The following is a 227,176-nucleotide window of genomic DNA, read 5'->3' as shown; positions in this document are numbered from 1 at the left end:
CATTCCGTCCGACGTCCGGCTCAAGCAGGACATCACGGCTCTCGGCCGGACGGCCGGCGGTCTCAACCTCTATCGCTACAGATACAAGGGCGATGCGACGTTCTATGTCGGCGTGATGGCGCAGGAGGTCGCACGGCTGGCTCCCGCAGCGGTGTCATCGGGAGTGGACGGGTTCCTGCGCGTTGACTATGGTCTGCTCGGCCTCGATTTCCTGACCTATCGCGACTGGATCGGGCGGCAACCCCATTCCGACATCGACTGAGGGACGCGACTTGATCGTGCGCTGGCTGGCCCTGTTCATCGCCATCGGGCTCCTCTTCGACGCCGAAGCAGATGCCTCCAGCAGCCGCATCGCCCTGGTCGTTGGAAACGCGAGCTACGCGCATGCGCCGCGGCTCGGCACTCCCGTCAACGACGCCGAGGACATTGCCGCAGCTCTCGTCGGCCTCGGCTTCGACGTCGATCTGCGCAAGGACGCGACCATCGGCGATCTGCGCGCGGGACTTGGCGCCTTCACCGAAAAGTCCGCCGGCGCGGACATCGCGATCTTCTATTTTGCCGGATACAGCGCAGCTGCGGGTGTCGGCGGTTACCTGATCCCTGTCGATGCGCATCTGGCGACGCCTCAGTCCGCGATCGCGGAGACCGTTCCCTTGGCTGCGGTGACGGCCGCCGCGGCGCGGGCCCGCCGGCTGGGCCTGGTGATCCTGGATGCCCTGCGGGAGAACCCGTTTCCTGCCACGCCGGATGGCCGCCGCAACGGCGTTTCCGTTGCCTCGGCCGCACGAGCACCGATCCGCAACACGCTGATGTTCTTTCCGGCGGAGCCGGGTCGGACGGCGGAAGAAGGCGAAGGCCGCAACAGCCCTTTTGCTGCTGCGCTGCTCAAATACCTGCCGCAAGCCGACCTCGAGATCAACTTCATGTTTCGCAACGTTCGCGACGACGTCCGGCTGGCAACGCGGCGCAAGCAGACGCCGTACATGTATGGCCAGCTCTCCAAGGAGAGGATCTATCTCAATCCCGTGAAGCAGGTCGCGCACGGTGACCCCGCCGTCCTGCAGCGCTGCGACAATTCCGTTGCTGGCCTCGCGGAAGCGAGGGCGATCGGCGCCGACCAGGACGAGGCGCGAGAGAACCCGATCGCGGTCGCAGCGGTTGCGGCGTGCTCGGATGCGGTCAAGCTGTCTCCGGGAGCGGACCGGCTGCACTATCAGCTCGGGCGCTCACTGCACGCCGCGCGCGACTATGCCGGGGCGATGGCGAGCTACAAGGCGGCATCCGAACTCGGCAACGCGCGGGCGCTCTACGAGCTCGGACTGATGTACGAGAGCGGCAACGGCGTCGAGAAAGATCCCGCCCGCGCTCGCTTCTACTACGAGATGGCCGCCGAGAAGAAGATTGCGCCGGCGCTCGTCAGCCTCGGCCTGCAACAGGAGCGCGGAATCGGCACGGCGAGCGACCCTGCACGAGCCTATGCCTTGTACCAGCGGGCCGCCGAGCTCGACGATGCGACCGCCCTCAACAGGATGGGCGAGCTTGCCGAGAAAGGACTGGGGACCAGGCAGAACCTGAAATCGGCTCGGGCCTTCTACCAGAAGAGCGCCGCGATGGGCGACCTCGAAGCCATGGTCAATCTCGCCCGATGCTACGCCAATGGGATCGGCGGCCCGCGCGACCTAAGCCAGGCCAGACGGCTTCTGGCCAAGGCGGCGCAGGCCGGCAGCGCGGACGCCCGGCGCATCCTGGCTCATGTCGAGCCCAAAGCGCGATAGGCGAAATCCGGCGGGATGGCGGCCAGAGCGGCGAAACAGCCCCAGACGCGGCTGGAGCTCTGAAAGAAACAACTGCTTGATTTGTTTGCCAAAAATGGCGCGAGAGACGGGGCTCGAACCCGCGACCTCCGGCGTGACAGGCCGGCGCTCTAACCAACTGAGCTACTCCCGCGTGACGCGTATGTGTCCGCGCGGAACGAGGGGGGAATTAAAGGCGGGCCCGGGTGAAGTCAAGGACGTTGGCACCCAAAGCCGGAATACTCCCGTCTCGTCACGATCGCGTCGCGCGGCTGCCCCCTCCACGCGCGCGACGTAGTCAATTCGGGCCCGAATCGTCTACGGCTTCCGTGACTTGTGCGGTTCCCGGGCTCGCGCCTCATGGTCGCCAGGAATCGAGGAGGCCAGACATGTCCAAGAAGGATTTGGCTAAGAAGGATGCGGCGAAGAAGGATGCGGCCAAGAAGGCCGCCGGCGCCGCCACGATCACGCTCAAGCACCTCGCCGCCGATATCGCCGAGAGCCAGGACCTCTCGAAAAAGCACGCCGAGGCGGTCCTGACCGACATGGTCGACCTGATCGCCAAGCACCTGCGGAAGGGCGACCGTGTCCGCATCGTCGGGCTCGGCATCCTCCAGGTCCGCAAGCGCGCCGCCCGCACCGGCCGTAACCCCTCAACCGGCGAGGCGATCCACATCAAGGCCAGCAAGAAGGTCACCTTCCGTCCGGTCAAGGAACTGAAAGAGGCGATCTGAGGCAAGGTTTCGTTAGGCCTGATCTCATCTCGATCCAGCCGCGACGCGGCCCGCTTTCTGGTATACCGCCTGTCATCCCCTGACCCCGGTGGTTTGACCAGAAATGTCCTCCCTCACCTTTTCGCACACCGTGACCGAACGCTTCCTGCGCTACGTCACCATCGACACCCAGTCCGATCCAGCATCCCCCCGCTCGCCCTCGACCGAGAAGCAGAAGGATCTCGGCCGCGTTCTCGCTGCCGAGCTGAAGGCCATGGGCGTCGCGGACGCGCATCTCGACGATTACGGCTATGTCTACGGCACCATCCCGGCCAACACCGACAAGAAGGTGCCGGTGATCTGCTTCTGCTCGCATATGGACACCTCGCCCGACGTGACCGGCAAGGACGTCAAGCCGCAGATCTGGAAGAACTATCGCGGCGGCGACATCACCCTGCCCGGCGACCCCAGCCAGGTGATCCGCTTCAATGAGCATCCGGCGCTGAAGAACCAGATCGGCAACGACATCATCACCACCGACGGCACGACGCTATTGGGCGCCGACAACAAGGCCGGCGTCGCCGAGATCATGGATGCCGCGCATTTCTTCATCAACAATCCCGAGGTGAAGCACGGCACCATCAAGATCCTGTTCACGCCGGACGAAGAGATCGGCCGCGGGGTCGACAATGTCGACCTGAAGAAGCTCGGCGCCGATTTCGGCTACACCATGGACGGCGAAAGCGCGGGCTGCGTAGAGGACGAGACCTTCTCGGCCGACGGCGCCACCATCACCATCAACGGCGTCAGCGCTCATCCCGGCTACGCCAAGGGCAAGATGGAGCACGCCATCAAGATCGCGGCCGCCATCGTCGAGCGGCTGCCTCGCGAAGGCTGCTCGCCGGAGACGACCTCGGGCAAGCAGGGCTTTCTGCATCCGATCGGCATCGAGGGCGCGCTGGAGCAGGCGACGCTGTCCTTCATCGTCCGCGACTTCACCGAGGAAGGGCTGAAGGAGAAGGAGGACCTGCTCGAGACCATCGTCAAGGACGTGATGAAGGACTATCCGCGCTCGACCTACAAGTTCGAGGTGAAGGAGCAGTACCGCAACATGAAGCAGGTGATCGACCGTCACCCGCACGTGCTCGAATACGCGATCGAGGCGATCCGCCGCGCCGGACTTCGTCCGATGCGCACCGCGATCCGCGGCGGCACCGACGGCTCGCGCCTGTCCTTCATGGGCCTGCCCTGCCCCAACATCTTTGCCGGCGAGCACGCCTTTCACTCCCGGCTCGAATGGGTCAGCCGGCAGGATATGGAAAAGGCGGTGCAGACCATCGTCCATCTCGCGATGATCTGGGAGGAGAAGGCCTGAGGCTTCTCGACGGCGTCCGTCATGGCCGGGCTGCCGCCCGGCCATTGGTTTTCGAGCTTACGGCACCGGCATCGCGCGTGGATTGCGATGGAAGCGATTTGAGCTCGCCATCCAGTTCGGCAACGGCTCTCCATCGCGGTGCCGTCCGCCGGCGACCGCTGCAGCCCAGGCCACCGCAGCGCCGATCAGGGTCGCGGCTGCGACCGAGAATGCGACGATGATCGAGTTGCGCCGCGCACGGTTGATCGCCGTCCTCGAGTCCGCGATCAGCGCATCGACGCGCCGCTCGGCGTCGGGGGCCTGCAGCCCCGTCAGACCAGCAACCTGTTGTATCAAGTAGGTCCGGTCATCGGTGCTGACGCCGCTATGGCTGGACGACGTCATCAGAATGCGGCCAGCTTCAGCACGCGCCTCCCTCAGATCGATGTTCGGCGCGCGGCGGGGGGCGCGGAACAGCTTGTCTAGCTCATAGCTGAGCAGAGGCTCGGCTGCGGACACATTGCTGGCAGAGCTTCGCATCGGCGAACGGTCGAGCGCAGCAGCGCCGAGAAGCGCCAGCAGAGCCGCGCCGGCCAGCACGGCCAGGGCCCAGGCGGTGAGCCCGTGCAGGCCGTCCCGCCGCTCGCCATCATCCTCGATCGTTGCCAGCGCAGGCGCCGGCCGGGTCGTCCGGCCCGCGATGTAGCCGCCGAAGCCGAAGCTGACGATTGCCTGGATGATCAAATAGAGCCCGGAGAGCAGCGCCAGCGCGGCCGATGCGTCGCGCCAGGTCGGCGAGGCCGAACTGACCCCCAAGCCGACCGCGACACCAAATCCGACCAGGATGAACGACATTGCGCCGGCGGCGAGAGCGCCCGCGAACACCGAGCTCCACTGGATGGTTCGGGGAGCTTCGCCCTCCAGGCCGCCTTCGATGATTTCTTCCCGCATGAGCGTTTCGACCGTCATCGCGGCGCTCTCAGCGCAGGCCGAAGAACGACAGGATCGCCATGATGACGACGATCAAGCCGATCAGATAAATCAGTCCGTCCATTGTCCGTCCTCCTCAGTTTCTTCTGACCGCTAATCGCGGCGTATGAGGAACGTTCCAAATTAGACAGATCGGCGGAACGAATGGGCGAGATGCGGGTTGAGGGATGGAGTCCCGAGGATGAAGATTGTGAGCACAAGGCCTCAGTCGGCGAGTCCGGCTGGGGCCTTTCCGTGTCTGCGACCGCCGCCTCCTGTCCTATGTTAACGACGCCGGCCTTGGGATCATCAAAGATGCGATCGGGGCGGAGCCTGTAGATCGGGAGAGGCGCGTGGACCGCAGAACGGCGTGCCTGCATCAGGCGGACGCATTCCGGGAGAAGGCCCTTGCCGATCCCGAGCACCACGACCAATGGATTGACAAGGCCATCAAGTGGCTGGAACGGGCAATGGAGGCCAGTTGTCGCGCCACGATTACCGTGGAGGCCGACAAGGGCAGCCACGCTCCGGAGGCGAACCGCACACCCCTCATCGAAACCCTGGCCTCGCATCGCCGCATCATCGCCCGCAGTAACAGGCGATCACGACGGACGCGCCGCTGCGGCAATTGTTCCAGGGACGTAACAATGTTGCGGGTCGACACTGTTCCGGCCGCCATGCTAGGCCGGGCGCTGACCGTAACGAGAGTGACGTCGTGCTCGCCAACCGCCAGCCCTCAGGAACCTGCCGCCCGCGCCATTGGCGCGGAGTGCTGTCCGTGCTGATCGCGGTGATCTATCTGCTCGCGGGCGCGCTGCACGGCTCGCACGATATCGACGTCACCACGCCCGGCGGCGGCTCGGAGATCGCCGCGGTCCTGGACGGCCCCTCGGACCATGGCGACGACAGGGCCATCGCCGGACATCATTGTCATGGCTGCTTCTCGCTGACGGTCACCCAGCCGGTGCCATCGGCGGCATTGGTCGCGCCTGCGCCGGCAACGCGCCCGCAACACGCCTCCCGGCTCGCCGGCATTATCCCCGATACCGATTCTCCGCCTCCCAAACACATTGCCTGAACGGATTGGTCGGGCGTTCCGCGCCTATTGAGTTCATCCTTCACAGGTCGGTTTCATGTTTCGCAGGGGAACGGCTGCGCGCCTGGCGTGCGCAGCAGCGTGCCTGATTGCCGGAGGGGCGCTTGCGCCACCGGCGCAGGCCCAGACTTTGACGATGCGCAGTGCACTGTCGCGCGCGCTGGCCGCGAGCCCGCGGCTGACGGCGGCGGAGCGCGACGTCGGCATCGCCACCGGCCAGCGCATCCAGGCCGGCGCGCTGCTCAATCCGGAGCTGTCCTACGAGCAGGACGATTCACTCGGCTCCGGCAAATATCGCGGGACGCGTTCGGCCGAGACCACGCTGCAGATCAGCCAGGCCTTCGAGCTGTTCGGCAAGCGCGACGCGCGGATCGCGGCCGGAGCGGCCGGTGTCGAAGTCGCGGCGATCCAGCGCAAGGCCGTCAGGCTCGAGGTGCTGTCGGAAACCGCGATCGCCTTCCTCAGCGTACTCGGCGCGCAGCGCCGCATCCAGATCCTGGACGAGCAGATTGCCGCCATCGACCGGCTGACCCCGCTCCTGCGCCGCCGCGTCGAGGCCGGGGCCTCTTCACCGGCCGAGACCGGCCGCGCCGAGGTCGCCTCCGCCCTGGTGAAGGCCGACCGCGAACGCTTCAAGGCGACGCTGGCCAGCGCCCGGCGCGAGCTTGCGGTGCTGATGGGCGATCCCGCCACGCAATTCGGCGAGGTCTCCGGCCGGCTCGACACCATGGGCAAGCCGCCGACGTTCCAATCCGTCGTCGCCGCCATCGACGCCAATCCGCAGCTGGTGCGCTGGACCGCGGTCTTTGCCCAGCGCAACGCCGAGCTCCTGCTGGCGCGGCTCAAGCCCTATCCGGACGTGCGGATCGCGGCCGGCTGGCGTCATTTCAACGAAACCAATGACGATGCCGTGCGCTTCACACTTTCGGTGCCCATTCCCGTGTTCGACCGCAACCAGGGCAACATCCTCTCGGCGCAGGAGAGCCTTGCCAAGACCAAGGCCGAGCGCGAGGCCAACCGCAACACGCTGATCGTGATTGCCGGACGCGCCTACGACTCGCTGCAGGGCTCGCTGCGCGAGCTCGCGGTGCTGCGCGAGATCGCCATTCCCAAGGCGGTTGAGGCGTCCGAGGCGATCTCGCAAGGCTACGGCCAGGGCCGCTTCACCCTGCTCGAGGTGCTCGACGCCCAGGCCAGCGTCACCCAGGCGCGGCTGCGCGAGCAGGAGGCGCTGCAGAATTTCCATGCAGGGGTGGCGACCATCGAAGGCCTCGTCGGCAATCCCTTTACGCTGGCGCGGGAGAGCGCACGATGAAGATGTCCTCCACCGTTCTCGTCGCACTCGTTGCCGCCGCGCTCGGCGCTTACAGTTACTCCCTGCTCGCGCCGGCCAAGGTCGCGCACACTGAGCATGCCGAGCATTCCGAACACAAGAAGCCGAACGACCATGTCGAGCAGGACGAGCACGGCGCCGACCGCATCCGCATCTCCGACGTCAAGCTGGCGGCGGCCGGCGTCGCGCTGGCGGAAGCCGCGAGCGCGACGCTGACCGACACGCTCGCCTTCAACGGCATCCTGCGCGCGAACCAGGAAGCCGTGGTGCAGGTGACGCCGCGCTTTCCGGGCCTCGCCAAATCGATCCTGAAGCGCATCGGCGACAAGGTCGCCAAGGACGACCTGCTGGCCGCGATCGAGAGCAACCAGAGCCTCACCGTCTACGAGCTGAAGGCGCCGATGGCCGGAACCGTCATCGAGCGGCAGATCTCGCTCGGCGAATACGCCTCCGAGCAGAAGCCCGCTTTCGTCGTCGCCGACCTCTCCACCATCTGGGTCGACCTGTCGATCTACCGGCAGGACCTCCGGCGCGTCCGCCTCAACGACGAGGTGCTGATCGATCCCGACGACGGCCGCGGCGAGATCAAGGGCACGATCTCCTACATGGCGCCGATCGGCTCGAGCGAGACCCAGACCGCATTGGCACGCGTGGTGCTGCAAAACCCGGACGGACGCCTGCGTCCCGGCCTGTTCGTCACGGCGCGGCTGATCCTCGCCGCGCGCAACGTCGCGGTCGCCGTGCGCCGGAGCGCGATCCAGACGCTGGAAGGCCGGACCATCGTGTTCGTGCGCGAGGATGGCGACAAGATCGAGGCCCGCCCGGTCGAAACAGGGGATTCCGATCCGAGATTCGTCGAGATCAAGGCCGGGCTCGCGGCCGGCGAGCACTACGTCGCAGAGAACAGCTTCGTCGTGAAAGCGGAGATGGGCAAGGGCGAGGCCGAGCATGATTGAGCGCCTCATCGCAGCCTCGCTTGCCCAGCGCTGGCTGGTCCTCCTGCTCGCGCTCGGCGCCGTCGCTTTCGGGGCCTGGAACTTCCAGCGCCTGCCGATCGACGCCGTCCCCGACGTCACCAACGTTCAGGTCCAGATCAACACCCGCGCGCCCGGCTATTCGCCGCTCGAGACCGAGCAACGCATCACCTTCCCGGTCGAGACCGCGATGGGAGGGCTGCCGAAACTCGACTACACCCGCTCGCTGTCGCGCTACGGCCTCAGCCAGGTGACGGTCGTCTTCAAGGACGGCACCGACATCTTCTTCGCCCGCCAGCTCGTCGGCGAACGAATCCAGCAGGTGAAGGACCAGCTGCCTGTTGGCGTCGAGGTCGCGATGGGCCCGGTCTCGACCGGGCTCGGCGAAATCTTCATGTACACAGTCGAAGCCAAAAGGGACGACAAGACCGGCGCGAAGACGCAAGGCGGCCACGATTATTCGCTCACCGATTTGCGCACCGTGCAGGACTGGATCATCAAGCCGCAGCTCCGCAACGTGCCCGGCGTGATCGAGATCAACACCATCGGCGGCTTCGAACGGCAATTCCACGTGCTGCCTGATCCCGGCAAGCTGATGGCCTACCGGCTCGGCTTCCGCGACGTGATGACGGCGCTGGCCGCCAACAACGCCAATGTCGGCGCCGGCTATATCGAGCGCAACGGCGAGCAATATCTGGTGCGCTCGCCGGGCCAGGTCGGCAACATCGCCGAGATCCAGGACGTCGTGATCGGCTCGCGCGGCGGCAATCCCGTCAGGATCAGGGACGTCGCGACCGTCACCGAGGGCCGCGATCTGCGCACCGGCGCTGCGACACGCGACGGCGAGGAAACCGTGCTCGGCACCGCCATGCTGCTGATCGGCGAGAACAGCCGCACGGTGGCGCGCCGCGTCGCAGCCCGGCTCGAGGACATCGCCAAGTCGCTGCCCGAAGGCGTCGTGACGCGCACCGTCTACGATCGCACCGACCTCGTCGAAGCCACCATCCGCACCGTCAGGAACAACCTGCTGGAGGGCGCGGCGCTGGTGGTGGCGGTGCTGTTCCTGATCCTCGGCAACATCCGCGCGGCGCTCGTCGTGGCCTGCGTCATCCCGCTGTCGATGGCGATGACGATCACCGGCATGGTCGAGACCAAGGTCAGCGCCAATCTGATGAGCCTGGGCGCGATCGATTTCGGCATCATCGTCGACGGCGCCGTGATCATCGTCGAGAATTGCCTGCGCATGCTGGCTGCGGCCCAACGCGAGAAAGGCGGCCTGCTCACGACCACTGAGCGGCTGCGCGCGATCCTGCGCGGGTCGAGCGAAGTCATCAAGCCGAGCCTGTTCGGAACGCTGATCATCGCGGTGGTCTATCTGCCCGTGCTGACGCTGACCGGCGTCGAGGGCAAGATGTTCACGCCGATGGCGCTGACCGTGCTGATGGCGCTCAGCGCCGCCGTGCTGTTCTCCGTCACTTTCGTGCCGGCGGCGGTGGCGATCTTCGTCACCGGCAAGGTGTCCGAGCACGAAAACCTGTTCATGCGGATGGCCAAGCGCGGCTATCTCCCCCTGCTCCGCTGGGCCATCGACAACCGCGCGGCCGTCGCCATCATGGCCGGGCTCATCGTCATCGCCAGCGGGATCGCCGCTTCGCGGATGGGCGGCGAGTTCATTCCGAGCCTGGACGAAGGCGACGTGGCGCTTGCCTCGATCCGAATTCCCGGCACCAGCCTGACGCAATCGCTGGATCTGCAGAAGGCGCTGGAAAAGCGCGTCACGCAGATTCCGGAGGTGAAGGAGTTCTTCACCCGCATCGGCACCGCCGAGATCGCGACCGATCCGATGTCGCCGGCGCAGACCGACGGCTACATCATGCTCAAGCCGCGCAGCGAATGGCCCGACCCGGACAAGCCGAAATCAGAGGTGGTCGAGGCCATCGATCATGCCGCGGACGACATTCCCGGCAGCGCCTATGAACTTTCCCAGCCGATCCAGTTCCGGGTCAACGAGCTGACCTCCGGCGTGCGCAGCGATGTCGGCGTCAAGATTTTCGGCGACGACCTCGACATCCTGCAAGGTGCCGCAAAGCAGGTCGAGGCCGCGATCCGCGGCATCCGAGGCGCCAGCGACGTCAAGATCGAACAGGTCGCGGGCCTGCCGATCCTCACCGTCCGCCTCGACCGCCAGGCGCTCGCCCGCTACGGCCTCAGCGTCGCCGAGGTGCAGGGCATTGTCGAGATCGCCGTCGGCGGCAAGTCCGCGGGCAAGCTGTTCGAGGGCGACCGCCGTTTCGACATCGTGGTCCGCCTGCCCGAGCATTTGCGCGGCAATCTCGAGGCGATCCGGGCGATCCCGATTCCGCTGCCGCCCGGCGAGGACGCCGGCTCCGGCCCGGCCATTCGAACGACATTGGCCGCCTCTCCCCTCGCCCAGATGCGCTACGTGCCGCTGTCGTCGGTCGCCACCGTCGATGCGACGCCCGGGCCCAACCAGATCAGCCGCGAGAACGGCAAGAGACGGATCGTCGTCACCGCCAATGTCCGCGCGCGCGACCTCGGTTCCTTCGTGGCCGAGGCCGAGGCGGCGGTGGCCGAGAAGGTCAAGCTGCCGCCGGGTTACTTCATCGGCTGGGGCGGCCAGTTCGAGCAGCTGGTCTCGGCGACCAAGCGGCTGACCATCGTGGTGCCGGTGGCGCTGCTGATGGTGTTCCTGCTGCTGTTCATGAGCATGGGATCGGCGGCCGACGCCGCGCTGGTGTTCTCCGGCGTGCCGCTGGCGCTGACCGGCGGCGTTGCGGCGCTGTTGCTGCGCGACATCCCCTTGTCCATCAGCGCCGGCGTCGGCTTCATCGCGCTGTCGGGCGTTGCCGTGCTCAACGGCCTCGTCATCATCGCCTTCATCGAGCGGCTGCGCAGCGAGGGACGATCCGTTATCGAGGCTGTTCGCGAAGGCGCGCTGACGCGGCTGCGGCCGGTGCTGATGACGGCCCTCGTCGCCTCGCTCGGCTTCGTGCCGATGGCGCTCGCCACCGGCGCCGGCGCCGAGGTGCAGCGGCCGCTCGCGACCGTGGTGATCGGCGGCATCATCTCCTCGACCATCCTGACGCTGCTGGTGCTGCCGGCGCTCTACGTGCTGTTCCGCCGTGACGGGACGCGCGAAACGCCTACAATGACGCCCGATTTGGCGGCGTCCGGGGAGCGCTAGAATTGGACCACGACCACCACGGTCACCACCACCATGATCATGCCGGCCATTCGCATGATCATGGCCATGGGCATGATCACGGGCACGGCCATGTCCATGCCCCCGCCAATTTCGGCAAGGCGTTCGCGCTCGGCATTTCGCTCAACATCGCGCTGGTCGTGGCCGAGGCGATCTACGGCTACATCGGCAACTCCACCGCCCTGCTCGCCGACGCCGGCCATAACCTGTCCGACGTGCTCGGCCTCGTCATCGCCTGGGGCGCCTCGATCGCGGCGCGCCGCGCGCCGAGCGGCCGCTTCACCTACGGTTTTCGTGCCTCCACAATCCTGGCCGCACTGGCCAATGCAGTGTTTTTGCTGGTCGCGACCGGCGCGATCGGCTGGGAGGCGATCCTGCGCCTGCGTGAGCCGGAGCCGGTCGCGGGCGTCACCGTGATGGTGGTCGCCGGCATCGGCATCGTCATCAACGGCTTCACCGCGCTGCTGTTCGCGCGCGGACGCGAGGACGACATCAACATCGAGGGCGCGTACCTACACATGGCTGCGGACGCCGCGGTGTCACTCGGCGTCGTGATCTCGGCGGCGCTGATCATCTGGACCGGCTGGCTCTGGCTCGATCCCGTCACCAGCCTCGTCATCTGCGCGACGATCCTGTGGAGCACCACCAGCCTCTTGCGCGGCTCCATCGACATGTCGATGGCCGCGGCGCCCAAGGGCACCGACCTCGCCGCGATCAGGGCGTTCCTGCTGGCACGCCCGGGCGTCTCGGCGATCCACGATCTCCATGTCTGGCCGATCTCGACCACCGAGACGGCGCTGACCTGTCACCTCGTCATGCCCGCCGGCACCGGCGATGCGTTCCTGATGGAGACGGCCCAGCTCTTGAAGACATCGTACCGCATCGGCCACACCACGCTTCAGGTCGAGACCCTTCCCGACAACGGCTGCGCGCTGGCGCCGGATGACGTGGTGTGAGCCATTGCGCTGCCCGCGCCAATTATCCCGCGTGCGAAGGGGCGACACCGATGGCGCGGCAAGGACGTCGGCTATGTCACCGCATCGGGGCGCTGTCCGCCGGCGACGACACCGCTGGTCCTCGAGCGCTGCGCGAGCCAGCGCGCCGCCCAGCGATTGATCGGGCGCTCGAAGCACATCCAGGACGCCGACGCGATGGCGAGGAGAAGCGCGAGCAGAATCCAGCGCCACATCTCACCGGTGCCCGGGTCGAGCTGCTTTCGCAGCGCCAGCCAGGGCAGGATCAAGAACAATGGCCAGTGCCAGATGTAGAGGCCATAAGAGATGTCGCCAAGCTTGACGCCGAGGCGCGGCGCAGCCGGCAAGAGCGCAAGCCCGGCAACGGCGAGCCAGCATGCGACCGGTGTCATCCATGACGACAAGGGCAGCCCGAATGCGTAAACCCAGATCGCGAGCGTCAGCAATGCCAGACTGGAGCGCCAGCTAGGCTGAAGTCGCGAAACCGTCATGTAGGCGAACACCCCTGCGGCAAAGTCAGCGTAGTGATCGTCACCGAAACGCGAGATCTGCGGAGGCTGTGGCGCTATTTCGGTTCCGATGGCAGCAGCGGCAATGCACCAGATCAACAACAGCCTGACGCCGCCGATAGGGATGAGGATGGCGGAGACGATGTAGAAAATGACTTCGTATTCGAGCGTCCAGCCCACCGCATTCATCGGTGTCTGTTGCGGGATGATCAGGAGCGACTTCAACACCCGGCCGAACTCGATCTCATGCGGCGGGCCACCAATGCTGCGGCTGAACAGCACGATCATGACGAGCGTGGCCAGGGCATTGAGGGGATAGATCCGGAAGAATCGTTTGGCGAGGAAGCTGGTGGGCGTATAGCCCGGCGCCTTCGAGACGTAGCAAACGATGAAACCGGAAATCGCAAAGAAGAGATCGACGCCGGCCGCACCGCGATCGGCCAAGAACCGCCAAGTATGGAGCCCGGCTGGATCAAAGTATTTCAGCGCGAGATGCGTATGGAAGTAAAAGACCGCCAGGGCGGCGAATGCGCGCCCGAGCTGGATGCCTGGCAGCCGCCCATGAAGCTGATGATCGGACATTTGAGGCTGCGCTTAGCAGAATGCACGTTCTGGCACAACCACAACGCTTTCGCCTCTGATCGCGCAATTCAGCTCATTCTCCTCGCCCGTCTGTCACGGTCATAGATCGGCACCGCCGCGGCAGTCTCACCCCACCTTCGCCGTCACGATCCAGATCGCGCCCTGCAGCTCAACGCGCTGCCCCTTCAGGAACGGCGCGAGCATTTCCCGTATCGACGCCTTGGCGGCCTCATATGTCTCGGGCGGATGGCCCTGCAGGGCGCGGCTGGCCGGGCCGATCTGCAGCGCGCCGTCGACCGCGGCATCGAGGCCGCCGCCGATCGCGACATCCATCGGCAGATTGTGCGGCTCCATCGCCGCGTCGACGAAGCCGGCCGCTTTGAGGATTCGCATTACGCGCTCTTGCGAGGCGAAGGCGAACGGGCCGGGCTCCTCCGGCCCGACCGGCGGCATCTTTGGCACGTGCTTGTAGACCGCCATCAGCGGCGCCATCATCCAGGGATTCTCCTTCGGCTCGCGCCAGCAGGCGAAGGCGAGCCGGCCGGACGGCTTCAGCGCGCGCCGCAGATTGGTGAAAGACGCAACGGGATCGGCGAAGAACATCACGCCGAAGCGCGAAGCGAGCAGATCGAAGCTGGCCGGCTCGAACGGATGGACCGTCGCATCCGCCAGCACGAAATCGAGCGGCAGGCCTTTTGGTGCCAGCGCACGGGCCTGCGACAGCATCGGCTCGGACACGTCGAGGCCGAGCGCGAAGCCGTTCGGCGCCACGGCTTTGGCGAACGCGAACGTCGTCGCGCCGGAGCCGCAGCCGACGTCGAGGACGCGCTCACCCGGCTTGGGCCGGGCGCGGTCGATCAGCACGTCGGCAATGGGTCCGAGCAGGTTTTCCTGGGCTGCGTGGCGATCGGCCCAGCGCTGCCCGCTCGGGCCGTTCCAATAGGCGATCTGGTCGGCGTTTTGCTCGTGGCCAGGCTGTTGCATCGCATTCTCCCTCGGACCGCCGGTCGTCCGCCAAACCAGAAGACGCTTATCCGCATGCAGTTCCCGGACGCAAGACCAATTCCGGCGAGACTATCCGAGTGCCGCCGCCGTCGCGCGCAGTCAGGCACGGGACCGGCGTGAGCACGGGGTCCAGAGTTGACACAATGGGAAGCCACTGTTCTAACTTTGGAAACCTGAGGAAACCCTTTTGAAATCCGAACGATCGGTCGGCATCGATTGCCTGCGCGCCATCTCCATCATCTGGGTGCTGCTCTACCATTTTGTCCCGCTGCAGGCTTTCAACCGGGGCACGTTCGGCGTGCTGCTGTTCTTCATCATCAGCGGCTATTGCATTGCGTTCAGTGCCGAGACGTCGCAAACGGCCTGGCACTTCTATGCCAAGCGGCTCGGCCGCCTGCTTCCCGCGCTGATCGTCTGCGGCTTCCTGACGACGCTGTTCAAGTTTCTGGCGCCCGAGCTGGTCGAGCCCGGCCGTGGGCTGAAATGGATCCACTACATCTATACGCTGATCGCGCTTCCGACGCTCAACGTCCTGCAGGTGAACTATAACCTGCCCGACGGTGCCTATTGGTCGTTGCAGATCGAGTTTCAATTCTACTTCTTCTGCTTCCTGATGATGGTGCTGGGGCTCAAGCAACGGCTGCTGGCACTGCTGTGCGCGGTGACCATCTTCCGGACGGTGACCACCAGCACGGACTATTACACCTCCAACGATTTCTTTCCGTTCTTCATCGCCGGCATGAGCGTGGCTGCCCTCGTCAGGGGACGCACCAGGGAGGCGATCGCGGGGATCGTCGTGGCGTTCTCGGTGGAGCTCTATCATCTGAAGATGGGCGTCAAGCAGCCGTCCGCCCAGATCGAGCTGTACCGGTCGCTGCTGCTGTGGTTTGGCACGGCCGCCGTCTATCTTGCCGCGCGGTATGACCACCTTCTGCCACGGTGGTCGAGCGCCCTCGCCTTCATCGGCGTCATCAGCTATCCGCTCTATCTGATTCATCAGGACGTCGGAATGATGATCCTGCACTGGGCGCATGTGGGCCGTGACTCCGCGGGCGACATGCTGATCCGCGCGTTCGTGCTTCCCGCATTCCTCGCTGCCGTCGCCTGGCTGGTCTACGCGCTGGTCGAAAAACCCACCATCAAGCCGCTGACCCGTTTCCTGACCGATCCGATCGGCTGGCTTCGGCAATGGCAGCCGGCAATGGCGCGAGGCGGGTACAAGGCCACAGAGCGCAGCGGCGACGTCGCGCGCCAGGATTTGCCGATCGGGTGACCCGACGCAACGGGATGAATGCTGGTGGGCGGTCACGGATTCGAACCGCGGACCCTCTCGGTGTAAACGAGATGCTCTAACCAGCTGAGCTAACCGCCCTCGCCGCCTCTTTAGCCTCCCAGGCCCCGGACGGGCAAGCGCGGAACGTCATTCCAGGCTCAATCCTGCGGCCGCCCCGGCAGCAGCGGCACCGCGTCGATCCACACCGCGGCCGACTGGCACCAGATCTGCCGGACCGGGCGCAGCTGGTCGCGCTGGCGGATTGAGCCCCAGCGGATGCCCCAATCGTCGGCCTGGTCGCCCTCGCCGCTGGTGAACAGCGGGGAACCGCAATCGGCGCAGAAGTGCTGGAAGCGCATGCGGCCGTTGTCGCCGCGCTTGCCATAGATTTTGGGCGTGCCGGCGGTCAAGCCAATGTCGCCCCCCGAGCAGATCGCGGTCACGCGGAACGGCGAGCCGGTCAGGGTCTGGCAATCGGTGCAGTGGCAAACCGAAACGGAATCGGGGTCGATCTCGGCTTGATAGGCGATCTTGCCGCAATGGCATTGGCCGTCGATCTGCATCGCCCCTCTCCGCTTGCCCCAAATAAAAACGGCGCCCGAAGGCGCCGTTTTATCATCTTTTCGAGCCGCACACTCAGTGAGCGGTCAGGCCGCCGGCGGCCTCGTCGCCATCGGGTTTCACCGTCACCTTGGTGTCCTCTTCCCAGACGATCGGCGTCGGCTTCTTCACCAAGGCCTTGGCGATGACGTCGTCGAGGCGGGAGACCGGGATGATCTCCATGCCGCCCTTGATCGCATCGGAAATCTCCGTGAGATCCTTGGCGTTGTCCTCGGGGATCAGCACCGTCTTGATGCCGCCGCGGGCCGCAGCCAGCAGCTTCTCCTTCAGGCCGCCGATCGGCAGCACGCGGCCGCGCAGCGTGATCTCGCCGGTCATCGCGACATCGTGGCGGACCGGGATGCCGGTCATGACCGAGATGATCGCGGTGGCCATCGCCACGCCCGCCGACGGACCGTCCTTCGGCGTCGCGCCTTCCGGCACGTGCACGTGGATGTCGCGGCGGTCGAACATCGGCGGCTCGATGCCGTAGTTGATCGCGCGCGAGCGGACATAGGACGCCGCCGCCGAGATCGACTCCTTCATCACGTCGCGCAGATTGCCGGTGACCGTCATCTTGCCCTTGCCGGGCATCATGACGCCTTCGATCGTCAACAGCTCGCCGCCGACGTCGGTCCAGGCAAGGCCGGTGACGATGCCGACCTGCGGCTCGCTCTCGATCTCGCCGAAGCGATACTTCGGCACGCCGAGCAGCTCTTCCAGAGTCTTCTCGGTGACCTTGACCGACTTCTTCTTGGAGATCATCAGCTCCTTCACCGCCTTGCGGGCGAGTGTGGAGAGCTCACGCTCCAGGTTACGCACGCCCGCTTCGCGGGTGTAGCGGCGGATCAGCAGCAGCAGCGCGTCGTCGTCGATCGAGAACTCCTTGGAGTCCAGGCCATGCTTGGACACCGCGTTCGGGATCAGATGCTTGCGTGCGATCTCGACCTTCTCGTTCTCGGTGTAGCCTGCGATCCGGATGATCTCCATGCGGTCCATCAGCGGTCCCGGAATATTGAGCGTATTCGCGGTCGTGATGAACATCACGTTGGACAGATCGTAGTCGACCTCGAGATAGTGGTCGTTGAAGGTCCCGTTCTGCTCGGGGTCGAGCACCTCGAGCAAGGCGGAGGACGGATCGCCGCGGAAATCGGCGCCCATCTTGTCGATCTCGTCCAGCAGGAACAGCGGGTTGGACGACTTCGCCTTCCGCATCGACTGGATGATCTTGCCGGGCATCGAGCCGATATAGGTGCGGCGGTGACCGCGGATCTCGGCCTCGTCGCGCACGCCGCCGAGCGAGACGCGCACGAATTCGCGCCCCGTCGCCTTCGCGATCGACTTGCCGAGCGAGGTCTTGCCGACGCCGGGGGGCCCGACGAGGCACAGGATCGGGCCCGTCAGCTTGTTGGCGCGCGACTGCACCGCAAGATACTCGACGATGCGTTCCTTGACCTTCTCGAGCCCGTAATGATCGGAATCCAGGATGGCTTGCGCCTGCTCCAGGTCCTTCTTCACCTTGGACTTCTTGTTCCACGGGATCGACAGCAGCCAATCCAGATAGTTGCGCACGACGGTCGCTTCCGCGGACATCGGCGACATCTGGCGCAGCTTCTTCAATTCATGCTGCGCCTTCTCGCGCGCTTCCTTGGAGAGCTTGGTCTTGGAGATCTTCTCTTCGAGATCGGCGAGCTCGTCGCGACCGTCGTCGTCGCCGAGTTCCTTCTGGATCGCCTTCATCTGCTCGTTGAGATAATACTCGCGCTGGGTCTTCTCCATTTGTCGTTTGACACGAGAACGGATCCGCTTTTCGACCTGCAGCACCGAGATCTCGCTCTCCATCAGGCCCAGCACCTTCTCCAGGCGCGTGGTGACCGACAGCGTCTCCAGGATGCCCTGGCGATCCGCGATCTTGACCGCGAGATGCGAGGCAACGGTGTCGGCGAGCTTGGCGAAATCGGTGATCGCCTGCACGACGCCGACGACCTCGGCCGAGATCTTCTTGTTGAGCTTCACATAGCTCTCGAAGTCGGACACGACCGAGCGGGCCAGCGCCTCCGCCTCGACCGACTTCGCATCGGTGTCGGCGAGCGCGACGGCCGTCGCCTCGTAATAATCGGCGCGATCGGTGTATTTCGACACGCGCGCACGCTCGAGCCCTTCGACCAGCACCTTCACGGTGCCGTCGGGAAGCTTCAAGAGCTGCAGCACGCTGGCGAGCGTACCGGTCTCGTAAATGGCGTCGGGCGCCGGATCATCGTCGGACGCGTTCTTCTGCGTCGCGAGCATGATCAGCGCGTCGTTCTTCATCACCTCTTCGAGCGCGCGGATCGACTTCTCGCGGCCGACGAAGAGCGGAACGATCATGTGCGGGAAGACGACAATGTCGCGCAGCGGCAGCACAGGATAGGCGTGCGTTTCGCCATGGACGATGGTTGGCCGGGGTTTTGGATTAGTCATGGCCTTTTCCTTTTGCTTTGCCCCCTTGCACGCAGCCCGCCATGCCTATGCGCAGCCGCCACAAGGTGCCGAGGTGATCCGCAAGGCCGGTCGGTCCTGTTACGAGTTGGACCGGCTCGCCGGATCGGAACTGAGGCGAATCTGGAAGAGAATTTTCGCTCGCCGCCGACATTAGGTGGCTATCGACCCGGGGGGTGTCAAGTCATTGAAAAACGCGCGCCATCAGGCGCTTACGCAACGCGGTAAGCGACGCAACACCGGCTGCGGAGATATTTCTCCGCAGCCCGACTTGAGCAGGCGATTGGAGCGTTCAACGCCTAGATCAGGCGCTGGCGTTCTCGACGGCGCGATCGGACCGATCGGCGTAGATGTAGAGCGGACGCGCCGTGCCTTCCACGACCTCGCGGGAGATCACGACCTCTTCCACACCTTCCAGGCCCGGCAGGTCGAACATGGTCTCGAGCAGGATGGCTTCGAGGATCGAACGCAGGCCGCGCGCGCCGGTCTTGCGCTCGATCGCCTTGCGGGCGACCGCGCCAAGCGCCTCGTCGGCGAAGGTCAGCTCGATGTTCTCCATCTCGAACAGCCGCTGGTACTGTTTCACCAGCGCGTTCTTCGGCTCGGTGAGGATTTTCTTCAGCGAGGTCTCATCGAGGTCCTCGAGAGTCGCCACGACCGGCAGACGGCCGACGAACTCGGGGATGAGGCCGTACTTCAGCAGGTCCTCAGGCTCGACGTGACGGAAGATCTCGCCGGTCCGGCGGTCTTCCGGCGCCATCACCTGGGCAGCGAAACCGATCGAGGTCGACCGACCGCGCGCGGAGATGATCTTCTCCAGGCCCGCGAACGCGCCGCCGCAGATGAACAGGATATTGGTGGTATCCACCTGCAGGAACTCCTGCTGCGGATGCTTGCGGCCGCCCTGCGGCGGAACCGAGGCCACCGTGCCTTCCATGATCTTCAGCAGCGCCTGCTGCACGCCCTCACCCGACACGTCGCGCGTGATCGAGGGATTGTCGGACTTGCGGCTGATCTTGTCGATTTCGTCGATGTAGACGATGCCGCGCTGGGCCCGCTCGACATTGTAGTCGGCGGCCTGGAGCAGCTTCAGGATGATGTTCTCGACGTCCTCACCGACATAGCCGGCCTCGGTCAGCGTCGTCGCATCCGCCATGGTGAACGGCACGTCCAGGATGCGGGCGAGCGTCTGCGCGAGCAGCGTCTTGCCCGAACCGGTCGGACCGATCAGCAGGATGTTCGACTTCGCGAGCTCGACGTCGTTGTGCTTGGTCTGGTGGTTGAGGCGCTTGTAGTGATTGTGCACCGCGACCGACAGGACTTTCTTCGCGTGGCTCTGGCCGATCACGTAATCGTCCAGGACCTTGCAGATTTCCTTCGGCGTCGGAATGCCGTCGCGCGACTTGACCAGCGAGGATTTGTTCTCCTCGCGGATGATGTCCATGCAGAGCTCGACGCACTCGTCGCAGATGAAGACCGTGGGACCCGCGATCAGTTTGCGGACTTCGTGCTGGCTCTTGCCGCAGAACGAGCAATATAGCGTGTTCTTGGAGTCGCTCGTGCCGACCTTACTCATTCATGTCTCCGTCCGCGGTTCGATCCCGTTCCGCTCGATCGCTCCATTCCGACACGATGGTCGGCATGAAGCTTAAGTAGAGCAAATTCCGTACCAAAAAAGACCCTACGCATTACATCCCGTGCGAATCACGGTCGTTCGATTCCCCGCGATCATAGCCGATCAATCGTAGCCAACCATGCTGTCACCCGACTATCAAGAATTCGCTAATCGGGGGTCGCCGGCTACCCGTGACAATACCGTGATTTCCGGTCTTGGCATGGTCGAAGTGACCGAAATCACCACGGCGTTGCTGGATTGCCACGAAAAACAGGCACGAAAGCGGAACCTTCTGCCTGTCGCAGGGCGGAAAAACGCATTTTGCAGCGCGCACATGCGTCCATAGCGTGAACGCCACCTGAAGGCGACAGGCGATCTCCAAGGGCTTGCCGCGGGATCGCCGTCACCCCAGTAGTGTTACTGGGTCTTCGCCGGCGCGGCTTCCTCGGCGCGCTTGTCGATGACCTTGTCGACCAGACCGAACTCCTTGGCGTCGTTCGCAGTCAGGAACTTGTCGCGCTCCAGCGCGTCCTCGATCGCTTTGTAGGTCTGGCCGGTGTGCTTGACGTAGATCTCGTTGAGCCGCTTCTTCAGGTTCAGGATTTCCTGGGCGTGCAGCATGATGTCGGTGGCCTGGCCCTGGAAGCCGCCGGAGGGCTGGTGCACCATGATGCGCGCGTTCGGCAGCGAGAAGCGCATGTCTTTCTCGCCGGCGGCGAGCAGCAGCGAGCCCATCGAGGCGGCCTGCCCCGTGCACAGCGTCGAGACCGGCGGACGAATGAACTGCATGGTGTCGTAGATCGCAAGCCCCGACGTCACCACGCCACCCGGCGAGTTGATGTACATCGAGATTTCCTTCTTCGGATTTTCCGCCTCGAGGAACAAGAGCTGGGCGACGACCAGCGTCGACATACCATCCTCGACCGGCCCGGTCAGGAAGATGATGCGTTCCTTCAGGAGGCGCGAGAAGATGTCGTAGGCGCGCTCGCCACGGTTGGTCTGCTCGACCACCATGGGCACGAGGTTCATGTAGGTTTCAACCGGATCGCGCATGAGTCACCTAGGGTTTTCGGAGACGGCCATCGCCGGGCAAGGCTTGCCAGCTTGGCTGGAACTGCCGGAAGGGCGAAGGGACGTCCTGTGATGCAGGAACTTGGTAGGGTAGAAGGCGTACCGACAGATATAGCCCAATTCGCTTCTGACAAGTGCGGCGCGCATTAAGGCTTAATCCGTCGGGCAGTTGAAGCTGATTCGCACAAAGAGGCCCAGCCGGCCATCTGGCTAGCTGGACCCCTTCGCTGATCATCCTTAACAGTTGGCTGTCTCAGAGCCCCATCCCGATGACGTCGGAACGGGACTCTGGGTTTGGTTTTGACGCGTTTTCTCGACGCGAACCGGTGTCCACTTCGCTTGAAAACGCTTTGGCGCCCTCAGGCCGCGGTCTTTTCCGCCTCGTCGTCCTTGTAGAGCTCCTCGCGCGAGACCTTCTTCTCGGTCACGTTGGCGAGCTCGAGGATGAAGTCGACGACCTTGTCCTCATAGATCGGTGCACGGAGCTGGGCCAACGCCTGGGCGTTGCTGCGGTAATAGTCCCAGACCTCCTTCTCGCGGCCCGGCATCGAGCGCGCGCGCTCGATCACGGCGCGGCCGACCTCGTCATCCGTCACGGTGATCTTGTTCTTCTCGCCGATCTCGGAGAGCACGAGGCCAAGCCGCACGCGGCGGTCGGCGATCTTGCGGTACTCTTCCTGGGCCTTGTCTTCAGTGGTGTCCTCGTCGGCGAAGGTTTTGCCGGCGGAGGCCATCTCGGCCTTGACCGAGTTCCACATCAGATTGAACTCTTCGTCCACCAGCGAGGGCGGCGCCTCGAAGCGATGCGCTTCGTCGAGGCGGTCGAGCAAGGCGCGCTTGACGCGCTGGCGCGTCGCGGTCGCGAACTCGGCAACCAGACGCTCGCGCGCGGCTTCCTTCAGCTTGTCCAGCGATTCCAGGCCAAGCGTCTTGGCGAACTCATCGTCGATCGCAACGTCCTGCGGCGCCTCGATCAAGGTCGCGGTGGTCTCGAACTCGGCCGGCTGGCCGGCGAGCTTGTCGCTCATGTAGTTCTGCGGGAACGACACCTTCAGCGTGCGGGTCTCGCCGGCGCCGATGCCGATCAGCTGCTCCTCGAAGCCCGGAATGAAGGTGTTGGAGCCGATCGCGACCTGGATGCCCTCGCCGGTGCCGCCCTCGAAGACTTCGCCGTTGATGGTGCCCTTGAAGTTGATGGTGACGCGGTCGCCGGACTCGGCCTTGGCGCCCTCGGCCTTCGCGGCATAGGTGCGGTTGCTGTCGGCGATGCGCTTGATCGCCTCGTTGACGTCGGCGTCGGTGACTTCGGCGACGGGCTTCTCGACCTCGAAGGTCTTGAAATCGGCGAGCGCGATCGCCGGCACCACCTCGATCGCGACCGTGTAGGTCAGGTCGGTCTTGCCGCTCAGCAGCTCCTCGACCTCGGCCTGCTCGCTCGGCATGGTGATCTTCGGCTCGGTCGCAAGGCGGAAGCCGCGCTCGGAGAACAGCTGCGTGTTGGTGTCGCGGATGGTCTGGTCGATGGTCTCGGCCATCACCGAGCGGCCGTAGACCTTCTTCAGGTGCGAGACCGGCACCTTGCCGGGACGGAAGCCGTTGATGCGGACCTTGTCCTTGAGGTCGACGAGCTTGGCGCCGGCCTTGGCGTCGAGATCAGACGCGGGAACGCTGATCTTGAACTCGTGCTTCAAACCTTCCGAGAGGGTCTCTGTGACCTGCATGGCGTCCAATCTTCTTCTCGTTCGGTCCCGGCGCGCATGCGTCGGGACGCTGTCATTAATCGATCCGGCGCGAGGCAAATCCTCGACGCCGGTGCTGCATCGGACCGGCTTCAGCGGACAGACATCCGCGCGAAAGCAGGCCCTCGTAATCCGTGCAAACGCGATAAGCGCTTGGTGCGGGCGGAGGGACTCGAACCCCCACAACTTTCGTCACTGGAACCTAAATCCAGCGCGTCTACCAGTTCCGCCACGCCCGCGTGAAGTTGCATCAAGACCGGCCGCGATGCCGCGGGCGGCCGGGCTTATAGCATGTGCCTGACTGTTCGCAGCAAAAAAATGGTCTGATGGAGGCAGGCTTCAAGTAGGCACGATGGCTGGACTTATCCAGCGCGGCGTGGTCCGGATTGCCGCATGAAACCGCGGATCTTCGACCCCAATCGGCGCGAGGTTCTGGCCGGGCTTGGCGCCTCCGCGGCCGCTTTGATCGCGGGCGGAGCAACCCCGCCAGTGACTGCCCAGCTTGCCCTCCAGGCAAGGGCGTCAACGCTGGCTCTCAGACCGGGCCAGCCGGCCACACCGGTCTGGGAGCTCGCCGCCGTCAGCCATCTCCGGAACGTCCGGCTCAAGCGCGGCGACCGCTGCGAGGTGGTGTTTCGAAACGACCTTGCTGTGCCGCTTGCGCCAGTCTGGTACGGGCTCAATGGTCCCGTTCCGGCCGATCCGCTGCGAGGACGCGCGCCCGCGCCCCCCAACGCGGTCGAAACATCAATTATTTCAATACCTCATGCCGGGACCTTGCTGGCCGACTTCCGCCTGTTCGAGGACGGCTTGAAGCAGCCGGCACGCCCGCTTCCGATCGTCGCGGCCGAGACCAGCCCGGCCGTCGTCGACCGTGACGAGGTGCTCTTGATCGAGGAATGGCGCCTGCGCCCCGATGGCACCGCCGTCCCGCCGGGCCAGGACCCGAAGGACGCGACGCCGGCCTATACGATCAATGGTCAGACTTCATTCGAACTCTCAGCCCAGGTCCACCAACGGCTGCGGCTACGCTTTATCAACGGCTCGCAACGCACTGTTCTGGCTATCAAACTGGAAAACCACGACGTCCGCGTGCTGGCCTTGGACGGACAGCCCGCCGAGCCGTTTTCGGCGCGCAACGGCGCCCTGGTTCTGGCGCCCGGCGCACGCGCCGACGCCGTCGTGGATATGGCCGCACCCGCCCAGTTCCTGCTGCACGACGGCAAGACGGCGCACCGGGTCGGCAGCCTCAAGATCGCCGACCAGCTGGCGCGGCGCGTTCCGCTGGCGCCGCCGCAGCCGCTCGCTCCGAACGACCTGCCCGAGAAGCTCGATCTGAAAGGCGCCCTGCGGTTCGATGTCGCGCCCGGCGCCCCCAATGCCGGCTGGGCCCGGCCGGCAAATCTCTCCACGGCCTCCGCACCCGCCTTCCGGGCCAGGACCGGCCGCACCGTCGTGCTGGCCCTGAGCAACCCCGGCTCAGTCACCACCGTGTTCCACCTGCACGGCCACCCCTTCCGCCTGCTCGACAGGCTCGACGACGGCTGGAAGCCCTACTGGCTCGACACGCTCGCGATCGAGCCCGGCAAGACCGAGCGCGTCGCCTTCGCGGCAACCGCGCCCGGCCGATGGTTGCTCGAATCCGTCGCCACCGACTGGGCCGCGCCGCGGCTGGTGCGCTGGTACGCGGTGGAGTAACCGCTCAGTACTCCACCCCCAGCGCGGAATAGATTCGCCGGTGCACCGCCGGCAGCGTCTCGGTGAGATCCTCCGCGATCAGTCCCGGCCCGGCTTCGCTTGCCGCCTCGCCATGCATCCAGACGCCGATGCTGGCGGCCTCGAACGCCGGCACGCCCTGGGCCAGCAGCCCTGCGATGATGCCGGACAGCACGTCACCGGCGCCGGCGGTGGCGAGCCAGGGCGGCGCGTTGGCGGCGATGGTGGCGCGGCCGTCGGGAGCGGCGATCGTGGTGTCGGGCCCCTTCAGCAGCACGACGGCGCCGGACCGCTCGGCGGCGGCGCGCACCCGCTCCAGCTTGGAACGGCCCGGGAACTTGTTGCTGAGGTCCGAGAACAGGCGTGGAAACTCGCCTTCGTGCGGCGTCAGCACCACCGCGTTGTCCTGTGAGGATTTGATCGATTCGAACAGGCGCTCGGGGGTCGCGGCAAAGCTGGTCAGCGCATCGGCATCGAGCACCAGATGACGCTGCGCGCTCAGCGCGGTGTGGACGAGATCGCAGGTGCGCTCGCCGATGCCCGCCCCGGGACCGATGATGCAGGTGCCGTAGCGCTTGTCGGCGAGCAGCTCGCCGAATTCGACGACGGTGTCGACGGGGCGAACCATCACTGCAGTCAGCGCCGCCGCGTTGATCGCGAGCGCATCGCGCGGGCTCGCCAGCGTCACCAGGCCCGCCCCTGCCCGCAGCGCGCCGCGCGCGGCGAGCCGCGCGGCCCCGGTCGCGGCCGCATCGCCGGAGACTGCCAGCACGTGCCCGCGCGCGTATTTGTGGCCGTCGATGCGCGGCAGCGGAAAGGCGGCGCCCCAGACCTCCGGATCGTTCTCGAAGGTCTGCGGCGCGATCTCGTCCAGCACCTGCGCGTCGATGCCGATGTCGGCGACGCGCACGCGGCCGCAATGCATCCGGCCCGGCAGCAGCAAATGCGCCGGCTTCTTGCGGAAGAAGGTGACGGTCTCGGTGGCGTTCACCGCAGCGCCCATTACGGCCGCGCTGGTGCCGTTGATGCCGCTCGGCAGGTCGACCGCAAGCACCGGGGCACCGTTGGCGTTGATCGCCTCGATCATCGCGCGCGCCTCGCCATCGACGGGACGGCTGAGGCCCGCACCGAACAGCGCATCGATGATCAGCGCAGGCCTTCCGATCGCCTGCGGATTGAACGGGAGCACCGGGTGCTTCCAGCCGCGCGCGGCGGAGGCCGCATCGCCCTGGAGCTGGTCGCGCTCGCACATCGGGATCACCGAGACCTCGCGCCCCTGGGCGGCGAGCTCGGCGGCTGCGACAAAGCCGTCACCGCCATTGTTGCCGGGCCCGGCCACGATCAGGATCGGCCCCTCCTCCACCAGCGCCTGGGCGGCCTCGGCGACCGCCTGGCCCGCGCTCAGCATCAGCTTGAAACCGGGCGTGCCGGCCGCGATGGTGAGCTGGTCCGCCCGCTGCATTTCGGCGTTGGTCAGAACTTCCATGCCACTTCCCTAGTACAATCGCCTTTTCAGCAGGCATCTTCGGCGCGGATGCGACGTGGGGAACAACGATCTGCACACATATTGAACCGTTTGCCTATTTCGTAGTCTTCGGTATTTTGTGCAAGTCGGCGCCACCATTCAGAGATGCTCGTTAAAAGGCTGATAACGCTCCAATAATCAGGGCATTTGCAACTTGGCATAGACCCTGCTTTCGAGGAAGCCGCTTCGGTTCGTCGTGCTCACTGGCATTTTCAGGGTGTCGCCGGCCGTTGGTGCCGGACAGGTCAGGACTTCCGGCATAGCGAAGACAAGATCGTGCGTTAGAGAAGCGCATCCTGACGAAGACGTTGCGATTTGATCGAAAGGCCGGAGGCGCGCAGTGAAGAAAATCGAAGCCATCATCAAGCCATTCAAGCTCGACGAGGTGAAGGAAGCGCTGCAGGAAGTCGGCCTTCAGGGCATCACCGTGACCGAGGCCAAGGGCTTTGGCCGGCAGAAGGGGCACGCCGAGCTGTACCGCGGCGCAGAATACATCGTCGACTTCCTGCCCAAGGTGAAGATCGAGATCGTGATCGGCGACGATCTGGTCGAGCGCGCCATCGACGCGATCCGCCGCGCCGCGCAAACCGGGCGCATTGGCGACGGTAAGATCTTCGTCTCCAATATCGAAGAGGCGATCCGCATCCGAACCGGCGAATCCGGGCTGGACGCTATCTGAGCCGGGTGCTATCCCGAATTTTGCGACACTCCGACTAGAATGAAGGCTGCTTCGGCGGCCTGATTTCGTTTGTGCGGTCGCGCAAAACTCGCCCGAGCGAGAACAATTTTGCTCATCTGGAAACCGACCCGCAGAGCCAAAAGGGGTATGCATGAAGACCGCCAAAGACGTCCTGAAATCGATCAAGGACAACGACGTCAAGTACGTCGACCTGCGCTTCACCGATCCGCGCGGCAAGTGGCAGCACGTGACGTTCGACGTCAGCATGATCGACGAAGACATCTTCGCTGAAGGGACGATGTTCGACGGCTCCTCGATCGCCGGCTGGAAGGCGATCAACGAGTCCGACATGTGCCTGATGCCCGACCCGGTCACCGCGACGATCGACCCGTTCTTCGCCGAGACCACCATGGTCATCACCTGCGACGTGCTCGAGCCGACCACCGGCGAGCCCTACAACCGCGACCCCCGCGGCATCGCCAAGAAGGCGGAAGCCATGGTGAAGTCGATGGGCGTGGGCGACAGCGTGTTCGTCGGCCCCGAAGCCGAGTTCTTCGTGTTCGACGACGTGCGCTATTCGGCCGACCCCTACAAGACCGGTTTCCGGCTCGACTCCTCGGAGCTGCCGACCAATTCCGACACCGAATATGAAGGCGGCAATCTCGGCCACCGCATCCGCACCAAGGGCGGCTACTTCCCCGTCCCGCCGCAGGATTCGGTGCAGGACATGCGCTCCGAAATGCTCGGCGCCATGGCCAAGATGGGCGTCAAGGTCGAGAAGCATCACCACGAGGTCGCTTCCGCCCAGCACGAGCTCGGCATGAAGTTCGACACGCTGACGCTGATGGCCGACCACATGCAGATCTACAAGTACTGCATCCACCAGGTCGCGCACATCTACGGCAAGACCGCCACCTTCATGCCGAAGCCGATCTTCGGCGACAACGGCTCGGGCATGCACGTGCACCAGTCGATCTGGAAGGACGGCAAGCCGGTGTTCGCCGGCAACAAGTACGCCGACCTGTCGGAGACCTGCCTGCACTACATCGGCGGCATCATCAAGCATGCCAAGGCGATCAACGCCTTCACCAATCCCTCGACCAACTCCTACAAGCGTCTGGTCCCGGGCTATGAGGCCCCCGTGCTGCTCGCCTATTCCGCGCGCAACCGCTCGGCCTCCTGCCGCATCCCCTACACCGCTTCGCCGAAGGCCAAGCGCGTCGAGGTGCGCTTCCCCGATCCGATGGCCAATCCCTATCTCGGCTTCGCCGCGATGCTGATGGCCGGCCTCGACGGCATCAAGAACAAGATCGATCCGGGTCCGGCGATGGACAAGGACCTCTACGACCTGCCGAAGGAAGAGCTGAAGCAGATCCCGACGGTGTGCGGCTCGCTCCGTGAGGCGCTCGAGAACCTCGACAAGGACCGCGGCTTCCTCAAGGCCGGCGGCGTTTTCGACGACGACTTCATCGACGCCTATATCGAGCTGAAGATGACCGAGGTCGCCCGCTTCGAAATGACCCCGCACCCGGTCGAGTTCGAGATGTACTATTCGGGCTAAGCGGCCCGAACTGTCCGCAACAAGCAAAAGGCGCTTCCGAAAGGGAGCGCCTTTTCGTTTCAGCGACATTGAACTCAGGCACAAGCTGAAGCCGGACGCTCGGCTGGCGCGCCTGCGCTTCGTCTGCGTCGCGGCCGTGCAGCTTGCGTCTGGGACGCGTCAGCTTTCGTTCTGCATCTGACTCCACTTCGTTCTCAAAGAACAAATCAGAGCCGCAAAAATCAGGGCGGACCAATTCCTACCGATTAGTTTATCTCGTGCGAGATTTGGCATGAAGATCGGGCGATACGCTTCGAGAGCGAGGCGTCGGGCAAAACACCCCGGTCAAGCCCCTCAGCCAAAAATATTCCACTTTCCCGAATTTCGGATTTGTGGCATAGATCGCCCATCCCGACCCTGCCAGAGGGGCGCTTCGCGATCGTCACGAGATGCGGGTTGGGGTGCGGTGGACGCGGTAGCGCCGGCGCGACAGGCGGTGACAGGGACGGGCGACCGTTGAGTCATGCGCGGCACGCTACGACACGGCGCGGTCACAGCGCTTCTGTTGATGGTCGGGGGCGCGCACATCGGGCCCCAGATGCTGAGGCAGGATCGTCCGCGGACGGAGAAGTCGTGTGGTCCCGACGCCCGGGGTTCTGGCGTCAAGTCTCGCGGTGATGCGGCGGCCAACCGGCGCGCGCATCGATCAGCCGCAAGGCGACGGGGGCAATAGTGCAACGCTCCCCGAGGAGGAGAGCACGAAGGACACCGTTAAAGCCATCCGCGCAGGGAAGGCCGGGCGACCGGCACACCTGTGGTCCACCCCGTGTGCGTTCTTACGCCAACGGACCTGCGGGTGCCGCCGGCGCCCGGCCTTCCCTGCGCCCCTTGGCCTTCAAAGAGCGCGAACGACCTGCAAGGCTCGGGCGAAACGCGCCGCGAGACTGAAGAGGCATGTCTACAGTCGAGCTGAAAGTTCGAGGACGCGGACCGTTCATGCTCCGTCATTGCGAGGAGCCCTTGCGACGAAGCAATCCAGAATCCTTCCGCGGAAAGATTCTGGATTGCTTCGCTTGGCTCGCAATGACGAATTTGATGCAGCTATGCGCCAAAAACCTCTCTCGTGCCCCGGACGCAGCGCAGCGTCTCTTCGACGGTGCGCTGCAGAGCCGGGCCCATGCCACGACGGAATCCGGAGCGCTGGGTCGCGGCTCTGCGCCGCAACGCAAAAAGCGCGTTCACGCGCGTCTTCGACACGCTATGCGCGTTGCAGCTTGTCCGGCACACGCGCCGCCGCCCTACGCCGCCGCCTTCTGCCGCGCGACCAGCGCCTCGCCGAACGCCTCGAACAGCTTGCGGTTGATCGGATTGTGCTGGGGATCGTATTCGGCGTGCCATTGCACGCCGAGCGCGAAGCTCGGGGCGTCCGCGATCCGGATCGCCTCGATGGTGCCGTCCTCGGCGACGCCCTCGATCAGCACGCGCTTGCCGGGATCGAGGATGCCCTGGCCGTGCAGCGAATTGACCCTGATCTTCTCGCAACCGAGAATCCTCGCGAACGCCCCGCCCGGCGTCAGGTCGACATCGTGGCGGTCGGCGAACACCACGGTCGGATCGGGATGGATCTCGCCGTTCTCGAGCCGGGGCATGCGATGGTTCATGCGGCCGGGAATTTCGCGGATCTCGGGATGCAGCGAGCCGCCGAAGGCGACGTTCATCTCCTGCAGGCCGCGGCAGATGCCGAACAGCGGGATGCCGCGGGATACGCAGGCGACGGAAAGAGCCAGCGCCACCTCGTCGCGGTGGATGTCGTAGGGCTCGTGCTTCTCGCAGGGGTCGACGTTGAAGCGGGTCGGGTGCACGTTGGCCCGGGCGCCGGTGAGGATGATGCCGTCCACCGTGTCGAGCAGTGCCGCGATATCGGTGATGTCGGGCGAGCCCGCGAACATCACCGGCAAGCCGCCGGAGACCTCGGCCACGGCGCGCAAGTTTCGCTCGCCCACCATCTGGACCTGAAATCGATTTTCGACGCGATGGGCGTTCCCGATCACGCCGACGACCGGCTTTCTCATCTGTCGTTCCGCGCCTCTCAGTCAGAAGATTCCCGTAACATGCCCCCCGGATGGAACAAATTCAACCGAAGGGATCGCGGGACGGCAATGCTATTTTCGCGCAAATGCCGCCGCCCCGGCCGCCCGGCCGCCTCGCAGATGCTTCCACGCTCCAGCGACGAAAAGCCGGATCCGGTCAAACAGAACCGCCCCCAGAATGGCGCTCGCGCCGCCCAGAAACGGGACGGCATAGTAGGCGTAGCGGTTGAAGCCGTAGACCAGAAACGCCGGAAACGCGAGGCTGACGAGTGCGAGCAGGATCATCAGGCTGCCGCCGGCGACCAGACCAGGGGGGAGCGGGCTCAAGAATCCGAGGCGGGCGCCGATGGCCCCTGCAAACAGGACGAAAGCGAGGATCAGGGTTGCCGCGGACACCCAGCGGATCGGTCCCGGAAGCTCATCGTACTCGCTCGATATGGTCAGCCCGTACCAGAGATCGGCCAGATCCGGCCGCGGCTGGTAGCCGAACGTCAGGAGACGGTCCAGTTTCACCTGCACATGGTCCGGCGACGGCAAGAGCCACCGCTCGAGCCGCCAGTGGGGCTTGTAATAGTCGTAGATCAGCCGCCGATATTTGAGCCCGGTCGGGCTTCCAAACATGGGATAGGCGTCCCGGCGCACGAAGAATTCGTAGCCCTGCGGATTGACGGCGCGCCGCGCCGCGCCATTGCCGTCAAACAGCAGGAAGTACATTTCGCGCAGAAAATGTCTGCTGATGTGCCGGTACAGCGTCGACGGTGTCGTCAGCGTCTCGATGAAAATGTCGCGAACCACCTTCTCGAATTCTTCCGGGCTGTCGTCCGGCTTCTTCAGCTCCTCCAGGGCGCCGAAGGGCCATTGATAGACCACTATGTCGGACCAGCCGGTGGGCGTATCCAGCGCCCGCATCCGCTCGACGTAGGCCCGCGCCTTGGCTTTCCGGTCGAGATGGACCCCGTGATCGAAGTCGCCGGAATAGCCGACCACGAATGCCATCACCGCCACGCTTTCGCTGCCGGCCGGACGTTTTCCAATCGCGTAATTGACCGCCGTGGGGATCAGGTACACGGCCGTGGCGAGGCCGCCTGCCAGCGCGACCACGCTCAGTCGGCGGAGCCATCCGGCATCCAGCACCACGATCAACCAGAGCAGGATGATCGCAGCTTGTCCGACCGCGGCCGACCGGCACGTCATGACGGCTCCCAGGCTTGCCCCGAGCGCCGCTGCGGCGACAAATGGCGACCACTTCCTGAAGGCGATGCCTGCGGCGAGGAAGGCCGCAAGGCTGACCAGAAAGTTCGAGATGCTCTCGGCGCCGATCGTGTTGTCGTAGTGAACCGTGCGCCCATAGAGCGCGGCGATCAGAAAGGCCAGGACCGACAGGATCCGGGGCGCACCGGCAAAGCGCACCGTCGCGGCGACGAGAAGAGCCGTGCCGATGCTCATCAGATGCTGGACGATGACGAAGACCACGATATGCGGCCCGAACAGCTTGGACAGCAGCACCAGGAACACCGCCAGGCCGTACGGCCGTTTCCCGGTATTATCGATGTAATGGCCGTTCAGAATGGCCTGCGCTTCGTCCAGATAGGCGTCGCTGTCCTCGTGGACGAATGATCCGGCCAGGCCACCAGAAACGCCAGATGAACCATCAGGGCAAGACCGATCGCCCAGATCCAGATCCCGAGCCACGTGATACGGCTCGCCCGAGCGAGGAGCGCCTGCCACCTCCGACTTGGCCCCCACTCACCTCCGATGTCGCTAGCAGGCAAATCGATTCTCCAAATGCACTGGCGGCGCGAAGGCGGCAGCGGCCCCGCGCCGGGAAGATCAGATCACGCCGGGCGGGTGCCGGACACCGTCCAGCTATAGCCGTGGCGGTGGTAGAGCCTGACGTCACCAAATCCGCCATCCGACAACAGCGCTTCTGCCTCGGCGCGGGTATAATATTTTGCGTAAGCAGGATTGAGCTGGTCGTAGATGGTCAAGCGGCGGACGCTGCGGGGAAACTTCGCAAGCACCGAGCGCATGTAGGACCGCATCGGCAGCGGCACGATCCGGCACAGCCCGATATAGGCCGTGAGTGCCCATTCGAGACCGTGGGACAGCACCACGAGCACCCGGTGCGGCAGCAGGACCGTGAGCTTGCGCAGCGGGATCGCGAGCGACAGGTAGGTCTCGTTGCCTTCGTAGCCATAGAGCCAGACGATGCAGCGTCCTCCCGGACGCAGGGCCGCGAATGCGGCGCGAACCACGGGGGCCGGTTCGGGGATGTGATGCAGGACCCCCATCGAAACCACGTAGTCGAGCCCGAGATCGGGCGGCAGCCGGTCGCCTGGTGCCCGCAAATACTCGATGCGGTCGGCTCGCGCCGCCGTATTGTCCTTCAGGACCAGCATGGCTTCGGACGGCTCGACCGCAACGACGCGGGCCGCCCCCGCATCGAGCAGCATGTTGACGATGCGTCCGGTACCGCTTCCGATGTCGGCGATCCGCTTGCCCGCGACATCTTCGAGGGCGAGCAGCGGACCGAACAGATCGGCAAGGAGATCGGCCGAGCCGTAATAGCCGGGATTGTCGCGGAAGGCGGTCCACTGCTCGCCAAAATCGCTGATCGTCTGATCCTTCAGGTCCGGCATGCGTCCACCTAGCCGCTCATGCCTGGCGCGGCGCCGGCGCTGCCAGCCCCGTCAACCAGATGCCCAGCGTCAGGATCGGCCAGAGCGCAAATGCGTTGTCGCTGCTGGCTTCGCGATGCGCGTTCCACAGCTGCCGGATTGCGTCCGGCTTCATCAAGGGCGCGAAGACGTCAGCTTCGCGGTCGAGCACCCGTTCGCAGATCGGCCGCAATCCGCCGCGCCGCATCAATTGCGCGATCGGCACGTTGAAGCCGCGCTTGCGCGACCATGCGGCCTCGGCCGGCATGCCCAGGCGCTCGGCCAGCTTGCGCAACACGTATTTCGGCGCGCCCTTGGGCCAGGGATTGAGCAGCGAGACATCGAGCCTGCCGGCGAGGTCCATGACCCGCCGGTCGAGGATCGGAACGCGCACCTCGAGACCATGCGCCATGCTCATGGCATCGACCTTGGTGAGAACGCTCTGGAGGTGGAAGCGCTGGTCAGCGATCAGCGCCCGATCCAGCACCTTCTCGTGCGGCTCCGCATAATACTCGGCGTATTCCGCAAACGGGTCGGTCGATGCAAGATCGGCCATCCCGCGGTCATAGATTCTCTCGGCGAGAAACCGGGGAACGAGCCGCCGCCATTGCAGATGCGGGCTGCTGCCGCCGTCGCCGAGACCGAGCGCGAAGCGGGCAAGTTGCGCAGCTGCCGGAAGCCGCTTCTCGTTGCCGCGCACGGACGCATAGGCAAGGCGCCCGGTCAGGCCTGCGACGCGGCGCGGCACCAGGTGACGCGCGCCCTCAGCCATCATGGTCGCGGCGTAGGTTTCGTATCCCGCAAAGAACTCGTCGCCGCCGTCGCCCGAGAGCACCACGGTGGAATGCCGCCGGACCGCACCGGCGAGGTGATAGAAGCCGAGCGCGCCGGTATCGGCGCATTGGCCGTCGAAATGATAGACCACGGCCCGCAGCGCAGCCTCGGCCCCCTCGCCCGCTTCGCCATCGATGACGTTGAGCGGCAGGCCGGCGGCGGCGGCGATCTGCCGCGCGACCGACGTTTCGTCATGGCTCTTCTCGCTGAAGCCTGCCGTGAACAACGGCGGCTTCAAGCCGAGCCGTCCGAGCGTGAGGCTGATCAGCGAGCTGTCGATGCCTCCGCTCTGGAGCACGGCGAGCGGCACGTCGCTCACCATCTGGCTCTTCACCACCGTCTCGATGGTCGATTGCAGTCGGACGACCGCTTCGTCGAGGTCATCGATCTCCGGCGCGCGCACCGGCCGCCAGAAGCGCCGCTCGGTTCGCTCCCGCTCGGTGAAAACGATCGCCGTGCCGGACGGGACCTGCTTGATGTCCTGAAACAGGCTCTGCCGCGTTCCGGTGTGGCCCGCGGCGAGATAGGTGTGGAGCGCGACGGGATCGATCCGCGCCGCGACCTCGCCACTGGCGGTGATTCCCTTGATCTCGCTGGCAAACAGCACGCTGCCGTCGCTCTCGAAATAATGCAGCGGCTTGATCCCGATGCCGTCGCGCGCAAGGATCAGGCGACGTTCCCGGCGATCCCACAGGCCGATGGCGAAAAAGCCTTCGAGCCGCTCGAACATCGCTTCGCCCCAGGCGAGGTAGGCGTAGGGAAGGATTTCGGTGTCGCAGCTGCTGCGAAAGCGGAAGCCGAAGGATCGCTCGAGCTCGCTGCGCAGCTCGCGGTCGTTGTAGATCTCGCCGTTATAGGTGACGACGATGCGGCCGGAGGCATCGAGCATCGGCTGATGGCCGCCATCGGAGAGATCGCGGATGGCGAGCCGGCGGTGGGCCAGGCCGACGGGTCCTTCCAGCCAGGAGCCCTCGCCGTCCGGACCGCGATGGACCAGCGCAGCCGACATCGCCGCAACCGCGCGCGGATCTGCTGCGCGGCCGTCACGATGAAAGATGCCGGCTACGCCGCACATTGCGTTCCCCTGCCGAGGGAGGTCATGGCCGCTGATTCATGATCTGCTTCAGAAGCACCGCGAGCAGCCCCATGGCGACGACGAGGATGCTGAGCAGGATCGCGCCGACGCCCAGGACGAAGGCACTGACGAGCTGCAGCGCGATGCCGCCGATCAGGGAGACCACCGCGAGCGCCGTGCACATCATCGCCAGCAGCACGAATATCTTCAGCGGATTGTAATAGGTGCAGGCCTCCAGGACGTATTGCAAGGTCCGGATGGAGTCGCGGAACAGGTTCACCTTGGAACGACCGATCCGTTCCTTGTAATCGATCTCGACATAGTCGACGAACTTCGCGTTCATCATGTAGGCAAGGGTCAGCGACGTCGTGAAGCTGAAGAGGTCGCTGACATGCTCGAAATAGGAGATGGCAACCTTTCTGTCGAACACGCGAAGGCCGGAATTGATGTCGGGAATGTCGCGGTTGGCGGTGAATTCGACGATCGCCTTCAGGATTGCGCGCAACGGCGACTTCAACATCGACTCACGGTAATTGGGCCCGGTCCGGGCGCCGACGACCATGTCGAAACCCTGCTTGTAACGGGCGACAAGTCCGGGGATCGCCTCCATCGGGTAGGAGCCGTCCGCGTCGCTGATGACGATCGTGTCGTAGGACGCGGCGCGAATTCCGTCCTTCAGCGAGCGGCCATAGCCGATGTTGTGGGGATGCCTGATCACCTTGGCGCCCGCCTGTTCGGCGAGCGCACCGGTGCCATCGACCGACCCGTCGTCGACGATGACGATTTCGTAGGGGGTGAGTTGAGCGCCCTCGAGAGCCGCCCTGCCCCGTTCGATGGTTTCAACGATGCCGTTGCGCTCGTTGAGCGCGGGAATAATGACTGAAATCATAAGCGACGTGCAATACAGGTAACGGATTGCCCGAAGAAACTTCGCGAAAGCGGATCGAGCGCCCGCGATAGCGGCACAATGTATTTGTCGAACAATGCAATCTGCCCGTTCACGGCGTCGTCGTTGAGCGAGTGATGCCGCTTCAGGCGATTGGCAAGCCAGCCCAATCCGCCGATGGGATTGAAATAGCTCAGCCGGACGAGCTCGACCGGCTGATCCTTCAGCAGATCGGCCAGACGCGTCGTGGTGTAGCGACGGCAGTGTCCCGCCAGGCGATCGAGATCATTGTAGAGCAGCATCAGGGCCGGCACGCTGATCAGGAGATGACCTCCCGGCTTCAGCACATCGACCAGGTTGGCAATCGCGGTCGCGTCGTCCTCGATGTGCTCGAGCACGTTGATGGTGAAGACCGCATCGACGCCTTCAGGAAACAGCGACCGCAACTGATCCCGGACCAGGATATCGCACACGGCAAACTTGCGGCCGGGCATCTGCCGCGTGGCCTGCTCGACGCTGTCACGGTCGTGGTCCACGCCGCAATAATCCCCGAGCTCACCCAGCGCCTTGCTGTAGTGCCCGTGACCAAATCCGACTTCGACAATTTGTCCCCGCAGATAAGGGCGGAACTGGTCGATGACCCAGTTCATGTAGTTCTGCGCGTCCGCAATCGCGCTCGAATAGGTATCGGCCCCAGTCTTGAGCGCGTCGATCGGGACAGGCCGAAGCGGACGAGAGATCTGGACCATGAAACCTGCCCTTTCCTACAGGCGAATTAGCAGGACGAGGCCTGTTTCTCAAGGGCGTTCGGCCTCCACATCGCGCCCAGGTTGATCGTTCGAAATGATCCGCGCCGAACACTTCGTGCCGGTGGCCCAGCGGGCGCCTTGACTTTGGTTCCACAAAAACGCTTGGCTCCCGGGCGCTCTTCCGGCAAATCCCTGCCCCGGTCGATCATCCCAGGCATGGCGCAAGGCCAGAAACCAGAAGGAAGACGTGACGTGACGAGACCCGCAGACGGACGCTCCCTTTCCCGCGGCGATCTCGCCTGGGCGGTCTCGGTCGGGGGCATCGGCGTCGTGCTGTTCACCGCGCTGCTCGCCTTCACCTGGTATTTCGCCGCCACCTTGCTGCTGATCTTCACAGGCATGCTGCTCGGTCTCGGCCTCAACGCGCTGACGATCGCGCTCGGCCGCCGCGTGCCTCTGCCGCATGCTGTGCGGCTCGCCATCGTCTGCACCGCGCTGGCCCTGATGCTCGCCGGCGTCGCCTATCTCGGCGGCGCCACCATTGCCGAGCAGGCTTCGCTGCTGAGCAAGACCCTCAAGTCGCAGCTCGCCAATGTCAGGTCGTTCCTGGACAGCCACGGCTTCGACACCAGCTTCTTCGATCTCGGCAACGGCGGAGCCGAGTCCGCGGTCAGTCCGCCGGTGGAGACGAGCCCCTCGCCGGCGACGCCCCCGCGCAGTGCCTTGCCCGGCGCGGGGGCGCTGGCCTCCAGCGGCGGCGCGATCGTGAGCCAGACCTTCAAGCTGCTGCTCGGCACCATCCACGGTGTCGGCAACATCTTCATCGTGCTGTTCCTGGGCTTCGCCTTCGCCGCTCAGCCTGCGGCCTATCACGACGGTCTCTTGTTCCTGGCGCCGGCCAGGCACCGCACCCGCGTCACCCTCGTCATCGACCGCATCGCCGAGACCCTCGAGCGCTGGCTGATCGCGCAGATCATCGTCATGCTCGCGGTCGGCGTGGTGACCTGGGTCGGATTGGCCCTCATCGGCATCCCCGGCTCGTTCATCCTGGGGATTCAGGCCGGCCTGCTCGCCTTCATCCCGACCGTCGGGGCCATCATCGCCGGCGTCATCGTGGTGCTGGCAAGCCTCGCCTCGGGCTGGATTCCGGCACTGTCGGCCTTTCTGCTCTTCATGGGCGTGCACGCCATGGAGAGCTATGTGCTGACGCCGATCCTGCAGCGGCAGGCGCTAGACATCCCGCCGGCCACGCTGTTCGCGTTCCAGATCCTGCTCGGCGTCGTGTTCGGAATCTGGGGCCTGGCCCTGGCGCTGCCGCTGGTCGCCATCGCCAAGGTCATGATCGACCATTTCAAGACCTATGAGGCGCCGCCGCTGATGGAGGCGGCGTGAGGCCGCCTCACTCAGCTTAGCTCGTCGCTTAGCTCGTCAGCACGGTCTCGGTGTGCTCGACCTCCGGGGGCGAGGCAAAATACTGGCCGACGAGGCCGCGCCATTCGGCGAAATTCTCCGAGCCGCGGAAATCGACGGTGTGGTTTTCCAAGGTCGCCCACTTGACCATCAGCCGGTAGCGCTGCGGCTTCTCGATCGATTTGTGCAATTCGAAGCCGTGAAAGCCCTTGGAGCGGCCGAAAGCGGCCTTGGCCTTGGCGACGGCGGCCTCGAAGTCCTTCTCGCTGCCCGGCTTGACGTCGATTTGCGCGATCTCGGTGATCATCGGTTTCCACCCTTTTTTGCTCGATGGGCGTGTCTACCGCAGCCGACGAAAAAGAAAAAGGCGCCGAAGCGGCGCCCTGGTCGGTCCAAAAATGCAGATCTCTCAGACGAGCAGCAGGACCGTGCCCGCCACGATGAGGGCGCAACCGACGAACAGCGCGAGCGGCCAAGTGCTGCGGCGGCTCTGCGTGTAGCGCCCCTGCGCGCGGCGCTCGCTGATCAGCGCGCTTTCGTATTCGTCCGCGGTCGAGAACAGGCAGGCGAAACCGCTGCGCGCCGAGGCCGCGGCGGCTTCGAGCGACATCAGGGCGGCTTGCGGGTTCTGTCGGCGGATCGATTCCATGACCGCAATGGTAGGGATCGAATGGTAAACAGAGCATTACCCGCAGCGCCGCCCTCGTCTCAGGCGGTGACCGGCCGCGCCTGCGATGCGCCGATCCGCGCGGCGCTCTGGCGGCGCCAGTTCTCCAGCGACAACGGCAGCTCCTCCGCCGCCTCGACACGGTTACGGCCGCCGCGCTTGGCCTGGTAGAGCGCGGTGTCGGCGGACGCCAGCAGCACCTCGAGCTCGGTGCCGGCGGGCCCGCCGGCAACGCCGATGCTGACGGTGGTATCGACCGGCCCCTCATCGACCACGACGCCGGAGGTCTCGAACGCCTCGCGCACGCGCTCGGCGACCAGCACGCCCTCTTCCAGCGAGCACGGCAAGAGCGCTGCGAATTCCTCGCCGCCGATGCGGCCCGACAGGTCGGTGATGCGGAGATTGCTGACGACGACGGTCGAGAACAGCTTCAGCATCTCGTCGCCGGCGGGATGGCCGAAGCGGTCGTTGATCGACTTGAAGTGATCGATGTCGAAGATCATCACGGTCACGGGGCGCCCGGCCTTGGCCTCGCGCTCGATGACGCGGCCGCAGGCCTCGGAGAAGCCGCGGCGGTTCAGCATGCCGGTCAGCGGATCGGTGGAAGCCGCGGTCCGGTGCGCGGTCACCGTGCGCTCGGACACCAGCATGAAGATCACGAAGACGGTGCCGACGGCATAGAGGATGAGCTCGACCGCGAATACGGTGACCCAGATGCTGCCGGAGAAGCCCGCATCGTTCGGGCGCAGGAAGCTGCCGATCAGGATCGGCAGCATCAACACGCAGCCGTGCATCACCGGCATCACGAGGGCCGGCCAGCGTCGTTGCAGGCTCTTGCGCCGTTCGGTCCAGAGCTCGCTGGCGGTCAGCGCCGCATAGACCGAGACGATGCCGGCACCGACGATCATGCGCAGCATGGATGCCGCGGGATCCAGCAATGTCACGGCGGCGACCCAGGCGAGCGCGCCGAGCACGAGGCCCGGCCAGTTCGGCTTGCGGCCGTGGAAGACGCGCGCTGCGTTCCACACCATGCCGCAGGCGACGAAGCCGGCGGCATTCAGCGCAAGGTAAAGATGCGGGCCGAGCCTGTCGCCGGCGGCGGTCCATAGCGCGACGGATGCGGCACCGAGCAGATAGGCGGTGCCCCACCATTTCAGTGCAGGGCTGTTTTCCTGCCTGCCGAAAAACACCATCATCGCGCCGAGCAATGCGGCGACCATGGTGGCGACCAAATAGAGCGTGATGCTATCGAGCGACATCATGTCGGCCCCCTTTAGATCATAGCAGTTGCGCGATCGGCACATCCGATTTGCGCGCCCTTCCGAAGGCGACGCTAGGTCTGGCGAGTTCCATTCAGGTTTTCGCGGGAGGCCAAGTTTTCCGGAAACACGCCATCAATTTGCATACAAACGAACAGCAAAAAGGGCGCTGGAATCAGCGCCCTTTTGCATCTCATTGAAGCCGCTTTCGCGGCGAATGCGGCAGAAGCGATTAACGCTTCGAGAACTGGAAGGAGCGGCGGGCCTTGGCCTTGCCGTACTTCTTGCGCTCGACCACGCGGGAGTCGCGGGTCAGGAAGCCGCCCTTCTTGAGCACGCCGCGCAGCTCCGGCTCGAAATAGGTGAGCGCCTTGGAGATGCCGTGACGGACCGCGCCGGCCTGGCCGGACAGGCCGCCGCCGGCGACGGTGCAGATCACGTCGTACTGGCCCGAACGCTGGGCCACGGAGAACGGCTGCTCGATCATCATCCGCAGCACGGGACGGGCGAAATAGACCTCGACCTCGCGCGAATTGACGGTGACCTTGCCGGCGCCCGGCTTGATCCACACGCGGGCGACCGCGTCCTTGCGCTTGCCGGTGGCATAGGCGCGATTGAACTTGTCGACCTTCTTCTCGTGCTTGGGCGCGTCGGGCGCGGCCGCCGTCTTGAGCTGCGAGAGCTGGTCGAGCGACTGGATGGATTCGGCCATGTTATGCGGCCCTCGTGTTCTTGCGGTTCAACTTGGCGATGTCGATCTTCTCGGGCTGCTGCGCCTCGTGCGGATGATCGGCCCCGCCGTAGACACGCAGGTTGCCCATCTGCACGCGACCGAGCGGGCCACGCGGAATCATGCGCTCGACGGCCTTCTCGAGCACGCGCTCGGGATGCTTGCCCTCGAGGATCTGGCGCGCGGTGCGCTCCTTGACGTGGCCGACATAGCCGGTGTGCTTGTAGTAGGTCTTCTGCTCGCGCTTGCGACCGGTGAGGACCGCATGCTGCGCGTTGATGATGATGACGTTGTCGCCGCAATCGACGTGCGGGGTGTAGGTCGGGAGGTGCTTGCCGCGCAGGCGCATGGCGACGATGGTGGCGAGACGGCCGACGACCAGACCCTTGGCGTCGATCAGCACCCACTTCTTCGTCACCTCAGCCGGCTTTGCCGAAAAGGTTTTCATGTCAGAGTTTCCGTGGACGGGGAGCATCGGCGCGAACACCGCACCGGACTGCGCGGGTTCTAGAGAAGAGACGCGCCACGGTCAATGCCAAGCGACGTAAATTACTCGTGTAATATCAATCTGTTATAAATATGGTGCCATATTACCTGCAAAAAGCTCAAACATTTGGAATGGAATAGGTCGAGGTGACATGGGCGATCGGATCGGGCGAGGTGCCGGACAACAGCTTGACCTCCCCGACCGCCAGCCGCTTGCCGAGCTTCAGCAGCCGCGCCTCGGCCAGCACGTCCTGGCCGGGCTGGCCCTTGCGCAGGAAGTTGATGTTGAGATTGGTGGTCACGGCGAGCCCGACCGGCCCGATCGCGGACAGCAGCACCACGTACATGGCGAAATCGGCCAGCGCCATCAGCGTCGGACCGGACACGGTGCCGCCGGGCCGCAGCATCCTTTCGCTGTAACGCTGCCGCAAGAGGCAGGTCTGGCCGTCCGCGCTTTCGATGGTGATGTCGTCGCCACTGAAGGCCTGGGGAAACTCGAGACGGAGGAACTGCTCGACCTCTGCCACGCTCAATTTCGCTAACGCCATGCTGTTCCCCACCCTCGCTTCACTTGTCCTGTTACATTAAGTTATCTGCGTCATTCAAATGCAATAATCCAACGGAAACGCTTCGATGTCCGTCCAGGCCGCCCGCGCCCCCTCCCCGCAACCGCCGATCCTGCTACGCGAGAGCGCAGGTCCCATCGCGGTCCTGACGCTGAACCGCCCGGCCGCGCGCAACAGCCTGTCGGCCGCGATGATCGCCAGCCTACATGCGCAGCTCGACGATATCCGCAACGACAGGGCCGTCCGCGGCGTCGTGATCGCCGCCACCGGTTCCGCCTTCTCGGCCGGCCACGACATGAAGGAGCTCACCGCGCGCCGCACCGATCCCGATCGCGGCCGCGCCTTCTTCGCCGAGATGATGAATGCCTGCAGCGCCATGATGCAGGCCATCGTGCATCTGCCTAAGCCCGTGGTCGCGGCCGTCCAGGGCATCGCGACCGCGGCCGGCTGCCAGCTGGTTGCCAGCTGCGATCTTGCGATCGCATCGGAGGACGCGAAGTTCGCCACGCCCGGCGTCGATATCGGCCTGTTCTGCTCGACGCCGATGGTGGCGCTGTCGCGCAATGTCCCGCGCAAGCAGGCCATGGAGATGCTGCTGACAGGCGAGCCCGTCACGGCCGAGCGGGCCCGCGAGATCGGCCTCGTCAACCGCGTGGTGCCCGCCGGTACCGAACTCGGTGCCGCGATCGAGCTCGCGCAACAGGTCGCGCTGAAATCCGCCTACACCGTCAAGCTCGGCAAGGAGGCGTTCTACCGCCAGGCCGAGATGAGCCTTGCGGACGCCTATCGCTATGCGGCAGAGGTGATGACCGAGAACATGATGGCCCGCGACGCCGAGGAAGGCATCGGCGCCTTCATCGAGAAGCGCACGCCGACATGGCGGGATGAATAGAATACGTCATTGCGAGCGCAGCAAAGCAATCCAGAATTCCTCCGCAGTGACACTGGATTGCTTGGTCGCTTCGCTCCTCGCAATGACAGCAACAAAGAAGATCCGATGAACCACGACTCCTATCCCGACAATTACATCCGCGGCATCCTCAACGGCGTGAAGTCAATCGCGATGGTCGGCGCCTCGCCGGTCAACGTGCGGCCGAGCTATTTCGCGTTCAAATATCTGGCGCAGCGCGGCTACGACATGATCCCGGTCAATCCGGGCCATGTCGGCAAGGAGCTGCTCGGAAAACCCTTTGTCGCCTCGCTCTCGGACATCGGGCGTCCCATCGACATGATCGACATCTTTCGCAACTCCAGCCACATCATGCCCGTGGTCGAGGAGGCGCTCACGCTCGATCCGCTGCCGAAGGTGATCTGGATGCAGCTCGGCGCGCGGGACGATGCCGCGGCGGCGAAGGCGGAATCGGTCGGTATCAAGGTGGTGATGAATCGCTGCCCCAAGATCGAATATGGCCGCTTGTCGTCCGAGATATCCTGGATGGGCGTGAATTCGCGCACGCTGAGCTCCAAGCGCGCGCCGGCACCGACGCAAGGCATGCGGCTCTCCCTCAATCGGATCAGCGTCGGCGGCGGCGACACCGCGGCATCCGATCGGGCCGCCAAGAACAAGAGCGAGCAGAGCTGACGCAATCGCGACGGATTCGTTTCGCGAACGCGGCAATGCGTAGCAAGATCATTCCGAACTGACGTGGCGCCTTGACGGCGAGCGCGGCGCCCATCAGCATGCCGCGCGATTTCAGGCCACAAGAACAGGACGCCCTCAATGAGCGATCGCCTTCCGGGATTTTCAACTCTCGCCGTGCATGCCGGTGCACAGCCCGACCCCACCACCGGCGCGCGCGCGACCCCGATTTATCAAACCACCTCGTTCGTCTTCAACGACGCCGACCACGCCGCCTCGCTGTTCGGCCTGCAGGCCTTCGGCAACATCTATACCCGCATCGGCAATCCCACCAATGCCGTGCTGGAAGAGCGTGTCGCCGCGCTCGAAGGCGGCACGGCCGCGCTGGCGGTGGCCTCGGGCCATGCCGCGCAGGTCGTGGTGCTGCAACAATTGCTGCAGCCCGGCGACGAGTTCATCGCCGCGCGAAAGCTCTATGGCGGCTCGATCAACCAGTTCACGCACGCCTTCAAGAGCTTCGGCTGGAACGTGGTGTGGGCCGATCCCGACGACATCGAAAGCTTCGAGCGCGCGGTGACGCCGCGCACCAAAGCGATCTTCATCGAATCCATCGCCAATCCCGCCGGCAGCATCACCGACATCGAGGCGATCTCGACGGTGGCGCGCAAGGCGGGCGTGCCGCTGATCGTCGACAACACGCTGGCCTCGCCCTATCTGATCCGCCCGATCGACCACGGCGCCGACATCGTCGTGCACTCGCTGACGAAATTCCTGGGCGGCCACGGCAATTCGCTCGGCGGCATCATCGTCGACGCCGGCACCTTCGACTGGTCCACCGGCGGCAAATATCCGATGCTGTCGGAGCCGCGGCCCGAATATCACGGCATCCGCCTGCAGGAGACCTTCGGCAATTTCGCCTTCGCGATCGCCTGCCGCGTGCTCGGCCTGCGCGATCTCGGCCCCGCGCTCTCGCCCTTCAATGCCTTCATGATCCTGACCGGCATCGAGACCTTGCCGCTGCGCATGCAGAAGCACTGCGACAATGCCAAAGCGGTCGCCGAATTCCTCGCGGGACATCCGGCTGTGGCCTCGGTCAATTATGCGGGCCTGCCGAGCGACAAGTACCACCGGCTCGCCCGCAAATACGCGCCGAAGGGCGCGGGCGCCGTGTTCACCTTCAGCTGAAGGGCGGCTATGACGCCGGCGTCAATCTGGTGTCAAAGCTGCAGCTGTTCTCGCACCTCGCCAATGTCGGCGACACCCGCTCGCTGGTGATCCACCCCGCCTCGACCACGCACAGCCAGCTCGACGACGCCGCCAAGACCAAGTCCGGCGCCGGCCCCGATGTGGTGCGGCTCTCGGTCGGCATCGAGGACAAGGAAGATCTGATCGCGGATCTGGAGCAGGCGCTGGGGGCGTAGTCGCTGTCGTTCCGCGGCGCGCGAAGCGCGAACCTCAGGTGCGCAATTGCGCACCGGGGAACCTCGACATCGAAGCCCAATCTCGAGATTCCGGGTTCGGTGCTTCGCACCGCCCCGGAATGACGTTGGCTTTGGTCACCGTCAGTTAACAGTCATTAACCATATCTGCCCCATACATCGCCTTTGCCCCTTTGATTCGGAGCCGACGATGCTGCGCTGGATGGTACCTGCTCTTGCGGCGATGCTGACGGTTTCAGGCGCGCTTGCCGCCGACTTGCCGGCCAATCCGAAGCGGCGGGCCGCCGCGCCGCCGCCGCAGGTCTATGTCGAGACCGACCCGGACGCACTGATCTCGCCGGCCTATGGCATCGGCAGCTACATCCGCAACCTGCCGGGCACCCCGCTCCTGCCCGGCTCCCACACGCTGCCCGGCTATTACGGCCGTCCCTGGAGCTACGACTATCAGGGCGCGTATTATGGCGGGAAGCAGGTCGACTATTTCTGGCGCCTGCCCTATGCGTGCGGCGTGTACGGCTATTGCTGATCAGCCGGCCGATGTGATCAGCCGGCCTGACCGAGCGGAACCGCGCGCGGCTGCGCGTGGCTCTGCTGGCGCCAGGCGAGCCGTTCCACCTGCATCACCGCAAGAGCGAGCACTGCGATCGCGACCGCCTGGTGCGACAGCGCAAGGTCGATCGGCACCTGGTTGAGCAGCGTGAGGATGCCGAGCACCGCCTGCACGCTCACCGCGGCGAGCAGCCACAGTGCACCGCCCGCGGCCGCGCCTGCGCGCGAGCGCACGGCGTCGATTGCGTGCAGCAACGCCAGCACGAACAGCGCATAGGCGGTCATGCGGTGCTCGAACTGCACCGTCAGGACATTGTCGAACATGTTGCGCCACCACGGCGTCTCGAACCACAGCCGCTCGGCCGAAGGAATGAACGCGCCGTCGATCTGCGGCCAGGTGTTGTAGGCGCGCCCGGCGCGCAAGCCTGCGACCAGCGCCCCGAAATAGATCTGCACCAACGTGACGACCAGCAGCAGCACGCTCGTGAACCGCAGCCGCGCCGGTGCTGCGATCTGCGGCCGCTGCTCGAGCCGCCGCACCGTCCAGACGATGCCGGCGAAGATCGCGAGCGCGAGCAGCAGATGCGTCGCCAGCCGATATTGCGACACCTCGGTGCGGCCCGTCAGGCCCGAGGCGACCATCCACCAGCCCACCGCGCCCTGGAGCCCGCCGAGCGCGAACAGCAGCCACAGCCGGCGCTTCAACTCACCGGACAGACCGCCGCGCCACAGGAAGAACAGGAACGGCAACAGATAGGCGACGCCGATGAAGCGGCCGAGCAAGCGGTGGCTCCACTCCCACCAGAAGATCTCCTTGAACTCGGACAGGCTCATGCCGGCATTGAGCTCGCGATATTGCGGGATCTTCTTGTAGGCCTCGAACGCCTCGGCCCACTGCGCCTCCGACAGCGGCGGCACGCTGCCGGTGACCGGCTTCCACTCGACGATCGAAAGGCCGGATTCCGTCAGCCGCGTCGCACCGCCCACCAGCACCATCAACGCGATCAGCGCGGCGACGGAGATCAGCCACCAGCGCACGGCGCGATGCGGATTGTCTGGAACGGGATTCGTCGTCATGTCAGGGGTTGAAACCAGGGCTTGAACCGGACTGCGTGCCCCTTATAGTCCCCCGCTCCCGCAGCGCAAGTTACGCGACAACGGCAAGCTCACGTCATGACGATCCGCACTCGCAAGTTCCTCGGCGCCATCCTGCTCCTGGTGCTGGCCACGGTCTGGGCCCTGCTCGGCATGGCCGCGGCGCAGATGCCGTGGATCGCCGAATCCGGCTGGCGGCAGGCGATCTACTACGTGGTCGTCGGGATCGGCTGGGTGCTGCCGGCGATGCCGATCGTGAGCTGGATGCAGCGTCCCGACCGCGTCAAGTCTGGCCGGTAGCGCTGGCGGTCGGTTTCACCGGCGCAAAGGCAGCACCCGACACCAGGACGCGCAACATGCGTAGCGAGCGCACACGGCCGTCCCAGGCGATCCGCGGCAGCGCGCGCAAATTGGTCCGGCCCTCCGCATCCACGATGCCCGGGATGGTCGACACTGCGCTGACGAAGCCGGCCTCCTCCGCCATGATGACATGACTGCGCCGGAACGAGGCGCGATCGCCGAACGGAAAGGCGAAATGCCCGATCTCGCGGCCGAAGGCCGCTTCCGCAACGGCCTTGCCCATCGTCATCTCCCGCAGCGCCGCACCGTCCTTCATGTTGGCGAGAACGGGATAGTTCACGGTCGCGCTGCCGATCGTGACGAGCGGATCGGCAGCGAGCTTCGCCAGATCCTCCCAATCCATCGACGCCTCGCGCGAGAGTGCGGCAAGATCGATCCGGTAGCGCGTGCAGAGATCGGCGATCGCCGCCGCCAGATCCGCCGGCGGCAGCGAGCGCAACCAGCTCTCGATATGCGAGAACAGCGCCTGCTTCTCGGCGGGATCGGTGACGACGAAGCGCTGCTCCTTCTCGCCCATCATGAGGCTGATGCGGCTCTCGCGCGCGATCACCTGTTCGAGCCCGAGCCACCACGCCTGTCCGACGCCGTCGGGAAACGCCGTGGGTACGTAGATCGTGAAGGGCACCGCGTGATGTGCCAGCACCGGATAGGCGAATTCGATGAGATCCTTGGGCGCGCCGTCGAAGGTGAGCGCCACGAAGCGCCGCGGCTCCGGCAACGTCACGGCGCGCCGGCAGACCTCGTCCATGCCGAGAAAATCGTAACCCCAGCGCTTCAGCGCGCCAATGGCGCGATCGAGAAATTGCGGCGTGACCTCGTGCGCGCGCAGCGGCTGAAACCCGCCGCGCCGCCGCGGCCGCACCCGTTCAAAGCGCAGGATGGCGCCGGCACCGCGGCTGCCCAGCGCGGCCCGGCCCGTGAACCAGGCCAGCTCGAGGCGCAGCCGTTCCAGCCATCTGCCGTCGGAGGCCAATATCCCCATCCTTGGCATCCCTACCCCTTGGCGCCCTCGAGGCGCCCGTTCCCGCTCCCCTTTGTCCTTACCCTTTGTTGACCTTTCTTTGCAAAGGTCGGCCACAGGCCGATTGACGTCTATTTCTGATTTCTCGACAGGTTTCGCGAATGACCATGGCTGCGGCGATGCAAAGCCGGACGGCAGAAGCGCCAGCGCGGTCGAAAGCGAGCCGTATCGCGCAGGTCGACATCGTCACCGATCTCGACGCCGCCGAGGCGGTCTGGCGCAGCTTCGAGGAGCCCGGCCACCTCTTCACGCCCTATCAGCGCTTCGATCTGCTGAGCCCCTGGCAGCGGCTGGTCGGCACGCATGAAGGCGCACGCCCGTTCGTGGTGATCGCCCATGACGCCGATCACAATCCGCTGCTGCTGCTGCCGCTCTCGCTGCGCCAAAGCCACGGCGTGCGCACGGCCAGCTTCATGGGCGGCAAGCATACGACCTTCAACATGGGCCTGTGGGACGCCGCCTGCGCCGCGCAGACCAATGCCGCCGATCTCGAGGCGCTGATAATGCCGCTGCGCCAGCACATCGACGTGCTCGCGCTGACGCAGCAACCGCTGCGCTGGCACGACCAGCCGAACCCGTTCGCGCTGCTGCCGCGACAGAGCGCCATCAACGGCTGTCCGCGGCTGGTGATGGAGCCGGGCGGGCCGCCGGCATCGCGGATCAGCAATTCGCTTCGCCGCCGTCTCAAGAGCAAGGAAAAGAAGCTCCAGGCGCTCGCCGGCTATCGCTACCACCTGGCCACCACCGACGCCGACATCATCCGCCTGCTCGACTGGTTCTTTCGCGTCAAGCCGGTACGGATGGCGGAGCAGAAGCTCCCGAACGTCTTTGCCGAGCCCGGCGTCGAACAGTTCGTCCGCAGTGCCTGCCTTGCGCCGCGCGGCGAAGGCCGGGCCATCGACATCCATGCGCTCGAATGCGACGACGAGGTGATCGCGATCTTCGCCGGCGTCGCCGATGGCGAGCGCTTCTCGATGATGTTCAACACCTACACGATGTCCGAGCACGCCCGCTACAGTCCCGGCCTGATCCTGATGCGCTACATCATCGACCGCTACGGCGAGCGCGGCTACCGCTCGCTCGACCTCGGCATCGGCTCGGACGAGTACAAGCGGATGTTCTGCAAGGACGACGAAGACATCTTCGACAGTTTCGTCCCGCTGACCTCGCGCGGAACACTCGCCGCGATGGCGATGTCGTCGCTGAGCCGCGGCAAGCGGCTGGTGAAGCAGAACCAGATGCTGTTCGACCTGGCCCGCCGGCTGCGGCAGGCGTTCGGGTAACGGGCTAACAAATTGCGAAGCTATCTCTTACCTTCCCCTGGAGGGGGAGGGTCGGCTCGCATTGAGCGCAGCGAAATGTGAGACGGGGTGGGGTGACGGTCTCTCCGCATCCAACACTGCCTGAGTGGAGAGATCACCCCACCCCGCTCGCGCTTCGCGCGATCGACCCTCCCCCTCCAGGGGAGGGTAAGCCACACCTACGCCGCAACCACGCGCGGCGCTTCCGCTGCGTTCGATGGCTGCACCGGCTTGGTCAGCATCGTCACCTCGCTGAAGCCGACCGCTTTCAGCTGCTCGCACATCAACGTGCGCGCATCGCTCGCCATCGACGCATCGGGCACCACGACGGCGCGGGCATGCGCCGTCAGCAGCTCGGCCGGAAGATCAGAAGCGCTGCCGGCATCGATCAGCACGTGATCATAGGCGCGCAGCAGCGCGTCGATGGCGAGCGTCACCCGCGGCGATTGCAGCAGGCTGCGGTCGAAGCCGGGACGGCCGGCCATGACCAGATGCAGCCGCGACAGCTTGTCCCGGGTGATCACTTGCGCGAACGAGGCCTCGCCCTGCATCAGCTCGGCAAGGCCAGGCGCCGACGCATCGACGGACACCGCGGCGATCGTCGGCGAGGACGCGGCGAGATCGACCACCACGACACGCGCCTCGCGCGCCAGATGCCGTGCCAGCGTCAGCGTCGACAGCGTGATGGCTTCGCCCGGGGCGGTGCCGAGCACGGTGACCTTCTTCGCGGCCGCGCCGGCGGCGCGCAGGTCCTCGGCCAGACGTTCGATCTCGGTGAATTCGGTGACGACGGTATCGGCCGCCATCTCCGGCTGGAGCGGTGCGGGCTCCGCCACAGCGGGCTCGATGCCGGGATCGAGGGCCGGCTCGACCGCCGGTCGGACCGCCGGCGCTTGCCGCACCGGGGCCTGTGCCGGGAAAACCGCCGCCACCGCGCGCGGCGCGGTCTGGCGCAACAGCTCGCCGGTGACGACGACGCCGGACGACAGCAGCAGCGTCGCGATCGTCGCGATCAGCACGATCGGCAGCTTCTTCGGATAGGCCGGCGTGTTCGAGACGATGGCACGCGAGATGATGCGGCCGTCGGTCGGTGCGGTGTCGATGGTCTCGCGGGTGTTGGCCTCTCGGTACTTGGCGAGATAGGTCTCGAGCAGATCGCGCTGCGCCTTGGCCTCGCGCTCGAGCGCGCGGAGCTGGACGTCCTGGCCGTTGGTCGAGGCCGCCTGCTTCTTGAGCTGCTCCAGGCTCACGATCAGGCCGTCGACCCGGCCGCCGGCGATCCGCGCGTCGTTCTCCAGCGAGCGCGAGATCTTGCTGGCTTCGTCGCGGATCTGGGTGTCGAGATCGCCCAACTGGGCTTTCAATTCCTTGATGCGCGGATGGTTGCCGAGCAAGGTCGAGGATTGCTCGGCAAGCTGGGCACGCAGCGTCACGCGTTGCTCCGACAGCCGCCGCACCAGCTCGGAGTTCAGCACCTCCGAGGCCTCGATCGGCTTGCCGCTCTGCAGCATCTCCTTGATCAGCCGCGCCTTGGATTCCGCATCCGCCTTCATCGAGCGCGCATTGTTGAGCTGGGTGTTGACCTCGCCCATCTGCTGGTTCGACAACGTGGTGTTGTTGGTGCCGATGAACAGGCTCGACTTGGAACGGAAGTCCTCGACCCTTGCCTCGGCCTCGGACACCTTCTTGCGCAGATTCTCGATCTCCCCGGCGAGCCACTGGCTGGCGTTCTTGGCCTGGTCCTGGCGGACCGCCTGCTGCAGCACGAGATAGCCGTCGGCGATCGAGTTGGCGACGCGCGCCGCAAGCTCGGGATCGGCGGATTGGAATTCGACCACGATCACGCGCGACTTGTCGACGGCGTAGGCCTGCAGGCGTTCGTAATAGGCATCGAGCACGCGCTCTTCCGGCGTCATCGCGAACGGATCGCGGACGATACCAATCAGCGCGGCCAGCGACTTCAGCGGCGAGATGCCTTGCAGCACCGGATCGAACTCGGGACGCTCGGCAAGCTTGTTCTTCTTGATGATCTCGCGCGCGAGATCGCGCGACAGCACGAGCTGGACCTGGCTGGTGACGGCCTCGGCATCGAGCGCCTGGCGTTCCTCGGTGCGGTCGCTGTTCGGGCGCAGGAATACGTTCTCGCGGCCGTCGATCAGGATGCGCGATTCGGACTTGTAACGCGGCGTGACGAGACTGACGGCGGCAATCGAGGCGACGAGCGCCAGCACCGTCGGCACGACGATCCAGCCACGCTTGCGCGCCAACGCCGCGCCGAGCGCGTGCAGGTCGATGTCGCCGGATTCGACTTGCGCCTGCTTCGTGACGATGGGCGCAGGCGCTGCTTCAATCCTTGGCTCGGCCTTGACTTCAGCCTTCTCGGTCTTGTCGGCCTTGGGCGCGACGTCGGCCTTGGGCTTCGACACGGCCCGCGCGACCACCGCCTTGTCCTTGCCGGCACGCCAGAACGCTAAACGCATCGAACACTCCCGCAGGGGCAACGCCACCAAGCTACCTCAACCGGGGCGATTACACTCCATTAAGGTTGCCGCTGGGTTAATCGCGGCGTCGGCGACGGCCGCACGCGCGCTCGTCACCGTTTGTTAACCACGAGGGCTCTTAATCCGTCTCGATATTTCCAAGGAATTGTTCGGCATTCGCCGTCGAGCGCTGGTTTTGATACATGCCCCCCTCTCCTGACCGGCCGCTTCGTATTCTCCACGCCGTGCGCGCTCCGGTCGGCGGCATCTTCCGCCACATCCTCGACGTCGCCAACGGCCAGGTCGACCGCGGCCATCATGTCGGCATTCTCGCCGACAGCCTCACCGGCGGCGAGCGTGCCGACAAGGCCCTTGCCGAGCTCGCGCCGCGGCTGAAGCTCGGCGTGCACCGGCTCGCGATCCGCCGTGAACCCTCGCCGGACGACGTGCTGGTGTGGCTTCGCATGCGGCGCCTGATCGCCACGCTGAAGCCCGACGTCATGCACGGCCACGGCGCCAAGGCCGGCGCCTTCATCCGGATGCGGCGCCGCTCCGACGACACCATCCGCATCTACACGCCACATGGCGGCTCGCTGCATTACCCCCTCAACACCCTCAAGGGCGAATTCTACGCGCGGCTGGAGCGCGCGCTGATGGATTCGACCGACCTGTTCCTGTTCGAGAGCGCGTTCGCCCGCGACACCTATCAACGCATCGTCGGCACCCCAAAGGGCGTGGTGCGTTGCGTCTTCAACGGCGTCACCCCCGAGGAGTTCGAGCCTGTCGTGACCGCCGAGGATGCCACCGACCTCTGCTATGTCGGCGAGTTCAGGCACATCAAGGGTGCGGATCTGCTGGTCGATGCCGTGGCGCGCCTGCACGAGACCGGCAAGAAGGTCACCTTGACGCTCGGCGGCGACGGCGAGGAAACGGCGGCGCTGAAGGCGCAGGTGGAGACGCTCGGCCTCACCCACGCGATCCGTTTCATCGGCCACGTCAAGGCGCGCTACGGCTTCTCCAAGGGGCGGCTCCTCGTCGTCCCCTCGCGCGGCGATTCCATGCCCTATGTCGTGATTGAAGCGGGCGCTGCCGGCATCCCGATGATCGCGTCCAGAATCGGCGGCATCCCCGAGATCTTCGGCACCGACAGCCCCGCTCTGTTCGCGCCCAGCAATCCCGAGGCCATGGCGGAAGCGATCGCGGCGGCGCTGAACGATCCGCAGACCACCGCGCAGCGCGCCGTCACCTTGCGCGAGCGCATCTCCGCGCATTTCTCGCAAACCGCGATGGTCGACGGCGTGCTCGCCGGCTATCGCGACGCATTTACCGACCATTAACCATTCTTAAGCGCCGCTTTAGAGAATCTTCCGATTTGTTCGATAATCGAAGGTCCAGGGGATGCTCGCCCGGGCGCTCGACGCCGTGCCGCGGGCTTTGGAATGGACGTGGACGCCCGTGGAACCGCTCAACGCACGCTCGATGCTCGACGCCGCGGCCAGCGCTGCGGCGAAGCCCGCTGACCCATCTTTCGTCGAGCGCCGGCGCCGGCTCTCGCCCGCAGCGCTCGAAGTCGTCAACCAGAAGGTCGCCCGCGCCTATTCGCCGATTGTGATCGCCGGCTTCGTCCGCCTCGCCGACTTCACGCTGCTGTGCCTCGTCGGCATCGCGCTCTATGTCGGTTATGTGATGCCGCTCTCCGGCTTCAGCTGGCTCTATCCGGCCGAGGTCGTCGCCGTCGCGGTCGCCGCCGTGGTCTGCTTCCAGGCCGCCGACATCTATCAGGTCCAGCTGTTCCGGGGGCAGCTCCGGCAGATGACGCGGATGATCTCGTCCTGGTCGTTCGTCTTCCTGCTCTTCATCGGCATCTCCTTCTTCGCCAAGTACGGCAGCGAAATCTCGCGATTGTGGCTGGCCGCCTTCTACGTCCTCGGGCTCGCCGCGCTGATCGCCGAGCGCCTGCTGCTGCGCTCGCTGGTGCGCGGCTGGGCGCGCCAGGGCCGGCTCGATCGCCGCACCATCATTGTCGGCTCCGACAGCAACGGCGAGCAGCTGGTCGAAGCGCTGAAGGCGCAGGAGGATTCCGACATCCACGTCCTCGGCGTGTTCGACGACCGCAACGACAGCCGCGCGCTCGACACCTGCGCCGGGGCGCGCAAGCTGGGCAAGGTCGACGACATCGTCGAGTTCGCCCGCCGCACCCGCGTCGATCTCGTGCTGTTCGCGCTGCCGATCTCGGCGGAGACGCGCATCCTGGAGATGCTGAAGAAGCTCTGGGTGCTGCCGGTCGACATCCGCCTCTCCGCGCACACCAACAAGCTGCGCTTCCGGCCGCGCTCCTATTCCTATCTCGGCGAGGTGCCGACGCTCGACGTGTTCGAGGCGCCGATCACCGATTGGGACCTGGTGGTGAAATGGCTGTTCGACCGCGTCGTCGGCAGCCTCGCGCTGCTCGCGGCGCTGCCGGTGATGGGCCTCGTCGCGCTCGCGGTGAAGCTCGACAGCCCGGGACCGGTGCTGTTCCGCCAGAAGCGCTTCGGCTTCAACAACGAGCGCATCGACGTCTACAAGTTCCGCTCGATGTACCACCACCAGGCCGATCCGACCGCCTCCAAGGTCGTGACCAAGAACGATCCGCGCGTCACCCGCGTCGGCCGCTTCATCCGCAAGACCAGCCTCGACGAGCTGCCGCAGCTCTTCAACGTGGTGTTCGCAGGCAATCTCTCCCTGGTCGGCCCGCGCCCCCACGCGGTGCAGGGCAAGCTGCAGAGCCGGCTGTTCGACGAGGCCGTCGACGGCTATTTCGCCCGCCACCGCGTCAAGCCGGGCATCACCGGCTGGGCCCAGATCAACGGCTGGCGCGGCGAGATCGACAACGAAGAGAAGATTCAGAAGCGCGTCGAGTTCGACCTCTATTACATCGAGAACTGGTCGGTGCTGTTCGACCTCTACATTCTCCTGAAGACGCCGATCTCGCTGCTGACCAAGAACGAGAACGCGTATTGAGTTTGCTACCCCCGAGCCACTCTGTCATCGCCCGGCTTGACCGGGCGATCCAGTAATCACCGGCAGTGGGAACTGCTACGAACGGCTCGGGATGCCCCGCCTTCGCGGAGCATGACAGCGGAAGTTGTGGCGTACGAGTTGCGTAAGCGTATGAGCATGTGATGGCGTATGCGGCGACAGCCGATGGAGTGAAACTGTCCGCACCGGCCGCGCCCGGCGTGCTGGCGCTGCAGCGCGCGCTGGTGTGGCTGGTCGGCGCCTCCGGCGCGGTCGTCTTCATCGAGCCGAGCCCCTACGAGATCGTGACGCTGCTCGCCGCCGTCACGTTCTTCGCCACCGGCCTTCGCTTGCGGCTCGCGCTGATGCCGCTGATCGCGCTGCTGGTCCTGCTCAATGTCGGCTACACGATCAGCGCGATCCCGCTGTTCGACAAATCCGAGGTGGTGACCTGGATCGCGACGTCCTGGTATATGGCGGTGACCGTCGCGTTCTTCGCCATGGTGATGTCCGAAGACACCGCAGCCCGGCTCGACATGCTCCGCCGCGGGCTCGTGGTCGGCGCGATGGTGGCTTCGCTCCTCGCGGTCGCCGGCTATTTCCACCTCGTGCCTGGCGGCAACGACCTCCTCACGCTCTACGGGCGCGCGCGCGGCACGTTCAAGGACCCGAACGTGCTCGGCGCGTTCCTGATCCTGCCGGCGCTGTTTGCGCTGCAGAGCGTGGTTTCGGACAAGCTGGCCAAGGCGTTCCGCAACGTCATCGCCTTCGGCATCATGTCGCTGGCGATCCTGCTCGCCTTCTCGCGCGCCGCCTGGGGCGGCCTGGTGCTGACCTCGGCCTTCATGCTGGCGCTGATGGTGCTGACCGGCCGCACCAACGCGCAACGATCGCGCATCATCATCATGGCGATCGTGGCCGCGGTGCTAGGGCTGGCGCTGATCGCGGTGCTGCTGTCATTCGACGCCACCGCCGAGATGTTCAAGCAGCGCGCTAGCTTCGGCCAGAGCTATGACGAAGGCCGCTTCGGCCGGTTCGGCCGTCACATCCTCGGTGCGGAGATGGCGCTCGGCCTGCCGTTCGGCATCGGTCCCTTGCAATTCCACCGCTTTTTTCCCGAGGACACCCACAACTCCTATCTCAACGCCTTCATGTCCGGCGGCTGGCTGTCCGGCGTGTGCTATCCCGCGCTGGTCTTCACTACCGTGATCATGGGGTTCCGCCACGTCATCGTGCGGGTACCCTGGCAGCGCGCCTATCTCGCGGTGTTCTCCGCCTTCCTCGGCACCGTCGGCGAAAGCTTCGTGATCGACACCGATCACTGGCGGCACTTCTGGATGATGCTGGGCGCGATGTGGGGCATGATCGCGGCCGCACAGATCTACAAGATCAGGGCTGGCGAGGATGCTTCTTCAGCTTGAGCGCGGGCCGCTTTTCCGGCGGCGTGTCGAGCAGACCCTTCAGCGCCTCCGTCGCCGCGAGCACGCCCTTGTAGCCCTCATTGGCGAAACGCAGCAGCAGGCGCAATTCCTCGTCTGAGTAAGCCGCCAATACCTTTTCCATCGCCTGCTGCATCGGCACGTAGAACTGGCCGATCTTCATCGCCGCCTCCGGCACGACGGCGATGAAGACCTTGCGGCGATCTTTGTCGTCGCGCTCGCGGCGCACCAGACCGGCCTTCTCGAGCCGATCGACCACACCGGTGATGGCGCCGGTCGTCAGGCCCGTGACGTCGGCGAGCCTGCCTGCGGTGACGCGGCCCTCGAGATAGAGGATGTCCATGCATTCGAGATCGGAATTGGCAATTCCGGCAACGTTGGCAACGGTTTGCCCGTAGAGCACGCCCTGCGCGGACGACCGGCGCATCGCCTCCTCGAGCTCCTGCAACAGCGCCGCGCGCGCCTTCGTCCTTGACAAGGTCGGCCTCATATCTTAGGCGGTATATATCTTAGTCACTAAGAGATTTAGTGGCCGTAATTTCTCCTAGCACCATGGAAACGTCGGGAGCAAGCCATGTCCTATCGTCCCCGCAAGGCGCTGATCATCGGCGCCGGTATTGCCGGGCCCGTGGCCGCGATCCTGCTGCGGCGCGCCGGCATCGAATCCGCGATCTACGAGGCTTGGCCCTATTCGAAGGGCATCGGCGGAGGCCTTCAGATCGCGCCGAACGGCATGCAGGTGATGGACGAGATCGGGTTGGCGAACGAGCTGACCAGCCGCGGCTCGGTTGCCGAGGCCTTCGACTTCTATTCTCAAGGCGGCCAGAAGCTTGGCTCGATCAACCGCGACATGGCGCGGCGCTTCGGCCAGCCGGCCGTCAACATTTCCCGTGCGACGCTGAACGAGATCCTGATCGACAAGGCCTGGTGCGCTTGCGTCTCGCTCTATTTCGAGAAGCGCCTGATCAAGATCGAGGATCGCGGCGACCAGCCGATCATCGCCTACTTTGCCGACGGCACCACCGCCGAAGGTGACTTCCTGATCGGCGCCGACGGCGTCCATTCCGTCACGCGCCGCCAGGTCGTGCCGGATGGGCCGCAGCCGTTCGACACCGGCCTGATCGGCTTTGGCGGCTTCGTCCCGCACGCTGTCCTCGACGGCCGGTCGATCGGCCGCCACGTCGAGACCACCTTCGGCCAGAGCGGCTTCTTCGGCTACGGCTATTGCAGTCCGGATCCGAACGACGGCGTGATGTGGTGGAGCACCCAGCCCGCGCGCGGCATGGACGCGGCAATGTTTCGCGCGCTCGACCACGCGACGTTGAAACAGCACCTGCGCGGCTTCCATCGCGGCTGGCACGATCCGATCCCCGCGATCATCGAGGCCGCCGAGAACATCGTGGTCACCGACACGCTCGACGTCGCGACCTTGCCGGCCTGGTCACGCAAGCGCTCGCTGCTGATCGGGGACGCCGCGCACGCGACCAGCCCGCATGCCGGCCAGGGCGCCTCGCTGGCGCTGGAAGATGCGATGCGGCTCGCCCGCCTGATGAAGGAGGGCCAGGAGCTCGGCGCCACCTTCCAGGCCTTCGAAGTCGAGCGCCGCCCGCGCACGGAAAAGATCGTCGCCATCGCTCGTCGAAACGGCAACAACAAGCGCGAGTTCAGCGCCACCGGCGCGTGGGTCAGGAATCAGATGCTGAAATGGCTGCTGCCGCTCGGAGCCAAAGGTATGGATTTCATGTACGCCTATGATGCGCGGGCGGTGTAGCAGCACGATTGGTGCCGCAGGGTGGGCAAAGGCGCAGCGCGCCGTGCCCACGACCTCTCTATGATTGCGAAAGAACGTGGGCACGCTGCGCTTTGCCCACCCTACGAGAGCTACGAGAGTCGACCTAGCCTTCCACCTCGAACCTCAGCCCGGCGTGATCGACCAGCCGCTTGATCAGCTTGTGCTGCATCGCCGCGCCAGGCGTCCAGAAGCCGGCCGGAACATCGGTCGCATCGCGCAGCAGGCAGATCGCGCATTCGGAGATCATCTTGGAGGTCGAGCCGTAGCCGGGATCGCGGTCGCCGGTGACGCCGGCACGGACCATGCGGCCGTCGGGGGCGATCGCGACATAGAGCAGGTTGAACAGGCCGTTCTCGCGCTCCTCCTTCGAGGGCCCCTCGCCCGGCTTCGGCGCGTTCGGGCCGGTCTTCTCGGCGTTGACGGCCATGACGCGCTTGGCGTTAGCCTCGCCCTTCTCGCCGGGACCGGCCAAAACCATCTCGTCGTAGACGAAGTCCTGGCCGTAGGGAAAGCCCATCAGCATGTTGGAGCGATGGACGTTGCGGGTGTTGATCAGGGCCATCATGAACGGCGCGGCCCAGGATTGCAGATCCTCCTCGAAGACTGCCCTGTTGCCCTTGGGCTGCTTGGGGCCGGTGAACCCCGGCGTCAGAGCGAAATGGTCGTTGAGGATGGCGACGAGGCTGAGGTCCTTGGCGACGGCGTCGAAGGTCGCCTTCGCGCTCGCCGCGGTGCCACCCGACAGCGTGCCGCGCATGTCGCGCACGCGGCCCTTCACGCGCGAGGCCGGCGCGCCGAACACGCGCTTGGCCTCCTCCTGCACGAAGAAGGTGCCGAGCTCGAACGGCACGGAATCATAGCCGCAGGAGAACACGATGCGCGCGCCGCTCGCCTTTGCCGCCACCTCGTACTTGTCGATCATCTGCCGCATCCAGACCGGCTCGCCGCAGAGATCGAAGTAGTCCACGCCCGCAGCGACACAGGCAGCTAACAGATCCTCGCCGTAGAATTGGTAGGGGCCGACCGTCGTGATCACCGACTTGGTCTGCGCCACCATCGCCTTCAGCGACGCCGCGTCCGACGCATCCGCCACGATCAGCGGCGTATCGGCGGGCGCGCCGATGGCCTCGCGCACCGATTTCAGCTTGTCCAGGCTGCGGCCGGCCATCGCCCATGCCAGGGACTTGTCGTCCTTGTAATGCGCCGCCAGATATTCGGCGACCAGCTGGCCGGTGAAACCGGTCGCACCGTAGACGACGATGTCGAATTTCGCAGAGCTCATGCTCGTCCCTTACTTTTTCGCGTAACTCACGCCCATGCCGGCGCGGACGTCACTTTGAATGCCATAGGGCGGGATCGGATAGCGCAGGCCGTTCTTCGCCAGCGCCTTCATGCCCTCGATCGCCTTGGCGAGATGCGCGGGCTTCAAGGCCATCAGCATCTCCTCGTCCGGCACGCCGCCATAGCGCCGTTCGGCATAGCATGGCAAGGACAGGCTGGGCTCCCCGGTCTTGAGCGCCCGCCCCCAGGAATCGGCGCACGCGGTCTCGCCGACCACGCCCCATTCGAACTTCTTGTAGCCGGTATATTGCAGCCCGTTGATCAGGATGATCATCTGCCCCGGCGTTGCATAGACGAGGCAGATGTCGGGCGGATCGAGCCGGCCGCTCGCGAGCGGGCTGACGGCGAGCGCCTGGTATTGGCCGAACGGAACCACGTCCAGCGCCTCCTGGCGCTTGCGCGCGTCCTCCGCCGTGCCGTGCCAGACCCCGACGTAGTTTTCGCCGGCGAGCCATTTGTCATCCTGCGGGCTAAGCCCGATCACCGCGCGGCACTGGGCACCGACGAGATCGTCGGCGGTGATGCCGACGGTCCAGCCCAGCCGCGCCGCCATGCTGACGATCTGGTCGGTGGTGTGGACCGCGTTCGGCCGCCGGATTTTCGGGATCGCCTCCATCTCCGCCGTTTGCGCGAACAGCTTCATGCCGATCACAGTCGTCTTCAGCCGCAGCAGGCTGTTGAGATCGGCAACGAGGCCGGCAAGATCGATGCTGTCTGCACTGTGCTGTTGCATGGCTTCCTCCGGCCGCAGCGATCGTGCGCCGCGTGTTCTTGTTGTGCGGTCTCGTTCTAGTCCTTCGCGGGTCCCGGAAGCAACTCGCCGGTCCTGCCCATCAGACGGTAGGCGACGAGGCCGATCCACTCGCGGACGGCCACTTCGGTCCGTCGCAGTCCGTCCGCTGCCATGTTGGTGAAGGAGAACAGATCGTCACGTCCGCCCATCCGCCAGTCGACCGGATAGGCCTCGACGTTAAAGCCGGCCTTGCGGAAGATTCCGATCGAGCGCGGCATGTGGAAGGCCGACGTCACCAGAAGCCAGCGCTCGCCCGGCTTCGGCGTCACCAGCTGCTTCGTGAAGACCGCGTTCTCCCAGGTGTTCCGCGAATTGCGCTCGAGGATCAGACGCTCTTTCGCGATGCCCAGGTTCTCCAGGATCGGCGCGGAATAGTCGGCTTCCCTGGCATCCTTGGAGACGAGGTTCGCGCTCCCTCCGGTAAACACGATGCGCGCCTTCGGATAGCGTCGCGCGAGTTCGGCCGGCGCGAACAGACGATCGGCGGCGTGCGCGACGACGGGCGTGCGGTGCGCCGCCGACAGATCGGTGTCGACCGAGCCGCCGAGCACGATGATGCCGTCGGGCGCCCCGCGCGAGGCGTCCCACGCCGGAAAGCGCGATTCCAGCGGATAGATCAGGAGATTGCCGAGCGGCGAGAACGCCGCCAGCGCCAGCAGCACCAGCGTGGTCACGGCCAGCCTGCGGCCGAGCGCGGCATAGCGCGTCGCCATCAGCACCAGCGAGACGATGCCGAGCTCGACCAGAAGGTTGATCGGCAGCAGCGCGGTACCGATTGTCTTGGACAGAACGAAAAACAGGGGAGCCTCGCGGGAATGAGCTGGCCGGTCTGCGCGGGGCTTGACCTGCCCGGCGATCTTCAGACAGCTTCTTGAAAGAGGATCGATCGCCCGGTCAAGCCCGGCCTGATCACAGCGAGCGGACGCGGCAAATGACCCATCACCACCTGCATTCCAGCCCCAAGACCTGCCATTGGGGTTTCTTCGAAGCCGCGCTGAAGCCCGTCCTCACCATCGCGAGCGGCGACGAGGTGACGGTCGACACCATCAGCGGCGGTCCGGACATGCTGCCCGACCGGGACAAGTTTCACATTCCGCCCGAAATGTTCGAGGTTCATGCCAGCAACGAGCGCATGCTGCCCGGCCACATTCTCACCGGCCCGATCGCGGTCGAGGGCGCCGAGCCAGGCGACGTGCTCGCGGTCGAGATCCTCGACGTCCAGCTCCGGCAGGATTGGGGTTGGAACATGATCAAGCCGCTGGCCGGCACCCTGCCCGACGATTTCCACGAGACGCGTATCCTGAACATCCCGCTCGACCGTACCAGGATGACCGGCCGCATGCCGTGGGGCCTCGACCTGCCGCTCAAGCCGTTCTTCGGCGTGATGGGCGTATCGCCGCCGCCAGCCTGGGGACGGATCTCCTCGCTGATCCCGCGCGCCATGGGCGGCAACCTCGACAACAAGGAGCTAGGTGCGGGCGCAACGCTCTATCTGCCGGTGTTCGTGCCCGGCGCGATGTTCTCCTGCGGCGACGGCCACGGCGTGCAGGGCGACGGCGAGGTCTGCGTCACCGCGATCGAGACCGCGCTGCAGGGCCGCTTCCGCCTGACGCTGCGCAAGGATCTCAGGTTGGACTATCCGCGCGCCGAGACGGCGACCCACTACATGACCATGGCGATGGACCCCGACCTCGACCAATGCGTGGTGCGCGCGCTGCGGGACATGATCGCGCTGCTCGGCGAGAGACGAAACCTGTCGCGCGAGGATGCCTACACGCTGTGCAGCCTCGCCGCCGACCTCAGGGTGACCCAGACCGTCAACGGCGCCAAGGGCATCCATTGCATGATCGAAAAGGCCATCGTGCACGGCTGAGCCAAGCAGCCCTTCCTCGACCTGTTGAAGCCCCGACGCCGCCCGACCTGTCGCGCGGCGCACTGCGTCGTGAGTAATTTCCGGAGCGATTCCAATATGCTGGGCGTCAAGCAAAGCCTGCATTTGACTTCCACCCCTGAACCTAAATAGAGTCTTAATCGTTACTTTTATGTACCCGAGTAAGAGGCTAGCGTTCGGGCCATGGCCACCGAAAAAGCCGAGACTGACCGCATTCCCGTAACCCTGGCGCTCTCGACCATCACCTACCTGGAGAAGCTGGTGAGACAGGGCACCCACGGCACCAGCGTTCCCGGCGTCGCTCGTACCTTGATCGAGGAAGGCATCCGTCTCGCCATCAAGGACGGACTTCTGTCGATCCGCGACAATGGCAGGACCTGAGCGCGCTCGGAGCGTGAGGCGGACGGATCTCGAGGCGGCTGGCCGGCACCTGCAACCTGGGACCGTTTACAAATGCCTGTTCTCTCACCCACTTGGACCGACGAACGCATCGAGCTTCTGAAGCGACACTTCGAGGCCGGCCTCTCCTGCCGCGAGATCGCCGCCGATATCGGCGTCAGCCGCAATGCCGTGATCGGCAAGCTGTCCCGCCTCAACCTGACGCGCGGCCGCACCGGTGATGAGCGCAAGGTTCAGGACAGAGGCGCGGCGCGCGCGAAGGCCGTGCCGCGGCTGCAATATCAGATGCTCGCCACGATCTATGGCGACACCGACGCTCCCGTCGCCACCGGGCCGATCGACGAAGCCAATCGCTGCTCGCTGCTGGAGCTGACCGAGAACCGCTGTCGCTGGCCGATCTCGACGCCGGGCGCCGAGGATTTCTGCTTCTGCGGCAATTCCGCGCCGGACGGCCAGCCCTATTGCGCCGGCCACAGCCGCCTCGCCTACAGGCCGCCTGTGCGCGCCCGCGCGATACGCAGCTGACATTGCGCCCATCGCGACAACAAAAAACCTCCGGCGGGGCATCGCCGGAGGTTTCTGGAGGCTTAGCATCAAGCTAAGAGCCGCAACTTTCGTATTTGGCTGAGAGGAATATAGCTTAGTAACTCAAGTAAGTAAATAAGTTTGATGCCATTGAATCGCATGGCTCGCCTTCGCGTTCCGCAGCGGCCATTCGATTTTCCGAAACCATTGCCCATGAAGAAACCCCGGCGGTTTCCCGCCGGGGTTCTCCGATCGATTGGCGCGATCGATGATCAGAAGTTCCGCTGAGCGCGCAGCAGCATGCTCACCGAGTTCTGGTCCTTCAGCTCGTACACGGCCGCCGGCTTCGCAGCCGAGGCAATGCCCGGGCTGTTGATTGCGCCCGAGTACTTCTGGTCCAGACGGGACCAGCTCAAGTCGGCAGTGAACGCCAGGCCCTTGACCGGGGTCCACACGGTGTTGACACCGACCACCGCGAAGTTGAAATCCGGATTACAGGTCGAACCGGCCACGGCGATCGCAGCGAAGTTGGTGCAGATCAGGCCCTTGCCCGTCGTACCGTACCTCAGCTGGGCATAACCACCGTACACTCCGCTCGCCCAGTTCGGGCTCCAGTTGTGGGTGTAGCCACCGCGGAAGCCCCAGGTCTTGACGGTGTCGATGCCGGTAGCCGTTCCAAACACGCCGTCAGCCAAGCCGGCGAACCCGGTGCTCTGATAGGCGCCGCTGCTGCTGCCGCTGAACATGAAGAAGCTCTGCGGGAACAGGCTCTGGAAGTTGTAGCGAGTCGCACCGTCGGTGTAGACGGCCTGCAGGTTGATAACGTCACCTGCACCGGTCGGGATGTTCTTGATCGACAAGGCACCCGCCACGGCCCAGCCCCACTTGTCGGAGGGATGACCGGTGGTTTCATTCGCGCCATAATAGGCCGTATGGAGCTCATGCGCGGCGACCGACAGCTGAGCCAGACCCCAGGCCTGGTCGACGCGAACCTGACCGATGATGTCGGGCGAACGCGTGCCGCCCCAGGCGTTGGCACCATAGACGCCGGTTACGAACTGCGCCGCCGTACCCGACGACACGTTCCAGAGGTTCGACTGACCATTGTTCGCCGAAGTCTCGTCCTGCAGCGCGAACGAAGCAGTAATGCCCTGGCCGAAGTCAGCCGTGTAGGCAACCTGGTTCACGCCGTTGACGTGGTTGAGCCGCCCGGAATGGTATCGGGGCCGCCCGCCATATAGCTCTGCCAGGGAGCGTCGAAGATCGAGACGGTGCGACCGAAGGTGAAACCGGCGAACTGGATGAACGCGTGGTAGAGAGCGAGCGAAGCCGCACTGGTCGAGACCGATGACGGGCTGCTGCCGGTGACGTTCGTGGAGTCGTAGCTGACGACCAGGTCGGCGTAGGTGCGAACAACGCCGTATTCGGTCGCAGTGCGGGTATCGACGTTGAAGTCCAGACGAGCGCGGCTGTAGTAGTAGTTGGTCAGACGGTTGTTCGACCCGCCGTTCACGCTGCCCGAGCTGTTCGCGAAGCCATAGTCGCCGCCGCCGCCGAGGATCATGTCGGCGCGGATGTAACCACCCAGCTTGATGCAGGTGTCGGTGCCCGGCATGTAGTAGAATCCGGCGCCGTAGAGCGAGCAGATGCGCACGTATTCGACCGCCTTGGCCTTCACGGGCAGATCAGCCGCCTGAGCTCCACCGGCGGCGATCAGTCCCGCCGCAGTGCCGAGCAAAAGGCTCTTCACCATTCTCATTTAAAACCTCCAAGTTGCTCATTTTACGGAGACTGGACCGTGAGGCCCCCCAGATCCCCGTCTCTCCAAATCCGCCCGGCCACTTTGCGCTTTCGGACACACTCGCTTTCGGCGCGAGGGACGTGAGCGAACCACCTGCAACGGGACGATCGAGTACCCCCCACCGCCACGAGCAACATATCTGCGCCAAACAACTACTCAAAATACTTTATCTAGTAAGCTTTGTGGTTTCACTAACTGTGTGCCCGGCGCGCAACACTCGAGGGCCCGGCCGATCTGCTGAGCTGGTCATATTTGTAATTTTCGTGACGAAATTACCCTGCTCTGCACTTGCGTCAGGGCAGGCTTGCGTGGACTATGGCCTTCCACGAACACCGGCCTGAATGATCGGTTCACGGGAGTGACGCTGTGTCCGCGACGAGGAAAGAAGGAGCGCGCCTGCGCTCGACCGGCAATCTGGATATCATCAGGCGCTTCACCTGGGAGATCTCGTCGATCAACATGTATCTGGAGGAGTTGCGTCAGTTCTGGGCGAAGACGCTCGGCATCAGCGGCCCGCAATGGCTGATTCTGATGGCCATCTCCGACCTCGACAAGGACGACGGCATCCCGGTCAACGTCGTCTCCAAGCTCCTCCACGTCGATCCGTCCTTCGTCACCACTCAGTCCAAGCTGCTCGAGAAGAAGGGCCTGTTGCGCCGTCGTCCCTCGCCGACCGATGCCCGCGTGGTGCGGTTGTCGCTGGCCGAGAAGACGCAGAAGCACATCGCAAGCCTCAACGAGCAATACAAGACGATCCGCGAATTCGTCTTCCAGGAGTTCGACGAGGACGAGCTGACGGAATTCACCGGCAAGCTCGCGACACTGAAGAATCGCCTCGAGAAGGCCTGCGTCCGGATCTCCCTCGACTTCTAGCCTTGAGGCGCTCAGATCCGCCGGGCGGCGGCGCCGAGCCGCGATTCGAGCCAATCGAAGATGTATTCGTTGGCGAGGCTCGGATTGTCCGCATGGGACTGCGCCGCGCCGGTCTCGGCCGCAGTGAACACCTTCAACGCCACGTTCGAGCTGCCGAGCCGGGAGCTCTGGACGATTTGACGCGCCCGGTCGGCCTTGAGCCAGCCGTCCTCGCCGAGCGTGATCAGCACCGGGCAGTCGGCGCTGGAGGCCATCAGCGGCGCATGCGGCACCGGCACGATGCTGACGTCACTCAGCGCGAATCGGCTGGCAAAGAAGGCCCGCTCGTGCAGGTCCCACAGGCCGCCGTCGCAGACCGCGGCGGCAAACCGCGGCTCCTGCAGCACCGCGCGCGCCACGAAGGAAGAGCCCCAGCCATCGGCGATGATGCCGACGCGCGCGAAATCGATGTCGCTGCGCGCCTCCAGATAGTCCATGACGCAGGGGATCGCGCTCTCGAGATCGCGGCGCCGCAACAGCGCCTCGATGTAATCGTCGCGCTGCTCGCCGAACAGATCCAGCGCAAGCAGCGAGAATCCGCGCTCGCGCGCGTGCGGCACGAGCTTGAACAGGAATTCTTCCTTGCGGTGGCCGGGCTCGCCGATGCAGATCACAGTCGGCGCCCGCAGGCTGCCCGAGGGCGCGGGGACGAAATAGCCCTGCAGCGCATGTCCCTCGAGCCAGGGAATGGTCACGACCTCGCCCGCCGGGCTGCGCGCCGAAAGGTAGCGGCGCGCGCATTCCTGCATCGCGAGCACGGCGACCCAGCGGCGCTCGTCGTCCGGCTCCAGCGGCATCGCCGCCGCGCCATAATAGTTCATGGCCCGCAGCCAGTTGCGCTGTGCGCTCGCCATGTGGCCTTCCGCGAAGGCGGCCTCGGCGCGGTGCCGGTTGGCTTGGGCGAGCTTCTTCCACTCCCGATGCCAGGAGCCGTCGTCGCCCCGCTTCAGCTGCCGCGCGATCATCAGGCATTCGGCGATGGTGGCGCCGCCTTCCTGGGCCGCGGTCAGCAGCCGCGTGAACTCAGCGGAGATGTCCTCTCGCTCCGGGCAAAGGGTCCAGTCGTCGGAGAGGCATGCGGGCATCATCGGGAGCTACGCTCTATCATCGCGCTATCCCTGACTTACTAAACCATTTCAGTCCGCCGACCAAGCAGTCGGTGCACCGAATGAGCGCCGCTGGAGATCACCATCGCTTGAACGAATGGTCACGCCGCATGCGTGTCATTCCAATCCGGCATGAAGGCCGGACATTGGCAAGAGGTGGCACGCATCATCGCACGCGCACCTCTTGTCACGACGATTATCCTACCTACATTCGCGCGTCCGCCGGCGCTCTCAACCGAGCCGCCAGCCGACCTCCTGCGTGAAGCTTTCGTAGAAGGCGCGGTCATAGGCCTGCTCGGGCGTTGCGCGCACACGCTCGTCGAGGCGCTTGGCATCCTCGCCGACGAGGATGCGCCAGCGCTCGGCCTTGACGCCGTCGAGAATGATCTTGGCGGCCTGTGCCGCCGTCGTCGGCGCATCCTCCAGGAAGCTGCGGGCGCGCTCGGCGAACACCGCCTGGACGTCCTCGTCCGACATCTTGTCGGCATCCGGCACGCCGGCCGCGACCATGCGCTTGCGCGTCAGCGCGACCTCGTCGTCGCTGAGCCGCTCCGAGCCGTCGGCGCTCTGCACCTTGCGCGAGTTGGAGACGATCGAGGTGCCGATGTGGCCGGGCATCACCACCGAGCATTTGACGTGCGGGGCGTGCAGGCGCAGGTCGTTGATCAGCGCTTCGGTGAATCCCTTCACCGCGAACTTCGCCGAGCTGTAGGCGGTGTGCGCCTGGTTCATGCCGATCGAGGCCCAGAAGCCGTTGACGCTCGCGGTGTTGACGATGTGGGCCTCGTCCGCCGCCACCAGCATCGGCAGGAAGGTGCGCACGCCGAGATAGACGCCGCCCCAGCAGATGTTGAAGGTGCGCTCCCACTGCTCGCGCGTGTTGGTGAACAGGCTGCCGCCGCCGCCGATGCCGGCATTGTTGAACAGCAGATGGATCCTGTCGGTCTTCTGCTGCTCGGCGAGCTCGTCGCGGAAACGCTTCAGGTGATCCTCGATCGCGACGTCGGCGACATGGGTCGTGACGCGCAGGCCTTGGGGCAGCTTCTCGCTCTCGCATAGCCGCTTGGTCTCGGCCATCGCGGCCTCGGAGACGTCGCACATCGCGACGTTGCAGCCCTCGGCGACGAGTTGCCGCGCGAGCTCGCGGCCCATGCCCGTGCCGCCGCCGGTGATGACCGCGATCCTTCCAGCAAAATCCTTCATGGGACTTTCGGCCCCTCCCTTGTCGGTATGTTTCTTCGGGATGTTTCTTCGTCACCGCGCCGCCCGCCGGCGCGCGCAAAATGTAGCAGCGCGGCATGCGCAAATGAAAGCGGATCGGCGATCATCAATTATTTCGGCGCGCGGACTATCGGCCGCCCGGGTGCTCGCGGCGCATCCTTCGAGACGCCCGCCGTTGGCGGGCCCTCAGGGCGGAGTGCGCGGCCGCAATTTTCAACGAGCACCGCTGGTCCCTCAGCCTCATCCTGAGGGACCGCTGAAAGCGGTCGTCTCGAAGGACGAGGCGCTTGCTCCGTTGTCGCCGCAAGCGCCCGTTGCGAGGGAGCGCCCGCGGCGCGAGCGCCACAGTCGGGCACAAGTGCCCGGTTCCCGTATTTGTCCGGCTTCGGTTTATGGGCAGATTTTTTACAATCCGAATCGTCAAATGGACACTCGGACGCTGGGTCGAGTCGGCCAGGCCAGCGTGTTGTTTGCGTGTCACAGGCTCTGGCACTCCGCTTGCATCCTTGTCGTGGTCAGAAACAACCGATGAGGTGACAGGAATGTTCGTGACCGTCGTAGCCGTGCTCTGCCGGCTGAGCGCAGCCAGCTCAGGCAGTTGTGTCGAGGAAATCGTGACCGACAGCAACATGACGCCCGAGATTTCGATGATGCAGTGCGCTGTCGGCGCACAGGCCCCCCTGGCGAAATGGATGGGCGAGCATCCGATCTATCACGCCAATTGGCGCCTCGAGCGCTACAAATGCGTGCCGGGCCACTACGAGATCAAGGGCCACGCCTAGGCCCCGCAAAACTACTGATCCGAACACGACGGATCGAGGAAACGCCCACCGGGCCCGATGACACAGCGCGCGTGTTTTGCGCGGGACTAAGCTACCAAGCATAATGCCGGGGCTCCCGGCAGGCCGCTTGACTCAGGTCAATATCCCGCTGGCCTCAGCGCGCCAACATTGCTGTACTGGCCGTATCAAACTAAACTCGCGGAAGGCAGCCAAGAATTTTGCTGACGAGTGCAGGTTGCCTTGGGCGAAGACACGTTTGATCCTTTTGAAGCGGGGCTCTCAGCCTGCCCTCTAGCGTGAGCGTCTCGGCGGCTTCGCAGTGCCGGATCGTGGACATCGATCGTGAATCGTTACACGATGGAAAGCAGAATGAAGCCCGCGCTTGCGCTGCCACCACCGCAACGTGATTTGCGTCTCGACCTGTTTCGCGGCCTCGCCAACTGGGCGATGTTTCTCGGCCATGTCCCCGGCACGGTGCTGGCGTGGTGTTCGTTCCGAAATTATGGGTTCAGCGACGGGGCCGACCTGTTCGTGTTCATCTCCGGCTACACCTCAGCGCTCGTTTATACGCGAAAGATGGAGCGAGGCTTCGTGTTCGGAGCCAGCAGGCTGTTCAGGCGCATCTGGCAAATCTACACGGCGCATATCCTGCTATTCGTAATCTACCTGGCTTTCGTCCATTTCCTGTCGGAGAGGTTCAACGCGCCTGATTTGATCGATCTGTTCAACGCCGGACCGGTCACCGGCGCGCCGAGCGAGATGATGACGCAGGGGCTCCTGCTGAGATACAAGCCTCTGAATTTGGACGTGCTGCCGCTCTACGTCGTCTTGATGGGCCTGTTTCCTCCGATCCTCTGGTTGATGTTGAGATTTCCGGACGCCGTCATGATCGGGTCGGTGCTGTTGTATCTGGCTGCGCGGCAATTCCATTTGAACCTGCCTTCCTATCCGTCGGGAAGCTGGTACTTCAATCCGCTGGCGTGGCAGCTTCTGTTTGTCACGGGCGCATGGCTCGCGTTGACGGGTGCGGGGCGTCTGCATTTCCTGCTGCGGTCCAGGATCGTGCTGGTTGTTGCGATCGCCTATTTGGTTTTTGCGGCGCTCATGACGCTGGCTGCTCACCAGCCTCAGCTCCGGGCCTTGTTTGCGCCTGCCTTGTTCGAGCTTTTCAATCCCAACGACAAGACCAATCTGGCGCCCTACCGTTATCTTCATTTGATGGTGCTGATCATCCTTGGCGCCCGGTTCATACCGATCGATGCGCCCGGGCTACGAGCCGCCATCTGGCACCCCCTGGTGAAGTGCGGCCAGCACTCCCTCGAAGTGTTTTGTGTGGGCATCCTCCTGGCCTTCATCGGGTACTTCATCCTGCAATTGGCAGGGAACGGCATCCCGGCTCAACTGCTCGTCGGAGCCGCAGGAATCGCGATCATGACGGCGGTTGCCTACTACAGATCCTGGTCGAAGCGCGTGGAGAAATCTTCACATGAGAGTCCGGTAGATGGAAAGAAGGCGCCGGAAGTCACCGGTCCCCTCGAGCATCCTGTGCTGCGCGTCGCCGGAAGTGCGGCGCAGGTCGCTCGCGGGACGGATACGCAGCGGCCGCCGCTGACCGGAGCTTGACAACCGCGCCGGCCGTCACGGTCGCGATCGGAGCCCATCACATCGACCCGAATCTGCACCGCCTGCTCGCCGAGCTGATCTCCCCGCTCCGGCCACCTCGCCGAGGCAGAAGCCTACAACCACGAGGTCCACGCGCTCGTGCGCACCTGTCTCGAAAGCCGCCGCAGGGAGATGCGCAGGATCGACCTCGACGTCGCGACCTTCATCTGCGTCAGCGCGATCGAAGCGGTGGCGCACAACACGGTGCTGAGCAGGGCCGAGGTGATCTTGAGAGGCATTAGCCCCAGATCTTTGTCTAACATTCTAGATCTGAACAACGACAATCAAAAGTTGAAATTCTATCGGCACCTGTTACGCTTACCGTATTCATCGATCATTTTTGAGGGACGGCGCTCGCATGGCCAGCCCCAAGATCATTATCCTGTCTGACGGCACCGGTAATGCTGCCTCAAGCGTTTGGCGTACCAACGTCTGGCGGATGTTCCAGGCGCTCGACCTGCAAGGCAACAGCCAGGCCGCAAAATACGACGATGGCGTTGGCACCTCGTCCTTCGTGCCGCTCGCCGTGTTGGGCGGCGCCTTCGGATATGGCCTCAAGCGCAACATCCTCGACGCCTACAAGTTCATCTGCCGCAACTACGATCACCAGAACCACTCGAACATCTACCTCTTCGGCTTCAGCCGTGGCGCGTTCACCGTGCGCGTCCTCGGCGCGCTCATCCTCCAGCAGGGCCTGGTTGTGGCGGATACCGAAGCTGAGCTGCACAACGGCGCGGTGAAGGCATACAGGGCCTACCGGGCCAAGGGCTACCACTCGATCTTGCGCATCGAGGTGCTCTTCCGCGCCTTGCGCGACTACGTCCTGGTGCCGGTGCTCGACCTCCTGCGGGGCAACAAACCGTACGCCAAGATCGTCCGCAAGGACGTCCCATCCATAGAGTTCATCGGCGTGTGGGACACGGTCGCGGCCTACGGCCTGCCGATGGACGAGATGACGCGCGGCGTGAGCAACTGGATCTGGCCCCTTGAGCTTCCGAACCGGATCCTGAGCCAACGCGTCAAATGCGCAAGGCACGCGCTTGCGCTCGACGATGAGCGGACGACCTTTCATCCCGTGCTCTGGACCGAGGAAGGCGAATCCAAGCCAAGTGTCCTCACCACCATTGACGACGAGCGCCTGGTCCAGGTCTGGTTCGTCGGCATGCACGCCAACGTGGGCGGAGGTTATCCCGACGATGCCGTATCGTTCGTGCCGCTGTCCTGGCTTGTCGACGAGTCCATCAAGCGTGGTCTCGTGTTCAAGGAGGCCCCGTTCGCAGACCCCGACTCCATCAAACTGATCAATTCCGCGCAGGATAAGGACGGCCGGCTCTATGACTCGCGTTCCGGCCTCGGCTCTTACTACCGCTATGGCCCGCGGAAGGTGTCCGACCTGTGCAACGACCCGGATGTCGGCGTCAGCGTCAAGTTGCCGAAGATCCACGAAAGTGTCTTCGACCGCATCGACAGCGGCTGCAATGCCTATGCTCCGATCGGCTTGCCGCCGGAATACCTCGTGGTTTCCCGCAACGGCAAGCTCACGCCGCTCGGGCCGACGACATTCGAGACGCCAGCGGGTGCGCCCGCCCGGTTTGCGGCACAGGAAAAGCTCTGGAATTTCGTCTGGATGCGTCGGCTGGCGTATTTCGCTACCTTGGCCGCCACGCTGCATCTTGCGGCGTTCTGGCTGTTCCACGACCGCATCAAGGAGCATGAGTTCGAGTCGCCGATCCGGATGGTCTCCGAACTCGTGCGGTTCATCGAGTCCTTCCTGCCGAAATCACTCCACTGGTGGACGGACTGGTACGCCGCGAACCCTGAATGGTTCGCCGGGGGCATCGCCGCCGTGATCCTGCTTATGGTTCTTGGCGGTAGCCTTAGCGCCAAAATCAAGGACCGGATGCGCCTGCTGTGGCGGGACCGGGTGGCGCCGGTGCCGCTCTCCGGTCTGATGCACGACGCCATTCACGCGTTCAGGACCCACCCGGCCTATCAGTTTGTCATCCGCACCGCGAAGCGGCACGTCCTGCCCCTGTTTTTGGTGGTGGTGATGGCCTGGTTCGGCGCGACGGTCGCGAGCCATTTCCTGTTCAATGTTGCGGATTCGATGGGGGCATTCTGCAAGGGCACGGCGGAGGCAACGCTTATCCCGGTCAATAAGGGCATCGACCAGGACGGCGCGGACTTTGCGACGTCGGCGATCTGTGCGCCAACAGGCCTGAAGGTCTTTTCCGGTCGATCGTATGAGATCAGAATCGCGGTCACCGAGCCCTGGGCCGACGCCGAGCGGCCGACTACACCTGCTGGTTTCCGGACCTCCACGGTCGAGCTTGCCAACCGGTGGAAGTTTCGCAGCGCCATTTTCCTTCGCCGCATCCTGTTCAGACCCTGGTACCGCATCATTGCGCGGGTTGGCGAGACCGGCGTAGACGAGTATTTCCTCGATCCGATCCCGCTTCCGAACACGACACCGCAGACGTACAAAGCAACGTTCAAGGCTGCACGCAGCGGTGAGCTTTTTCTCTACGTCAACGACGCCGTGATCGGCCTGCCGTGGCTCAGCGACACGTTTTACCCGAACAACGGAGGCAAGGCTAAGGTCACCGTTAAACTGCTGTGAGGCAATTCAGAAGCCATCGAAGGAGCCAACTGTCGATAACCCGCTTGGGATCTCGCGATGGCAAACAGATGCAAAGAATGTAGTGCGACGATGATCCCCATTTATCCATAAATAATCCTCAGCTACCGCCAGGCGCTGCAAAACCGTCTTCGGAATTTTTTGTTTACCGACCACCCAAGCAGCCACCGCCGCCGATCGTCGCACATGGGTCACCGCCGGAGCGAGCCCTACGTCCCGGTCCAATCACCCAACCGATGCTTCGAGAAAAATGGTCGGAGCGAGAGGATTTGAACCTCCGACCCCTAGTCTCCCAGGCACGGGCGCTGGCCTTAGCATTCGTCAAACCTTCCAATGAGTTAGCTCGCCTTCACGGCAGGCGTTCGGGATCTTTTTCGGGACTTTTCTCGGCTTTCTTGCATGGCCTCGATCGCGCCGGCGATCTCGTCATCCAGGACGTGCGCGTATTTCAGCGTGGTCCTGATGTTGCGATGGTTGAGCGCCTTCTGGACCAGCTTCAGATTGCGGCTGTCGCGAAGAAGTTTCGTCGCGAAGTCGTGGCGCTTGTCGTGGAACCGGAAATCCTCCACCCCCGACCGTGCCCGGTGACGCTTCCATTCGGTCTTGAGGCCGTTGTACGTGATCGGATAGCGAGCGCCCTTAGAGAGGCGACGACGCTTCTGGGTGCGCTTGGCCACGTAAGTGAAAACAAACTCCTCGTGGTGCCCGCGAAGCGGCCAGAGGATGCTCCTGATTAACGGCGTGATCCGAACGACGATCTTCCGTCCGCCCTTTCCCGTTTTGACGATCTGGCGCGCTCCCCAATCGACCTCAGGCCACCTCAGCAGGCACTCCCGCAACCGCACACCAGAGGCGTCCGCGAAGTCCATGATTGGCTGGTAATCGTCGCGAACAGTTGCGTCCAGCCGGTCCAGCTCGTCAGACTTTAACTCGCGGACGCGCTCCTCCGGCTCCTCCAGCAGATGGCTGGTCCAGTCCGGCTCGCTGTTAAAACTGAGGTTCCAGGCCTTTGCTCGGGTGAAAAGCTTTTTCAGCACCTCGGTAGTGCTACGATTGACGGTAGCCGGCGATCAGCGGCGCTGGTGGCGCGCCCTTGGGCAGCGGCTTCTTGCGGTGCACGGTCCTGCGATGCCCGCGCCGCCAGGCGACGAGCTGCGCAACGTCGGTATCCCTGATGTCAGTCAGCAGACGGTCCGGCCCAAAGTACTCGACGAGCCGCGCCAGGTCACGTTCAGTCGTGCCGGCGCCGGCGTGATGTTGACCGACCTCGAGCCAGTACCGATCGGCAACGTCGTCTAGCCGCAAAGAGGTCGAGGCCTTTCGCTCGGCCTCGATCTGCTTCAGCGCCGCTGCCCGCTCTAGCCGCTCGATCCCTTCGGCTTCGCGCTTGCCTTTTGCGCCAGTCGAGCCATGAAACCGATGACCTTTGAGCTGGAAGTCGAAGTGGTAGAACGGGCTGCCCTTGTGTTTGTAGACTGACATTGCGGCATGTCTCTTTGCGTCCGACCTCGAATAAAATCCTCCAGATCGGCCTCTGTGAACTTGATGCGACGCTTCACCGCGCCGCGCCCCACGTTGATGTAGCGAATTGAGCCGTCGTCGACGAATGCAATCAAGGTCTTTATGGAGACCTGAAGCCGATCGGCAGCCTCGCGCGGCGATAGGAGGACCATGACTGAAGCGTCTCGCGCAGGACCGTCAAAGCTTCACTTCATGCATGCGGGCCAGGGCCGGGCCATCCGGGTGCCGGTTCGGGAAGTAACCGACGATCGAAATACCCTGCAGCGGATACTCGTTCACGTGACCCGAAATCGCTTCGCCCCAAACGGACCTCAAATGCCACCACGGACTGCGGACGATCAGATCGGTACGCTTGTGTTGGCTCACCAAGACCTGCACGGCCTGAAGCTCGGCCTCGGCCGGACCAATCTTGCCGAGCAACATTCGGGCCGCTTCCAAATGCCCATGAAGCTCAATGTACTGCTCGCGCAGATCACGCTGGATCTTGCGAGCGCCGGCAGCCCGCTTTTCGATTCCAGCCATCTGTTCCGCCGCAACCGCCTCCCTTTGCCGCCGTTCCGCGCCGACGATCGCTATGCGAAGCTCCTCTTGTTCGGTCTGATTGGCCGCAATCCTTTTTCGGACCTCGTTCGCCTTTTCCGGCGTCGCAAACAAGGCATCCTCAAGCTCGGACTTCAAATCGTCGGCCTCAGCCTCGACGATACTGAGTCGATCCTGCAGTTCGGGAATAATCGTTGAAAAATCCTGCGAATTACGCAGTGCCGGCAGCCGGTCCAAAATCGCCTTCATAAGGGCCATGGGGAATCTCCTGTGTTACCCGGCCCGAAATCTGATGCAGCCGCTGCCGTTTTAAAAACGCAAATCTCCGGAAATCGTTTTCCGGAATGAAGACGCTAAAGCGGCGGCCGCTTCATCGTAGTGCCCGGTTGACGCGACTTCCGACCAGCAGCATCGTAGATGGCAGTCAGCAGATCCGCATAAGCCTGCAAATAAGGTCCAGGATCGGACTTTGCAGCCTTCAGCCACTTGCCCGTAACGAAGTCCACTGCACTGGTTCTGCTTCCTTCCCGGTCAATCTGCCCGAGGGACTCGAGCTGCCTGACATTTTCCTCGATGATCTCTTCGATCAATTTGCCCTTGCCTGGCGGGAGCCCGAAGGAGATTAGCCGAACGAGAACTTCCTGCACTGGCGACGACCAGTCGACACGAAGCCGACCAGGCGCGCCTCTCTTGTCCTCCACAAAGTTAGTTGGCGCAGCCGATGGTCCACCCTCCCCCGTCCACAAGAAACAGGCGTCGTACACGACCGACCTTCCCGGCCCCTTCAAGATCCCATGGTCGACGTTGATAGGCTCATATTGCGTGGCCAACCTTCCCGACATCGGGTCCCACTTTGGCGAATGTGGCTCCAGCCGAGCGGCCCATATCAATCGACCATCCTTTAGATCCAGGCAGACGCGTTGCCAGTAGTCATGCACGCTGAGCGCCCATACGCCCTGCTTCTCTCCTTCGGCCGGCGCCGCGTAGATTCCATCTAACTTGCGCACAAGCCCGTCTTTTCCGCAGAATTCATCAATGATCTGCTCCAATCGGATAGATCCATTGGGCGGAACCAGGACAGGAAACTCCTGTCCCCTTCGGACCGGGTTGCTCATACAATTCCTCCGTCATTGATGATCTTAGAAAGCCGTTCATCGACTCGGCTGAGCGCCATAGTCGCGTTGACAAACATTCCCGACGGCCGCGCCATCGCACCATGGCTGAGGAGATCGCCGAACTCACTTCTGCGGTATGCCGCGCCGTCCTTTACGTATCGGCATGGCGCAAAGTCTTCTTCAACATCGCCGCAGAGAAGGAACCAATCTCCACTCTGATGGCCAAAATCTCGAACAAGCACAGGAGCGCGGTAGTAAAACAATTCATGCGCCACCCTGACGTCTTCCCGTGCACGCCTCTTGATTGCAGCTCTGCGGTGGGGAGCCAACAACCGATCGCCATCGGAAAAGACCAACCGATGCACCGTATCGGCTGCACCGGCGGCATCATCTGTGAGCCGAAGGACCGCACGCAAAAGCGCAATCATATAGACGTCCAGCGCAAGAAAACGCCGGGGGCTACCGCGGCCGGGTGCTTCAGAACAGAGATCGAGCCCGTTTTTGAGCTGATAGTTCATGATGACCATCGGCCGGACCGAAAGAGCGTCCGCAACCTGGTCGATTGAAAACGTCGCCGTTAACGGCTCAGCGACCAAAGGCCTGCGAATCATATCTCTCTGCCTCCAAGTACATTCTAATGGAATTTACTTGGCCTAGACAGACGCAACCTGTGGAGCGCCGCCGCGAAGACGGAGGCGGCGCTCCATCCGCAACCTCAAGCTGCCTGGATCTCTTGCCTTTCAAACGGAACGACAGCCACGCCGGGCAACGGCTGGCCGCCAACGAGGCCCATGATGTTGTCGACCAGCCTGCGGTAGGCCGATGCGCCGGCGTTGGCGGCCTCATCCGAATCGGTCCATTCGAGAGCATTGTTCAGAGCGCAGGCCCGCGCCTGCAGTGCGAGATCGACCAGGGAAGTGACCGGCGCGGATGCGATCAGCTCGACAACGTCGGCGATCTCGTCATTGAGAGCCGCCCAACGATCAGCATTATCGGAGAGCGCAAAAGCACCGCCCTCCCGTTCCGCCTGATCGCAGGCGGCAAGCTCGAGCCGGTCCTTTTCCCGCTGGGCGAGCCAGCGCGCATAGATATCGTCGAAGCGCGCAGCAAGATCCGGACGGCTATAGCCAACCAAATCCGAGTGATCGGCGATCGAGGCTGTGGTAACGAGGGGCAGAACGGCTGTTGAACTCAACGCAGACATAACGCTTCTCCGGGATACAGGTACACATGAGCCGGCCGACTGGCCGGCGGCGCGAACATCGCCCCTCGGTGTTTCGATTTCGTGATTCATGGATTGGGCTCGCGGATTGACCGGCTTCTCGGGACCGGGCGCCAGCGGCGGGCTGGCACCGGGAGACTGAGAACACGTCCGCGAGAACGTGCGCCACGACCTTTCCCGAAGGTCTTGTATAGCCGTGGCACTCCCGGCATAGTGAGCCGGTCGCGACCCACGGCAAATGGGCGCGGTAACGTCTTTTCAGCGGGACAAGAGGCCCGGCAAGGCCGATGGCCCGCCTATCGCGGATGAAGCGCTATCCCCGGCAAGGGACCGCTTCGGGAGTTCTCAGGCTCCGCGGGCCAGAATCACTGATTTGCGATGCGACGGCAAGCCCCTTCAGGGCGGCTTTCGCGCGCCTGCACCGAAGAAGCGAGGGCAGTCGAGTCTTCCACAGCCACGACCGGCAGTGGCCTCCGGCATTTCCGACCCCCTAGGAATGGGCAATTTGCCAACGACAGACGAGTGCCTTCTTCATGAGAAGATGGGCACAAAGTCGCGTGAGGTCATCTGGGGCGGACGGATCATGGGCGCAGAGATACGCGCTCAGGGAGCCCGCCAGCGCGCTCAGGAAGCATCTCGCGAGGCGGACCAGGCCGAGGCCGAAGCATGGTCCGTGCGGATGGAAGGCTACGGCGGTCCTGCACAACCATCTCCGACAATCGATCAGTGCCTCAACGGAGGACTCGGCTGGCTCGAGGTCGAGTGCAGCCGATGTAAGACGCGCGCTAGTCTTCCTCTCGACGCGATCCGGCGGCCGAGGGAAACACCAATTTGGAAATTGGAAGCCTCTCTCAAGTGCCGTTCATGTCGGAATGGCCGCTGGGCTCCTCCTGTGCGCATGATCAAGCTGACGCAGACGCAGCGCATCACCCCGTACAAGTGGGTTCACCCGACCGAAGAGCGCTAAGCCACGGCATCTCCGCCCGTTTGCAGCGATAGATCGGTCGGATGGACCACACGCCGATACCTCCCCTGCCCCAACGGTCAAAATCTCACGCGCGTCAGCGGGCTTGATCACGCGCCCTAGTTGCGCTTGGATGCACGCTTTATGGTCTGGGGGGACCGCAATGCGTGTTTTAGGAATTTTGGCGCTTTGTGCGCTGCTTGGGGGTTGTGTCACCGGTGGAGACACCGTCGCGTTCCGCGCTTCGAGTCCCCAGCAACAGACGCTGATGCGCGACGGACAGCCTGCCTTGGTATCACGGCTAAAGAGCTCGCTGGTTCTAGTCCGGCCCGCAGCTCGTCAGCTCCAGGTCAACGGCAGGCCGGTGTTCGTCGTCGGCATCAACAATCTCGGCCGGCAGCCAGTTGACTTTCGCGTCGGCCAGGTGGAGGCCGCGCAGCACGTGGCGGGCTCCGACTTCGAGATGAAGGTCGTCACCTATGAGATGCTGGTCCGGGAGGAAAAGAACCGCCAGGTAGCCGCCGCCCTGCTTACCGGCGTCGCCGCCGGCGCAAACTCCTACAGCGCCTCGCGGGCCGGCTACGGCCATTACACAACGCCGAGCGGCCGTACCGGGACCTTCTATAGCCCGACCGCGGCCGTGATCGCGCAGGGCAACGCAGCCGCCCAGAACGACGCGATGATTGCCAACACCGTCGAGGTAGGCCAGCGCAACATGGCGGCTCTCGAACAGTCGGTCATCAAGGACAACACACTAATGCCTGGCGAGTGGTACGGGGGGCAGCTCCACCTGGCACCGCCAACTGACACTGGAAGCGGCGGCCAGAAGACTTACACGATCATAATCACCGTCGGCCCCGATCGCCACGTCGTCGAGGTCGCTCAAGGGCCGGCCGGCGCATGATCACCGACTTCATCGCGCTGGACGTCGAGACAGCTAACGCGGATCTCGCCAGCATCTGCTCAATTGGCCTTGTGCATTTCAAGGGTGGAGAGCACTTCAAGAGCCTCACCATTCTCGTTGACCCTGAGGATGAATTTGATCCGGTCAACATCAGCATTCACGGCATCCGTCCCGAACACGTAGTCGGCAAGCCAACCATGGCAAAAGTGTTTCCTGTTGTCGGCGCGGCGCTGCAGGACACGGCAATCGTGCATCACAGCCCGTTCGATCGAACGGCACTATGGCGTGCAGCAGAGAAGTACGGCACCAACGGCTTGCCGTGCGTGTGGCTTGACAATCTTCAGGTGGCGCGGAGAACATGGGATCGCTTCAAACTCGACGGCGGCTATGGCCTTGCAAATCTGGCCCAAGCCTTCCGTTACGAATTCCGCCACCACGACGCAGCGGAGGACGCCCGCATAGCCGGCCTTCTGCTTCTTAAGGCGATTGCGGATGGCGGCGTCACGCTTCAGCAGTGGATCGACAATCTCGGCTACGCCTCTCAATCGCCCGGAGTGCCACCGAAGAGAATGAAACCGGTCGCCTATCCGAAGATTGCGCGCAAGGGCGATGGCGACGGTCCACTTCTCGGTGAGACCATAACGTTCACTGGCCGGCTCAGCATGTCACGCGATATGGCGGCGACTCAAGCCGCCATTGCCGGCGCCGACGTCGCAGACAGCGTTAGCAAGCGAACGACGGTCTTGGTGGTCGGAGACCAGGATCTGCGATTTACAAACGGCGAAGAGAAAAGCACGAAGCATCGCAGGGCCGAAGAGCTGATCGCAAAAGGTTTCAGCATCAAGATCGTAGGCGAGAGCGATTTCCTAGCCATGACTGCGAGCTAACCTCCTTTCGGCGACATGCCATTGAGCGACAAGCCTTTGAGTTCGTCCGCTCTCTTCAGGCGCAGATTCGCTCCCGTCAAGTCAGTCGGCATTGAAGCTGCCCAGGCAGGGTTGGAACAACCGGAGACCGGTCGCGGGCTCAACGTTGGGCCCCAAATAGAAGCAAAATTCCGAGCTGTGATTGCTGCCCGCACTCTTGTAGGCCGCGCAGCCGTGAACGAAGAACGTGCGTCCGCCATTTAAGACCGCCTCGTCGGCGATCATCCCGCCTTCCTGCGCGAGGTCGGCACGTACCGATTTGCCCGGGTAAAGTGAGGGGTAACCGTTCCTCGGCGCTTTGTCAGTGCATGCGTTGACTGCCGAACCACGGAACGGGCCGGTTCGTTGTTGCTGGGCAGCTTCGGCTGGGGAGAAAGGCATGGTGATGCCACCGCCGGCAGAGGTGAGCACATCGAAGGCGGGTTCTGTGCCGGTATTCTCCAAGGTGATCAGGACGCGTGGAGTCTTGCCCACCTGTAGCGGCTCGGCCAGTTCAGCTCTAATTGGAGCAATCCACCCACGAGTACCTGGTTTATAATTTAGCCACAGGCCGAAAATCGAAATCAGCGTTGGGACGGCAAATATGGCGAGTGCGAGCCACCTTGGCCAAGCGGCGACTTCGCTCCACCACGACTGTTTCGCTTTTGTCGCCAGCGACGGCGAAGATGGCGGGCTGCTTTCAACAACAGCCGCCTTATTTCTCCTTGGTTGTTTGCTGCGTCCCATGCGCGCCAACGTACCGTCGCGTGGCTAAGGCCGTCCACTCCCTTCAGGTCAGCGAACAACGCCGGCAGCGTCGTCCTTGCTGGGGACCAGCCAATCGACCGCGAGCAGCCAAGCTTCGACGACGAGAAAAGCAACTGGACCGCCGATCGAACCGAAGAAGACGATGGAAAAGGTTAGGAGCAAGACCGCGCAAAAGACGTCGGCGAGCACTTTAGCGATGCGCTCGCCGCGGTCCTGGTCAGATGTGAAGTAAGGCATTCTGGGACCTCCTCGAAGCGCTCGACCCTAGCTTTCCGCTTGAGAGCCGTCCACTCCCTTCAAGGGACTGGTGTCACTCATGGGGAATTTTTGGGGTGCGCCAGTAGCCGACGAGGGCGCGCCACTCGAAGATCACAACGACCACTGCAATCATGCTAGTGCCGAGAAGGGACATGAGCAAAATCATTCCCAACATCGAATCATCCTCGATCGAGCGGAAGCCCTTAAGTATCAAAGTGGACAAATGTTTCTAGCGCTATTCTGGAGGCTGAAGGCCGGGAGATGTGATCCAGTCGGAAAGATGCGCTCCCGTTTCGGCAATTCGAGCCTTCCTAAGGATAGCCTCGCGCTCCGCTATCCTGTGAGCGTCCCGCCAGAAGACGTCACGGTCCCAACCATGCCACGCTACACACGGATAGGCGACGACGACGATGCCCGAACCGCCGGTATCGTCGTTCGTAGCGGCGCCGCTGGAGCCTGCCCGTACCGCTGCCTGTATTCGCCGAGCCGTTGCCGCCAAGCGTCGGGCCATCCGCAGCGACACCAAGAATGGCTTCAATACAGCGTCCAGGTGACCACATTGATTGACCCACTGAGCGCGCCTTTGTTGTTGATGGTGTTGGTCGAGCCGTTCGACATCAGCGTCGACACGTGGGTTAGGTTCGACGCGGCGCCGGCTTCGATCTTGATGAGATCGGTTACTCCTGTCCCGCCAAAGCTATTACTGACTGTGATGATGCCGGCATTGATCGAAGGGGTAAAAATGTCTATCCCGGTCGGCACGCCCTCGACGTGGAAGTCCGTGATGTGCATCAGGCCACCGTCGATTCTCATGGCGACAGACCCCGCGCTAGAAGCGCCCTGCATGACAAGGCGCCGGACGGGTGACAAGAGCGCGCCGTAATTGAAGTAAGCTCCAGGGCTGTTCGACGCGCAGCCGCCGCAATTCCCGGAGAAGACGATCTCCATGTCCTCGTACACAAACAGCGAGGCGCCACCCATGCCCACTTCGAAGATGGTCCCCGAGCGATTGCCTGCAACAATTTTTAACCCGCGAACGCCCCCGGTGTGCTGGACGCTGTTGGTGTAGACCATGGCGTTGCCGGTGACGCCACTGGTGCCAGCGTAACTGCTATTAATGAAAGTCGAGAATTTCGTCGCGTTGGTGTTCGAGCTGAAGAGCTGGAGCTCTTCGAGGCGGGCAGCAAACGTGGCGACCTGGCCATAGCCTACGGTGACATTGTTGTAGCTGGCGCTCGTCGCCACCTGCGAGATGGAGAGCCATCCCTTTGTCGATGTCACGCAATTGCCGCCCGCCGGGCCTAGCAGTGCCTCCGTGTCTGAAAGACCGGTCGCTGCGTTGATGCCAGTCAAGGTGAACGTGGTCGTGTTGTTGTTGTCGCCGGAGCAAATCTGAGGGCCGCGCGAGCCAAGTGTATAAGCAACGCCGCTCCGCACGCGCGACCCGTTGAGCGTGAGATTGCCGGCACCGCCACCGGATTGGACCAGGGCAATGTCGTTCTGCTGGAACTGCTCGCCCAGGATGAACATGTGCTGGGCCGCAGGGAAGCCCGTTGTCATTTGGAAGGTCGACGCGAGAGCCCCGCCGCCGCGGACAGTCACGCCCTCAGGGACAATGACGGTCGTCGAGATCATCGATATGCCGGGCGGCACGCGAACGATTCGGCCGAACGCACCCGTAACCGTCACAGCGCCGGCCGGAGGGCTCAGACCCGCGCAATAGAGCGCGCTTTGAACCGCAGTAGTATCATCAGTCGAAGCGTCGACCTTCGCTCCGAACTGTTTGATGTTCCAATCGGCAGGTTCCGCGATATCCCACCAATTGGAGCCCGCATCCTGAAATGCAGCGGTATTAGTGAAGTTGGCGCAGAATGGCTGTGATCCAACCTTGGCAAGAGTTGCCTCGCCCCCATCGCCGGCGCTGGTATAACCCAGCACTCGAATGACGCTGAACGCCGACAGATCCTGCGTGGCCGCGAAGGCGCGCGATGACAGCACGTTGCTGGATAGCGTCGACCCAGTGACATCCAAACTGCCGATCTGCGTTGAGATTGCGCCCGTTGCGCCATCAAGCGAGCTGATGCCGGACACGGACGACGCGCCAATCGCCTGCGCGGTCCATTTGGACGAACCGTCCGACACCAGCATGACGGCGCCGTTGGCCGTGCTGATGGTGACGCTGGCGCCGCCATTGATCGTATCGCCGCCCGCGCGCGCGATGACGAGCGTGTTGCTGCCGGTGACTGTGCCGGCGAAATCGGCGACGATCAGCGCATGCCCGGCATTGACGGCATTGGCCGCCGGCAACGTCCAGGTCCGCGAGGCCGTAAAGCTGGCGTTGGTGCCGACGACGCGATCCGACGTCACGATCGCATAGGCGGAATCGCCATGGCCGGTAAACTTGTCGACCTGGAGATTGCTGCGGGCGCCGGCGGCCGTCTCAGCGCCGGTGCCGCCCTTGGCGACGGACAGCGGCGAACTGCCTGGACTGACCTGAGCGAACAAAGGCGAGGCAATGGCGCTGGCGAGGATTGACAGCAGGACGAGGAGGAAGGTGGTAGCTGTAGAAGGCTTGCGCGCGAAGCGTGACATCTTTGAGCGTCTCGTCGAGAGAGGCCCCGATCAGGGAGGCCGCTGAGAGACGTTCACGCCGATGTCCAAAGGCGGGGCTTGTTACGGAAAGCCCGATCCGCAACGCTCTTGAGGCGAGCGCAGCCTTGTCATTCACAAGGTAGAGATTCCGCTTGTAGCAGGTTCTTGAACTTTTCTTCGTCCATTCCGGCAATCTTCCGTAGGGTCTGCGCGACCGCATACCAGCGGCCGTTCTGAGTCTTCAACTCGCGCACCTCTTGGCGCGTGGATTTCAGTTCACGCTTCAGGCCGACAATGGCTCTCTCGTGGTCGCTCACTATTGGATCATCCAAGCAGCGCCGACGCGTCGAAAGGCATACGTCCCGTAGTTTCCATCGATGGTGACCTCGCCCGCGTCGATCGCGCCCGAGATCGTCAGGACGTGCTTCTGCGCGGTTCCGCTGCAATCCTTGACGATGACGACCGACGAATGCGCCGATGTTGCGCGGCCGAAAATGACCCGCGTCGTTTCCGGCTTCCGTTTGTTGATCAAGATGACCTGATCGCCAGGTTGAACGTGAACGTCGCCAGGCCCAACGACGTTTCGATACTCGCGCGTCGACTGAAAATCTGTTGAGGCACATCGCCGTCCCTCATTGGCGCGAGATGTCCCACAGGTCAGCAGAACGATCAGAAAACATGTTATGAGCTTCATGTTCTTTGTCCTCGATCTTAGCCGCGGTCCAGCATCGACACCGGCTTCATTCCAAGCCCACCGCCCGTAACAGTCCGGCCGCCAGCGCATTTGACTGCGCCCGAACCGATTGCCTGCCGATGGGCGATATAGGCTTCGACGTCGTCGAACTCCGACTGCAACGCTGGGGACGCACGCCACTCCGCACGCGAGTTTTAAGTTAACTCAGTCTCGCCCTTCTCTCGCCATCGCCCACAACACGCGGACGAGGAGAAGACTCGTTCGCGCTGGAGAACACTATTCAGTGGAGCAACACAGGCAAAACGCAAATCTCCGGAAATCAATTTCCGGAATCAGCAGCGGCCAAAGCGCCAATTGGCACTTTGAAATCAATTCCGCGGAGTCAGCCCGCCAGAACGGCCACGAAGGGACTTTAGGGCAGTTTCGACATTCCGGACTTTGGCGCGAGCATTTGTGAGCAACATCTTATCGGTGGTACCCAGCTTCTCCAATCGAGCCAGCTCCGTCTTTGCCGCGGCGAGCTCGGCTTCTTTGTGCTTGACGAGTGCAACCGGCGAAGCGGCAGCGCTTTGTCGGTATACTTTCAGGCGATTCTCCAGGTCTCGAATGGTATCGCGGGTGTCACTCAGCAGCCGCTTTTGATCCGGCGGCGTAGTGGCCAGAATTTGGTTCAATCTGGCGAGCTCCGCTTTCGCTTCGGCTTCATTCCTTAGTGCAACCTTCATCTTCGCTCATCCTTTGCAGATGGTAGGGTTGATAGCGAGGCGGGGCTCGTCAACTCCCCGCCTCGCTTTCCTTCGAGCATCACCACGAAGGGCGGACACCATGAATGGACTCAATCCGCTCTATGCAAGCTAAGGAAGAGTGGCGCGCATCGAAAACGCAAATCTCCGGAATTCAATTTCCGGAATCTTTAGGTCCTCCGGAGTCCGCCAGTGATTCCGGGATGCAACACACGTATGCCTCTGCGCTTGGCTGGCTTGAGAGACACCGCCGGCTTGGTCATCGGGGCAGCCGGCGCACTGAACAGGTCCGGCTCAATCGGAACCTCGGTACGCCAGACCGCAGCTGCGCGTGCCGACCAATGCGCAGGCGACCAGCCATCCATTTTCTCGAGCCACGCGAGAGCACGACATCCGACGACGATATCAAGCGCCTCGTTCGCGCGGCCCGGCATCTTTCGCCACTCTCGCAAGTCGCCAGGCTTCTCCATCAAGGCTCGGCGGGCTTTGCCCTTCGCCTGGGCCTTGGGATCGAACAGGATCTCGGCGGTGAGCTGCTTTGTGTAGTCCTCGCCGACCCAGTCCGGCAGATGCAACGTTCCGCCGCCATACCGACCGTCATTGTCAGGACCGCCAATCAGATTCCGCAGACCGTGATACACAGTCGACTTCAGGCCGAACGTTCCAATGAAATGCAGGCGCACCACGCGTCCCTGGACTTTTCGGCCGAGCGCCGTCTTCAATGGGACCTTCCGAACAACACATGGCAGCGCGTCTTTGGCTCGCAGGCCAGAGGCGCCCTTGCAGGCCTTTAGATTGTGACGGCCCAGCGCTCGCTGGTAGATCAGCGGAGAGACATATCCGGTGTCGATGCCCCATGACGAGACTTCGATCCGCGCACCATTGGTCGCGGGGTAGGTTGCGCCGAGCAACATGTCGACCTCGCGCCAGGCTTCATCCGTTTCGGCCGGATGCGGGATCACGCCGCAGTCAACCAACCAGCCCTGTCTTTCTGGACCCCACCCCCATACGCCCCACTCCAGTCGGTCACCCTGAACATCGATGAAGCCGGTGAGGAGACATGCCGGCCAGACAACCGTCCCGCGGGGCCACTCTTTTCGCGCCGCCAACAGCTTGTCCCAATCGGGCGCGTCGGTCGTGGGATCATAGGGCTCGCCAAGATCCTGCTGACAGAAGGTTTTCCATTTCAGCGGATTGCCCCTCGCAGACTCACCGCGCTCCCAAATATCGTCCCAGCGCTCGAAATTCGAATACGCCGACCACCAGGAATAGCTCGGCTGCCATTCCCGGCAGCGCCCTTCGCATGGTGGGCAGTACCACTTGTCGATTTCGCCGGCCTTGATGACGGTCGGCACGGGCTCGGATTCCTCATGCACACGCGTGGCGATCCAACGTGCCTTGTCCAGCATTTCAGAACGATGGGCCTGGTCGATCAGCGAGCCGCACGATGCACAGGCAAAAGTGACACGATGCTTAGTGCTCTCGCTCGGCGGCTGCATCCGATCGAACTCGAGCTGTTGGTAGTCTCCGCAATGCGGACACGGCAGAAAGGGCTTACGCCGATCGCCGGCGTCATACATCTCGGAAATGCGACAATCGCCCACCATGCCGGGCGTGGACGATCGGTAGGTCTTGGCGAGATCGCTCCACGATTTTTGCCGCGCCTCAGCCTGAGTGATCGGCGAGCCGCGGCCATCGGTATCGATCGGATATTCGCTGATCTCGTCCATCGCAAGAAACCGGATCGATATGCCCTGCAGCCCCTTCGACGACGACGCCGTAACGATCTGAGCAAAACCTCCGTTGAACCGCTTAAACGATGTTGTCGAAGCGGCTTCGTCACGGCTGTTATCCGGCCTGACGCGATGCTGGATCCGCGGCGAGGCGTCGATCGTCGGTTGCAGCTTCACGCGGTTGAATTTCACCGCTTCGTCAAGCGAAGGCAGCACGATCAGCATAGGGCCAGGCGCCCGGTCGACGATGAAGCCGAACCAATTGACGATGATCTCGGTCTTGACAATCTGCGCCGAGCCCATGTTCGTGACGGTGCGCGCGGGATGGTCCGGATGCAGGCAGTCCATGATTTCGCGAGCCAGCGGCACGCGAGACGTGAGCCACTTACCAGGGAAACGCGACCCGGATTCGGCACTAACGACGCGGTGCCTGTCGGCCCATTCCGACACCGTCAATTCGTCCTCGGGCGTCGCCGCCTCGGCGAGCAACGAGGCGAGCAGCTGCCGCCCGTCGACCATAGAGGCGAAGGTTTCGCGGAGCTGCGCGGCCGTGAGGGACATTAGGAATGCTCCGCAGGCTTGGAACTAGCTGACTCTGACGCGCCGGCCGTCACACCGAGCGAGTATGAGCGCATGCGCTCGCAGAACGCCTCAAAGCCCTTCGCGACCATTTTGCGAAGCGCCGGCCTGATCAGCCGCGGTTCGCTGGCGACAGCATGTCCAATTTGCTCGGCAGCGTCGTTCACAGCGGCATCGAGCGCGGCGCGCAGCTCTGCAATCGCGACCTGCGCCGCCTCGGCGACCTCGCTGCGAAGCGTGATCTTTCCTTCGCGTTCGGCCAGGTCCAGCTCCCGGAGCCGGGCATCAGCGTCCAGCTTTCGGGCCTGTGAGTCCGACTTCGTGACGGCCTTAGCGAGTGGCTTGGCGTCGAGCCTGATGTTCTCTGCGCGATGAAGCTTGAGCTTTTCATAGTCGACGACCGTCTCGCGGCCGAGCTTCGCCGGACTGAGCGCAACGGCCCAGCGGCTCACATAGCGAGACAAGGTCGAACGATCGATGGGATCGCCGTCGGCGGTCAACAGCGTTGCCGCCTCGGTGATGCTGACTAGACCCGTGCTATCGTGCGCCGAAACGTTCATGTGCGTGTACCGCTTTCAAAACCGTCCAACTAGAGAAATATCGGGGTGCGAACTACTCGCGAGGCGCTCAAACGCCAGAGGGACCCGCGACTCCATCCACCCGCTCCAGCATTTGTGAAACGATGTTTGCGGCCACCTGACAGGCGGCCGTCGCGCCTCTGGCATCGCCGCTCAGAAGACGTTCCTTGCAATCAGCGATGGCACTTAACAGGCGATCTCCGTGCAGTGCCCATGCGACCTCTGCGGCGCCCTGGGATCGGCTGTCGGTAGAGGCCATGATCTGCTTCAACGCATTCCCGATTGCAGCGAAGATGGCCCGGCGTTTCTCACGCTCGACCTTGGCAACCTCGAGATCGATGGTCTCTAGCTCATCGAGCGCACCGTCGAAGACCATCGGAACGACCTGCAGGAACTCCGAGGGCTGCCTCCGCGAGGCAATGAGCGCTGCGGCACCCCGGACTGACAAATCGGCAACGTTGCCGATTTGACCGTCCAGAAGGTCGCGGTTCTTTGCCAGGCTCATGTAGAGCCGAGCCGTGCGGTCCGAGATTGCGCAATGATCGCGAAGCCAGGGCAACCATTCACCGTGCCGCAGAAGGACTTTCGCCTCGTTAAGCAGCTGGCCGGCAGCGATGGCGTGATTTAGACCACGCCTAACCGCCTCAGCAGCCGCTTCATGCTCGTGTCGGATTGTGGCCGCCAATTCTCTCAGTCGGGCTGGCGCGACACTCAGATCACCACCGACTTCGCCGACTACGTTCATCGTGTTGGGCCCCCGTGTGTGTTTGAAAATGCTGCGATGGATCGAAAATGCCGCAACTTGCGAGATTTTGCGCATCACGGGGGCTGGGACGATCGCGCCTGAAGAGCAGCTTCCATCAAGGTGCCATCGTCGAGCTGATGGCGACGTTCGAGCGCCGTTAGACGATCTCGCTGCGCGTCGCTGAGTTCACCAAGGATCAACCAACCCTCTGGCCCTAACCTCCGCGCAATGCGGTTTTGGGTGACTTCTGTCGCCTCATGGCTAGCCCGAAAAGCCTGCAGTCTCGCCCCAGCATCGCTCGTCGTTTGCGCGCTTGAAGGTTCTCTTGAAGGTTCTAATGAAGGTTTAGGCCGCACAGCTATGCGGCCTGGTTTTCGTTCTGGTTGCGGCCCGGCCAGGCCGCATTCTGCTCCCCGCACGCCGACGGCAGCCGAGCCTTCAACGCCGGCATCTCCGGACGAGCGGACGTCAAATGACCGGACTTTCTCAAGGGGCCGATCGGCAGCCGTGATGACGCAGCCGCCGCCCGATTTCTGGCGGTCGCTGAACGCCTTGGCTGGACCTTGAGAGAATTGAGGCGAACGCGATGGCGCCCCAGCGCCGCGTTCAGGGTTTCGCTGCGCATGATCGGCCACATGTTTCGACCGGGCCGCAGGTTGCGGCCTGGTCGTTTGAACAGTGATCGCGAGCTGATAGACGAAGGTTTGCCACTGCCCTCGCCGCTTAGGAGGCCGCGTCACGGTCAACAAACCCGCCTCTCTAAGTTTTTTTGTGTGCCGTTGGATCGTGTCCAGAGACATCTCCACGTCTTCGGCCAAGCGCTCTTGAGAGGGCCAGCAGATACCGTGTTCGTCGGCGTAGTTCGCCAACGCGAGGAGAACGAGCTTGCGCGCGGGCTGACCGACCCTCTGTTGCAAGGCCCACGCAGTTGCCTGCCAGCTCATTGGGCGCGGGCCTCCGCGCTGCGCAGGACCGCCTCATAGGCCGCCCGGCGACCACGGAATTCGCCTAAGGGACTGTCGTCAGCAGCGAACGCAGCGTAGGCCGTCGCCGAGATCCTCGAATAGCGCCCGAGCCGGCCCCGGCCGTCATAAACCGAATGCTCCAATGGATCGAACGCGGCCCCGCAAGAGGCGCCAATGCCCCCCACACTCCGGCCGCTCATGACGACCACCCGCAGAACACGCGGAGAACGCCGTTCGGGACTATTTCGGGACCTTCCGTTCCGAAATGCGCGGTTCGACGCCCTTCCGTTCTCAAATCGCGATCAGCGATCGGAACAGGCCGGAACGCAAGTGATTGATTTCCTAGAGAGTATTTGGTCGGAGCGAGAGGATTTGAACCTCCGACCCCTAGTCTCCCAGACTAGTGCGCTAACCGGGCTGCGCCACGCTCCGAACGTCGTTCCATTAGCTAGGATCGGCGTGATGCGCAAGGCGAGGCCGCAGCATTTTGCCGGTCCGGCCCCACAGGACCGGAACTGGCCGCAAGCGGTCGGTCCGAAGACCGCCCTATCCGTCCTTCAGCGCCTGATCCAGCATCTCCCGACAGGCGACGAGGTCGGCGAGCGCGCGGCCGAGGCGCTCCCGGTCCAGCGCGCTGGGGCCGGTGGGCGCGGCGGGGGTGCCGCCCTTGCGGAAGGTGGTGAGGATCTCCTCGTCGTCGACCTCGGTGAAGCGGAAGTCGATGCCTTCCTCTTCGTCGCCCTGGTAGTCGTCGTCGTCGGTGTCGGTGACGCCCTTGATCGGCGCCTCCTCGTCCTCGGGCTCCATCAGGCTGGCGCCGATGGCGTCCTCGATGGCGCCGAACGAGACCGCGGCGGCGCTGTCGGCGAGGCCCTGCACCGACTTGACGCCGTGCTCCTTCAGGATCCGCTGCACGCCGCGGATGGTGTAGCCCTCGCCGTAGAGCAGGCGGCGGATGCCCTTGAGCAGGTCGACGTCGTCAGGGCGGTAATAGCGGCGCCCGCCGCTGCGCTTCATCGGCTTGATCTGCGAGAAGCGGGTCTCCCAGAACCGCAGCACGTGCTGCGGGATGTCGAGCTCCTGGGCTACTTCGCTGATGGTTCGGAACGCATCCGGCGCCTTGTCCAAATGCCAGTCCTTTCCGGGAAGGCGGTTACGCCTCTTGCTGAGCCTTACTGGTGGTGGTGGCGTCGCCGTTGGTGCGGTGCTGGGCGTTGATCCGCTGCTTCAGGATCGCCGACGGCTTGAACACCATGACCCGGCGCGGCGAGATCGGCACCTCGGTGCCGGTCTTCGGATTGCGGCCGATGCGCTGACCCTTCTTGCGCACCATGAACGACCCGAACGAGGACAATTTCACCGTCTCGCCCTTCTCCAGGCAGTCGGTGATCTCCTTCAGCACCAGTTCCACGAAAGCGGACGATTCCGTGCGCGACAGGCCCACCTTCTGGTAGACGGCTTCGCACAGGTCGACTCGCGTTACGGTTTTACTTTGATCGGTCATCGCCCTGCCCCACCTCACGGCGAACAATTGTTGTCTGAAATTATGAGCTTACGATACGGCGGTCAACAGCGCTCATCAATGCAGGCGCATCGATAATCGCGGCTGATTCCGGCAAAATCTTATTGAGTGTGGCTCTACCAGCGCACCAGCGCGGAGCCCCAGGTGAAGCCGCCGCCCATCGCTTCCAGCAGCACCATGTCGCCTTTCTTGATGCGGCCGTCCTTGCGCGCCACCGACAGCGCCAGCGGGATCGAGGCGGCCGAGGTGTTGCCGTGACGGTCCACCGTCAGCACCACCTTCTCCGGCGCGATATGGAGCTTGTGGGCGGAGGCGTCGATGATTCGCTTGTTGGCCTGATGCGGCACGAACCAGTCGATGCTGTCGGCATTGAGCCCGGTCGCCTGGAAGGCATCGACGATGACGTCGGTTATCATGCCGACCGCGTGCTTGAAGACCTCGCGGCCCTCCATGCGCAGATGGCCGACGGTCTGGGTCGAGGACGGCCCGCCGTCGACGAAAAGCTTGGCCTTGTGGCGGCCGTCGGAGCGCAGATGCGTGGTGACGACGCCGCGGTCGGTGGCGGCATTGCCCGGCTGCTCCTGCGCCTCCAGCACGACCGCGCCGGCACCGTCGCCGAACAGCACGCAGGTGCCGCGGTCGTTCCAGTCGAGGATGCGCGAGAAGGTCTCGGCGCCGATCACCAGCGCGCGCTTGAAGGCGCCGGTGCGCAGGAAGTTGTCGGCGGTGGCGAGCGCGAACACGAAGCCCGAGCAGACCGCCTGGAGGTCGAAGGCCGCGCCGTGGTTGATGCCGAGCGCGTTCTGCACGGCGACGGCGGTGGCGGGAAAGGTGTTGTCCGGCGTCGAGGTCGCCAGCACGATGAGGTCGATCGACTGCGCATTCATGCCGGCGTCGCTGAGCGCGGCCTGCGCCGCCTTGATCGCCAGGTGCGAGGTGAACTCGCCCTCCGCCGCGATGTGCCGCTCGCGAATGCCGGTGCGCTGCACGATCCACTCGTCGGAGGTGTCGATGCGCGCCGCCAATTGGGCGTTGGTCACCACCTGCTCCGGCAGATAGGAGCCGCAGCCGAGCACGACCGAACGAATTTGAGTCACGAAACAGCCTCCTGCGCGGCCTGCACCGAATTGAGTGCACCACCCTCGCGGTTGAGCATCTGATTGATCTTGTTCAGGAGATCGTAGTGAGCCATCTCATAGCCAACATCGATCGCATAGGCAAAGCCTTCGGCGCTGGTTCCGCCATGGCTTTTGACAACCAGTCCGTTCAGACCCAGGAACACGCCGCCATTGGACTTGTTCGGGTCCATCTTGTCACGCAGGGCCTGGAAGGCGCTGCGGGCAAAGAGATAGCCGAGCTTGGACATCCAGCTCCGCTTCATCTCGTCGCGGAGTAATTCAGCCATCTGCCTGGCGGTTCCCTCGGCGGCCTTGAGCGCGATGTTGCCGCTGAAACCTTCGGTGACGATGACGTCGGCCAGCCCCTTGCCGATGCCGTCGCCCTCGACGAAGCCGATATAGTCGAGCTCCGGCAGGTTCCTGGCCCGCAGGATCTCCCCGGCCTCGCGGATTTCCTCGTGCCCCTTGATCTCCTCGGTCCCGATATTGAGCAGCCCCACCGTGGGCCGCTTCTTGTCGAACAGCACGCTCGCCATCGCGGCGCCCATCAGTGCCAGCGCGACCAGATGGTGCGCGTCGCCGCCGATGGTGGCGCCGAGGTCGAGCACGGCGGACTCGCCGCGCCTGGTCGGCCAGATCCCCGTAATCGCCGGGCGATCGATCCCCTTCAGCGTGCGCAGGTGGAAGCGCGACATCGCCATCAGCGCGCCGGTATTGCCGGCGGAGACCGCGACATCGGCCTCGCCCTTCTTCACCGCGTCGATGGCAAGCCACATCGAGGACGTCTTGCGGCCGCGGCGCAGCGCCTGGCTCGGCTTGTCCGAACCGCTGACGGCCACGTCGGTGTGGATGATCCTGGAGGCGGCCTTGAGCTCGGGGTGCCGGTCGAGTTCGGGCTCGATCCTGGCGCGGTCCCCGACCAGCAGGAACTCGGTGCCGCGATGCCTGCCAAGCGAGATGGCCGCGCCCGGAATGACCACGGCGGCGCCGCCGTCGCCCCCCATGGCGTCAAGCGCAATGCGAACCTTGCTTGGCATAAAAGTCCTGGAAAACCTGGTCTGGTGCGGTCCTGAACGAGCGGGGCCGCGGAATGGGTTCGCCACGGACGTGGCGACCGGTCAGGCGCTACGCAGCGCCCCGACCGGGGCGCGACAATAGCGTTTTGTTATCCCGAAACAACCTCTTGCCCCCAGCCTTTTGCTTTCAGGGCGATCCGGCTGGGAAAGCCCGCAACTTGCAAGAAATCCATTGAAATCAGCCGGATAAAGGATTCTTTGAAACCATCCGGGCAAAGGCCTCGCGTGCCTTCGCAGGGTGATCCGACGCGGAAGGACCCGGCTATCGGCCTTTCTTCTTGTCCTGGAGCGCCTTCAACGCTGCGAACGGATGGTCCTCCGGATCGAGGGCGGTGACATCAGCCTCGAATACGGCCCCCTCCTTGCGCGGATAGGGATCGATGGCGAGGAACAGGACGTCGGTGGCGACCCGGCCGAGATCGATGATGCCACCCACGATCGCCTCCGGCGGATCGGCGACCTCAGGCGCCGCGTCGTCCTGGCCCTCCTCGATCAGGTCGGCGAGGCGCCGCGCCTCGGCCTCGGGGGCGAACATCAGGTCCACCTCCTCCTCGATCTCGCTCTCGATCGGGTCCAGCGTGACCACGCAGGTCTGCCCGACCCTGGCCCGGACGGTGCCGGTCACCTGAACCCGGCCGCCGCTCCTGGGCACCACGTCAAGGTCGGCGCTGGCGGACAGGACCTCCCGCACCCCGCCGACCTCGGCGATGGCCTGCCGCTCGCCGGCCGAGGCCTCGAGCTTGCGGTGCAGGCCGGTGTCGGGGATCTGGGCAACGATGACGGGGGCCCGCCAAGGATCGGGCTGGGATCCGGTCGCTGGTCGGCTCATGGCGTGACATCCTCGGGAAGCGCTGGAGGAAACCGGAAGGAGGCCTGCAGCAGCGCAGCCTCGTCGGCCCGGCCGAGAGCGGCCTCACTGGCCCGGGCATAGGCCGCGAGCCGCTCCGCCTGGTCCAAGCCGGTCCCGTTCAAGATATTCTTGCAGATCGCCTCCGCCAGGGCCTTGCCGCCGGCCTCGATGGCCTGGTCATAGGCCTGGACGCGGCCGTAAAAGGCCTCGCCGAAGGCCCGCATCCGCTTCGGCACGGTCTGGTCGCCCACCCCCATCTCGCGCAGATTGTCGTCCATATCCTCGCAGAAGCGGTCGAACAGCGCCTGCGACAACGCGCTGGCGCCTTGAGCCGTGCGCAGGCGCCGCAGCAAAAGCCACAGATGCAGCAGCAACAGGTCGAAACGCCCGTTAACCGTATCGGGCACGGCCAAGTCGCGGTAAAATATGGGTTCTCGCGCCTGCGTCACGATCATGCCATAGATGGCTTCAATGGTGTCCGGCGGGGTTCGCCGGGGTTTCCTGAAGTGATTGAACGGCCAAAGCATTGTGGTTTCCGCAAGCGGGCGCGCGCGAGTTGCATTCAGACGCCCAGCCCGGTACTTCAGCGCCTCGCGCGACGCAAGGGGACGGAATCAGTTCCGCTATGACGACAACGAACCAGACCAGCCTGCGCGCGAACACGCGGCGCGGCCTCCATGCACGCTGGCGCGCCTTGCGCATGCTCGCCGCCGCGACCCTGGTCGGCGCCGCGCTCGCCGGCTGCACCGGCGAGCAGTTCCAGAAGGGTTACATCCTGCCGCCCGGCGCGCTGGAGCAGATTCCGATCGGCGCGAGCCAGGACCAGGTGCTGATCGTGATGGGCACGCCCTCCACCGTCGCCACGCTCGACGGCGAAGTCTTCTACTACATCTCGCAGCGCTCGGAGCGCATGGTCGCCTTTATGAACCAGAAGGTGGTCGACCAGCGCGTGATCGCGGTCTATTTCGACAAGAACCGGCGCGTGCGGCGGCTGGCGAATTACGGCCTGCAGGACGGCAAGATCTTCGACTTCATCAGCCGCACCACGCCGACGTCGGGTCAGGAGATGAGCTACCTCACGCCGCTGTTCAAGCTGCTCAGCTTCAACTGAGTCGCGAAAGCGTTTTCGAGCGACGTCGGGGACCGGCTCGCCTCACGACAACGCAGCAGAGCTGCAAGACAAGTGTCTGGAGCGCCTTCCAATTCCGCCGCAAGGTAAATGGCGCTCGCCTGCGGCGTCGTGCCGCCCTCCGTGCGCCACTTGCGCTCGCGCGCGGCTTGCCGTCGCATCTGCGGTTCCCTAGGCTCCCTGCAAAGAAAGAAGCAGGGAGTAGATTCGTGCCTAAGACTTTTTCCCGACGTCGCGTGCTTACCGCTGCTGCCGGCCTTTCGGCCGCAGCGATCCTGCCGCGATCGAGCCTTGCGGACTGGAAGCCGACCGAGACCGTCCGTCTGGTCGTGCCGGCCGCAGCCGGCGGCTCGACCGACGTGATGGGCCGGCTTCTGGCCGCACATCTGCAAAACGCGTGGGGCCAGTCGGCCGTCGTGGAAAACCGCTCCGGCGGCGGCGGCACCATCGGCACGGCCGAGGTGGTCCGCGCCAAGCCTGACGGCCACACCATCCTGGTCGGCAATCCGGGCCCGAACGCGATCGCCTACAGCATCTTCAAGAATCTCTCCTACAAGCCGGACCAGCTTCAGCCGGTCTCCAACATGATCCGGATTCCGAACATCGTGTCGGCGCATCCGAAGACCGGCATCAAGTCGATCCCCGAGCTGATCGCCTATCTCAAGGCCAATCCGGACAAGCTCAGCTACGCCTCCTCCGGCGTCGGCCAGAGCCCTCACCTCACCGGCGCCTGGTTTCTCCAGCTCACCGGCCTGAAGATGACGCACATCCCGTTCCGCGGCGCCGGCCCGGCGCTCCAGGCCGCGCTTGCCGGCGACATCCAGATCCTGTTTGACAATCTCTATCCGAGCCTGCCGCAGGTGCAGAACGGCACGCTCAACGGCCTCTGCGTCACCACGACCGAGCGCAGCGAGCTCGCGCCGAACCTGCCGACCATGCGCGAGAGCGCGCCGGAGCTGGCGAACTTCGACGTGTCCTCCTGGTTCTGCGTCTTCCTGCCGAAGGGCGTCTCGCCGGAGGTGCTGAACGCGCTCAATCTCCAGATCAAGGCGATGCTCGAGCGCGACGACGTCAAGAAGCAGATCGCCGCCATGGGCGCCCGCGCCGACTACGGCACGCCGCAGCAATTTGCCGCCTTCGTGGACGCCGAGACCAAGAAGTTCGCCGGCATCATCCAGAAGGAAGGGCTGCAGATGGACGTGCAGTAGCTCTCGCGTCCCGGACGCGGTGCAGCGTGCAACGCTGCGCCGGGACCAGAGCCTCGAGTGTGGACCCCGGATCTGCAGCGCATCACTTCGTGCTGCGCAGCGACCGGGGAGCGCGGTTAGAGCGAAGTTTCATAATCAAAAACCCCGCGGCTCGCGCCGCGGGGTTTTGTCTTGGAGAGCTGTCGCTGCTCAGTGCGCCAGGATCGCCAGCAGCAGCAGGGCCACGATGTTCGTGATCTTGATCATCGGATTGACCGCAGGACCCGCCGTGTCCTTGTAGGGATCGCCGACAGTATCGCCGGTCACCGCCGACTTGTGGGCATCAGAACCCTTGCCGCCGAAATGGCCGTCCTCGATGTACTTCTTGGCGTTGTCCCAGGCGCCGCCGCCCGAGGTCATGGAGATCGCGACGAACAGGCCCGTCACGATCACGCCGAGCAGCATGGCGCCGACCGCGGAGAATGCCGCCGACTTGCCGACCGCGCCGCCGCCCGCGATGAAGTAGATCACGAAATAGACGACGATCGGCGACAGCACCGGCAGCAGCGAGGGGATGATCATCTCCTTGATCGCCGCCTTCGTCAGCAGGTCGACCGCCTTGCCGTAATCAGGCTTGTCGGTGCCCTGCATGATGCCCGGCTTCTCGCGGAACTGACGCCGCACCTCCTCGACGATGGCGCTGGCGGCACGTCCTACCGCCGTCATGCCCATCGCGCCGAACAGATACGGCAACAGGCCGCCGAACAGCAGACCCACCACGACATAGGGGTTGTTGAGCGAGAAGTCCGGATTGACGCCGGCGAAGTAGGGATGCTGCGCGGAGCGGGCAACGAAGAACTTGAGATCCTCGTTGTAGGCCGCGAACAGCACGAGAGCACCGAGACCGGCCGAACCGATCGCGTAACCCTTGGTCACCGCCTTGGTGGTGTTGCCGACCGCGTCGAGCGCGTCGGTCGACTTGCGCACCTCCTTGGGCAGTCCCGCCATCTCGGCAATGCCGCCGGCGTTGTCGGTGACGGGGCCGAAGGCGTCGAGGGCGACGATCATGCCGGCCAGGGCCAGCATGGTGGCGGTCGCGATCGCGATGCCGAACAGCCCGGCGAGGCTGTAGGTGACCAGGATGCCGGCGATGATGACGATCGCGGGCAACGCGGTCGCCTCCATGGAGATGGCAAGGCCCTGGATCACGTTGGTGCCGTGGCCGGTCACCGAGGCCTGGGCGATCGACTTCACCGGACGGTAGTCGGTGCCGGTGTAGTACTCGGTGATCCAGATGATCAGCGCGGTGACGACGAGGCCGACCACGCCGCACTCGAACAGCGCCATGCCGGTATAGTTGACGCCCTCGAGCTTGCCGAAGCCGATCAGGTAGTGGATCACCAGCGCGATGCCGATCAGCGACAGCACGCCGGTTGCGATCAGGCCCTTGTAGAGCGCGCCCATGATCGACTGGCTCGGCCCGAGCTTGACGAAGAAGGTGCCGATGATCGAGGTGATGATGCAGATGCCGCCGATCGCGAGCGGCAGCGTCATCATGTCGGCGAGGATCGGCGTCTTGGCGAAGAAGATCGCCGCCAGCACCATGGTGGCGACCGCGGTCACCGCATAGGTCTCGAACAGGTCGGCGGCCATGCCGGCGCAGTCGCCGACATTGTCGCCGACGTTGTCGGCGATGGTCGCCGGATTGCGCGGATCGTCCTCGGGAATGCCGGCCTCGACCTTGCCGACGAGATCGCCGCCGACGTCCGCACCCTTGGTGAAGATGCCGCCGCCGAGACGGGCGAAGATCGAGATCAGCGAGGCGCCGAAGCCGAGCGCCACCAAGGCATCGACCACGACACGGCTGTCAGGCGCGAGCTTCAGCGAATGCACGAGGAAGGCAAAATAAATCGTCACCCCCAGCAGTGCGAGACCCGCGACCAGAAGGCCGGTGATCGCGCCCGCCTTGAAGGCGAGCTCGAGGCCGCCGGCGAGCGATGTCGTCGCGGCCTGGGCGGTGCGCACATTGGCGCGGACCGAGACGTTCATGCCGATGAAGCCGGCCGCTCCCGACAGGATGGCGCCGATGGCAAAACCAATCGCGACATAGAGACCGAGGAAATAGGCAAGCAGCACGAAGATGACGATGCCGACGATACCGATCGTGGTGTACTGGCGCCGCAGATAGGCCTGTGCGCCCTCACGCACCGCCCCTGCGATCTCCTGCATGCGCGGCGACCCCGCATCCGCGCTTAACACCGAAGACGTCGCCCAAATCGCGTAGACGACGGAAAGCACTCCGCAGAGCACTATCAACCATAATGCTGTCATGTGATGTTTGCCTCAGATCCTTGATGTATCCCCGGCGCCTCTTGTTGTCCGTTGTGCGGTGCGGCGCCTTGATTTCGAACAAAGCCGCCCCTTGCCCAAAAGGGGCGGCCTTAGTCGGCCGCGAGCTTGCCAAAATCAAATTGAGGGTGCAACGCCGGATAAGGCCGAAAACGCCGATCTCGGCAGGTATTTAGAACCAAGTGCTGAGAACTAAGATGCCGGTTTGGAGCGATTCCTAGAAGTGGCTGTAGGACAGCCTCGACAAAGCCAGCTCCTGGCCCTGCCCGTCCAGGAAGCGCGGCCTCTCCTTCCCCGCAACGACGGTGCCGATCGCCGTCACGGCAAGGCCGGCCGCCCGCCCCGCGGCCATCAGCGCGTCGGCTTGCGCCGGCGGCACGGTGCACAGCACCTCGTAATCGTCGCCTCCCGCGAGTAGCGTCTCGATGCCAACGATATTGCGGGCAACCAGGCTAGCTGCCGCGGCCGAGAGCGGCACGCTTGCCACGTCGACCGAGCCCGAGACCCCGGACGCCGCGCAGAGCTTGGCCAGATCGCCGGCGAGCCCGTCGGAGACGTCCATCGCCGCGGTCGCATGATCGCGCACGGCCCGCGCCAGCACATTGCGCGGCTGCGGCACGCGATAACGCGAGACCAAGGCGTCCTTTGCAGCGGGACTGCTCGCGAGCGCCGTTGCGGCAGCGCCGCCCGTGAGCACGTCGAGGCCGAGCGCCGCATCGCCGATCGTGCCCGTCACCAGGATGCGATCGCCCGGCCGCGCGCCGGTGCGGCCGACCATCCGCCCCTGCGGGACACGGCCGAAGGCCGTGATCGAGATCATCTGCGGGCCCGGCGTCGAGACCGTGTCGCCTCCGAGCAGCGGGCACGCGAACTCTCTTGCGTCTTCGCCCAGCGCGTCCGCAAACGGCCGCAGCCAGGCATCCTCCTTGCTGCGCAGCGCCAGCGTCAGCACGAAGCCGGCCGGCAGCGCGCCCTTGGCAGCGAGATCGGACAGGTTCACCCGCAACGCCTTGCGCGCGATGGTGTCGGGCGGATCGCTGGCAAGATAGTGCACGCCCTCGACGACAGCGTCGGTGGTGACGACGATGTCGTCGCCGGACGCCGACAGCACCGCAGCGTCATCGACCAGCCCGAACGCACCGGGATCGGTCGCCAGCGGCTTGAAATAGCGCGCGATGAGGGCGTCTTCGGCGGAGGAATTGTGTGGGTTTGCCATCGGCGTCAGCCCCATCGACCGCTGTCATCGCCCGGCTTGCCGCCTCCGCTAAAGCTTCGGCGGGCCGAGCACCCCTGTGGGCCTCGGCGTAGCCTTGGCGGAGCCGGGACCGGGCGATCCAGTATTCCAGAGACGATCGTGTCAAATCGATAGGCCGCGGCGTACTGGATCACCCGCCTTCGCGGGTGATGACAGTGGAGAATGGGGCTGGCGTATTGCTTCAATGCGACGCCCCTCAGCACGACTACCGTCCGAACTCGTCGCCGCGAAACTGGCGGCCGATCTGGTCGAGCACGGCGTTCACCATGCCGGTCTCCTCGCGGTCGACGAACGCGTTGGCGACGTCGACATATTCGGAGACGACGACGCGGCCCGGCACGTCCTTGCGATGCTCCAATTCGTAGGCCCCCGCCCGCAGCACCGCGCGCAGGATCGCCTCGATCCGCTTCAAGGGCCAGCCCTTCGAGAGCGCCTCGTCGATCAGCGGATCCAGCTTCTTCTGGTCGCGCACGACGCCCGAGACGACGTCGCGGAAGAAGGCAGCCTCCGCCGGCAGATACGTGTCGCCCTCGACCTCGTTGCCGAGCCAATGGCTCTCGAACTCGGCGAAGATGTCGTTGATGCCGGCGCCCGCGATATCCATCTGGTACAGCGCCTGCACGGCCGCGAGCCGCGCCGCACCGCGCCGGTTGGCTTTCTTCTCGGCAGGGCCTGCCGGCTTCCTGGTGTTGTCGGCCATGGCTCAGGCCTGCGCCAGGCGGCGTTTGATGCGCAGCATCGCCAGCGCCGCGCGCGCGGCATCGCCGCCTTTGTTGAGCTCGCTGGCGCGCGCCCGCGCCCAGGCCTGCGCCTCGGTGTTGACGGTGAGGATGCCGTTGCCGAGCGGCAGCTTGCGGGCAACCGCGAGGTCCATCAGCGCGCGCGAGGATTCCTGCGAGACGATCTCGAAATGAATGGTGTCGCCACGGATCACGCAGCCAAGCGCGATCACGGCGTCATAGGGCTTGCCGCTCGCCGCCGCGGCATCCACCGCAATGGCCACCGCGGCCGGAATCTCCAGCGCACCAGGAACCGTGATGACGTCGTGGGTCAGGCCGGCCGCCTTCAGCTCGGCCACCGCGCCGTCCAGAAGCGCATCCTGGAGATCGTCATAGAACCGCGCCTCGACAATCAGCGCGCGGGCGCCGGAAATGTCGGTCTGGTCCTTCAGGGGTGCGCGGCGCGCGTCTGCCATCGTTAAGTCCCGTTCTAGAGGTTGGCGCGTTATGTAGTCGCCACAGGCTGGTAAGCCAAGTTCAAAGACACTGTCATTCCGGGGCGCGAAGCGAACCCGGAATCTCGAGATTCTCAGGTGCGCAATTGCGCACCGTAGTTCGGCTCTTCGAGCCGCCCCGGAATGACGGCTTCGCCGTCACTTCATCTCCGTCAGCCGCGCCGCGTAGCGGGCCATCAGATCGACCTCGATATTGACCTCGTCCCCCGCCTTCCAGCCGCCGATCGTGGTGACCGTCAGCGTGTGTGGAATGATCAGCACCGAAAAGGTCGCATCCTTTACCGTATTGACCGTCAGCGAGACGCCGTCGAGCGTGATCGAGCCCTTGGTGGCGATGAACCGTGCCAGCTCCCGCGTGGTCGCAAGCTCGAACCGCGCCATGTCGGGCAGTTCCTCGCGGCTGACGATGGTCGCGATGCCGTCTGCATGGCCGGCGACGATGTGGCCGCCGAGCTCGTCGCCGATCTTGAGCGCACGCTCGAGGTTGAGCCTGGTGCCCAGCTTCCAGTGCTTCGCCGTCGTCAGCGCCAGTGTCTCGGCCCCAGTATCGACCTCATACCAGGTCTTGCCATCTGCGACGCCGGAGGCGACCACAGTCAGGCAGACGCCGTTGCTGGCGATCGAGGCGCCGTCGGCGATCGTGGCTTGATCATAGTGGCAGGCGATGCGGAGCCGGTGCAGCTGGCCCTGCGCCACAGGCGTGAAGCTGACGATCTCGCCGATATCGGTGACAATGCCGGTGAACATTACGCGCGCTCGTAGATGGTGAGAGTATCCTTGCCGAATGTTTCGCTAGCATGAACCCTGTAGGCCTGCGACTGCGTGATTTTCGACAGGGGCAATGCATCGAGCGCATCGACGCCGCCATTGCCCACCGCTTCCGCGCCGCGAAACAGCCAGATCTCGTCGACGAGGTCGGCCGCGACAAACGAGGACGCCACCCGGCTACCGCCCTCGACCATCAGGCGGGTGATGCCCTTCCCGGCCAGCGCTTGCAGCACGGCCGGCAAATCGAGCCCGGAGGCGCCGGCCGCCGGGACGCGGATCACTTGCGCGCCGGCCGCACCAAGCCGCGTCGCGGCTGCGGCTTCCGCAAGCTCAGAACCCATCACCCAGAGCGGCGTCTCGCGCGCGGAGCCTGTCAGCCTGCTCGCGCCGGGAATCCGCAGGCTCTGATCGAGCACGATGCGCACCGGCGAGCGCGCCGCCATGCCCGGCAGGCGGCAGGTGAGAAGCGGATCGTCTGCCAGCACCGTTCCGATGCCGACCAGGATCGCATCGCATTGCGCACGGAGCAGATGCACCCGATTGCGCGCCGCCTCCCCCGTGATCGCGACCGGCTTGCCGCCGGCCGCACCGATCTTGCCGTCGGGCGAGACCGCGAGCTTCAGGATCACATGCGGGCGCTGATCGCGGATACGGCGGAAATGGCCGGCATGGTCGAACGCGGCCTCCGCCCCGCACAGGCCGACGTCCACGTGGACGCCGGCGGCGCGCAGGCGCGCATGACCCTGGCCCGCGACCTCTGGATTGGGATCTTCGACCGCCGCCACCACGCGCTTGATGCCGGCCGCAATCACCGCATCGGCGCAAGGCGGCGACTTGCCGAAATGCGAGCACGGCTCCAGCGTGACGTAGAGCGTGGCACCGCGCGCGGCTTCGCCGGCCCGCAGCAAGGCTTCAGGCTCGGCATGCGGACGCCCGCCTGGCTGGGTCCAGCCGCGGCCGACGATCACGCCATCCCTGACCACGACGGCACCGACGGCCGGGTTGGGCCAGGTGCGTCCCTGCCCGCGCCTGCCCAGCGCCAGCGCCAGCTGCATGAAACGAAGATCGGCGTCCTTGGCCTCGCGGGCCTTCTGCGCGAACTGGTCTTCCAGGATGCGGAAGATCATTTGCGGATCGCGGCGAGCCGCGCTTCCTCCTCGCCGGAGAGCTCGCCGAGCACATCGGCGAAATCCTTGGCCTCGCGGAAATTGCGATAGACCGAGGCGAAGCGCACATAGGCGACGTCGTCGAGCGTGCGCAGATGCTCCATCACGGTCTCGCCGATCACCTCCGAGGAGATCTCGGCCTCGCCCCCGGTCTCGAGCTCGCGCACGATGGTGGAGACCATCTTCTCCACGCGCTCCGGCTCGACCTGCCGCTTGCGCAACGAGATCTGCACCGAGCGCATCAGCTTGTCGCGGTCGAACGGCACGCGGCGGCCGTTGCGCTTGATCACCGTGAGCTCGCGCAGCTGCACGCGCTCGAAGGTGGTGAAGCGGAAATTGCAGGCGACGCATACGCGCCGCCTGCGGATCACGGACGAGTCCTCGGTCGGACGCGAGTCCTTCACCTGCGTATCGAGACTGTTGCAGTTGGGGCAGCGCATCCGTGGGACCCAGCCTTACTGATAGATCGGAAACCGGTCGGTCAGCGCCTTGACCCGTTCCTTGATCGCGGCTTCCACCAGCGGCGCCTTGCCATCGGAAGACTGCGCGACAGCGTTGAGGACCTCGGCGATCATGCCGCCGACCTGCTGGAATTCCGCGACGCCGAAGCCGCGCGTGGTCGCGGCCGGCGTCCCCAGACGGATACCCGAGGTGACGAACGGCGACTCGGGGTCGAAGGGAATGCCGTTCTTGTTGCAGGTGATGGCGGCGCGGACCAGCGCCTTCTCCGAGACGTTGCCCTTGAGGCCCTTCGGCCTGAGATCGACCAGCATCAGATGATTGTCGGTACCGCCGGAGACGATGTCGAGACCATGGCCCTTCAGCGTCTCGGCCAGCGCCTTGGCGTTCTCGACGACGTTCTTGGCGTAGACCTTGAAGTCCGGACGCAGCGCCTCGCCGAAGGCGACCGCCTTCGCCGCGATGACGTGCATCAGGGGACCGCCCTGCAGGCCCGGGAAGATCGCCGAGTTGAGCTTCTTGGTCAGCGTCTCGTCATTCCACAGCATCAGGCCGCCGCGCGGACCGCGCAGCGACTTGTGCGTCGTCGTCGTGGTGACGTGCGCATACGGCACCGGCGAAGCATGCACGCCGCCGGCGACGAGCCCGGCGAAGTGCGCCATGTCCACCAGCAGGTAGGCACCGACGCTGTCCGCGATCTCGCGGAAGCGCTTGAAGTCCCAGGCGCGCGAATAGGCCGAGCCGCCGGCGATGATCAGCTTCGGCTTGACCTGCTCGGCCTGCTTGGCCACCGCATCCATGTCGATGATCTGGTCCTCGCGGCGCACGGTGTAGTGCGCGGCCTTGAACCATTTGCCGCTCATGTTGACGGGCGAGCCGTGGGTGAGATGGCCGCCGGCGGCGAGATCGAGGCCCATGAAGGTGTCGCCGGGCTGCAGCAGCGCCAGAAACACCGCCTGGTTCATCTGGCTGCCGGAATTCGGCTGCACGTTGGCGAAGCCTGCGCCGAACAGCTTCTTGGCGCGATCGATCGCGAGGTTCTCGGCGACGTCGACCCATTCACAACCGCCGTAATAGCGCGCGCCCGGATAACCCTCTGCGTACTTGTTGGTCATCACCGAACCCTGCGCTTCCAGCACGGCCCGGCTGACGATGTTCTCGGAGGCGATCAGCTCGACCTCATGGCGCTGCCGGCCGAGCTCACCCTTGATGGCGGCGGCGATTTCGGGGTCGGCCTGCTCGAGCGAGGCGGTGAAAAACGAATCGGGCGCGGAGGCGGTCTTGGGTGCGGTCATCTTGGGAATATCTCCACCGCCGCAGCCTTTTGGCGGGCTGCGGGCGGGTCTGGTGTGGCGGTCGGAAGCAGGCGCGATCTACCACATCGCCCGCAACAGGCCAAGGGTTTGCGGGTCGGGCCTGATATTTATGCCAGATATGGTGGAGAGTGGAGATTTTCGGCGATCGGGCCGATCGCAGGAGCCCCGTCCGCCTCATCCGGAATGGGGCCGCTTCGGGCCTTAGCTGCTCCTGCCTGGAGCCGCGGGCTGCTGCAGGGATCGCGTCACAGCCCAGTATACCCCGCCTTGACCGGGTCCACGCTGCCGTCGAGCTGGCGCAAGTAAGTGAGGCCGCACACCGTCAACCGGTGGGGGTCCTTCTCGCCGGCTTCCATCAGGGTGGTCAGGTAGTTGGTCACCTTCATGCGTGCCTCCTCGCTGGCCGCGGCGGTGCGGTTGGCGAGCAGGTCATAGGTCTGCATGATGCGGTCGATCGCGGCTTCCATGGCACCCTCTGGTTGATCGATGTTCTGAGATGGTTGATCAGGCAACCGCGCTGGCCCCGGACTGCGCCTGAAATTGGGCGATGGCCTTGTTTGCGAGCCTGATCTTGTTGAATTCGCCGCGCTGAAGCAGCTTGACGATGATCCCAAGCAGGCGTTCGTCGGTGACGAGCGTATCCGGCATCGTGCCGGAGCGCCGAAGGTAGTTCGCGGCGATGGCGTAGGCCTCGCTCACGAGTTCCACGTTCATCGCCTGAAGCCCGCGCTCGACCAGCATCGCCCTGTCTCCGATCCCGAGGGAGATAAGCGCCAGGTGCGGAACTTGTTCCGCACAGCCGCGGATTTTTTCGCAGGTGCAAAAATGGAAACGCACCGGCCCGGGGGCAACTCCGGACCAGTGCGCTTGGGGAAGTCAGGCACGTCCAGGGCAGGCTTGCCGGTCTTGTTGCGGGCCGGCTTGGCCTTGATCCCTTTCGAAAGCTCAGAGACGATAGAGGATCTGGTCGGTCCAGAACCGCTCGAGGCGGTGCAGCGACTTGTTGAGGGTCGAGAATTCCTCGCCCGAGATGCCGCCGACCTGCTCCACCGTCTTGACGTGCTTCTGGTAGAGCGCATCGACGATGCGGCGGACTTCCTGGCCCTGCGGGGTCAGGCGAATGCGCACCGAGCGGCGATCGACGCGCGAGCGCTGATGATCGAGGAAGCCGAGTTCGACGAGCTTCTTCAGATTGTAGGAGACGTTGGAGCCGAGATAGTAACCGCGCGTGCGCAGCTCGCCCGCGGTCAGCTCCTTGTCGCCGATGTTATAGAGCAGGAGCGCCTGCACCGAGTTGATGTCCGCACGGCCGCGGCGATCGAATTCGTCCTTGATCACGTCGAGGAGCCGGCGATGCAGCCGCTCCACCAGAGTCAAAGCTTCCAGATAGAGCGACTGCACCGAACCCTGCTGGCCGGAGACGCGCTCTGCGGTATCTGCCGCAGTTGCGACGGCTTTCATCATGACACTTCCCCTGTTGTCGTTTTTGTCGACACTTATTCGACGAAACTTGTGTCCCGCCTGATAGGTGCAACTTAAGGGGCGCGTTTGAAGATCGGCTTAAATAAGAGAATAAAGAGATCATGAATTTAAGACAGTGAATTGCGGATTAAGCCTGTGCCACAAGCACTTTTCGAAAGCCTCTGTTGACCTTCGCAAGGTCCTGTTCACCCTCCGTCCGCCCCTGTTGTCGCATTCCAGAACAGGCCTGCCCGGTTTCGAAACGGGCGCGTAACGGCTGTGGCGGCGCCGGCTGGTCAACGAAAACTTACCGCAAATTTTAGGCAACCAGCGGTCAACCAAACGCAGCATTCTCGTGTCCCGGACCAGCGCCGCAAAGCGGCGCGCAGAACCGGGATCCAGATGTTTCAAAGCGAGATTGCGGAAAGATGGGCCCCGGCTCTGCGACGCATCACGCCGATCTGGACGATGCTGCGCATCGCCAGGGGCGCGCTGCATTGCGTCCGGGGCACGAAGGAGTGCGCGTTGAAATGACGGCGCTACGGCGGCCGTTCGCGCGCGGCCATCCAGGCCAGCGCGAGATAGGCGGCGAGCATGGCGGCTTCGACGCCGACGACGATCAGGCTGCCGCCGTAGATGCCCGGGAACATCAGCTCGATCACCGCCATCGACACCACGGTGGTCAGCCACACCACCGCGCCCCACGGCGTTGCCAGCCACAGGCCGACCGCGGCGACGAGTTCGATCACGGCGAAGTAGACGGTGGCGGCCTGCCAGGCCATCGACTGGTTCTCGAACGCCTCGTCCTCGCCGCCGACAAAGCCCGTCACCTGCGCCCAGTGATAGAGACCTTTCAGGATCGAGAGCAGCGCCATCACCCGCAGGAACAGCACCAGGCGGCGCGTCCAGACATTGTCGTCGGACTCAGCCCGCTCCGACGAGATCGCCGCGACGGAGATCGCGTGGTCTCTGGTCGCGTCCCTGGCGCTGTCACGGGCCGCATCGCGGGTGGAGATCTCGGACATAGCCCCCCTTCTGGCTGCTTCGCCCCGCAAAATCAATCGGCTGCCCCTCCCTTGCGGCAGGTCAAGCCGCGGTGACGGGAACCGTGCGAGCTGGTATAAGAATAATTCCAGCCGGAGGAAGAGAGTGATGGCGATCAAATACGGACGTCCGATCGAATTGCGCGAGGTCTCGCGCCGCGAGGGCACTGCGGTGCCCCATGCCCTCGATCTGACCGTCCGGCCGCGCCGCAACCGCAAGGCCGAATGGGCCCGGCGCATGGTGCGGGAGAACGTGCTCACCACCGACGATCTGATCTGGCCGCTGTTCCTGATCGACGGCACCAACAAGCGCGAGCAGGTCGCCTCGATGCCGGGCGTCGAGCGCCTCAGCGTCGACCAGGCGGTGCGCGCGGCCGAGCGCGCCATGAAGCTCACCATCCCCTGCCTCGCGCTGTTTCCCTACACCGAGCCGTCCTTGCGCGACGAGGAAGGCTCCGAAGCGACCAACCCGAACAACCTGGTCTGCCAGGCCGTGCGCGCGATCAAGAAGGAGTTTCCGGAGATCGGCATTCTCTGCGACGTCGCGCTCGATCCGTTCACCAGCCACGGCCATGACGGCCTGATTTCCGACGGCAAGATCCTGAACGACGAGACGGTCGCCGTGCTGGTGCGTCAGGCCCTGGTGCAGGCCGAGGCCGGCTGCGACATCATCGCGCCCTCGGATATGATGGACGGCCGCGTCGCCGCGATCCGCGAGGGGTTGGACCGCGCCGGACTGCTCGACGTGCAGATCATGGCCTATGCGGCCAAATACGCCTCGGCCTTCTACGGCCCGTTCCGCGACGCCATCGGCTCGGCCAAGACGCTCACCGGCGACAAGCGCACCTATCAGATGGACAGCGCCAACAGCGACGAGGCGCTGCGCGAGGTCGAGCTCGACATCACCGAGGGCGCCGACATGGTGATGGTGAAGCCCGGCATGCCCTATCTCGACGTGGTCCGCCGCGTGAAGGACACGTTCGCGATGCCGACCTTCGCCTACCAGGTCTCGGGCGAATACGCGATGATCGCGGCCGCCGCGAACAACGGCTGGCTCGACGGCGAGCGCGCGATGATGGAGAGCCTGCTCGCCTTCAAGCGCGCCGGCGCCGACGGCGTGCTGAGCTACTTCGCGCCGAAGGCGGCGGAGAAGCTGCGAAGCCAAGTCTAACTCCGCCGTCGTCCCGGCGAACGCCGGGACCCATACCGCGTGATTCATCGATGATGCGCGGTGTTGGTATCGACGCGGAATTATCTTCGCCCAAACCGCTCCCTGTGGTTATGGATCCCCGCTTTCGCGGGATGACACCACGGGGTGGCGACATTATCGGCGCTCAACCGACAGCCTCCCCGCCCCCGAATCGCCGGAATATTTCGGCTTGTTAATGTCCGCGCCCTTGGCACGGAGATGGCCTATTCCCATGTCCTGCCTCGAGGGTTTTCCCTCTGTTTCCCCCTGGGAGGACGGACGATGTCGTACGACTCGGGCAATTCAGGCGCCTGGCGCAATGACGGCGGGGTGCAGCCGCACGCCTACGATCCCTATCTGCACCCAGAGCTGTTCCGGGGCGTTGCGACGCGGCGGGTATTCGCCTTCCTGATCGACATGGTCGTGATCTCCGTGCCGGTGATCCTCGGCTACATCTTCATCGCCTTGTTCGGCGTGGTCACGCTCGGCATCGGCTGGGCGCTGTTCTGGCTGGCCTGGCCCGCCTCGGTCGTCTGGGCCATCGTCTATTACGGCGCCTGCATCGGCGGGCCTTCGTCGGCGACCATCGGCATGCGGCTGATGGATCTGGAGCTGCGCACCTGGTACGGCGCGCCCGGCTATTTCGTGCTCGGCGCCACCCATGCCGTGCTGTTCTGGGTGACGGTTTCCTTCCTGACGCCTTTCGTGGTGCTGGTCGGCCTGTTCAACGGCCGCCGGCGGCTGCTGCACGATTTCGTGCTGGGAACGGTCGTGATCAACAATTCCGTCCGCGCACCGGTGCCACAGGGCGCCAGAAGCTGGTGATCAAGGACCTATCAACCAGGAACGACTAAAGCTGTCCTATCCTACCCGCCGAGCAGACCGATTGACCAGGGGCTTCCGTAGCGCGATGCTGACATTCACTTCGGAGGCCCACGACGTCCCTTGACCCAGCACTCGCGCGACACACCCCAATTCTACCTTACGGCGCCCTCCCCCTGCCCGTATTTGCCGGGCCGGCATGAGCGCAAGGTGTTCACGCATCTGGTTGGAGACCGGGCCGGCGACCTCAATGACCTCCTGACCCATGGCGGTTTCCGCCGCAGCCAGTCGATCGCCTACCGGCCGGCCTGCGACCAGTGCCGCGCCTGCGTCTCGGTCCGGGTCGTCGCCAACGAGTTCCGGCCCTCGCGCAACTTCCGCAAGGTGATGGCGCGCAACGCCGACATCATCGGCGAGCAGCGCAGCGCGGTGCCGACCTCCGAGCAATATTCCGTGTTCCGGGCCTATCTCGACGCCCGCCACCGCCATGGCGGCATGGCCGACATGACCGTGCTCGACTACGCCATGATGGTCGAGGACAGCCATGTCGAGACCCGCATCATCGAGTACCGCAAGCGCGGTCCCGACAGCGGTGTCACCGGCCGCGGCGAGGAGCTGATCGCCGTCGCGCTCACCGACGTGCTCAGCGACGGCCTGTCGATGGTTTATTCGTTCTTCGAGCCGAGCCAGGTCAGCCGCTCGATGGGCACCTTCATGATCCTCGACCACATCGCCCGCGCCCGCCGGCAGGGGCTGCCTTATGTCTATCTCGGCTATTGGATCGAGGGCTCCAAGAAGATGGACTACAAGGCCCGCTTCCTGCCGCAGCAGCGCCTCGCGCCCTCGGGCTGGCTGCGCATCGACGCGCAGGGCGATGCCGCGTCCGAGCCGCAGGATTGAGGCTCGATCCGGAAGAGCGCGAAGCGTCTTCCGCAAAGCTCACCCGTAGGCAACAACCTCGATCGCGCTCAAGCGCGCGCGATGAAGTTCAGCGCTGCGATCCCCGGCAGGAAGAAGTAGCCGCCGCCGAGCGTCTGCGTGAATTGCCGCAGCGAGACTTCGCCGCCGCTCGGCTGACCGGGAATGGTGAAGGTCTTCGGGCACGGCTGCGATCCCACGATCGGGTCGTCCTGGCTCTCGAGCGATCCAAATCTCCGGTTCTGCAGCCAGCGCTGGTGGATGAACTCGAACTGCCGCTCCAGGTCCGCATTGCAGGCGATGAAGAAAATGCCTTGGTGGCCGGACGTCTCGCGATAGGGCCGCCCACGCCGCAGCAACCGGTGCAGCTTGGATGATTTGATGCTCGATTGCACGTCGGTGCCGAGCGAGTCCCGGGGATGGGAGCGGCGCACATGGGCGCCCTTGGGACACATGAAACCGTTGGCGTCCTCGACGCGATAGCGGAAGGCATCGGCCGCCGAATCCGACACGGGCACGTTCGGATCGCCTTTCCATGACAGCGGCAGCCCGTTCTTCCGGCGCCCCATCAGCTTCTCGCCGGCCGAGACGCCGTTCGCCGCCGCGAAGTCCGCATGCGCGGCCTCAAACGCCTCGAAGGCGGCCACATCCTGCGCGAACTGACGTACGGCAAGATAGCTTCCGTTCAGGGTGAACCGCCCGCTGGCACCGCTCCATCCCTCCACGTTCGGGCAAAAGGTCAGCTCGTCGTATTCGTTGCGATAGCCCAGGATGAATTCGCCCGGCTCCACGACCCGGTCGTCATAGAGATCGCGAGCTCCCTCTCGCGCCTGCTTGAAGCTCTCGCCATCCTGGTCCCTGAGGCCCCGGATCACCGGCTGGGCGAGCCCATCGCGAAACCCGAACGGCTCACGCAGCGTGCCATCCGCGCCGAAGAAGTCGGAATCCTCCCCGACCTCGATAACGGAGAAGGCGCTCGGATCGATCGCGGGCAGCCGCGAAGCTACGCCGCGCATTTTCCATTCTGCCAGCAGGATGTGCACCACCTCGCCGCCGCCGGGGCCTTCGCGATCGGTCCAGGTCCAGTGCCGGTCTTCGTCCCGCAACAGCTTGGCGCGCAATTCGCTGCCCATGCCGCTGCGGAACGGCGTCGGAAACGGATGTTCGCTGGTTTCCCGGCAGCCCAGCTTCGCCAGCCCCGAAAAGGTGAAGCCGGTCGCGACGACGGCATCGAGAGGCGCCCTCTGCTGTTTCTCCTGCTTCGGCTTGCCGACCTGTTCTGCGCTGGCGACCAGGCCGGTGTCGAGCAGCTGCGCCAGCCATGTCTTGGCGAGCCTCTCGTCGCGGATCGTCAGCAGCCTGAAACGGCTGGTGGTGAGCGAGCCGAAGCCGCTCTTCAACATGGCCTGGATGTCATGGCTTTGCTCGGAGAGACGTGGAGCGTGCCTCATGTCTCGATGGCCCTCATGATCAGATCGTCGTTCTTGCCGTTGCGCTCGCCGAACAAAGCGTCGCGCAGCGCCGTGGCGAGATTGATCTGGTCGACTGTCCGGTTGCAGGCGTCGAAATGGTAGAGATGCGGCAGCATGCTGTCGCGCGCATAGGACTTGAACCTCAGCTCGCACTTCACGCCGCGAAACACCACGAAGCGCGTCGGCGGAAAGCTGCGCGGTTGCGCGATGCCGGGCAGTCCGGGCAGCGCCGGGGCACGTGGACGCAGCTCGGTCCAGCGCCAGGCCAGCGTGGTGCCGGCGGCCGCGCCGTTGATGAAGTCGTCGAGATAGCCGCCGAAATTGCCGTCATAGTTCGAGCAGAACAGAAAGCGCCGACCGTTGTCGATGATGTGCCAATGCCCGAAATGGATGCCGGGTGCGTTGCCGAGCCAGCCTTGCGTGAAGAACACGCGTCCGGCAAACGTCACGATGCGCAGCGCCATCCGGATGCACCACGCGCTCCACCATCGCGGACCGCGCAGCTCCGTGAGGCTGAACATATGCTGGGTACCGTCGACCAGATCGGCCTCGCACCGCTCGATCGAGGGATGGATCTGCTGGGCGCGCGGAACGTCGTCCTCGAGCGGATGAAAGAACTGCTCACTCAGCTTTCTGAAGCGGCCGTTGAGCCAGTGAAACAGCGCACCGATGCAAAGCACCGCGGCGATCGCGACGACGGCGATGCCGATGATCTGCAATCCGGTCAGCTTTGGCAGCTTCGGCTCGACGACATGAGCCATATAGTCCGGTGCCACCGCATAGGCCAGCGGCGCGAACGTGTAGGCAAGGGCGCACGCGGCGACGGCCAGCAGCAGCGGCACGCCGATCAGCCAGCCACCAACATAAGTGGCCAGCGAGGAGAGCGTCTGGGTCGGCCGATCGAGCTCCTGCTGGACGCTGTTCAGCCAGCGCCGCCAGGACACGAATTGAGCGGGCAGCGGCACCAGGAACAGCCAGACGAGGAATGCGATCACGGCGAACGCCAGCAGCCCGTGCCAGGTCATCGTCAGCAGGCATTCGCTCGTCCTGGTGACGGCGTCTTCGATGGCCCGCCCCACCGGCCCCGGCTCGCCGAAGAACCAGTTGTAGGCCCGCGGAAGCGCCCAGACGATCCCGAGCACGACGAACCACAGCACGATCGCCGCCACGGGATAAGCGAGCTTCGCACCGATGCTCGCCCCCTTCCCGCGCCAATAGGATCGCGGCGCAGGCTTGACCGCCCACTCGAAACGGGGATTGGCGTAAGCCCACCGCGCCAGCGCCAGCGCGAATGCGGTGCGGTCGTTGCCGTATTTCGGCTTCAGCTTTCGCGCTTCGATGCGCGTCTGATCCAGCAGGTCGCTCTCCATCTTGATCTGCCGGACCGAGCGGTCTCGCGCGCCGACGAAGCCGCCGGCGGCGATGCTGTGCCAGCTCATCAGCTGGTTCAGCAATTGCTCCTTGTCCTTGGCTGTGGGCGCGGCGACTTCGGGAGCGACCATCGCGCTAAACAGCGTCCACATCGCGCCGTCGGGATGGTAGACCAGCCGGTACAGCAGGTCGTAGGGACGCAACCCCTCCTCCACCGCAAGCTCGAGCACGAGCGACGGCTGCTGGTTCGGGGCGCCGCCTAAGGCCGGGAGCAGCCCGATCGAGGCGAAGTGCACCACCGCGACGTCCTCCAGCAGCGCATCCAATGCATCGTGAAGTTGCTTTGGGATTTCCGCTCCGCCGCTCCAGCCTGGCGCAACGATGCAGATCATCTGCTGCCGGACGATCTCGAGCATGGCCCCGTCCTCCGCTCACTCAGGTGGTACGCATGCGCATGCGCAGCATCAGCGGCCCGTCATAGGCGATGGCCTTGCCTTCGCCGCGCGCCAGTTGCAGCCGCGGCAGAGTGAGCAGGCCGATCAGCGCGCTGGTCAGGATCTCCACCGCGTGATCCCGCGCGGGACATTGGCGGTAGCCATATCCGAACATGAGATACCGCAAGGAATCGTGCTTGCCCCAATCGCGTTCCGGACAGAAGCGGCGGCTCTGGGGAACGGCGCTGGGATCGAACAGCGCGGCGATCGACAGCAGCGAGACCTTGCCGCCGCCCGGGCATCCGGCGTTGTACCGCGCTCCGGTCATCATTTCGGTGTCGCGCGGCACGTCGCGCGCCAGCAGCGGAAAGATCGGCCGAAAGCGCATCAGCTCGAGCACATGGTTGCGCACGATCGTGCGGAACTCGGGATCGGTCCAGACGCCGGGCTCGCCGAGCTTGCCGGCCTTCGATCGCAGCTCCTCGTAGACCTTGGTTCGTCCCAGCAGCTCCTGGACAGCGAGGGCTCCAGACTGAACGGTGACCGGATGCGAGATCCAGGCAAGGCCGACCGCGTTCCGTTCAATGTCCTCGGAGGCGCTCTTGACGCCCCAGGCGGCGCCGATCGGGCCGCTCACGCGATCGATCCGCGCCTGCAGCGCATCCCCGCAGGCTTCCGCCCGTCGCCGAAGATCGAGCGTCGCCAGGCTGCCAGCCAGGAGCTGCCCCGCGACATAGCGGATTTCCAGCATGTACTGCCGTTGCAGACCTTCGTCGACATCGCCTCGTGCGGCGTCGGTCGCCGACCCCGCCACCACCGCACCCGTGGCGGCGCCGAACAGGGGCCGCATGGCGTGGAAGACGACCCACATCAGGTAGTCTTCGATCAGGTCGAATTCGCCCCCGCGCCCGTTCAGGGCCTTGATCCGTCGCTGCGCCTCGGCATCGGAATCGGCGGGAACGTCCAGCGCCGCCAGCCGCGCATGGACCAGATCGCGATCGGCTGAATAGGTCGGGCCGGGATCCATCCCGATGAGATAGTCGCCGGACACCATGTTGGCGGCATGCGCCGTGTTGGAGAAGCTGCGCGTACGCGTCAGCACGTCCCTGACGGCACTGGCGCGGGCCGCAAGGCCAAGCCGGCCTCCGACCGACGGCCAGAGTCGCAGCAGTGCGCCGAATGCACGCAAGACGGTCGTGTGGCGGTTGAGCCAGCAGAACAGGCCATAGGAGAGACGGCGTGCTCCCGGCGGCAACGCGTCGGGTTCATAGGTCGAGAGTCTCATGCTGCATACCCGTCCTTCCGCCAATCTGCGAGGACCGCGGCGGCCTGTCTTTGATAGTAGGGCATGCCCAGACGGTCCGCCGCCTCGGCGGCTCGCTTGAAATTGGCTTCGGCGCCGGCCAGATCGCCCGCGTGCCGCAAGGTTTCCGCCAGCTCGTACAATGCTTCGGTCTGGTGACCGTATTCCTCGGCAGTCTCCTCGACGGCCTTGCGACCGACCGCGATCGCATCGTCGAGCCGACCGAGCTTGCGATAGGCGACGCCCAGGCTCACGCGCATGAACGTCCTGCCGTAGGGTCCGGCCGCCTCGTAGATGCGATCGGCGAAACCCTTCTCCAGCATCGTCGCCGCCTCGGCGGCCTTGCCGTTGCGCGCAAGCGCGCTGCCGAGAACGCCCGTGCAAACCGAAAGCATGGTCGGGACGTTGTGCGTCATGCATTGCTGCACGCCGGCCCTCATCAAGGTCTCGGCTGGATCGAGCTCCCCGCCCTCGATCCATATCTGCGACTGGACGGTGTCGATCAGCAGCCGCGAATAGGGATGGTTGATGTTCGACAGGATCTCGTAGGCCTTGGCACAGAACGTGTAGGCGGTTGCACTGTCGCCCAGTCGCCAGAGCGTGCTGGCATGGAACGCATAGAGATTGACGATGGGAATGGCGGCCCATCCGGATTGGACGACATGCGCCGATAGTTCCGGTTCGTAGTCGGAGAGCAGAACATGGCCTTCCACGGCGGCCTCTGCATATCGCCCGAGAGCGTGGAGGTGCATCAGGCGGGTCTGATGCGCCGCCATCATCATGTGGCGCCGCTGCGCCAGGCGGGCCGCCTCCAGACCCTGTGAGGCATACCGCAGGCCCTGCTCGAAGCGTCCTCGCATCCACAGGAACACCGCCGTCTCGGTCGACACCGCCGCTCGTGCGCGCTGATCGTTCAGCTGCACCGCGATGGCTTGCGCACGCTCCATGTTGCTGAAGATGTCGTCGATCTGGCCGAGAGCCAGCATCGCCCCGATCGCTTCCAGCCGAAGCGCGAGCTCCAGGGTCTGCGCGATCGAGGCGTCATCGACACGGCGGGCTGCATGAAGTCCCTTCTCGAACGATTGAAGGGCTTCCTGATTGGCCGAGCGCGAGATGGCACGGGCCATCGACTTGACGGTGAATCTCGCCGCCTGCTCCCATTCCTCCCCTTTGAAGGCATGATGCGCCAGCGCCGGCGCGACATCGGCTTCAGCGGCCCATGGCCGCGCATGCAGCGCCAGGAAGGCCTGCCGGTGCAGCGCCTTCAGCCGCGCGCGCGTGAGAGCGGCGAGCACGACGTCGCGCACCAATGCGTGGCGAAACGCGAACGCGTGCTGCGCGAGCGAACCGCGTGCCTGATCCGGCCCCTCCAGCAACCCGGACGCAACGCACAGACCCAGCAATTCTTCGGCTCGCCCCGGGTCGACGGCCTGCATCGCCGCGATCAGTTCGCGCGTGATGGGGTCGCCAAGGATCGCCGCGGCCTCGAGCGCGGATTTGGCGGCGTCGGGCAGCCTGTCGACGCGCGCACTGATCACCGCGGCGATGGAGCCCGGCACGCGCAGCTCTCCGGGCGGCCGCTGCAGACGGTATGCACCCGGCGTTCCTTCGAGCGATCCGTCGTCGATCAGCGTAATGACCAGCTGCTCCAGGAAGAAGGGATTGCCGTCGGCGCGCGCGACCAATTCGTTCATGATGCCGAGCACGGACAGATCATCCCCCAGCAGGGCGCGTGCGAGCCTGAGCATCTCGCCGTCACGGAGAGGCTCGATCATCCGCTCTGCAAACCACGGCGCCTCGCGCCACTGATGATCGAAATCGGGTCGATAGCTGACGCAGACCAGGATCGGCCATCCCTGGAGCTTTGGAAGCAGGGCCTCGAACAGCCGCCGGCTCTCGCGATCGGCCAGGAAAACGTCCTCGAGCACGAGCACGAACGGGCCCGCCTGGGCGCGTCTGCGCACGAGCCACAGCAATGCCTCGCCGATGCGACGCCGCCGCTGGACCGGGTTCAGCGCCAGCCACGCCTGATCCGGCGCCGCAAGATCCAGCAAGTCATTGATCGCCGCGAGATGTGCGACACCTTCCGGGGCCCATTCGGCGACCAGGGTGCGCCCGATGGACTGTGCATCCGTTTGCGGCAACCTGGCCAGGCTCGCGATCAGGTCCGCGGCGGTGCTGTAGGCGCGCGCGCTCGCATAACCTCTCGCCTGCGAAAGGCAGACGTCGATGCCCTGACCTGCAAGCGCGGCGATCCAGTCGGCGATCAAGCGGGACTTGCCGATGCCGGCATCGCCGCACAGGCCGATCGTTCGCATCGCGCCGGTTCGAACGATGTCGAGATCCCCGGCCAGCATCCGCAAAGACTCCTCGCGGCCGACCAGGGGCGCCCAGCGCTGCTTGCGCGTCAGCGGCGCCGCCGCCGAGCTTTCGGTGGCGACCACGACCTCATGGAGTTCGACCGGATCGTCCAGCCCTCGGACCGAGCGCAGCCCGACCGGCCGCGTGTCGATCTGCTGCGCGACGAGGCGCTGCGTCGCGGCACTGATCAGAATGCCGCCGGGCGGCGCCATCTTTTCGAGCCGCGATGCAACGTGAATCGTCTTGCCGTCCGCACCGTAGTGCGACCAGCCGTATTGTCCGACGACGCCGACCAGGACCTCGCCGGAATTGATGCCGATGCGCAGCGTCGGGCTGGCCACGCCCTGAACCGCGTGGCCGGGGATGGCTGCCCGCTGCATCTTGAGGGCGGCAAGGCAGGCCCGCAGCGCGTGATCCTCCTGCGCCACCGGCGCGCCGAACAAGGCGACGAGCCCGTCGCCGAGCAACTGGCTCACCGTGCCGCCATAGGTCCCGACCGCCTCGGCCAAATGGTTGAGGGCCCTGCCGAGATAATTGCGGGATTCCTCGGGGTCGGAGTGCTGGAGCAGGGATGTCGAGTCGCATACGTCGACGAAGAGAACGCTGACCTGCTTGTTCTCAGTCAGCATCTGTGACCGAACCGCGGTGTAATCGTGCAGCGGGACAACCCGCGCCTCGCGGTCAGGTGTGCTGGCGACCGATGGAACGGAGGGCTGCTCCAAGGCACGATCGACGGCACGATCAAGGCGCGCGCCGCATTGAGAGCAGAAGCGATGCTCGCGAGAAACACGGGCCGAACATGCGGGACACTTGGTCACGGCTGTACTCACTCATCAATGACTTCAACGCAGCAATCAACGCATACTGGCCTGATCATCGTCCCTCACCGGACGTGAACCCGCGCAGTCAAAATCAATCCGTCAAGCCAATGGCCTCGCCACCGGCTCCGCGCGCCGAGATCGCGCACAACCCATAGACGTAACCGGAGAAGATGCGATCGGCGCACTTACTCCGGCGCGGGACCGCCGATTATCCCGCCGGGAAAGAAATCAATCCTGAAAAACGCAGTGTCATAATAGGGCCCATGAGCAGTCAATGAGCAGTCTTCGGCCTATCAGCAATTGAAGGTAGTATAACCTCTTCGCACCAATTGAAAAGCCGTACTTCGCGAGTTCGCGGCAAAAGCCGCCGCACCGCGCGGAACTCGGAAAAGGGCTCAGCGCAATGCGCGCATAACGGATATGGCCGGGCTCGCGCGGGAACCAGCTCCTCGCAGGGCCTCCGCACCAAAGCAGCGGGCCGTCCCCGCACTCATCCAAAGAACGTATCGAACAACAGCTTCAGGTTCAGGACCACGATCACGCCCGCGACGATCCAGGCGATCGCCGCGACCGATCTCGGTATCGCGAACTTGCCCATCTTGCGCCGGTCGGAAACGAAGCGGACCAGCGGGATGACGGCGAAGGGCAATTGCATCGACAGCACGACCTGGCTGAACACCAGCAGATCCGCCGTGCCGCGCTCGCCATAGATCGCGGTGACGACGATCACGGGGACTATGGCAATGCCGCGCGTGAGCAGGCGACGCGCCCAGTTCGGCAGGCGCAGATCGAGAAAGCCTTCCATCACGATCTGGCCGGCGAGCGTCGCCGTCACCGTCGAGTTCAGGCCGGAGGCGAGCAGCGCCACCGCGAACAGCGTCGAGGCGATGCCGAGGCCCAGCAGCGGCGACAACAGCTCGAACGCCTGCCCGATCTCGGCGACATCCGAATGGCCGCTTTTGTGGAAGGTCGCAGCGGCGACGACGAGGATTGCGGCGTTGATGAACAGCGCCAGCATCAGGGCAATGGTCGAATCCGTCGTCGCCCATTTGATCGCCTCGCGGCGGCCTTCGTCGTTGCGCTCATAGGCGCGCGTCTGCACGATCGAGGAGTGCAGATAGAGATTGTGCGGCATCACGGTCGCGCCGATGATGCCGATCGCGATGTAGAGCATTTCGGGGTTGGTGAAGATCTCGCTCTTCGGCATGAAGCCGCGCAGCACCTCGGCGACCGGCGGCGCCGCGGCCGCGATCTGGACCGCGAAGCAGACCGCGATCACCGCCAGCAGCGCGATGACGAAGGCCTCGAGGAAACGGAAGCCGCGGTTCATCAGGAGCAGCAGCAGGAAGGCATCGAGTGCGGCGAGCAGTGCGCCGCCGACCAGGGGAATGCCAAACAGGAGCTTCAGCGCGATCGCGGTGCCGATGACCTCGGCGAGATCGCAGGCGATGATCGCCGCCTCGCAGGCGATCCAGAGCAGGAAGTTCACCGGCGGCGAATAGGTGGCGCGGCAGGCCTGGGCGAGGTCGCGGTCGGTGACGATGCCGAGCCGCGCCGCGAGCGATTGCAGCAGGATCGCCATCAGGTTCGAGAGCAGGATGACCGAGAGCAGCGTGTAGCCGAACTTCGATCCGCCGGCGAGGTCGGTCGCCCAGTTGCCGGGGTCCATGTAGCCGACCGAGACGAGATAGCCGGGCCCGACGAAAGCAAGCAGCCGGCGCCACCAGCGGCCGGCGACCGGAAGGGCGATGGTGGCGTTGACCTCGGCGAGGCTCTTGGTGACCGGCGCATCAGCGCGCCAGCCGGCGGTGTCGGGGGTCAAATCAGGCGATCGGGCATCCATTCGGCGAGAATACCGAAATCGAAGCTTATTGCAACTCATTTGCAACTGCATCTGGTGGCATGGACTCTCGGCCTGACTGTCATCTGCCCTCCTTGTCGGGAAGCGGGTGGGTTTGGCGGCCCGCGGCGCCGAATACTGGCGCCAACCCGACTGTGCAGGACATGAGCCATGTCAAATCCGCCTCGCCTCCCCGACACCTTCAGCCGCCTCGCCTGGTCCAACCTTGCGGCGCAGTCGGCCGAACAGATCGCCCTGGCGGCCGCCCCAATCGTCGCGGTGCTGACGCTTGGGGTCGCGGAAGGCCAGACCGGCCTGTTGCAGACCGCGTTGACCCTGCCCTTCGTGCTGTTCGCCATTCCCGCCGGCCTGCTCGCCGACCGCATCTCGCGCCGCTCCCTGATGGCAGGAGCCGAGGCGGTGCGGGCCGTGGCGCTCGCGGCTATCGTGCTGCTGCTCGCGCTCGGCGCGCTCAATCTGCCGCTGCTGGCGTTGCTCGGCTTCGCCGCGGTGTGCGGCACCGTGGTCTACAGTGTGGCCGCGCCGGCGCTGGTGCCCTCGCTGGTGAGCGCGGAGCTGTTGCCTGCAGCCAATGCGCGGATCGAGCTGGCGCGCACCGTTGCCTTCGCCAGCGGGCCCGCGCTCGGCGGCGCGCTGGTGGGCTGGTGGGGTGCGAGCCCGGCCTTCGGCTTCGCCGCGGCGCTGTCGGCGATCGCGGTGGTGCTGCTATCCGGCATCTTCGAACCCGCCCGCGCGCCGGCGCCGCGCCGTCATCCGTTGCAGGACATCCGCGAAGGCGCGGCATTCGTATTTCACCATCCGCTGCTGCGGCCGGTGTTCATCACCCAGTTCATTTTCAACACCGGCTGGTTCCTGCAGATCGCCGTGTTCGTGCCCTATGCCGTGCGCCATCTCGGCCTCACCGCCGTGGGCGTCGGCACGGTGCTGACGATGTACGGCGTCGGCATGGTGATCGGCGCGCTGCTCGCCACCCGCGTGATGCGGCGCATCGCCTTCGGCACCGTGGTCGGCCTCGGCCCGGTCACCGGCCTCGTTGCCGCGGTCGTGATGGCGCTGACGGTGCTGGTCCCCTCGCCCTGGCTCGCGGCCTTGAGCTTCTTCCTGCTCGGCGTCGGGCCGATCCTGTGGGTGATCTCGACCACGACGCTGCGCCAGTCGGTGACGCCGCCGCGCCTGCTCGGACGCGTCTCCGCCATCAACATCATGAGCTACGGCGCCCGCCCGCTCGGTTCAGTGCTGGGCGCGGTGGTCGGCGGGCTCTGGAGCGCGGAAGCATGCCTCTATCTGGCGGCCGCCGTGTTCGGCGTGCAGGCCCTTGTGATCTGGCTCTCGCCCGCCGTGGCGCTGGATCGACAACCGGACATGGTGGGGGACGAGGTGGCGGCGCGGTGCTAGCCCCCACCGTCATTGCGAGGAGCGCAGCGACGAAGCAATCCAGAATCCCACCGCGGAGACAGCCTGGATTGCTTCGCTGCGCTCGCAATGACGGAGCAAGCGAAGCCTAACTCGCCAGATAGCGCTCGTAGCTTCCCGTCACCGGCTCGCTTGCATCGACCTCGGGATCGAGGGTGTAGAGATCCTGTGCACGGCCGATGCCGCGTAGCGCGTAGCGGCCGGTGGAGACGAGATAGCGGCGCCCGGCGGCATCGAGACCCTGGTAGAACTCGGACGAGGCCAGCAGCTCGCGGTCGACCGAGCGGCTCATCGCGGCGATGCGGCTGACCTCGTTCACGGTCGGACCGACCACGGTGAAATCGAGCCGGTCCTCGCTACCGATATTGCCGTAGAAGACCTGGCCGACATGCAGGCCGATATAGGCCGACGTGGTCGGACGCCCCTCCGCCGCCCGGCGGGCATTGAGTGCCGCGATATTCTTGCGGAACAGGTGCTCGGCGCGCAGCGCCGCCCGCCGCGCATCCGCCATGTCCTCGCCCCAGAACATGGCAAGCACGCCGTCGCCGATCAACTTGAGCACGTCGCCGCCGGCCTCGTGGATGGCGTCGATCACGGCCTGCGCATAGTCGTTGAGGAACGGGATGATCTCGTCGGGGCCGATGCTCTCGCTGATCCCGGTCGAGCCGCGCAGATCGGAGTACCAGAGCACGGCATTGATGCGCTCGGTGACGCCGCGCGAGATGCGCCCGCGCAGCACCTGCTCGGAGGCGTCGCGGCCGAGATAGACCCTGCCGAGCGTGCGCACGATGTCGACCTGTTGCGCCGACTTGATCGCGAGACCGAGCACGGGCACGAGATCGCGCAGCGCGGCAAGTTCGGCCTCGGTGAAGCCGTCGTCGCGCCGCGTGGTCCAGGAGGAGTAGAGGCAGTCCATCTGCCCAAGCGCTCCGCTCTCGCCGAAGCGGTGCACGAAAGCCAGGAAATGCCGGTGGCCGCCTTCGGCGAGGTCGTCGATCTGCGAAAAATCCAGCGACGGCGCCTCGGCGAGATCGATCACCATCTCGTCCTCGCCGTGCTCGAGCAAATGGTAGAACACCGAGCGGCGCCAGTTCTTGGCCGCGTCGCCCTCCGCCGTCGAGCCGTACTCGACGACGTCGCTCTCGTTGCTCGGCGTATCGCTCCAGCGGAAGGCACGGCCCTCGTAGATCGGATGCAGCGTGTCGATGATCACGAGGCCGCGCGACAGGTCGAGCCCTTCGTCGCAGCAGCGCTCGCAGAAGCCGCGCAGCAGGTCCTGTTCGGGCAGGCCCGTGAGCCCCTGGCTGGCGATCCAGTTTATCAAGGAAAGGCGGGAAGCTGTTTGCATGCGCTATTATGGCGTGCATTCGTGACGGACGAAAGGCGCAAAGCCGCGCACGCAAGGCTCCCCGTCCCGCGCAGGTCGAATATGCCGAGGCTGCGGTTGACGCCCTCGCCGCACGGGAGCAAATGCCGACGATGATGATTTTGTCGGCCAGAATCGGAAGCACGCGCCGATGAGCCAGCGGCAGCTTCCGATCATCCTGGCGCTGGGCACCACGCAGACCCTGGCCTGGGCCTCGAGCTATTACCTGCCGGCGCTGATCGCCGATCCCATGGCGCGCGACCTCGGCGTCTCCTCCAACTGGATCTTCGGCGCGTTCTCGGCCTCGCTGGTGATCTCGGCGATGCTCGGCCCGCGCATCGGGCGGCAGATCGATCTCGTCGGCGGCCGCCAGGTGCTGTCGGCCTCGAACCTGACCATTGCCGCCGGTCTCGTTCTGCTCGGGCTCTCGCACTCGGTCGCGGTGATGGCGATCGCCTGGCTCGTGCTCGGCATCGGCATGGCGATGGGGCTTTACGACGCCGCCTTCGCCGCGCTGGGGCGCATCTACGGCACCGAGGCGCGCAGGCCGATCACCGGCATCACGCTGATGGCGGGCTTTGCGTCGACCGTCGGCTGGCCGCTCACCGCCTGGGGCCTTGCCCATATCGGCTGGCGCGAGACCTGCTTCGCCTGGGCTGCCGCCAACATCCTGATCGGCCTGCCGCTCAATTTCTTCATGCTGCCGGCGATCAAGGGCGCCAAGCAGGCGGCGGCCACGGCCGCGAAGCCGCATTTGCCGCTCGACCGCACCATGCTCCTGCTCGCCTTCATCTTCGCGGCGGTCTGGACCGTCACCGGCGCGATGGCCGCGCATTTCCCCCGCATCCTGGAAACCACAGGCGCAACGCCGGCCGAGGCGATCGCGGCCGGCGCCCTGATCGGCCCGGCGCAAGTCGGCGCACGCATGTTGGAGGCCGGCTTCCTCAGCCGCTTCCATCCGCTGTGGTCGACGCGGCTGGCCAGCCTGACCCATCCGATCGGCGCGGTGATCGTGGCGATCTTCGGCGGCGCCGCGGCGAGCGCGTTCGCGCTGTTCCACGGCTCGGGCAACGGCATCCTGACGATCGCGCGCGGCACCCTGCCGCTGTCGATCTTCGGCCCGAAGGATTTCGGCTACCGTCTCGGCATCATCGGCGCCCCGGCACGCATGGCGCAGGCGGTGGCGCCGCTGGCCTTCGGCCTCTTGATCGATCTCATGGGCGCCAAGGTGCTAATCGTCTCCTCCGCGCTCAGCCTCTCGGCGCTGGCGGCACTGTTCCTGATCCGCACCCAGCCGCGGCCGGATTGAGCGTCGAAGCCGATCAATGCGGGCAGGTCTCGACCTCCACCGTGACGTGGCTGAGGCCCTTCAGCCCGGCGAGCCGCCGCTTGTAGACCGCCGGCTGCTGCGGCTTGTCCGACACCACCGAGAGCAGCACGGCACAATGGCCGGGGCCGACCTGCCACAGATGCAGATCGGTGACGCGGTCATCGCCGACCTCCATGCGCGCACGGATCACCCGCTCCAGCTTCTCGTCGGCGCGCACGTCGAGCAGCACCGCACCCGACGACTTGATCAGGCCGAACGCCCAAGCCCCGATCACCACGCTGCCGATCAGGCCGACCGCGGGATCGGCCCAGACCCATCCCGAAACCATGGCGACCGCGAGCGCGGCGATCGCCAGCACCGAGGTCGCGGCATCGGTCACGACATGGACATAGGCCGCGCGCAGATTGTTGTCGTGATGGTGATGGTGATGATCATGATGGTCGGGGTCGTCATGCGCACGACCGTGGTCGTGGGCATGACCGTGATGGTGATGATCGTGGCTGCCGCGCAGCAGCCAGGCGCTGGCGAGGTTGACGCCGAGGCCGAGGGCGGCCACCGCCATCGCCTCGCCATAGACGATCGGCACCGGGTTGATCAGCCGCAGCACGCTCTCATAGGCGATCTCGACCGCGATCAGGCCCAGGATCACCGCGCTGGCGAAGGCGGCGAGATCGCCGAACTTGCCGGTGCCGAAGGTGAAATGCGCATTGCCCAGATGCCGGCGGGCGAAGCGGTAGGCAAAGGCGGCGATGCCGAGCGCGGCGGCATGCGTGCCCATGTGCCAGCCGTCGGCGAGCAGCGCCATCGAGCCGAACAGCGAGCCGGCCACGATCTCGCCGACCATCATGACCAGCGTCAGCACTACCACGAGCCAGGTGCGCCGCTCGTTGGCGTCGTGCTGCTCGCCCAGGAAGGCGTGGTCGTGGGTCCATTGGTCGATGGAATGGGAATGCATCGAATTCTCCCGAAGATTCAGGTCGGTCCGCGCGGAATATAAACGGCGGGCACCAATTTTCTAAGCTCCAATCGTCCTGCGGATTGACAGTGCTTCTTAGTTTCGCTGTAATCCGAGCCATGGGGATTTGAGCGATCTCCCCACGAGGCGACAAGCCCAAGCATCGCGTCCCGTTGGTTTCTTGCGAGGACGCAACATGTCTAGCTTCACGACCATATCATCCGATAAACTGGCGCGCCTGATCGGCACGGCCAACGCTCCCGTTCTCATCGATGTCCGCACCGAGGAGGATTTTGCCGCCGACCGGCGGCTGATTCCCGGCTCGATCAAGCTCAGCCACGAGACCGTAGCGGAATGGGGCGGCAAGTTTGCCGGCCGCTCCGCCATCGTCTCCTGCCTGCGCGGCGCCAAGCTGGCGCAGGGCACGGCCGCCTGGCTGAGACAGCTCGGCGCCGACGCCGAAACCCTGGAAGACGGTTTCGAGGGCTGGAAGGCGGCCAAGCTGCCGCTGGTCGACGCCCGCAAGTTGCCGCCGCGCGATGCCAGGGGACGCACAATCTGGGTCACGCGGGCGCGGCCGAAGGTCGACCGCATCGCCTGCCCCTGGCTGATCCGCCGCTTCGTCGATCCCAGCGCGGTGTTCCTCTATGTCGCTCCCTCCGAAGTGGTCGCCGTTGGCGAGCGCTTCAATGCGACCCCGTTCGATATCGAGAACGTGTTCTGGAGCCACCGCGGCGAGCTCTGCACCTTCGACGTCATGATCGAGGAGTTCGGCATCGCCACCCCGGCCCTGCTCCGGCTGGCGACGCTGGTGCGCGGCGCCGACACCGCGCGGCCGGATCTGGCGCCGGAGGCGCCGGGCCTGCTCGCGGCCTCGCTCGGGCTGTCGCGGATGTATGACGACGACCTCGAACAGCTCGAGGCCGGCATGACGCTGTACGATGCCTTCTACCGCTGGTGCCGCGATGCCACGGCCGAGACCCACAACTGGCCGACCAACAAGGTGAAGGCTTGATGGACACCCGCAACGTTCAAGCAGGAGCTGATGCCGGTCACGGCATCAGCTTCAACGAAGCCTTCCGCGTCTGGCTTCGCGTCGCCTGTCTGAGCTTCGGCGGGCCCGCGGGCCAGATCGCGGTGATGCACCGCATCCTGGTCGAGGAGAAGAACTGGATCTCCGAAGGCCGCTTCCTGCATGCGCTGAATTACTGCATGCTGCTGCCGGGCCCGGAGGCGCAGCAGCTCGCCACCTATGTCGGCTGGCTGATGCACCGCACCGCCGGCGGCCTGATGGCGGGCGGGCTGTTCATCCTGCCCGGCATCATCGCCATCATGGGCCTCAGCTACGTCTACGCGGCCTTCGGCAATGTCAGCTTCGTCGAGGCGCTGTTCTTCGGCCTCAAGGCCGCCGTGCTCGCCATCGTGGTCGAGGCCGTGGTGCGCGTCGGCAGGCGCGCGCTGAAGAACCGCATCATGATCGCGATAGCGGCCGCGGCCTTCGTCGCGATCTTCTTCTTCGCGGTGCCCTTCCCGATCATCATCATCGCCGCCGGCCTGATCGGCTATGCCGGCGCGCGCAGCGGCCGACCGGAATTTGCGCCGGCAGGTCACGGCCCTGGCGGCGGCAGCGCCGCGATCGACAGCATGCTCGGCGAGGCCGTGCCCGACCACGTCAAGCCCGATATCGCGCGCGCGATCCGCGTTGGCGCGCTGTGGCTGGCGCTCTGGCTGGTGCCGGTCATCGTGTTGTTGCTCGCGCTCGGGCACGGCAGCGTCTTCAGCCAGATCGCGCTGTTCTTCTCGAAGATGGCGCTCGTCACCTTCGGCGGCGCCTATGCTGTGCTGGCCTATGTCGCCCAGCAGGCGGTCGAGCATTATCACTGGCTGAAGCCGCACGAGATGCTGGACGGCCTCGGCATGGCCGAGACCACCCCGGGCCCGCTGATCATGGTGCTGCAGTTCGTCGGCTTCATGGCGGCCTATCGCGACCCGAGCGGACTGTCGCCGATGCTCGCCGCCACGCTCGGCGGGCTGCTCGCGACCTGGGTCACTTTCACGCCCTGCTTCCTCTGGATCTTCGTCGGCGCGCCCTACATCGAGCGCCTGCGCGGCAACATTGGCCTTGCCGGCGCGCTCAGCGCGATCACCGCGGCCGTGGTCGGCGTGATCCTCAACCTCTCGATCTGGTTCGCCCTGCACACGTTGTTCCGCGAGACGGTGCCGGTGCAGGCGTTTCCGCTGAACTTCGACAGGCCGGTGCTGACGAGTGTGGACATCCCCGCGCTGCTGCTGGCGATCGCGGCGGCGACGGCGATCTTCCGGTTCAAGCTGGGGATGCTGACCGTGCTGGCGGGAAGCTGCGCGGCGGGCGTGGTGCTGCGGCTGGCGGGGGTGATTTAGGAAGAGGAGATCGCCGCTACGCCATCCGGCCTTGCATATCCCGGGTGGTCGATGGCCCGGCTCGGCTTCAGGCTGCGGTCTCCAACTGACCAAGCGCGGCCTTGATATCCCTGGCAGGCGGCAGCCCGAACAAGCGCCCATATTCCCTCGTGAACTGCGAGACGCTTTCGTAACCCACGCCGAAGGCCGCGCTGCTGACGTCGGAGCCCTCCGACAACATCATCCGACGCGCCTCGATGAGCCGCAGCTGCTTCTGAAATTGCAGGGGACTGAGCGATGTCATCGCGCGGAAGTGCTGGTGAAACGAGGACGGACTCATGGCAGCCGCTTCGGCCAGACGTTCGACCCTCAGAGGCTTCGCGTATTCGGATCGAATGATCGCGACGGCGCGCGCGATGCGTTGCGCGTGGCTGTCGGCGACCCCGAGAGCCCTGATCGCCGCGCCGTGTCGCCCCGCCAGCAGCCAATAGTGGATTTCGCGAACGAACTGAGATTGCAGAACCGGCAGGGATGACGGGCGCTCGAGCAGCCGCATCAAGCGGAGCGCGGCATCGGCAACCTCGGATTCGGTCGGGTCGACGCGCACGGGAATGCCTTGCTGCTCGGGAGCAAGGTTCATCTCCACGACCAGGCTCGCGATCACCGCCGGGTCGAGCTCGACGACCAGGGACAAATATGGGGCCTTTGCGCTGGCGCGGGTAATCTGGCTGACAGTCGGCACATCCGCCGAGATCAGGAGCGACTCCCCCGCGCCGAAATCGAAGCTGTGCGCTCCCATCGTGACGCGTTTGCGACCCTGCAGGACGAGCGCAACGAGCGGCCGGTTGATTGCGTATTGGAGCTGGCCCGGCGTCAGCGCCCGTATGGCCGTAAGGCCCGGGATCGGCGTCCTGGCCGCGCCATTCTGGTCTGAATGCAGATCCGCATAGCGGCGAACCGCTTCGAGCAAGGTCGTCATTCCGCGAATTTATACCAACCGCGGGCTCCGGCAACATGGCCGGCCTGCTCCAACTTTGGGCATCGTGAATTGATCGTTCGACGCAGCGCCGGCCCGGCCTGAGCCATGCTCGCTGTCATTTGGAGGAATAGGCAAGAAGGCTCAAGGATCCGGCAACTCGAATGCCGCGGTGCGTGCCACCTTCGCCGTGTCAAACGAAGGAGACATCACATGGCTAAAATTGCAATCGTCACCGGTGCGAGCCGCGGCCTTGGCCGCAACATGGCGGTCAACATCGCGCGCAAGGGCAGCGATGTCATCATCACCTATCGGAGCCGTGCGGATCTCGCGCAAAGTGCCGTTTCCGAGATCGAGGCGCTGGGACGCCGGGCCGTGGCCTTTCAATTGGACAGCGCCGACGTCGCCAACTTTCCCTCCTTCGCGCGAAGCCTCGCCCAGACGCTGAAGGAGACATTCGGCCGCGAGAGCTTCGACTACCTCGTGCACAATGCCGGCGACGGCCTCTTCGCTCCGCTCAGCGAGACCACCGAGGCGCAGTTCGATCAGCAGATGAATCTGCATGTCAAAGGCGTATTCTTCCTCACCCAGGCCTTGCTGCCACTGATGGCGGACGGTGGCTCGATCGTCACCATCGGCAGCGGCTTGACGCGCGTCACCTATCCGGGCTTCGCCGTCTACACCATGGCGAAGGCCGCCGCTGACATGATGGCGGTCTGCATGGCCAGGGAACTTGGGCCGCGGGGCATCCGCGTCAACAGCGTTGCGCCCGGCGCGATCGAGACCGACTTTGGTGGTGGCTTGGTGCGCGACAATCCCGACGTGAACAAGCAATTCGCCGCCATGACTGCGCTGGGCCGCGTTGGCGTCCCGGATGATATCGGTCCGATGGTCGCGAGCCTGCTGAGTGAGGACAATCGCTGGGTTACGGGGCAACGGATCGAAGTATCAGGCGGCCAGACGATCTGAAGACCATTGGCTCACAGACATGCAAAGCCGCTGCAAGCGCTTGCGGCGGCCTTTGCGGGCCGGGCTGTCACGTTCGCGTGCCCGTCGGGCAAAACAGGCGGTCAGTTTGACCATGCCGTCTGTCAACCCCCGCCGCGCAAAATATTCCACTTTACCGAAATTCGGATTTGTCGTACAAGCAAAACACCCTGGCCCGAGACGAGGGGCGGATCGCGATCGTCACGAACGCGGGCTGGGCAGCGATGGACGCGACGGCGTCGGCGCGAGCGGCATTGCAGGGCGGGACACCGTGAGCAATCGCTTGCCGCGCATACGACACGGCGGAACAATAAGAGGAATCTGGCGCGGCAGTCCTACCGCATCATCATCCGCGCGATCGCTTCCCCGATCACCACCGTGGTGAAATGCGTGTTGGCGCGGCAGTCGGACGGCATGATGGAGGCGTCGGCGACGCGCAGGCCGGAAATGCCCTTCACCGTGCCGTCGGGATTGACCACGCCATCGGGATCATCGACGCCGCTCATGCGGCAGCTGCCGGCGGCGTGCTGGATGTCGCCGGTCTCACGGCGCAGCACCGCGTCGAGCTCGCGGTCCGGCAGGCTGGCGGCCTGCGGCAGCGTCAGGTCGGTGTCGGCGAGCCGGATCCAGTCGGCGATGACCGCCAGCGCCGGTTGCGACGCGATCACCGCGAGGCGCCTCACCGCATCCATCATGCGCAGCATGTCGCGGGGATCGGCCAGCATGTTCTCCTCGACGACAGGATCGATCGCGGCATCGGGCGAGGCCAATCTGAGCGTGCCGCGGGAATACGCGTTGAACAGCCCGGCGCCGATCGCGCCTGCTACCCCGATGCCGCGATGATTGAAGGCGATCAGGATCATATCGCGCTTGCCGCCGGCGGCGAGGCCCGAGGAATAGGTCACGCAGCAATTGGTATGGCGGGTGTCCGGATCGGTCGGCCGCAACTCCTCGCGGAGCTGGATCGTGGCGCGAAACAGCGGGTGATCGAAGAAGTGGCGGCCAACGGGCAGGTCACGCGCGACCGCAATGCCCATCGCCTTCAACTCCTCGGCCGGCCCGATGCCCGAGCGCAGCAGGATCGCCGGGCTGTGGATGGCGCCGGCGCACAGCACGATCTGGCGCGCGCCGATCTCGTGGGTGCCCTGCCCCTCGCTATGAACGCGGACGCCGGTGGCGCGGCCGTCGCTGATCAGCACGCGATCGACCAGCGCGTGGCCGCGAATCTCCAGATTGGCGCGGCCGCGCGCCGGCTCGAGATACCCCTCATTGGTGCTGATGCGGCGGCTGTCGCGGCTGTTGATGGGGTAGCAGGCAACGCCCTCGCCGTCCGGGCCGTTGAGGTCGGCGCACCAGGGATAGCCGCTCGCCAGCGCCGCATCGCGCAAGCCGCGATCGATCGGTCCCCATTTCTCCAGCGGCGCGCGATAGACCGGCAGCGGCCCGCCGCTTCCGTGGCCCTCGGCATCTCCGAACTCCAGGTCGTCCTCGATCACGGAGAACAGCGGCATCACCTCCCTGGCCGACCAGCCGGTGCAGCCATTGGCGGCCCATTCGTCGAAGGCGTCGGCCACGCCGCGGATGGCGATCTGGCCGTTCATCATCGACGAGCCGCCGAGCCCTTTGCCGCGCCAGTAGAAGCGCGGCGCCTGCCCGGCGACCCGGCGCGACAGCAGATCAGGCCATTGCCATTTCTCCTGGTACTCGCGCTTGTGGATGATCGGGATCGGATTCGGCGTCCTCACCTCCCACGGTGCCTCGTCCGCGCACCAGTCGCGGCCCGCCTCCAGCAACAGCACGCGCCGCGCGGGATCCTCCGACAGCCGCGCCGCAACCGCCGCACCGGCGGAGCCGCCGCCGACAACAATGACATCGTACATCGCGCTACTTCTCGACATTCCAGAATACCGGCGTCGTGGACCGTACCAGACGTCGCAGAGCGGCGGAATGCGAATTGGCAAGTGGCCCTCGCAATGACGGTGAGGAGACAGATTGTGTACCACACCTTGGCTGGCGCCCCGGACGCAGCGCAGCGCTATCCCGGCGATGCGAAGCATCGTCCGGTCAGCGGTGCGCTGCAGAGCCGGGGCCCATGTCTCCGTGTGCTCCGTGTGGCGTGGGTCCCGGCTCTGCGCAGCAGCGTTGCACGCTGCAGCGCATCCGGGACACCAAACGCCCTACCCGATCACCTTGCCGAACTTGTTCGACTTCGGGAAACCCTTCGGCGGCAGGCGGCCGGCGTCAGCGCGGGTGCCCTGCCACTCGGCGAGCTCCTTCATGGTCGCGGAGAATTCGCGGCCCGCGGAGTCCTTCCAGGTCAGGCCGGCCTTGGCCTCGAACACGGTCACGTCCGAGAGGCCGCCGTCCTTGTACTTCTGCAGGCGGACGCCGCGGCCGCGCGCCATTTCCGGCACCTGGTCGAGCGGGAAGATGAGCATCTTGCGGTTCTCGCCGATCACCGCGACGGTGTCGCCGACCACTTCGGTGATCGCGCGCGCCTCGTTCGGCATGTCGACGTTGAGGACCTGCTTGCCCTTCTTGGTGGTGCCGACGCAATCGTCCTCGTTGACGACGAAGCCCTGGCCCTCGTGGCTCGCGACCAGGAATTTGCGCCCGCCCTTGTTGACGAACAGCGCAACCGGCGCCGCCTCCTGCTCGAGGTCGATGAACAGGCGGATCGGCTCGCCGTGACCGCGCCCGCCCGGCAGCTTGGCGACGTCGAGCGTGTAGAACTTGCCGTTGGTGGCGAGGAGCAAGAGCTTCGAGGTCGTCTCGGCGAAGAAGGCGAAGCCGAGCTTGTCGTCCTGCTTGAAGGCGAGCCCCGAGAGATCCTCGACATGGCCCTTCATGGTGCGGATCCAGCCCTTGTCGGAGACGACGACCGTCACCGGCTCGCGCTCGACGAAGGCCTCCTCGATCGCGGCGAGATCGTGCTCGGGCGCGTCGGCAAAGGTGGTGCGGCGCTTGCCGAGCGGCGTCTTCGGCCCGAACATGTCGCGGACCTTGCCGACCTGCTCGCCGACCTTCTTCCACTGCTCCGCCTCGGAGGCGAGCACCGCGTTGATGCCCTTGAGCTCGTTGCGGAGGTTCTTGTCCTCGGTGCGGATCTCCATCTCCTCGAGCTTGCGCAGGGAGCGCAGGCGCATGTTGAGGATGGCTTCGGCCTGCACCTCGGTGAGCTTGAACGCCTTCATCAGCGCCGGCTTCGGCTCATCCTCGGTGCGGATGATCTTGATCACCTTGTCGATGTTCAGATACGCGATCAGGAAGCCGCCGAGCACTTCCAGCCGGTGCTCGATCTGCGCCTTGCGGTAGTTACTGCGGCGGAGCAGGACGTCGCGCAGATGGTCGAGCCATTCGCGCAAGGCCTCGGCAAGGCCCACGACCCTGGGCACCTTGCCCTTGATCAGCACGTTGAGGTTCAGCGGAATCTTGTTCTCGAGCTCGGTCAGCCGGAACAGCGATTCCATCATCAACGCGGGATCGACGTTCTTCGACTTCGGCTCGATCACGATGCGGACGTCTTCGGCCGATTCGTCCCTGATGTCGCCGACCAGCGGCAGCTTCTTCTGGTCGAGCAGCTCGGCCACCTTCTCGATCAGCCGCGATTTCTGCACCAGGAAGGGAATCTCGGTGACGACGACGACCCAGGTGCCGCGCGCGCCCTCCTCCTGCTCCCACCTCGCCCGGACGCGGAACGAGCCGCGGCCGCTGGCATAGGCCTCGGCGATCGCCTGCTTGGAATCGACGATGATGCCGCCGGTCGGGAAGTCCGGGCCCTTCACCCACTTCAAAAGCGCCTTGGATTTCGCGTCGGGCTTCTCGATCAGGTGCAGCGCGGCGTCGCAAAGCTCGGCGGCGTTGTGCGGCGGGATCGAGGTCGCCATGCCGACCGCGATGCCCTGCGCGCCGTTGGCGAGCAGGTTCGGGAAGCCGCCGGGCAGCACCACCGGCTCCTTCGACTGGCCGTCGTAATTGGCGCGGAATTCGACGCCGTCCTCGTCGATGCCGTCGAGCAGAAGCCGCGCGACGTCGGTCATGCGCGCTTCGGTGTAGCGGTAGGCGGCCGGGTTATCGCCGTCGATATTGCCGAAATTGCCCTGGCCGTCGACCAGCGGGTAGCGCGAGGAGAAATCCTGCGCGAGGCGCACCATGGCGTCGTAGATCGCCTGGTCGCCGTGCGGATGGAACGAGCCCATCACGTCGCCGACGATCTTGGCGGATTTCTTGAAGGCCGTGCCCGGGTCGAGCCTGAGCAGGCGCATGCCGTAGAGGATGCGCCGATGGACCGGCTTCAGGCCGTCGCGCGCGTCCGGCAGCGCGCGGTGCATGATGGTGGAGAGCGCATAGGCGAGATAGCGCTCTTCCAGCGCTTCACGCAGCGGCACCTCGTGAATTTCGGCCGGTTCTTCCGGCGGAACGATTCGTTTTCCCATGCCGCCCGGTTAAACCGTGGAAGGGAATCGGGCAAGGATGGATTGGTTCCCTGTGGGTCGCTAGTGCCCTGCCCAGCCGGCCGTCACGGTCTGGGTCTTGTCCTTAATCTTGTCCTGGGCCGGCGCCGGGGCAGTGGCCAGACAGCGCCGGGCGGTCTCGATTTCAGCCTCCGTCGCCCCCTTCGACCGCGCCCATGCCTCTGCGGCGGCAGCAGAATATTTGGCCACATAATACCGCACGACGGTGCAGGACGCCCGGCGAAACACGCCGGGTTGCGGCTCGCCGGCCCATGCTTCGGGCGCGAACGCGAGCAGCGCCGCGGAAAAGGCGAATCCCCTGATTAACATTTGGGCTGTCCCCGTTGTGGAACCTAAGGGCGAACTCGATGGCCCCGATTTCGTTCCCGCGGAACTCAGTAAGAGAGGACAAGGCAGAGTTCAATTTTACTCATGGCGCGGGAATCGCGGCCCGCGCCTGTTGCCGGATCAGGGCGTTGATGAAGCCCGCGCGTGCGTCGGAATGGCCCTGCCCCCGCGGCTCCAGCACGTGACGCAGCAGGAACAGGCCGGTGAGCCGAAAGCCGTCCTGGAGGTCCTGCTCGGTCAGGTCGCTGGCGGTTTCGCCCTGGCGCAGGAACGGCGGCAGGCGCAACAGGCGGTCACGCCAGGGCTCGCCGGCGCCGCGCGACACCGCGCCGCCGGATTTCGGCGAGACGTAGATCAGGTCGGCAGTCTCGCCGGTCACCGCACAGTTTTCCAGCGCCAGCCCGAAGCCGAGCTCGGCGAGCATTGCCAGCTCGAAATGGATGAGGTGCACGGCCGCCCCCCCGATGTCCTCGAAATCGTCGAGCGCATGCTCGAGCAGGGCAAAGATCTCCTCGTGCGGATCGCGCTCCGGCAGCAGGCGCGCGATCGAGGCGAGATGGGTGACGCCGTAGACGCCGTGGGAGGATCCGAGCAGCGTGGCCGCGCGCAGCTTGAGCCCTTCGATCGTATAGGTGCCGAGATGCTCGTCGAGTCGCGCCCGCCAGACCGCGCTGACGCTGTTCCCCGGCTGCAGAAGCGGCCGCAGCCGCGAGCTGGCGCCGCCGCGCACGAGGCCGAGATGCCTTCCGTGCGCGCGCGTCAGGAGCTCGACGATGGCGCTGGATTCGCCATGCCGCCGCACCCCCAGCACGATGCCTTCGTCGGTCCATTCCATGGAGTCAAGTGTAGCCCATTTCGAGCTGTCGTAGGGTGGGCAAAGCGAAGCGTGCCCACGGATTTGATCGACGGCGCGAGACGGTGGGCACGGCGCGCGAAGAGCGCGCCTTTGCCCACCCTACGCACTACGGCATCGTGCAACACGCTACGCGTTGAACCAGCCCTGCGCGTCGCCGGTGAAGGAGAAATACAGGCCCATCGTGGTCAGCGCGCAGGACACGATCTCGATGGCGCTGTCGAGCTCGAGGCCCTTCGCGCCGATGATCTGGCCGAGCGAGATCACCGACAGCACGAGCGCTGCTGCCAGCACCCAGCGCGGCCAGTTCCTGCGCTCGCGCGCGGCCAGCCGGACGAAATAGAGCAGGAGCAGGATCATGCCGCCGGCGAGCAGGGTCCCCGTCATGATCATCTGCTCGGTCATCTGGGCATTGGGCGTGCGGTCCTGCACCGCCACCGACAAGGCGTCCAGCATCAACGATGCATAGAGCAGCGCTTCGAAGCGCCTGACGTTGCTGGGCACGCTCATCGGATACCGATCTTTTCTTGGTTATTCTCTCGGAAAGTCCAGACCCATCTCGCGGTAGCGATCGGGATCGTCGCCCCAATTCTCGCGCACCTTGACGAAGAGAAACAGATGCACCGGCACGTCCAGGATCTGCATCAGCTCCTTCCGGGAGTCCGCGCCGATCGACTTGATGGTGGCGCCGCCCTTGCCGAGCACGATCTTGCGCTGACTTTCGCGCTCAACGAAGATCGTCTGCTCGATCCGCACCGACTTGTCCTTGCGCTCCTCCCACTTGTCGGTCTCGACCGTGGACTGGTAGGGCAGTTCCTGGTGCAGCTTCTGATAGATCTTCTCGCGCGTGATCTCGGCCGCCAGCTGCCGCATCGGCGCGTCCGACATCTGGTCCTCGGGATAGAGGAACGGACCAGGCGGCACCATCTCGGCGAGCGTCCTGCGGAGATCATCGACGCCGTCGCCGGAGATCGCCGCGATCATGAAGGTGCGCGCGAACTTCATGCGCTCGTTGGCGGCCTGCGCCAGCGCCAGCAGCTTCTCGCGCTGGACCAGGTCGACCTTGTTGATGACCAGGATCTTCTCGTGATTGACGCTGGCAGCCTTGGTGAGGATCGCCTCGGCCTCCTCGTCGATGCCGGTCTTGGCATCGAGCAGCACGCAGACGAGATCGGCGTCATGCGCCCCGCTCCAGGCGGTCGAGACCATGGCGCGGTCGAGCCGCCGCTTCGGCAGGAAGATGCCGGGCGTGTCGACCAGGATGATCTGCGCGTTGTTCTCGATCACGATGCCGCGGATCAGCGCGCGCGTGGTCTGCACCTTGCGCGAGACGATCGTAACCTTGGCGCCGACCAGCGCATTGACCAGCGTGGACTTGCCGACATTCGGCGCGCCGATCAGCGCGACGAAGCCGCAGCGCGTCGCAACGGGCGCCTCGCCGCTTGCTTCAGCCGTCATTGCTGCCGCCGACGCCTTCGCGTTCGATCATCACCGAAGCTGCCACCTTTTCTGCCGCGCGCTTGCTGCCGCCGATGCCCTCGGCCGGCGCGAGGCCCGGCAGGTCGACGGCGACGCGGAACTGCGGATCGTGATGCGGGCCGGTGCGCTCGACCTCGCGGTAAACCGGCGTCGGCAGCCCCTTGCCTTGCGCCCATTCCTGCAGCACGGTCTTGGGATCGCGCAAGGGACGGCGCGGCTTGTGCATGCGCTCGGTCCAGTTGCGCCTGACGAACTCGGACGCCGCTGCGTAGCCCCCGTCGAGAAAGACTGCGCCGATCACGGCCTCGCAGATGTCGCCGAGGATGGATTTGCGCAGGCGGGCATCGGCGCTGGAGCCGACCGAGCCGAGCTTGATGTCGTCGAGCAGTCCGAGCGACTTGGCGACGTCGGCGCAGCTTTCCTTGCGCACGAGCTCGGCAAGACGCTTGGAGAGCTCGCCCTCGTCGGCGTTCGGGAAGGCGTGATAGAGCATGTCGGAGACGACGAGCCCGAGCACGTGGTCGCCGAGGAATTCCAGGCGCTGGTAGCTGTCGCCGCGCTTGCGCCCGGACTTCAGCGCCGAGACATGCGTGATCGCCTGCATCAGCATGTTCGGATCGGTGAAGCTGTGGCCGATGCGCGCCTCGAGCGCCGCATTCGCATCGGTGCCCTTGGCCTTGCGGCTGCGTGTCCGCTTCTTCTTGGCAGGCGTCTTCGCTGCAGCTTCGCCCTCAGGAGCGGCTTGCGCCTCGGCCGGTTGGATCGGGATGTCCTTGGCTTCGTCTTTCATCGGACGATTTTGAAGAAGCGATTCCAGCGTACCGCCCACGGCCAGCGCCAGAACATCCAGGCATGCTCGCCTTCGGCGATGGAGAAGAAGATCATCTGGGCGCGGCCGATCAGATTCTCCTTCGGCACATAGCCGACCTGGCCGAGAAAGCGGCTATCGGTGGAGTTGTCGCGGTTGTCGCCCATCATGAAGAAATGGCCTGACGGCACGGTGTAGACGTTGGTGTTGTCGACGTAGCCGTTGTCGGCGCAGTCGAGCGTCTCGTAGGACACGCCGTTCGGCAGTGTTTCCTTCCAGCGCTTCACCCGGGAGATGCCGCCGCCTTCCGAGCCGCAGGGCTCCTCGCCGATATATTCGCTCATCCGCTGCCGCTCGACCGGCGTATCATTGATGTAGAGCAGCCCGTCCCGCATCTGGATGCGGTCGCCGGGCAGGCCGATCACGCGCTTGATGTAATCGGTGGAATCGTCCTTGGGCAGGCGAAACACGACGATGTCGCCGCGGTCCGGGTCCGAGCCCCAGATCCGCCCGGAGAACAGCGGCGGCGAGAACGGAATCGAATAATGGCTGTAGCCGTAGGAATATTTCGAGACGAACAGATAGTCGCCGACCAGCAGCGTCGCCTTCATCGAGCCGGACGGGATGTTGAAGGGCTGGAACAGGAAGGTTCGGATCACCAGCGCGATCAGGAGAGCGTGGATCACGACTCGGATCGTTTCGCCGACGCCGCTCTCAGTTTTCGTTCCCGAAGTCACGCTCATTGCTCTCTCAATTCCGGCCGGCGATCACAGAGCGCCCTCCTCCCGCGAACAGCCCACCGGTTCGCGGCGCAAGGAGATTGTCCTGATTCTGACAGTGAGGGCCAATTCCGGCGTAAAGCCGGACCCGCCCAGGCTGATTTGCGTCCGCGGACTTTTAGACGGTTGTCGGAGGCCACGCAATCAAGGATCGCATCAAAACTGGGTAAGACATTGATTTACAACGAAGATCGCAAAATCCACGACGCCGCGTCAGGATTTCGGCAGCGGCACGGCGGAAATGATGACGAAGGCCTGCGCCAGCGGCCAGTCGTCGGTGATCGACACGTCGATCCGGGCTTCGAAGCCATCAGGCGTCAGGGCCTGGAGCCGGGACAGGGCGCCGCCGGTCAGCTGCATGGTCGGCCGCCCGCCCGGCAGGTTGACCACCCCCATGTCGCGCCACCAGACGCCGCGCCGGATCCCGGTGCCGAGCGCCTTGGAGCAGGCCTCCTTGGCGGCGAAGCGCTTGGCGTAGGTCGCCACCACCATCTTCTCGTTCTTGGCGCGGCGCTCCGCCTTGGCCCGCTCCGCCGCGGTGAAGACACGGTCGAGGAAGCGCTCGCCATGGCGCTCGATCACCTTGGCAACGCGGGTGATGTCGATCAGGTCGGAACCGATGCCGATGATCATGCCCGGCTCCGGCCCCGGTCCATCGCCGCGCGCATCTGGCGCACCGTCTCGGCCAGCCCCACGAACAGCGCTTCGCCGATCATGTAGTAGCCGATGTTGAGCTCCATGATCTCAGGCAGGGCCGCGATCGTCTCCGCGGTCGCGTAGTCGAGCCCGTGCCCGGCGTGGACCTCGAGCCCGGCGGCCTTGGCCAGCTTCACGCCCGCCACGATCCGCTGCCATTCGGCCTCGGCCTTGGCGCGGTGGCCGTCGACCATTGCGTCGCACCAGGCGCCGGTGTGGATCTCGATCACCGGCGCGCGCAGCCGCGCCGCCATCTCGATCTGGGCGGGATCGGCAGCGATGAACAGCGAGACCCGGATGCCGGCATCGCTCAGCCGCGCGATATTGGGCGCGAGCGCGTCACGCTGGCCGACCACATCCAGCCCGCCTTCGGTGGTCACCTCCTGCCGGCGCTCCGGCACCAGGCACACCGCATGCGGCCTGGTCGCGAGCGAGATGCGCATCATGTCGTCGGTCGCCGCCATCTCGAAATTGAGCGGCTTGGAGATCTCGGCCTTCAGCCGCGCCATGTCCTCGTCGCGGATGTGCCGGCGATCCTCGCGCAGATGGGCGGTGATGCCGTCGGCGCCGGCCTCGATCGCCAGCAGCGCCGCCCGCACCGGATCGGGATGGCGGCCGCCGCGCGCGTTGCGCACGGTGGCGACGTGATCGATATTGACACCGAGGCGAAGCTTCGAAGCGGGCATTTCAGGGCTCACAGAATCGGAGGGACCGGCGCATGCGAGATGCGCCTATCCATTAACACGTTCGACTTTGGCGACGACCGCCTTGGCGCGCAGCTGGGCCAGGATCGCGCTCAAATGCTTCAGATCGTAGACTTCGAGATCGATTGTCGTTTCCGTGAAGTCCGGTGAGCGGCGCTGCATGCTGATGTTGTCGATGTTGCCGTCGTGCTCGGCGATCACGGTCGCGATTTGCGCCAGCGCGCCGGGCTCGTTGACGTTCTCGACCTTGATGCGCGCCGGGAAGCGCTGCGGCGCGGAATCCTCGATGTCCCAGCGGACGTCGAGCCAGCGCTCCGGCTCCTCCTCGAAATCCTTCAGGGCCGGCGCCTGGATCGGGTAGATCGTGATGCCCTCGCCCGGCGTGACGATGCCGACGATGCGATCGCCCGGCACCGCGCCGCCGTTCGGCGCGAACTTGATCGGCAGGTCGGAATTGATGCCGCGGATCGGAATCGCGACCGGGCTGCGCGGCTGCTCCGAGGACTTCTCCTTGAGCTTGGCGGCAAGCCCCTTCTTGACGCCGTAGCGCGCGATGCGCTCCTCCTTGTAGTCGGGGTACATCGCACGTGCGACGTGGGAGGCCTTGATCTCGCCGCGCCCCACGGCCGCCATCACGTCCTCGATCGAGGTCCGGGCGAGCCGCGGCAGCGCGCCCTTGAGCTTGTCGTCGGCATATTCGATCTTGGCGCGCTCGAACAGGCGCTCGACGATGCGCCGGCCAAGACCGGCATATTGATCGCGCACCGCCGTCCGCGTGGCGCGGCGGATCGCGGCGCGCGCCTTGCCGGTGATCGCGAGCGTCTCCCAGGCCGATGGCGGCGCCGATTGCGCCTCCGAGGTCAGCACCTCGACCTCGTCGCCGTTCTGCAGCTCCGAGGATAGCGGCGCGAACTGGCCGTTGATCTTGCAGCCGACCGCGCTGTTGCCGACATCGGTATGCACGGCATAGGCGAAGTCGATCACGTTGGCGTGGCGCGGCAGCGCGATCAGCTTGCCCTTCGGGGTGAAGCAGAACACCTGGTCGTGGAACAGCTCGAGCTTGGTATGCTCGAGGAATTCCTCCGGATTGGCGCTCTCCGAGAGGATGCCGATGGTGTGGCGCAGCCAGGCGAACGCCGTGGACTCGCGCTTGAGGAATTCGGTCGGCGACCCCACGCCTTCCTTGTAGAAGACGTGCGCGGCAATGCCGCGCTCGGCGATCTGGTCCATCGCCTCGGTGCGGATCTGCAGCTCGACGCGCTGGTTGCCGGGGCCGATCACCGTGGTGTGGATCGAGCGATAGTCGTTCTGCTTCGGTGTCGAGATGTAGTCCTTGAAGCGCCCCGGCACGACCGGCCAAGTGGTGTGGACGATGCCGAGCGCGCGATAGCAGGACTCGATGTCGTTGACGACGAGGCGGAAGCCGAAGATGTCGGACAATTGCTCGAAGCCGACCGACTTGCGCTCCATCTTGGTCCAGATCGAGAACGGCTTCTTGCGGCGGCCATAGACCCGCGCCCCCAAGCCCCTGTGGCGCAGATTGTTGGAGAGCTGGTCTTCGATCTCGCCGATCAGATTGCGGTTGCGCTCGGCGAGCGCGTCGAGGCGCTGCATCACCACCGAATAGGCTTCGGGATCGAGGGTGCGGAAGGACAGATCCTCCAGCTCCTCGCGCATTTCCTGCATGCCCATGCGCCCCGCGAGCGGCGCGTAGATGTCGAGCGTCTCCTCGGCGATGCGCCTTCGCGATTCCGTCGGCACGAAATCCAGCGTGCGCATGTTGTGCAGACGGTCGGCGAGCTTGACCAGAAGCACGCGGACATCATCGGCAATGGCCAGCAGCAATTTGCGCAGATTCTCGGCCTGCTTGGCCTCCCGCGACACCAGCTCGAGCCGCTTCAGCTTGGTCAGGCCCTCGACCAGAGCGCCGATCTCCGGCCCGAAAATCTGATCAATCTCAGCCCGCGTCGCCTCGGTGTCCTCGATCGTGTCGTGGAGCAGCGCCGCCACGATGGTGGCGTCGTCGAGCTTCAGGTCGGTGAGAATCGCCGCGACTTCGAGCGGGTGCGAGAAATACGGATCGCCCGAGGCGCGGGTCTGCGAACCATGCGCCTTCATGGCGTAGACATAGGCGCGATTCAGCAGGTCTTCGTTGGTGTTGGGATTGTAGGACCTGACGCGCTCGACGAGGTCATATTGACGCATCATGCGCGCGCGCGGCTTGGCCGGGCGCGCGACCGGCGCAGTCGGGGCCACGGCAACCGATTCGGTTGCGGCCTGCATCTGCGTGGATCTGCGGCGCCGATATACCATGCCGTCCTGCCTTCAAGCGGGCCTGGGCCGGCCCGTTGTATACATCTTAGCTCCGATCGCGCTTGCGTCCGATCAATTCAGTGACAGGACGCAGCGCCGACCACAACGCTATGGTAACCACGAAAACGTCAACAAAAGCAAAGGCCCGAACGACGGTTCGGGCCTTTGATCAGATCACAAGAAGTCGACGATCGCGACGGACGATTTACTCGTCCTCCTCGGGCTGCTCCTCGGGCGGCGCAAGGCCTTCGAGACCCTTCAGGAGCTCCTCTTCGGTCATGCGCTCGACGGCGACTTCGGTATCGTCCGCATCGACGCTCGCACCCGCGGAACCGATCAGCGGCACCGTATCCGGCTCGGGCTCGTCGACCTCGACGAACTTCTGGAGCGAGTGCACCAGCTCCTCGCGGAGGTCCTCCGGCGAAATGGTCGTGTCGGCAATTTCGCGCAAAGACACAACAGGGTTCTTGTCGTTATCGCGGTCAACCGTTAGTTGTGAACCGGACGAGATCATGCGGGCACGGTGGGCGGCCAGCAGGACCAAGTCAAACCGGTTGTCGACCTTGTCGATACAATCTTCTACGGTGACGCGAGCCATGGACTGTCGCTCCGTTGTGGGTGGGACGAAATATGTGGATGATTGGGGCTAGTTATAGGGGCCGGGGCGGTTTCGCAAGGCCAATTTGTGATTTGGCCTCGCCAAACGGCTCTGCTACCCCCACATTGGGGCTGGGATGGGTGGTTTCCCGGGTTGCCATCAAGGGTAGCGCCGGGTGTATGCAAGTCCGTCATAACTATACCTTGATTGCCCCGACTTCTCCGGATTTGCGGTTTCGACGGGTCTGAGCGGCACTCTGGAAACGCGCGGCTTGCTGTCGCCGCGCCAACAATAAAACGATCAAACACGAACACTACGCGAGCAACTGAATGTCACCTTCTCCTACCAACAAGATCGCGCTCTTCATCGACGGGGCCAATCTCTACGCGACGGCGAAAACTCTGGGCTTCGACATCGACTACAAGCGCCTGCTGAAGGAGTTTCAGGGCCGCGGGACGCTGCTCCGGGCGTTCTACTACACCGCCATCATCGAGGATCAGGAATATTCCTCGATCCGCCCGCTGATCGACTGGCTGGACTACAACGGCTACACCGTCGTCACCAAGGCGACCAAGGAGTTCATCGACGCCTCCGGCCGCCGCAAGGTCAAGGGCAACATGGACATCGAGCTCGCCGTGGATGCCATGGAGCTCGCCGAGCACATCGACCAGATGGTGCTGTTCTCCGGCGACGGCGACTTCCGCTCCCTGGTCGAGGCCGTGCAGCGCCGCGGCGTGCGGGTCACGGTGATCTCCACCATCGCCAGCCAGCCGCCGATGATCGCCGACGAGCTGCGCCGCCAGGCCGACGTCTTCACCGACCTCGTGGAGCTGCAGTCCAAGCTCGGCCGTGATCCGTCCGAACGCCCCGCCCCGCGCGACCGCGGCGAGCGCGAAGCCCGTCACCACGCCCCGCAATTCCTCCAGCGCGCAACCACGATGGCGCCGAGGGGCGATGACGACTTCGAGGAGTGAGGCGGCTCGGCCGAGCCGCCAGCCTCCTACCGTCGTTCCCGACCGCGATTGCCCGCTCTGTCCGCGCCTGGTTGCCTTTCGCGAGGCAAACCGCGCGCGCGAGCCCTTGTGGCACAATGCGCCGGTAGCCCCCTTCGGCGACATCAAGGCGCGCCTCCTGATCGTCGGCCTCGCGCCGGGGATGCAGGGCGCCAACCGCACGGGACGGCCGTTCACCGGCGATTATGCCGGCGACCTGCTCTACGCCACGCTGCTCGAATACGGATTCGCCAGGGGTACCTACCAGGCGCGTCCCGATGACGGCCTGAAGCTGATCGACTGCCGAATCGCCAATGCCGTGCATTGCGTGCCGCCGCAGAACAAGCCGCTGCCGGTCGAGATCAACACCTGCCGGCGGTTCCTGGTCGCCAATCTCGAGACGATGCCGAAGCTGCGCGCGATCATTGCGCTCGGGCGAATTGCGCACGACAGCGTGCTCAAGCCGCTGAAGCTGAAGGCTTCCGAGGCCCCGTTCGGCCATGGCGCCGTGCACCAGGCCGGCGCATTCAAGCTCTACGACAGCTACCATTGCTCGCGCTACAACACGAACACCGGCGTGCTGACGCCTGACATGTTCCGCAGCGTGTTCGCGAAGGTGAAGGCGGACCTGGATTAGCTCCTGGGGTTGGCCTTGAGCCAGTCCAGCACGTCGCCGGCGTTCCGGTCGGGCGGAAACACCGGATAGAAGACGTGCGTGATGCATGCATCGTCGATGATCAGCGCGAGGCGCTTGATCAGCGTGAGGCCCGCGACTTCCATGGTCGGCAGCTTCAGCGCGCGCGTGAGCGCCAGCTTCTCGTCCGACAGCACGGGGAACGGCAGATGCAGCCGTGAGGCCATCTCGGTCTGGTAGGCGTTGCTCTGGGTCGAGAGGCCGAACACGTGGGCAGCGCCGGCGGCTTTCAGCTCGGCGAACAGATCCCGAAACGCACAGGTCTGCGGCGTGCAACCCCGCGCGCCCGGGATCATGTCCCAATCGTCGACCAGCGCGATCTTGCCGGGCTCGCCGGTGCGCGGATAGGCGAACACCACGGTCCGGCCGCGCAGGGTCGATAGCGTCACCGAGGTGTCGTTGGTCGCGAGCAGGCCGATCGGCGGCAGCACCATGCCGGTGAGATGCGCGGCCGCGCCGTCATCGACCGGTGCGGGAATCCGGCTCCAATCGACCTCGAGCAGGTTCCGCTGGGTCATCTCGTCAGCCCCTCGCCCGCATCAGGCGCCCCTTCTCCCGGCTCCAATCGCGCTTCTTCTCGGTCTCGCGCTTGTCGTGCAGCTTCTTGCCCTTTGCAACCGCCAGCTGCAATTTGGCGCGGCCACGCTCGTTGAAATAGAGCTTGAGCGGGATCAGCGTCATGCCCTCGCGGTCGACCGCGCCCATCAGCTTGTTGATCTGCCGGCGATGGAGCAGCAGTTTTCGCGGCCGTTTTGGCTCGTGGTTGAAGCGATTGCCCTGGAGATATTCGGGAATGGTGGCGTTGATCAGCCAGATCTCGCCGTCCTTGGAATCGGCGTAGGATTCCGCGATCGTGCTCTTGCCGTTGCGGATCGACTTGACCTCGGTGCCGGTCAGCGCAATGCCCGCCTCGATCGTGTCCTCGATCGCATAGTTGAAGCGGGCCTTGCGATTTTCCGCCATGACCTTGATTGGACGTTCGTTTTTATCGGCCATGAGAGGACAAACCCGATCGAGATGCGCAGCAAGGCTAACAGTTTGGATGAAGCGCGCGCGTCACTTCTTGAGGAGGTCGCGGATCTCGGTCAGCAGTTCGACCTCGGCCGACGGCTTCGGCGGCGCGGCGGGCGCGGCCTCCTCCTTGCGCTTCAGCGTGTTCATGGCGCGGATCACCAGGAACAACACGAAGGCAACGATGATGAAGTTGATCGTCAGCGTCAGGAAGCTGCCGTAAGCAAGGACGGCGCCTTGCTTTTTCGCATCCGCTAAGTTGGTGGCTGTGACCGCCTTCGACAAGGGGGCGAAGTAGTTCGAGAAGTCGAGGCCACCGGTGGCGGCGCCGATGATCGGCATGATGATGTCACCGACCAGCGACGTGACGATGGCGCCGAAGGCCGCGCCGATGATGACGCCGACCGCGAGATCGACGACGTTGCCCTTCATGGCGAATTCGCGGAACTCCGTGAGCATCCGCCTGCCCTTGTCGTCGACGCTCATGAACGGCCTCCCCGATTGGTCAACCCATCAGTTGATCAGCCCAGCGTGCACCATGGCGCTGCGCACCGCAACGCGCGTCGGCTCGCTGACCGGCACCATCGGCAAGCGCAGCGTCTCGTCCAGCTTGCCGAGCAGCGACATCGCATACTTGATCGGTGCCGGATTGCTCTCGATGAAGAGGTTGTTGTGCAGCGGCATCAGCTTGTCGTGGATCGCCAGCGCCGCCTTGGTGTCGCCCTTCTGCCAGGCGGCGTGAAACTCCGAGCACAGGCGCGGCGCGACGTTCGAGGTCACCGAGATGCAGCCGTGGCCGCCATGCGCCATGTAGCCGATGATGGTGGCGTCCTCGCCGGAGAGCTGGTTGAAGTCCTCGCCCATCGCCGCGCGCTGCTGCGACACGCGCACCATGCTGGCGGTGGCGTCCTTGACGCCGGCGATGTTCTTCAGCTCCCACAGCCGCTTCATGGTGTCGACCGACATGTCGATCACCGAGCGCGGCGGGATGTTGTAGATGATGATCGGAATCCCGATCGCGTCGTTGATCGCCTTGAAGTGCTGGTACATGCCTTCCTGGGTCGGCTTGTTGTAGTAGGGCGTCACCACCAGCACGGCGTCCGCGCCCGCCTTCTCGGCGTGCTGGGAGAGCTCGACCGCCTCCTTGGTCGAGTTGGAGCCGGCGCCCGCGATGACAGGCACGCGGCCCTTGGCTTCAGCGATGCACCACTCGACCACCTTCTTGTGCTCGTCATGGCTGAGCGTCGGGCTCTCACCGGTGGTGCCGACGGGGACCAGGCCGTTGGTGCCTTCCGAGATCTGCCAGTTGACCAGCGAGCGGAACGCGGCCTCGTCCAGCGAACCGTTCTTGAAGGGGGTGACCAAGGCGGTGAACGACCCCCGGAATTTCGTCTTGGCTGCCATGGACTTCCTCCGTACGCGGCGATCTCGAGCAAGCGCCATTCATATCGGGTCTGTCCCGCCGGTAAAAGACCCGCTGCCGAGTGACGCACCGTTTAGGCCGCGATTTTGCCGCGGTGATGGTGCAAATCGGTCCGAGGTAAGCGGCTGTTGGTATTTTCTCCGCATATTCAATCAAATACAGCTAGATCTTGAGCCACTTGACTGATTCGGGGCGACGATACCCGTGACCTCATTCCCTCGTGCCGCCTGGCGGTCCACCGGACTGGTCCTGTGCCTGATGGCAGGGCTGTCGGTAGGATGTGCCGCCCTGGCCAAGTCCAATGAGACGCCTGCGGAAACCGCAAAGCCGGCCGCCAAGGACGCATCCAAGGATGCAGCCAAAGGCTCGTCCAAGGACACCAAAGGATCCGGCAAGGACACGGCCAAGGATACAGCCAAGGATACAGCCAAGGATACAGCCAAGGGCGCGAGCAAGGGCGCGGCTGCCGCGCCGGCCAAGGACGCCGCGAAGAAACCGGCCAAGGAGGTCGGCAAGGAGGCTGGCAAGAGCGCCGGGAAAGACGCGGCGAAGGACAAGCCCAAGCCCGCCCCAACGGCTGCCGCAGCGGCGCCTGCGCCGAAAGCACATCCGGCTGCCGGCGGTTCCCCTCCGAAAGCAGCCCCCGCGACGGCCGCGGTCAAACCTTCCGCCCCTCCCCCACGCCCCGCCGCAGCCCCCGTGCTGGCTCCGGCGACCCGCCAGCATGCTACCCCGCGCAAGCCGGTCGTCCCGGCCGCGGTCGCAGCGACGTCGTCGACGTCGCAGGGCGACAAGGAGACGCTGGAGAGCGTGATCGAGCTGGTGCGCAAGCGCAAGGCGGCCGACGCCACCAATGCGGCGGCCGGCATCTCGGATCCTGTCGCGCGCAAGCTCGCGGAATGGATCATCCTGCGCAGCGAGGACAACGGCGCGAGCGTGGAGCGCTACCGCGCCTTCCTCTCCGCCAATCCGAGCTGGCCGTCGCAGACCTTCCTGCGCCGGCGCCTCGAAGCTGCGATGTGGGACGACAGGCGCGACGATTCCGTGGCGTGGTCGTGGTTCGAGCACGAGTCTCCGATCTCCGCCAAGGGCCGCTTCATGCTCGCCAAGGCGATGCTGACGCGCGGCGACCGCGCCAACGCCGAGCGGCTGGTGCGCGAGGCCTGGCGCAGCGATCCGATGTCGGAGGACACCGAGAACAACGCGCTCGACCAGTTCGGCGCCCTACTGTCGCCGGGCGATCAGAAGGCGCGGATGGACACCCTGCTCTACGGCAGCGAGAACGAGGCCGCGCTGCGCGCCGCAAAGCGCCTCGGCGCCGGCTATGTCGCGCTCGCCAAGGCCCGCATCGCCGCGGTCAAGAAAGCGCCGAACGCGCGCGCGCTGCTCGACGCGGTGCCGCGCGAGCTGCACAACGATCCCGGCTTCCTCTTCAGCAAGATCCAGCTCTTGCGCCGCGAGGAGAAGTTTGCCGAGGCGGCCCAGCTGATGCTGTCGGCGCCGAAGGATCCGGGCCGCCTCCACAATCTCGACGAATGGTGGATCGAGCGGCGCCTTTTGGCGCGCAAGATGATCGACACCGAGGAATTCCGCAGCGCCTATCTGATCGCGCGCGATGCCGCGCTGCCCTCGCGCGACATCTACAAGACCGAGCAGGAGTTCACCGCCGGGTGGATCGCGCTGCGCTTCCTCAACGATCCCGCCGCCGCCGCGCAGCATTTCGCCCGCATCGGCGTCGGCAGCGTCAATCCGACCGCGTTGGCGCGTGCCGGCTATTGGCAGGGCCGCGCCGCGGAAGCGATGGGTCGTCAGCAGGAGGCGCGCAACGCCTATGCGCGCGCCGCCGAACAGTCGACCAGCTATTACGGCCAGCTCGCGCGGGCCAAGCTCGGCCTGCCGCAGATCGAGCTCAACAATCCGCCGCGTGGCCGCGGCGCCGACCGGCTGGAGATCGTCCGCGCTGCGCATCTGCTGTACGAGCTCGACGAGCGCGAGATGGCGATACCGCTGCTGGCCGACATGGGCGAGAACGGCGATCCCGAAGCGCTCGCCGGCCTCGGCGAGCTCACCCAACGCTACAGCGACGCGCGCGGCATGCTCCTGCTCGGCAAGGCTGCGCTCAATCGCGGCCTGCCGTTCGACTTCTACGCCTACCCCGTCAACGGCATTCCGCAGTTCACGCCGATCGGCCCCGAGGTCGAGCGCAGCATCATCTACGCCATCGCGCGGCAGGAAAGCGCATTCAACCCACGCGTGGTTTCACCGGCGCAGGCCTACGGGCTGATGCAGGTGACGCCGGACGCTGCACGCTACGTCTGCAAGCGCCACGGCGCCACTTACGATCTGGGCCGGCTGAAGAACGATTCGGTCTACAACGCCACGCTCGGCTCGGCCGAGCTCGGCGGATTGCTCGAGGATTACCGCGGCTCCTACATCATGACGTTTGCCGCCTACAATGCCGGTCGCGGCAGCGTGAAGAAGTGGGTCGAACGCTACGGCGATCCGCGCAACCCGAAGGTGGACGCGGTCGACTGGGTGGAGCTGATTCCGTTCTCAGAAACGCGCAATTACGTGCAGCGGATCATGGAGAACCTTCAGGTCTACCGCGCCCGCTTCGGCGGCGGCACGCGCCTGCAGATCGAGGCCGATCTGCGTCGCGGCGCCGCAAGCGTGGAATAGCACGCATCGATGGAGCTGGCCCCGTCCCGGAGGACGATCCGGGAAGGTGCGCCGCGGTATTCCGAAACATGCTCAAACAGCGATCCAGAGCGCGACGAGGGTTCACCGTGATCGCTTCGACGTTCAGGTCGCTGTGCGGCAGGCGTTCGGCATGATTCCATGACGGTCCCGACCCCATTGCGATATAATTGGAACCGGCTTTGCCACCCATCGGTTGATAGGCTCGACAAACCTGGAGACATATCATGTTGCGCATAGTCGGTGCATTCGCGATCGCGGCCGTGTTCTTGTCAGCTCTTCCGGGCGGCGGCTCGGCTGCCTACGGCAAGAACCGCCAGCAACCCCGGCAGGCCGAGGCCATTCAGGATCGCTATTGCCTGCAGGGGCTGCGATGGGGCTATCCCGGCAACTGCCAGTTCTCCACTTACGCGCAGTGCTTGGCGACTGCGTCTGGCACGATCGATGCCTGCGGGCTGAACCCGACCTATGCCTTCCGTGAGGGGAGAGGTGCAAGATAGTCGCCTGACCGCTCTCGTGAGAGTGCGCAGGTCACGCTCAGACCCGCCTCTGACCTCAGGATTCGATCCCTACCACATTCTGTCGGGGGCGGATCGGCGGTGAGATGGGCGGGCTGAAGTCGGCGGGGACCAATAGGGGTTGGTCAGGCACATCGCCGGCAAGCCCAGCGCAGAAGCCTTGCATTCCTCCCACGTCCGGTAGCTGCAGGAAATCCTGTTGCTGCCGCCCCACTCCCATTGCTGGAGGCATACCGGGTAGCTCGAGTCGACGGGTGCGGCAGCGGCCGGCGCAAATACCGGCGTGACCACGGCAACCATTGATATGGCGGCGAGCACGCTGAGCATCCGTCTCCAGATTGTCGAAATGTTCATGGTCGGAAGCTCCTTCTGCCGGCTCTCAAGCAGCGCCGCGCTCAAGCAGCCCACCATTTAGGTACTCGGTGCACTGCCCGCAAATAAAAACCCCGGCAGTTTCCTGCCGGGGTTTTCCGATCAATCGGAAGATTGATCTTAGAAGTTGCGCTGAGCGCGGAACAGGACCTGCAGGTTACCCTGGTCCTTCAGCTCATACGTGGTTGCCGGCTTCGCAACCGCGGAGTTCGCGGTGCCGGCGCCCGAGATCGTGCCCGAGTACTTCTGGTCGAGCCAGACGTAGCTCACGTCCGTCGTGAACGACAGGCCCTTGACGGGAGTCCAGACCAAGTTGCCGCCGACAACCGCGAGGTTGAAGTCGGGGTTACATCCGGCGGCGCCGGCCGACGGAGCCAGACCCGCAACGAAGTTCGCGCAGATCAGAGCCTTGCCCGTGTCGCCGTAGCGAAGCGAAGCATAGGCGCCGTAGATGCCCGAAGCCCAACCCGGAGCCCAGTTGTGGGTGTAACCACCGCGGAAGCCCCAGGTCTTGACAGTGTCGATCCCGGTGCCGACGCCACCAATGGTGCCGTAGACGCCATCAGCGATACCAGCGAAGGCAAGGCTCTGGTACGCAATGCCGCTGCCGCCGTACATGAACATGGTCTGCGGGAACAGGCTCTGGAAGTTGTAGTGCGAAGCACCGTCGGTGTAGACCGCCTGCAAGTTGATCGTGTCACCCGCACCGGTCGGGATGTTCTTGATCGACAAGGCGCCCGCAACAGCCCAGCCCCACTTGTCGTCGGGATGGTTGGTCACTTCAGTCGAGCCATAGTAGCCCGAGTGAATGTTATGCGCGACGGCCGACAGCTGGAACAGACCCCAGGCCTGATCGACACGAACCTGACCGACGATATCGGGCACGCGCGTGCCACCCCAGTCCGACACACCGTACTGGCCCTGGATCATGGCCGCAGCCGCAACGGTCGCCGCCGGGGTCACAGTCACGACGCCAGCGCTGCTAACCGAACCGGCAGCAGAGAAAGCCGAGGCGTTCCAGAGGTTCGACTGGCCATTGGCACCCGTCGACTGATCCTGCAACGCGACCGAACCGGTGATGCCCTGGCCGAAGTCAGCCGTATAGGCGATCTGGTTGATACCGGTGACCCAGTTGGTGCCGCCCGGAAGGAAGTCGGGACCACCAGCCGGATAGCTCTGCCACGGAGCGTCGAAGATCGAGACGGTGCGGCCGAAGGTGAAACCAGCGAACTGGATGAACGCGTGGTAGAGGCCGAGCGAGGCCGCGCCGGTCGGAGCGGTGGTGCCGCCGCCGGAGCCGGTGACGGACGGGGTGTCGTACGAGAACACCATGTCGGCGTAGGTGCGAACCACACCGTATTCGGTCGCCGTACGCGTATCGACGGTGAAGTCCATACGAGCGCGGGTCGTGTAGTAACCGCTCAGGCGGTTCTTGCCACCCTGCGGAGCGCCCTGGCCGATGCTGTAGTCGCCGTTGGTGTTCGCGAGCGCGTCAGCGCGCACGTAGCCACCCAGCTTGATGCAGGTGTCGGTGCCCGGGATGTAGTAGAAACCGGCTCCGTACAGCGAGCAGATCCGCACGTATTCGACCGCCTTGGCCTTGACCGGCAGATCGGCTGCTTGAGCTCCGCTCACGGCGATCAGACCCGCCGCTGAGCCGAGCAAAAGGCTCTTAACCAACTTCATGTTAAACCTCCAAGTTGCTCTTCAGGGAAGGTTACTGACCGGACGGCCAATTCCCCAACCCCCTCTAAATCACCGCTTTGGTCCCCTTCGCGCCTTCGGACACACCCGCATGAACGCGAGGGACTTAAGCGAATGACCTAAACGGGACGACCTCGGGATGCCCCCCTCCGTCGCTCAGTCACAATTACCGAACGTCCTTGCACACACAACAACAGAACGCTTCGAAACGGGCCCATGGAGCTGGTTTTCCGACGGGTGTTGCACAAATAACACGCAGATGTGATCACAACGCCCTCGCAACATATTGTTTTTAATAGCCTTTTTGAAGCGGTTCCATTTGCCACCAAAACTCCTCACTTGAGGCGCCGGAGGCCGGGCCCTGCGCGATGCAGCTCAGATGGAAGCGCGAATCGTAGAATCGGACCGAGACTCAAAGGCCCGGGAAACGCCACAGCTGGACAGGCCCCGCCTCCCGGCGACCGCTCGGCAATCCAGCCACGCATCTATATAGAGGGCCTTCTTGAGATGGCGCCTGACGGCAAACCGCCCGTTTCCAAGATCGCTGGGAATATTCGAGCGAAAACACACGCTTCCAAATTGACCGGCCCAAGCAATTAGATGCATAAGGCTCGCACCGGAGAGGTGGCCGAGTGGCTGAAGGCAACGCTTTGCTAAAGCGTCATACGGTCTCAAGCTGTATCGAGGGTTCGAATCCCTCCCTCTCCGCCACCCAGCGGCAGAATCACTCAGGGTCTTTGCGTTCTTTCACCTGAAAGCGACCGTGAGACCGGTGCGAAAGCCTGGGCAAGGATCGGCGCGGCTGCATTCATCCCGATTCGCACTGACTTTATATGTGTGCGCCCGCGTCTAGCGGTGGAACCGCCAGATCCGCCAATGCGAGGGCGAAATCAGCACGGCCTCGTCGGCCCAGACGTTGAACCAGACGCCGGACCGGCGCCGGCAGGGGAACGCCCAGGGCAGAATCCCCGTCTTGTGCGGACGTCCGAGTTCCAGATCGCATTCGTCGGGCGCGATTTGAATCGGCAGCCATTGTCCATTCGTGTCGGGCTCGCTCATGCCGCTCGGGTCTTATGGGGCGGCACGACGGAGAAACTTGATTCAGCGCAACCAGGCCCACCCGTGCGAACACGGGTGCGGGTGCGATTCTCAATTCAATGGGCGGAAACCCACGCCCGCGCCTCGCGCTGTGCGGCGGCGATCTCGGCATCCGACATCTGCCCGGCAATCTCCTGGCGCAGCGCTACGGCGTCCTTGCGGCCCTTCAGCGCGGCGAGATTGAACCATTTGTGCGCGGCGACGAGATCGACGAGGCCGGAGCGGCCGCTCGCCCAATAGATGCCGCGCTCGAACAGCACGTCCGACAGCGCGCTCGCGTCGATCGGCGTTGCCGTCTCCATATCGAAGGTACCCTGAAACATAACGCATCCCCTTTGTTCTTATGCCGCCTCGTTCCCCCGAGCGCGGCTCCCGTCCAACTCTGATGTGCATGACCCTTCCCGGGATCGTGCATCGTTCAACTCATCCCCAGGGCTTGTTGCCAAAAGGCTCGTTGCCAAAAGGCTTGTTGCCCATTGCCGTTTGCCGGCTTGTTGGAGGCGATGATGGCGGGCAAATTTGAATGGCAGTTTAAGTATCGCGATGAAGCAGACGTAAACGCGCCCGCGCGGCGCCGACGCGCGGATTTCAAGAAGTCCCTGATTCGCAGGCACTTCTGCGATTCGTCAGATTCCGTTTACCGCGGGATTTTGGGACATCGATAACCATCGCGCGCTGTGGCGCGCGTCGTGTGGCATCGATCCTCGCTGTCGCCACCCGCTGCCCGGCCACGCCAAGCTTCGCCAGACTTGCAGTCCCGGGACGCCGAAGCTTCGGCGAAGGCAGCAGGCGGGCGACCCAGGATCCCAGAGAGAGTACGGCGGCCGGATGGTCCGGCCGGCGACGGGCGACGAGACCGGGACTGGAGAAGCGAGCGCGCAAGCAGCGCGCCATCAATCCGCGGCCCCTCGCCTGCTCCAGGGCTGCGCAGCCGTGGCAGTGCGATCGCCTCGCGCATCAGATCAGCAATGTCGGGAAATGGGAATGCCGGCAATACCCCGGCCTCAGGAGAACGAGGGCGTCGGCGAACACGTCAGGACCAGATTTCACGTTGACCCGAAGGCCGCCTGTGAAATTGCGGAGCCCCATTCCGGAGAACCGCACCGAACGAAGAAAACTCGTTTCTTCTGTCGGACCGTCAAAGCGAACGATCCGACCGTTGACCTGATGTCTCGCCGACACCCTCTATCGTCGATCAGAACCTCGAGGAGGCGCTGATGACGTGCCGGCTAGGAGCCGGCAACTTCAGAAGTCGAAGTTACTTCTTCTTCTTGGCGACCTTGCGGGTCTTCTTCGCAGTCTTCTTCACTGCGCTCTTCGCCTTCTTCGCCTTCTTCGCTTTCTTGGCCATGTTGCCCTCCGATGTGTGAGATGGCTTTAATCGCTGCGTGCACTCGGGGATCGAATGCACTTCATCCCGAATACACCAACACAAAGAAAAAAACAGCGTCTCGCTTAAAGAAGTGTTGACGACACAACGCGCGTGCGCTTGGCGAGCGCGGTGCAAGCGCACAGCCCGACGCGTGCGATCGACCGCAGGGAGTGCTCGCAACATCGATGTTCGCAGCACATGCGATGCAGAAAAACACTACGCAGCAAGTATTTTCCTGCACGCGCGCATCGCACGCGATCGTCGCGATGACGGACGTCGGCAATCCCGCGATCACCTCGCAAAGGCGCTTCGCGGACTCTGAGTCGCGAATTTTGGCAACGAAAATATTTTCATGCTTAACGGCGCGAGCGCTCGTCGAAGCGTGCGCGAGACGCCGTTTTGCGCGAATCGCGCCACGGCGATTCGGTCGTCACATCGCCGCCGATCGGGATGAAGTTTGCCGCCGAGGATGCGTGCGAACGTCGCATCGAGGAACGAAAGCGAGGTGACGAGACTTGTCCGTCACCTCGTTAGAACGCGCGGGTGTCAGACGCCGAGCTTGGACTTGAGCAGGTCGTTGACGCTCTGCGGGTTGGCCTTGCCGCCGGATGCCTTCATCACCTGGCCGACGAACCAGCCGAGCGACTGCGGCTTGTCCTTGACCTGCGCGGCCTTGTCCGGATTGGCCGCGATGATGTCGTCGACAACCTTTTCGATCGCCGAGAGGTCAGTGACCTGCTTCATGCCGCGACTTTCGACCAGCGCGCGGGGATCGCCGCCTTCCTGCCAGACGATCTCGAACAGATCCTTGGCGATCTTGCCGGAGATCGTGCCCTCGCCGATCAGATCGACGATCGCAGCCAGCTGCTCGGCGCTCACCGGCGAGCCCGTAATATCCCGGCTTTCCTTGTTGAGACGGCCGAACAGCTCGTTGATCACCCAGTTCGCCGCCATCTTGCCGTCGCGCGCACGGTTGCCGAGCTTGTCCAGTACGGTCTCGTAGAAAACCGCGCTCTCACGCTCGGCAACGAGCACGCTCGCATCATAGGCCGACAGGCCAAAGTCTGCGACGAACCGCATCTTCTTCTGGTCCGGCAGCTCGGGCAGCTCAGCCTTCAGCTCATCGACGTAGCCCTGCGAGAACTCCAGCGGCAGCAGGTCGGGATCGGGGAAGTAGCGGTAGTCATGCGCCTCTTCCTTGGAGCGCATCGAGCGCGTCTCGCCCTTGTTGGGATCGTAGAGCCGCGTCTCCTGATCGATCAGACCGCCCTCCTCCAGGATCTCGATCTGACGCCGCGCCTCGTACTCGATCGCCTGGCCGATGAAGGTGATCGAGTTCATGTTCTTGATCTCGCAGCGGGTGCCTAGCGGCCCGCCCGGCTTTCGCACCGAGACGTTGACGTCGGCGCGCAAGGATCCCTTCTCCATGTCGCCGTCGCAGGTGCCGAGATAGCGCAGGATCGAGCGCAGCTTGGTCACGTAGGCCTTGGCTTGCTCGGCATCGCGGATGTCAGGCTTGGAGACGATCTCCATCAACGCCACGCCGCAACGGTTGAGATCGACATAGGACATAGTCGGCGACTGGTCATGCAGCAATTTGCCGGCATCCTGCTCCAGATGCAGCCGCTCGATACCGATGGTGGCCACCTTGCCGCCGTCCAGTTCGACGACGACCTCGCCCTCGCCGACGATCGGCGACTTGTACTGGCTGATCTGGTAGCCCTGCGGGGAGTCCGGATAGAAATAGTTCTTGCGGTCGAACACCGAGCGCAGATTGATCGCGGCGTTGAGGCCGAGCCCGGTTCGGACAGCCTGCCTGACGCACTCCTCGTTGATCACGGGCAGCATGCCCGGCATCGCCGCATCGACCAGCGAGACATGGCTGTTGGGCTCGCCGCCGAATTCGGTCGAGGCCCCGGAGAACAGTTTCGACTGCGAGGTGACCTGGGCATGGACCTCCATGCCGATCACGACTTCCCAGTCGCCGGTCTGGCCCTTGATCAGTTTTCCCTGTCTGACTGACGCGTTCATGCTTTTCCATCCCCGAGCAGCGCGGAAACCATCCGCTCCCACTCCGCTTCCAATGAATCCTTCGCCGCCGGCTGGCCAGCCTGGCGGTACCAATAGCCGGCATTGCCGAGATCGCCTTCGACGCGGTGCAGATAAGCGTGCACCCAGGCGGCGTCGCGACCGCTGTCGTCCTGAACGATCTTGTGTGCGCGGTCCCAGTCGCCCTTGGCGGCCCACCAGAGGCCTCTGAGCGGCGCGTTCAGATCCGGCGCAGGCGCCGCGCCGTCGAGGCTCGCGATGAAATCGGCCACATTCACCACCACCTCGTCGGTGTGAAGCGGCCGGCCGCCTGCTCGATCACCTCGCCGAGCGAGAACAGCGTCTCCTCGTCGAAGGGACGGCCGATCAGCTGCAGGCCGAGCGGCAGGCCTTGCGCGTCCTTGCCGGCGGGCACGGCGATGCCGGGCAGGCCCGCCATGTTCACGGTCACCGTGAAGATGTCGTTGAGATACATCTCGACCGGATCGGCGCCGCCCTTCTCGCCGATGCCGAAGGCGGCCGACGGCGTCGCGGGGGTGAGGATCGCGTCGACGCCCCTCGCGAAGCAATCCTCGAAATCCTTCTTGATCAACGTGCGCACCTTCTGCGCGCGCAGATAATAGGCGTCGTAATAGCCGGCCGAGAGCACGTAGGTGCCGATCATGACGCGGCGCCGCACTTCCGCGCCAAACCCTTCCGCGCGGGTGTTCTCGTACAGCTCGATGACGTTCTTGCCCTGCTCGCGCAGGCCGTAGCGGACGCCGTCATAGCGCGCGAGGTTGGAGGATGCTTCCGCCGGCGCCACGATGTAATAGGCCGGTAGCGCGTACTTGGTGTGCGGCAGCGACACCTCGACCAACTCGGCGCCCGCCGCCTTCAGCCAGGCCGCCCCCTCTTCCCAGAGTTTCTCGATCTCGGCCGGCATGCCGTCGAGACGATATTCCTTGGGAATGCCGATCCTCATGCCCTTCACGGACTTGCCGATCGCAGCCTCGTAATCCGGCACCGCGATATCGACCGAGGTGGTGTCCTTCGGGTCGTGTCCGGCCATCGAGCGCAGCAGCATCGCGGCATCGCGCACGCTGCGCGCGATCGGGCCGGCCTGGTCGAGCGAGGAGGCAAAGGCGACGATGCCCCAGCGCGAGCAGCGGCCATAGGTCGGCTTGATGCCGACGGTCGCGGTGAACGCCGCCGGCTGGCGGATCGAGCCGCCGGTATCGGTCGCGGTCGCGCCCATGCACAGCAGCGCCGCCACGGCCGAGGCCGAGCCGCCGGACGAGCCGCCGGGCACCAGCGTCGTGTTGCTGCCCTCGCGCCGCCAGGGATTGCCAACCGGGCCGAAGCACGAGGTCTCGTTGGCCGAGCCCATCGCGAACTCGTCGTTGTTGAGCTTGCCGAGCATCACGGCGCCGTCGCGCCACAGCTGCGAGGTGACGGTCGATTCGTAGGTCGGCACGAAATTGCCGAGGATCTTCGAGCACGCCGTGGTCCGCACGCCCTTGGTTGCGAACAGATCCTTGATGCCGAGCGGAATGCCGGCGAGCGGGCCGACATCGCCCTTGGCGATCTTCTCGTCCGCGGCCTTCGCCATGCTGCGCGCCTGGTCCGGCGTCTCCATCACGAAGGCGTTGAGCACGCGCGCGGCTTCGATCGCGGAAAGATGCGCGTCGGTCAGCTCGAGCGACGTGAAAGTCTTGTCGGCGAGACCCTTGCGGGCCTCGGCGAGCGTCAGCGATGTCAAATCGGTCATTTATTGATCGGGCTGCAGAAGAACGGAGACAGGGTCTTGTCGTTGGCCGGGTCGTCTTGCATGGCGTTTTTCTTGGCCGCGGCATTCGCGGCGGCCTCGATCTCGTCGAGCACGGCATTGACGGCGACATTGGGATCGGCGGCTTTGCCCTGCCGCTCCATCTTGTCGAGGTAATTCATGTAGGCCTGATAGGCCTTCTCATCGTCGCAAAGCAGACACATCGGACCACGTCCTGGATAGGAGACTCACTCCACGACCTTCGGCACGAGGAAGAAGTGCCCCTCGGTCGCGGGCGCGTTGGCGACAATATCGTCGGCGATGCCGCCGTCATCGACCACGTCCTGCCGCTTCTTCATCTGCATCGGGGTGACCGAGGTCATCGGCTCCACGCCCTCGACATTGACCTCCGAGAGCTGCTCGACGAAGGCGAGCATGGCGTTGAGCTCGCCCTGAAGATGCGGAACCTCGTCCTCGGAAACCGCAATGCGCGCCAGATGCGCGATGCGGCGGACGGTAGCGGCGTCGACGGACATTATATAAGGCCTCTCACGGCAAAACCCATGTGCCGTATAGCAGAGGCCGCTTTTGCGCCGCAACCGGCGCTAGCGCGTGATCCGGAAAAGTGTGAAGCGGTTTTCCGAAAAGATGATGCGCAAACAAGAACCTAAAGCACCTATCCAGCCAGCGCTTTCATGCGCTCCAGCGCCGATTTGGCGAGATCCCGGGTTAATTCGGCCGCGGGGACCTCGCGGCCGAGGGCCACGGCCTGACCGGCCCACAGATTGGTGAAATCCACCCGGCCCTGCTTTTCGGCGGCGGCCTTGAGCGGTCCCAGTGCGGTCGCGGCATGTGGAAAGGGCGGCGCATCCGGCGACACCGGGCCAGCCTCACGCATCAGCCGGTTCTGGACCCCGCGCGCCGGCCGGCCGGTCATCACATTGGTGATGACGGTGGACTCATCGCCCGCCTCGGCAAGCGCCTTGCGGCCGCCCGCGCTGACCTTCGATTCCGGACAGCGCAGATAGGCGCTGCCGATCTGCACGCCGGAAGCACCGAGCGCAAAGGCCGCGGCGATGCCGCGCCCGTCGGCAATGCCGCCGGCCGCGATCACCGGTACCTTCACGGCATCGACGACCTGCGGCACGAGCGCAAAAGTGCCAGGCTGCTCGGCGATCTTGTCGGTCAGGAACATGCCGCGATGGCCGCCCGCCTCCGCACCTTGCGCGATCACGGCATCGACGCCGCGCTGTTCGAGCCAGACCGCCTCCTTCACCGTCGTCGCCGACGAGATGACGAGGCAGCCGGCAGCCTTCACCCGCTTGAGCAGCGCCTGCTCAGGCAGGCCGAAATGGAAGCTGACGACTTCCGGCTTTAGCTCCTCGACGACATCGCAGAAGGCGGCATCGAACGGTGCACGGTTCGCCGCCGCGATCGGCGCTGCGGGATCCAGACCATGCTCGGCGTAATAGCCCGCGAGTCGCTGCTTCCAGCGCGTTTCGGCCTCCGCCGTGAGCTCGACCGGCGTGTGGCAGAAGAAGTTCATGTTGACCGGCGCCTTGACGCGCTGGCGGATCAGAGCAACCTGCTCGCGCGCCTTCTCCGGTGTGATCATCGCACTCGGCAGCGAGCCTAGCGCGCCGCCCTGCGCCGCCGCAATCACCAGCTCCGCATCCATCACGCCGGCCATCGGCGCCAGCACGATCGGAAATTCGGTCTTGAAGAGGTCGATCAGTCGACGGTCAGGCCACATGGTTTGTTCTCTCGCTCGTTGTTGCCTTCACCCTCCCCTGGAGGGGTGAAGAATCTCGCGCCGCCGTCACCGAATTGCGCTTTCCTTCCAGCAATTGCTCCGCCTCGATCGCGATCCGCGCGACGATCTCGGCGGCGGGTGGAATATCATGGATCAGTCCGGCCGCCTCGCCGGCGAAAACGGCGGCGGTTTCGAAATCGCCCGCGGCTTTCGCCGCAGCGTAGTCCTCGGCAACCTCGCCCGCGCGCTGCATCAGCTCCACCTCGCGGCCGGTCCAGCGCCTGATGTGATCGTTGACCAGTGTTCGTGCCGTGAACGGAGCCGGCCAGAATAGTTTCCTCGACCAGTCGGGAACGACGCCGCGCACCGTGTCGTTGCTGGTCGCCATGCGAATACGTTCCTTGGCCTCCTGCGCGCCGTTGGCCTCCACGCTCGCATAGAAACGTGTGCCGATCAGCACGCCGGATGCGCCCAGCATCATCATCGCCGCAAGGCCCCGGCCGTCGGCGATCCCGCCGGCCGCGACGACCGGCACACGTCCGGCCGCCAGATCGACGATCGCAGGCACGATGTCGATGGTGGTGCGCGATGCGCCATGGCCGCCGGCTTCGGTGCCCTGCGCGACCAGGATCTCCGCGCCGGCATCGAGCGCCTGCCTGGCCATGTCCTCGCTCTGCACCTGGCAGATCAGTCGCGCACCGCGCTCCCTGATGCGCGGCGCGAACGGCGCGGGATCGCCGAACGACAGCATGATGGCCTGCGGGGCAGCGTCGAGCGCGACGTCGAGCAGGTCGGGCTGTTTCGCCAGGCTCCAGGTGATGAAGCCGATGCCGAACGGTGCAAAGCCCTTCAGCTCTGCGGCTTCCGTCCGAAGCCGGATGGCGTCGCCGTATCCGCCACCCAGGATGCCGAATCCGCCGGCCTCGCTGACCGCGCGGGTCAGCCGACTGCCTGCGATCGTATCCATGGGAGCCGACAGGATCGGATGTCTGATCCCGAGGAGCTCCGTCAGCGGCGTGGCGAACGGCATGGGTCCTCCCTCTCTGGACAGGAAGACTAGGCGCAAATAACATTCTTCAAAATTGAATTCTATAGAATGCTGCCATCTCAAAAGAGAAACGCGCCATGGAACTCAGCGATCTCCAGACCTTTGCCACTGTGGCCCGCACCGGCGGCATCACCCGCGCCGCCGAGGAGCTGAACACGGTGCAGTCCAACGTCACTCAGCGCGTGAAGGCGCTGGAGGCGGAGATCGGCACGGCGCTGTTCGAACGCCACAGCCGCGGCATGACGCTGACCGGCGCCGGCAAGCGTCTCTTGCCTTACGCGCAACGGATGGCCGCGCTCTCGCGCGAGGCCGCGTTGGCCGCGCGGGACGATGGCGAGCCCAAGGGACCGCTTGTGATCGGCTCGATGGAAACGACCGCGGCGGTGCGGCTGCCGCCCCTGCTCGCCGATTTCCACCGCCGCTTTCCCGCCGTGCGGCTTTCCTTGCGCACGGCGCCGACCGCCGACCTTGTCGCAGCCGTGCTCGACGGCGCGCTCGACGGTGCCTTCGTCGCCGGCCCGATCGCGCATGCCGACCTCATCGTGACGAGCGCGTTCCGCGAAGAGCTGGTGCTCGTGAGCGCGCGACGCTGGGCTTCGCTTGCCGAGCTGCGCGCCGGCACGCCGGAATCCGGTCCGACCGCGCTGGTGTTCCGCACCGGCTGCACCTACCGCCAGCGACTCGAACAAGTGTTCGTCGAGTTCGGCTGGCCGTCGGCCGCGCGCTTCGAGCTCGGCACGCTCGACGGCATGATCGGCTGCGTCGCCGCCGACATGGGCGTGACGTTGCTGCCGCGCGCGGTCGTCGAGCGCAGCGCAATGAATGGCAGCATCACGATCCACGCGCTGAGCCCGGCGCATGCGCGCGTCGAGACAGTGTTCATCCACCGCAGCGCCGGACATCAAACCAGCGCACTGAGCGGTTTTGCCGACTGCCTGAAGAAGGACCACGACGTCATCGCCGCCTGAGGCGAGCGTTCCACTGCGCGAAATTCGTCACAAATCCATCGCAGATTCCACGTCGCCTTCCGCGTCAACGCAGCACATCAAAAAGCTTTGAAGCCCGCAATCATTCTACGTTAGGATGACTGACTGGCCAGCGCAGAACCATAACGAAGCCAAACATCGGCAAGAACATCGGGAGGACTATCGATGCGCAATACGCTCGTGTTGTGCTGTGTCGCCGTATTGTCGGCGATCTCAGGAACTGTAAGCGCACAGGACTGGACCAAATCGAAATGGGGGCCGAACGACGAGGTCGGCGCCGCCAACTACATGACGCCCGAGCTGGTGGTGAAAGCGGCATCGCTGGTGAAGACCGGCAAGACCTATGCGCTCGGAATGGCCGTCGACTCCAAGACTCCGGCCTATCCGCCGCGCGACTACAAGATCACCATCGTGCAGCCCGGACAGGCCGGCAGCAGCGGCCTTGGTCCGAACAAGGCGACCTATAACGATGACATCCTCAATACCTGGGTCGGCGTCGGAACCCAGCTCGACGGCCTCGGACATCTCGGTGTCGAGCACGTCTATTATAATGGCAACAAGCTCGCCGACTTTGCCGATCCCACCGGGCTGAAGAAGCTCGGCATCGAGAAGGTGCCGCCGATGGTCACCCGCGGCGTCCTGCTCGACATGGCCGCCTATTTCAAGACCGACGTGGTGAAGGAAGGCACCGCCTTCAACGTCAAGGAGATCGAGGAAGCCGCCAAGCAGCAGAACGTCGAGATCCGCCAAGGCGACGTCGTCATCTTCCACACCGGCTGGCTCAGCCTGGTCGGCAAGGACGACAAGCGCTACTCGGCCGGTGAACCCGGCCTCGGCGTCGAAGGCGCCAAATACCTCACCGGCAAGGGTGTGGTCGCTGTCGGCGCCGACACCTGGGGCGTAGAGGTCCTGCCCTTCGAATCGAAGAATGTCTTCGAGGTGCACCAGATCCTGCTCGCCATGAACGGGACCTACATCCTGGAGAACCTCGATACGGCCGCGCTGGCCCGGGACAAGGGTTATGAATTCCTGTTCGTGCTGGGACAGCCGCGCTGGACCGGCGGCGTGCAGGCGATGATCAACCCGATCGCGATCCGCTGACGCCGAGGCGGGTCCGGAAGACCGTCGGGTGAGGTCATGCGGTGTCTCTGCTGAGCACCGCTGCCCTCACCCGATTACGCATCGTTTCGCACCGTACGAGAAAGCCCCTATTTGAGCCGGATATCCTCATAAGATTCGATCCGCCGCGGGCCGACCGCGGTCGCCTCGTGCGAATCCGCATCAGCGAGATTGCCGAAATCGAGCTTGGTCAGCTTCGCGAGGTCCGCGATCGAGACCTGAAACACGCTGACGTCCTCCTCCGACATCCGCTCGCGCAGGTCCATCTCCTGAATGCGGTCGATCTCCATGACCAGCTTTCGCTGGCTCATCAGGAAGGCCGCCGCCTTGAGCGCGTCGTCGTCCTCGTTGCGCCGGATCAGGATCTTCCAGAAATATTTCGGGATCTGGACGCCGCCGAAGCTCGGATCCTTGTGCGGCCGGCCCGCCGGGTTGGGCAGATCGGACCCGTCGGCGTCCGGCCCGTCGAACACAGGGCCGTTCATGACGATGCCCTTCTCCTCGCCTTCGAGCAGGACGTCGCGGGTATAGTCCTCCAGTCCCGCCCAGAGCTGCTTGCCCTGGTTGAACGAGAAGAACTGCGGCGCGCAATTGGTGAAATGGAAGGAATCGTCACCATGCTGCTTGGCCGCGGCGACGGTGTCGCCCCAGGTGGCATCCAGGCGGCGCACGAGATGACCGCGGTCGAACGGATTTTTGCTGCGATCCGCCTCGAACGTGGCCTGCTTGCGGTAGAACTCGTCGCCGATCTGGGCGTCGTCGTCGATGCGCGGGTCGCGCAGCCAGGAATCGCCCTCGCGCTTGCCGACGTCCTGCTGCTTGCCGCCGTCGATATTGACGCAACTGAAGAAGGCCAGCCGGCGATCCTTGTTCATGACCACGCTGTAGTTGAAATATTTCAGCTCGGATTGCTTGGAACTTCCCTTGAGCATCGCGATCCTGGATTTGAGAGAGGCCGGAATCTTCGGCAAGGGCACCGAGAATTTGCCGGTGCCGAGGAAATTCGCCTTGTATCCGGGACGCGATTTCAGCGTGCTCTGATCGATATGCACGGCTTCCATCGGCAGGCCGTTGTTCGCGCTGATGTGCGGCAGCAGGCCGGCCGGCCGGGCGATCAAGGGCGCGCCGCCATTTGTCATGCCGCCGTTCGGCGCCATTCCGTTGCCTCCCGCAGGTCCCGGCGCGGGTGCGAACGGCGCGAACGGGATGTCCTTCTTGAACATCGGCAACGGCACGCGGATCGGGACCACCAGCGAGGTCCCGTCGAGGGACTGCTCGACCCAGACATTGGCGCCGAAGGCAGGCGCGGCAGCCGGCGCCCGGACCTTCGCAATCTCATGCCGGACCGGCGGCTCCTCCTCGTCCAGCACCGGCTTGATCAGGGGATGGGAGCCGACGGCAACCTTGAGATCGGCGACGATCGCGCTGATGCGGATGCCTTCGTTGGCGATCCAGTCGATCAGGGATTCGTCCATCGACGGCTTCCACACCTTGCCGTCCTTGGTCAGGGTATGACCCTGCGCATTCTTCCGGGGAACACCGCTGTGGTGCAACGCGACCACCTGCCAGAAGCGGTTGAACGCCGGCGAGCCTGACGACCCCGCCGTCGTGTCGGTGTTGTACCAGAGGAAGTCGCCGACATATTTGAGCAGCTTGTTCTCGCGGACGCAGACCTGCTTCATCTGCCCGCTGGGATGCTGGATGATGGTGAGGTACTCGCCGGGGTCCGCCTTGCCGGGCGCGGCGCTGAGCGGCAGCCATCCGAAGTCCTCGAGCTCCTGCCCGCCGGACAGCGAGGTCGGCGCCACCGCCACCACCGAAAAATCCAGCCTGTCGTTGGTGTAGAAAAATCTGCCCGGCTCGAATCCGAACCGCACCGGCGCGCGCTCGTGTCCGGAAATGTCGAGCTCGTAGTTGAAGTCGCCGATCGAATTGGCCGCATCGGCCGGCTTGCCGAAGACATGATTGTTGGTCAGCAGCAGGCCCGGCCCGATCAGAAAGCCCGAGCCATAGCCGAGCAGGTTCGACTTGAGATCCCTGAGTTGGATGCGGCAGACCGAGCGCGAGGCGGCGGTCCCCTTGGCGAGATAATTGATGCTGTCGAGATCATTGCCCTGGATGATCCGCTCCAGGCCGATCTCGGCCTTCTCCATGTCCTGGGTCTCGGCGAGCAGCTGGCGCTGGCGCACGCGCATCTTTTCGACGGACATCTCGATCGGACCGTCGCCCAATTTCCGGTTCAAGGCTTCGGGTGAGAACTCGGCTTGCTTGAATCGCCTTTCTGAGCCCGCGATCAGGCTTGGCTTGATGAGCATGTGACTCCTCTAATGACTGGGCGAATATGGGACGCGGTCGGGGCGCCAGAAAATTTGCGCCAAGGTTGCAGCGCGGTCGGATTGCGGGCCACGGCCGATCGTTCTGGAAAATCGCGGGCATATACCCCGCGTCACTCTAAACCTGCACATTCATTGGCACGCAACCACAGGCATCTTGCCATGGTCTGGGCGTCATCAGTGTGAGATTTGCCACAAATGATGGATGTGGCCGCCTGTCGCAATTTCGCGGGTCGTGGGGCCGTCGGACGATCTACGCCCTGCGCTGCCACCGCCGCAGCGCCACGACGGCCCAGATCGCCTCGACCAGGCCGAACGGCCAGGCACCCTGGAGAAAACCATAGGCCGAGCCGAGCGCGCAGGACGCGGCGAACAGCAGTACGAACCAGTGGCTGCGATCTTCCAGGGCGTAAGTGACCAGCATCGCCGAGACGGCGAACAGGCCGAATAATGTCAGCGCATCCATTGTTTCGGGTTCACTCCGCGGCGTGACGCGTGATATGCGCTTCGCATGCCGGCTCTTATCCTGCCTCTCGTCGATGCTGCAACCCACTGGCCCGCGCGCGGCGCGCTGGTCGGGCTCGACTTGGGCACCAAGACCATCGGCGTTGCCGTGTCCGACCCGGACCGGAGACTGGCGACCGGCGTCGAGACGGTCCAGCGCACGCAATTCAAGCGGGACGCGGCCCGGCTGCTCGCGATCGCGGCAGAGCGCAAGGCGACCGGATTCGTGCTCGGCCTGCCCATCAACATGGACGGCAGCGAGGGCCCGCGCGCGCAATCCACCCGCGCCTTCGCCCGCAATCTCGCCGGTCTGACCGCGCTTCCCATCGGCCTGTGGGACGAGCGCCTCTCGACCGCGGCGGTCGAACGCGAGCTGATCGGCATGGACGTCAGCCGCGCCAAGCGCGCCGAGGTGATCGACGAGCACGCCGCCATCTTCATCCTGCAAGGCGCGCTCGACCGTCTCGCCAATCTCCGCACCGGTTGACCCATGCCGGTCGTCATCGCGGCGCTGCTGCCGGTCTTCATCCTCATCGTGCTCGGCGTCGTGCTGAAGCGCAGCCTGATGCGGCTCGACACGCAATGGCACGGGCTGGAGCGGCTGACCTATTTCGTGCTGTTCCCGATGCTGCTGATCCAGACCCTGGTGAAGGCCGACCTTTCCAAGGTACCGGTGGCCGGCGTCGGCGGCGCGCTTCTATTGGCGGCGCTGGCGATGTCGCTGCTGTGCCTCGCGCTACGCCCCGCCCTGTCGCGGCTCGGCGTCGACGGTCCCGCCTTCACCTCGATCTTCCAGGGCGCGACGCGCTGGCAGACCTTCGTGGCGCTGTCGATCGCCGCGAATTTGTTCGGCGATGTCGGGCTGGCGCTCGCCTCCGTGGCGATGGTGGCGATCATCCCCCTCGTGAACGTGTTCAGCGTCTCGGTGCTCGCTCGCTATGCATCGCCCGAAAGGCAATCCGCCCGCGCCATCGTCATGACCTTGGTGCGCAATCCCCTGATCTGGGCCTGCATCATCGGCCTCTCCGTCAATGTCAGCCACTTGCCGCTGCCGAGGCTATGGCACGAGGTGGCGGATGCGCTCGGCAGTTCCTCGCTCGCCATCGGCCTGCTCGTCACCGGCGCCGGGCTGCATCTGGAAGGTCTGTTGCGCCCCAGCGCCGGCGCTGCGATCGGCGTCGTGCTCAAGCTGGTGCTGATGCCTGCGTTTGCCTTGGGGCTCGGCGTCTGGTTCGGGCTTTCCGGCAACAGCCTCGCGATCGTCGCGATCTGCTCGGCGGTGCCGACCTCGTCGAGCGCCTATGTCCTCGCCCGGCAGATGGGCGGTGACGCCCCGTTGCTGGCGCAGATCATCACGCTGCAGACCATCTGTGCGGCGATCACGATGCCGGTTGCGATCGCGCTGGCGGCCTGATCAAGCGCCCAGCCACATCGTCAGCACCACCGCGGTCATGTTGTTCAGCGCGTGCAGCACGATGGTGAGCCAGAGCGAATTGGCACGATAACGCATGTAGCCGAACCAAAGGCCGATGGCGAGGACCTCGGCGAGGAAGTAAAGGTCGTATTGCAGGTGAACGATGGTCCAGACCAGCGACGACAGCAGGATCGCGCCCGGCACGCGCAGGAAGCTCGCCGACCAGCCGCGGAACAGAAAGCCGCGCGCCAACACCTCTTCCGACATCGGCGCGGCCACGCTGAAGGCGAACAGAAGCAGCAGCGCCGCGCCCTTGTCGCGGCCCGATTTCAGCAGATCGGTCATGAAGCCCGGCGTCGCCTCGCGGCCGAGCGCGCGCGACATCGTCTCCCAGACCAGCACCAGCAGGATGAGGCCGACCGCGCCGAGCAGCAGCTGCTTCCAGGACGGCCAGTGCAGCGCGAGATAGTCGACGAAGGACGCCCTCTTGATGGCGATGGCGAGCCACACCGCCAGAAGCGTCGCCGGCAGGCCCATGATGACCGAGAGCGCGAGCGTCTGCGGCTCGCGGCCGACGACCTGGATCGAGGCGAGATCCATCGGCAGGCCGCGCTGCGCTGCCACCAGGACGACGGCGCCGATCTGTCCGACGAACATCGCGACGAAAATGAAGAGGCCCCACAGCGCCGTGCCCCAGAACTTCCAGACGCGCGGCGTCGCCGGCGTGACGGTCGTCGGCGGATGGTCGGGATTGAGGGAATCCATCAGGATGCTTTCGTTGGGTCGCGCAAACTATCGAGAGGTCGTCATGCCCGGGCTCGTCCCGGGCATCCACGTTCTTCGTGCCGCACAACAAGACGTGGATGGCCGGGACAAGCCCGGCCATGACGAGAGGTTGAGCTGGGCTCTCCTCACGGCAGCGCGCGCTCCAGCAGCGCCCGGACCTCGCCGCTGTCCAGCTCCACGGCGCCGTACATGCTGGCATGATTGGCCGCGAGCCGGCTCGCCGCGAACAATTCGGCATTGCGCGGCGACACGCCGTTCAGCGCCGCGGCCGCGGCCAGCAGCGCCAACTTCTCGACGGCCAGCCGCGCGACGCGCTCGCCGTCGGCACGCCGGAAAGTCTTGCCGACGAAAGCGACCGTCTCGCTCGCTCCCGGCAAGCCCTTGGTCTCGGCCGCAAGCGCTTGCAGCACCGCCGTCGCGGCCTCCGGCTCGCGCGAGAGCGCGCGGAGCACGTCGAGGCACATCACGTTGCCCGAGCCCTCCCAGATCGCGTTGACCGGCGATTCCCGATAATGCCGCGCCAGAATGCCGTCCTCGACATAGCCGTTGCCGCCGAGGCATTCCATGGCTTCATACAGGAACGGCGGCGCGCTCTTGCAGGTCCAGTATTTGATCGCGGGCGTGAGCAGCCGCATATAGGCGGCCTCCGCCGCATCGTGCGGGGTGCGATCGAAGGCGCGGCAGAGCCGCATCACCAGGGCCGTGCTCGCCTCGACATGCAGCGCCATGTCCGACAGCACCGCCTGCATCAGCGGCTGATCGGCCAGATGCTTCTGGAACACGCTGCGGTGACGGGCGTGATGCAGCGCATGCGCCAGCCCCGAGCGCATCAGGCCGACCGAGGCGATCGCGCAATCCTGCCGCGTCAGCTGCACCATCTGGATGATGGTGCGGATGCCCTTGCCCGCCTCGCCGACGACTTGCGCATAGGCGCCGACGAACTCGACCTCGGAGGAGGCATTGGAGCGGTTGCCGAGCTTGTCCTTCAGCCGCTGGAACTGGATCGCGTTGACCGATCCATCCGGTGCAAAGCGCGGCATGAAGAAACAGGTCAGGCCCTGCTCGGCCTGCGCCAGCACCAGGAAGGCGTCGCACATCGGTGCCGACATGAACCACTTGTGGCCGGTGATGCGATAGGCCTCGCCATCGCGCACCGCGCGGCTCATGTTGGAACGCACGTCGGTGCCGCCCTGCTTCTCGGTCATGCCCATGCCGAGCGTCATGCCGCGCTTGCCCCACCACGGCGCGAAGCTCGGGTCGTAGCTCCTGGTCGACAGCACCGGCATCACCCTGCCGAGCAGGTCCGGCTGCATCGCCAGCGCACCGACGGAGGCACGCGTCATCGTGATCGGACAGAGGTGGCCGGTCTCGACCTGGGCCGCCATGTAGAATTTCGCCGCACGAATGACTTCGGCGGCATCGCCCGCCGGTTTGCCGTTCGCCGTCCACGTCGAATTGTGCACGCCGGCATGGGCGCTGTGCGCCATCAGCTCGTGATAGGCCGGGTGAAACTCGACCTGATCGCGGCGATTGCCCTTGGCGTCGAAGCTGCGCAGCTTCGGCGTGTTCTCGTTCGCGAGGCGCCCGCGATCGGCCATCGCGGCCGAGCCCCATTGCCTGCCGAACTCGGAGAGTTCGCGTTCCGCCGCCGCGCCGCCATTGGCCTTGACCGCCTCGACCAGCGGCCGGTCCACGGCGAACAGGTCGATATCCTCGAACGGCGGTGATTGGTTGAAGACCTCGTGGGTCGCAAAGCTCGGCTGGGTCATCACGTTTCCTCGGCGCGAAATCAGTTCCGTCGCGGCTGGATCGGGAAATCATAGGCCGCCCCGCCGGCCCCAGGCAGGGAAAAATGCCACCACTCCTTCGAATAGTTCACAAAGCCTTGCCTGGCCATCGCCGTCACCAGCCGCTTGCGCCAGCTGCGTTGTTCCGCCGTGATCGACGGTGCCGCGGTATGGCCCTTCGTATCGGTGCAGTCGTAGCCTGTCCCCATATCGACACTGCCTTCGGGTGCGCGCGCTTCGACCGGCGCGGTGCAATCGGCATAGGTTTTCGACGGGTCGTATTTGGCGGAATTGTCGGCCTTCAGATCGACCAGCGTCAGATCGAGCGCCGCGCCGGTGGAATGTTGCGAACGGCTCGCGATGTAGCCGAGGCGGAACAGCTCGGTCTTGGGGATTTTCGGATTGTAGCGCCGCTCGGCGGCGGTCTCGTGACCGTTCTGCGACCACTTGACCATGTCGAGCGAGGCCCGCGCCGGCCGGTAGCAATCGAACATCTTGAGCGAGAGATTCTGTGCGGCGAGCTCCTGCTGCACCGCCTTCAGCCGAAGCCCGACCTCGCGCTTCACCACGCATTCTCCGGCATTGTAGCCAGCCAGCGGCCGGCCGACGAAATTGTTCGAGGTGGCGTAGCGGATGTCCTGGATGATGCTGGGGTCGATGTCGCGCAGATAGACGAAATCGCCGGGCAAGCTCTGCGCCCGCGCCGGCGCGAGCACCGATATCGCAAGCAGCACGCCGAGCGCCACATGCGCCGCGATTCCTGTCCTTGCGGTCATTGCACCGGATCCGAGCTGACCAGAAGCTTGGTGATCGCGGTGTCCGTGTATTTGTTGCCGGCCCAGACGTCGTCGATGATGAATTGCATCCAATGGGCCGTCACCGGCGGCCGCAATGTCAGCAATTGCGCCGACAGCCTGTCCTCGAGAATGAAGACCTGCGACTCGCCGCCGGAGAACAGCACCCGGATCTGACGAACCCTGTTGTTCTTGGAAAAGATGTCGGGGTTCTTCTGGTAGCCGTTCTGCACATGGATCGACTTGACCCGTCGCGGGGTTTCGAACTCGACCGTGATCCATTCGCCGATGCCGTTGCCGGCTGCACCCTCGACCCAGGCCGTCCCCGTCGAGGCATCGAACAGGTTGGTCGCGCCGTATGAATTGCCGAATTGCGGCTTCAGCATCGAGCTGACGCAGTAGGTCTCGAAGCCGCTGCGGGCGCAGCTTTCACCCGCCGCAGACGGACGCGGCGGACGCATCGTCGCGCGCTCCGCGACCGCAGGCTTTGCCGGCGGCTTCACCAGCATGCCTGCCACGCGCGGCATCGACGGTGCCGCCTCCCAAAGATAGATGCGTCCGCCGAGCGTCTGGTCGTAATAGGCCGGCGTCTGCTCATGCGGTGCCGGTTGGCCGCCAACGTCCGTCGCGGTCAGCGCCAGTGCCGCCACGCGCTCGCGCACCTCGACCGCGAGATCGCCGAGATGCAGCTCGGGCCGCTTCAGCTGCTCGACGAAGATCCGCGTGAACACCGAATTATTCGCGGTATCGCTGCTGCCGAGCTGGTCGAGCGCGGTCTGGCCGATCCCGGCCGAATAGAGCGTGAAGATGCCGCGCGCCGGCCGCGCATCCGCGAGCCCTCGCGTATTGCCAATCGAACGGCCGGCGGCGCGCGGAAACGGATTGTCGCGGCAGGCGTCGATGACAACGAAGGCGACCCGCACCGACTTTGCCTGGAGCTCTGCGAGCAAGTCGGGCTCGGCGATCGAGGCCCCGCGCACCCGCGCTTCAGCGCCTTCGCTCACGGCCGGAACATCGCTCGGCACCAGGTAGTTCACCCCCGCGATCGCCACGCCGTGCCCCGCATAGAACACAGCCGCCGTGTCGCCCGGCTCGAGCCGCGCCGTGAAATCGGCGAGGCGGTCGATCATGGCCTGGCGGCCGAGATTGGTCCCCAGCACGATGTCGAATTGGAGTGCCCGCAGCGCGTCGGCGACGCTGGTCGCGTCATTGGCCGCCTTCTTCAATTGGCGGTCCGGCGGCAAGTTCGGATAGACATCGTTGCCGATCACGAGTGCGACGCGCTTCTCCGCCAGCGCCGGTGTCGCGATGCCGACGAGGCACACGGCCGCCAGCGCAACGACATTGCGCGCCAGTCGATTAAAATACCGCATGCTCGTCATGATCCGGCCCGTGACGCAACGAATGGCACGAGTCTAGCGCAAAGCGGCAGCTCCGAACACAGGCCGGCGGCGGCGTGTTGCCCGTAAAGCGCCGTGGATAAGTCCGCAGGCCGGATTTGAAGCTTGCTCCCCCCGTCATCCCCCCCTATAGGTCTGCTTTTAATGACATCGAAATCCACCTTCGTCCTCGGCCACCGGCATTTGCTGGGCATCGAGGGCCTGTCCGCGGCCGACATCACCGGCCTGCTCGACCTGTCCGAAGAATATGTCGAGCTCAACCGCCAGGTTGACAAGAAGCGCACCGTCCTGCGGGGACGGACGCAGGTGAACCTCTTCTTCGAGGCTTCCACCCGAACCCAATCCTCGTTCGAGCTCGCGGGAAAGCGGCTCGGCGCGGACGTCATGAACATGGCGGTCTCCTCCTCCTCGATGAAGAAGGGCGAGACCCTGATCGACACCGCGATGACGCTGAACGCGATGCATCCCGACATCCTGGTGATGCGCCATCACGCCTCCGGCGCGGTGGAACTGCTGGCACGCAAGGTTGACGGTTCCGTGATCAATGCCGGCGACGGCGCGCACGAGCATCCGACCCAGGCCCTGCTCGACGCCCTCACCATCCGCCGCAACAAGGGCCGGATCGAAGGGCTGGTGGTCGCGATCTGCGGCGACGTGCTGCATTCGCGCGTCGCCCGCTCCAACATCATCCTGCTCAACACGATGGGCGCCCGCGTCCGCGTGGTCGGCCCGACCACGCTGCTGCCGCCCGGCATCGAGCGGATGGGCGTCGAGGTCGCGCGCGACATGCGTGAGGGGCTCAACGGCGCTGATATCGTCATGATGCTGCGGCTGCAGCGCGAGCGCATGAACGGCTCCTTCGTGCCGTCGTCGTCGGAATATTTCCACTATTTCGGGCTCGACCAGAAGAAACTCGCCTACGCCAAGCCGGACGCGCTCGTGATGCATCCCGGCCCGATGAACCGCGGCGTCGAGATCGACTCGATCGTGGCCGACGGCGCGCAGTCCCTGATCCGCGAACAGGTGGAGATGGGCGTCGCCGTGCGCATGGCGGTGCTGGAAGCGCTCGCCCGTAACCTGCCGAACGCGTGATGCCGATGCTGATCGATCGCCGCCCCGTCCTGCTCGCCAACGCCCGCGTCGTCGATCCCTCCAGGGATTTCGACGGTGTCGGCGACGTCCTGATCGCCGACGGCACCATCCGCGAGACCCGCCGCGGCATCGGCGCGGCCGGCGTCCCTGAAGGCACCGACATCGTCAATTGCGCCGGCAAGATCGTCGCGCCCGGCCTCATCGACATGCGCGCCTTCGTCGGCGAGCCCGGCTTCAGCCATCGCGAGACCTTTGCCACCGCGAGCCAGGCGGCCGCGACCGGCGGCATCACCACCATCATCTGCCAGCCCGACACCTCGCCGGTGATCGACAATTCGGCGACCGTCGACTTCGTGATGCGCCGCGCCCGCGACACCGCGATCGTCAACATCCAGCCGATGGCGGCGCTCACCAAGGGCATGCTCGGCCAGGAGATGACCGAGTTCGGCCTGCTCAAGGCCGCGGGCGCCGTCGCCTTCAGCGATGCGGCCCGAAGCGTGACCAATGCGCAGGTGATGCGCCGCGCGCTGACCTACGCGCGCGATTTCGATGCGCTGATCGTGCACTTCACCGAGGACCCCGATCTCGTCGGCGAAGGCGTGATGAACGAAGGCGAGTTCGCCTCGCGCCTGGGCCTGATGGGTATCCCGAATGCCGCCGAGGCCGTCATGCTCGAACGCGACATGCGCCTCGTCGCGCTGACCGGGGGCCGCTATCATGCGGCTTCGCTGAGCTGCATCGATTCCCTCGACATCCTCCAGCGCGCCCGCGACGCCGGGCTCGCCGTCAGCGCCTCGGTCTCGATCAACCATCTCGCGCTGAACGAGAACGACATCGGCCCCTACCGGTCGTTCCTGAAGCTGTCGCCGCCGCTGCGCAGCGAGGACGACCGCCGGGCATTGGTGGCGGCCGTCGCCTCCGGCCTGCTCGAGGTCATCATGTCCGACCACAATCCGCAGGACGTCGAGGTCAAGCGGCTGCCGTTCGCCGAGGCCGCGCCCGGCGCTGTCGGTCTCGAGACCATGCTGCCGGCGGGCCTGCGGCTCGTGCACAATGGCGAGCTGGACCTGAAAACGCTGATCCGGGCGATGTCGACCCGCCCGGCCGAGCTGCTCGGCCTGCCTGGCGGAACCCTGCGCGCCGGCAGCCCGGCCGACGTCATCGTGATCGACCCCGATGTGCCCTGGGTGGTCGATCCCGCCGACCTCAAATCGCCCTGCAAGAACACCCCGTTCGACGAGGCCCGCTTTACAGGCCGCGTGGTGCGCACCATCGTCGGCGGCCGGACGGTGTACGAGCATGTCTGACCTGCGCGATCCCGCGACTTTGAAATCCAGCCTTTGGAGAGGCCGCCATGGGGCTTGAAGCATTCCTGCCGGTGGCCTTCGTCATCGGCTACCTCTTCGGCTCGATTCCCTTCGGCCTGGTTCTGACCAGGCTCGCCGGCACGCAGGATATCCGCTCGATCGGCTCCGGCAGCATCGGCGCCACCAATGTGCTGCGCACCGGGCGCAAGAGTCTTGCCGCCGGCACCCTGCTGCTCGACGCGCTCAAGGGCACCGCGGCTGTCGTGATCGCCGGCTATATCGCAGGTCCCAACGCCGCCATGGTGGCCGGGCTCGGCGCCTTCCTCGGCCATCTCTTCCCTGTCTGGCTCAAGTTCAAGGGCGGCAAGGGCGTTGCGACCTATATCGGCGTCCTGCTTGGCCTGTTCTGGCCCGGCATGGTGGTGTTCTGCCTGCTCTGGCTGGCGACCGCCTTCACCACCCGCTACTCCTCGCTGTCGGCACTGGTGGCGGCGTTCATCACGCCGATATTCCTGTGGTGGTTCGGCCATCTCGCGCTCGCAGCATTGTTCGCCGTGCTGACGCTGCTGTTGTTCTACGCGCATCGCGAGAACATCAAGCGCCTGCAAGCCGGCAAGGAAAGCCGGATCGGCGAGAAGGCGTAAGCCGCGTCAAGCAAAGCAACTGAAGCCAGGGCATCTACGGATACCGAAGCCCCTCTCTGCATTATATCTCGAATTCTGTTCGCAACTCGTCGCCGACTCGCAAGGCAAGGTAGCGAACGGGTTCCATGCCTGTCATCCTGACGGGACAAATGGCGTTACGCGGTTGCTCAGAATGGGCGAGACGAACGACGGCATGCACGAGGAGTCTGGCCCGCAAGGCACTGCGGCAAGCCGGCTGCTGTCGACAACCAATATCTGGTCCGATGCGCCCGCACCGCCTCCTAGGCCAACGCCCGTTGCCGTTCCGCCGCCGGCGCCCTCACTTGCTCCCGTCGCGCCAGGTCCCGTCGCGCCAAATCCTGTCGCGGTCGAGCTCCGACCTGCGACCGCCCCGGCTGCATCAGCGCAGGCGCGCCCGGCCCCATGGCCGCCGCGACAATTGTCGCTGGCGTTGCAGGGCGGCGGCACCTTTGCGGCCTTCACATGGGGCGTGCTGGAGCGGCTGCTGGAAGAGCCGATCGAGATCGACACCATCAGCGGCGCCAGCGCCGGCGCCATCAATGCGCTGCTGCTCGCCTCCGGCCTCGCGGAGGGCGGCCGCGAAGCTGCCCGGTTACGGCTGAACCGGTTCTGGCTCCGCCTGATGCACGAGGCCTCGTTCCGCTCGCTGATGCTGCTCGGTGGATTCTCGCCGGCGGGAAGCTCGGTCGCATTCGGTCCGACGCTGCGCTCGGGCCAGTTCGATCCGTTCGATCTCGATCCGCTGCGGCTGGCGCTGTCGCGCGACATTAATTTTACGGTGCTGCAAGATCCAGGAGCACCAAAGCTGCTGATTGCGGCGACGCGGATCCGCGACGGCCAGCAGCAGATCTTCCGCAACGACTCCATCACCGCCGACGTCGCGCTGGCCTCGACCTGCCCGCCCCTGGTTCATTGCGCCGTCGAGATCGACGGCGAGGCCTATTGGGACGGCGGCTTCGGCGGCAATCCGCCCTTGCTGCGGCTGGCGCAGGAGACGACGACGGCCGACGTCCTGCTGGTCCAGGTCACCCCCGCGCGCGACAGCTACGTGCCCATCACCCTCGCCGCGATCGACCGCCGGCTCGACCAGATCGCGGCCAACGCCGCCCTCAATGCCGAGATCGCGGCGGTCGCATGGGCACAGTCGCACGCAGCCCCTTCGCTGCGGCTCACCCGGATCGCGGCCGAAGACTCCGTTGACGGCCTGGCACAGCGTTCATCGACCGACCTCGGCCGCGGCTTCATCCGGCTGCTGCACCGGAGCGGTCGCGCCGCCGCCGAGCGCTGGCTCGGGCAGGATGCAAAAGCCGGCGCAGCGCCTTCGGCGTCCGCACAGGCTCTCGCTGCCTCCGAAGCCGCGCTAACCTGACGTCGCCAGCGCGTTCTCCAGGAACCATGCCGTCGCGAGCGCGCGCGCGTCGTTGCCGAAGCGCGCGATCACCTGCACGCCAACAGGCAGGCCGCCGACCTTCAGCACCGGCACGTTGACGCAAGGATTGCCCATCAGTGTCCAGAGCCGGTTGTAACGGGGATCGCCTGTGGTCGCGAGCTCCTTGGCCGGCGCGGTGCCCGGCGCCGAATAGGTCAGGAGCACGTCGACACCCTCGAACACTTCGCCGAGCTCGCGGCGGCCGCGGCGGCTGATCCGGCGCGCCTCGTCATATTCCTTCGGTGTCAGATGGGCCGTCGCATCGAGGCTGGCCCGCAGCATCGGCGCGATCTCGTCGTGACGCTCGGAAAACTCCCAGGCCAGCGCGCGATGCGCCTCGTAGTCCTGGACGATGGGGTGGATGCGCCAGGCCTCCTGCACCGCCTCGGGCAGGTCGATGGCCTGCACGCTGGCGCCGGCGCGCTCTGCCGCCTTGGTCGCGGCCAGCAAGCCCTGTTCGGCCGCCGGCTCCACGCTGCCGGCGAACTCCTGCCTGACCACGCCGATGCGCGGCGCCTTCGCCGGAACGATGCCTGAAAATTCGGTGCGACCGGTCATGGCCAAAAGTCCGCGCGCGAGATCCTCCGCGCGCGCGCCGAACAGGCCGACCGTGTCGAGCGCCCACGAATAGCACTTCACGCCGACCGTCGGCAGCATGCGGAACGACGGCTTGATCGCGGCGGTCCCGCAATAGGCCGCCGGCCGGATCACCGAGCCGCCGGTCTGGGTGCCCAGCGCCAGCGGGATCATGCCGGCGCCGACCGCCGCCGCCGAGCCCGCGGAGGAGCCGCCCGGCGAATGGCCGGGATTGTGCGGATTGAGCGTCGGCGTCGGATCGCGCGAGGCGAACGCCGTGGTCGTGGTCTTGCCGATGATGGTGGCCCCCGCCCGCTTGAGCATCATGACAACAGGCGCATCGGCGCGCGGCTGCCAGCCGCGATAGATCTCCGAGCCCATCTCGGTCGGCATCTCGGCGGTGTCGATGATGTCCTTGATGCCGACCGCGATGCCGCGCAACGGACCGGAGGCCTGCGCTCTTGCCGCCTTGTCGTGACGGACAAAGGCGCGGACGTCCTTCTCCCTGGCCTCGATCGCCGCATGCGCCTCGGCGATAGCGGCATCGGGCGACAACTCGCCGGCTTCAATGCGGCGCTGGAGGTCGGCGAGTGAAATCATGGCAAGATCCTTCTTATTGGTCTCGCTTTTAGCATCGGGCCGAGGCCGCGCAAGCGCACGTCGCTGTTGCGCAACGCCCTCAGGTTGTTCCATGCTGCGCCTGCAAGGAGACGCCGTGGACGCCATCAATCCGAGCGTGGAGCTGACCGAGACTGAGCGGATCGACCGCCTGCGGCTGATCCGTTCCGACAATGTCGGCCCGCGCACCTTCCGTTCGCTGGTCGATCATTTCGGCACGGCGCGCGCCGCCCTGGAGCGGCTGCCTGATCTCGCGCGCCGCGGCGGTGCGCAGCGATCGGGCCGCATCTGCAGCGCAGACGAAGCCAGGGCCGAGCTGGCCGCGAGCCGCAAATTCGGCATCGCCTGGCTGGCGCCCGGCGAGGACGGCTATCCGGCCCGGCTGGCGATGATCGACGATGCGCCGCCGCTGCTCGCCGTGCGCGGCGACACGAAAACCCTGATGCGGCCGATGATCGCCATTGTCGGCTCGCGCAACGCTTCCGGCGCCGGGCTGAAATTCGCGGGCCTGCTCGCGCGCGAGCTCGGCGAAGCCGGCTTCGTCGTCGTCTCCGGGCTCGCGCGCGGCGTCGACCAGGCCGCGCATCGCGCCAGTGTCGACAGCGGCACCGTCGCCGTCCTCGCCGGCGGCCATGATTGCATCTATCCGCCCGAGCATGGCGATCTGCTCGCGGCGATGCTCGATCACGAAGGCGCTGCGATCTCCGAGATGCCGCTCGGCCATGAGCCGCGTGCCCGCGACTTCCCGCGCCGCAACCGGCTGATCTCGGGCGCTTCGCTCGGCGTCGTCGTGGTGGAAGCGGCACACCGCTCGGGCTCGCTGATCACCGCGCGCATGGCGGCCGAACAGGGCCGCGAGGTGTTCGCGGTGCCGGGCTCCCCGCTCGATCCGCGCGCCGCCGGCGCCAACGACCTGATCAAGCAGGGCGCGACCCTCGTCACCGAAGCCGCCGACATCATCAATGCGGTGCAGCCGATCATGGAGCGGCCGTTGATGAGTCCTGCGGGCGAGCCCGACAGCGAGCCGTTCGAGAGCGATCCGCAAGGCCACGACCGCGACCAGATCACCGGCCTGCTCGGCCCGGCGCCCATCTCGATCGACGATCTCGTGCGGATGTCCGGCGCCTCGCCCGCGATCGTGCGCATGGTGCTGCTGGAGCTGGAGCTGGCCGGCAAGCTCGAACGCCACGGCGGCGGGTTGGTATCGCTGCTGTAGATGTGCCTCGAACTCCCATTCACGGAGGGTACGTCATTCCCCGGCGCGACGAAGTCGCGAGCCCGGAATCCGTTCATCCATCTCCGCCGGGACCAAATGGATTCCGGGCTCCCTCGTTCCGCTCGGGCCGCGGAATGACCGAGAAGATCGTCGGATCAGCGCGATAGCGCACCGGCAATGTTGAACCCGTCATCCTTCGAGGCTCGCTCTGCGTTGCAGGACGAGCACCTCAGGATGACGGGGACAGACTTAGCTAGCCGCTATTGCGCCGATCGAACTGCGTACGTGCAGCCTCGATCTGCGTCAGGTGGTCCATCGCCCACTGCCCGAGCGCCTTCACCGGCTGCTGAAGCCCACGGCCGAGATCTGTCAGCTCGTAGTCGACGCGGGGCGGTATGGTCGGAAAGATCGTGCGCGTGACGAGGCCGTCGCGCTCGAGACCTCGCAGCGTCAAGGTCAGCATGCGCTGCGAGATGCCGTTGATCATGCGCTTCAGCTCGTTGAAACGCTTCGGCCCGTCGCTCAGCATCATGATGACGAACACGCTCCATTTGTCGCCGACGCGGGACAGGACCGAGGCCACGCCGCGACAATCGGCATGATCGGGATCGGGCCGTGGCGGAGCAGGCAAATCGGCGTGCGTCGGTTTCAGTAATGTGCCCATGGCTCAAAAAAGTGCGTTCTTGCGGGGATTTCGACAGTCACTCATGTAGTCCTGGTTACAAACCTATACCATGGGTGACCCCAAATGAAACTGCTCCATCTCGACTCCAGCGTCCTCGGCCCCCACTCCGTATCCAGGCAGGTTTCCGCCGCCATCGTCGACCGGCTGCGCCAGGCGACGCCTTCGCTCGACGTGGTCTATCGCGACCTGACCCAGACCCCGCTGGCCCACCTCTCCGGCTCGCACCTCGCCGCTGCGCAAGGCGCCCCCGCGCCGGCAGAACTCGCACCGGACCTGGCCGCAAGCGCGGCCGCGCTCGACGAGTTCCTTTCTGCCGACATCATCGTGATCGGCGCACCCATGTACAATTTCACCATTCCGAGCCAGCTCAAGGCTTGGATCGACCGCATCCTCGTGGTGGGGAAGACATTTAAATATGGCGCCGCGGGGCCCGAGGGTCTTGCCGGCGGCAAGCGCGTGATCGTGGCGATCTCGCGCGGCGGCTATTACGGCGCGGAGACGCCGTACGCGGCCGGCGAACACCTCGAAAGCTATTTGCGCTGGGTGTTCGGTTTCATGGGCATTGCCAGCGTCGAGTTCATCCCGGCCGACGGCATCCAGGTCGGCCCGGACCACCGCGAAAAGGCGATCGCCGGTGCACTCCAGTCGGCAACGTCTTTGCGCGCAGCCTAGCCTTCGCGCAGCATTGCCTTGGCCACGCGGACCGTCCGGCGCAACACGCATCTTGCGCCGGGCGGAAGAAAGGTTTGTTGGCGGAAGCGATCAGCCCCGGTAGATCGGCGCGCCGCTTGGAGATGCCACCGCGCCGCCGTCGACGAAGATCTCCTGGCCCTGCACATGTGCGGCATCGTCGGAGGCGAGGAACAGCACCGTCTTCGCAACGTGATCGGTCTCGCCGATGCGCCCGAGCGGCGTTGACAGCGCGATCCGCCTCTCGAACGCCTGCTCGGCTTCCGGCGTCGCGGTCGCGGGTCCCCAGATCGGCGTGCGGATCGCGCCGGGCGCCACGACGTTGACGCGAATGCCGCGCGGCGACAGCTCCGAAGCCATGATCCGCGCCATCGCCCGCACGCCGGCCTTGGCGGCGCCGTAGGCGGAGTAGCCGGGAATGCCGAGCACGGAGATCACCGAGCCGTTGAGGACGATCGAGGCGTTGTCGTTGAGATAGGGCAGCGCCGCCTGCACCGTGAAGAACACGCCGGTCAGGTTGGTGCTGATGACCTTCTCGAACACTTCCAGCGCCGCCGATCCCAGCGGCGTGCCGCCGGCAATGCCGGCATTGGCGAACACGATGTCGAACTTCCCGAATTTCTCGGCGCCCTGCCTGATAGCAGCTTCGGTCGCGGCGATGTCGGTGGCATCGGCGGCGAGCGCGAGCGCGTTCGGCCCGAGCTGCTTCGCCGCAATTTCCAATGTCTCCTTGTTGCGCCCGGTGATTACCACCTTGGCGCCCTCGGCCACGAACAGCTTTGCGGTCGCAAGGCCGATGCCGCTATTGCCGCCGGTGATCAGGGCCGTCTTGTTCGTCAGTCTCACGCTCGCCTCCAGTGGTTGCATCATAAAACTAGATTGCCATCTAGGGCATATGGTTTTATGATGCAACCACACAAGCGCGTGATCGGCATTCGAATCGTGCAAACGCGACAGGACCGGAATCATGGTGAAACGAACGAGCTTCGAGGGCGATTCATGCCCGATCGCACGCTCATTGGAGGCGATCGGCGATTGGTGGTCGCTGCTGATCATCCGCGAGGCGCTGTTCGGCGTCCGCCGCTTCGGCGAATTCCAGAGCAAGCTTGGCATGGCCAAGAACATCCTGTCCGTGAGGCTGCGTTCGCTGGTCGATCACGGCATTCTGGCCACCGCCCCCGCCTCCGACGGCAGCGCCTATCAGGAATATGTGCTGACGCCGAAGGGCCGCGGCACCTTCCCGATCCTGGTGGCGCTGCGGCAATGGAGCGAGGAGTTCGACGATCGCCCCGAGGAGATCGCGACAATCCTGGTCGATCGTGCCAAAGGCCGCCCGGTGAAGAAGCTGGAAATGCGCGCGGAGGATGGGCGCCTGCTCAGTCCCGCCGACACCACGCTGAAGCCGCGGCCGGCGCGACAGCGGTCGGCCTGATTGCGCCGGCGAGCTGCCACCGCACCTCAATGCGCGCGGAGCGAACTCTGGCTAGCATCCGACCAAGGTAGCCCTGCGAACCATTTTCAGGCGATCGGCGCGTTGGCGCCGGCCGAACTCGGCCTCGTAGTTCAGATCATAGACACAGCCGACCTTCATGGCGGCAAAATCTGCATTCCGCTCGATGGTGTAATGACCGGAAGGCTCCGTCTTGAGATGGACGCGACCGGGCTCGAACCAAGCTTGATCGACGCCACGATAGATCACCCGATCGGTCCAGCCGACGGTCACAAACCAAAGGATCAAGCCTCCGATCAATGCCGCCATGATCACGAGGCTACGAACGTCGTTGCGGAGCTTGTCCGCAAGGCTCGAGAGATTGAACGCGTTCTTCACATTGGCTTTGTCGTCGGCAGGACACGATAGTTCACGCCAAACATCCGCCTTGTCACGACAGCTTGCGCTTGCTCCGCAGCCTCAAATGCTCGTCGGCCTCGAGCTTGGTCATGCCCAGCAGATAATGCAGCACGGCGAGTTTGTGCTGCTCGGCGAGCTTGCGTAGCGCCCCGACCTGCTCGGCGATGAAGGCGACGGCCTCGTCCGCGCCGCCCTCTCCCGGTTCCTCGTGACGCGAGCCTCGCGCCGCGCCGACAGGGGCGCGCGCCCGTTTCTTTCCCGGCCTAGTCACCAGACCCCACCCGAATCCATGCCCCAGGCGACATTACGCCGACATCGGCCGCAACTCCAAGGTGGTGTTTTGCAACTTTTTCGATATGAAACTTTTCCCATTCGGCGGACCTTCGGCACCCCTCGATTTGACAGCGGAGGCCTCACCACCCATGTTCGGGTCGAAACGGCCGACCCGAATCCTTTCGTTTTCGGCCTCAGATTTTCCCGTAAGTTACTGGAACTACATGAATATCGTCATTGTGGAGTCGCCGGCGAAAGCCAAGACGATCAACAAATATTTGGGCTCGTCCTATGAGGTTCTGGCCTCGTTCGGCCATGTCCGCGACCTGCCCGCGAAGAACGGTTCCGTCGATCCTGATGCCAATTTCAAGATGATCTGGGAGGTCGACCCCAAGGCGGCCGGCCGGCTCAATGACATCGCCAAGTCCCTGAAGAACGCCGATCGCCTGATTCTCGCCACCGACCCTGATCGCGAGGGTGAGGCCATCTCCTGGCACGTGCTGGAGGTGCTGAAGGAAAAGCGCGCGCTGAAGGATCAGAAGATCGAGCGGGTGGTGTTCAACGCCATCACCAAGCAGGCGGTCTCGGACGCCATGAAGCATCCGCGCCAGATCGACGGTGCGCTGGTCGACGCCTACATGGCGCGCCGTGCCCTCGACTACCTCGTCGGCTTCACTCTCTCCCCGGTGCTGTGGCGCAAGCTGCCCGGCGCCCGCTCGGCCGGCCGCGTTCAATCGGTGGCGCTGCGCCTCGTCTGCGACCGCGAACTCGAGATCGAGAAGTTCGTGGCGCGTGAATATTGGTCGCTGATCGCCACCCTGCTCACCCCGCGCGGCGATGCGTTCGAGGCCCGCCTCGTCGGCGCCGACGGCAAGAAGATCCAGCGCCTCGACATCGGGACCGGCGCGGAGGCCGAAGACTTCAAGAAGGCGCTGGAAGCGGCGACCTACACCGTCACCGCGGTCGATGCCAAGCCGGCCCGGCGCAATCCGCAGGCGCCCTTCACCACCTCGACGCTGCAGCAGGAAGCCAGCCGCAAATACGGCTTTGCGCCGGCGCACACGATGCGCATCGCCCAGCGCCTCTATGAAGGCATCGACATCGGCGGCGAGACCACCGGACTCATTACTTATATGCGTACCGACGGCGTGCAGATCGATCCGTCCGCGATCACCCAGGCCCGCAAGGTGATCGGCGAGGATTACGGCAACGCCTATGTGCCGGATGCCCCGCGCCAGTACCAGGCCAAGGCCAAGAACGCGCAGGAAGCCCACGAAGCGATCCGCCCGACCGACATGTCGCGCCGCCCCGCGAGCATGAGCCGCAGGCTCGATGCCGATCAGGCGAAGCTCTATGAGCTGATCTGGAAGCGCACCATCGCGAGCCAGATGGAATCGGCCGAGCTCGAGCGCACCACCGTCGACATCACGGCGAAGGCAGGCTCCCGCACGCTGGAGCTGCGCGCCACCGGCCAGGTCGTCAAGTTCGACGGCTTCCTGGCGCTCTATCAGGAAGGCCGCGACGACGAGGAGGACGAGGATTCGCGCCGCCTGCCCGCGATGAGCCCGAACGACGCCCTGAAGCGGCAGTCGCTCTCCGTCACCCAGCACTTCACCGAGCCGCCGCCGCGCTTCTCCGAGGCCTCGCTGGTCAAGCGCATGGAAGAGCTCGGCATCGGCCGGCCCTCGACCTACGCCTCGATCCTGCAGGTCCTGAAGGATCGCGGCTACGTCAAACTGGAGAAGAAGCGCCTGCACGGCGAGGACAAGGGCCGCGTCGTGATCGCGTTCCTGGAGAGCTTCTTCAGCCGCTACGTCGAGTACGACTTCACCGCGGGCCTCGAGGAGCAGCTCGACCGCATCTCCAACAACGAGATCTCCTGGCAGCAGGTGCTGAAGGATTTCTGGACCGGCTTCATCGGCGCCGTCGACGAGATCAAGGATCTGCGCGTGGCGCAGGTGCTCGACGTGCTCGACGAGATGCTGGGCCCCCACATCTATCCGCCCCGTGCCGACGGCGGCGACGTCCGCCAGTGCCCGAATTGCGGCACCGGCCGGCTCAACCTCAAGGCCGGCAAGTTCGGCGCCTTCGTCGGCTGCTCGAACTATCCGGAGTGCCGCTACACCCGCCAGCTCGCCGCCGATGGCGAGGCCAGCGCCGACCGTTCGCTCGGCCAGGATCCCGATACGGGTCGCGATGTCTGGGTCAAGGCCGGCCGGTTCGGACCCTACATCCAGCTCGGCGAGCCCAAGGATTATGAGGAAGGCGAGAAGCCCAAGCGCGCCGGCATCCCGAAAGGCACCTCGCCTGCCGATGTCGATCTCGAACTCGCGCTGAAGCTGTTGTCGCTGCCGCGCGAGATCGGCAAGCATCCGGAGACCGGCCAGCCCATCACCGCCGGGCTCGGCCGCTTCGGGCCGTTCGTCAAGCACGAGAAGACCTACGCCAGCCTCGAGGCCGGCGACGAGGTGTTCGACATCGGCCTCAACCGCGCGGTGACGCTGATCGCCGAGAAGGTCGCCAAGGGCCCGAGCCGGCGCTTCGGCGCCGATCCGGGCAAGGCGCTCGGCGATCATCCCACCCTCGGCACCGTCACCGTGAAGAGCGGACGCTACGGCGCCTACGTCACCGCCGGCGGCGTCAACGCAACGATCCCTGCCGAGTTCGAAAAGGACACCGTCACGCTCGCCCAGGCCATCGCCCTGATCGACGAGCGCGCGGCCAAAGGCGGCGGCAAGGCCAAAGCCAAGAAGGCGGCAAAGCCGGCCAAGGCCAAAAAGACTGCAGAGAAGGCCGCGGACGGCGAGGACACTCCGCCAAAGCCGAAGAAACCGGCCGCGAAGAAGGCGGCCAAATCGAAAACCGAAGCCACCAGCAAGGCGCGCGCCGCGGTGCCGTCGACGGCAAAAACGTCGCCGACCAAGGCCGCCGCCGCCAAATTATCGACCAGCAAGGCTCCGGCCAAGAAGAGTGCCGGCAAGACTTGAGATCAAGAATTAGAGGTTAAGTGAAACGCAAGAATGACCATGGCTTTCCCGACCGGCAAGCCATCGTCGCCTTCATCAAGGCAAATCATGGAAAGGCCGGAACCCGCGAAATCGCACGCGAGTTCGGCCTGAAGAACGCCGATCGCGCCGAGCTCAGGCGCATGCTGCGCGAGCTCGCCGACGACGGGATCGTCAAGAAAAAGCGACACAAGGTGTCCGAGCCGGACGCGCTGCCACCGACGCTGCTCGCCGACATTACGGGACGCGACGCCGACGGCGAATTGATCGCCTCCCCCGCCGAATGGGACGAGGTCGAAAGCGGCGAGCCGCCGAAGATCCTGATCGAGATGCCGCGCCGACCCAGGCCCGGCACCGCCGCCGGCGTCGGCGACCGTGCGTTGCTGCGCGTCGAGCCGACCGGCGAGGACGAAGGCCCGGCCTGGCGCGGCCGCATCATCAAGGTCATCGACAAAGCCAAAAGCCGCATCCTCGGCGTATTCCGCGAGCTTCCCGAAGGTGGCGGGCGGCTCGTGCCCGTCGACAAGAAGTTCGCCGACCGCGAGCTGAACATCGCCAAGGCCGATACAGGTGGCGCACAGGATGGCGACCTCGTCAGCGTCGACATCGTCCGCTCGCGCGGCTTCGGGCTGGCCTCGGGCCGGGTCAAGGAGAAGCTCGGCTCGGTCAAGTCGGAGAAGGCGATCAGCCTGATCGCGATCTACGCTCACGACATCCCGCTGCAATTCTCTTCCGCCGCGGAGCGCGAAGCGGAAGCCGCCGAGCCCGCCAACCTGAAAGGCCGCGAGGACTGGCGCGACGTGCCGCTCGTCACCATCGATCCACCGGATGCGAAGGATCACGACGACGCGGTGCATGCTCAGCCCGATGACGATCCCAACAACAAGGGCGGCTTCATCGTCAATGTCGCCATTGCCGACGTCAGCTTCTACGTGCGGCCGGGCTCGGCGCTCGACCGCGACGCGCTCGATCGCGGCAACTCGGTCTATTTCCCCGACCGCGTCGTGCCGATGCTGCCCGAGCGCATCTCCAACAATCTCTGCTCGCTGGTGCCGGGCGAGCCGCGCGGCGCGCTCGCGGTGCGCATGGTGCTCGGCCCCGACGGCCGCAAGCGCTCGCACAGCTTCCACCGCATCCTGATGCGCTCGGCCGCCAAGCTCGCTTACGCGCAGGCGCAGGCCGCGATCGACGGCCGGCCCGACGACACCACCGGCCCCCTGCTCGATCCGATCTTGAGGCCGCTCTACGCCGCCTATGCCTGTGCCAAGCGCGCCCGGGACGAGCGCGATCCGCTCAATCTCGATCTGCCCGAGCGCAAGATCCTGCTCAAGAGCGACGGCACGGTCGATCGCGTCGTGGTGCCGGAAAGGCTCGACGCGCACAAGCTGATCGAGGAGTTCATGATCCTCGCCAACGTCGCGGCCGCGGAAATGCTGGAGAAGAAATCGCTGCCGCTGATCTACCGCGTGCATGACGAGCCGACGCTGGAGAAGGTGCACGCGCTTTCCGAGTTCCTGGAGACGCTCGACATCCCCTTCACCAAGTCGGGTGCGCTGCGCCCGACGCTGTTCAACCGCGTGCTGGCCCAGCTCGAAGGCCACGACTACTTCCCGCTGGTCAGCGAGGTAGTGCTGCGCGCTCAGGCGCAGGCGGAATATTCCTCGGAGAATTACGGGCACTTCGGCCTGAACCTGCGTCGCTACGCGCATTTCACCTCGCCGATCCGCCGCTACGCCGACCTCGTCGTGCACCGCGCGCTGGTCAGCGCGCTGGGCTTGGGCGAAGGCGCCCTGCCCGACAGCGAGACGCCGGAAAGCTTGAGCGAGGTCGCCGCGCATATTTCGCTGACCGAGCGGCGCGCCATGAAGGCGGAGCGCGAGACGGTAGACCGCCTGATCGCGCATCACCTCGCCGACCGCATCGGCGCCAGCTTCCAGGGCCGCGTCTCCGGCGTCACCCGCGCCGGCCTGTTTGTGAAGCTGAGCGAGACCGGCGCCGACGGATTGATCCCGATCCGATCCCTCGGCACGGAATATTTCAACTATGACGAGAGCCGGCACGCACTGGTCGGCACGCGCAGCGGCACCATGTACCAGCTCGGGGACGTCGTCGATGTCCGCCTGATCGAAGCCGCCCCCATTGCGGGCGCGCTACGCTTCGAGCTGCTGTCATCCTCCAGCGAGACCGCGCCACGCCAGCGCCGGCCGCTTAGTGCGCAGCGCAAATCCTCCAAGCCCCATCCCGGACGCAGTCCGGAGAGAAAACGCAAGCCGGCGAAGCCGAAATCCGGCAAGCCTGGGAAGGGCAAGGGAAAGAGCAAGAGCAAGGGCAAAGGCAAGAAGGGCAAGGCATGGTGACGATGAGCACGGCCCCGAAAATCTGGACGCGCGAGACCGGTCTCGTCGAGAAGCGCGACGTCTTTGCGGCGATGCGGCGCGGCTTTCGCGGCCGCTGCCCGCGCTGCGGCGAGGGCAAGCTGTTCCGTGCTTTCCTGAAGACGGCGGACAATTGCGCCACATGCGGGCTCGATTTCACGCCGCATCGCGCCGACGATCTGCCCGCCTATCTCGTCATCGTCATCGTCGGCCACATCGTGGTGCCGGCCGTCCTGTGGATCGAGACCAATTACACCACGCCGGTCTGGATCAGCTTCGCCGCCTATCTGCCCTTCACCTTCGTCGCCTCGCTTGCGCTGCTGCAGCCGGTGAAGGGAGCTGTGGTCGGCCTGCAATGGGCTCTGCGCATGCACGGGTTTGACGACAACCCTCCGGATGGTATCCCGCCGGTGTAGGCATAATAAGCAAGAAGAGTTCGGGTGAGGACATGACGGACACGTCGCAAGCGGACGAAAAGGCAAGAATTCACGAGGGCAAGGAAGCCGACCACCATCCCTATTTCCGTCCGAAGGATGCCGCGACGCTGATCCTGGTCGATCGCAGCGGCGCCGTTCCGAAAGTGCTGGTCGGCAAGCGCCACGACAAGGTGGTGTTCATGCCCGGCAAGTTCGTCTTCCCGGGCGGGCGCGTCGACAAGGCCGATTATCGCGTGCCCTGTGCGGCGCCCATCACGCCCGAGCTGGAGGCCAATCTCGCCAAGGGCAGTCCGAAGACGCCGGCCTCGCGCGCGAAGTCGCTGGCGATCGCCGCGATCCGCGAAGCCTGCGAGGAGACCGGCCTCTGTCTCGGCCGCAAGACCGAGAGCAATCTGTCGAAGCTCGATGGCCCGTGGAAGCCGTTCGCCGATGCGGGCCTGCTGCCCGATCCGTCCAGCCTGTTCCTGATCGCCCGCGCGATCACCCCGCCCGGCCGCGTCAAGCGCTTCGACACGCGCTTCTTCACCGCGGATGCTTCGGCGATCACGCACCGCGTCGACGGCGTGATCCATGCCGAAGCCGAGCTGGTCGAGCTGGTCTGGGTCGAGCTCGGCTCGAAGCCGCTCGCCGACCTGCATCCGATGACGCGCAACGTCCTCAACGAGCTCGACACCCGCCTTGCCACCGGCCCGCTCCGCCACGACGCGCCGGTGCCGTTCTTCCATTTCTACGGCGGCAAGATGCAGAAGGATGTTTTGGGCTGAGCCGCTCTCGGCGTCATTCCCGAAGCGTTGCAAGTTGCTTCTTGGCAGCCGTCGAGCGCGCGCCTCGTCCTTCGAGACGACCGCTTCGCGGTCTCCTCAGGATGAGGCTAGGTTGCATTCTTGCCTGTTGAATCTGGCGCCGCGCCTTCAGTCCTCATCCTGAGGGCCCGCCAACGGCGGGCGTCTCGAAGGATGGCCGCAGGCGACGGCTGAAATGACGAGATTGTGCTGAGCGCACATCGAAAAACAAAATAATCTTCCCGCCGCCCGCCGATGGCGGAGCTCCGCCGCGTCCCTATGTCTTCCCGAGCGTCACCAAGAACGGACACCGGGCGATGGCACAACGGCAACTCAAGCTTGGCGCGTTCATGCGCCCGATCAGCATCCACACCGGCGCCTGGCGCTATCCCGGGGCCTGGCCCGACGCCAATTTCAACTTCCCGCACATCAAGCAGCTGATCCGAAAGCTCGAGGCCGGCAAGTTCGACGCCTTCTTCATGGCCGATCACCTCGCCGTGCTGAACATGCCGATCGACGCGCTCAAGCGCAGCCACACCGTGACCTCGTTCGAGCCCTTCACGCTGCTGTCGGCGCTCTCCGCGGTCACCGAGCGCATCGGCCTGATCGCGACCGGCTCGACCACCTTCGACGAGCCCTATCACGTCGCGCGTCGCTTCGCCTCGCTCGATCACATCAGCGGTGGCCGCGCCGGCTGGAACATCGTTACCACTTCGAATCCGGACGCCGCGCTGAATTTCGGCCTCGACGATCACATGGAGCACGCCGAGCGCTACAAGCGTGCCCGCGAGTTCTACGACGTCGTCACGGGGCTCTGGGATTCCTTTGCCGACGACGCTTTCGTGCGCGACGTCGAGAGCGGCCTGTTCTTCGATCCCGCCAAGATGCACACGCTCGACCACCACGGCAAATATCTGAAGGTGCGCGGCCCGCTCAACATCGCCCGCCCGGTGCAGGGCTGGCCGGTGATCGTGCAGGCCGGCGCCTCCGAGGACGGTAAGCAGCTCGCCGCCGAGACGGCGGAAGCCGTGTTCACCGGCGGCGGCAGCCTTGCCGACGGGCAGAAGCTCTATGCCGACATCAAGGGCCGCATGGAGAAGGTCGGCCGCGATCCCGAACATCTGAAAATCCTGCCCGGCGCCTTCGTCGTGGTCGGCGACAGCGTCGATGAGGCCCGGGAGAAGCGCGCTTTGCTCGACAGCCGCGTGCATTACGACAGCGCCATCGCCTCGCTCTCCGTCATTCTCGGCACCGACGCCTCGACCTTCGATCCCGACGGGCCCCTGCCAGAGATTCCCGAGACCAATGCCAGCAAGAGCGGCCGCCAGCGCATGGTCGATCTCGCCAGGCGCGACAAGCTCACCGTGCGCCAGCTCGCCCAGCGCGTCGGCGGCTATGGCGGGCTCTCGTTTGTCGGCACCGCCAAGACCATCGCCGACCAGATGGAGGAATGGCTGGTCGGGCGCGGCTCCGACGGCTTCAACATCATGTTCCCGTTCCTGCCCGCCGGCCTCGACGATTTCGTCGACAAGGTCGTCCCGGAGCTGCAGAAGCGCGGGATTTTCCGCAAGGAGTATGAAGGGGCCACTTTGAGGGAGAATCTGGGCCTGCCGCGGCCGAAAAACCGTTTCTTCGAGGCCTGATCGGCCCGATTTGGGTGGTTTTCGGGGTGTAAAACCTTGACATCAGGCGGTTTCTGGCTAGGTTGCCGGCCAACGCGGGCCGTTTGGCCGGCTCCAGATTCCCGATATTTCTGAGGTTCAGAACATGGCCAAAGCGGTCACCATCAAGGTCAAGCTCGTGTCCTCGGCCGACACCGGCTTCTACTACGTCGCCAAGAAGAATTCGCGCACCATGACCGACAAGCTGGTCAAGAAGAAGTACGATCCGGTCGCGCGCAAGCACGTCGAATTCCGCGAAGCCAAGATCAAGTAAGACGATCAAGTAAGATCGCGGTACACGCTGAAGATTTTTGCGGGGCCCTTTCGGGCCCCGTTTTCGTTTCAACTCCGCTCGTGTCCCGGACGCGGTGCAGCGCGGAGCGCTGCTCCTGAGAAGCCGGGACCCATAAAGCAACACGGCGCACTGCCGAGACATGGGCCCGGGCTCTGCAGCGCACCGTCGAAGTGACGCTGCGCTACGTCCGGGGCACGAGCCCGCTATCTCACCGCGAACGGCGCCTGATAGGGCCGCCCGAAGGGCACCCCGTTGATCACGGTCTGGACCGGCTTGAGATGGGCCTTGCCGTCCCTCTTGTTGTTGCGGGTGTCGACGAAGCTGACCGGCCCCTCCGCCAGCTCCATGATGGCGACGTCGCCGGGCGCACCGACTTGCAGCGTGCCAATCTTCGGCGCGCGATCGATGATCTTCGCCGGAGCAATGGTGGCCATCGCGACCACCTGCTCCAGCGTGAAGCCGAGCGTCATGAACTTGCTCATCACGTTGGGCAGGAACGGAATGCCCGGCGAATTGCCGGAGAAGACGTGGATGTCCGAGGAGATGGTGTCCGGCGCGCAGCCACCAGCGATCGCCACGTCCGCCACGGTGAAATCGAAGCTGCCGCCGCCATGACCGACGTCGAACATGACGCCGCGCTGCTTGGCGGCGAGCGCCGCCGGCAGCAGCTTGCCGTCCTGGACGATGTTGGTGAAGACGTTGGACATGTTCGGAGCGCCTGAATAGGCGTGCGTCAGCACGTCGCCCGGCCGCAGCAAATCGAGGATCTGCGACATCAGCTCCTTGGACTCGACGCCGCCGATATGCACCATCATCTTCGCCGGCCAGCCGCACATCTCGCACGCCTGGATGGCGCGCTTCAGCGGCTCGAGCCCGTGCTTGTAGATCACGTTCTCCGACATCCGCACTTTGACCCCGAGCAGGAAATCACGGTTCTCGGCGAGTGCCATTGCGCAGGCTTCGGTCTGGGCGACGTCGATATTGTACAGCTCGGCGGCCGGGAACGCCGACAGGCCGTTGTTGGCGATGTGGACGAAGGCGTACATCCGCGCCCGCGTCTGAGCCACGATGAAGCGGCGCAACGCCGCCAGATTGTTGACCCCGGCATCGCCCGCCGAGACGACGGTCGTCGTGGCCTGGAATTGCACCAGCTCGTCGGCGGGAATGCCGATCGCCGAGCCGTAGGGATAGACGTGACTATGCAGATCGATGAGGCCTGGCATCACCAGCTTGCCCGACGCGTCGATGCTCTTCAGCGCCCGCTCGGCGGGGATCGCTTCCTGCACGGCTTCGATGACACCCCAGCGGATGCCGATATCGCGCCTGGCGCGCAGCGACTGGCTGGGGTCGAGCACCTCGCCGCCGCGGATCACCAGATCGTATTTATCGTTCGGGCCCATCGCGGCCTGCACCGGCGCGGCGAGGCCGAGGGCGGCGGCGGATGTCGAAAGTGCCAGGAAATCACGGCGTGACAACGCGGACATGACGGTCCCCCCTTTGTTGTTGTTTGTGGCTTCGACGAGCAGCTCCGCCTTGCAACAATGCAGCGTTCAGAAGGAATGGATCGGAACTGAAGTCACGTCGCCCAGGGGACTGATCCTATGACTGCATACAAGCGATGGCGAGCCACGAAAATTCTTCAGAACGCATGAACCTTAGGGGACTCGCGTCGACTAAAGCGCCCGCGTCCCGGGTTGTTCTTCGTGCATGCGGCCATCATTCACCACTTCGTCCCTAACACGGGGGCCGTCGCCTCTGATGATCTTGTCCGCAAATCTCTTTCGCACGATGCCCCCGGCGATCCCCCGCGCGATACCGATCGGCCCTACCACTGGGTAGCGGCCCGCGCGTCGCACCCTCCCACCCGCCGCAAGCGGAATTGCGCCTGATCAATCGCTCGAGGGAACGATGGTTTCTTGGACAATCCACATTTTCGCGTATGCTGAAGGTCCGGTTCAGCTCAATGCCATTCGCTCGGAGCACTGTGTGGGGGATCGGTCATCGTGAGTACGCCACCCTTTGATTTCGACTTGTTGCGCACCTTCGTGGCGGTGGTCGACAACAACAGCTTCACGAGAGCCGGGGAGCGCATTGGCCGGACCCAGTCGACGGTCAGCCTGCAAATCAAGAAGCTCGAGGATAATCTGAAGAGGCCGTTGTTTGAGCGTAGCGGGCGTGAGGTTCTGCTGACGGCGGACGGTGAGATTCTGTTGGCTTATGCCCGGCAGCTCTTGCATATCGCCGACGAAGCCCGGGCCCGGTTCATGGAACCCGACATCGAAGGCACGATCCGCCTCGGGACTACGGAGGATTTCGCGACCGTCTATCTGCCCGACATTCTGGCGCGCTTTGCGAGGGCCCATCCGCGCGTCACGCTCGACGTGAACTGCAATTTCAGTTTCAGCCTTCTCGAGGGATTTTCCAAAGGGGAGTACGATCTCGTTCTGATCAAGCGCGAGCCGCAGGCCCCGTTGGGGGGAGTGCCGGTCTGGCGCGATGTTCTCGTCTGGGTTTGCTCGCCTCAGTTTGTCTTCGAAACCGGAAGTCCGATTCCGCTGGCGTTGGCCCCGGCTCCCGACGTCTACCGCAAGAGAGCATTGGCGAGTCTTCAGGCGCAGGGACGCGACTGGCGTATCGTCTACACGAGTGTCAGCAGCGAGGGTTTGCAGGCCGCCGTTCGCGCCGGCTTGGGTATCACCATACTATCGAAGGACATGTTGCCGCCGGGGCTGAAGATCGTCGGCGCGGAGCAACAGCTGCCGCAGCTTCCGGATTCTGAAATCGCCCTTTACCGCTCCCCAGGCAAGTTGTCCCGTGCGGCCGAAATGCTGGCCGAGCACATCACACATTCGCTCGAATATCGGCGGCCAGAATTACCGACGTGATGCCCCGAGGATTATGTGAGCGCACGATCGGCGCTGCGGGGGCGTATGAAGGCGCCACTCAGGGACCGACAAGGTCAGCGGCTCGGCATCCCGCGCTCTACGGCCGGGTCGTGCAATCCTTCAATCGACGGCATTGATCGTTTCAATTGGCGTTCGCTCGGTCGGCGCCCTATCCAAGAGTACAGAGATAGACAAAGGCCGGCACAATGACCCTGGATTTGAACACGAGCACCCTCTCGAAACGGATGGATGAGGACACAAGAGAAGGCGAGATCGCCCGCAGAAACGTGCTTTTCGGATTGTGGGCCGGACAGCATGCGGGACTTAAGGACGACGCCCTTGAGGCTTACGCTCTTGCGGTCCACATCGCCGATCTCCGTAGCCCGGGCCACGATGACGTGGTTGCAAAGGTTGCAACCGACCTGAAGGCGTGCGGGAAGCCGATGAGCGATCGGCAGTTGCGAGCTCGTTTTCGCGAGATGGCGATGCGAGCCACTCTGTAGCTTTTCCCGAACGTCGTCGGAAATTGGCAACGCAGGCCGGTCTGCGAAGTGGCGTCGCAACGCCTGGCGAGCCGCGCCTGGGGCCAGTCGGCTGCAGCTCATGGATTTCCGACAGGCGCTGCCGCTCTCTGGATCATGTCGGATCAACCTGCCTTGGAGGAGAAGAACCGTGAAGTCGCTGGCCGTGACGTCTTTCTTGTTAGCTGCTGCGACCTTCGCCAATGCTTCCGCCGTTTTCGCGCGTTGGCCGGAGTACGTCGGATTTTGGGTCGTGGGCAATCATACGACCAAGACATGCGAAATCGTAACCTCCAACCCGACCATCGATGGTGTCGTCATCTGGTTCGGAAGCGGTCCGTACAAATCGCTCGCCGACGCCAGGCTCGCTCGGTCCAATATCCGCGCTTGTCCGAAGGATGAACCCGCGGATTGAGCGTGAGCCAGGCTCCCGATCGGCAGTCGTGCCAGCTGCACCAATCGGCGTGTCGGGAAGTCTGCCGATCGTCCACGAAAGGCGCCTGTCGGTGGCGGCTCACCCACCGTCCGATACCACTCGCAGGGTCTTGGCAGCTCAATGCCTCCCATTTGGAATGAAGAAGGTCATGAACCCGTTCGTCGAACTCTTCCGCAATGTCATCGCATTTGCTCTCAGTTCGCGAAGGCGATCGCCTGAGACGACGGGTGCGCCCGATCATGTCGGACATGTGGATATATCCGGGCAACGGCGGTCTCTCCGGCATCCGGCGCTGGCAGGCCTGGTGCTGGCGCTCGCGATGACGCCCCAAGCCCAGCCCCGCGCCGCAGAGGCCGAAATCGCGATTTCGATGGACGAACGGGAGATTCGGTTCGCCGGGATCACCACCACACGCCCGGACAAGGAGCAGCCGGAAATCGAGTTGTCGTTCCCCGGTACTGTCGCCATTCCGCCCCAGCAGATGCGGGTTGTCGCGGCGCCTGCGAACGGCTTGGTCGAGTCGATGCTGGTTGCTGCGGACGAACCCGTGAATGCCGGCGACGCCGTCGCGCAACTACGCTCCATGGAGATCGTCGAGGCTCAGCGTCAGTTTCTCGCCGCGCTGTCCGACGAGGCTCTGGCCGCTGATCGATTGCGGCGAATGCAGCAGCTCTTCGAAGGGCGCGCCGCTCCCGAGCGCGAGTTGCGGACGGCAGAGACCTCGGCTGCCAATGCGAAAGCGCATCTCGATGAGCGACGGCAGATACTGGCGCTGATGGAGCTGTCTGAGACCGACATCGCGTCCTTGCAGAGTACGAGAAAGATCGTTCCGGCCGTGACCGTTCATGCACCGGTCGGCGGGATGGTCGTGAAGCGGCACGTCTCACCGGGCGAACGTGTCGATGCCGCCGCTCCCCTCTATACGATCGCGAGTCTCAATCCGCTGTGGGTCAACATTCAGGTGCCGGCCTCGCGCCTCTCGGCGCTCAAGACGGGCGCCTCCGTCGTGCTTCCGGCCCATGGCGCGCGCGGTCGCCTGATACGCATCGCCCGTACCGTCGATCCGCAAACCCAATCGGCGATCGCCGTGGCCGAGATCGACTCCAACGGAGGGAGCGTACGGCCCGGGCTGGTGACCACGGCGACCATCCGTCTCGACCTGGGTCCGGGCACGCAATGGTCGGTCCCGGCTGCAGCGGTCATCAGGCACCGCGACCGGAGCTGGGTCTTCATTCGCAACAAGGACGGCTTTGTCGCGCGCCCGGTCCAGGTTCTGTCTGAGTCGTCGGCACGTTCGTCGATCCGAGCCGACTTAGGCCCGGACGATCTGGTCGCCGATCGGGGGCTGATTGCGCTTCTGTCCGAACTCGCCGCGGCGGACAAGGGCTGACCCATGTGGACAGGGCTCATCAACGGTGCGCTGAAGCAGCGCATTCTCGTGGCTCTGGGCGCCATGGCGTTGGCGATCTGGGGCGCCAACGCCTACCGGCAACTGTCGATAGACGCGTTCCCGGATGTGGCCCCGACTCAGGTTCTGGTCTCCATGAGAGCTCCTGGACTCACGCCTGAGGAGTTGGAAGGCCGGATCACACAACCGATCGAACTGGCCATGCGCGGGATTCCGCAGTTGGTCAAGATGCGGTCCACGACGCGCTACTCGGTCGCGCTGCTGACTTTCGAATTTGCCGACGGAACCGACGTCTTCTGGGCACGTGCGCAGGTCAACGAGCGGCTGTCGGACGTGCGCAACCAGTTGCCCGCCGGCGCTGACGGCGGCCTCGCGCCGATCGTCACCCCGCTGGCGGAGATGGTGATGTTCACCATCCAGTCCGACGTACTGAGCCCCCAGGAGAAGCGCTTCCTGGTCGACTGGACCATCCGTCCCGCCTTGCGCGGCCTTCCCGGAGTCGCGGACGTCAATGTGCTGGGCGGCTTCGTGCGGACCTTCGAAGTCGTCCCCTCGGCCGCAGCGATGGCCGCGCGTGGAATCACGACCGAAGTGCTCGAAAACGCGGTCCGGTCCAACAACCGTAATGACGGCGCCGGACGGATCCGCAACGGCGAAGAGGCCCTGTTGGTTCGGTCGGAAGGCCGCATCCGGACACTCGACGATATCCGAAATATAATCGTCACGTCGCGGAATTCGTCCGTCGTTAGGGTCGGTGACGTGGCGGACGTTCGGTTCGGCTCGCTCGCCCGCAATGGCGTGGTGACCACCAACGGCGAGCAAGAGACCGTTTGGGGAATGGTCCTGGGCCTGCGGGGCGCCAATGCCCGCACAGTCGTGGACGGCGTCAAAGCGAAGTTCGAGGAGCTCAAACCATTGCTCCCTGAGGGCGCCCGGATCGAGATTTTCTACGATCGTAGCGAGCTGATCGGTCAAGCCGTATGGACGGTCCAGAAGGTGCTGCTGGAAGCGATTGCGCTGGTCGTGATCCTGCTGCTCGTGTTCCTGGGCAATCTGCGTTCGGCGCTGGTGGTATCCGTCATTCTCCCGCTCGCTGTGCTGATCACCTTTGGCATCATGCGGTTGTTCGGCTGGTCGGCCAACATCATGTCGCTCGGAGGCCTCGCGATCGCCATCGGGCTTCTGGTGGACTGCGCCGTGGTGGTCGTGGAAAATGTCGAGCATCGGCTCGCGCACGCGCAAAACCCGGATCTGAAGACTCGCCTCTGGCTGACCTTCGAGGCAACGCGCGAAGTCGCGCTGCCTCTGGTGTCTGGCGTCGCCATCATCGTCATGGTGTTTACGCCGCTACTCTCGTTGCAGGGACTCGAGGGGCGCCTGTTCAGTCCGGTGGCGTTGACCATCGCCTTCGCGCTCGGTGCGGCCCTGCTGCTTTCGCTGACGGTCGTCCCGACACTGTCGACCTATCTGTTGCGTGCGGGCTCGGCCAAGGACCCCTGGCTCGTGCGCAAGCTTCACGCCGTTTACGACCCCGCGCTTGCTCATGTCATGAGGCGTCCCCTCGTCCTCGTGATCGGGCTCGTCCTCGGCATCGCGTCGGTCGGAGCCGTGTTTCCACGAATTGGCGCGACCTTCATGCCCGTCATGGACGAGGGCACGCCGGTCGTGACCATCCGCAAGTTTCCCACGGTTTCCGTCGAAGAGGCGGCGCAGACAGATCTCCGGATCCAGCAGGTGCTGATTGCGGAAATCCCGGTGATCAAGGGCATCATGGCCCGCGCCGGCGCCGATGAACTCGGCATCGACCCGGTTGGTCTGAACGAGACCGACATGTTCATGTCGCTAGCGCCGAAATCCGAGTGGCCAAATCCCGACAAGCAGTGGTTTCTGGGCGAACTCAGGCGCGTGCTCGACTCCATCCCAGGCATTGTCTACGCGTTCACGCAGCCGATCGATATGCGCGTCCAGGAAATGATCATCGGCGCGCGCGGCGACGTCGTGGTGAAGGTCCTGGGCGACGACATCGGTACGCTCAACCGGCTTTCGCGGGACATCGCCGGGGTCATTCAGCAGATTCCGGGTGCCGTGGACGTGTTCGCCCTTCGCAATGCCGGAATGAAATATCTCACGGTCGCGGTCGACCGCGCCCAGGCCGGCAGATTTGGATTGAACGCCGAACAGGTCCAGGAGGCAATTCGCGTCTGGGTGGATGGACGCGATCTCGGCGTCGTCCTGGAGGGGCAGGTTCGCACGCCGCTGGTGGTTCGCGGCGAGGAACGGCAGCGGGCCTCGGCATCCGACCTCGCGCGCGTGCCGATCGTGCTGCCGGGCGGAGGGACCGTGGAGCTGTCGCAGATCGCGGAGGTTCGCGTCGAGGACGGTCCCATCCAGGTGATCCGGGAGGATGGACAGCGCTTCGCGACCATTCTGAGCAACGTACGAGGACGCGATCTGGTTGGCTTCGTAGACGAAGCGAAGGCTGCCGTCGCCGGCAAGCTCGAGATTCCGCGCGGCTATACCCTGGTCTGGGGCGGCCAGTTCGAAAACCAGCAGCGTGCATCGGCCCGGCTCGCGCTTGTCGTCCCGATGGCGCTCGCCATGATCTTCCTGCTGCTGTACTTGACTTTCAATTCGGTGCGCCAGGCGGTTCTGGTGTTCTGCAACGTGCCGTTCGCCACCATCGGCGGCGTGGTCGCCCTGTGGGCTTCGGGCGAATTTCTGTCCGTTCCAGCATCGGTCGGCTTCATCGCCCTGATGGGAATCGCGGTTCTCAACGGTGTGGTTCTGATTTCCTACATCAACGAGGTCGTAGCGCGGTGAGCTGCCCTTGACGGAGGCGGTCATGGAAGGTGCCAAGCGCCGCCTCCGGCCGGTGATGCTTACCGCCTCCATCGCAGCGCTCGGCCTGGTCCCATTCCTCTTTGCGACCGGACCCGGCGCCGAAATCCAGCGGCCGCTCGCCATTGTCGTCATCGGTGGACTCGTCACGGCGACCGCGCTCACGCTGCTGCTGCTGCCCGTCCTGTATGCGAGATTCGGCCTGCCCATAAGTGAACGTGTGCTCCTCGCGAATGTGCCGGAGCAGAACCTCGCCACCGAAATGGCCATGCCGGAACAGCCCCCCTCACCGGAAGCGGCCCGCCCCACATCGGCGCAGCGGGCAATCAGCGAGGTTGCCAGGTAAAGCGCGCGTAAACCCGCCGGGGCAAGGCTCGCTCTTCCACAGACGGCAGACATCGCGGCGGCTCGCGCGCCGTAGCCGCTCGCTTGTCGTCATCTTCAGGCGGTGAGACAACGGCGCGGGCGGCAAGAGCGGACGATCGTGAGCCCCTTCCCGCCTACGCCGTCCGCAGCACCGGCGCCGGCGGCTGCGAGGGCCTGACCAGCGCGAACGCCACCTGCACGATGCCGCCGGCAAGGCCGAGCGCCACACCGATGCGCCAGGCCATGGTGTAGGAGCCGAGCGCGTCGTAGAGCACGCCGCCGCCGTAGGCACCGAGGAAGCTGCCGATCTGGTGGCTCATGAAGGCGAGGCCCTGGATCATCGCCTGCCAGCGCAGGCCGAACATCTCGGCGACCGCGCCCGCGACCAGCGGGCCGACGCCCATCCACAGGAAGCCCATGATCGCGCCGAACAACAGCGTCGAGAACGGCGTCGCCGGCAGCATGAAGTACCAGGCGAGCGCCAGCGAGCGCAGGATGTAGATCCCGCCCAGCAGTGCCAGCTTGTTCCAGCGCTGGCCGGCCCAGCCGAAGAACAGCGAACCCAGCACGTTGAAGCCGCCGATCATGCCGAGCGTCTGCGCGCTGAGCATCGGATCGAGGCCGCAGATCGCCAGATAGGACGGCAGATGCGTGGTGAGGAACACCAGCTGCATGCCGCAGACCAGATAGGCGCAGGTCATCACCACGAAGGAGGCATTCCCGAACGCGGTTTTTGCCGCGGTCACCGCGCTGGCTTCGTCGATCTCGTCGGCGGCCGGCTTCGGCAACGGCACCTGGTCGACACGCCCGGCGTACCACGCCGCCGGGATCATCAGCACGGACATGACGACGAAGCCGGCAAGGCCGACGCGCCAGCCAAAGCCCTCGTTGAGCATCTGCCCGATCGGCGCCGACAACAACGCGCCGAGCGAGCCCGCGCCGGAGACGATGCCGAGCACGGTCGAGCGCACCGTCGCAGGGACCGCACGTGCCGCCACCGACATCGCGATCGCGGCCGCGGTGCAGGCCAGCGACGTCCCGATCAGCACGCCGGCGCCGATCATGATGCTGACAAGCCCGTTCGCAGTCGCCATCAGCGCGAGGCCGACGATGTACAGCAATGCGCCGACGATCATGACTGGCCGGAAGCCGTAGCGCGCCGTCATCGCGCCGGCGAGCGGCTGCAGAAAGCCCCAGGCGAGGTTCTGCACCGCCAGCGCCAGCGTGAAATCCGAGATCGAGATGTGGATATCGCGCGTCAGCGGCTGCATGAAGATGCCGAGGCTCTGCCGCAGCCCCATGCTCAGCGTCAGCATGATCGAAGCGCCGATCAGGATCGGCAAGGTCGGACGCAGGACCTGCAGCAGGGGCATTTTTCTTCTCCCTTTTGGGCACGGCGCACATGCCGTCGTCCGCTTTTGCCGCTGATTTTGGTTACACAGACCTGTGTACTTAGGCTATGCTTGGCGGGTGCTGTCAAGCGAACAGGACGCATTCTGCCGCATGGCTCCCCCGCCCGCCCCACAGACGATGAAAGAGCGGATCCTCCAGACAGCCGACAAGCTGTTCTATCTGCAAGGCATTCGCGCGATCGGCGTCGACACCATCGCGGCCGAGATCGGCATCAGCAAGCGCACGCTCTACAACCACTTCCCGTCCAAGGACGCGCTGATCGCGGCCTATCTCGAGCGCCGTTTCGTGCACGCATCCCCCTCCGACAAGCCGCCGGCCGAGCAGATCCTCGCCACCTTCGATTCGCTGGAGCGGCGTTTTGCGGCGAAGGATTTTCGCGGCTGCCCGTTCGTTAACGCGGTCGCCGAGCTGGGGCCTGCCGACCGCGCCGTGAAGAAGATCGCCGTCGCCTTCAAGGAAAGCCGCCGCCTCTGGTTTCGCGACCGCCTGAACGAGCTCGGCGTGGCTGATGCGGACGCGCTCGCGACCCAGCTCGTGCTGCTGGTCGACGGCTCCATCGCCCAGGATCTCGTCCGTGACGACCCGGCGATGGCACGGGCCGCGAAGGAAGCGGCGAAGGTGCTGTTACGGAATGCAGGGGTGGATGTGGGGGATGATACGAAGGCAAAGGGACGCAAGCCGGCGCCACAATGATCACTGTCATCCCGGACAAGCGCAGCTCGTGGCAACGCGTAGCGTTATCCAGGGCGAAGCGCAGATCCGGGATCCATAACCACAGGAAGCAATTTGGCGAAGACTCGTGGTGACCAGCTCGCGCGACAACCCCTTGGGGTTATGGATCCCGGATCGGCGCGCGCTTGAGGCGCGCTTGTCCGGGATGACGGCTGAGGCTGTTGCCACAGCATTCATCCCGCGACTCCATTTTACCACCATGCTCCTGTTTTGCCCGACAGATCAAACGAGCGTGCGAGGCGCAAATGCGATTCTTGCCACCCCCGTAAGTCATTGATCCGACTGGCGCCGGCTACTGTGCATGGGGTTGTTTTCGCAATTTTTGTGTCCGGCGGCCCTCACGCCGCCTGTGACACCACCCGGTTGCGGCCGTCGTGCTTGGCGCGGTACAGCGCGGTGTCGGCGCGCTTGAGGACGTCGGCCACCGCCTCGCCCTTTCGCTCCAGCGTGGTGAGGCCGATCGAGATCGTGACCTCGATGCGCTTGGCGCCCTTGTGGATCGCGAACGGCTCGCCCGCGATCGAGCGGCGCAGCCGCTCGGCGACCATGCCGGCGACGTGGAGATCGGTCTCCGGCATCACGATGACGAACTCCTCGCCGCCGTAGCGGCAGGCAAGGTCAATGCCGCGGATCGACTTGCGCACCCGCACCGCGAATTCGCGCAGCACGTCGTCGCCGGCGTCGTGGCCGTAATTGTCGTTGATCGACTTGAAGAAGTCGATGTCCAGGATCATCAGCGCGAGTGGCTTGCCGCGGGTTGAGGCCTGCTCGGCGAGCGTTGCCAGATGGCTCTCCATGTAGCGGCGATTGTGCAGCCCGGTGAGCGCGTCGGTGATCGCCATCTCGATCGAGTTCTGCACGTTGTCGCGCAAATGATCGGTGTAGCGGCGGCGGCGGATCTGGGTGCGGGCGCGCGCCAGCAGTTCGGTCTTGTCGATGGGGCGCAGCAGATAGTCGTTGACGCCGATCTCGAGGCCGCGGAGCAGCCGCGTCGAGTTCTCGGGATCGGCGATGGCCAGGATCGGCACGTGGCGCGTGCGCTCCAACGAGCGCGCCTGGCTGCAGAGGCGAAGGCCGTCGAAATTGTTGAGGTCGAGCGAGACGATCAGCAGGTCGTAATTGCCCTCGGCGGCGTGGAACAGCGCCTCCGTCGGGTTCGGCTCGACGTCAATCGTGTGCTCGGCGGCGAGGATCGTCGCCAGCCGCTCGTAGGAGGACTCGCGGTCGTCGACCAGGAGGATGCGGCCGCCCTTGCCGGTGTCGGAGACGGCGCTGCGCTCGGGCGCCTGCATGCCGATCTCGAGCGAGGTGATGGCGCGCATTCGCAGCTCGTCGGTCATCATCTTCAGCCGCGTCAGCGAGCGCACGCGCGCGATCAGCACGACGTCGGAAACGGGCTTGGTCAGGAAGTCATCGGCGCCCGCCTCGAGCCCGCGATTGCGGTCGGAGGGGCTGTCGAGCGCCGTCACCATGACGACGGGAATGTGATGCGTGGCCGGATCGGACTTGAGGCGGCGGCAGACCTCGAAGCCGTCCATGTCGGGCATCATCACGTCGAGCAGGATGATGTCGCATTCGGCGCGATGGCAGATCGCCAGCGCCTCGGTGCCGTTCGAGGCGGTCATCACGTCGAAATATTCGGCGGAAAGGCGGGCCTCTAGCAGCTTGACGTTGGCAGGGACGTCATCGACGACCAGGATACGCGCAGACACTGTGAACTCACTTCCTATCCGATAAAACGCCGGACCGTCTCAATGAATTTGCCGACCGAGATCGGCTTGGACAAATAGGCCTCGCAGCCGCCCTCGCGGATGCGTTCTTCGTCGCCCTTCATCGCGAACGCCGTGACCGCGACGACGGGAATGGCACGCAGCTCCGGATCGTCCTTGATCCAGCGGGTCACCTCCAGCCCGGAGACCTGCGGCAGCTGGATATCCATCAGCACGAGGTCGGGCCGCATCTTGCGAACGAGGTCGAGCGCCTCATAGCCGTTGCTGGTCCCGGAGGTCTGGTAGCCGTGCGCCTCCAACAGGTCGCGGAAGAGCTTCATGTTGAGCTCGTTGTCTTCCACGATCAGGACGGTCTTGGCCATCCCGCCCTCCTGATTGGTCCGCAGGACCGATACATGTGACGCCTCAGACGCCGCTTTCCGGCGTTTCGAAAACTGGATTCAAACTAGCCTCAGATTCGCTTGAGTTTCGTTAAACCCGAGGGTCGACTTTCTGCGATGTGGTTTCCAGTTGCTTGTCTGGGGTCGGAAGACTCAGGGGCGAGACTCGGGCATGATGCAAAGTAGACACCGAAAGTTAACGGAAAGGCAAACCGTCCCCTTGAAAAAGCCTGTTCACAACCCCCGCGAAGTCGCTGAAATCGTTGCGATTCAGGCCCTGTCCTTCGTCGCAAGCGAGCCCGAGCGGCTGGGCCTGTTCCTGGCCGAGACAGGGGTCGGTCCGGAGACCCTGCGCAATGCCGCCGCGGACCCCAATTTCCTGCTCAGCGTGCTCGATTTCGTGATGCGCGATGACGCCACCGTGAAGGCCTTTGCCGGCTCGGTCGAGCTGCACCCGACCAACGTTGCCGCAGCGCGGCAGGTCCTCGGCGACTCGCTCGGCGACCCCTCCTGGGAGCGCGACGTGCCGTGACCGTCCCCGACCCGGCCGGGCCCCGCTGCTTCTGCCGGGATTGTCTGGCCGATCTTGATAGGGCGGTGCGGCGCTGCTCGGCCTGCGGTTCCCCCCGTCTCGTCCGCCACCGCGCCCTGTCCACCCTGACCATCGCCCATATCGACTGCGACGCCTTTTACGCGACGGTCGAGAAGCGGGACAACCCCGACATCGCCGACAAGCCCGTCATCATCGGCGGTGGCAAGCGCGGCGTGGTATCGGCCGCCTGCTACATCGCGCGCACCTATGGCGTGCGTTCGGCGATGCCGATGTTTCGGGCGCTGGAGGCCTGCCCGCACGCGACCGTGATCCCGCCCGACATGGCGAAGTACGTCCGGGTCGGCCGCGAGGTGCGCCAGGCCATGCAGGCGCTGACGCCGCTGGTCGAGCCGCTGTCGATCGACGAGGCCTTCCTCGATCTCTCCGGCACCGAGCGTGTGCACGGCATGGCCCCGGCCAAGGTGCTGGCGCGCTTTGCCCGCGAGGTCGAGCGCGACATCGGCATCTCCGTCTCGGTCGGCCTGTCCTGCAACAAGTTCCTGGCCAAGATCGCCTCCGACCTTGACAAGCCCAGAGGATTTGCCGCGCTCGATCAGGAGGAGGCGCGCATGATGCTGGCGGACAAGCCGGTCGGCTTCATCTTCGGCGTCGGCCCCGCCACGCAGGAGCGCCTCGTGCAGCGCGGCTTCCGCGTCATCGCCGACCTGCAGAAGGCCGACGAGATCGAGCTGATGCGGCAGTTTCCGAGCGACGGCCGCAGGCTGTGGCGGCTCGCGCGCGGCATCGACGACCGCCGCGTCGAGCCTGACCGCGGCGCCAAGACCATCTCCAGCGAAACCACGTTCGAGACCGACATCCGCGATTTCGCGGCGCTGGAGAGGATCCTGTGGCGGCTGTGCGAGAAGACCTCGTCGCGGCTGAAGAGCAGCGAACTCGCCGGCTCGACCGTCACGCTGAAATTGAAGACCGCCGACTTTCGTCAGCGCACGCGCTCGCAGTCGATCGCCGTCCCGACGCAGCTCGCCGCGAAGATATTCTCGATCTGCCGCGAGATGCTGGCGAAGGAGATCGACGGCACCGCTTTCCGCCTGATGGGCGCCGGCGTCAGCGCGCTGCGCGAGGGCTCGCCCGCCGACGACACCGACATGCTCGACCGCCGCGCCGCCCACGCCGAGCGCGCGGTGGACAGCCTGCGCAAGAAGTTCGGCAGCGCCGCGGTGATCCGCGGCATCGCCTATGAAGGCCCGGAGAAGGCACCGGAGTGATGACGGCTGAACGCGATCTCCAGGTGCTGCTGCGAGGCATGAAGCCGGAGCTGCGGCCGGGCATCTTCGTGTTCTGCACGATCCCGGCAAATGAGCGCATTCCGGCGGCGATCAGCCCCCTGCTGACGTTTCGCGAGCAGGAAGGCACAACGCTGGTGATCCCTCGTGAAGAGGCTGAAGCCGCGGGACTGCGCTATGCGTTCGCTTCGCGCCTGATCACCCTGACGGTTCACTCCGCGCTCGACGCTGTCGGCTTCCTCGCGGCGATCACGGCGCGCCTCGCCGAAGCCGGCATCAGCGTGAATGCCGTTTCGGCCTTCCATCATGACCATCTCTTTGTGCCCGTTGACAGGGCGGACGACGCGATGGCGGTTCTACACGAGCTGTCAGCAGAGTAAGTTCAATCCGCGACCGCAATCGCCTCGATCTCGATCAGCCATTCCGGCGCGGCGAGCGCGGAGACGCCGACAAGCGTGGACGCCGGCGGCTCCATGCCTTCGAAGAAGGCCGAGCGGGCCTTGCCGATGATCGGCCGCAGCTCCGGCTTGTAGTTCACAACGAAGGTCGTGATCTTGACGATGTTGGAATAGCTCGCGCCGGCCGCCTTCAACGCGTGGCCGAGGTTCTGCATCACCTGCGTGGTCTGTGCAGCGATATCCCCCTCGCCGACGATCCGGCCCTCCTCGTCCACCGAGACCTGGCCCGAGATGTAGATGGTGCGCGCGCCTGAGGCGGTGACGACGTGGGAATAAGCGGGATTGTGATGCAGGCCGCTGGGTCGGAGATGGTCGAGCTTGGGCATGGTGCTTGCCTCCCTGAGGTTTCTGGTTGGGAGGAGCGTAGCTGGGGAGTGTGACGAGAGCTAGTCTGCCACTGCGAAGATTGGTCGCGTAGGGTGGGCAAAGCGAAGCGTGCCCACGATTTTGCCCATTGCTGAAAGGTGGTGGGCACGGCGCGCGAAGTGCGCGCCTTTGCCCACCCTACGGCACTGGTCGCGCAGGAAGAGCTCTGCCCTCAATTGCAGGGCTTGCTGTCCTTGACGTCGAACTTACCCATCGCGCCGGAAATGACGAAGTCGTTGTAGTCGAGCACGAGCTGACGCGAGACGCCATTCTCGTAGAGCTCGAACGCCATCGCATAGACCGGCGTCTGCTCGCCCTCCTTCTGCTGGGCGTCGCGGTCGAAATAGCTGACGGTGACCGGCCAGCGCTTGAGCGACTTCATGTGCTCGTCCGACGTCGAGGGATCGGCGGAGGTGGCGCGATCGGCGGGAACCGGCTGGCCGATCACGGTCAGCGTGTTGTAGACCTTCTGGCCATCGTCGGAGCCGTCATAGACCGAGAGCTCGAGCAGCGATTTGCCGTCCCTGGCGGCGGCGATGATGCGCTGGATCTGCTCGGTCGGGAACACGATGCTGCCGTCGAGGGTGAAACTTTTCGGTGCCGGCAGCTTCAGCTTGACGTTGATGTGGTCGCCGTCGCGCTCGGCCATGCCGTCGACCCGGCCGGCATCGGCCTCGTTCATGCGCGTCTCGATCTTGAAGCGATAGCTCTTGCCGGCGGCGTCCTCCCAGGAATTGGAACGGAGGTCGCTGAGCGTGACCTTGCCCTCGCCGCTGTCGAGCTCGGAGACCTGGCGGAATTCGGAGGTGTAGCCCTCGCACGCGCTGCCGGTGAAGTTGTAGAGAATGCGGCCGCGCGCGCTGTTGACCGAGTTGGAGCGCGATTTCACCAGGCTGAGATCATAGAGCGCTTGGTGCGGCAGGAACGGACCGTTGGCGGCTAGCGCGCCCTCGCCAAGGCCGAAACTGGCCGCCGCGAGCGCCATCACACCGAGCGAAGTCCGGAAAAGGTGCACCATGTCTATTCCTTGGGGGCGCGTCCCTGCGAAGCGCAGATTCGACATTTTAATGACCGTTCCATTGCGTCGCAACTGAGGCCGTTTCACGTAAAGTTGCCCCCTTGGCGCTGAACCTGCTGTCCGATCTCAACAAATACGGGCCCCTTGCGGTTGCTTGCATGTGGCGGCCCGATGGGCGAAACAGGGCGCGCCCGGCTACCTTTGCGGACGCGCCGGGGCGAATGATTTTTTGGACAACGAGGTCGGACATGGCGGGCACGGTCGAGCAGAAGCTGGCGGAACAGGGCATCAAGCTGCACGAGGCCCCCACGCCCGTCGCCAATTACGTCCCGTTCGTGCGCACCGGCAATCTGCTGTTCGTCTCCGGCCAGGTCTGTTTCGATCCCGCCGGCAAGCTGATCGCCAAGGGCAAGCTGGGTGCCGGCGTCTCCATCGAGGACGGCGCTGCGGCCGCCCGCGGCTGCGCGGTGAACCTGCTGGCCCAGGTCAAGGCGGCGCTCGGCGATCTCGACAAGGTGGTGCGCGTGGTGCGGCTCGGCGGCTTCATCAACTCGGCGCCGGACTTCCTGGACGGGCCGAAGGTACTCAACGGCGCCTCCGACCTGATGGTCGCCGCCTTCGGCGACAAAGGCCGCCATGCCCGCACCACCGTCGGCGTCGCCTCGCTGCCCGCCGATGCCGCGGTCGAGGTCGACGGCGTGTTCGAGGTCGCCTGACGCGACATGCGCGCGCCCGATTGGCTGACAGCCCGGCCGGTCGCCCATCGCGGCCTGCATGACATCTCCCGTGGCATCGTCGAAAACATGCCCGGCGCGGTGCAGGCCGCGATCGCGGGCAATTTCGCGATCGAGGTCGACATCCAGCTCTCCGCTGACGGCGAGGCCATGGTGCATCACGACCACGCCCTGGGCCGCCTCACCGAGGCCACCGGCGAGGTGATCTCGAAGACGGCGGCCGAGTTGAAGGCCGTCAGGTTCAAGGACACGCCCGAGCGGATGATGTCGCTGTCCGACCTCTGCGCCCTGGTCGCCGGCCGCGTGCCGCTGGTGATCGAGGTGAAGAGCCATTTTGGCGGGGACCGCAAGCTGGTGAAGCGGATGGCCGAGGTGCTGGCGTCCTATGACGGACCAGCCGTCGGCATGTCCTTCGACCCCGATGAGGTGCTGGCGCTGCGCGAGCTGTTGCCCTCCCGTCCGCGCGGCATCGTCGCGCAGCGGACCTATGAGGACGATTACTGGGCGAGGCTCACGCGGGAGCAGCGCGACAGCATGCTGTACCTGCGCCACGGCTTTCGCACCCAACCCCACTTCGTGGCGTTTCGGGTCGACGACCTCCCGGCCCCCGCCCCCTGGATCGCCCGCAACATCTTCGGCTGCGCCCTGCTCGGCTGGACCGTCCGCACGCCGGAGCAGCGGACCCGGGTCGGGCAATACGCGGACCAGATGATTTTTGAGGGGTTCGTGCCGTAGGGCCTCGCTCGTGTCCCGGACGCGCTGCAGCGTGAACCGCTGCTGCGCAGAGCCGGGACCTAGAAAGCCGCACAGGACAATGCGGAGAAATGGGCCCCGGCTCAGCAGCGCACCACTGCGTGCTGCGCTGCGTCCGGGGCACGAGACTGTGCCCTCCCCGCCCTCTTGAAGTCGCTGCTGCAATGCACGATCTTGGGGGTCGATGGCATCATCCGAAATCACGCTCGAGGCGGTACCTTCGATTGACAACGTGTCACCGGAGGATTGGGACGCCTGCGCCAATCCCGGCGGACGGTGCCATGTGGCCGGCAACGGAACCTCATCTTCCCTTTCAGGCGGATCCCTCGGCCTCTCAAGACCGGCCTATAACCCGTTCGTCTCCCACGCTTTTCTTTCCGCAATTGAGAAATCGGGTTCGGCGACCATCCGCACCGGCTGGGGGCCGCGGCATCTCGTGGCCAAGGTGGACGGCCGCGTCGCCGGAATCGTGCCCTGCTATCTGAAATCGCATTCCCAAGGCGAGTACGTGTTCGACCGCGGCTGGGCCGACGCCTATGAGCGCGCCGGCGGGCGCTATTATCCGAAGCTCCAGGTCTCGGTTCCCTTCACCCCGGCGACGGGCCCGCGGCTCCTGGTCCGCGACGGCGTCGACCGCGAACGGATCATGGACGCATTGGCGAGCGGCCTCGTGGCGCTGTGCGGTGTCAGCAAGGCCTCCTCGGTCCACGTCACCTTCGCGCGCGAGGACGAATGGAAGCTGCTCGCCGAGCACGGCTTCCTGCAGCGCACCGACCAGCAGTTCCATTGGCACAATGAGGGCTTTGCCAGCTTCGACGATTTCCTGGCGACGCTGAACTCGCGGCACCGCAAATCGATCAAGCGCGAGCGGCGCGATGCGCTGGCCGCCGGCGTCACCATCCACTGGCTCACCGGCAAGGATATCACCGAGGAGGCCTGGGACGCCTTCTTCGAATTCTACATGGAGACCGGCTCACGCAAATGGGGCCGGCCTTATCTGACGCGGGAATTCTTCTCGTTGATCGGCGAGACCATGAGCGAGGATGTGCTGCTGGTGATGGCCCGCCGCAACGACCGCTGGATCGCGGGCGCGATCAACTTCATCGGCTCGGACACGCTGTTCGGCCGCAACTGGGGCGCAGTCGAGCATCATCCGTTCCTGCATTTCGAGGTCTGCTATTACCAAGCGATCGACTTCGCCATCAGACGCGGCCTTAGGCATGTCGAGGCCGGCGCGCAAGGCGAGCACAAGATCGCCCGCGGCTACCTGCCGCGCACCACCCATTCAGCCCACTTCATCGCCGATCCGGGCCTGCGTCGCGCCATCGACGATTACCTCAAGCGCGAGCGCGCCTATGTCGCCGAGGCCGGACGGGAGCTCGCCGAGCTCGGCCCGTTCCGCAAAGGCGCCGACGAGGCGCCTTGACGGTTTGCCGCCGCTGGTGACAGTAAGCGCAAAATTCCAGGCGCAAAGTTCTCGGGAGCCGCCAATATGACCGCCTACGACACCAACAACATTTTTGCGAAGATCCTGCGCGGCGAGCTGCCTTGCTACAAGGTCTACGAGGACGAGCACGTGTTCGCCTTCCTCGACATCATGCCGCGCGTCCCCGGTCACACGCTGGTGATCCCGAAGGCCCCTGCCCGCAACGTTCTCGATATCGAGCCCGACGATTATGCCCATGTCGCCCGCGGCGCGCACAAGATCGCGGCCGCCGCCATGAAGGCCTTCAAGGCCGACGGCATCACCGTGCAGCAGTTCAACGAGCCCGCCGGCGGACAGGTGGTGTTTCACCTGCACATGCACGTCATGCCGCGCCACGACGGCGTCGCCATGCTGCCGCCCGCCAGCCGCAAGGAAGACGCCAAGGTGCTGGAAGAAAACGCGGCGAAGCTGATCGCGGCGTTGAAAGGCTGATCGTCATTCCGTCTCGAAATCACCCTTCTGCGGCGCGGCCAGCGGGGTGAACTCGCACCGATCCGGCTTGACGTCGATCAGCGGCGTGTTGTCGAGGCAGTCGAGACCGCGCACCAGGATCGCATTGCCCTCGATGCCGACCAGCTTGACGATCGACGTGCCGATCGGGTTCGGCCGCACCGGCGAGCGCAGCGAGAAGGTGCCCCGGGTCTTGTCGTTGTTCTTCGGGCTCTGCAGGATGATGTCGCGGCGCGACTGGTCGAGCCAGTAGAGCACCTCGAGATTGCTGTAGAAGTCGACGCCCTTGATGCCTGGCACGAACGGCTCGAAGATCTCGAGACGACAGATCGGGCCATCCTGACGCCCCTGCCGCGGCGTCTCCATCCGCGAGGTCCAGGGCGTGCGGATGCGGCCGATGAAGATCAGGCCGGCATCCTGCGCGGGCGGCAGCTCGATGGCGACCTCGCCCTCGCGGAGCTCGTTCTTGCGAACCATATTTCCAATTCCTTGCTGTCGAGCCGTGTTTTAGCCCAACCACCACTTGCCGGCCAGCATGAAGACTTCGCCGGTCACGACGCCCGCAAAGATCGAGCGGCGCGTCAGCAGGAACACGACGAGACCGGCGGCCACCGCGCCGTAGCGCAGGATATCAGGCACGCCGGCGAGCGCGCCCGGCGGCTCGACCACGATCTGGGCGATCACGCCGGCAAGGATCGCGGTGGCGACCGCCCGCACCCAGACCAGCAGCTCGGAGCCTTCGTCGATGCCGCCGCCGAACCACAGGCCCAGCATGCGCCAGATCTGGTTGGGAATGACGCCGGCGACGAACAGCACCGCCAGCGCATGCCAGTCGCCGATCAGCTGCGCCGAGCTCATGCGCGCACCTCCCGCCACCAATGCACGCCATAGGCGACGGTGCCGGCCACCACCCCGCTGACCAGGATATCGACGCCGGAGCTCAGCTTCGCGGCCAGCGGATACAGCAAGACGCCGAGCACGAGTGCGACCACATCGGCGATTTCGCGGCTGTTGCGCGCCGTCGAGAACAGGAACGACAGCGGCGTCAGCAACAGGATCGCCGCGCCGAGCGTCTGCGTCAGGTTGGCGGCGAGGAAATAGCCGACCGTGTTGGCAACGAGACAGACCGAGACGAGGCCGCAGCCGAGCCCGTGAACGAAGGCGATGCGACGCTCACGCGGCACCTGCGGCAGGAAGCGGTGGCACTCGACCCACAGCGTGACCGCGGTGAGATGCGCGGCGAAGACCAGCTCGCGCCGTCTGGTCGTCGGCGTGCGCATCAGCGGCAGCACCGAGACCACCATCGGAAACAGCCTGATAGCGCTGACGGTGACGGCGATCGCCGACTGGATGATGGTGGCGCCGGAGCCGAGCGTGGTGATCAGGATGATCTGCGCCGGCCCCGCCCAGACGAACAGCGTCGAACAGAGCGCCCAGAGCAGGCTGAAATGAGTGTCATGGGCGAGTGCGCCGATGCCGAGATAGGTCACGAACAACACGATGGTGAGGATCGTCTGCGTGATCGAGCGCAGGCCCCAGCCGAAGGCAAGCCAGGGGCTGTTCCATTGCGGGGAATCGAGCGGGGGAAGCGCCACGGGAATTGGTCGGGGTTACGGAATCGTGCCCGCATAACGGGCAATGGGAGCATCCGCGTCAAGGAAGCCGGCGGCGGGGCTGGCATGCGCGACCTTCCCACCGCTGTCATTCCGGGGCGCGACGAAGTCGCGAGCCCGGAATGACAAGCGGAGTTACCCGCTCACACCCCTGTTCCTCAGCACGAAGCAGGCCCCGCCCGCCTTCCTGATCCGGCTGCACAGATCATCCGCCTCGTTGCGCGTCTCAGTGCCGATGCGCACCTGGTAGAACGCGCGCGTGCCGCGGCTGCGCATCACCGAGGACAGCAGGCTCGGGTCGCGCTCGCCGATCACCGCGCTCAGCCGCGTGACGGCACGCGAGTACATCGCCAGCGCCCTGTTGCGGTCGAAGCCGGCGGCGAGCTGGACGCCCCAGGCCTTGGCGGCCGCAAGCTCCACGTGCTGCTCGAGCTCGGCAACAAAGGCATTCGGTGCGCGCTTCAATAGCGCCATCAGATCGCGGCAGCTCGTCGGCGGTGAGCTTGGCGGTCCCTTGCCGGTCGCTCCTGCCTTGGCCCAGGCATCGACGCTGGTGCCGGTGATGGCGTAGACGTAGTTGCGGGTCTGCTCCGGCATTCCGCCCGTCCCGGCGAGCCATTCCCGCACCCGCCGCGGGCCGGCATTGTAGGCCGCCGCGGCAAGGCCGAGATTGCCGAACTGGCTGCGCAGCTCGCTCAGAAATTCCGCCGACTTCGGCAGCGCCTGCACCGGATTGAACGGATCGAGCAACCCGCGCTCGCTCGCGGTGCCCGGCATGAACTGCGCGATGCCCCGAGCGTGCTCGCCGCTGCGCGTCATGGGGCCGACCGCATCGGCCTGGAAGCGGCTTTCCTGCCAGATCACCCGGGCGAAGAATTCCAGCGGGAGATCGGCATCGCGCGCCGCCGCCTCCACGATCAGGCAGATCGACTCCCGCGTGTCGCTCTCGCGGGCGTCCTTCGGCGTCTCCGGCGGCTTCGCGGGTTCCTCAGCCTTCGGAGGCACGTCCGGGGCCGGCGTCTCCTCTGCCAGCGCCGGCGACAGCACGAGGGCCTGGCACAAGACAGCGATAACCCGAGCTATTCGCATGGCATCGACGTTACAGGACAAATCGGACCTTGACTTGGAACCCCAGCCAACTAGCAACGGACGGCAGTATCAACGCAGGTCCGGCCTGATGGTGACAATCTTTTTTGATCTCGACGGTACCCTCACGGACCCGAAGCCGGGGATCACGCGCTCGATCCAATACGCGCTGGCGCAGCTGGACGTCGCGGTGCCGAGCGAGGACGAGCTCACCTGGTGCATCGGGCCGCCGCTGCATGCCAGCCTGAAGAAGCTCACCGGAACCGACGAGCTCGCCGACCGCGCCCTGCTGCTCTATCGCGAGCGCTTCAGCGATATCGGCCTGTTCGAGAACGAGGCCTATGCCGGCATCGTGGACACGCTGACGACGCTCGCCGCGACCGGCCAGCGCATGTTCGTCGCGACCAGCAAGCCCGCGGTCTATGCCAGGCGCATCGTCGATCATTTCGGCCTGAAACCCTACTTCGAGCACGTGTTCGGCTCCGAGCTCGACGGCACGCGCGTCGACAAGCGCGACCTGCTGCGCTACGCGCTCGACCAGGCCAAGGTCGATGCCGCCAGCGCGATCATGATCGGCGACCGCAGCCATGACGTGGTTGGCGCCCGCACCAACGGCATGACCGCGATCGGCGTGCTCTATGGCTATGGCAGCGAGGCCGAGCTGAAGGACGCCGGCGCGCATCACATCTGCGCCGCGCATCCCGAGCTGCTCGGCCATTGCGTCGCTTAGGCGCTGGCCGCTTCCACGGAAGCCAGCATGCCGGTTCTGTCGTGGCAGTTCAGATATTCGAAGAACTGCTCGTCCGCAGCGGCTACCGTGACCTCGTGATACAGTCGCAGCCTGGCTGACGGTCCAAGGGTCGACAGATACTTCATCGCCGCGCCAAAGATCCTGACATGGGTCGGATGCGACTCGGCCCAGCGCTCCAGGGCCGCCAGACTCTTCCACCAGCTCTGGCCGTAAGACTTTTCGCTCATGCTGCCGTCGGCCGAGACCAGGCGCATGTAGCGGTTGGCATAGCAGCCGATCGCGAGACCGTCGTCGCGCAGGAAATCCATGCCCTTGCGCAGCACCGGCTCGACGTCATCGAGATAAAGCTTTCGCTCGGACGCTTCGGTATCGCTCCAGTCCTGCCCGGAACGGATCAGGCAGAGATTGTCGTGCGCCACGACCCGCAGCCGAGCGCCGTCGCGGACCAGCTTCGGCGTGCCGCCGGGCGCCATCGCGTCGGTTTGCGACAGCGGGATGCGGTCGCGCATGCCACCCCAATAGGCATGCTCCTGCACCTCGCCGCTCATGCCCTCGGCAACCGCCGCGACCCCCTCAGTCCGGTCGGGCGACGAGAACAGCGTCTCGTGCCGCGCCACGGTCGGACGCAGCACCTCAATGAACGTGCCGATGCCCTCGCGCTGCCGCCCGGTCCAGGCCTCGCGCGCCGGTTCAAACCAGGCGTCGAAGCGCACGATGTCGTCCCAATAGCCGACGGAGACGATGGTCTCGTATCCGGTCTGATCGACATAGCGCGCGCGGTCCCAATGCGAGGGCCCGCCTGCCGCAGCGAACCGCGCCGCGATCTCGGCGAGCGCCTCCGCCGCGGCCGCCGGCGCAGTGCCGTGATGCTGCACGCCGAAATAGGCCATCACGACCCGGCTCACGCCCGGCTTGTAGCGCGCCACGAAAGAGGGATAAGGCGGCTGGTAATCGTCCGGCACGCGCTTGTGGCGCGTGCGCGTGGTTTCGAGATGCAGAGGAATTGCGGACTCCATGATCGTACCCTCCCCTCCATCACCGTGATCAGCTTGCCGCCGCGGCGATGTCCGTGGGCTCGACGGTATCGGCCGGCAACGCGAACTGCTCGACGCGCTTGTAGGGCTTCTTGTTCAATAGCAGCCGCGTCACGTCCGGGCGCGAATAATGCCCGGCCGGGTCTGCCGCGTTCTTGGCGACGCCGATGGCACCGAGATCGATCTCGGCGATCAGGAGTCCCTCCTGGTCCGGGGCGAGCTTGTCGCCGATCTGGCTGCCGTCGGGGCCGTAGATCGCGGCGAAACCGCCGCCGGCATGGAGCAGCGCGTGCTTGTCCGGCCGGTCGCAGAGCTCATCGATCATCGCTTGCGACACCGTCGCGCAAGGCGCCAGCACGAAGCATGAGCCTTCCACCGCATAGACGCGCGAGGCGGCATTGTTGACCTCGGCTCCGAGCGCCGGCGCGAAGGGATCGTAGAGCGAGAAGCTCGGCCAGGCCGCGACATGCACCTGCTCGTTCTGGGCATACATCGCGTATTTCGACAGCGGCTGCAGATGCTCCCAGCAGCACAGCGCGCCGAGCCGGCCGATGTCGGGCCGCGCGTGCACGGCAAGGTCGCTGCCGTCGCCCTCGCCATAGACGGTGCGCTCGGCATGGGTCGGCCGCAGCTTGCGGCGCTTGGCGATGGTCTCGCCGTCGGGTCCGATCAGCCATTGCGCCAGATAGAGGCTGCCGCCATCGCGCTCGGACAGGCCGATCACGGCGGTGAGCTTGGCCTTGCGCACGGCATCGCGTAGCCGTTCGGCCTGCGGGCTGTCATAGGCCAGCGAATTGTCGAAATAGCGCTGCACGAAGCCGCGGCCGATCGCCCAGGCCGGCGAGTCCATCCAGATGTGCCAGGGGTAGCCGGGGATGAAGGCCTCCGGGAAGGCGATCAGCCTGGCCCCCTTCTCGGCGGCCTCCCTGATCAGCGCGACCGACTTGTCGACCGAGGCGTCGAGGTCGAGCCAGGCCGGCGCCGCCTGCACCACCGCCACCTTGTATTTCGGATGTTCGATGCCCATTGCCGCCTCCTGGCCGGTTGATCGGAAGCCATCTCCGATGCAGTCTATTGGACCAAAGCGGGCGATCGAGCGCTCGACCGCGACGGAACAAAAACTCGACCGGGCGGAATTCCTGCCGGGTATGGGATTTGCCTCCGGTCAGGCTGGGTCCGTCCATTGGCGGTTTTGCTGGACGGGACAAGGGAGGCTTTCCAGATGCCAATCCAGTTCACGACGGACGGCAGCCCGGCCCATCGGCGGCTCGCGCTCTGGCAGGACATCGTCTGCGACGTCTTTGTCGGGCTCGACTGCAGGTCCGATCTCGGCAGCGCCTTTCGCGGCTCGGTCACGCAAGCTGCGCTCGGCAAGGCCGTATGCTCCGAGGTTTGTTCCGATCGCCAGCACGTGTTCCGTACACCCTCGCGCATTGCTCACTCGGATCAGGATTTTGTCCTGGTCGCGCTCGGCCATCGCGGCGACGGCGGCGTGGTGCAGGACGGCCGCGAGACCGTGATCCATCCCGGCGAGTTCGCGCTCTACGACACCACGCGCCCCTATGAGCTGAAGTTCAACGATCCTTTCACGCAGTCCATCTTCAAGGTGCCGCGGGAGATGTTGCAGCGTCGGCTCGGCGGCACCGAGACGCTGACCGCGATGTCGTTCGGCGGCGACGCGCCGCTCGAGCGGCTCGCCTATGATTTCATCTTCCGGCTTTGCCAGAGCGCCGACCGGCTCGCGTCCGACGGCGCCGCCGCATTGTCGGAGCAGGCCGTCGATCTGCTCGCGATGGCGCTGAGCGAACGGCTCCGAAAGACATCGCTGCCGTCCTCGACCCACCGCTCTGCATTGCTCTACCGGCTCAAGGCGCACGTCCGCGCCCACCTCTCCGATCCCGACCTTTCATTGTCGGATACCGCGGCCGCGCTCGGCATCTCGCCGCGCTACGTCAATGATCTGCTCGCCGACGAGGAGACCTCGTTCCAACGTTTCGTCCTTGCCGAACGGCTCGCCCAATGCCGGCGCGACCTCGCCTCGCCCCTTCTCGGTCACCGCCATATCAGCGAGATCGCCTTTGCCTGGGGCTTCAACGACCTCTCGCACTTCGGCAGGGTCTTTCGCGAGCGTTTCGGCATGTCGCCGCGCGACTTCCGGCAAAGCCAGTTGCGACACTGAGATCTGTCACGGGGGGCGTCTCTAGGGATCAGCACGAAGGCAGATGCTGCGGAGCAGCACGCCACACACGGCGTACGAGACACCGCCGGCCGGCGAGATCGTTTGCAGGATTCCGATAGGAAAACTTACGAGCCGTTCAGCTCCATTCCATAAAATGAAGCGATCCCTTCACCGAGCTTTGCCGGAAAGCCGCATGTCCCTATTCGCCAGCGCCAGCCGCAAGCGCTCGACCTTCACTCCGGGAGAATCCGTTGAAGCGGCGGACCGGCCGGCGGCGTTGCAAGCCCGCGACGAAGCTCTGGCAGCGTATATCGAGGCCTTGACCGAAGGTAATTTCCTCGCACCCGGCTGCGGCGGCGACGATCGCCTGTCCAGGGCAATCTCAAAGCTCGCGGAGAGATTGGCCGGCGACGCATCGAACAAGCTCGACGCCATCGTGGATCTCAACATCCAGAGCAATGAAACCGCGATTTCCGCAGCCCGGATGCTCACCGCCTGTGGGGAGGTCGACCATCGCACGCAAGCGCTCGCCGCTGCCAGCGAAGAGATGGTCGCTTCGGTGGGCCAGATCCGATCCAATGCCGAGGATGCGGCCGCAAGCGCCGCCCAGATGAAGGTCGGCGCCGAGCAGGGAATGTCCACGGTCCGGCTCGCTTCCAAGGCGATGGAGCGGGTCGAGATGACCGCGAACGATGCGTCGGACAAGATTCTGGCGCTCAGCGCGGCGTCCGAAGAAATCGGCGCCATCGTCGGTTCGATCGATGCGATTGCGAGGCAAACCAATCTTCTGGCGCTGAACGCCACGATCGAAGCCGCACGGGCCGGCGAAGCTGGACGCGGCTTCGCCGTGGTCGCCTCGGAGGTCAAGGGACTTTCGCAACAGACCGGCAAGGCGACCGAGGACATTCGCGAGCGGATACAACGCCTGAGGGATGAAGTCGAACTCATCGTGACCGCAATGGCCGATTGCAAGTCAGCGGCGGCCGAGAGCAAGGAAATTGTCACGCAGCTGGGCGAGGAGATGTCCAACGTCGAACGTAGGACAGTCACCCTAACGGGCGGCATGGACGAGATCGCGAACATCCTCAATCAGCAGACCGACGCTTCGCGCGAAGTGGCCGAAGGCATCGCCGCGATTGCGCGCATGACGCAGGCGAACGTCGATCAGATCAAGAGCATCTCCGCTCAACTCGACGTATCCCAGGGGATCGCCGGAAAGCAACTTCAGGAAATTGCCGGCCTGTCGTTCGACAACAAAGTTCCGCGACTGGCCAAGGCGGACCACGTCATCTGGAAGAAGCGTCTGGCAGACATGGCGATCGGCCGCGCCATGCTGAAGGCCGACGAACTCGCAGACCATCATTCTTGCCGATTGGGCAAATGGTACTATGGCGATGGTTCTCTGACGATGCGCAATCATCGGGCGTTCGGACCGCTCGAAAGGCCGCACGCTCTCGTACACGACCATGGAAAACGGGCCGCGAAGCTCTTCGCGGATGGCGACCTCGCCGGCGCCCTCCGGGAAATCTCGCTCGTCGAAGAGGCATCCGCGGACGTGCTCAGACTGCTCGACGACCTTTCCCGCTGAGACGTGGCTGGGATGATCACCGCCGCGAGCCTGCAAATCACAACGGCTTAACGCGTCGATCAACGCAGGGCCGCCATGTGCGCGCGCGATGGTCCGGGCTGAATCCCTGCGCTACCATGGGATAACAGAACGCGTGCCCCAATCAGCAGTCAGCCGAGGAGCATATCGATGGAATACCGACGCTTGGGCCGGTCAGGCCTCATGGTGCCTGCTTTGAGCCTAGGAACGGGCACCTTCGGCGGCGTCGGCCGCCTCGCTGCGTGGGGGAGCACGGACGCGACCGAAGCGCGGCGCCTCCTGGACATCTGCCTCGAAGCCGGCGTGTCGATGTTCGACACCGCGAACGTCTATTCGCTGGGCGAGTCCGAGCGCGTGCTCGGCGAAGCCATCAAGGGCCGCCGCGACAAGGTGCTGATCTCGACCAAGGCCACCTTCCGCTTCGGCGACGGCCCCAACGACATCGGCTCGTCGCGGCAGCATCTGCTCGCCGCCATCGACGGTTCGCTGCGCCGGCTCGGCACCGACTACATCGATCTGTTCCAGCTCCACGGCTTCGACGCCTTCACGCCGCCCGAGGAGGTGCTCTCGACGCTCGACGTGCTGGTGCGCGCCGGCAAGATCCGCTACGTCGGCGTCTCGAATTTCTCGGGCTGGCACCTGATGAAGTCGCTCGCACTTGCCGACAAGCACGGCTTTCCGCGCTACGTCGCCAACCAGACCTATTATTCGCTGATCGGGCGCGACTACGAATGGGAGCTGATGCCGCTCGGCCTCGACCAGGGCCTAGGCGCCGTGGTCTGGTCGCCGCTCGGCTGGGGGCGCCTCACCGGCAAGATCCGCCGGGGTCAGCCGAAGCCCGAGGTGAGCCGCCTGCCCAAGACCGCCGAGTTCGGCCCGCCCGTGCCCGACGAGCACGTCTATCGCGTCGTCGAGGCGATCGACGAGGTCGCGAAGGAAACGGGAAAGAGCGTATCGCAGATCGCGCTGAACTGGCTGCTGCAGCGCCCCACGGTGTCGACGCTGATCATCGGCGCGCGCAACGAGGCGCAGCTCCGCGAAAATCTCGGCGCGGTCGGCTGGTCGCTGACCAAGGACCAGGTCGCAAAGCTCGACGCAGCGAGCAAGGTGACGCTGCCCTATCCCTATTGGCACCAGCGGACGACGTTCATCGACCGCAACCCGCCAGCGGTCTAGGAACCGTTGAGCTGCGTCAAGCGCGCTGGCCTCGGCCGTGGCATTCTGCGGCGATCGCGAGGCCCCGATGCGTCAATTTGCCATGAAGGTTCTGTTCACGGCCCTCAGTCTGAGCCGCGCCGCACCGGCGTGGCTGGCCGTTGGCGTTCTATGGAGCACTGCGAGTGAGGCTCTGGACGCCGAGCAGCGGCGCGCAGAAGCAATGCTGCAGCGGATGTGCGCGGAGTGCCATGCGGTCGGCAGGAGCGGCGCGAGCCCAAATGAGCTGGCCCCGCCTTTCCGGACGCTGGGCGAGAACAAACTTTACGATCCCGACTTCGCGCAGCGCCTCCAGGACGGCTACAGCAGCATTCACCGCGCCATGCCGACGGCCCGATTCGGCCGCGACGACGCCGAGGCCGTGGTAAGCTATCTCAGGGCGATTCAGGAGCCGCGGAAGCCGAAATAGCCGCGAACCGGCTGCCGCTCTGGCCGGAACCATCCCGGGCCGGACCAAGTTGCGACCAGCAACCGCATCTCAACCCAACGCGCGTCACGATGTCGTCCACCACGATCGAGCATGTCGACGGCCTGCCGCAGCCGCAGCGCAACCAGGCGGTGCTGACGATCGCGCTCGGCATCGTCATGGCGGTGGTCGACAGCGCCATCGCCAATGTCGCGCTGCCGACGATCGCGGCCGACTTGGACGCGAGTCCGGCCTTCTCGATCTGGATCGTCAACGGCTACCAGCTCGCGATCACGATCTCGCTGCTGCCGCTGGCCTCGCTCGGTGAGATCGTCGGCTATCGCCGCGTCTATCTGGTCGGGCTGGTGCTGTTCACGGTGGCGTCCGCCCTCTGCGCACTGGCGCACACGCTGCCGCTGCTGACAGCCGCACGCATCCTCCAGGGCTTTGGCGCCGCCGGCATCATGAGCGTCAACGCCGCGTTGGTGCGCTTCACCTATCCGCGTCATCTGCTCGGCCGCGGCATCGGGCTCAACGCGCTTGTGGTCGCTTTCTCGGCCGCGGCCGGTCCGACGCTCGCCGCGGGCATCCTCGCGGTCGGAAGCTGGCCCTGGCTGTTCGCCATCAACGTGCCGCTCGGCGCGGTGACGCTGCTGATCGGCTTGCGCAGCCTGCCGCATACCAGGCCCGCCGACCGTTCCTTCGACTGGCAGAGCGCGGGACTTTCCGCGATCACGTTCGGCGTCGGCATCGCAGCGATCGACAGCGTCGGTCATGGCGAGCCGGCGATCGTCTGCCTGATCCAGTTCACCATCGCCATCGTCGCCGGGGCGCTCTTGATCTGGCGCGAAACCCACATGACCTCGCCGCTGCTGCCGGTCGATCTGCTGCGCATCCCGGTGTTCGCGCTGTCGATCGCGACCTCGATCGCCTCGTTCTGCGGACAGATGCTCGCCTTCGTCGCGATCCCCTTCTACCTCCAGAGCCGCTTCGGCTATTCGGCGGTGCATATGGGGCTCCTGATCACGCCATGGCCGATCGCGGTGGCGTTCGCAGCGCCGCTCGCCGGCCGCCTGGTCGAGCGTTATCCGGCCGGCCTGCTCGGCGGCATCGGGCTCACGCTGTTCGCCTGCGGCCTTGCCGCGCTCGCCTTGCTCCCGGCAGACCCGACGCCGTTCGACGTGATCTGGCGCATGGCACTGGCGGGCGCCGGCTTCGGCCTGTTCCAGACCCCCAACAACCGCACCATGATCGCCGCCGCCCCGCGCGAGCGCGCCGGCGGGGCCAGCGGCATGCTGGGGACGGCGCGCCTGCTCGGCCAGACCACCGGCGCAGCGCTGGTGGCGCTGCTGCTCGGCCGCTATCCGATCGAAGGCACCCGATATGCCCTGCTCGCCGGCGTCGGCTTTGCGCTCTGCGGCGCGGTCTTGAGCATGCTGCGGCTGTCCCCGGCCGGCGCGCGCGGCGCCGAGCATGTGCGAGTGCAGGACGATCAGCGCCTGCGCGGCGACTGAAGGCGTCCACCTTCAGGTCCCTGCCATTCCCGTGCACAACCCCTGCGTGGCTTAACTATCCGGACCAATGACCTATTGCCCTCACGCTCCGGTTGCGCTTGATAGAGGCGGGGAATATGGGGGCAGTTCATGCGTTTATTGGGAATTGTGGCGCTCGGCGTCATGCTGGGCGGCTGCGCGTCTGTCACGCGCGGCACGACCGAGAATATCAGCATTTCATCAACACCTTCGGGCGTGGAAGCCGTCGTGAGCGGAATGGAGGTTCCGACCACCTGCACGACGCCCTGCTCCGTGGTCGTCAAGCGGAACGCCGACATTTCGATTACCTTCCAGAAGGAAGGCTATGAACCGCAGATCGTACCACTCAGCCGAGACATCCAGACCGGTGGAGCCGCCGGCTTTGCCGGCAATCTTCTGCTCGGTGGCGTCGTAGGCATGGGCGTCGATGCCGCAACGGGCGCCGCAACCGATCACAAGCCCAACCCGGTCATCGTGACGATGCAGCCGTCGGCCCCTGCCCGCGGCGCACGGCCAGCCGGCCCCCGCAAGCCGCGTCCGCCAGCGGCGACCCCCGAAACCGGAACGTAAGGGACCTGGACCGCTTCAGAATCAAAAAGGCCGGCTTCACAGCCGGCCTTTCGATTCATGATGCGGTCAGATCAAGCCTTGACCAGCGGCCCCTTAGTCGGCCCCTTCGAGCCGCCGGGACCACCCGGCTTGGACTTGCCTGGGGGGCGCTTGCGGGCGCCGGGCAGCTTCTCCTGCTTCGGCGTGACCGGGCCCTCGACGAATTCGAAGCCGATCTTCTCCTTGGTCTCGTCGGCCTCGTCCTTGACCAGAACGACGCGGACGTGACCGCCGCCCTTCAGCTTGCCGAACAGCACCTCGTCGGCCAGCGGCTTCTTGATATGCTCCTGGATCACGCGGGCCATCGGGCGCGCGCCCATCTGCTCGTCGTAACCATGCTGAACCAGCCAGGCCTTGGCGGGCTCGGACAGCTCGATGGTGACGTCGCGGTCGCCGAGCTGCGCTTCGAGCTGAAGCACGAACTTCTCGACCACGGTGCCGATCACCTCGACGCTGAGATGGCCGAACGAGACGATGGCATCGAGACGGTTGCGGAATTCCGGCGCGAACTGCCGGTTGATCGCCTCGTGGTCGTCGCCTTCCCGCTTCGAGCGCGTGAAGCCGAACGCCTGCTTGGCGAGATCGGACGCACCCGCATTCGTGGTCATGATCAGGATCACGTTGCGGAAATTGACCTGCTTGCCGTTGTGGTCGGTGAGCCGGCCGTGGTCCATGATCTGCAGCAGCACGTTGTAGAGATCGGGATGCGCCTTCTCGATCTCGTCGAGCAGCACCACGCAATGCGGATGCTGGTCGACGCCGTCGGTCAAGAGGCCGCCCTGGTCGAAGCCGACATAGCCGGGAGGCGCGCCGATCAGGCGCGACACGGTGTGCCGCTCCATGTATTCGGACATGTCGAAGCGCAGCAGCTCGACGCCGAGGCTCGCCGCGAGTTGCTTGGCGACCTCGGTCTTGCCGACGCCGGTGGGACCAGAGAACAGGTAGCAGCCGATCGGCTTCTCCGGCTCGCGCAGGCCGGCGCGCGCCAGCTTGATCGAAGCGGCGAGCGACTCGATCGCCTTGTCCTGGCCGAACACGGTGCGCTTCAGCGTCGTCTCGAGATGCTTGAGCACCTCGGCATCGTCCTTCGACACGCTCTTCGGCGGGATCCGCGCCATCGAGGCGATCGTGGTCTCGATCTCCTTGATGCCGATGGTCTTCTTGCGCTTGTTCTCGGCCACCAGCATCTGCGCCGCACCGGACTCGTCGATCACGTCGATCGCCTTGTCGGGCAGCTTGCGGTCGTGGATGTAGCGCGAGGAGAGCTGAACGGCGGCTTCGATCGCCTCATTGGTGTACTTCAGCCGGTGATAGTCCTCGAAGTACGGCTTGAGACCCTTGAGGATCGCGATCGCGTCCTCGACCGTCGGCTCGTTGATGTCGATCTTCTGGAAGCGCCGCACCAGCGCGCGGTCCTTCTCGAAGTGCTGGCGATATTCCTTGTAGGTGGTCGAGCCCATGCAGCGGATCGTGCCCGAGGCGAGCGCGGGCTTGAGTAGGTTCGAGGCATCCATCGCCCCGCCCGACGTCGCACCCGCACCGATCACGGTGTGGATTTCGTCGATGAACAGGATGGCGTTGGGATGCGCCTCGAGCTCCTTCAGCACCTGCTTCAGGCGCTCCTCGAAATCGCCGCGATAGCGCGTGCCCGCGAGCAGCGTGCCCATGTCGAGCGAGAACACCGTCGCCGCCGCCAGCACCTCCGGCACTTCGCTGTCGACGATGCGCTTGGCGAGGCCTTCGGCGATGGCGGTCTTGCCGACGCCGGCTTCGCCGACGAACAGCGGGTTGTTCTTCTGCCGGCGGCACAGCACCTGGATCGCGCGGTTGATCTCGGAATTGCGTCCGATCACCGGATCGATCTTGCCGTCGCGCGCCTTCTTGTTGAGGTTGACGCAATAGGTCTCGAGCGCCTCGCCCTTCTTCTTGGCGTCCTCGTTGCCCTTCGCCTCGGTCTCCTCGTCGACGCCGCGAACCGGGCGCGCTTCGGAGACGCCCGGCCGCTTGGCGATGCCGTGGCTGATGTAGTTGACGGCGTCATAGCGCGTCATGTCCTGCTCCTGCAGGAAATACGCGGCATGGCTCTCGCGCTCGGCGAAGATCGCGATCAGCACGTTGGCGCCGGTCACCTCTTCGCGACCGGAGGACTGCACATGGATGACCGCGCGCTGAATCACGCGCTGGAAACCGGCGGTCGGCTTGGCGTCGTCGGCGCCATCGGTCACCAGATTCTCGAATTCGGTCTCAAGATAATTGACGAGGCTCGTACGGAGCTTGTCGAGATCGACGCTACAGGCGCGCATGACGGCGGCTGCATCGGAATCGTCGATCAGGGAGAGCAAGAGATGCTCGAGCGTCGCGTATTGGTGATGACGCTCATTTGCGATCGCCAGCGCACGATGCAGGGATTGTTCAAGGCTTTGGGAAAAAGTCGGCATTCGCGTCCTCTATGGCCCCCACCATCATGGTCGTGATCGCCCGGTCAGGCAACAACAACCTTTGTCACATATAGTTATACAAGATCGCGGCGAAAGACCGGTTCCGCGACTCGGGCGACTCACACTTGAGGCATTTTTCGATGCAAAACCCGTTCCGATCGGGCGGGAGCGGGGCCGGCGCGGAATTCCGTAGTTTTGCCGACTGCGACACACGTGGTGCGCACCGGCGTCACGCGACGCTCATACGGCGACCGACACGAGGGCCCGCATCAAACGCACCGTCTACTTCTTTTCCATCACGCATTGCAGAGGATGCTGGTGCTTGCGGGCGAAATCCATCACCTGCGTCACCTTGGTCTCGGCGATCTCGTAGGTGAACACACCGCACTCCCCGATGCCGTGATGGTGGACGTGAAGCATGATCTTGGTCGCGGCCTCGACATCCTTGTTGAAGAACTTCTCCAGCACGTGGACGACGAATTCCATCGGCGTGTAGTCGTCGTTCAGGATCAACACGCGGTAGAGGTTCGGCCGCTTGGTCTTGGGCTTGACCTTGGTGATGACCGACGTGTTCGGCCCTGACGGGCTGCCCGAACGGTTCTCGTCATTGCTCATGCGAGGAGCGGAGGCAGCGGCTGGCGCGGACAGGTCGAGTCTGGAAGTCAATTGCGGCATGGCTCAGGCGTTCAAATTCCCCACGGAAGCGAATGGCGGTTACCGCGCGACCCCGCCCTTCGGAGCCTGGCGCAGGCGCGCCGCCTTCTTGGATCGCCGCTCCCGACAGATCCGGTCCAAGCCGGATCGTTCGACAGCAATATGGGCCTGCCCCCGGCTCGCCGCAAGCGTGCAAAGGTCCGACCGATGGCCGCGCAAGTCCCGATTCCCGGTCCGGGCGATCCGGACCGAGGTTAATCAATCCGGACCGATTTGACAAAAATTTATGCCTATACCGCTTAGAATCTGTTGACCAGGAACCAAGCCATTTAACACGATTGCGACGTTTCCCCCGGGATACCCCGGTCTTCTACGGTGGGATTTACCAGACATTCAGTGGCGTGGCGCGAAATCGGGCAAAACCACCGATTTCGGGGCTCGTCATGTTTCGCTCGCCGCTCGTCCGCCTGATTGGTCGACACTTCGCCCGCTTCGCGGCGGCCGAGCAAGGCAATATCGCCATGATCTTCGCGATCGCCCTGGTCCCGGTGCTGAGCTTCATCGGGGCCGCAATAGACTATAGCCGCGCCGTCCAGGCCCGCACGTCGATGCAGGCGGCCCTCGACTCCGCCGCTCTGATGC

Annotated in this window: 211 protein-coding genes, 5 tRNA genes and 4 pseudogenes (2 of these 220 cut by a window edge); 88 read left to right on the top strand and 132 right to left on the bottom strand. The window is 64.9% G+C overall.

Annotated elements, in window-relative coordinates:
• Both WI560_RS13935 and WI560_RS13930 read left to right on the top strand, forming a co-directional pair.
• Positions 1–262 carry the 3' portion of a caspase family protein gene (locus tag WI560_RS13935; RefSeq protein ID WP_375308451.1) on the top strand. 1,937 nt of this gene lie to the left of the window's left edge, so only the last 262 of its 2,199 coding nucleotides appear in the window; the start codon falls outside the window, past its left edge; the stop codon is at positions 260–262.
• 16 nt (positions 263–278) lie between these two features.
• On the top strand, positions 279–1,775 hold the full coding sequence (locus WI560_RS13930) for a caspase family protein (RefSeq protein WP_375308836.1): 1,497 nt from the start codon (positions 279–281) through the stop codon (positions 1,773–1,775).
• A gap of 95 nt (positions 1,776–1,870) precedes the next feature.
• Here the strand turns inward: WI560_RS13930 and WI560_RS13925 are convergent.
• Positions 1,871–1,947: transfer RNA gene (locus WI560_RS13925), tRNA-Asp, on the bottom strand.
• 235 nt (positions 1,948–2,182) lie between these two features.
• Between WI560_RS13925 and WI560_RS13920 the strand changes: the two genes are divergently transcribed.
• Positions 2,183–2,527: an HU family DNA-binding protein gene (locus WI560_RS13920; protein ID WP_375308450.1), complete on the top strand. Its 345-nt coding sequence runs from the start codon at positions 2,183–2,185 to the stop codon at positions 2,525–2,527.
• A 103-nt stretch (positions 2,528–2,630) separates the two neighbouring features.
• The gene (gene pepT / locus WI560_RS13915; RefSeq protein ID WP_375308449.1) at positions 2,631–3,881 is read left to right on the top strand and encodes a peptidase T; all 1,251 of its coding nucleotides are present in this window, start codon (positions 2,631–2,633) and stop codon (positions 3,879–3,881) included.
• A 57-nt stretch (positions 3,882–3,938) separates the two neighbouring features.
• On the opposite strand, the gene WI560_RS13910 is transcribed toward pepT, so the two are convergent.
• On the bottom strand, positions 3,939–4,829 hold the full coding sequence (locus tag WI560_RS13910; RefSeq protein ID WP_375308448.1) for a hypothetical protein: 891 nt from the start codon (positions 4,827–4,829) through the stop codon (positions 3,939–3,941).
• Positions 4,830–5,182: 353 nt separating this feature from the next.
• On the opposite strand from WI560_RS13910, the gene WI560_RS13905 reads away from it, so the two are divergent.
• Genes WI560_RS13905 through WI560_RS13880 form a run of 6 tightly spaced genes read left to right on the top strand, consistent with a single transcriptional unit; the run spans position 5,183 to position 12,411 of the window.
• A complete protein-coding gene (locus tag WI560_RS13905; RefSeq protein ID WP_375308980.1) occupies positions 5,183–5,614 on the top strand; it encodes a hypothetical protein in 432 nt (143 codons plus the stop codon).
• Positions 5,545–5,907, top strand: coding sequence for a hypothetical protein (locus WI560_RS13900; RefSeq protein WP_375308447.1), 363 nt, complete (start codon positions 5,545–5,547; stop codon positions 5,905–5,907). The genes WI560_RS13905 and WI560_RS13900 overlap by 70 nt, the downstream gene beginning before the upstream one ends.
• A 55-nt stretch (positions 5,908–5,962) precedes the next feature.
• Positions 5,963–7,240, top strand: coding sequence for a divalent metal ion exporter subunit IhpA (ihpA, locus tag WI560_RS13895; RefSeq protein WP_375308446.1), 1,278 nt, complete (start codon positions 5,963–5,965; stop codon positions 7,238–7,240).
• Complete coding sequence (ihpB, locus tag WI560_RS13890; RefSeq protein WP_375308445.1) at positions 7,237–8,214, top strand: divalent metal ion exporter adaptor subunit IhpB; 978 nt, start codon at positions 7,237–7,239, stop codon at positions 8,212–8,214. Before ihpA ends, ihpB begins: the two co-directional genes overlap by 4 nt.
• Positions 8,207–11,437: an efflux RND transporter permease subunit gene (locus tag WI560_RS13885; RefSeq protein WP_375308444.1), complete on the top strand. Its 3,231-nt coding sequence runs from the start codon at positions 8,207–8,209 to the stop codon at positions 11,435–11,437. Before ihpB ends, WI560_RS13885 begins: the two co-directional genes overlap by 8 nt.
• Positions 11,438–11,439: 2 nt before the next feature.
• A complete protein-coding gene (locus tag WI560_RS13880) occupies positions 11,440–12,411 on the top strand; it encodes a cation diffusion facilitator family transporter (RefSeq protein ID WP_375308443.1) in 972 nt (323 codons plus the stop codon).
• Positions 12,412–12,482: 71 nt separating this feature from the next.
• On the opposite strand, the gene WI560_RS13875 is transcribed toward WI560_RS13880, so the two are convergent.
• Both WI560_RS13875 and WI560_RS13870 read right to left on the bottom strand, forming a co-directional pair.
• Complete coding sequence (locus WI560_RS13875; RefSeq protein ID WP_375308442.1) at positions 12,483–13,520, bottom strand: acyltransferase family protein; 1,038 nt, start codon at positions 13,518–13,520, stop codon at positions 12,483–12,485.
• Between the two features lie 126 nt (positions 13,521–13,646).
• Positions 13,647–14,504 carry a methyltransferase domain-containing protein gene (locus WI560_RS13870; RefSeq protein WP_375308441.1) on the bottom strand — a complete coding sequence of 286 codons (858 nt, stop codon included), beginning with the start codon at positions 14,502–14,504 and terminating at the stop codon, positions 13,647–13,649.
• A 208-nt stretch (positions 14,505–14,712) separates the two neighbouring features.
• Here WI560_RS13870 and WI560_RS13865 point away from each other — a divergent pair, with 208 nt between their 5' ends.
• The gene (locus tag WI560_RS13865; RefSeq protein WP_375308440.1) at positions 14,713–15,798 is read left to right on the top strand and encodes an acyltransferase family protein; all 1,086 of its coding nucleotides are present in this window, start codon (positions 14,713–14,715) and stop codon (positions 15,796–15,798) included.
• 22 nt (positions 15,799–15,820) lie between these two features.
• On the opposite strand, the gene WI560_RS13860 is transcribed toward WI560_RS13865, so the two are convergent.
• The 7 genes from WI560_RS13860 to WI560_RS13830 all read right to left on the bottom strand — a co-directional run bounded on the left by WI560_RS13860 (position 15,821) and on the right by WI560_RS13830 (position 23,540).
• Positions 15,821–15,897, bottom strand: a tRNA-Val gene (locus WI560_RS13860).
• 59 nt (positions 15,898–15,956) lie between these two features.
• A complete protein-coding gene (locus WI560_RS13855; protein WP_375308439.1) occupies positions 15,957–16,361 on the bottom strand; it encodes a GFA family protein in 405 nt (134 codons plus the stop codon).
• Between the two features lie 73 nt (positions 16,362–16,434).
• Entirely contained in the window at positions 16,435–18,858 is a 2,424-nt protein-coding gene (lon, locus tag WI560_RS13850; RefSeq protein ID WP_257195007.1) for an endopeptidase La, read from the bottom strand.
• A 322-nt stretch (positions 18,859–19,180) separates the two neighbouring features.
• Complete coding sequence (gene clpX / locus WI560_RS13845) at positions 19,181–20,452, bottom strand: ATP-dependent Clp protease ATP-binding subunit ClpX (protein ID WP_018320118.1); 1,272 nt, start codon at positions 20,450–20,452, stop codon at positions 19,181–19,183.
• A gap of 456 nt (positions 20,453–20,908) precedes the next feature.
• Positions 20,909–21,544: an ATP-dependent Clp protease proteolytic subunit gene (locus tag WI560_RS13840; protein ID WP_375308438.1), complete on the bottom strand. Its 636-nt coding sequence runs from the start codon at positions 21,542–21,544 to the stop codon at positions 20,909–20,911.
• 377 nt (positions 21,545–21,921) lie between these two features.
• Positions 21,922–23,283, bottom strand: a complete 1,362-nt coding sequence (gene tig, locus WI560_RS13835; protein ID WP_375308437.1) for a trigger factor — start codon at positions 23,281–23,283, stop codon at positions 21,922–21,924.
• 172 nt (positions 23,284–23,455) lie between these two features.
• Positions 23,456–23,540, bottom strand: a tRNA-Leu gene (locus WI560_RS13830).
• A 154-nt stretch (positions 23,541–23,694) separates the two neighbouring features.
• On the opposite strand from WI560_RS13830, the gene WI560_RS13825 reads away from it, so the two are divergent.
• Positions 23,695–24,999 carry a multicopper oxidase family protein gene (locus WI560_RS13825; protein ID WP_375308436.1) on the top strand — a complete coding sequence of 435 codons (1,305 nt, stop codon included), beginning with the start codon at positions 23,695–23,697 and terminating at the stop codon, positions 24,997–24,999.
• A 4-nt stretch (positions 25,000–25,003) separates the two neighbouring features.
• On the opposite strand, the gene WI560_RS13820 is transcribed toward WI560_RS13825, so the two are convergent.
• On the bottom strand, positions 25,004–26,503 hold the full coding sequence (locus tag WI560_RS13820; protein ID WP_375308435.1) for an NAD(P)H-hydrate dehydratase: 1,500 nt from the start codon (positions 26,501–26,503) through the stop codon (positions 25,004–25,006).
• A 379-nt stretch (positions 26,504–26,882) separates the two neighbouring features.
• Here WI560_RS13820 and WI560_RS13815 point away from each other — a divergent pair, with 379 nt between their 5' ends.
• A complete protein-coding gene (locus WI560_RS13815; RefSeq protein WP_007603495.1) occupies positions 26,883–27,221 on the top strand; it encodes a P-II family nitrogen regulator in 339 nt (112 codons plus the stop codon).
• Between the two features lie 151 nt (positions 27,222–27,372).
• Entirely contained in the window at positions 27,373–28,782 is a 1,410-nt protein-coding gene (glnA, locus tag WI560_RS13810) for a type I glutamate--ammonia ligase (protein WP_375160577.1), read from the top strand.
• A gap of 1,277 nt (positions 28,783–30,059) precedes the next feature.
• Here the strand turns inward: glnA and WI560_RS13805 are convergent.
• From WI560_RS13805 to WI560_RS13780, 6 genes are all read right to left on the bottom strand, one after another.
• On the bottom strand, positions 30,060–30,833 hold the full coding sequence (locus WI560_RS13805) for a gamma-glutamyl-gamma-aminobutyrate hydrolase family protein (protein ID WP_375308434.1): 774 nt from the start codon (positions 30,831–30,833) through the stop codon (positions 30,060–30,062).
• Positions 30,834–30,923: 90 nt separating this feature from the next.
• Positions 30,924–32,543 (bottom strand): hypothetical protein, encoded by a 1,620-nt coding sequence (locus WI560_RS13800; protein WP_375308433.1) that lies wholly within the window; start codon positions 32,541–32,543, stop codon positions 30,924–30,926.
• A 143-nt stretch (positions 32,544–32,686) separates the two neighbouring features.
• Entirely contained in the window at positions 32,687–33,490 is an 804-nt protein-coding gene (locus WI560_RS13795) for a class I SAM-dependent methyltransferase (RefSeq protein ID WP_375308432.1), read from the bottom strand.
• 16 nt (positions 33,491–33,506) lie between these two features.
• Positions 33,507–35,417 (bottom strand): asparagine synthase (glutamine-hydrolyzing), encoded by a 1,911-nt coding sequence (asnB, locus tag WI560_RS13790; protein ID WP_375308431.1) that lies wholly within the window; start codon positions 35,415–35,417, stop codon positions 33,507–33,509.
• Positions 35,418–35,439: 22 nt separating this feature from the next.
• On the bottom strand, positions 35,440–36,306 hold the full coding sequence (locus WI560_RS13785) for a glycosyltransferase family 2 protein (RefSeq protein ID WP_375308430.1): 867 nt from the start codon (positions 36,304–36,306) through the stop codon (positions 35,440–35,442).
• Positions 36,303–36,953 (bottom strand): class I SAM-dependent methyltransferase, encoded by a 651-nt coding sequence (locus tag WI560_RS13780; protein ID WP_375308429.1) that lies wholly within the window; start codon positions 36,951–36,953, stop codon positions 36,303–36,305. Before WI560_RS13780 ends, WI560_RS13785 begins: the two co-directional genes overlap by 4 nt.
• 351 nt (positions 36,954–37,304) lie before the next feature.
• Between WI560_RS13780 and WI560_RS13775 the strand changes: the two genes are divergently transcribed.
• Positions 37,305–38,444 (top strand): AI-2E family transporter, encoded by a 1,140-nt coding sequence (locus WI560_RS13775; RefSeq protein ID WP_375308428.1) that lies wholly within the window; start codon positions 37,305–37,307, stop codon positions 38,442–38,444.
• A gap of 28 nt (positions 38,445–38,472) precedes the next feature.
• Here the strand turns inward: WI560_RS13775 and WI560_RS13770 are convergent, their stop codons facing one another.
• From WI560_RS13770 to WI560_RS13745, 6 genes are all read right to left on the bottom strand, one after another.
• Complete coding sequence (locus tag WI560_RS13770) at positions 38,473–38,769, bottom strand: antibiotic biosynthesis monooxygenase (protein WP_257180059.1); 297 nt, start codon at positions 38,767–38,769, stop codon at positions 38,473–38,475.
• Between the two features lie 102 nt (positions 38,770–38,871).
• Complete coding sequence (locus WI560_RS13765; protein WP_135165392.1) at positions 38,872–39,111, bottom strand: hypothetical protein; 240 nt, start codon at positions 39,109–39,111, stop codon at positions 38,872–38,874.
• Positions 39,112–39,170: 59 nt separating this feature from the next.
• Entirely contained in the window at positions 39,171–40,391 is a 1,221-nt protein-coding gene (locus tag WI560_RS13760; RefSeq protein WP_375308427.1) for a diguanylate cyclase, read from the bottom strand.
• Positions 40,392–40,620: 229 nt separating this feature from the next.
• Positions 40,621–41,100: a 30S ribosomal protein S9 gene (gene rpsI / locus WI560_RS13755; protein ID WP_028136031.1), complete on the bottom strand. Its 480-nt coding sequence runs from the start codon at positions 41,098–41,100 to the stop codon at positions 40,621–40,623.
• 1 nt (position 41,101) lies between these two features.
• A complete protein-coding gene (gene rplM / locus WI560_RS13750) occupies positions 41,102–41,566 on the bottom strand; it encodes a 50S ribosomal protein L13 (RefSeq protein WP_011087726.1) in 465 nt (154 codons plus the stop codon).
• A 157-nt stretch (positions 41,567–41,723) separates the two neighbouring features.
• Positions 41,724–42,152 (bottom strand): PaaI family thioesterase, encoded by a 429-nt coding sequence (locus tag WI560_RS13745; protein ID WP_028136030.1) that lies wholly within the window; start codon positions 42,150–42,152, stop codon positions 41,724–41,726.
• An 85-nt stretch (positions 42,153–42,237) separates the two neighbouring features.
• Here WI560_RS13745 and WI560_RS13740 point away from each other — a divergent pair, with 85 nt between their 5' ends.
• From WI560_RS13740 to WI560_RS13725, 4 genes and pseudogenes are all read left to right on the top strand, one after another.
• Positions 42,238–43,062, top strand: coding sequence for an enoyl-CoA hydratase (locus WI560_RS13740; protein WP_375308426.1), 825 nt, complete (start codon positions 42,238–42,240; stop codon positions 43,060–43,062).
• A gap of 105 nt (positions 43,063–43,167) precedes the next feature.
• Entirely contained in the window at positions 43,168–43,752 is a 585-nt protein-coding gene (locus tag WI560_RS13735) for a CoA-binding protein (protein ID WP_375308425.1), read from the top strand.
• A 138-nt stretch (positions 43,753–43,890) separates the two neighbouring features.
• Positions 43,891–45,170 (top strand): annotated as a pseudogene (locus tag WI560_RS13730) (O-acetylhomoserine aminocarboxypropyltransferase).
• A 208-nt stretch (positions 45,171–45,378) separates the two neighbouring features.
• A complete protein-coding gene (locus WI560_RS13725) occupies positions 45,379–45,714 on the top strand; it encodes a hypothetical protein (RefSeq protein ID WP_375308424.1) in 336 nt (111 codons plus the stop codon).
• A 17-nt stretch (positions 45,715–45,731) separates the two neighbouring features.
• Here the strand turns inward: WI560_RS13725 and WI560_RS13720 are convergent, their stop codons facing one another.
• Positions 45,732–46,814: a COX15/CtaA family protein gene (locus WI560_RS13720; RefSeq protein ID WP_375308423.1), complete on the bottom strand. Its 1,083-nt coding sequence runs from the start codon at positions 46,812–46,814 to the stop codon at positions 45,732–45,734.
• Positions 46,815–46,910: 96 nt separating this feature from the next.
• Here WI560_RS13720 and WI560_RS13715 point away from each other — a divergent pair, with 96 nt between their 5' ends.
• Positions 46,911–47,132 carry a DUF2842 domain-containing protein gene (locus WI560_RS13715; protein WP_028136024.1) on the top strand — a complete coding sequence of 74 codons (222 nt, stop codon included), beginning with the start codon at positions 46,911–46,913 and terminating at the stop codon, positions 47,130–47,132.
• On the opposite strand, the gene WI560_RS13710 is transcribed toward WI560_RS13715, so the two are convergent.
• Positions 47,116–48,165: a polysaccharide deacetylase gene (locus tag WI560_RS13710; protein WP_375308835.1), complete on the bottom strand. Its 1,050-nt coding sequence runs from the start codon at positions 48,163–48,165 to the stop codon at positions 47,116–47,118. The genes WI560_RS13715 and WI560_RS13710 overlap by 17 nt on opposite strands.
• Positions 48,166–48,314: 149 nt before the next feature.
• Between WI560_RS13710 and WI560_RS13705 the strand changes: the two genes are divergently transcribed.
• Entirely contained in the window at positions 48,315–49,496 is a 1,182-nt protein-coding gene (locus WI560_RS13705) for a GNAT family N-acetyltransferase (protein ID WP_375308422.1), read from the top strand.
• A gap of 197 nt (positions 49,497–49,693) precedes the next feature.
• Here WI560_RS13705 and WI560_RS13700 read toward each other — a convergent pair whose 3' ends face one another.
• Positions 49,694–51,994 carry a GumC family protein gene (locus tag WI560_RS13700; protein ID WP_375308421.1) on the bottom strand — a complete coding sequence of 767 codons (2,301 nt, stop codon included), beginning with the start codon at positions 51,992–51,994 and terminating at the stop codon, positions 49,694–49,696.
• Positions 51,995–52,197: 203 nt separating this feature from the next.
• Between WI560_RS13700 and WI560_RS13695 the strand changes: the two genes are divergently transcribed.
• The 3 genes from WI560_RS13695 (at position 52,198) to WI560_RS13685 (ending at position 56,415) form a co-directional block, all read left to right on the top strand.
• Positions 52,198–53,331 carry a glycosyltransferase family 4 protein gene (locus WI560_RS13695; RefSeq protein ID WP_375308420.1) on the top strand — a complete coding sequence of 378 codons (1,134 nt, stop codon included), beginning with the start codon at positions 52,198–52,200 and terminating at the stop codon, positions 53,329–53,331.
• A 118-nt stretch (positions 53,332–53,449) separates the two neighbouring features.
• Positions 53,450–54,997, top strand: coding sequence for an undecaprenyl-phosphate glucose phosphotransferase (locus tag WI560_RS13690; RefSeq protein WP_375308419.1), 1,548 nt, complete (start codon positions 53,450–53,452; stop codon positions 54,995–54,997).
• 161 nt (positions 54,998–55,158) lie between these two features.
• Positions 55,159–56,415: an O-antigen ligase family protein gene (locus WI560_RS13685; protein WP_375308418.1), complete on the top strand. Its 1,257-nt coding sequence runs from the start codon at positions 55,159–55,161 to the stop codon at positions 56,413–56,415.
• On the opposite strand, the gene WI560_RS13680 is transcribed toward WI560_RS13685, so the two are convergent.
• A complete protein-coding gene (locus WI560_RS13680) occupies positions 56,384–56,860 on the bottom strand; it encodes a MarR family transcriptional regulator (RefSeq protein WP_375308834.1) in 477 nt (158 codons plus the stop codon). The two genes, WI560_RS13685 and WI560_RS13680, sit on opposite strands and share 32 nt — an antisense overlap.
• Before the next feature lie 147 nt (positions 56,861–57,007).
• Between WI560_RS13680 and WI560_RS13675 the strand changes: the two genes are divergently transcribed.
• The gene (locus WI560_RS13675; RefSeq protein ID WP_375308417.1) at positions 57,008–58,204 is read left to right on the top strand and encodes an FAD-dependent monooxygenase; all 1,197 of its coding nucleotides are present in this window, start codon (positions 57,008–57,010) and stop codon (positions 58,202–58,204) included.
• Between the two features lie 124 nt (positions 58,205–58,328).
• On the opposite strand, the gene WI560_RS13670 is transcribed toward WI560_RS13675, so the two are convergent.
• From WI560_RS13670 to WI560_RS13660, 3 genes are read right to left on the bottom strand one after another with little or no spacing between them, the layout of a single operon-like run.
• Positions 58,329–59,507, bottom strand: a complete 1,179-nt coding sequence (locus WI560_RS13670; protein WP_375308416.1) for a saccharopine dehydrogenase family protein — start codon at positions 59,505–59,507, stop codon at positions 58,329–58,331.
• 9 nt (positions 59,508–59,516) lie between these two features.
• Entirely contained in the window at positions 59,517–60,299 is a 783-nt protein-coding gene (locus WI560_RS13665; protein WP_257180077.1) for a DUF169 domain-containing protein, read from the bottom strand.
• Between the two features lie 56 nt (positions 60,300–60,355).
• Complete coding sequence (locus tag WI560_RS13660) at positions 60,356–61,123, bottom strand: YdcF family protein (protein ID WP_375308833.1); 768 nt, start codon at positions 61,121–61,123, stop codon at positions 60,356–60,358.
• A gap of 167 nt (positions 61,124–61,290) precedes the next feature.
• On the opposite strand from WI560_RS13660, the gene WI560_RS13655 reads away from it, so the two are divergent.
• The 3 genes from WI560_RS13655 (at position 61,291) to WI560_RS13645 (ending at position 63,174) form a co-directional block, all read left to right on the top strand.
• Positions 61,291–62,232, top strand: coding sequence for an acetamidase/formamidase family protein (locus tag WI560_RS13655; protein WP_375308415.1), 942 nt, complete (start codon positions 61,291–61,293; stop codon positions 62,230–62,232).
• Between the two features lie 201 nt (positions 62,233–62,433).
• Positions 62,434–62,631, top strand: a complete 198-nt coding sequence (locus WI560_RS13650; RefSeq protein WP_007603456.1) for a hypothetical protein — start codon at positions 62,434–62,436, stop codon at positions 62,629–62,631.
• A 72-nt stretch (positions 62,632–62,703) separates the two neighbouring features.
• Complete coding sequence (locus tag WI560_RS13645) at positions 62,704–63,174, top strand: GcrA family cell cycle regulator (RefSeq protein WP_375308414.1); 471 nt, start codon at positions 62,704–62,706, stop codon at positions 63,172–63,174.
• Between the two features lie 272 nt (positions 63,175–63,446).
• Here the strand turns inward: WI560_RS13645 and WI560_RS13640 are convergent.
• A pseudogene (locus WI560_RS13640) lies at positions 63,447–64,933 on the bottom strand (porin).
• A 408-nt stretch (positions 64,934–65,341) separates the two neighbouring features.
• Here WI560_RS13640 and WI560_RS13635 point away from each other — a divergent pair.
• Entirely contained in the window at positions 65,342–65,848 is a 507-nt protein-coding gene (locus tag WI560_RS13635; protein ID WP_028136009.1) for a MarR family winged helix-turn-helix transcriptional regulator, read from the top strand.
• Positions 65,849–65,859: 11 nt separating this feature from the next.
• Here the strand turns inward: WI560_RS13635 and WI560_RS13630 are convergent, their stop codons facing one another.
• The gene (locus WI560_RS13630; RefSeq protein WP_257195038.1) at positions 65,860–66,975 is read right to left on the bottom strand and encodes a S9 family peptidase; all 1,116 of its coding nucleotides are present in this window, start codon (positions 66,973–66,975) and stop codon (positions 65,860–65,862) included.
• A gap of 249 nt (positions 66,976–67,224) precedes the next feature.
• Positions 67,225–68,196 carry an SDR family NAD(P)-dependent oxidoreductase gene (locus WI560_RS13625; RefSeq protein WP_375308413.1) on the bottom strand — a complete coding sequence of 324 codons (972 nt, stop codon included), beginning with the start codon at positions 68,194–68,196 and terminating at the stop codon, positions 67,225–67,227.
• A gap of 560 nt (positions 68,197–68,756) precedes the next feature.
• On the opposite strand from WI560_RS13625, the gene WI560_RS13620 reads away from it, so the two are divergent.
• Entirely contained in the window at positions 68,757–68,996 is a 240-nt protein-coding gene (locus WI560_RS13620; protein ID WP_015685698.1) for a hypothetical protein, read from the top strand.
• Between the two features lie 369 nt (positions 68,997–69,365).
• The gene (locus WI560_RS13615) at positions 69,366–70,619 is read left to right on the top strand and encodes an OpgC domain-containing protein (RefSeq protein ID WP_375308412.1); all 1,254 of its coding nucleotides are present in this window, start codon (positions 69,366–69,368) and stop codon (positions 70,617–70,619) included.
• A gap of 113 nt (positions 70,620–70,732) precedes the next feature.
• Here the strand turns inward: WI560_RS13615 and WI560_RS13610 are convergent, their stop codons facing one another.
• Positions 70,733–70,897, bottom strand: a complete 165-nt coding sequence (locus tag WI560_RS13610; protein WP_375308411.1) for a hypothetical protein — start codon at positions 70,895–70,897, stop codon at positions 70,733–70,735.
• Positions 70,898–71,016: 119 nt separating this feature from the next.
• Between WI560_RS13610 and WI560_RS13605 the strand changes: the two genes are divergently transcribed.
• Positions 71,017–73,278, top strand: coding sequence for a DUF2235 domain-containing protein (locus tag WI560_RS13605; RefSeq protein WP_375308410.1), 2,262 nt, complete (start codon positions 71,017–71,019; stop codon positions 73,276–73,278).
• Positions 73,279–73,634: 356 nt separating this feature from the next.
• On the opposite strand, the gene WI560_RS13600 is transcribed toward WI560_RS13605, so the two are convergent.
• The 7 genes and pseudogenes from WI560_RS13600 to WI560_RS13570 form a co-directional block, all read right to left on the bottom strand.
• Entirely contained in the window at positions 73,635–74,333 is a 699-nt protein-coding gene (locus tag WI560_RS13600) for a tyrosine-type recombinase/integrase (RefSeq protein WP_375308409.1), read from the bottom strand.
• A 10-nt stretch (positions 74,334–74,343) separates the two neighbouring features.
• Positions 74,344–74,778 carry a hypothetical protein gene (locus tag WI560_RS13595; RefSeq protein ID WP_375308408.1) on the bottom strand — a complete coding sequence of 145 codons (435 nt, stop codon included), beginning with the start codon at positions 74,776–74,778 and terminating at the stop codon, positions 74,344–74,346.
• Positions 74,779–74,858: 80 nt separating this feature from the next.
• Positions 74,859–74,969: pseudogene (locus WI560_RS13590) on the bottom strand (hypothetical protein); the annotation flags it as partial.
• A gap of 25 nt (positions 74,970–74,994) precedes the next feature.
• Positions 74,995–75,615 carry a hypothetical protein gene (locus WI560_RS13585; protein WP_375308407.1) on the bottom strand — a complete coding sequence of 207 codons (621 nt, stop codon included), beginning with the start codon at positions 75,613–75,615 and terminating at the stop codon, positions 74,995–74,997.
• 95 nt (positions 75,616–75,710) lie between these two features.
• Positions 75,711–76,406, bottom strand: coding sequence for a hypothetical protein (locus WI560_RS13580; protein ID WP_375308406.1), 696 nt, complete (start codon positions 76,404–76,406; stop codon positions 75,711–75,713).
• Positions 76,407–76,468: 62 nt separating this feature from the next.
• Entirely contained in the window at positions 76,469–76,990 is a 522-nt protein-coding gene (locus WI560_RS13575; protein WP_375308405.1) for a hypothetical protein, read from the bottom strand.
• Between the two features lie 197 nt (positions 76,991–77,187).
• Positions 77,188–77,676, bottom strand: a complete 489-nt coding sequence (locus tag WI560_RS13570; protein WP_375308404.1) for a hypothetical protein — start codon at positions 77,674–77,676, stop codon at positions 77,188–77,190.
• A 559-nt stretch (positions 77,677–78,235) separates the two neighbouring features.
• Here WI560_RS13570 and WI560_RS13565 point away from each other — a divergent pair.
• The 3 genes from WI560_RS13565 to WI560_RS13555 all read left to right on the top strand — a co-directional run bounded on the left by WI560_RS13565 (position 78,236) and on the right by WI560_RS13555 (position 80,449).
• Entirely contained in the window at positions 78,236–78,661 is a 426-nt protein-coding gene (locus WI560_RS13565; RefSeq protein ID WP_375308832.1) for a hypothetical protein, read from the top strand.
• A gap of 160 nt (positions 78,662–78,821) precedes the next feature.
• Positions 78,822–79,562, top strand: coding sequence for a hypothetical protein (locus tag WI560_RS13560; RefSeq protein ID WP_375308403.1), 741 nt, complete (start codon positions 78,822–78,824; stop codon positions 79,560–79,562).
• Positions 79,559–80,449 (top strand): exonuclease domain-containing protein, encoded by an 891-nt coding sequence (locus tag WI560_RS13555; protein WP_375308402.1) that lies wholly within the window; start codon positions 79,559–79,561, stop codon positions 80,447–80,449. Before WI560_RS13560 ends, WI560_RS13555 begins: the two co-directional genes overlap by 4 nt.
• A gap of 81 nt (positions 80,450–80,530) precedes the next feature.
• Here WI560_RS13555 and WI560_RS13550 read toward each other — a convergent pair whose 3' ends face one another.
• From WI560_RS13550 to WI560_RS13465, 18 genes are all read right to left on the bottom strand, one after another.
• Entirely contained in the window at positions 80,531–81,214 is a 684-nt protein-coding gene (locus tag WI560_RS13550) for a hypothetical protein (RefSeq protein ID WP_375308401.1), read from the bottom strand.
• Positions 81,215–81,262: 48 nt separating this feature from the next.
• Positions 81,263–81,472, bottom strand: a complete 210-nt coding sequence (locus tag WI560_RS13545) for a hypothetical protein (RefSeq protein ID WP_375308400.1) — start codon at positions 81,470–81,472, stop codon at positions 81,263–81,265.
• Between the two features lie 73 nt (positions 81,473–81,545).
• Positions 81,546–81,668, bottom strand: a complete 123-nt coding sequence (locus tag WI560_RS13540; RefSeq protein WP_285807215.1) for a hypothetical protein — start codon at positions 81,666–81,668, stop codon at positions 81,546–81,548.
• A 359-nt stretch (positions 81,669–82,027) separates the two neighbouring features.
• Complete coding sequence (locus WI560_RS13535) at positions 82,028–84,085, bottom strand: glycosyl hydrolase family 28-related protein (protein WP_375308399.1); 2,058 nt, start codon at positions 84,083–84,085, stop codon at positions 82,028–82,030.
• Between the two features lie 128 nt (positions 84,086–84,213).
• Positions 84,214–84,402, bottom strand: coding sequence for a hypothetical protein (locus WI560_RS13530; protein ID WP_375308398.1), 189 nt, complete (start codon positions 84,400–84,402; stop codon positions 84,214–84,216).
• Positions 84,402–84,779 carry a hypothetical protein gene (locus tag WI560_RS13525; protein WP_375308397.1) on the bottom strand — a complete coding sequence of 126 codons (378 nt, stop codon included), beginning with the start codon at positions 84,777–84,779 and terminating at the stop codon, positions 84,402–84,404. Before WI560_RS13525 ends, WI560_RS13530 begins: the two co-directional genes overlap by 1 nt.
• A 368-nt stretch (positions 84,780–85,147) precedes the next feature.
• Positions 85,148–85,504: a hypothetical protein gene (locus WI560_RS13520; RefSeq protein WP_375308396.1), complete on the bottom strand. Its 357-nt coding sequence runs from the start codon at positions 85,502–85,504 to the stop codon at positions 85,148–85,150.
• A gap of 188 nt (positions 85,505–85,692) precedes the next feature.
• The gene (locus WI560_RS13515; RefSeq protein WP_375308395.1) at positions 85,693–87,816 is read right to left on the bottom strand and encodes a phage terminase large subunit family protein; all 2,124 of its coding nucleotides are present in this window, start codon (positions 87,814–87,816) and stop codon (positions 85,693–85,695) included.
• Positions 87,816–88,394 carry a hypothetical protein gene (locus WI560_RS13510; RefSeq protein WP_375308394.1) on the bottom strand — a complete coding sequence of 193 codons (579 nt, stop codon included), beginning with the start codon at positions 88,392–88,394 and terminating at the stop codon, positions 87,816–87,818. The genes WI560_RS13515 and WI560_RS13510 overlap by 1 nt, the downstream gene beginning before the upstream one ends.
• Positions 88,395–88,461: 67 nt before the next feature.
• On the bottom strand, positions 88,462–89,157 hold the full coding sequence (locus tag WI560_RS13505) for a DUF3102 domain-containing protein (protein WP_375308393.1): 696 nt from the start codon (positions 89,155–89,157) through the stop codon (positions 88,462–88,464).
• 74 nt (positions 89,158–89,231) lie between these two features.
• The gene (locus WI560_RS13500) at positions 89,232–90,101 is read right to left on the bottom strand and encodes a helix-turn-helix domain-containing protein (protein WP_375308392.1); all 870 of its coding nucleotides are present in this window, start codon (positions 90,099–90,101) and stop codon (positions 89,232–89,234) included.
• A 375-nt stretch (positions 90,102–90,476) separates the two neighbouring features.
• Positions 90,477–90,554, bottom strand: a tRNA-Pro gene (locus tag WI560_RS13495).
• A gap of 114 nt (positions 90,555–90,668) precedes the next feature.
• Positions 90,669–91,250 carry a MerR family transcriptional regulator gene (locus WI560_RS13490; RefSeq protein ID WP_257195043.1) on the bottom strand — a complete coding sequence of 194 codons (582 nt, stop codon included), beginning with the start codon at positions 91,248–91,250 and terminating at the stop codon, positions 90,669–90,671.
• A 25-nt stretch (positions 91,251–91,275) separates the two neighbouring features.
• A complete protein-coding gene (locus WI560_RS13485) occupies positions 91,276–91,626 on the bottom strand; it encodes an integration host factor subunit alpha (RefSeq protein ID WP_375308391.1) in 351 nt (116 codons plus the stop codon).
• 134 nt (positions 91,627–91,760) lie between these two features.
• Positions 91,761–92,741 carry a beta-ketoacyl-ACP synthase III gene (locus tag WI560_RS13480; RefSeq protein WP_375308390.1) on the bottom strand — a complete coding sequence of 327 codons (981 nt, stop codon included), beginning with the start codon at positions 92,739–92,741 and terminating at the stop codon, positions 91,761–91,763.
• On the bottom strand, positions 92,738–93,799 hold the full coding sequence (gene plsX, locus WI560_RS13475; protein WP_375308389.1) for a phosphate acyltransferase PlsX: 1,062 nt from the start codon (positions 93,797–93,799) through the stop codon (positions 92,738–92,740). Before plsX ends, WI560_RS13480 begins: the two co-directional genes overlap by 4 nt.
• A gap of 301 nt (positions 93,800–94,100) precedes the next feature.
• Positions 94,101–94,667: a DUF177 domain-containing protein gene (locus WI560_RS13470; RefSeq protein ID WP_375308388.1), complete on the bottom strand. Its 567-nt coding sequence runs from the start codon at positions 94,665–94,667 to the stop codon at positions 94,101–94,103.
• Entirely contained in the window at positions 94,664–95,215 is a 552-nt protein-coding gene (locus WI560_RS13465) for a ubiquinol-cytochrome C chaperone family protein (RefSeq protein WP_375308387.1), read from the bottom strand. The genes WI560_RS13470 and WI560_RS13465 overlap by 4 nt, the downstream gene beginning before the upstream one ends.
• 98 nt (positions 95,216–95,313) lie before the next feature.
• Here WI560_RS13465 and WI560_RS13460 point away from each other — a divergent pair, with 98 nt between their 5' ends.
• Entirely contained in the window at positions 95,314–95,799 is a 486-nt protein-coding gene (locus tag WI560_RS13460) for an outer membrane protein assembly factor BamE (protein ID WP_375308386.1), read from the top strand.
• A 227-nt stretch (positions 95,800–96,026) separates the two neighbouring features.
• Entirely contained in the window at positions 96,027–97,025 is a 999-nt protein-coding gene (locus WI560_RS13455) for a tripartite tricarboxylate transporter substrate binding protein (RefSeq protein ID WP_028135997.1), read from the top strand.
• A 189-nt stretch (positions 97,026–97,214) separates the two neighbouring features.
• On the opposite strand, the gene WI560_RS13450 is transcribed toward WI560_RS13455, so the two are convergent.
• The 12 genes from WI560_RS13450 to WI560_RS13395 form a co-directional block, all read right to left on the bottom strand.
• Positions 97,215–99,335 carry a sodium-translocating pyrophosphatase gene (locus tag WI560_RS13450; RefSeq protein ID WP_375308385.1) on the bottom strand — a complete coding sequence of 707 codons (2,121 nt, stop codon included), beginning with the start codon at positions 99,333–99,335 and terminating at the stop codon, positions 97,215–97,217.
• 235 nt (positions 99,336–99,570) lie between these two features.
• Positions 99,571–100,569 carry a thiamine-phosphate kinase gene (gene thiL, locus WI560_RS13445; RefSeq protein ID WP_375308384.1) on the bottom strand — a complete coding sequence of 333 codons (999 nt, stop codon included), beginning with the start codon at positions 100,567–100,569 and terminating at the stop codon, positions 99,571–99,573.
• Between the two features lie 244 nt (positions 100,570–100,813).
• Complete coding sequence (gene nusB, locus WI560_RS13440) at positions 100,814–101,308, bottom strand: transcription antitermination factor NusB (protein WP_375308383.1); 495 nt, start codon at positions 101,306–101,308, stop codon at positions 100,814–100,816.
• 3 nt (positions 101,309–101,311) lie between these two features.
• On the bottom strand, positions 101,312–101,803 hold the full coding sequence (gene ribH / locus WI560_RS13435) for a 6,7-dimethyl-8-ribityllumazine synthase (protein WP_375308382.1): 492 nt from the start codon (positions 101,801–101,803) through the stop codon (positions 101,312–101,314).
• 177 nt (positions 101,804–101,980) lie between these two features.
• A complete protein-coding gene (locus WI560_RS13430; protein WP_375308381.1) occupies positions 101,981–102,589 on the bottom strand; it encodes a riboflavin synthase in 609 nt (202 codons plus the stop codon).
• On the bottom strand, positions 102,589–103,737 hold the full coding sequence (gene ribD, locus WI560_RS13425) for a bifunctional diaminohydroxyphosphoribosylaminopyrimidine deaminase/5-amino-6-(5-phosphoribosylamino)uracil reductase RibD (protein WP_375308380.1): 1,149 nt from the start codon (positions 103,735–103,737) through the stop codon (positions 102,589–102,591). Before ribD ends, WI560_RS13430 begins: the two co-directional genes overlap by 1 nt.
• Positions 103,734–104,216: a transcriptional regulator NrdR gene (nrdR, locus tag WI560_RS13420; protein ID WP_011087793.1), complete on the bottom strand. Its 483-nt coding sequence runs from the start codon at positions 104,214–104,216 to the stop codon at positions 103,734–103,736. Before nrdR ends, ribD begins: the two co-directional genes overlap by 4 nt.
• A gap of 15 nt (positions 104,217–104,231) precedes the next feature.
• A complete protein-coding gene (gene glyA / locus WI560_RS13415) occupies positions 104,232–105,530 on the bottom strand; it encodes a serine hydroxymethyltransferase (protein WP_028135989.1) in 1,299 nt (432 codons plus the stop codon).
• A gap of 266 nt (positions 105,531–105,796) precedes the next feature.
• A complete protein-coding gene (locus WI560_RS13410) occupies positions 105,797–106,018 on the bottom strand; it encodes a hypothetical protein (RefSeq protein WP_135165432.1) in 222 nt (73 codons plus the stop codon).
• A gap of 37 nt (positions 106,019–106,055) precedes the next feature.
• On the bottom strand, positions 106,056–106,292 hold the full coding sequence (locus tag WI560_RS13405) for a hypothetical protein (RefSeq protein WP_375308379.1): 237 nt from the start codon (positions 106,290–106,292) through the stop codon (positions 106,056–106,058).
• 204 nt (positions 106,293–106,496) lie between these two features.
• Positions 106,497–107,015, bottom strand: a complete 519-nt coding sequence (gene ldtR / locus WI560_RS13400; protein WP_018320040.1) for a transcriptional regulator LdtR — start codon at positions 107,013–107,015, stop codon at positions 106,497–106,499.
• 536 nt (positions 107,016–107,551) lie between these two features.
• Entirely contained in the window at positions 107,552–108,037 is a 486-nt protein-coding gene (locus WI560_RS13395; RefSeq protein WP_028135986.1) for a DUF6163 family protein, read from the bottom strand.
• Positions 108,038–108,164: 127 nt separating this feature from the next.
• On the opposite strand from WI560_RS13395, the gene hemB reads away from it, so the two are divergent.
• The 3 genes from hemB to WI560_RS13380 all read left to right on the top strand — a co-directional run bounded on the left by hemB (position 108,165) and on the right by WI560_RS13380 (position 110,966).
• Positions 108,165–109,226 carry a porphobilinogen synthase gene (gene hemB / locus WI560_RS13390; protein WP_375308378.1) on the top strand — a complete coding sequence of 354 codons (1,062 nt, stop codon included), beginning with the start codon at positions 108,165–108,167 and terminating at the stop codon, positions 109,224–109,226.
• Between the two features lie 300 nt (positions 109,227–109,526).
• On the top strand, positions 109,527–110,069 hold the full coding sequence (locus WI560_RS13385; RefSeq protein WP_028135984.1) for an RDD family protein: 543 nt from the start codon (positions 109,527–109,529) through the stop codon (positions 110,067–110,069).
• Between the two features lie 120 nt (positions 110,070–110,189).
• Positions 110,190–110,966 carry an arginyltransferase gene (locus WI560_RS13380; RefSeq protein ID WP_126258524.1) on the top strand — a complete coding sequence of 259 codons (777 nt, stop codon included), beginning with the start codon at positions 110,190–110,192 and terminating at the stop codon, positions 110,964–110,966.
• Positions 110,967–111,034: 68 nt separating this feature from the next.
• Here WI560_RS13380 and WI560_RS13375 read toward each other — a convergent pair whose 3' ends face one another.
• The 5 genes from WI560_RS13375 to WI560_RS13355 all read right to left on the bottom strand — a co-directional run bounded on the left by WI560_RS13375 (position 111,035) and on the right by WI560_RS13355 (position 120,589).
• Entirely contained in the window at positions 111,035–112,435 is a 1,401-nt protein-coding gene (locus WI560_RS13375; protein WP_375308377.1) for a Dyp-type peroxidase, read from the bottom strand.
• Positions 112,432–114,243, bottom strand: coding sequence for a hypothetical protein (locus WI560_RS13370; RefSeq protein ID WP_375308376.1), 1,812 nt, complete (start codon positions 114,241–114,243; stop codon positions 112,432–112,434). The genes WI560_RS13375 and WI560_RS13370 overlap by 4 nt, the downstream gene beginning before the upstream one ends.
• Positions 114,244–114,262: 19 nt before the next feature.
• On the bottom strand, positions 114,263–115,546 hold the full coding sequence (locus tag WI560_RS13365; RefSeq protein WP_375308375.1) for a cytochrome P450: 1,284 nt from the start codon (positions 115,544–115,546) through the stop codon (positions 114,263–114,265).
• Positions 115,543–118,554, bottom strand: coding sequence for an adenylate/guanylate cyclase domain-containing protein (locus WI560_RS13360; protein WP_375308374.1), 3,012 nt, complete (start codon positions 118,552–118,554; stop codon positions 115,543–115,545). Before WI560_RS13360 ends, WI560_RS13365 begins: the two co-directional genes overlap by 4 nt.
• A gap of 682 nt (positions 118,555–119,236) precedes the next feature.
• Positions 119,237–120,589, bottom strand: a complete 1,353-nt coding sequence (locus WI560_RS13355; RefSeq protein ID WP_375308373.1) for an Nramp family divalent metal transporter — start codon at positions 120,587–120,589, stop codon at positions 119,237–119,239.
• Positions 120,590–120,757: 168 nt separating this feature from the next.
• Here WI560_RS13355 and WI560_RS13350 point away from each other — a divergent pair, with 168 nt between their 5' ends.
• Positions 120,758–122,002 carry an MFS transporter gene (locus WI560_RS13350; RefSeq protein ID WP_375308372.1) on the top strand — a complete coding sequence of 415 codons (1,245 nt, stop codon included), beginning with the start codon at positions 120,758–120,760 and terminating at the stop codon, positions 122,000–122,002.
• Between the two features lie 106 nt (positions 122,003–122,108).
• On the opposite strand, the gene WI560_RS13345 is transcribed toward WI560_RS13350, so the two are convergent.
• Positions 122,109–123,368: an adenylate/guanylate cyclase domain-containing protein gene (locus WI560_RS13345; protein WP_375308371.1), complete on the bottom strand. Its 1,260-nt coding sequence runs from the start codon at positions 123,366–123,368 to the stop codon at positions 122,109–122,111.
• Positions 123,369–123,537: 169 nt separating this feature from the next.
• On the opposite strand from WI560_RS13345, the gene WI560_RS13340 reads away from it, so the two are divergent.
• Positions 123,538–124,695, top strand: coding sequence for an MFS transporter (locus WI560_RS13340; protein ID WP_375308370.1), 1,158 nt, complete (start codon positions 123,538–123,540; stop codon positions 124,693–124,695).
• Positions 124,696–124,708: 13 nt separating this feature from the next.
• Here WI560_RS13340 and dmeF read toward each other — a convergent pair whose 3' ends face one another.
• Entirely contained in the window at positions 124,709–125,671 is a 963-nt protein-coding gene (gene dmeF / locus WI560_RS13335; RefSeq protein ID WP_375308369.1) for a CDF family Co(II)/Ni(II) efflux transporter DmeF, read from the bottom strand.
• Between the two features lie 196 nt (positions 125,672–125,867).
• On the opposite strand from dmeF, the gene WI560_RS13330 reads away from it, so the two are divergent.
• Both WI560_RS13330 and chrA read left to right on the top strand, forming a co-directional pair.
• Positions 125,868–126,686: a chromate resistance protein ChrB domain-containing protein gene (locus WI560_RS13330; RefSeq protein ID WP_375308368.1), complete on the top strand. Its 819-nt coding sequence runs from the start codon at positions 125,868–125,870 to the stop codon at positions 126,684–126,686.
• Complete coding sequence (chrA, locus tag WI560_RS13325) at positions 126,686–128,071, top strand: chromate efflux transporter (protein ID WP_375308367.1); 1,386 nt, start codon at positions 126,686–126,688, stop codon at positions 128,069–128,071. The genes WI560_RS13330 and chrA overlap by 1 nt, the downstream gene beginning before the upstream one ends.
• 67 nt (positions 128,072–128,138) lie before the next feature.
• Here the strand turns inward: chrA and WI560_RS13320 are convergent, their stop codons facing one another.
• The gene (locus WI560_RS13320; protein WP_375308366.1) at positions 128,139–129,029 is read right to left on the bottom strand and encodes an AraC family transcriptional regulator N-terminal domain-containing protein; all 891 of its coding nucleotides are present in this window, start codon (positions 129,027–129,029) and stop codon (positions 128,139–128,141) included.
• Positions 129,030–129,239: 210 nt separating this feature from the next.
• Here WI560_RS13320 and WI560_RS13315 point away from each other — a divergent pair, with 210 nt between their 5' ends.
• Positions 129,240–129,995, top strand: coding sequence for an SDR family NAD(P)-dependent oxidoreductase (locus WI560_RS13315; RefSeq protein ID WP_375308365.1), 756 nt, complete (start codon positions 129,240–129,242; stop codon positions 129,993–129,995).
• 353 nt (positions 129,996–130,348) lie between these two features.
• On the opposite strand, the gene WI560_RS13310 is transcribed toward WI560_RS13315, so the two are convergent.
• From WI560_RS13310 to rpoZ, 12 genes are all read right to left on the bottom strand, one after another.
• Positions 130,349–131,893: a GMC family oxidoreductase gene (locus tag WI560_RS13310; protein ID WP_375308364.1), complete on the bottom strand. Its 1,545-nt coding sequence runs from the start codon at positions 131,891–131,893 to the stop codon at positions 130,349–130,351.
• Positions 131,894–132,190: 297 nt separating this feature from the next.
• Positions 132,191–134,449 carry a DNA topoisomerase IV subunit A gene (gene parC, locus WI560_RS13305; protein WP_375308363.1) on the bottom strand — a complete coding sequence of 753 codons (2,259 nt, stop codon included), beginning with the start codon at positions 134,447–134,449 and terminating at the stop codon, positions 132,191–132,193.
• A gap of 60 nt (positions 134,450–134,509) precedes the next feature.
• A complete protein-coding gene (locus WI560_RS13300; RefSeq protein ID WP_375308362.1) occupies positions 134,510–134,797 on the bottom strand; it encodes a hypothetical protein in 288 nt (95 codons plus the stop codon).
• Positions 134,798–134,897: 100 nt separating this feature from the next.
• Positions 134,898–135,650, bottom strand: a complete 753-nt coding sequence (gene recO, locus WI560_RS13295) for a DNA repair protein RecO (protein WP_375308361.1) — start codon at positions 135,648–135,650, stop codon at positions 134,898–134,900.
• Between the two features lie 147 nt (positions 135,651–135,797).
• Positions 135,798–136,178, bottom strand: a complete 381-nt coding sequence (locus WI560_RS13290; protein WP_375308360.1) for a hypothetical protein — start codon at positions 136,176–136,178, stop codon at positions 135,798–135,800.
• Between the two features lie 21 nt (positions 136,179–136,199).
• The gene (gene era / locus WI560_RS13285) at positions 136,200–137,126 is read right to left on the bottom strand and encodes a GTPase Era (protein ID WP_028135963.1); all 927 of its coding nucleotides are present in this window, start codon (positions 137,124–137,126) and stop codon (positions 136,200–136,202) included.
• Entirely contained in the window at positions 137,116–137,937 is an 822-nt protein-coding gene (gene rnc, locus WI560_RS13280; RefSeq protein WP_257195079.1) for a ribonuclease III, read from the bottom strand. Before rnc ends, era begins: the two co-directional genes overlap by 11 nt.
• Positions 137,934–138,698 carry a signal peptidase I gene (gene lepB, locus WI560_RS13275; RefSeq protein ID WP_028135961.1) on the bottom strand — a complete coding sequence of 255 codons (765 nt, stop codon included), beginning with the start codon at positions 138,696–138,698 and terminating at the stop codon, positions 137,934–137,936. Before lepB ends, rnc begins: the two co-directional genes overlap by 4 nt.
• 249 nt (positions 138,699–138,947) lie before the next feature.
• On the bottom strand, positions 138,948–139,367 hold the full coding sequence (gene acpS, locus WI560_RS13270; RefSeq protein ID WP_375308359.1) for a holo-ACP synthase: 420 nt from the start codon (positions 139,365–139,367) through the stop codon (positions 138,948–138,950).
• Complete coding sequence (locus WI560_RS13265; RefSeq protein WP_375308358.1) at positions 139,364–140,116, bottom strand: pyridoxine 5'-phosphate synthase; 753 nt, start codon at positions 140,114–140,116, stop codon at positions 139,364–139,366. The genes acpS and WI560_RS13265 overlap by 4 nt, the downstream gene beginning before the upstream one ends.
• Before the next feature lie 45 nt (positions 140,117–140,161).
• The gene (locus tag WI560_RS13260; RefSeq protein WP_257180120.1) at positions 140,162–142,447 is read right to left on the bottom strand and encodes a bifunctional (p)ppGpp synthetase/guanosine-3',5'-bis(diphosphate) 3'-pyrophosphohydrolase; all 2,286 of its coding nucleotides are present in this window, start codon (positions 142,445–142,447) and stop codon (positions 140,162–140,164) included.
• Positions 142,448–142,652: 205 nt separating this feature from the next.
• On the bottom strand, positions 142,653–143,045 hold the full coding sequence (gene rpoZ, locus WI560_RS13255; RefSeq protein ID WP_008133017.1) for a DNA-directed RNA polymerase subunit omega: 393 nt from the start codon (positions 143,043–143,045) through the stop codon (positions 142,653–142,655).
• Positions 143,046–143,374: 329 nt separating this feature from the next.
• Between rpoZ and WI560_RS13250 the strand changes: the two genes are divergently transcribed.
• A complete protein-coding gene (locus tag WI560_RS13250) occupies positions 143,375–144,019 on the top strand; it encodes an NYN domain-containing protein (RefSeq protein ID WP_028135957.1) in 645 nt (214 codons plus the stop codon).
• Positions 144,000–144,674: a uracil-DNA glycosylase gene (locus WI560_RS13245; protein ID WP_257195082.1), complete on the top strand. Its 675-nt coding sequence runs from the start codon at positions 144,000–144,002 to the stop codon at positions 144,672–144,674. The genes WI560_RS13250 and WI560_RS13245 overlap by 20 nt, the downstream gene beginning before the upstream one ends.
• Here WI560_RS13245 and WI560_RS13240 read toward each other — a convergent pair.
• The 4 genes from WI560_RS13240 to dapA are packed head-to-tail and all read right to left on the bottom strand — an operon-like array spanning position 144,671 to position 147,146.
• Positions 144,671–145,249, bottom strand: a complete 579-nt coding sequence (locus WI560_RS13240) for a peroxiredoxin (protein WP_375308357.1) — start codon at positions 145,247–145,249, stop codon at positions 144,671–144,673. The two genes, WI560_RS13245 and WI560_RS13240, sit on opposite strands and share 4 nt — an antisense overlap.
• 4 nt (positions 145,250–145,253) lie before the next feature.
• Positions 145,254–145,727, bottom strand: coding sequence for an SsrA-binding protein SmpB (smpB, locus tag WI560_RS13235; RefSeq protein ID WP_027530006.1), 474 nt, complete (start codon positions 145,725–145,727; stop codon positions 145,254–145,256).
• Positions 145,728–145,787: 60 nt separating this feature from the next.
• On the bottom strand, positions 145,788–146,201 hold the full coding sequence (mscL, locus tag WI560_RS13230; protein ID WP_028169878.1) for a large conductance mechanosensitive channel protein MscL: 414 nt from the start codon (positions 146,199–146,201) through the stop codon (positions 145,788–145,790).
• 54 nt (positions 146,202–146,255) lie between these two features.
• Positions 146,256–147,146, bottom strand: a complete 891-nt coding sequence (gene dapA, locus WI560_RS13225) for a 4-hydroxy-tetrahydrodipicolinate synthase (protein ID WP_375308356.1) — start codon at positions 147,144–147,146, stop codon at positions 146,256–146,258.
• A gap of 277 nt (positions 147,147–147,423) precedes the next feature.
• On the opposite strand from dapA, the gene WI560_RS13220 reads away from it, so the two are divergent.
• Both WI560_RS13220 and WI560_RS13215 read left to right on the top strand, forming a co-directional pair.
• On the top strand, positions 147,424–149,844 hold the full coding sequence (locus tag WI560_RS13220; RefSeq protein ID WP_375308831.1) for a lytic transglycosylase domain-containing protein: 2,421 nt from the start codon (positions 147,424–147,426) through the stop codon (positions 149,842–149,844).
• A 245-nt stretch (positions 149,845–150,089) separates the two neighbouring features.
• Complete coding sequence (locus WI560_RS13215) at positions 150,090–150,362, top strand: DUF3551 domain-containing protein (RefSeq protein WP_375308355.1); 273 nt, start codon at positions 150,090–150,092, stop codon at positions 150,360–150,362.
• Between the two features lie 69 nt (positions 150,363–150,431).
• Here WI560_RS13215 and WI560_RS13210 read toward each other — a convergent pair whose 3' ends face one another.
• Both WI560_RS13210 and WI560_RS13205 read right to left on the bottom strand, forming a co-directional pair.
• Positions 150,432–150,680, bottom strand: coding sequence for a DUF3551 domain-containing protein (locus WI560_RS13210; RefSeq protein ID WP_375308830.1), 249 nt, complete (start codon positions 150,678–150,680; stop codon positions 150,432–150,434).
• 192 nt (positions 150,681–150,872) lie between these two features.
• Positions 150,873–152,438 carry a porin gene (locus WI560_RS13205; RefSeq protein WP_375308354.1) on the bottom strand — a complete coding sequence of 522 codons (1,566 nt, stop codon included), beginning with the start codon at positions 152,436–152,438 and terminating at the stop codon, positions 150,873–150,875.
• Between the two features lie 636 nt (positions 152,439–153,074).
• Between WI560_RS13205 and WI560_RS13200 the strand changes: the two genes are divergently transcribed.
• A tRNA-Ser gene (locus tag WI560_RS13200) sits at positions 153,075–153,167 on the top strand.
• 138 nt (positions 153,168–153,305) lie between these two features.
• Here WI560_RS13200 and WI560_RS13195 read toward each other — a convergent pair.
• From WI560_RS13195 to WI560_RS13155, 9 genes are all read right to left on the bottom strand, one after another.
• On the bottom strand, positions 153,306–153,515 hold the full coding sequence (locus tag WI560_RS13195; RefSeq protein ID WP_028135948.1) for a hypothetical protein: 210 nt from the start codon (positions 153,513–153,515) through the stop codon (positions 153,306–153,308).
• 95 nt (positions 153,516–153,610) lie between these two features.
• Positions 153,611–153,877, bottom strand: coding sequence for a hypothetical protein (locus WI560_RS13190; RefSeq protein WP_375308353.1), 267 nt, complete (start codon positions 153,875–153,877; stop codon positions 153,611–153,613).
• 1,595 nt (positions 153,878–155,472) lie between these two features.
• Positions 155,473–156,957: an Asp-tRNA(Asn)/Glu-tRNA(Gln) amidotransferase subunit GatB gene (gene gatB, locus WI560_RS13185; RefSeq protein ID WP_375308352.1), complete on the bottom strand. Its 1,485-nt coding sequence runs from the start codon at positions 156,955–156,957 to the stop codon at positions 155,473–155,475.
• Positions 156,954–157,259 (bottom strand): hypothetical protein, encoded by a 306-nt coding sequence (locus WI560_RS13180; protein ID WP_028135945.1) that lies wholly within the window; start codon positions 157,257–157,259, stop codon positions 156,954–156,956. Before WI560_RS13180 ends, gatB begins: the two co-directional genes overlap by 4 nt.
• Positions 157,250–158,725: an Asp-tRNA(Asn)/Glu-tRNA(Gln) amidotransferase subunit GatA gene (gene gatA, locus WI560_RS13175; protein WP_257180129.1), complete on the bottom strand. Its 1,476-nt coding sequence runs from the start codon at positions 158,723–158,725 to the stop codon at positions 157,250–157,252. The genes WI560_RS13180 and gatA overlap by 10 nt, the downstream gene beginning before the upstream one ends.
• Complete coding sequence (locus WI560_RS13170) at positions 158,722–158,946, bottom strand: hypothetical protein (RefSeq protein ID WP_375308351.1); 225 nt, start codon at positions 158,944–158,946, stop codon at positions 158,722–158,724. The genes gatA and WI560_RS13170 overlap by 4 nt, the downstream gene beginning before the upstream one ends.
• Before the next feature lie 24 nt (positions 158,947–158,970).
• Positions 158,971–159,258 carry an Asp-tRNA(Asn)/Glu-tRNA(Gln) amidotransferase subunit GatC gene (gatC, locus tag WI560_RS13165; protein WP_025036738.1) on the bottom strand — a complete coding sequence of 96 codons (288 nt, stop codon included), beginning with the start codon at positions 159,256–159,258 and terminating at the stop codon, positions 158,971–158,973.
• 140 nt (positions 159,259–159,398) lie between these two features.
• Positions 159,399–160,475 carry an NAD(P)H-dependent flavin oxidoreductase gene (locus tag WI560_RS13160; RefSeq protein WP_375308350.1) on the bottom strand — a complete coding sequence of 359 codons (1,077 nt, stop codon included), beginning with the start codon at positions 160,473–160,475 and terminating at the stop codon, positions 159,399–159,401.
• Positions 160,465–161,505 carry an NAD(P)H-dependent flavin oxidoreductase gene (locus WI560_RS13155; RefSeq protein ID WP_375308349.1) on the bottom strand — a complete coding sequence of 347 codons (1,041 nt, stop codon included), beginning with the start codon at positions 161,503–161,505 and terminating at the stop codon, positions 160,465–160,467. Before WI560_RS13155 ends, WI560_RS13160 begins: the two co-directional genes overlap by 11 nt.
• Positions 161,506–161,600: 95 nt before the next feature.
• Between WI560_RS13155 and WI560_RS13150 the strand changes: the two genes are divergently transcribed.
• Both WI560_RS13150 and WI560_RS13145 read left to right on the top strand, forming a co-directional pair.
• The gene (locus WI560_RS13150) at positions 161,601–162,491 is read left to right on the top strand and encodes a LysR substrate-binding domain-containing protein (protein WP_375308348.1); all 891 of its coding nucleotides are present in this window, start codon (positions 161,601–161,603) and stop codon (positions 162,489–162,491) included.
• 183 nt (positions 162,492–162,674) lie between these two features.
• Positions 162,675–163,610, top strand: coding sequence for a cyclase family protein (locus WI560_RS13145; protein WP_375308347.1), 936 nt, complete (start codon positions 162,675–162,677; stop codon positions 163,608–163,610).
• A 107-nt stretch (positions 163,611–163,717) separates the two neighbouring features.
• Here WI560_RS13145 and WI560_RS13140 read toward each other — a convergent pair whose 3' ends face one another.
• Together WI560_RS13140 and WI560_RS13135 are read right to left on the bottom strand one after the other, a co-directional pair.
• Entirely contained in the window at positions 163,718–165,871 is a 2,154-nt protein-coding gene (locus WI560_RS13140) for a DNA/RNA non-specific endonuclease (protein WP_375308346.1), read from the bottom strand.
• 343 nt (positions 165,872–166,214) lie between these two features.
• Entirely contained in the window at positions 166,215–166,427 is a 213-nt protein-coding gene (locus WI560_RS13135; RefSeq protein WP_257195097.1) for a hypothetical protein, read from the bottom strand.
• Positions 166,428–166,472: 45 nt separating this feature from the next.
• Here WI560_RS13135 and ruvX point away from each other — a divergent pair, with 45 nt between their 5' ends.
• Both ruvX and WI560_RS13125 read left to right on the top strand, forming a co-directional pair.
• Entirely contained in the window at positions 166,473–166,952 is a 480-nt protein-coding gene (ruvX, locus tag WI560_RS13130) for a Holliday junction resolvase RuvX (protein WP_135163671.1), read from the top strand.
• A gap of 3 nt (positions 166,953–166,955) precedes the next feature.
• Positions 166,956–167,879: an AEC family transporter gene (locus WI560_RS13125; protein ID WP_375308345.1), complete on the top strand. Its 924-nt coding sequence runs from the start codon at positions 166,956–166,958 to the stop codon at positions 167,877–167,879.
• Here WI560_RS13125 and WI560_RS13120 read toward each other — a convergent pair whose 3' ends face one another.
• The 4 genes from WI560_RS13120 to WI560_RS13105 all read right to left on the bottom strand — a co-directional run bounded on the left by WI560_RS13120 (position 167,880) and on the right by WI560_RS13105 (position 172,619).
• Positions 167,880–168,644, bottom strand: a complete 765-nt coding sequence (locus WI560_RS13120; RefSeq protein ID WP_375308344.1) for a lysostaphin resistance A-like protein — start codon at positions 168,642–168,644, stop codon at positions 167,880–167,882.
• A 146-nt stretch (positions 168,645–168,790) separates the two neighbouring features.
• The gene (locus WI560_RS13115) at positions 168,791–170,434 is read right to left on the bottom strand and encodes an acyl-CoA dehydrogenase family protein (protein ID WP_375308343.1); all 1,644 of its coding nucleotides are present in this window, start codon (positions 170,432–170,434) and stop codon (positions 168,791–168,793) included.
• A gap of 20 nt (positions 170,435–170,454) precedes the next feature.
• Positions 170,455–171,228, bottom strand: a complete 774-nt coding sequence (locus WI560_RS13110; protein ID WP_375308342.1) for a M15 family metallopeptidase — start codon at positions 171,226–171,228, stop codon at positions 170,455–170,457.
• Positions 171,225–172,619, bottom strand: coding sequence for a caspase family protein (locus WI560_RS13105; RefSeq protein ID WP_375308341.1), 1,395 nt, complete (start codon positions 172,617–172,619; stop codon positions 171,225–171,227). The genes WI560_RS13110 and WI560_RS13105 overlap by 4 nt, the downstream gene beginning before the upstream one ends.
• A gap of 171 nt (positions 172,620–172,790) precedes the next feature.
• Between WI560_RS13105 and WI560_RS13100 the strand changes: the two genes are divergently transcribed.
• From WI560_RS13100 to WI560_RS13085, 4 genes are all read left to right on the top strand, one after another.
• The gene (locus WI560_RS13100) at positions 172,791–173,738 is read left to right on the top strand and encodes an aspartate carbamoyltransferase catalytic subunit (RefSeq protein ID WP_375308340.1); all 948 of its coding nucleotides are present in this window, start codon (positions 172,791–172,793) and stop codon (positions 173,736–173,738) included.
• A 5-nt stretch (positions 173,739–173,743) separates the two neighbouring features.
• Positions 173,744–175,045, top strand: coding sequence for a dihydroorotase (locus WI560_RS13095; protein WP_375308829.1), 1,302 nt, complete (start codon positions 173,744–173,746; stop codon positions 175,043–175,045).
• Between the two features lie 47 nt (positions 175,046–175,092).
• Entirely contained in the window at positions 175,093–175,689 is a 597-nt protein-coding gene (gene plsY, locus WI560_RS13090) for a glycerol-3-phosphate 1-O-acyltransferase PlsY (protein ID WP_028135929.1), read from the top strand.
• A 172-nt stretch (positions 175,690–175,861) separates the two neighbouring features.
• On the top strand, positions 175,862–177,079 hold the full coding sequence (locus WI560_RS13085) for a patatin-like phospholipase family protein (protein ID WP_375308339.1): 1,218 nt from the start codon (positions 175,862–175,864) through the stop codon (positions 177,077–177,079).
• Here WI560_RS13085 and WI560_RS13080 read toward each other — a convergent pair.
• Positions 177,071–178,315: an amidase gene (locus WI560_RS13080; protein WP_375308338.1), complete on the bottom strand. Its 1,245-nt coding sequence runs from the start codon at positions 178,313–178,315 to the stop codon at positions 177,071–177,073. The two genes, WI560_RS13085 and WI560_RS13080, sit on opposite strands and share 9 nt — an antisense overlap.
• 91 nt (positions 178,316–178,406) lie before the next feature.
• Here WI560_RS13080 and dprA point away from each other — a divergent pair, with 91 nt between their 5' ends.
• Positions 178,407–179,549: a DNA-processing protein DprA gene (gene dprA, locus WI560_RS13075; protein WP_375308337.1), complete on the top strand. Its 1,143-nt coding sequence runs from the start codon at positions 178,407–178,409 to the stop codon at positions 179,547–179,549.
• A gap of 253 nt (positions 179,550–179,802) precedes the next feature.
• On the opposite strand, the gene WI560_RS13070 is transcribed toward dprA, so the two are convergent.
• Positions 179,803–180,213 (bottom strand): winged helix-turn-helix transcriptional regulator, encoded by a 411-nt coding sequence (locus tag WI560_RS13070; protein ID WP_375308336.1) that lies wholly within the window; start codon positions 180,211–180,213, stop codon positions 179,803–179,805.
• Between the two features lie 84 nt (positions 180,214–180,297).
• On the opposite strand from WI560_RS13070, the gene WI560_RS13065 reads away from it, so the two are divergent.
• Positions 180,298–180,906 (top strand): FMN-dependent NADH-azoreductase, encoded by a 609-nt coding sequence (locus tag WI560_RS13065; protein WP_375308335.1) that lies wholly within the window; start codon positions 180,298–180,300, stop codon positions 180,904–180,906.
• 90 nt (positions 180,907–180,996) lie between these two features.
• Here the strand turns inward: WI560_RS13065 and WI560_RS13060 are convergent, their stop codons facing one another.
• Positions 180,997–181,770, bottom strand: a complete 774-nt coding sequence (locus WI560_RS13060; RefSeq protein ID WP_375308334.1) for an SDR family oxidoreductase — start codon at positions 181,768–181,770, stop codon at positions 180,997–180,999.
• Between the two features lie 121 nt (positions 181,771–181,891).
• Here WI560_RS13060 and WI560_RS13055 point away from each other — a divergent pair, with 121 nt between their 5' ends.
• Complete coding sequence (locus WI560_RS13055) at positions 181,892–182,356, top strand: winged helix-turn-helix transcriptional regulator (RefSeq protein ID WP_375308333.1); 465 nt, start codon at positions 181,892–181,894, stop codon at positions 182,354–182,356.
• A 51-nt stretch (positions 182,357–182,407) separates the two neighbouring features.
• On the opposite strand, the gene WI560_RS13050 is transcribed toward WI560_RS13055, so the two are convergent.
• Complete coding sequence (locus tag WI560_RS13050) at positions 182,408–182,752, bottom strand: hypothetical protein (RefSeq protein WP_375308332.1); 345 nt, start codon at positions 182,750–182,752, stop codon at positions 182,408–182,410.
• A 52-nt stretch (positions 182,753–182,804) separates the two neighbouring features.
• Positions 182,805–183,044: a hypothetical protein gene (locus WI560_RS13045; protein WP_375308331.1), complete on the bottom strand. Its 240-nt coding sequence runs from the start codon at positions 183,042–183,044 to the stop codon at positions 182,805–182,807.
• 226 nt (positions 183,045–183,270) lie between these two features.
• Here WI560_RS13045 and topA point away from each other — a divergent pair, with 226 nt between their 5' ends.
• The 6 genes from topA to rpmG all read left to right on the top strand — a co-directional run bounded on the left by topA (position 183,271) and on the right by rpmG (position 191,580).
• A complete protein-coding gene (gene topA / locus WI560_RS13040) occupies positions 183,271–186,033 on the top strand; it encodes a type I DNA topoisomerase (RefSeq protein WP_375308330.1) in 2,763 nt (920 codons plus the stop codon).
• Between the two features lie 20 nt (positions 186,034–186,053).
• Entirely contained in the window at positions 186,054–188,408 is a 2,355-nt protein-coding gene (gene rnr / locus WI560_RS13035) for a ribonuclease R (RefSeq protein WP_375308329.1), read from the top strand.
• Entirely contained in the window at positions 188,402–188,842 is a 441-nt protein-coding gene (locus tag WI560_RS13030; protein WP_375308328.1) for a DUF983 domain-containing protein, read from the top strand. Before rnr ends, WI560_RS13030 begins: the two co-directional genes overlap by 7 nt.
• Positions 188,843–188,874: 32 nt before the next feature.
• Positions 188,875–189,627 carry an NUDIX hydrolase gene (locus WI560_RS13025; protein ID WP_375308327.1) on the top strand — a complete coding sequence of 251 codons (753 nt, stop codon included), beginning with the start codon at positions 188,875–188,877 and terminating at the stop codon, positions 189,625–189,627.
• A 335-nt stretch (positions 189,628–189,962) separates the two neighbouring features.
• Complete coding sequence (locus tag WI560_RS13020) at positions 189,963–191,288, top strand: LLM class flavin-dependent oxidoreductase (RefSeq protein ID WP_375308326.1); 1,326 nt, start codon at positions 189,963–189,965, stop codon at positions 191,286–191,288.
• A gap of 124 nt (positions 191,289–191,412) precedes the next feature.
• The gene (gene rpmG / locus WI560_RS13015) at positions 191,413–191,580 is read left to right on the top strand and encodes a 50S ribosomal protein L33 (protein ID WP_007603295.1); all 168 of its coding nucleotides are present in this window, start codon (positions 191,413–191,415) and stop codon (positions 191,578–191,580) included.
• Between the two features lie 224 nt (positions 191,581–191,804).
• Here rpmG and WI560_RS13010 read toward each other — a convergent pair whose 3' ends face one another.
• The gene (locus tag WI560_RS13010; protein ID WP_375308325.1) at positions 191,805–193,085 is read right to left on the bottom strand and encodes an amidohydrolase family protein; all 1,281 of its coding nucleotides are present in this window, start codon (positions 193,083–193,085) and stop codon (positions 191,805–191,807) included.
• A gap of 519 nt (positions 193,086–193,604) precedes the next feature.
• Between WI560_RS13010 and WI560_RS13005 the strand changes: the two genes are divergently transcribed.
• The 5 genes and pseudogenes from WI560_RS13005 to WI560_RS12985 all read left to right on the top strand — a co-directional run bounded on the left by WI560_RS13005 (position 193,605) and on the right by WI560_RS12985 (position 200,035).
• The gene (locus WI560_RS13005) at positions 193,605–194,486 is read left to right on the top strand and encodes a LysR substrate-binding domain-containing protein (RefSeq protein WP_375308324.1); all 882 of its coding nucleotides are present in this window, start codon (positions 193,605–193,607) and stop codon (positions 194,484–194,486) included.
• A gap of 206 nt (positions 194,487–194,692) precedes the next feature.
• A complete protein-coding gene (locus WI560_RS13000; protein ID WP_375308323.1) occupies positions 194,693–194,989 on the top strand; it encodes an ATPase inhibitor subunit zeta in 297 nt (98 codons plus the stop codon).
• Between the two features lie 169 nt (positions 194,990–195,158).
• On the top strand, positions 195,159–195,422 hold the full coding sequence (locus tag WI560_RS12995) for a hypothetical protein (protein WP_375308322.1): 264 nt from the start codon (positions 195,159–195,161) through the stop codon (positions 195,420–195,422).
• A gap of 169 nt (positions 195,423–195,591) precedes the next feature.
• Positions 195,592–196,833: an efflux RND transporter periplasmic adaptor subunit gene (locus tag WI560_RS12990; protein WP_375308321.1), complete on the top strand. Its 1,242-nt coding sequence runs from the start codon at positions 195,592–195,594 to the stop codon at positions 196,831–196,833.
• Between the two features lie 3 nt (positions 196,834–196,836).
• Positions 196,837–200,035 (top strand): annotated as a pseudogene (locus WI560_RS12985) (efflux RND transporter permease subunit).
• 154 nt (positions 200,036–200,189) lie between these two features.
• Here the strand turns inward: WI560_RS12985 and WI560_RS12980 are convergent.
• Complete coding sequence (locus WI560_RS12980) at positions 200,190–201,428, bottom strand: MFS transporter (protein WP_375308320.1); 1,239 nt, start codon at positions 201,426–201,428, stop codon at positions 200,190–200,192.
• Between the two features lie 130 nt (positions 201,429–201,558).
• On the opposite strand from WI560_RS12980, the gene WI560_RS12975 reads away from it, so the two are divergent.
• On the top strand, positions 201,559–202,161 hold the full coding sequence (locus tag WI560_RS12975) for a TetR/AcrR family transcriptional regulator (protein ID WP_375308319.1): 603 nt from the start codon (positions 201,559–201,561) through the stop codon (positions 202,159–202,161).
• Positions 202,162–202,538: 377 nt separating this feature from the next.
• Here WI560_RS12975 and WI560_RS12970 read toward each other — a convergent pair whose 3' ends face one another.
• Both WI560_RS12970 and WI560_RS12965 read right to left on the bottom strand, forming a co-directional pair.
• Positions 202,539–203,912, bottom strand: coding sequence for a PleD family two-component system response regulator (locus WI560_RS12970; protein ID WP_375308318.1), 1,374 nt, complete (start codon positions 203,910–203,912; stop codon positions 202,539–202,541).
• A gap of 14 nt (positions 203,913–203,926) precedes the next feature.
• A complete protein-coding gene (locus WI560_RS12965) occupies positions 203,927–204,292 on the bottom strand; it encodes a response regulator (RefSeq protein WP_008566616.1) in 366 nt (121 codons plus the stop codon).
• A gap of 238 nt (positions 204,293–204,530) precedes the next feature.
• On the opposite strand from WI560_RS12965, the gene WI560_RS12960 reads away from it, so the two are divergent.
• From WI560_RS12960 to WI560_RS12950, 3 genes are read left to right on the top strand one after another with little or no spacing between them, the layout of a single operon-like run.
• Entirely contained in the window at positions 204,531–204,842 is a 312-nt protein-coding gene (locus WI560_RS12960) for a DUF3572 domain-containing protein (protein ID WP_028135907.1), read from the top strand.
• Complete coding sequence (locus WI560_RS12955) at positions 204,839–206,128, top strand: DNA polymerase IV (RefSeq protein WP_375308317.1); 1,290 nt, start codon at positions 204,839–204,841, stop codon at positions 206,126–206,128. The genes WI560_RS12960 and WI560_RS12955 overlap by 4 nt, the downstream gene beginning before the upstream one ends.
• The gene (locus WI560_RS12950) at positions 206,128–206,526 is read left to right on the top strand and encodes an ACT domain-containing protein (protein WP_375308316.1); all 399 of its coding nucleotides are present in this window, start codon (positions 206,128–206,130) and stop codon (positions 206,524–206,526) included. The genes WI560_RS12955 and WI560_RS12950 overlap by 1 nt, the downstream gene beginning before the upstream one ends.
• Before the next feature lie 2 nt (positions 206,527–206,528).
• On the opposite strand, the gene WI560_RS12945 is transcribed toward WI560_RS12950, so the two are convergent.
• Positions 206,529–206,930 (bottom strand): RidA family protein, encoded by a 402-nt coding sequence (locus WI560_RS12945; RefSeq protein WP_135163700.1) that lies wholly within the window; start codon positions 206,928–206,930, stop codon positions 206,529–206,531.
• 212 nt (positions 206,931–207,142) lie between these two features.
• A complete protein-coding gene (locus WI560_RS12940; protein WP_257195122.1) occupies positions 207,143–207,988 on the bottom strand; it encodes a cell envelope integrity EipB family protein in 846 nt (281 codons plus the stop codon).
• A gap of 248 nt (positions 207,989–208,236) precedes the next feature.
• Between WI560_RS12940 and WI560_RS12935 the strand changes: the two genes are divergently transcribed.
• The 4 genes from WI560_RS12935 (at position 208,237) to WI560_RS12920 (ending at position 211,393) form a co-directional block, all read left to right on the top strand.
• A complete protein-coding gene (locus WI560_RS12935; RefSeq protein ID WP_018321130.1) occupies positions 208,237–208,704 on the top strand; it encodes a RidA family protein in 468 nt (155 codons plus the stop codon).
• Between the two features lie 6 nt (positions 208,705–208,710).
• Positions 208,711–209,457 carry a glycerophosphodiester phosphodiesterase gene (locus tag WI560_RS12930; protein ID WP_375308315.1) on the top strand — a complete coding sequence of 249 codons (747 nt, stop codon included), beginning with the start codon at positions 208,711–208,713 and terminating at the stop codon, positions 209,455–209,457.
• A gap of 202 nt (positions 209,458–209,659) precedes the next feature.
• Positions 209,660–210,901: a GNAT family N-acetyltransferase gene (locus WI560_RS12925; RefSeq protein WP_375308314.1), complete on the top strand. Its 1,242-nt coding sequence runs from the start codon at positions 209,660–209,662 to the stop codon at positions 210,899–210,901.
• 66 nt (positions 210,902–210,967) lie between these two features.
• On the top strand, positions 210,968–211,393 hold the full coding sequence (locus WI560_RS12920) for an HIT family protein (RefSeq protein ID WP_375308313.1): 426 nt from the start codon (positions 210,968–210,970) through the stop codon (positions 211,391–211,393).
• Between the two features lie 3 nt (positions 211,394–211,396).
• On the opposite strand, the gene tsaA is transcribed toward WI560_RS12920, so the two are convergent.
• From tsaA to WI560_RS12900, 4 genes are all read right to left on the bottom strand, one after another.
• The gene (gene tsaA / locus WI560_RS12915; protein ID WP_375308312.1) at positions 211,397–211,888 is read right to left on the bottom strand and encodes a tRNA (N6-threonylcarbamoyladenosine(37)-N6)-methyltransferase TrmO; all 492 of its coding nucleotides are present in this window, start codon (positions 211,886–211,888) and stop codon (positions 211,397–211,399) included.
• Positions 211,889–211,918: 30 nt separating this feature from the next.
• Positions 211,919–212,269, bottom strand: coding sequence for an AzlD domain-containing protein (locus WI560_RS12910; RefSeq protein ID WP_028135897.1), 351 nt, complete (start codon positions 212,267–212,269; stop codon positions 211,919–211,921).
• Positions 212,266–213,006, bottom strand: coding sequence for an AzlC family ABC transporter permease (locus WI560_RS12905; RefSeq protein ID WP_375308311.1), 741 nt, complete (start codon positions 213,004–213,006; stop codon positions 212,266–212,268). The genes WI560_RS12910 and WI560_RS12905 overlap by 4 nt, the downstream gene beginning before the upstream one ends.
• Positions 213,007–213,159: 153 nt before the next feature.
• Positions 213,160–214,113 carry a transglycosylase SLT domain-containing protein gene (locus WI560_RS12900; RefSeq protein WP_375308310.1) on the bottom strand — a complete coding sequence of 318 codons (954 nt, stop codon included), beginning with the start codon at positions 214,111–214,113 and terminating at the stop codon, positions 213,160–213,162.
• A gap of 88 nt (positions 214,114–214,201) precedes the next feature.
• Between WI560_RS12900 and WI560_RS12895 the strand changes: the two genes are divergently transcribed.
• Positions 214,202–214,840, top strand: coding sequence for an HAD family hydrolase (locus WI560_RS12895; RefSeq protein WP_375308309.1), 639 nt, complete (start codon positions 214,202–214,204; stop codon positions 214,838–214,840).
• Here the strand turns inward: WI560_RS12895 and WI560_RS12890 are convergent.
• Positions 214,837–215,877 (bottom strand): phenylacetaldoxime dehydratase family protein, encoded by a 1,041-nt coding sequence (locus tag WI560_RS12890; RefSeq protein ID WP_375308308.1) that lies wholly within the window; start codon positions 215,875–215,877, stop codon positions 214,837–214,839. The genes WI560_RS12895 and WI560_RS12890 overlap by 4 nt on opposite strands.
• A gap of 28 nt (positions 215,878–215,905) precedes the next feature.
• A complete protein-coding gene (locus tag WI560_RS12885; protein WP_257195130.1) occupies positions 215,906–216,922 on the bottom strand; it encodes a carbon-nitrogen hydrolase family protein in 1,017 nt (338 codons plus the stop codon).
• 195 nt (positions 216,923–217,117) lie between these two features.
• Here WI560_RS12885 and WI560_RS12880 point away from each other — a divergent pair, with 195 nt between their 5' ends.
• The 6 genes from WI560_RS12880 (at position 217,118) to WI560_RS12855 (ending at position 223,403) form a co-directional block, all read left to right on the top strand.
• Positions 217,118–218,074, top strand: a complete 957-nt coding sequence (locus WI560_RS12880; RefSeq protein ID WP_375308307.1) for a helix-turn-helix domain-containing protein — start codon at positions 217,118–217,120, stop codon at positions 218,072–218,074.
• Positions 218,075–218,267: 193 nt separating this feature from the next.
• Positions 218,268–219,662, top strand: coding sequence for a methyl-accepting chemotaxis protein (locus tag WI560_RS12875; RefSeq protein ID WP_375308306.1), 1,395 nt, complete (start codon positions 218,268–218,270; stop codon positions 219,660–219,662).
• A gap of 168 nt (positions 219,663–219,830) precedes the next feature.
• Complete coding sequence (locus WI560_RS12870) at positions 219,831–220,856, top strand: aldo/keto reductase (RefSeq protein WP_375308305.1); 1,026 nt, start codon at positions 219,831–219,833, stop codon at positions 220,854–220,856.
• Positions 220,857–220,923: 67 nt separating this feature from the next.
• Positions 220,924–221,304: a c-type cytochrome gene (locus WI560_RS12865; RefSeq protein WP_375308304.1), complete on the top strand. Its 381-nt coding sequence runs from the start codon at positions 220,924–220,926 to the stop codon at positions 221,302–221,304.
• A gap of 89 nt (positions 221,305–221,393) precedes the next feature.
• A complete protein-coding gene (locus WI560_RS12860) occupies positions 221,394–222,815 on the top strand; it encodes an MFS transporter (RefSeq protein WP_375308303.1) in 1,422 nt (473 codons plus the stop codon).
• 129 nt (positions 222,816–222,944) lie between these two features.
• Positions 222,945–223,403, top strand: a complete 459-nt coding sequence (locus tag WI560_RS12855) for a PEGA domain-containing protein (protein ID WP_375308302.1) — start codon at positions 222,945–222,947, stop codon at positions 223,401–223,403.
• Between the two features lie 71 nt (positions 223,404–223,474).
• Here WI560_RS12855 and clpA read toward each other — a convergent pair whose 3' ends face one another.
• Both clpA and clpS read right to left on the bottom strand, forming a co-directional pair.
• Positions 223,475–225,880 carry an ATP-dependent Clp protease ATP-binding subunit ClpA gene (gene clpA, locus WI560_RS12850; RefSeq protein WP_028135887.1) on the bottom strand — a complete coding sequence of 802 codons (2,406 nt, stop codon included), beginning with the start codon at positions 225,878–225,880 and terminating at the stop codon, positions 223,475–223,477.
• 282 nt (positions 225,881–226,162) lie between these two features.
• A complete protein-coding gene (gene clpS / locus WI560_RS12845) occupies positions 226,163–226,495 on the bottom strand; it encodes an ATP-dependent Clp protease adapter ClpS (protein WP_028135886.1) in 333 nt (110 codons plus the stop codon).
• A gap of 482 nt (positions 226,496–226,977) precedes the next feature.
• Here clpS and WI560_RS12840 point away from each other — a divergent pair, with 482 nt between their 5' ends.
• On the top strand, positions 226,978–227,176 hold the start of the coding sequence (locus tag WI560_RS12840; RefSeq protein WP_375308301.1) for a pilus assembly protein TadG-related protein. Its footprint extends 1,154 nt past the window's final position; only the first 199 of its 1,353 coding nucleotides appear in the window; its start codon is at positions 226,978–226,980; its stop codon lies beyond the right edge, outside the window.

It is taken from the genome of Bradyrhizobium sp. A11 (assembly GCF_042077125.1).
Lineage (GTDB): Bacteria > Pseudomonadota > Alphaproteobacteria > Rhizobiales > Xanthobacteraceae > Bradyrhizobium > Bradyrhizobium japonicum_B.
This window is presented reverse-complemented; position numbering and strand designations above follow the sequence as displayed.

Coding starts and splice junctions, on each gene's coding strand:
- WI560_RS13920 (WP_375308450.1), top strand. CDS start 2,183: ATGTCCAAGAAGGATTTGGCTAAGAAGGATGCGGCGAAGAAGGATGCG.
- pepT (WP_375308449.1), top strand. CDS start 2,631: ATGTCCTCCCTCACCTTTTCGCACACCGTGACCGAACGCTTCCTGCGC.
- WI560_RS13910 (WP_375308448.1), bottom strand. CDS start 4,829: ATGACGGTCGAAACGCTCATGCGGGAAGAAATCATCGAAGGCGGCCTG.
- ihpA (WP_375308446.1), top strand. CDS start 5,963: ATGTTTCGCAGGGGAACGGCTGCGCGCCTGGCGTGCGCAGCAGCGTGC.
- ihpB (WP_375308445.1), top strand. CDS start 7,237: ATGAAGATGTCCTCCACCGTTCTCGTCGCACTCGTTGCCGCCGCGCTC.
- WI560_RS13885 (WP_375308444.1), top strand. CDS start 8,207: ATGATTGAGCGCCTCATCGCAGCCTCGCTTGCCCAGCGCTGGCTGGTC.
- WI560_RS13875 (WP_375308442.1), bottom strand. CDS start 13,520: ATGTCCGATCATCAGCTTCATGGGCGGCTGCCAGGCATCCAGCTCGGG.
- WI560_RS13870 (WP_375308441.1), bottom strand. CDS start 14,504: ATGCAACAGCCTGGCCACGAGCAAAACGCCGACCAGATCGCCTATTGG.
- WI560_RS13855 (WP_375308439.1), bottom strand. CDS start 16,361: ATGCAGATCGACGGCCAATGCCATTGCGGCAAGATCGCCTATCAAGCC.
- lon (WP_257195007.1), bottom strand. CDS start 18,858: ATGACTAATCCAAAACCCCGGCCAACCATCGTCCATGGCGAAACGCAC.
- clpX (WP_018320118.1), bottom strand. CDS start 20,452: ATGAGTAAGGTCGGCACGAGCGACTCCAAGAACACGCTATATTGCTCG.
- WI560_RS13840 (WP_375308438.1), bottom strand. CDS start 21,544: ATGCGCGATCCGGTTGAAACCTACATGAACCTCGTGCCCATGGTGGTC.
- tig (WP_375308437.1), bottom strand. CDS start 23,283: ATGCAGGTCACAGAGACCCTCTCGGAAGGTTTGAAGCACGAGTTCAAG.
- WI560_RS13825 (WP_375308436.1), top strand. CDS start 23,695: ATGAAACCGCGGATCTTCGACCCCAATCGGCGCGAGGTTCTGGCCGGG.
- WI560_RS13820 (WP_375308435.1), bottom strand. CDS start 26,503: ATGGAAGTTCTGACCAACGCCGAAATGCAGCGGGCGGACCAGCTCACC.
- glnA (WP_375160577.1), top strand. CDS start 27,373: ATGAAGACCGCCAAAGACGTCCTGAAATCGATCAAGGACAACGACGTC.
- WI560_RS13805 (WP_375308434.1), bottom strand. CDS start 30,833: ATGAGAAAGCCGGTCGTCGGCGTGATCGGGAACGCCCATCGCGTCGAA.
- WI560_RS13795 (WP_375308432.1), bottom strand. CDS start 33,490: ATGCCGGACCTGAAGGATCAGACGATCAGCGATTTTGGCGAGCAGTGG.
- asnB (WP_375308431.1), bottom strand. CDS start 35,417: ATGTGCGGCGTAGCCGGCATCTTTCATCGTGACGGCCGCGCAGCAGAT.
- WI560_RS13785 (WP_375308430.1), bottom strand. CDS start 36,306: ATGATTTCAGTCATTATTCCCGCGCTCAACGAGCGCAACGGCATCGTT.
- WI560_RS13780 (WP_375308429.1), bottom strand. CDS start 36,953: ATGAACTGGGTCATCGACCAGTTCCGCCCTTATCTGCGGGGACAAATT.
- WI560_RS13770 (WP_257180059.1), bottom strand. CDS start 38,769: ATGATCACCGAGATCGCGCAAATCGACGTCAAGCCGGGCAGCGAGAAG.
- WI560_RS13765 (WP_135165392.1), bottom strand. CDS start 39,111: ATGGAATCGATCCGCCGACAGAACCCGCAAGCCGCCCTGATGTCGCTC.
- WI560_RS13760 (WP_375308427.1), bottom strand. CDS start 40,391: ATGATGTCGCTCGATAGCATCACGCTCTATTTGGTCGCCACCATGGTC.
- rpsI (WP_028136031.1), bottom strand. CDS start 41,100: ATGGCCGAATCCATCCAGTCGCTCGACCAGCTCTCGCAGCTCAAGACG.
- rplM (WP_011087726.1), bottom strand. CDS start 41,566: ATGAAAACCTTTTCGGCAAAGCCGGCTGAGGTGACGAAGAAGTGGGTG.
- WI560_RS13745 (WP_028136030.1), bottom strand. CDS start 42,152: ATGGCGTTAGCGAAATTGAGCGTGGCAGAGGTCGAGCAGTTCCTCCGT.
- WI560_RS13740 (WP_375308426.1), top strand. CDS start 42,238: ATGTCCGTCCAGGCCGCCCGCGCCCCCTCCCCGCAACCGCCGATCCTG.
- WI560_RS13735 (WP_375308425.1), top strand. CDS start 43,168: ATGAACCACGACTCCTATCCCGACAATTACATCCGCGGCATCCTCAAC.
- WI560_RS13725 (WP_375308424.1), top strand. CDS start 45,379: ATGCTGCGCTGGATGGTACCTGCTCTTGCGGCGATGCTGACGGTTTCA.
- WI560_RS13720 (WP_375308423.1), bottom strand. CDS start 46,814: ATGACGACGAATCCCGTTCCAGACAATCCGCATCGCGCCGTGCGCTGG.
- WI560_RS13715 (WP_028136024.1), top strand. CDS start 46,911: ATGACGATCCGCACTCGCAAGTTCCTCGGCGCCATCCTGCTCCTGGTG.
- WI560_RS13705 (WP_375308422.1), top strand. CDS start 48,315: ATGACCATGGCTGCGGCGATGCAAAGCCGGACGGCAGAAGCGCCAGCG.
- WI560_RS13700 (WP_375308421.1), bottom strand. CDS start 51,994: ATGCGTTTAGCGTTCTGGCGTGCCGGCAAGGACAAGGCGGTGGTCGCG.
- WI560_RS13695 (WP_375308420.1), top strand. CDS start 52,198: ATGCCCCCCTCTCCTGACCGGCCGCTTCGTATTCTCCACGCCGTGCGC.
- WI560_RS13685 (WP_375308418.1), top strand. CDS start 55,159: ATGGCGTATGCGGCGACAGCCGATGGAGTGAAACTGTCCGCACCGGCC.
- WI560_RS13680 (WP_375308834.1), bottom strand. CDS start 56,860: ATGCGCCGGTCGTCCGCGCAGGGCGTGCTCTACGGGCAAACCGTTGCC.
- WI560_RS13675 (WP_375308417.1), top strand. CDS start 57,008: ATGTCCTATCGTCCCCGCAAGGCGCTGATCATCGGCGCCGGTATTGCC.
- WI560_RS13670 (WP_375308416.1), bottom strand. CDS start 59,507: ATGAGCTCTGCGAAATTCGACATCGTCGTCTACGGTGCGACCGGTTTC.
- WI560_RS13665 (WP_257180077.1), bottom strand. CDS start 60,299: ATGCAACAGCACAGTGCAGACAGCATCGATCTTGCCGGCCTCGTTGCC.
- WI560_RS13655 (WP_375308415.1), top strand. CDS start 61,291: ATGACCCATCACCACCTGCATTCCAGCCCCAAGACCTGCCATTGGGGT.
- WI560_RS13650 (WP_007603456.1), top strand. CDS start 62,434: ATGGCCACCGAAAAAGCCGAGACTGACCGCATTCCCGTAACCCTGGCG.
- WI560_RS13645 (WP_375308414.1), top strand. CDS start 62,704: ATGCCTGTTCTCTCACCCACTTGGACCGACGAACGCATCGAGCTTCTG.
- WI560_RS13630 (WP_257195038.1), bottom strand. CDS start 66,975: ATGATGCCCGCATGCCTCTCCGACGACTGGACCCTTTGCCCGGAGCGA.
- WI560_RS13625 (WP_375308413.1), bottom strand. CDS start 68,196: ATGAAGGATTTTGCTGGAAGGATCGCGGTCATCACCGGCGGCGGCACG.
- WI560_RS13620 (WP_015685698.1), top strand. CDS start 68,757: ATGTTCGTGACCGTCGTAGCCGTGCTCTGCCGGCTGAGCGCAGCCAGC.
- WI560_RS13615 (WP_375308412.1), top strand. CDS start 69,366: ATGAAGCCCGCGCTTGCGCTGCCACCACCGCAACGTGATTTGCGTCTC.
- WI560_RS13610 (WP_375308411.1), bottom strand. CDS start 70,897: ATGCCTCTCAAGATCACCTCGGCCCTGCTCAGCACCGTGTTGTGCGCC.
- WI560_RS13605 (WP_375308410.1), top strand. CDS start 71,017: ATGGCCAGCCCCAAGATCATTATCCTGTCTGACGGCACCGGTAATGCT.
- WI560_RS13595 (WP_375308408.1), bottom strand. CDS start 74,778: ATGTCAGTCTACAAACACAAGGGCAGCCCGTTCTACCACTTCGACTTC.
- WI560_RS13585 (WP_375308407.1), bottom strand. CDS start 75,615: ATGGCCCTTATGAAGGCGATTTTGGACCGGCTGCCGGCACTGCGTAAT.
- WI560_RS13575 (WP_375308405.1), bottom strand. CDS start 76,990: ATGAACTATCAGCTCAAAAACGGGCTCGATCTCTGTTCTGAAGCACCC.
- WI560_RS13570 (WP_375308404.1), bottom strand. CDS start 77,676: ATGTCTGCGTTGAGTTCAACAGCCGTTCTGCCCCTCGTTACCACAGCC.
- WI560_RS13565 (WP_375308832.1), top strand. CDS start 78,236: ATGGGCACAAAGTCGCGTGAGGTCATCTGGGGCGGACGGATCATGGGC.
- WI560_RS13560 (WP_375308403.1), top strand. CDS start 78,822: ATGCGTGTTTTAGGAATTTTGGCGCTTTGTGCGCTGCTTGGGGGTTGT.
- WI560_RS13555 (WP_375308402.1), top strand. CDS start 79,559: ATGATCACCGACTTCATCGCGCTGGACGTCGAGACAGCTAACGCGGAT.
- WI560_RS13550 (WP_375308401.1), bottom strand. CDS start 81,214: ATGGGACGCAGCAAACAACCAAGGAGAAATAAGGCGGCTGTTGTTGAA.
- WI560_RS13545 (WP_375308400.1), bottom strand. CDS start 81,472: ATGCCTTACTTCACATCTGACCAGGACCGCGGCGAGCGCATCGCTAAA.
- WI560_RS13540 (WP_285807215.1), bottom strand. CDS start 81,668: ATGTTGGGAATGATTTTGCTCATGTCCCTTCTCGGCACTAGCATGATT.
- WI560_RS13535 (WP_375308399.1), bottom strand. CDS start 84,085: ATGTCACGCTTCGCGCGCAAGCCTTCTACAGCTACCACCTTCCTCCTC.
- WI560_RS13525 (WP_375308397.1), bottom strand. CDS start 84,779: ATGAAGCTCATAACATGTTTTCTGATCGTTCTGCTGACCTGTGGGACA.
- WI560_RS13520 (WP_375308396.1), bottom strand. CDS start 85,504: ATGAAGGTTGCACTAAGGAATGAAGCCGAAGCGAAAGCGGAGCTCGCC.
- WI560_RS13515 (WP_375308395.1), bottom strand. CDS start 87,816: ATGTCCCTCACGGCCGCGCAGCTCCGCGAAACCTTCGCCTCTATGGTC.
- WI560_RS13510 (WP_375308394.1), bottom strand. CDS start 88,394: ATGAACGTTTCGGCGCACGATAGCACGGGTCTAGTCAGCATCACCGAG.
- WI560_RS13505 (WP_375308393.1), bottom strand. CDS start 89,157: ATGAACGTAGTCGGCGAAGTCGGTGGTGATCTGAGTGTCGCGCCAGCC.
- WI560_RS13500 (WP_375308392.1), bottom strand. CDS start 90,101: ATGAGCTGGCAGGCAACTGCGTGGGCCTTGCAACAGAGGGTCGGTCAG.
- WI560_RS13485 (WP_375308391.1), bottom strand. CDS start 91,626: ATGACCGATCAAAGTAAAACCGTAACGCGAGTCGACCTGTGCGAAGCC.
- plsX (WP_375308389.1), bottom strand. CDS start 93,799: ATGCCAAGCAAGGTTCGCATTGCGCTTGACGCCATGGGGGGCGACGGC.
- WI560_RS13470 (WP_375308388.1), bottom strand. CDS start 94,667: ATGAGCCGACCAGCGACCGGATCCCAGCCCGATCCTTGGCGGGCCCCC.
- WI560_RS13465 (WP_375308387.1), bottom strand. CDS start 95,215: ATGCTTTGGCCGTTCAATCACTTCAGGAAACCCCGGCGAACCCCGCCG.
- WI560_RS13460 (WP_375308386.1), top strand. CDS start 95,314: ATGACGACAACGAACCAGACCAGCCTGCGCGCGAACACGCGGCGCGGC.
- WI560_RS13450 (WP_375308385.1), bottom strand. CDS start 99,335: ATGACAGCATTATGGTTGATAGTGCTCTGCGGAGTGCTTTCCGTCGTC.
- thiL (WP_375308384.1), bottom strand. CDS start 100,569: ATGGCAAACCCACACAATTCCTCCGCCGAAGACGCCCTCATCGCGCGC.
- nusB (WP_375308383.1), bottom strand. CDS start 101,308: ATGGCCGACAACACCAGGAAGCCGGCAGGCCCTGCCGAGAAGAAAGCC.
- ribH (WP_375308382.1), bottom strand. CDS start 101,803: ATGGCAGACGCGCGCCGCGCACCCCTGAAGGACCAGACCGACATTTCC.
- WI560_RS13430 (WP_375308381.1), bottom strand. CDS start 102,589: ATGTTCACCGGCATTGTCACCGATATCGGCGAGATCGTCAGCTTCACG.
- ribD (WP_375308380.1), bottom strand. CDS start 103,737: ATGATCTTCCGCATCCTGGAAGACCAGTTCGCGCAGAAGGCCCGCGAG.
- nrdR (WP_011087793.1), bottom strand. CDS start 104,216: ATGCGCTGCCCCAACTGCAACAGTCTCGATACGCAGGTGAAGGACTCG.
- glyA (WP_028135989.1), bottom strand. CDS start 105,530: ATGACCGCACCCAAGACCGCCTCCGCGCCCGATTCGTTTTTCACCGCC.
- WI560_RS13410 (WP_135165432.1), bottom strand. CDS start 106,018: ATGGAAGCCGCGATCGACCGCATCATGCAGACCTATGACCTGCTCGCC.
- WI560_RS13405 (WP_375308379.1), bottom strand. CDS start 106,292: ATGCTGGTCGAGCGCGGGCTTCAGGCGATGAACGTGGAACTCGTGAGC.
- ldtR (WP_018320040.1), bottom strand. CDS start 107,015: ATGATGAAAGCCGTCGCAACTGCGGCAGATACCGCAGAGCGCGTCTCC.
- WI560_RS13395 (WP_028135986.1), bottom strand. CDS start 108,037: ATGTCCGAGATCTCCACCCGCGATGCGGCCCGTGACAGCGCCAGGGAC.
- hemB (WP_375308378.1), top strand. CDS start 108,165: ATGGCGATCAAATACGGACGTCCGATCGAATTGCGCGAGGTCTCGCGC.
- WI560_RS13385 (WP_028135984.1), top strand. CDS start 109,527: ATGTCGTACGACTCGGGCAATTCAGGCGCCTGGCGCAATGACGGCGGG.
- WI560_RS13375 (WP_375308377.1), bottom strand. CDS start 112,435: ATGAGGCACGCTCCACGTCTCTCCGAGCAAAGCCATGACATCCAGGCC.
- WI560_RS13370 (WP_375308376.1), bottom strand. CDS start 114,243: ATGCTCGAGATCGTCCGGCAGCAGATGATCTGCATCGTTGCGCCAGGC.
- WI560_RS13365 (WP_375308375.1), bottom strand. CDS start 115,546: ATGAGACTCTCGACCTATGAACCCGACGCGTTGCCGCCGGGAGCACGC.
- WI560_RS13360 (WP_375308374.1), bottom strand. CDS start 118,554: ATGCTGACTGAGAACAAGCAGGTCAGCGTTCTCTTCGTCGACGTATGC.
- WI560_RS13355 (WP_375308373.1), bottom strand. CDS start 120,589: ATGGATGCCCGATCGCCTGATTTGACCCCCGACACCGCCGGCTGGCGC.
- WI560_RS13350 (WP_375308372.1), top strand. CDS start 120,758: ATGTCAAATCCGCCTCGCCTCCCCGACACCTTCAGCCGCCTCGCCTGG.
- WI560_RS13345 (WP_375308371.1), bottom strand. CDS start 123,368: ATGCAAACAGCTTCCCGCCTTTCCTTGATAAACTGGATCGCCAGCCAG.
- WI560_RS13340 (WP_375308370.1), top strand. CDS start 123,538: ATGAGCCAGCGGCAGCTTCCGATCATCCTGGCGCTGGGCACCACGCAG.
- dmeF (WP_375308369.1), bottom strand. CDS start 125,671: ATGCATTCCCATTCCATCGACCAATGGACCCACGACCACGCCTTCCTG.
- WI560_RS13330 (WP_375308368.1), top strand. CDS start 125,868: ATGTCTAGCTTCACGACCATATCATCCGATAAACTGGCGCGCCTGATC.
- chrA (WP_375308367.1), top strand. CDS start 126,686: ATGGACACCCGCAACGTTCAAGCAGGAGCTGATGCCGGTCACGGCATC.
- WI560_RS13320 (WP_375308366.1), bottom strand. CDS start 129,029: ATGACGACCTTGCTCGAAGCGGTTCGCCGCTATGCGGATCTGCATTCA.
- WI560_RS13315 (WP_375308365.1), top strand. CDS start 129,240: ATGGCTAAAATTGCAATCGTCACCGGTGCGAGCCGCGGCCTTGGCCGC.
- WI560_RS13310 (WP_375308364.1), bottom strand. CDS start 131,893: ATGTACGATGTCATTGTTGTCGGCGGCGGCTCCGCCGGTGCGGCGGTT.
- parC (WP_375308363.1), bottom strand. CDS start 134,449: ATGGGAAAACGAATCGTTCCGCCGGAAGAACCGGCCGAAATTCACGAG.
- WI560_RS13300 (WP_375308362.1), bottom strand. CDS start 134,797: ATGTTAATCAGGGGATTCGCCTTTTCCGCGGCGCTGCTCGCGTTCGCG.
- recO (WP_375308361.1), bottom strand. CDS start 135,650: ATGGAATGGACCGACGAAGGCATCGTGCTGGGGGTGCGGCGGCATGGC.
- WI560_RS13290 (WP_375308360.1), bottom strand. CDS start 136,178: ATGAGCGTGCCCAGCAACGTCAGGCGCTTCGAAGCGCTGCTCTATGCA.
- era (WP_028135963.1), bottom strand. CDS start 137,126: ATGACGGCTGAAGCAAGCGGCGAGGCGCCCGTTGCGACGCGCTGCGGC.
- rnc (WP_257195079.1), bottom strand. CDS start 137,937: ATGAAAGACGAAGCCAAGGACATCCCGATCCAACCGGCCGAGGCGCAA.
- lepB (WP_028135961.1), bottom strand. CDS start 138,698: ATGAGCGTGACTTCGGGAACGAAAACTGAGAGCGGCGTCGGCGAAACG.
- acpS (WP_375308359.1), bottom strand. CDS start 139,367: ATGATCATCGGCATCGGTTCCGACCTGATCGACATCACCCGCGTTGCC.
- WI560_RS13265 (WP_375308358.1), bottom strand. CDS start 140,116: ATGCCCGCTTCGAAGCTTCGCCTCGGTGTCAATATCGATCACGTCGCC.
- WI560_RS13260 (WP_257180120.1), bottom strand. CDS start 142,447: ATGGTATATCGGCGCCGCAGATCCACGCAGATGCAGGCCGCAACCGAA.
- rpoZ (WP_008133017.1), bottom strand. CDS start 143,045: ATGGCTCGCGTCACCGTAGAAGATTGTATCGACAAGGTCGACAACCGG.
- WI560_RS13250 (WP_028135957.1), top strand. CDS start 143,375: ATGTCACCTTCTCCTACCAACAAGATCGCGCTCTTCATCGACGGGGCC.
- WI560_RS13245 (WP_257195082.1), top strand. CDS start 144,000: ATGACGACTTCGAGGAGTGAGGCGGCTCGGCCGAGCCGCCAGCCTCCT.
- WI560_RS13240 (WP_375308357.1), bottom strand. CDS start 145,249: ATGACCCAGCGGAACCTGCTCGAGGTCGATTGGAGCCGGATTCCCGCA.
- smpB (WP_027530006.1), bottom strand. CDS start 145,727: ATGGCCGATAAAAACGAACGTCCAATCAAGGTCATGGCGGAAAATCGC.
- mscL (WP_028169878.1), bottom strand. CDS start 146,201: ATGCTCACGGAGTTCCGCGAATTCGCCATGAAGGGCAACGTCGTCGAT.
- dapA (WP_375308356.1), bottom strand. CDS start 147,146: ATGGCAGCCAAGACGAAATTCCGGGGGTCGTTCACCGCCTTGGTCACC.
- WI560_RS13220 (WP_375308831.1), top strand. CDS start 147,424: ATGGCAGGGCTGTCGGTAGGATGTGCCGCCCTGGCCAAGTCCAATGAG.
- WI560_RS13215 (WP_375308355.1), top strand. CDS start 150,090: ATGTTGCGCATAGTCGGTGCATTCGCGATCGCGGCCGTGTTCTTGTCA.
- WI560_RS13210 (WP_375308830.1), bottom strand. CDS start 150,680: ATGGTTGCCGTGGTCACGCCGGTATTTGCGCCGGCCGCTGCCGCACCC.
- WI560_RS13205 (WP_375308354.1), bottom strand. CDS start 152,438: ATGAAGTTGGTTAAGAGCCTTTTGCTCGGCTCAGCGGCGGGTCTGATC.
- WI560_RS13195 (WP_028135948.1), bottom strand. CDS start 153,515: ATGAGCGAGCCCGACACGAATGGACAATGGCTGCCGATTCAAATCGCG.
- WI560_RS13190 (WP_375308353.1), bottom strand. CDS start 153,877: ATGTTTCAGGGTACCTTCGATATGGAGACGGCAACGCCGATCGACGCG.
- gatB (WP_375308352.1), bottom strand. CDS start 156,957: ATGAACGCGTCAGTCAGACAGGGAAAACTGATCAAGGGCCAGACCGGC.
- gatA (WP_257180129.1), bottom strand. CDS start 158,725: ATGACCGATTTGACATCGCTGACGCTCGCCGAGGCCCGCAAGGGTCTC.
- WI560_RS13170 (WP_375308351.1), bottom strand. CDS start 158,946: ATGTGTCTGCTTTGCGACGATGAGAAGGCCTATCAGGCCTACATGAAT.
- gatC (WP_025036738.1), bottom strand. CDS start 159,258: ATGTCCGTCGACGCCGCTACCGTCCGCCGCATCGCGCATCTGGCGCGC.
- WI560_RS13160 (WP_375308350.1), bottom strand. CDS start 160,475: ATGTGGCCTGACCGTCGACTGATCGACCTCTTCAAGACCGAATTTCCG.
- WI560_RS13155 (WP_375308349.1), bottom strand. CDS start 161,505: ATGCCGTTCGCCACGCCGCTGACGGAGCTCCTCGGGATCAGACATCCG.
- WI560_RS13150 (WP_375308348.1), top strand. CDS start 161,601: ATGGAACTCAGCGATCTCCAGACCTTTGCCACTGTGGCCCGCACCGGC.
- WI560_RS13145 (WP_375308347.1), top strand. CDS start 162,675: ATGCGCAATACGCTCGTGTTGTGCTGTGTCGCCGTATTGTCGGCGATC.
- WI560_RS13135 (WP_257195097.1), bottom strand. CDS start 166,427: ATGGATGCGCTGACATTATTCGGCCTGTTCGCCGTCTCGGCGATGCTG.
- ruvX (WP_135163671.1), top strand. CDS start 166,473: ATGCCGGCTCTTATCCTGCCTCTCGTCGATGCTGCAACCCACTGGCCC.
- WI560_RS13125 (WP_375308345.1), top strand. CDS start 166,956: ATGCCGGTCGTCATCGCGGCGCTGCTGCCGGTCTTCATCCTCATCGTG.
- WI560_RS13120 (WP_375308344.1), bottom strand. CDS start 168,644: ATGGATTCCCTCAATCCCGACCATCCGCCGACGACCGTCACGCCGGCG.
- WI560_RS13115 (WP_375308343.1), bottom strand. CDS start 170,434: ATGACCCAGCCGAGCTTTGCGACCCACGAGGTCTTCAACCAATCACCG.
- WI560_RS13110 (WP_375308342.1), bottom strand. CDS start 171,228: ATGACCGCAAGGACAGGAATCGCGGCGCATGTGGCGCTCGGCGTGCTG.
- WI560_RS13105 (WP_375308341.1), bottom strand. CDS start 172,619: ATGCGGTATTTTAATCGACTGGCGCGCAATGTCGTTGCGCTGGCGGCC.
- WI560_RS13100 (WP_375308340.1), top strand. CDS start 172,791: ATGACATCGAAATCCACCTTCGTCCTCGGCCACCGGCATTTGCTGGGC.
- WI560_RS13095 (WP_375308829.1), top strand. CDS start 173,744: ATGCTGATCGATCGCCGCCCCGTCCTGCTCGCCAACGCCCGCGTCGTC.
- plsY (WP_028135929.1), top strand. CDS start 175,093: ATGGGGCTTGAAGCATTCCTGCCGGTGGCCTTCGTCATCGGCTACCTC.
- WI560_RS13085 (WP_375308339.1), top strand. CDS start 175,862: ATGGGCGAGACGAACGACGGCATGCACGAGGAGTCTGGCCCGCAAGGC.
- WI560_RS13080 (WP_375308338.1), bottom strand. CDS start 178,315: ATGATTTCACTCGCCGACCTCCAGCGCCGCATTGAAGCCGGCGAGTTG.
- dprA (WP_375308337.1), top strand. CDS start 178,407: ATGCTGCGCCTGCAAGGAGACGCCGTGGACGCCATCAATCCGAGCGTG.
- WI560_RS13070 (WP_375308336.1), bottom strand. CDS start 180,213: ATGGGCACATTACTGAAACCGACGCACGCCGATTTGCCTGCTCCGCCA.
- WI560_RS13065 (WP_375308335.1), top strand. CDS start 180,298: ATGAAACTGCTCCATCTCGACTCCAGCGTCCTCGGCCCCCACTCCGTA.
- WI560_RS13055 (WP_375308333.1), top strand. CDS start 181,892: ATGGTGAAACGAACGAGCTTCGAGGGCGATTCATGCCCGATCGCACGC.
- topA (WP_375308330.1), top strand. CDS start 183,271: ATGAATATCGTCATTGTGGAGTCGCCGGCGAAAGCCAAGACGATCAAC.
- WI560_RS13030 (WP_375308328.1), top strand. CDS start 188,402: ATGGTGACGATGAGCACGGCCCCGAAAATCTGGACGCGCGAGACCGGT.
- WI560_RS13025 (WP_375308327.1), top strand. CDS start 188,875: ATGACGGACACGTCGCAAGCGGACGAAAAGGCAAGAATTCACGAGGGC.
- WI560_RS13020 (WP_375308326.1), top strand. CDS start 189,963: ATGGCACAACGGCAACTCAAGCTTGGCGCGTTCATGCGCCCGATCAGC.
- rpmG (WP_007603295.1), top strand. CDS start 191,413: ATGGCCAAAGCGGTCACCATCAAGGTCAAGCTCGTGTCCTCGGCCGAC.
- WI560_RS13010 (WP_375308325.1), bottom strand. CDS start 193,085: ATGTCCGCGTTGTCACGCCGTGATTTCCTGGCACTTTCGACATCCGCC.
- WI560_RS13000 (WP_375308323.1), top strand. CDS start 194,693: ATGACCCTGGATTTGAACACGAGCACCCTCTCGAAACGGATGGATGAG.
- WI560_RS12990 (WP_375308321.1), top strand. CDS start 195,592: ATGAACCCGTTCGTCGAACTCTTCCGCAATGTCATCGCATTTGCTCTC.
- WI560_RS12980 (WP_375308320.1), bottom strand. CDS start 201,428: ATGCCCCTGCTGCAGGTCCTGCGTCCGACCTTGCCGATCCTGATCGGC.
- WI560_RS12975 (WP_375308319.1), top strand. CDS start 201,559: ATGGCTCCCCCGCCCGCCCCACAGACGATGAAAGAGCGGATCCTCCAG.
- WI560_RS12965 (WP_008566616.1), bottom strand. CDS start 204,292: ATGGCCAAGACCGTCCTGATCGTGGAAGACAACGAGCTCAACATGAAG.
- WI560_RS12950 (WP_375308316.1), top strand. CDS start 206,128: ATGACGGCTGAACGCGATCTCCAGGTGCTGCTGCGAGGCATGAAGCCG.
- WI560_RS12945 (WP_135163700.1), bottom strand. CDS start 206,930: ATGCCCAAGCTCGACCATCTCCGACCCAGCGGCCTGCATCACAATCCC.
- WI560_RS12940 (WP_257195122.1), bottom strand. CDS start 207,988: ATGGTGCACCTTTTCCGGACTTCGCTCGGTGTGATGGCGCTCGCGGCG.
- WI560_RS12935 (WP_018321130.1), top strand. CDS start 208,237: ATGGCGGGCACGGTCGAGCAGAAGCTGGCGGAACAGGGCATCAAGCTG.
- WI560_RS12930 (WP_375308315.1), top strand. CDS start 208,711: ATGCGCGCGCCCGATTGGCTGACAGCCCGGCCGGTCGCCCATCGCGGC.
- WI560_RS12925 (WP_375308314.1), top strand. CDS start 209,660: ATGGCATCATCCGAAATCACGCTCGAGGCGGTACCTTCGATTGACAAC.
- WI560_RS12920 (WP_375308313.1), top strand. CDS start 210,968: ATGACCGCCTACGACACCAACAACATTTTTGCGAAGATCCTGCGCGGC.
- tsaA (WP_375308312.1), bottom strand. CDS start 211,888: ATGGTTCGCAAGAACGAGCTCCGCGAGGGCGAGGTCGCCATCGAGCTG.
- WI560_RS12910 (WP_028135897.1), bottom strand. CDS start 212,269: ATGAGCTCGGCGCAGCTGATCGGCGACTGGCATGCGCTGGCGGTGCTG.
- WI560_RS12900 (WP_375308310.1), bottom strand. CDS start 214,113: ATGCGAATAGCTCGGGTTATCGCTGTCTTGTGCCAGGCCCTCGTGCTG.
- WI560_RS12895 (WP_375308309.1), top strand. CDS start 214,202: ATGGTGACAATCTTTTTTGATCTCGACGGTACCCTCACGGACCCGAAG.
- WI560_RS12890 (WP_375308308.1), bottom strand. CDS start 215,877: ATGGAGTCCGCAATTCCTCTGCATCTCGAAACCACGCGCACGCGCCAC.
- WI560_RS12885 (WP_257195130.1), bottom strand. CDS start 216,922: ATGGGCATCGAACATCCGAAATACAAGGTGGCGGTGGTGCAGGCGGCG.
- WI560_RS12880 (WP_375308307.1), top strand. CDS start 217,118: ATGCCAATCCAGTTCACGACGGACGGCAGCCCGGCCCATCGGCGGCTC.
- WI560_RS12875 (WP_375308306.1), top strand. CDS start 218,268: ATGTCCCTATTCGCCAGCGCCAGCCGCAAGCGCTCGACCTTCACTCCG.
- WI560_RS12870 (WP_375308305.1), top strand. CDS start 219,831: ATGGAATACCGACGCTTGGGCCGGTCAGGCCTCATGGTGCCTGCTTTG.
- WI560_RS12865 (WP_375308304.1), top strand. CDS start 220,924: ATGCGTCAATTTGCCATGAAGGTTCTGTTCACGGCCCTCAGTCTGAGC.
- WI560_RS12860 (WP_375308303.1), top strand. CDS start 221,394: ATGTCGTCCACCACGATCGAGCATGTCGACGGCCTGCCGCAGCCGCAG.
- WI560_RS12855 (WP_375308302.1), top strand. CDS start 222,945: ATGCGTTTATTGGGAATTGTGGCGCTCGGCGTCATGCTGGGCGGCTGC.
- clpA (WP_028135887.1), bottom strand. CDS start 225,880: ATGCCGACTTTTTCCCAAAGCCTTGAACAATCCCTGCATCGTGCGCTG.
- clpS (WP_028135886.1), bottom strand. CDS start 226,495: ATGAGCAATGACGAGAACCGTTCGGGCAGCCCGTCAGGGCCGAACACG.